The organism is Lysinibacillus sp. EB106-09-02-XG168 (genome assembly GCF_058791475.1).
Genome location: NZ_JBYTDN010000003.1, coordinates 4,613,529 through 4,802,334, shown reverse-complemented (window position 1 = coordinate 4,802,334; position 188,806 = coordinate 4,613,529). Strand labels below are relative to the sequence as shown.

Below are 188,806 nucleotides of genomic sequence, written 5' to 3'. Positions count from 1 at the left end.
TTAATCTTTTTTAACGCCACCTCTTGGCGACTCATTAATAATACCAAGAATCTAAAACTATGTCAACACTTTCTCAAAATTAATTAATAGTTTTTTAAAATCTATTATTCGTCTATACCAATATGTTCAGAGGATTAGTCTGGAAGTGGAAACTTCAGTAGCTGACGCTTCACTTACGTTACATAAAACACTTGCTTAAAGAAGTTAACTAATTTCAAAGAACTTATTTCTCTATGTGACTTGTTTTTATGAGATCCATCTTCTCGTACTTAGCTCGCTTCATTTAAACGTTGAAGTCTTTGTTGATACTTTTGTTTTATCACCTATATAATTTATCGATCGAATTAAAAATAAAAAAGGCAAACTCCAATGTAAATGGGTTGCCTTTCAACTATTATAAATTTGTTATAATACGTGAAATATAGAAGGTACGATTTTTACTTAAATCAAATATCTCCCCTGATTGGCTTAATTTAATAAGTGGTCGAGTTGGTGCAAATTTATTTACAAACATCACTTCGCCTTGTTCCAGATTAGATAGTTCAACGATTGTCCCTATAGGAAGGTCAGCAACAATATCTATCAGTGCACGTACTACTTTAATATCGAACTTCCCAAATTCAGATTCATTAATCATCTCTATGACTTTAAAAGAAGATTGCTTTGTTCTATACACTCGCTCACATGTCATTGCATGGAATACATCTGCAACAGCGATAATTTGAGCGAAAGTAGAAATATTAGCGATTTTTTCTCCTTTCGGATAACCACTACCGTTTAAACGCTCGTGGTGCTGGAAAATAGCCTCTTTCATTGTATCCTTTAAGATTGTTACATCTTTGACCATATTATAGCTATAAATCGGATGCTTATAAATTTCATTAAACTCATGCTCTGTTAAGGTTGTTTTTTTATCGCGGATACGCGGATGAACTTTTGCCATTCCACAATCAGCTAATAACCCACCAATTGCAACTTGAATTGTAATTCCTTTGTCATAGCCTAATTTTTGTGCAATCACCGAAGAAATCAATGCTGTTGCTACACAATGGTGGTACAAATAGTCTTTTGGATTTGAAAACTCATTTAAATCAAAAATTACTGTACGATCTTCTAAAAACATTTCTAATAGTGGCAAAATAATTTTGCGCGCTTTCGCAATATCTACCTTTGCACCAGCTTCCCAATTTTTAAATTCCTTTTTAAACTGTTCAACTGAGTTGTCATAAATCTTTCTAAAAGTCGGTATAGGTTCTGTTGGAACAATTAAATCTGTTTCTTTTACTTCTGATTGAGTTTCTACACCTTCTTTATAAACAGGAACTCTTGAAATATTAAAAGCAAAAAAAACTTGTAAATGATCGTGAGAAATTATTGTGTTTTTAAAAATTATTGGATATTGTGTATTAGCAAAAATATCTTCAGAAATTACTTTACCAATGCGTAACTCCGAAATTGGGACATATATAGTTTCCACGCAATTAACTCCTCTTCACTATTTCACTTGCATAAATATAAGATTAAATTTATTTTATCATGGAATTCAAAATAATTACTTATTTTTCATGATTTATGTAAAAAAAACCGATGAACGGCAAACATTAGCTGTCGTCATCGGTCTTTTTATTATTCTTCTACTTGGGCATTTTCTTCGTCCGATTCTTCTTCGATCGATTCTTCTTCTTTTTCAACCTTCGCTACAGTTGCAACAAGCTCGTCATCGCCTAAACGAATTAAACGAACACCTTGTGTACTACGACCAATTAATGAAATATCATTCACATCCATACGGATTAGCATGCCATTAATTGTGATCAGCATTAAATCTTCTGAACCATCAACCGTTTTTACAGCTACCATTGGACCGTTTTTATCAGTGATTTGAATTGTTTTTAATCCAACACCACCACGGCTTTGTAAACGATATTCCTCTTCAGATGTACGTTTACCGTAACCTTTTGCTGTAACAACTAAAATTTCCTGTTCCGGTTCAATGATTTCCATACCAACTACTTCGTCACCATCACGTAGTTTAATACCTCGTACACCACCTGCAGTACGGCCCATTGAACGGATATCATCCTCTTGGAAACGTACAAGCATTCCATCACGAGTACCGATAATCACTTGTTTCTCGCCATCTGTTAAACGAACAGAAATAAGATCATCATCTTCTCGCAAACTTATAGCTATTAAGCCGTTTGTTCGGATATTAGCAAATTGAGATACTGGTGTACGCTTTGTAATACCTGTTTTAGTAGTGAAGATAAAGTATGCATCATCATCAAATGAACCTACACGGATCATTGCGGTTACTTTTTCACCTTTTTCAATATTGAGTAAGTTCACAATCGGTAATCCCTTCGCTGTACGACCAAATTCAGGGATTTCATAACCTTTTGCTCTAAACACTTTCCCTTTTGAAGTGAAGAATAAAATTGTATCATGTGTAGAAGTATTCATAAGATGCTCTACAAAATCATCTTCATTTGTGCCCATACCTTGTACACCGCGACCGCCACGTTTTTGACTACGATATGTATTCGCAGCTAAACGTTTGATATAACCATTGTGCGTTAAAGTTACGACTGAATTTTCGACTGGAATTAAATCTTCGTCCTCAATCATTTCTAAACCGCCAGAAGTAATTTCAGTGCGACGTGTATCATTAAAGCGATCTTTTACTTCTAATATTTCAGTGCGAATAATATCAACAATTTTAGCTTCATCCGCTAAAATTGCTTTTAATTCAGCAATTAATATTTGAAGCTCTTGGTATTCTGCTTCAATCTTTTCACGCTCTAATCCACTTAAACGAACTAAACGCATATCTAAAATAGCTTGCGCTTGACGTTCAGATAAATTGAATCGCTCCATTAATAGAGGTTTCGCTTCATCTCCACTACGAGAACCACGAATAATAGCAATAATTTCATCAATATGATCAAGAGCAATACGTAAGCCTTCTAAAATATGTGCACGATCTTCCGCTTTCCTTAATTCAAATTCCGTACGACGACGAATAATAACCTTTTGGTGCTCTAAATAATGATGCAACATTTCTTTTAAGCCCATTACTTTAGGCTGACCATTTACTAATGACAGCATATTAATACCGAAGCTCGATTGCATAGCTGTTTGTTTATATAAATTATTTAAAACTACATTTGCATTTGCATCTTTACGAACTTCAATGACTACTCGCATACCACGTCGGTCAGATTCATCACGTAAATTTGTAATACCATCAATTTTTTTATCGCGTACAAGCTCTGCTATTTTTTCAATAAGCTTAGCTTTATTCACTTGGTATGGTAATTCATGAATAAGAATTGTTTCTTTACCATTTGATTTTTGTTCAATCTCTACCTTTGCGCGAATAATGATGGAGCCACGACCAGTATCATAGGCACGGCGAATACCACTACGACCTAAAATTAAACCACCAGTTGGGAAATCAGGTCCTGGAATAATTTCCATCAATTCTTCTGTTGTGATAGCTGGATTTTCTGAAAGTGCTATCACTGCATCTATCGTTTCCCCAAGTTGATGTGGCGGAATATTTGTCGCCATACCAACTGCAATTCCTGCTGCTCCATTTACTAATAAGTTTGGATAGCGACTAGGAAGGACGATAGGTTCCTTTTCTGAACCATCATAGTTATCTGTATAGTCAATTGTGTCTTTATTGATATCACGAAGCATTTCCATTGCAATACGAGACATACGTGATTCTGTATAACGCATTGCTGCCGCTCCGTCGCCATCGACAGATCCAAAGTTACCATGACCATCGACTAACATGTAACGATAGCTGAAATCTTGCGCCATACGTACCATTGCATCATATATAGATGAGTCACCATGTGGGTGATATTTACCCATTACGTCCCCAACAATACGTGCTGATTTTTTGTACGCTTTATCAGCTGTATTCCCTAGTTCCTGCATGCCATATAAAATACGGCGATGTACAGGCTTTAATCCATCTCGTACGTCTGGTAATGCACGAGAAACGATTACACTCATCGCATAATCGAGGAAGGATGTTTCAATTTCTTTTGTTATATTAACTCCTTTAACACCGGAGCGTTCTTGTTCTGACAAAGTGTAGACCTCCTCTCAAGAAAAATTAAATATCTAAATTAGCGTATACTGCATTCTCTTCGATAAATTGACGACGTGGTTCAACTTCATCGCCCATTAAACGCTCAAATGCTTGGTTTGCTTTAATTGCATCATCTAATTCCACTTGTAACAATGTGCGGTGCTCAGGATCCATTGTAGTTTCCCAAAGCTGCTCTGCATTCATTTCTCCAAGACCTTTGTATCGTTGTACATTTGGTTTTGGCATTTTCGGTAACCGTTCTAAAATTTCTTGAAGAGTAACATCATCATAGCAATACTCAACATGTTTCCCTTGCTTAACTTGATAAAGAGGTGGCTGTGCAATATAAATATAACCTGCCTCTACGAGAGGTCGAAGGAAACGGAAGAAGAATGTTAAAAGTAATGTGCGGATGTGCGCACCATCAACATCGGCATCTGTCATAATAACGATTTTATGATAACGAGCTTTTTCTAAAGTAAACTCTTCACCAATACCTGTGCCAAATGCTGTAATCATTGCACGGATCTCTGCATTCGATAAAATTTTATCTAAACGTGCTTTTTCAACGTTAAGGATTTTACCACGTAACGGTAAGATTGCTTGGAAGTGTCGGTCACGTCCAGATTTCGCAGATCCTCCGGCAGAGTCACCCTCAACGATATAAATTTCGCATTCAGATGGATTTGTAGATGAACAGTCAGCTAATTTACCTGGCAAACTCGATACTTCAAGTGCATTTTTACGACGTGTAAATTCACGTGCTTTTTTAGCAGCGACACGTGCACGAGCAGCCATTAAACCTTTTTCTACAACCTTACGAGCAACAGTTGGATTTTCTAACATAAATCGTTCAAAACCATCTGAGAACAATGAGTTAGTAATTTGGCTAACTTCAGAGTTACCAAGCTTTGTTTTTGTTTGTCCTTCAAATTGTGGATCTGGATGCTTAACCGAAACAATAGCCGTTAATCCTTCTCGAACATCTTCACCAGTAAGATTTGCATCTGACTCTTTTAAAAGTCCATTTTTTCGTGCGTAATCATTAATAACACGTGTTAGAGCAGTTTTAAAACCAGATTCATGTGTACCGCCTTCATACGTATTAATGTTATTAGCAAATGAGAAAATATTAGAAGAGAATCCAGCGTTATATTGCATGGCAATTTCAACTGAAATACCATCCTTTTCTCCAAGAACATCTATCGGATCATGGATTGGCTCTTTAGATTGATTCAAATGCTCTACATAAGAACGAATACCACCTTCATAATGATACGTAGTAGAACGTTCTTCGCCTTCGCGTTCATCAGCAATTGTAATCCTAATACCACGATTCAAGTACGCTAATTCTCGAATACGATGAGCTAAAATATCATATTCATAAACAGTCGTTTCTTTAAATATTTCAGGGTCTGCTTTAAAACGTGTAGTTGTACCGTTACGATCTGAATCACCAATAATCTTTAACTCTTGAATAGTTTTTCCACGTTCAAATTTAATTTCATGAATATGACCTTCACGATGAACTTGAACGATTGTCTCAACTGATAGAGCATTTACAACAGATGCCCCTACACCATGAAGACCGCCTGAAACTTTGTATCCTCCACCGCCAAACTTACCTCCAGCATGGAGCACTGTCATAATAACTTCAACAGCAGGCTTCCCCATTTTCTCTTGAATACTTACCGGAATACCACGACCATTGTCCTCTACACGAATCCAATTGTCCTGTTCTATCGTTACTTTTATATCTGTACAAAATCCTGCAAGTGCCTCATCAATACTGTTATCAACAATTTCCCATACTAAATGGTGAAGCCCTTTAGAGCTTGTTGAACCAATATACATCCCTGGTCTTTTACGTACAGCTTCTAATCCTTCTAATACCTGTATCTGATCAGCTTCATAAGCTTGATTTTGTAAACCTTCGTTCTCTATAGCCACGGCTTTCATCTACTCCTTCATAACATCATTGTGTGTAAATGAATGAACAGTCAACCGAGCTGACTATTACCATTCTTTTGTAATCTAAAAAACTCCCCGGGCTAACTTTCTTCAATCGCTCCTTGTTTCACGTGAAACAGCTGTGCATGCTCCATCGTTTCATGATGAATTCCATCAACACTCGTAGTCGTAACAAAGGTTTGAACTTCACCTTGAATGGTGTTTAATAAATGCGATTGACGATAATCATCGAGTTCCGACAATACATCATCTAAAAGTAGTATGGGTGTTTCATTTGTTTCTTGTTTAATTAACTCGATTTCAGCAAGTTTTAATGAAAGAGCAGTTGTACGTTGCTGTCCTTGTGAACCGTATGTCTGAACATCGTAGCCATTGACTAAAAACTGCAAATCATCTCGGTGTGGACCAACTAGTGTTACGCCTCGATCAAACTCACGGTCCTTAGCTTCTATTAGCTTTTTATGCAAATAGCCTTCAATTTCACTGGAAGTATGTTCTTTTTCAATACCCGCTACTGTGCGGTATTTAATAGCTAACGTTTCCTTCCCTTGTGAAATACCTGAGTGAATTGGCTCTGCCCACTCTTGCAATAAATCCATAAATTGAAATCTTTTTCGAATAATTTGGGTAGCTGCGTGAATATATTGTTCATTATAAACTTCGTACATCACGTCATCTGGCATCTTTTTACCTTGATTCATTTTTAAAAAATGGTTACGTTGCTTTAAAATTTTTTGAAAGGTTAATAAATCATGCAAATAAACAGGCGAAATTTGCCCAATCTCCATATCAATAAAACGTCGTCGTAATTGCGGACTCCCCTTTACGACATTTAAATCTTCAGGTGCAAACATAACGACATTCATTTGGCCAATATAATGACTGAGGCGGCTTTGTTCTATATGATTTATCTTACCTTTTTTGCCTTTTTTCGTAATCGTAAGCTCAATCGGTAAAATACCATGCCTTTTTTGAACGGCCCCTTCTATTTTACCATAGTCTGTATCCCAACGTATTAATTCTTTATCGTTCGTTGTTCGATGAGATTTAGCCATCGCTAACACGTAAATAGATTCCATAACATTTGTTTTCCCTTGTGCATTTTCACCAATGAAAACATTTATTTTTGGAGAGAAGTTTAATGCTAAATCATCATAGTTACGGTAATTTGTAAGTTTTAACTGCTCTATCTGCATAGTCTATTGTCCAGTTGTGCCAACGATACGAAATCGACCACATCCAGGAATATTTACAATATCACCATCACGCAATTTACGACCGCGGCGATCATCTATTTCTCCATTTACATAAACATCATTTTCATGTAAAAACCACTTCGCCATGCCACCAGAGCTAATAGCATCGGTCATTTTTAAAAGTTGCCCTAATGTGACAAATTCTACATCAATTTTTATGTCCTTCATAGTTGAGTTCCCCTCCAAATACAGACTGTCTATCTCTCTATCATACCTAAAATTCCTCCATAAGTAAAAAAAGATAGCCGCAACTAGCGACTATCAGAACGTTTTTCAAAGCATTTAGAGCTTGAAGGTATGGCGTTTATTCTCTCCAACCAAAACTGTTTGAAATTTAATAAGTTCGAACAGGTAAAATCAACTGTAAAATTGCATCGTCATGAACAGAACGTAAAATAAACGGTCTCATAGCTCCTGTGAATTGAATGACTACTTCTTGACCATCTATTGCTTTCAATGCTTCCATCATGTACTTCGCACTGAAAGAAATTTTTAAGTTCTCCCCTTCTAATGACTCAACAGGAATTTCTTCTTGGACTTTACCGATTTCTGGAGAGTTAGAAGAAACTTCAACAGATTGATTATCAAAAATCTCAAAACGTACAACATTATTACGGTCACCTCGAGCAACAAGAGATGCACGATCAATTGCTTGTAATAACGATTTACCATTAATCGTTAGATTTGTTTGATATTCTTCTGGGATTAAACGAGTTGTATCTGGGTAGTTACCTTCAAGTAAACGAGAGAAGAATAATACTTCTCCAGTTTTAAATAACACTTGCTGGCTCGTAATAACGATTTGAACAAGATTTGTTGAATCTTCTAAAACTTTATTTAACTCATTTAAGCTTTTACCAGGAATAACAACACTATGTTCAACTTCAGGTAAATTTTCCAGTTGAACTTTACGTCTTGCCAAACGGTGGCTATCTGTTGCAACACAGATTAACGCTTCGTTTTTAATCTGCCAGTTTACACCTGTCAACACCGGTCTACTTTCTGAAGTGGCAACAGCAAATACTGTTTCACGGATAATTGACTTTAATAGGTCTGCAGGAATAGTAAATTTTTGATCCTCTGTTAATTCAGGTAATAAAGGATATTCAGTAGCATCTGAGCCAATTAAGTGGAATTCAGATTTACCTGAACGGATATGAGTTTGGAAACCAGCTGTTACTTGAATTTCAACCTCATTTGTTGGTAACTTACGTACAATTTCATTAAACATACGAGCTTGTACAACAATTGATCCTGTTTCTGTAATATGAATTATTTGTTGGCCATCTTCTTCAACTGGAATAAATGTTTGTATAGTAATATCAGCGTCACTACCTGTTAAACGAATACCCTCTGTTGTTACATCGATTTTAATCCCCGTTAAAATTGGAATAGTTGTTTTAGAACTTACGGCTTTCATGACATCATTTAAACCCTCTAATAAACGGTCACGTAAAATATCAAATTTCATTCGTTTTCCCTCACATATTTATATTATTTATTTATATAAAATAAAAAAGATATAGTAATAGGCCCTGTGGATTTGTGGATAAGTGTGTTTAAGTGAATAAAATCAGTCTATCCACATGTAGATAGACTGTGTATAAGTTTGTGTTTAAACGTATGGGTTGTCCACAGTATTATTTCCCTAGCATGCTTCGAATTTGTTTAATATCTTGCTGAAGCTGAACGTCATTTTTCAACATAGAAGATATTTTTTCGTGAGCATGTATAACAGTAGTATGGTCGCGTCCACCAAATTCTTCGCCAATTTTCGGCAGCGAAAAATCTGTTAATTCGCGAGATAAATACATCGCGACTTGACGTGGAAAGGCAATTAATTTTGTACGTTTTTTCGCGGCGAAATCCTCTAAACGAATGTTAAAGTGCTCACCTACTGCATTTTGAATGTCTAGTATAGTGACAGTTCGTGGCTTTGAATTAGGAATAATATCCTTTAGTGCCTCAGCAGCCAAAGTTGCATTAATATCCTTGTTAACAAGCGATGAATAGGCAACGACGCGAATAAGCGCACCTTCAAGCTCCCGAATATTGGAGTCAATCTGGTTCGCAATATAGAGCATGACTTCATTTGGCACTTCTAGACCATCAGCCTTTGCTTTTTTTCGAAGAATAGCGATACGAGTTTCCAAATCAGGAGGCGCAATATCTGTAATTAGCCCCCATTCGAATCGAGAACGTAAACGATCTTCCAATGTCGGAATTTCCTTAGGCGGACGGTCACTGGAAATAACAATTTGTTTCGATTCTTCATGCAATGTATTAAAAGTGTGGAAAAATTCTTCCTGAGTAGATTCTTTTCCAGCTAGAAATTGAATATCATCAATTAGCAGCACATCTACATTGCGATATTTATTGCGGAAATCAAGTGCCTTATTATCTCGAATTGAGTTAATAAATTCATTTGTAAATTTTTCAGATGATAAATAGACTACCTTTGCATTTGGATTATGTTCAAGTACATAATGGCCAATTGCATGCATTAAGTGTGTTTTGCCAAGCCCTACTCCCCCATAGATAAAGAACGGGTTATAAGCCTTCGCAGGTGCTTCTGCAACAGCTAGCGAGGCAGCATGTGCAAAGCGGTTACCAGAGCCAATAACAAACGTATCAAAAGTATACTTCGGGTTTAACATACCTGGTGAAATATCATGGTGATCGTCATTTTTTGCTTGGATAATCGGCGCTGGTAAATCGAAATCGTCCGAATCCTGGTTTTTTTGAACAACAAACTTAATAAGCAAGTCTTCGCCTGTAAGCTCCGTTAATATACCTGTAATCAAATGAATATAATGATTCTCAAGCCAGTCTCGAGCAAACGAATTTGGCGCAGCAATCGTCACAGTAGAACCACTACCATTGTAGGAAAGTAGTTTAGTAGACTTTAGCCACGTTTCGAAGCTTGGTTTAGAAATTTTTTGTTCAACTTGAGCCAGGACATTATTCCATAGTTCTTCTAAATGTTCCAAGCTGCTAATCTCCTTTACAGTTCAATACAAATTAAAAATAGCGCATTTATAGAAACGGTAAACACGTTCATTTTACAACTAGTCCACAAACTCACAAGTTGTGGATAAAAGTTAACCAAAGGCTGTGATAAAAATTATCCACAGCATATTAACAGTTGTGGATAAAATAATAAGTAATTTCAGTTTTCAACAAAGTGAAGCACAGATATCGTATCAGAAAAACAAAGCTATTTCAATAGTTTGTGAAACTTATCCACATACCTTTTATTTATGCACTTCAAAGTTGTCCACAAGGTCTGTGTATGTGAAAAAGGTGTAGATAAGTGTTGTGGATAAAAAAATATGCAAAAAATACTATACACAACTCTGTGTAAAAAAAACAAGTATTCTGTGGATAATTATTTTTATTCAGGAGAAGAGGATTTTAGGGAAATATAGATAAGGATTTGCTCAAATATATAAATTTATAAAAGTCATTGACAAAATAACTAGTTACTTTATATAATATTCAGGTCTGTATGTTGAAAAATTCAACTCATTCAGGAGGTGTCTATATAAATGAAACGTACTTACCAACCAAAGAAACGTAAGCACAGCAAAGTTCACGGTTTCCGCGCACGTATGAGCACGAAAAACGGTCGCAAAGTTCTTGCTGCTCGTCGTCGTAAAGGAAGAAAAGTATTATCAGCTTAAAATAAGTCCACTGAGACACATCAGTGGTCTTTTTTTTCTTTATTTTTGGGAAAACTAGAAATGAGGATTAAAGGATAACTATCGAGTAGCAGGTGAAAGTAATGAAAAAACGCCAACGAGTGAAAAAAAACGATGATTTTCAAAAGGTGTTTAAGAAAGGTAAATCTTTCGCTAATCGTCAGTTTGTCGTATATTTTTTAGAAAAAGAGGGACAAACAGAGTTTCGTGTAGGATTATCGGTTAGCAAAAAACTTGGGAATGCAGTAACACGCAACCAGATTAAGCGCTATATTCGACAGAGTATTCATGAATTAAAAGATGAAGTGAAGCAGAATATGGACTATGTTATTATCGCCAGACAACCGGCGGCCACTATGGATTTTCATGAAGTAAAACAAAGTTTGCAGCATGTACTACGAATCGCAAAAGTTTTGAAGAAGACGTAATAATGATGGCAACCAAAGTGGTGAAATAAAAGCGTTTCTGCGCGAAAGTGAAATTACCAAAAATACACATAGGGGTATTTTGAAGTGAGATTTCACTGGGATATGTGAATGATTAGTAACATTACTTAGCAAATATATGTACATTGTTAGAATATTTAGTAGAGTGAAACGTTATATGCATGATAAAATAACTGATAACTTTATTCAGTAGCAGGAAACTGTAAATGTATAAAGAAGAGAATGCATATAGTTTTAGAAAAAGTGAATAGTATTTGTAGGGGGAAGAAGGTTGAAGAAACAACTTTGGGTAATTTTGTCGCTAGTATCAGTAGTATTACTACTATCTGGTTGTACAGAATTCAATGAACCAATCTCCAAAGAAAGCACAGGCTTCTGGAATGAATTCATTGTTTGGCCATTAGTGTCAGCGATTAAATACTTTGCTGATATCCTTGGTTCATATGCATGGGGGATTATTGTTGTAACGATTATTATTCGTTTAGCCATTCTTCCATTGATGATTAAACAAACAAAGAGCTCTAAAAAAATGCAAGAAATTCAGCCAAAACTGAAGGAATTGCAAAAGAAGTATGCTTCTAAGGATGCACAGACACAGCAACAGTATCAGCAAGAGATGATGAAGCTTATGAGTGAGTCTGGTGTCAATCCACTTGCTGGATGTTTACCTGTATTCATTCAAATGCCAATTTTAATTGGTTTCTACCATGCGATTAGTCGTATGAATGCTACAGCTGCATTCGATTTAGGGAATTTCTTTATTTTCCCGTTAGCAGATCCTGCACCGGCATTAGCAATTACTGCTGGTTTAATGCAATTTATCGTTTTACGTACGGGCCCTGCGATGGATAACCCTCAAATGAAAATAATGATGTACATTATGCCATTTATGATTATTGGTTTCGGTATGGCATTACCAGCAGCATTATCACTATACTGGGTAATCGGTAACATTATTTCGATTGCTCAAAACCTGTTTATTTATAAACCTTGGAAAAAAGATAAAACACAACCTGCTCAAAATGGAGGGGCTAAAAAGTGATACAACTTACGCAAATAGGCGCAACAACACAAGAAGCGATCTCATTAGCGTTACAGAAACTTGGCAAAACCCGTGAACAAGTAGATGTTGAAGTTTTACAAGAAGGTAAAAAAGGATTTTTAGGTTTTGGGGCACGATCTGCAGAAGTTCGTGTAACAGTAAAGGAAGTACAGGTTCGACCAACGATTGAGGCGGAAAAAGCTGAACAGCAAAATACAACTCAATTTGTCGAATCGACAGTAATAGATGATGTTGAAACAATAAGTTCACAAGTTTCTGAACAACTAAATGATATCGAAGCGGTTCAACAAGTCGTAGAGGAACAAAAAGAGGGAGAAGATACCTCGGTGAACCCAATTGAAGATGCAAAGTCTTATTTAGTAAACATTGCAAAACAATTGGATATTCATGATCTTGAAATTGAAACGACACGTGAAGGGAAATATGTATTATTTCAGCTGAAAAGCGAGAAAGCTGCACTGCTTATAGGGAAACGTGGTCAAACATTAAATTCCTTGCAGCAATTAACACATCTTGTGTTAAATAAAAGTGCTAAGCAGTTCTTAATGGTGAAATTAGATGTAGAAAATTATCGTGAACGTCGTCAAGAAGCATTGGAGTTATTGGCAGATCGTATGGCGGATAAAGCACTTCGCTTAAATCAGCGTGTAACGTTTGAGCCAATGCAGTCGTACGAAAGAAAAGTTATTCATAATCAATTGGCAAATCGCCTTGATATTGAAACATACTCAGAAGGAACGGAGCCTAATCGTTATTTAGTCATTGAACCTGTCAAAAACGACTAAGCTTCGTAAAAACATACAGACAAAACTAAAGTCATTTTATCTTCACGATAAAATGACTTTTTTATGTTGTTGAAAACTAAAGCGAGTAGCCGAACGGAAATCCCCTCGTTTAAAGCGCCACAACATTTACAAAGATTTCGTTGACGATTTTGATTTTTTATCTGTTAAAGCAATTAACTATAAGATTTTTTATTGTGGACAACCGAGGGTATAGTTTTCGTTTAAGTTAAGTATTAAATATTCTAACGTGCGTAGCCTTTGTCGAAATATGTGCTAAAATGTAGAGCTTTCTGATTATCCACAATTGGAAATTATCCTTACTTTAGATTTTGCAGAAAATATGTTAGTCTAAGGTGTTAGTAAGTATTGGTCGGTTTTTATTTATCCACATGTGGATAACGTTAAGGAGGTCATTAAATGGAGTTCGATACAATTGCTGCGATATCCACACCTATGGGTGAAGGCGCTATTGCTATTGTTCGTTTAAGTGGGGACGAAGCAGTCTCAATTGCAGATAAAATATTCAGATCGCCTGGTGGAAAAAGTTTAACAACGAAGGCTTCACATACAATTCATTATGGACATTTGGTCGATCCAAAAACGAATGAGGTTGTAGAGGAAGTAATGCTGTCATTAATGCGCGGACCTAAAACATTCACTCGTGAGGATGTAATAGAAATAAACTGTCACGGGGGACTTGTTTCGGTAAACCGTGTATTAAAGCTAGTATTAACTAATGGAGCAAGACTAGCAGAACCAGGTGAATTTACAAAACGTGCATTTTTAAATGGACGCATCGATTTATCACAGGCTGAAGCGGTTATGGATTTAATAAGAGCGAAAACAGATAGAGCGATGAATGTAGCGTTAGGACAAATGGATGGCAAATTATCGCGTTTAATTGGTGACTTACGCCAAGCATTACTAGAGACATTAGCGCAAGTTGAGGTTAATATAGATTATCCGGAGTATGATGATGTAGAAGAAATGACAGTACCAGTATTAGTAGAAAAATGTACATGGGTACGAAATGAAATTATAAAACTTTTGCAAACATCTTCTCAGGGGAAAATATTACGAGAGGGTCTATCAACTGTGATTTTAGGTCGCCCAAACGTTGGGAAATCTTCTCTTTTAAATAGTTTAGTACAGGAGAATAAGGCTATTGTGACGGATATAGCAGGGACAACTCGTGATATTATAGAAGAGTACGTGAATGTACGTGGTGTTCCGCTTCGTTTAGTCGATACAGCTGGTATTCGAGAAACAGAGGATATCGTTGAACGAATTGGTGTTGAACGTTCACGTGAGGCGTTGCGTGGCGCAGATTTAATTTTATTTGTTTTAAACTACGCCGAAGAATTGACTGCCGAGGATGAGCGTCTATTCGAAACGATTAAAGCGATGGATTACATCGTTATTGTGAATAAAACAGATCTACCGCAAAAAATCGATCTAGCACAAGTCAAAGAGCTAGCAGGCAACCGTCGCGTTGTGACAACTTCTCTTTTACAAGAAGAGGGTATCGCAGAACTAGAGGAAGCGATTGCCGCGTTATTCTTTGAAGGGCAAATTGAAGCGGGCGATTTAACATATGTTTCAAATGCAAGACATATTGCATTACTTCATCAAGCACAAGCAACGGTCGAGGATGCATTAGCTGCAGCACAAGCTGATGTACCTGTTGATATGGTGCAAATAGATGTAACAAGAACATGGGAATTACTTGGTGAAATTATAGGTGACACAGTACAGGAAAGCCTAATCAATCAGTTATTTTCACAGTTCTGCTTAGGAAAATAATTTTATTAAAGAAAGGAAGATACGAGCTATGCCAACAAAATATGAGGCAGGCACGTTTGATGTTATCGTAATTGGCGCAGGTCACGCAGGTTCTGAAGCTGCTTACGCCGCAGCCAAAATGGGTGCTAACACACTGATGTTAACAATCAATTTAGATATGATTGCATTTATGCCATGTAATCCTTCCATTGGTGGTCCTGCCAAAGGAATCGTAGTACGAGAAATTGACGCATTAGGTGGCGTCATGGGGAAAGTTATTGATAAAACGCATATTCAAATGCGTATGTTAAATACAGGGAAAGGTCCTGCTGTGCGTGCATTACGTGCGCAAGCGGACAAAGTTTTATACCAACAAGAAATGAAACGCGTGTTGGAGGAAACTGAAAACTTAACAATGCACCAAGGTATGGTGGAAGAGTTAATTATCGAAGACGGGGAAGTAAAAGGCGTTATTACACAAATCGGTGCTATTTACCGCGCTAAAACAGTTGTTATCACAACAGGTACATTCCTTCGCGGTGAAATCATTATTGGAGACATAAAGTATTCAAGTGGTCCTAATAACCAACAACCTTCTATTCGTTTAGCAGATAACTTAAAAGAGATTGGCTTTGACCTTGTGCGTTTTAAAACAGGTACACCACCACGAGTGAATAGCCGTACAATTGATTATGATAAAACAGAGATTCAACCAGGGGATGAAGTTCCACGTGCATTTAGCTTTGAAACAACTGAATTCATCATGGATCAACTACCTTGCTGGCTGACTTATACAAGTCTAGAAACACATGAAATTATCGAGGCAAACCTACACCTTTCACCGATGTACTCAGGGATGATTAAAGGTACGGGTCCACGTTATTGCCCTTCTATTGAGGACAAAGTTGTGCGATTTAACGATAAACCGCGCCACCAAATTTTCTTAGAGCCAGAAGGTCGCGATACACGTGAAGTGTATGTACAAGGTTTATCAACTAGCTTACCAGAGCATGTACAAACACGTTTACTAAAATCAATTCCAGGCTTAGAGAAAGCAGAAATGATGCGTGCTGGCTATGCTATTGAGTACGATGCAATCGTGCCAACACAATTATGGCCAACGTTAGAAACAAAACGTATTAAAGGCTTATATACTGCTGGTCAAATCAATGGTACTTCAGGTTACGAGGAAGCGGCAGCTCAAGGCTTAATGGCCGGGATGAATGCTGCTGCTAATGCGCTTGGAAAAGAAGAATTAATCTTAGGCCGTTCAGATGCTTATATTGGCGTATTAATTGATGATCTAGTAACAAAGGGAACAAATGAACCGTATCGCTTACTAACATCTCGAGCGGAATATCGTTTACTACTTCGTCATGATAACGCTGATTTACGTTTGGTAGAGCAAGGGTTTAATATGGGAATGATTACTGAGGAAAGATATGCAAAATTCAATGAGAAAAAAGAGCTGATTGAAAATGAAATTGCACGTCTTCGTGAAGTTATTATTAAACCAAATGAAACCACACAAGCTGTTATTCGCTCTGTAGGTGGCAGTGAACTAAAAGATGGTATTCGTGGAGCAGATTTATTAAAGCGTACAGAAATGAATTATGGTTTAATTTCTTCATTAATTCCAGCAGACATAGAGTTTTCGGATGAAGTGAAGGAACAAATTGAAATTCAGCTTAAATATGAAGGCTATATTGAAAAAGCATTGCAACAAGTTGAAAAGCTTCATAAAATGGAGAATAAAAAAATCCCTGAAAATATTGATTATGATGCTATTTCAGGTTTAGCAACAGAAGCTCGACAAAAATTAAAACAAGTTACACCACTTTCCATTGCCCAAGCATCGCGAATCTCTGGTGTAAACCCAGCAGATATATCAATATTACTTGTTTATATTGAGCAAGGTAAAATCGCACGCGTCAGCGGCGAATAATTAAGAACAGTAAAGTGAATAAGGGGCGGGCATACCTTTGTGCCCGCTTCCTATTTTTAACTTCTTTCAGCATTCATCTCCCATCTCCATAGGCGGTGAGATGAATGCGGTTTTAAATCACTATTTCAGAGGTTTCAAACATCTGTACCTGTCGCTACGCTTTCTGGTACAAAAGACATCCGCTGAAATAGAGGAACACAGTCTAAGAACGCCACGTCCTGTGGCATTATCGAAATGACCGGCATCGTGTCGGCCCTCGTGCAAGCCTAAGCACAAAGCCGATTCAGGACGCAATTATGCCGAGGCATAATTGATGGCTATACTATTTTTATATAGTTGATTTTAGAGCGAGCAAATACATGCTTACAAGTCAATGTAGGGATAGTAAAGCCATATAGAAAAAGGAGACTTTACATGAACGAACAACAATTTATCGAGGCTTTAAAGAAAAAGGGCATCGAACTCTCTGAAAAGCAGATTGCTCAATTCAAAAAATATTTTGAGTTACTTGTTGAGTGGAATGAAAAGATGAACTTAACAGCTATTACCGATTTAGAAGGTGTTTATTTAAAACATTTTTATGATTCGATTAGTGCCTCTTTCTATTTTGATTTTTCAACAGTAACAACAGTTTGTGATGTAGGAGCAGGTGCTGGTTTCCCAAGTATTCCAATTAAAATCTGTTTCCCACATTTACATGTAACAATTGTCGATTCTTTAAATAAAAGAATTACATTTTTAAATCATTTAAGTGATGAGTTACAATTAGAGAATATGAATTTTGTACATGCACGTGCAGAGGAATTTGCTCAAAATGCGAAGTATCGTGAACAGTTTGATGTTGTAACAGCTCGTGCAGTAGCCCGCTTATCGGTTTTATCCGAGTTATGTGTCCCACTAGCGAAACAAGGTGGTTATTTTGTTGCTTTAAAAGCAGCAGCTGGTGCGGAAGAATTAAAAGATGCCAAAAAAGCATTGACTACATTAGGGGTTGCACTAAAAGAAGAGTTTTCTTTCCAGCTACCTGTTGAAGAAAGTGACCGCATGTTATATATCTTTGATAAAATAAAAGGAACACCAAAAAAATATCCGCGTAAACCAGGTGTACCAAATAAATCACCGATTCAATAATTAGTGTTTCATGTGAAACTTCTCAAAGTAGAAAATATTTTTTCTATTTTGAGCATACATACTAGTTATGGATGGTTCACGCAAATGACATCTACGAACTATATACATTTTAAGAAATATAATAAATAATAATAGAATAAAACAGAGCAAGATAGTTACTTAAAGGTGGTGCCACTTGGATGAAAAGTCCTTTTTCACGTTTTTTTGGAGGCGGAAATAAAACTGAGCCTATTGTGAAAAATGAAGTAGAACAAGCAGAGACGGTTCATGCAGCGGAAGAGGTTATAAAGCTGCCGATTGATCAAATTGTGCCTAACCGTTTTCAGCCACGTACTATTTTTGATGATGAAAAAATTGAAGAGTTATCAAGAACCATTCATACGCATGGTGTAATTCAGCCAATTGTTGTACGTAAAACAGCAGAAAATCATTATGAAATTATTGCTGGTGAGCGTCGTTATCGAGCAATGAAAAAGCTACAATGGACAGAAGTTCCGGCAATTATAAGAAATTTAACTGATAAGGAAACAGCCTCTATCGCGTTAATTGAGAACTTACAGCGTGAGGAGTTAACAGCAATTGAAGAAGCTGTTGCCTATCAAAAATTATTGGAGCTTCATGAGCTGACACAAGAAGCTCTAGCCCAACGACTTGGAAAAGGACAATCCACGGTAGCCAATAAATTGCGTTTATTAAAGCTTCCTGAAGAAGTACAGCACGCTATTTTAAAACGTGAAATCTCTGAACGACATGCACGTGCATTAATTGCAATTAAAGATCAGCCACTACAGCTAGAAGTTTTACAACAAACGATTGAAAATGATTGGAATGTTCGTCAGTTAGAAGAGCAAATTTATTCTTTATTGCATCCAGAGTTGGAAGTACAAGAAGAAGCAGAGCCGAAAAAAGTAAAGCCGAAGCGTAAGGCCATTAGTAAAGACGTACGTATTGCTTTAAACACGATTAAACAATCGTTATCAATGGTAACAAAGAGCGGTATTACAGTTAAGACTGAAGAAGAAGATACAGAGGAATATTATCAAATTACAGTGAAAATCCCTAAAAAGAAAAAATCTTAAGTCGTGATTGAAGTTTTAATAAAAAATGACTTTTATGACATCATCAAAATTGAGGATGTCATCTGTATACCATATAAGTTGATTAGAGTGGAGGCTGGGCAACTCATTGCAGCTTATCGGACGTCCTCAGGAAAGTGTCCGGCCGGAACGGAAATCACCCCCACGTTATGATGATAAGTCGTTTTTATATCTCTGTATGGAGGAGACATCTTAGTTATATTTCTGAGATGTCTCCTTTTTTGCATATATTCTTAATATTTTATACAACTCTGTTCTGTTTTTTTGATAGAATGAAAGTAAGATAGACGTATTGAATAGTGATTTTACAAATGATTTGTCAAAGTGGACTTTGATAGATGAAAGCAGGTGCTTTTAAATGGGTAGAATTATAGCAATCGCCAATCAAAAAGGTGGCGTAGGAAAAACAACGACATCGGTCAATTTGAGCGCTTGTCTAGCATATTTAGGGAAGAAAGTACTCTTAATCGATACTGATCCACAAGGAAATACAACAAGTGGACTTGGTGTTAATAAGGGAGAACTTCACGGCTGTATTTATGATGTGTTAATTGATGATGAAAAAGTTGAAAACGTCATTCAACAAACAAATGTCGAAAACTTAGCAATTGTTCCGGCAACCATTTCATTAGCAGGAGCAGAAATTGAATTAGTTTCGACTATTTCCAGAGAAGTACGTTTAAAGCATGCCCTTCAAGATGTAAAAGAAGACTATGATTATATTATTATTGATTGTCCGCCTTCATTAGGGCTACTAACAATTAATGCTTTAACGGCTTCGGATGCACTCATTATTCCTGTACAATGCGAATATTACGCATTAGAGGGATTAAGCCAGTTGTTATCAACTGTCCGGTTAGTGCAAAAACATTTAAATCAGCAATTATACATTGACGGTGTATTATTGACGATGCTTGATGCACGAACAAACCTTGGCTTACAAGTTATTGATGAAGTAAAAAAATATTTCCAAGAAAAAGTATACAAAACAATTATTCCTCGTAATGTGCGATTAAGTGAGGCTCCAAGCCATGGACAGCCAATTATCACTTATGACGCAAAATCAAGAGGTGCAGAAGTGTATTTAGAGATGGCGAGGGAAGTGATTAAAAATGGCTAAAGGTTTAGGAAGAGGCATAAGTGCACTATTTCCTGGGGAGTCTTTAGAACAAAGTGGGCAAGTGGAAGACATACAATTAGAACTTATCGTCGCCAACCCATTTCAACCACGTAAAATATTTGATGAAGAAACTTTACAAGAATTAGCTGACTCTATACAGGAACATGGCATTTTACAGCCTATTGCTGTGCGTAAAAAGGGACGTAAATATGAAATCGTAGCGGGGGAACGCCGTTATAGAGCAACTCAATTAGCAGGGTTAGAAGTTATTCCAGCTATTATAAAAGAGCTAACAGATACGCAAATGATGGAGCTAGCTATTTTAGAAAATTTGCAGCGTGAAGATCTGACAGTTATTGAAGAGGCTGAGGCATACCAAAGCTTAATGGAAAACTTACATTTAACACAAGAGGAACTATCCAAACGATTAGGGAAGAGTAGACCGCATATTGCCAATCACGTTCGTTTACTTGCATTACCAGAGGATGTTCGTAAGTTTATGAACGATGGGACACTATCGATGGGACAAGGACGAGCATTACTTGGATTGAAAAATAAAAGAAGAATATCAGAAGTGGCAAGTAAGGTCATTAAACAAGGTTTAAATGTGCGACAAGTTGAAATGTTAGTACACAACTTAAATGAAGAAGTTTCACGTGAAACAACTCAACCGAAGAAAAAGGATATATTTGTTGCAGCTAAGGAATCACAGTTACGTGATTATTTTGGAACAAATGTACAAATTAGAAAAGCTAATAATAAAGGGAAAATTGAAATTGAATTTTACTCTGAAGATGATTTAGAACGTATTTTAGAAATACTAAATTTACAAGAAGAGTAAGAGAAATATCGATAACGTAATCAGAGCGCCAAACTTCAAGGCGCTCTCTATTTTTCTAGAGAGAAAGAAGGTAGGGACGTGGTATTACTAGGGGCATTCATTAACGCGCTGCTCATTATGGCAGGTGCATTGGTAGGACGCATTTTTAAAAATATACCTGAATCGATGAAGTCTACTGTATTATCGATTATCGGTTTAGCAGTTGCACTTTTAGGGATTAAAATGGGCTTTGAAAGTGATAATTTTATTATTCTAATGATAAGTTTAGTGGTCGGTACAGTAATTGGTGAGTGGTTAGATTTAGAAAAGCAAATGAATAGACTTGGACAATGGGTAGAATCTTTATTCAGTAAAAAACGTACTGATAATAATCAAATTAGTATAGCAGAAGGCTTTGTGACAGCTTCTTTAATCTTTGTAGTTGGCTCTATGGGCGTCATTGGTGCACTCGATAGTGGTCTGCGTAATGATCATAATGTACTGATTACGAAAGGATTAATCGATGGATTTATATCGGTCATCTTAACATCCACATTAGGTATTGGCGTACTATTATCTGCATTACCTGTATTCGTCTATCAAGGATTAATTGCACTTTTTGCGGGTGTTATCAGCTCTTTTATACCAGAGGCTGCACTACAAATGTTTATTCAAGAAATGACTGCTGTAGGCGGTGTAATGATTTTTGCCATTGGTTTAAATATAGCAGGTTTAACTAAAATCAAGGCTGCTAACTTGTTGCCAGGTATCGTTGTTGTCGGTATTGTGGTTGCCATCTTCTATATTTTTCAATGAGTAACGATGTGCAGCGAGCAATAGAGCCCTTGAAAGCTTTTCAGCCATTGCATAGGAAATATGAAGTCTTGTATTTTGTAAAACAAGCATTTCCATAAAGCCTCCAACATTGACGATTCCCTTAATAGAAATGTCACCGATTGGAGGTAATTGTTTTTTCACAGCTTTTCCGGGAAAAATAGGTCCGTTCTGTACAGAAATATGTCCAACATTTTTTTCACTTCCAAGACATGCATCAATCGCAATAATGAAAGGTTTTATAGTATGATTGTGTAGCTGTTGCATAGTAGTGTCTAAATTAAGGGCATGTAAAGGATTGTCTAAAGAGCCTACAATTTCATAGGGAAAACTAACTGACTTTTTTAAGAAGCTACCTGTTAACGGCCCAAGCGTATCACCTGTACAACGGTCACTTCCAATACAACAGAAAATAAGGCGTTCATGATGAAAGGGTATATGTTCTAAAAATAATGTACTTAATTGCCAAACGATGTTTTTACTTTCATGATGAAGAGAATAAGGGAGTAACAATTTTGGTATAGTATTCATAGAAAAACTCGCTTTCCTTTTTATTTGTAAGAAGTGCTCGATTTTTATGCAGTATACGCAAATTTTTAGCAAGTTATTCAAGAGGTGGTAATAATGGATTGGTTTAGTGAAAGGGTATTAAGTAACTTATGGGATAAGCTGATGTCAGAGAAGCTTTGGGAAACGATAATGACTGCTTCAATTAAGATAACGGTTATTTTGATCGCATCGTGGTTAGCTGTCCGATTAGGTAAAAAATTTATTAAAAAAGTATTTTTAATGCGTATGCGTTCGCCTTTAGATCATTCAGAACGTCGCCAAACAACAATTTCAAGATTATTACAAAGTGTCATTTCCTATGCTGTTTATTTTTCAGCAATCATTGCTATTCTCTCTATATTAAACATTAAGATAGCTGGGTTATTGGCTGGAGCAGGGATTGTCGGTTTAGCTATCGGTTTTGGTGCGCAGAGCTTAGTAAAGGACGTCATTACTGGATTCTTTATTATTTTTGAAGATCAATTTGGTGTTGGCGATTATATAAAAATCAATGCAGCTGAAGGAACTGTTGTAGAGATAGGCTTACGTACGACAAAGATTAATGGTGCTACAGGAGAGCAATTTATTATTCCGAATGGTTCGATTGGTGATGTTGTCAATTACTCTGTCAACAACTCTAAAATTTATATAGATTTACAAATGACGACGGATGCCAATTTTGAAAGAGCTGAATCTATTATTCAAAAGTATTTAAATACTTTACCTGAAATTCATAAGGAACTTGTAGCAGTACCTGTCTTTTTAGGTGTACAAAATGTTAAGGGTACAGAGGTAACGATTCGTATAGCCGCAGAAACATTACCACAGCAACAATATGGAGTGGCTCGTACTATTCGTCGTGATGTGACAAAACTCTTTGAAGAAAATAATATACCAATGGCTCATCCGAAAATGATGTTCTATGGTGTGAATGGAAATGAAGAGGGGAGAAGTGAGTAATATGGACGCAAAGAAATTTAGTTTAAATGATATTGTTGAAATGAAAAAGCAGCATCCATGTGGCACAAATAAGTGGAAGATTATTCGGATGGGGGCGGATGTGCGCATTAAATGTGAAGGTTGTCAGCATAGCGTCATGATTCCACGCCGCGAATTTGAGAAAAAAATGAAAAAGGTTTTAATTTCCGCTAGTGAAGACTAGTTTGATGTGTATTAGACTTTTTATGAGTGAATCAATATAATAGATAAGGTTATACAGTGATTCATCAGTGGGGCTTCTGTAACCTCACAGTATCCGTTAGTACGGGAAGAAAGAACAAATTTGAACAAATCATAGAAAGGTTGTGTCCATTCATGGCATTAACAGCTGGAATCGTTGGTTTACCTAACGTTGGAAAATCAACATTATTTAACGCAATTACAAAAGCGGGCGCATTGGCTGCAAACTATCCATTCGCAACAATCGATCCGAACGTCGGTATAGTTGAAGTACCAGATGCACGTTTAGATAAATTAACAGAATTAGTAACACCTAAAAAAACAGTACCAACAGCATTTGAGTTCACAGATATTGCTGGGATCGTAAAAGGTGCTTCAAAGGGTGAAGGGTTAGGGAATAAATTCCTTGCTCATATTCGTGAAGTAGATGCAATTTGCCAAGTTGTACGTTGTTTTGTTGATGAAAATATTACACACGTATCAGGTGGAGTAGATCCTATTGACGATATTGAGGTCATTAATTTAGAGCTTGCACTTGCTGATTTAGAATCTGTTGATAAGCGATTACAACGTGTTGGCAAAATGGCAAAGCAAAAAGACAAAGAAGCAATGATTGAAGAACCAATCCTTGTAAAAGTTAAAGAACAATTAGAAAACGGTCGACCAGCACGCGCTGCAGAGCTTTCAGAAGACGAGCTAAAGGTTATTAAAGGACTTCATCTTTTAACAATTAAACCTATGCTTTATGTGGCAAACGTTTCAGAAGATGAAGTTGCAGACGCAGATAATAACGAATATGTGCAAAAGGTACGTGAGTATGCAGCTGCTGAAGGAGCTCAAGTTATCACAATTTGTGCAAAAATCGAAGAAGAAATTTCTGAGCTTGATGATGAAGAAAAAGCAATGTTCTTAGAAGAACTAGGCATTAAAGAATCTGGTTTAGACCAATTAATCCGTACTTCATATGATTTACTAGGGCTAGCAACTTACTTCACTGCTGGGGTACAAGAGGTACGCGCATGGACGTTCCGTAAAGGTATGAAGGCACCACAATGTGCTGGAGTTATTCATACAGACTTTGAACGTGGATTTATTCGTGCAGAAACAGTTGCTTTCGATGATTTAGTAGAAGCTGGTTCTCAACCTGCTGCTAAAGAAGCTGGTAAAGTACGTCTTGAAGGTAAAGAGTATGTTGTTCAAGACGGCGATATTATGTTATTCCGTTTCAATGTGTAAAAAACGAACAGGGGCAATCTTTCAATAGATTGCCTTTTTTGTATATATTTTTATCTGAATTTTCAATCTGGAGGATTAGTATGAACATATTACAAATAAAGGATCGTGGTTTAGAAATTGAGGAGCTAGGTAGATTACCAAAAGATATAGTGGAGTTTATTTATGAGCATCAATTGTTTAAGCTATTCACTGCAAAGGAACTAGGCGGTAAAGATTTAGAGCTACTAGAGGGCATTAAAGTATTCCAGCAGATGTCTGCGCTTGATGGCAACTTTGGATGGCTTGTCACAATAGGGACAGGGGGTAACGCGTTTATTCCAACATTGAACAAAGAGGTTTGTGAAAAAATATTTTCACCAAGAAGTGCAGTCATAGCAGGCAGCGGCTATCCTTCGGGCATAGCGGTAAAAGTAGATGGGGGCTATCGTGTAACAGGTCAATGGAAGTATTGTAGTGGAGCAGATTATGCTACAACTTTTACGATGAATTGCTTTGTTGAGAATGAAGGTATTAGAACAGATAAAATAATTAGTTGCTCAGTAAATTGTGATCAAGTAGAGGTTCTTAATGATTGGCGAGCAATGGGCTTAAAAGCGACAGCTAGTCATACGATTCGTGTGCAAGATGTTTGGGTACCTGAAGAGGAAACATTCCAATTGGGCATAATTAAAAATAAGTATGGAAGTGAGGTACATAGTTTTCCGTTTGGTGCATTTGCAGAAGCTTCATTTGTAGGTGTTTGTCTTGGAATAACAGAAAGTTTCTTAGAAGAGGCGTCTGTTTTAGTAAAGCAAAGGAAGCATGATCCAAGCCGTGCAGAACGTATGGGTGCAATACAATTTTTATTGATGCAGCAACAGAAAAACTTTAATCAGCTTGAAGAGCGATATTATTTAATGTTGAATGAATACTGGCAAAAACATAAAGAAGGTCATGAGTTGACTGAAGAAGAACTACAACGATTTTCACGAATAAGTAAAGATACTGCAGCGGCTTGTGTAGACATTGCCAATAGCTTAATACGTAGGCTTGGCATGGATGCAATTAAGGAGACATCTTCAATTAATCGTATTTGGAGAAATTTATATACAGCTGCTCAGCATAGTTTTTTAACGCCATAAATTTATGTGAAAAATTAGAATCTGCTTGGAGACAAGCAGATTCTATATGTAACGTGACGCTCAGTAAAGTTATTTCTTTTCCTCGGGCATATATACATAAAGCTTAGGTAGATGAGGATCATCCTGTATTAACGCGTTCTTTGGGTATTTGCGCAATTCTTTATACATGGAAAAATCACCTACTGCTCCAGCGATTAAAAAGGCTCCCACTAACACTAAAACAGTACTATTAAAATAGAAACCAGCAATTGTTGGGAGAACGCCAGTTGTCCAGAATGGGAGTAATAAAGCTTTTTTCATTGCATAATTCGGTAACGGTTGTTCAGTTGTTGCGTACGCTATGCCAAGCTCTAAATTCAGGCCATATTTTAACGATTTAAAGGGTACGCCTCCAAAGAGCATAAAGCCGATTAAATGAAAGGCTTCATGTAAGACAATGAAAATAATATATAGAATAACAAAAAGGATAGATCCAAGTATCATATTCCAAAATGAAAAATCCAAATTTTTAAAGCAAATATATTGAATAGCTACAAATAATATGACAAGGCCACTTGTGACAACTATATTGTCCATCATTAGTTTTTTTATATCCAACTCTATTACGATTGGTTCTTTATCTGGTTGCATGAAGATCCTCCGTTCATTCATGAATTAAGTTCATTATATAGAAAGAATTGTTTAGTTGCGACTTGAAAGACATGTATCTATATGTTACAATTCATTGATGTGAGTAATAATTATTACTTGCTCCTTGCTCCCTGTATACAGGAGAGCCTAAGTCCATAAGGAGGTGTAAACAGATGAGAAAATACGAATTAATGTACATCGTACGTCCGAACATTGAAGACGAAGCGAAGAAAGCTTTAGTTGAACGTTTCAACGAAATCTTAACTTCTAACGGTGCAGAAGTCATCGAATCAAAAGAGTGGGGCAAACGCCGCTTAGCTTATGAAATTCAAGACTTCCGCGAAGGTTTCTACCAAATCGTTAAAGTAAACGCTACTTCAGATGCAATTAACGAATACACACGTCTTGCTAACATTAGCGAAGATATCATTCGTCACATTGCGGTTCGCCAAGAAGCATAATCATTTAACAAAATGCTGAAAAAAGGAGGTTGCATTTCTGATGATAAACCGTGTCGTATTAGTTGGAAGACTAACAAAAGATCCTGAGCTACGCTATACGCCTAATGGTGTTGCGTCTACAAGATTTACAGTTGCTGTAAATCGAACATTCTCAAACCAACAAGGTGACCGCGAAGCTGATTTCATTAGCTGTGTTGCTTGGCGCAAACAGGCCGAAAACCTAGCGAACTTCATGCGAAAAGGAAGTTTAATTGGAGTGGAAGGTCGCATTCAAACAGGCAGTTATGAAGGACAAGATGGTAAGCGAGTATACACAACTGATGTAGTGGCCGATAGCGTACAGTTTTTAGAACCTCGTAATGGTGGCGGTGCTCCTGCATCTCCTCAATATGGTGGTGGACAGACTTACGGTAATAACCAACCGTCATATGGCGGTGGTCAACCACAACAACAGTTTGGTGGTGCTATGCCAGGACAGGGTTCATTTGGAGGCGATGCTTATCAGCAAAATCAACCACCTGTGAATCAGCCGAATTATACACGTGTAGATGAGGATCCATTTGCTAATAGCAAAGGACCGATAGAAGTATCTGAGGACGACTTACCGTTCTAATACTTCTAAAATAAAAAATGATAAGGAGGAGACATACTATGGCACCACGTCGCGGAGGCCGCAAACGCCGTAAAGTTTGCTACTTCACTGCTAATAACATTACGCATATCGACTATAAAGATGTGGATTTACTTAAAAAATTCATCTCTGAGCGCGGTAAAATCTTACCACGTCGCGTAACTGGCACTAGCGCTAAGTACCAACGTAAATTAACTTCAGCTATCAAAGTTTCTCGTATTATGGGATTACTTCCATTCGTAGCAGAAGACAAATAAGATATAAATAAAGGCACAACAAGGTTTAACCGCTTTGATTGTGCTTTTTTTATTTGTGAAAATGGAGTTGCTAACCTTGTAACCTCTGATATGGAAATTTTATAAGGTGTAACTTGTGAATAATCACATAAGGTAGGGCAATCGAGAGTGAATATCCTGATTTTGGTTTTATTGTCTATTTTAATGAAAGATGAGGATTGTTAAAACGCATGTCATGTTGATTGGAGTGGAGACCGGGCGACTCATTGGGGATCAGCAATAGAGGAACGAAGGCTAAAAGCATCACATCCTGTGATAACGTCTTCGTGACCAACATCGTGTTGGCCCGAGACCCTGCAGCGAAGCGGGTGTTTTTTGTACGAAAGCGAAGTGTCAGCGGCAAATGTTTTAACTGTGCGAAAGCGGCAAAGAGCCTGGTCGGAACGGAAATTAACTCCCACGCTATGGTAGCTTGGTTTATCTCAGTAATTGCTCTATATATTACCGTTTGCTATTATGATAAGAATTTATTACACTCTTAATAGACATGAATAAAGAAAAGATGGAACGTTAGAGATTGAGAAACAATCGACTAAGGACATTTTTAAAACAAAACGGCTTATAATCACTTCGATTAAAAGCCTTTTTTCATGTATTAGTAACTGTTGTAAGTTGCTTTTTTTATTGCTAAAAAAATTTAAAAATAATATATATAGAAGAACATAATCAATGAATGAATTTGTTATGCTTTTTCGGTAAAAAATCTCCTATATAGCTATGTGTTTTATGCTTTAGTCATTGGTTCTACAAAATTAATGACAAAGCATAAGTTGTTCTTAGCGTTTTTTGTTCAATAACCTGAAAAAATGGTACAATAAAGGTCAGTAAGTTTGACTAAAAAAAGGAAGGTTTTCAATGCCGAATAATCAAACAAAGGCGCTTGTACAAGGCTCAATGATGGTCGCAATCTTTACGATTCTAATGCTTATTTCTGCATATGTACCATTCATTTTTATAGTAGGTCTACTATTTGCCCCACTACCGATTGCTTGGTATAGCGCAAATTACAAGCGTTCATCATCAATACTCGTAGCAGTAGTAGGATGTATCTTAACCACTTTAACGAGTGGCATAATTATGCTACCATTTGCCTTAATTTTGGCGTTACTTGGTATCGTTATAGGAAGTGCAATTAATCAAAAGAAGAGCAAACTTTACCTATTCATGTCGTCTGGGGTGGCTGTTCTTCTGTCAATGGCAATTGTCTATGTAGCCTATGTTCAAATTGCTAGTATCAATATTATTAACATGAGCATAGATCTTTTACGCGAAAATTATGAGCAATCAAATGAACTTGCAAAAACGGTCACAGGTCAAGTAGTGTTTCAGCAAGAACAAATTGAGGCTATGTTAAAAACAATGGAGCTGACAATACCTGCAACAGTAACAATCACTGCATTCATGACAGCATTTATTATCATAACGTTAAATTTACCTGTATTAAAACGTCTTGGCTTAGACGTACCAAAATTTGCACCATTCCAAAATATGCGTTTACCACGATCTATTTTATGGTATTACATGATTGTTTTATGCATTAATTTATTTGTGCGTCCGGAGTTTGGATCTACATTAGATATTATTGTGTTAAATGTTTCTTCTATCTTATGGATGTTATTAATCCTGCAGGGGATTTCCTTTTTACATTACTTTATTTCTAAAAAGAAAATGCCTAATGCTGTTAAGTGGGTAGCAACTTTGTTAGCCTTACCACTATCATCCGTTATGATATTGCTAGGCATCGTAGATTTAGGTTTCGACTTACGTTCACTTGTGAAGGGGAAAACCAAAGGATAAGGGGCTGATGTAATGGGGACTTTTAGAAAACGACCAATCCGCTATCCGCTTTTTGTTCTTTCCATTTTTGGCATTGTGACGTTCGTGCTTCTATGTATTTGGAATATCGGGATAGGTATCGGTTATGGAGTAGGTTTTGTTCTATTAATGGCCTATACGTGGAAGGTAGAAAAGATTACCTTTGAAGAAACAGAAAAGCATATTGAATCTATCTCTTTCCGCATGAAAAAAGTTGGGGAAGAGGTATTGCTTGAAATGCCAATTGGGATATTACTTGTCAATGATCAATATGAAATAGAATGGTCGAATCCATATATGCAAGGTGTTTTAAATATGGAGAGTTTAGTAGGTGAAGGAATCGTTAATATATCTGACGACATTTACGTGCTAATGAAGACCGAGGAGACAAACGAAGATACGATTACGCTTCGTGATCGTAAGTACCGAGTTTATTATAAAAAAGAAGAGAATTTATTATATTTCTTTGATATCACTGAGCAGATAGCTATTGAAAAGCAATACTATGCTGATAGTACAGTTATTGCGATTTTATTTGTTGATAACTATGATGAAATTACTCAAGCAATGGACGACCAGCCACGTAGTTTAACGAATACGCTGGTGACATCAATTGTTAATGATTGGGCAGCTGAGCAAGGGATATTTGTGAAACGAATATCATCCGATCGTTTTTTAGCTGTATTAAACGAATCCATTTTAATGGAGCTTGAAAAGAAAAAATTTGCTATTTTAGATACAATTCGAGAAAAAACGGCGCAAAAAAATATGTCATTAACATTAAGTATTGGCGTAGGCGCGGGGTCATCTTCATTAGTAGAACTTGGTGAACTAGCCCAATCCAGTTTAGACCTTGTTTTAGGTCGTGGTGGTGATCAGGTTGCCATCAAGCAACCTACAGGAAAGCTGAAGTTCTATGGCGGGAAAACTAACCCGGTTGAGAAACGTACACGCGTTAGAGCTCGTGTTATTTCCCATGCACTACGCGATTTAATTCAGGATAGTGACCAAGTGTTTGTTATGGGACATAAAAATCCGGATATGGACTCTATTGGCGCCTCTGTTGGTGTACGTAAAATGGCACAAATGAACGATGTGAAGGGCTACGTTATCATAAATTTTGAAGAATTAAACGGAAGTGTAACCCGTTTAATGAATGAAATTGAGAGTAAATCGGATTTCTATGAACATTTCCTAACACCAGAGGAAGCTGCGACAAAAATGACAGAAAAATCACTGCTCATTATTGTCGATACACATAAACCGAATTTAGTCATCGATTCACACCTATTGAAGTTGGCTGAAAAAGTTGTGGTCATTGATCACCATCGTCGAAGTGAGGATTTTATAGAAAATCCAACGCTTGTTTATATGGAGCCATATGCATCGTCAACAGCTGAGCTTGTGACAGAATTACTCGAGTATCAACCTAAACGTGCGAAGATTAATATGCTAGAAGCTACTGCATTGCTAGCGGGAATTATTGTCGATACGAAGAGTTTTACACTGCGTACAGGAGCCCGTACGTTTGAAGCGGCTTCTTATTTAAGGACAAATGGTGCCGATACAGTGCTAGTACAACGATTATTAAAAGAAGATGTAGATACGTATATTGAACGTTCTAAAATAGTGCAGACTGTTAAGTTCGTGAAACCGGGTATTGCTATTGCTGTAGGTGAAGAAGCGAAAGTGTATGACTCTGTACTAATTGCGCAAACAGCAGATATATTACTTACGATGAAGGATGTCGGTGCTTCCTTTGTCATTGCACATCGGTCAGATGGCAAAATCGGCATAAGTGCCAGATCACTTGGCGAAGTAAACGTGCAGCTTGTTATGGAGAAGCTAGGCGGCGGCGGGCATTTAACTAATGCAGCTTGCCAAGTCGAATCAAATTCCATTGCTGGAGTAAAAAAATATTTAGAAGAGGCCATAAATGAGGTACTCGAAGGGAGTTCTGAATCATGAAAGTAGTATTTTTAAAAGATGTTAAAGGAAAAGGGAAAAAAGGCGAAATAAAAAATGTAGCAGATGGCTATGCACAAAACTTTTTAATTAAAAATGGTTATGCTGCTGAAGCAAATGCACAAGCATTAAGTCAATTAGAAGGTCAAAAGAATTTAGAAGCTAAAAATGCTGCTGCCGAATTAGCTGAAGCAAAAGCATTAAAAGAAAAATTAGAAGCTTTAACGGTTGAACTAAAAGCAAAATCAGGTGAAGGTGGTCGTCTATTTGGTTCAGTATCTTCAAAGCAAGTTGCCGATGCACTTCAAAAAAAGCATGGCATAAAAATTGATAAACGTAAAATGACTTTAAGTGATGGAATTCGTGCGCTAGGCTTTACAAATGTACCTGTAAAACTACACCATGAAGTATCTGCTACATTAAAAGTTCATGTAACGGAAGAATAAGGAGCGACAATCCATGAGCGAACCGATGATGGATCGCGTTCCACCGCATAACCGGGAAGCTGAGCAATCGGTTATCGGTGCGATTTTCCTCGATCCTCAATCGTTAATCACTGCATCTGAAATTTTACTAGCAGATGATTTTTATCATAATGCACATAAGCAAATTTTCGAAACGATGCTACGTTTAAGTGATCAAGGAAAAGCGATAGATGTTGTCACAGTTACTGAAGAATTATCAGCTAAAAAAGAAATTGAGGATGTTGGCGGGCTATCGTATTTACTAGAGCTCGCCAATGCTGTCCCTACGGCTGCTAACGTCGCACACTATGCGAAAATTGTCGAAGAAAAGGCACTATTACGTCGTTTAATTCGTGTAGCTACTAAAATAGTAGAAGATGGCTATACTCGTGAAGATGAGGTAGAGGCATTACTTGGTGAAGCAGAGAAGAAAATGATGGAGGTAGCCAATCGTAAAAATGCGGGTGATTTTAAGCATGTTAAAGACGTATTGGTGGAAACCTTTGATAACATCGAGAAGCTTCAATCACAAAAAGGTGATGTTACAGGTATTCCGACAGGATTCCGTGACTTAGACAATATAACAGCTGGCTTCCAACGTAACGATTTAATTATTGTTGCGGCACGTCCATCTGTAGGGAAAACAGCCTTTGCATTGAATGTCGCACAAAGCGTTGCCGTTCAAGCGCGGGAAAATGTTGCGATCTTCTCCTTAGAGATGGGTGCTGAGCAGCTAGTTATGCGTATGCTTTGTGCAGAGGGAAATATAGATGCACAAGTTTTACGTACAGGTGCTTTAACAACGGAAGATTGGGGTAAACTAACTATGGCAATGGGGAGTTTATCGAATTCAGGAATTTTTATTGACGATACACCGGGTGTACGTATCAATGAAATTCGCGCAAAATGTCGACGTTTAGCACAAGAACATGGCCTCGGTATGATTTTAATTGACTATTTACAACTTATTCAAGGTAGTGGTAAACCAGGGGAGAACCGTCAGCAAGAGGTATCTGAGATTTCACGATCTTTAAAAGGTTTAGCGCGTGAATTAAAGGTTCCAGTCATTGCATTATCACAGCTATCTCGTGGCGTTGAACAACGTCAAGATAAGCGACCAATGATGAGTGACTTACGTGAATCGGGAAGTATTGAGCAAGATGCTGATATTGTTGCCTTCTTATATCGTGATGATTATTACGATAAGGAGTCCGAGAGTAAAAATATGATTGAGATTATTATTGCTAAACAGCGTAACGGTCCAACAGGTACAGTTACACTTGCCTTTAAAAAAGAATTCAATAAATTCATTAATGTGGATTGGTCGCAAATGCCGCCACCACCTCCACGTGACTAAATACGTATTTGGCTCATCATCAGTAGTTGAAGATGACATTTGTTAAAACATATGCCATGTATATAAGTTGTTCTGCGTTACGACTGAACGACTCCAGGAAAGCGCCCAGTCGGAACGGAAATCAACCATACTATGTTGGCCAAATGCTGATTGAAAAAGAGAAACATAACGTTTGCGACTATGCCAAAACGGAATTAATCTGAATGTTAGATAATATTCATACCATTCTGTTATTAAACACGAACGTTGAATCATATTTTTTGATTTTACGTTCGTGTTTTTAAGTATTTTTGTTGACTAGGCGTTTCTATCATTGTTACAATAATTAACGGCTTAAAAATTGAGATACAAATTGTATCTAACGGAGGTGCTGACTATGACATCAGTTGTAGTTGTAGGAACACAGTGGGGAGACGAAGGAAAAGGTAAAATTACAGATTTCCTTTCACGAAAAGCCGATGCAATCGCTCGTTTTGCAGGTGGTGATAATGCAGGACATACAATTAAATTTGATGGTGAAACGTATAAGTTACACTTAATCCCATCAGGTATTTTCTATAAAGAAAAAGCTTCAGTAATCGGAAATGGTTTGGTTGTAAATCCAAAGTCATTAGTGACTGAGCTTAGAGGCTTACAAGAGCGTGGCATTAATACAGATAACTTACGAATTTCTAACCGTGCGCATGTTATTTTGCCATATCATATAAAGCAAGATATCGCTGATGAAGAAAGCCGTGGCGATAATAAAATTGGTACAACTTGTAAAGGTATTGGGCCATGTTATCAAGATAAAGTAGCACGTATCGGTATCCGTATGGCTGATTTACTAGACAAGGATGTATTTGAAGAAAAACTACGTCAAAATTTAGTAATTAAGAATAAGTTGTTTGAGAAATTTTACGAGGTTGAAGGTGTAACATTCGAAGAAATTTTCGAGGAATATTACAGCTATGGACAAGAAATCGCAAAATATGTAACAGACACGTCTAAAATCTTAAATGATGTACTAGATGAAGGCGGCAAAGTGTTATTTGAAGGAGCACAAGGAATTTTACTTGATGTCGATCAAGGTACGTATCCATTTGTAACATCTTCAAATCCTGTTGCCGGCGGAGTAGCGATTGGTGCTGGTGTTGGCCCATCACGAGTTACAAGTGTTATTGGTGTATCTAAAGCCTATACATCTCGTGTTGGTGATGGACCGTTCCCTACTGAATTATTTGATGAAGTAGGTCAACAAATTCGTGAAGTTGGCCGTGAATACGGTACAACAACTGGCCGTCCACGTCGTGTAGGCTGGTTTGATACAGTAGTTGTGCGCCATTCACGCCGAGTAAGTGGTATTACACATCTTGCGCTTAATTCAATTGATGTTTTATCTGGCTTAGAAACAGTGAAAATTTGTACTGCGTATAAATATAAAGATGAAACAATTACTGAGTATCCAGCAAACCTTCATATTATTGAACAATGTGAACCAATTTATGAAGAGCTTCCAGGCTGGTCAGAAGATGTTACAGGCTGCAAAACATTAGAAGAGCTACCTGAGAATGCACGACGCTATGTAGAACGCGTAAGTGAATTAACTGGTATTGAAATCGCTACTTTCTCTGTTGGTCCTGCACGTGAACAAACGAACGTATTAGTGGACGTTTGGGAAGCAAAATAAGTATAAATCAAAAAAGGACGTACCATATGCGGTACGTCCTTTTTTTACCTCTTTCCTTACTTTGAATTTTGGGGCGAGACGCAATTATTGTCCATTATATTTTATGATTCAAAATTAAATAAGACTCTTCGGCAAAACAGCCACATCACTTAGCGTATATTTTCTGGCATATTACTCTAATTTTATAGTGATAATATGTGAAAGCGAAGCAGTAGCAATAGAATCTTTTTGCAAAGTGTAGCTACACAAAATGTAAAATAGCGTCACTGTAATAAGCCTATTCAATTTAATTATGGTAAGTAGCCATAATGTTCACTTTCATAGATGTTTTTCAACAACATTAAAAGGGCGTACTATATACGGTACGCCCTTTTTGTCATTAGTGAATATCTCTTTTTTTGAAGCGACCCCCTCTAACCTCTGCAATATTACCAATTGCTAGGAATGCATGATCATCAATTTCAGCAACAATTGATTTAAGTTTCGATTCTTCTAACCTAGTAATAACGGTAAAAATAACTTTTTTATCGTTTCCCGTATAAGCCCCTTCACCATGAAGGAAAGTTACACCTCGACCAAGTCGGTCCATAATGGTCTGTCCGATTTCATCAATTTCGTCACTAATGATATAAACAGATTTTGATTCCTCCATCCCTTGAATGACGATGTCAATCATTTTATAGGCAATATAATATGCTAGGATAGAGTACATAGCTTGTTCCCATGTGAACACAAATCCTGCTACCGTAAAGATGAGTACATTGCAGAACATAATAATTTCACCAACGGAAAACGGCGTTTTACTATTAAATAAAATAGCTAAAATTTCTGTTCCATCTAACGAACCACCATAACGAATGACGATTCCGACACCAATACCTAAAATCATGCCTCCAAAAACTGTGGCCAATAGTGTGTCTTGAGTAAATGGTTTTATATTATGTAAGAAAAGTGTTGATAGTGAGAGTACTGTAATTCCGAGTCCTGATGAAAGTGCAAAAGTTTTACCAATTTGTTTATAGCCTAAAAAGATAAAAGGTAAGTTTAATATGAAGATGAAAATACCAAGAGGTAAATTTAATAAATACGAAGTGATAATGGATACGCCTACGATGCCACCATCCATAATGTTGTTTGGTACTAAAAATAGCTCCAGTCCCAGTGCCATAATGACTGCACCTAATGACACCATAATGGTCCTCATTATAAGTTTACGAACAGTATTTTTGCTTTGGGGCTTTCTTAATTTAGTGGTTATTCCAGAGGTTTGTGAATCATTCAAATTAATCGCTCCTATCAACTAGTATATGTCTTTTCTATTTTATCGGAATATTAAAAAACTAAAAAGTGCTAAGTCTTAAATCATACTAAAAATAAATATAATACTACATTTTTCTCAAACGCTACAAATTTACTGAAAGAATGCATTAAATGTCTTTTGTACACCGAAAGCAAAACGTATTGAGTGAATCTACATCAAATCTCCTTTGAAAAAGACACGACTGGAGAGAACATCCGCATTTAAAATTATTTTTATTAATTGCAACAAAAATAGTAATTTTGTAACAAGTAGTAGAGTAATAATACATTTACATTACAAAAGGATGAAAACAATCTAACCGTATTTTCTTTATGGTACAGTATATTGGTGCAAAAAATCCTTGTGGGTAATTAAACCTGCTAAAGGTTAAAGTTGGAAGGGGCTTTATTGATGAGTTCGTCTTGGTCGAGAAAAGGAAAAAACAGTACATTTACTTACAATTTTTCTTCAATTAAAAAGATATCCATTATTACAGTGTTAATGACAAGTTTAACGTTTGATGTAGGTTTTGCAAAAGAAAATCATAATGAAGATTTGAATAAAATGTATCACGTTTACGTGGGAAATAAATATATAGGTGCGGTCTCAAATGAGAAAGCTATTGAAGAAATTATAGCGTCAAAGGAAAAAGGGGCAAGTCAACAATACAAAGAGTTATCGATCGATGCTAGTTCTTCTGTCAAAATAATCCCAGAGAAAGTATTTAGTAATCAAACTAAAGATGTGGAAATTTTGGAGAAATTGGAGCAATCTTTAGTAGTTCAGGCTCCATCATTTACATTATCTGTAGATGATGAGCCTGTAGTTTCTTTAAAAGATGCAAAAGACTATGAAGATACTATTCGTATGCTAAAACTACAATATGTTTCACAGCAAGAGCTAAATAGTTTATATGTTAACCAACAATCAACGAATATTCCACCATTACAGACTGGTGAAGCGCGCCTTGTAGATGTTTCTTTTAAACAGGAAGTTTCAGGTGCATTACAAAAAGTAGCACCCAATGCTATTGTAACGCCTACGGAAGCCGTGAAATATTTAATGACAGGCTCTCTTGAACAAGAAACATATAAAGTTCAATCAGGTGATGTTTTAGGATCGGTTGCCCAAAAACATGGATTAACAACAACTGAGCTAGTAGCTTTAAATCCTGGTATCACTGTTGATACAGTTTTACAGATTGGACAAGCATTGAACGTAACAGTCGCTAAACCATTTGTAACACTTGAAGTAAAACAGGAGAAGAAAGTTACTGATACTATTCCGTTTAAGAAAATAGTTAAAGAAGATCCGACGATGTATAAAGGTGAGAAAGTGATAAAACAACAAGGTGTTAATGGAAGTAAAGAAACATCTTATTTATTAACGTCTGAAAATGGAACTCGTATATCCAAAGTCGCTTTAAAAGAAGATATTATACAACAACCAGTTGATGAAATTGAAGTAGTTGGTACGAAAGTGATTTCTTCACGTGGTACGGGTGATTTTACTTGGCCAACAGTGGGTGGTTATATTTCAAGTGGGATGGGCCAACGTTGGGGAGAACTCCATCGTGGTATTGATATTGCTCGTCCTAATAATTATAATATTTTAGCTTCAGATAATGGTGTTGTTGTTTCTGCTGGTGTCTCAGGTAGCTACGGTAATCGTATCGTAATTGATCATCATAATGGCTATACAACGCTTTACGGACACCTTTCTTCAATTGAAGTAAAAGTAGGGCAAGTGGTAGAAAAAGGATCTGTTATAGGTATTATGGGCTCTACTGGAAATTCAACAGGTACACATCTACACTTTGAAGTTGAAAAAAATGGTTCGCTAGAAAATCCATTAACATATGTAGGGCGTTAATCAGTTCGAATAGAAGACAGTCCAAAATAGGGCTGTCTTTTTGTATACGTTGTATTTAAATCTATATTATTTCCCGAGAAATATTTGTCGAAAAATAGTTAGATACAATATCGTATAATGTCTTAGGATTTAGAATAATGCATAGAAGCAAAAAGCATGGTAGAGTTAAGAGTAGTTACTTTAACTTCTTTCAGTAAAATCCCCCATCTTTATAGGTGGTGAGTTGAATACGGAGTGAAGTTATTTTTCAACGGGTGTTCGCTGAAATAAAGGAACTTAGGCTAAAAACTTCACATCCTATGAAAACGCCAAGGAGTGCTTATAGGATATTCGCCTAAAATCATCGCATCCATGCGATAACGGCTAACTGACCTGTATCGTGTCGGCCCTCATGTTGTTGCTGTCACTTTGCTTTCGCACAAAAGACATTTGCAGGACTAACTACAAAGCCAAATCATAATAGATAAAATACACATTGTTTAAGAATAGATAAAGAGCGAAAGGGAGAGAAATATATGGACAAAACCATTTTAGTTGTTGACGATGAAAAACCAATCGCAGATATTTTACAGTTTAATTTAATAAAAGAAGGATACAAAGTTATTTGCGCTTATGATGGAGATGAAGCCCTAGAGAAGGTTGAGGAAGAGCAACCAGATTTAATGCTTTTAGATATAATGTTACCTAAGCGTGATGGAATGGAAGTTTGTAGAGAAGTACGAAAAAAATATGATTTTCCGATCATCATGCTAACGGCAAAAGGCTCTGAGATCGATAAAGTATTAGGGTTAGAAATGGGCGCAGATGATTATGTGACGAAGCCATTTAGTACACGAGAGCTGATTGCGCGTGTAAAGGCAAACATGCGTCGTTTACAGGTAGTAGCCCCTACTGCTGAAGAGGTCGAGGAAGAATCCAATGAAATTGTAGTAGGCTCTCTTGTTATTCAGCCTGACGCTTACTTAGTATTGAAACGTGATGAAGCAATCGAACTAACACATAGGGAGTTTGAGTTATTACATTATTTAGGAAAGCATATCGGTCAAGTAATGACGCGTGAACATTTACTGCAAACTGTGTGGGGTTATGACTATTTCGGCGATGTACGAACAGTTGATGTAACAATTCGTCGTCTACGAGAAAAAATAGAAGACAATCCTAGTCATCCTGCTTGGATCGTTACACGCCGTGGTGTAGGTTATTATTTACGAAATCCTGAACAGGAGTAAAAAGGCATGCAGAAAGTAAGCTTCTTTAAATCAATTCATGTCAAGCTAGTACTAATTTACATTTTACTCATCTTACTTGCATTGCAAATAATAGGAATCTATTTTGCGCAAGAATTAGAGGAAAAATTAAAGAGCAATTTCCGAGAATCCATTTTCCAACGTGTCGATTTGATGGAATATAGCATTCGTGAAGAAATGTTAAAAGAACGCGATGAAAATAGTATGCCGTCTCTTGAAGAGAGCTTGAAAACGATAGTTATGGAGTTTTCAACAGGCTTGAGGGAAGTTTCTAATAGCGATATTTTAGAAATTCGTGTCATCGATAATAGACAACGTATTCGCGCCACATCCGAGGTAGACAATCAAAGTTTGATTGGACAGCGCTCTAATAATGATCTCGTGCGTCGTGCAATCTCTGCAGAAACTTTATTTGAAAACATTAAACTTGATAATAAAACAAGAAATCGAGTGTGGGTGTTAGCTTCGCCGATTCGAGATGGTGCAGGTCCTGATGATGAGATTGTAGGGGTACTTTACATTGAAGCTAATATTGAATCTGTTTTCGAACAAGTGAATGAAATTAACGGTATTTTCCTTGGGGGTACGGCGGTGTCCTTGGTGATTACTATCTTTTTAGGTATTTTAGTGGCACGAACAATTACACAGCCGATTTCAGATATGCGTAGGCAGGCACAAGCGATGGCAAAAGGTAACTATTCTCGAAAAGTCCGGGTTTATGGTACAGATGAGATAGGACAGCTTGCGATCACCTTTAATCATTTAACGAATCGCTTGCAGGAGGCGCAATCTACTACAGAGGCAGAGCGGCGAAAACTTGATTCGGTCCTTAGTAATATGACGGATGGTGTTGTTGCGACAGATCGAAAAGGGCGCATCATTCTTATTAATGATCCTGCACTAGAACTGTTGCATATTTCAAGAGATATTACATTAGGTCGTCCGATTGCATCTGTTTTAGGTATTGACCAAGAGTATAGTTTTGAGGATTTAATTTATATGAATGACGCGGTGAATTTAAATTTCAGTACAGCAGACGCACCGTATATTTTACGTGCGAATTTCTCGGTTATTCAAAAAGAAACAGGCTTTATTAATGGGCTTATTACCGTGCTGCATGATATCACAGAGCAGGAAAAAATAGAGATGGATCGTAGAGAATTTGTATCGAATGTGTCACATGAATTACGGACACCATTAACGACGATGCGTAGTTATTTAGAGGCGTTAGCAGATGGTGCATGGAAAGATGAAAATATTGCTCCAACATTTTTGAATGTCACACAAACGGAGACAGAGCGTATGATCCGTTTAGTGAATGACTTATTGCAGTTATCAAGAATGGATAGTTCAGATTATGAGTTGAATAAAGACATTGTTCTATTCAATTCGTTCTTTAACCGTATTATTGATCGTTTTGAAATGTCTAAGTCAGACAAAGTAAGATTTGAACGTTTATTACCAGAGGCATCATACTATGTAGATATTGATACGGATAAGGTGACACAGGTTATCGATAATATCATTTCCAATGCAATTAAGTATTCACCTGATGGAGGTAATATTCGCTTTGGCTTTACAGTACAAGGAGATATGCTGAAGGTTATGATATCTGATGATGGTATGGGAATTCCTAAGGAAAATGTTGGACGTATTTTTGACCGTTTCTATCGAGTAGATCGTGCTCGAGCTCGTTCTATGGGAGGCACTGGGCTAGGGCTAGCTATTGCCAGAGAAATGATTGAAGCTCATGACGGTAAAATATGGGCTGAAAGTGAGGAAGGACATGGAACAACAGTCTTCTTCACATTACCACTTAATTTAGATGATTTTGACGAGGCAGGTGAGTGGGAATGAAATATATAGAACCAGTTAAATCAGTTGTATTATTTCTACTCGTTGTGCTAAGTGTGGCTTTAACTTTTATGATTTGGACATACACGCCAAATTATAAATATATTGAACAGACTGAGGGCAAAGAAATCCTGATTGGACCACAAAAAAAAGTGGCGGATGTCATTCGTCCATATAAAGCTATTTTTCGTTTTGATAAGGAATTTACCGGAACGGTCTCTAATAGCGCAATGGAAGATATTATGCAAATATTTGAAGGATGGAATGTTCTAGATTTAATGCCTGTAAACAATAATCTTACGGCCGGCTCTGTAAACGAGATGATTCGTACTAATAATTGTATGACTGTCTTTTTTACTGGTGAGATTCCTTACTCTGCCTTTAATACAATTTTTCAATTTGCTGATAAGGAGCTACCTGAAACAACCTTTAATCGTATGATTATAGATTGGAGTACTTATAATAAAAAAGACCTACAGGTGTTTTTCATTAGTGGCAATAATGAATCATTGATGCGTTCCCATGTTAGTTTAGAAAATGCTAATCAGTTTGTACGAAATATTATTGAGCCAGCGAAAACATATGGCATTTTTAAAGAGGTTGAGCGAGAGGGCTTTACCTCACTATATATTGCAAACGATAAAATTGAATCTGCAAAGTATACGCATTTTATTGAAGAGAAACCTGAATTGTTTAAAAATGTAGTATTTACAAATCTAAAAAATGTTCGGCGAGCTGATGAAAGTGCAACTACTGAAAAATATCATGATGGAATATCAAAGATGGTGCTTGATTCAAATTTGAAATCATTGACCTATGTAAATCCAGCTGCAGAAAGTAGTATCAGAATAGAACCTTCCAAGCTCTTGAAGGATAGTTTTGAATTTATCAATGAATCCGGAGGCTTTACAGATGATTATCGCTTAGTATCAACAGGTACAAGTAATAACCAATTAGAGTATCAATTATATTTACATGGATTGCCGATTTATAGTGAACAGACTATAAATCGAATTACAACCGTTTGGGGAGATAAACGTATTTTCGTCTACAAACGTCCATACTTTTCTTTTGGGAAAGATATTGAATCCGAAAGAGAGATAAAAGAACTTCCGTCAGGAACGGAAGTCGTTGAAAAGATTAAAATGCTAAATAACATTGTTTTATCAGATGTAGATGACATTGTTGTGGGATTCTATTTGACTCATAATCAAAGCACAATTGTGACATTAGAGCCTTGCTGGTTTGTTATTCGGAACGGTGTATCCACGAGATTGACGCCTGAAGTAGTAGGAGGTGTCAAAAATGGATTGGAATAGAACAAAATCTATTTTTATATTCGTTTTTTTAATCTTAAATATCTTCTTGTATTGGTTGTATTTAGACCGTTATAATGAAGCGCAGAGCGTAGAAATACTAGGTGAAAAAACAATAGAAGCCCGTTTAAAAGATGATAATATTACGTATGGGCCACTGCCTAGTGGTAACGAGTTTGCTTCTTATATTACAGGCGAAGTGCATGTTTTTAAAAATACTGCTCCTGATAATAATCAGAAAGTTAGTTTCATGGATGATAAACATAGACAAATAAGTGCTATTTTCGTCAATCCTGTGAAATTACGAAATATTAATGATGATGCAAGTTTTATCGATTTTGTCCATACAAACGTTAAAAGTGGAGATTCTTATGCATTATGGGAGGTAGACCGTGAGGAACGGGTCGCAGTCTTCTTCCAGAAGAAAAATAACCGAATGTTCTATTACAATGATAGTGCCATATTAAAAATACACTGGAATATGGATAACGAAGTGATAAAGTATGAGCAGACAATGATTGAAAATTTCAAAGAGATGGAGCAACAGGAAACTGTTATTCCACCACTTCAAATTTTCCAAACACTATATAATAAAACGCTATTAAAGCCAGACTCGAGTATTACGCGAGTGAAGTTAGGTTACTCGACATTTAGTAAATTAACGCAAACGCAAGTGTTGATACCAACATGGGAAGTACAAGTGGAATTATCGGACGGAGAACTGGAAGAGTACTTTGTTGATGCTATTGATGGAAAAATTATTGAAATCCAAGGAGACAAGCAACAAGGTGAAGAGGAAGACTGGGGAGTTGAATGATGCGATTTAGTGTTTTAGCAAGTGGCAGTACAGGAAATTCGATTTATGTAGAGAATGATGATCATGCATTTATTGTCGATGCTGGTCTAAGTGGCAAAAAGATGGAGCAACTATTTACAAAAATCGACCGTAATATGAAACAGCTAAGTGGCATTTTCGTTACGCATGAGCATAGTGATCATATTAAAGGAATAGGTGTATTGGCACGAAAATATAATGTACCTATTTATGCAAACAACAAAACATGGCAAGCAATGGACGGGCTAGTTGGGGATATACCTTTGGAGCAACGTTTTGAATTTGAAATGGATACGGTAAAGCATTTCGGTTCATTAGCTGTTGAATCCTTTGCCGTATCACATGATGCAGCAGATCCAATGTTCTATAGTTTTCATGAAGACGGGCGTAAGCTTGTTGTTATTACAGATACAGGCTATGTTAGCGACCGTATGAAGGGTATCATTCGAGGTGCTGACTCCTTTGTATTTGAAAGTAACCACGATGTAAATATGCTGCAAATGGGGCGCTATCCGTGGTCTATCAAACGTCGTATTTTAAGTGATGTAGGGCACGTTTCAAATGAGGATGCAGCTATAGCAATGAGTGAGGTAGTTTTTGAAAAACCAACAAATATTTATTTATCACATTTAAGTAAAGATAATAATATGAAAGAGCTTGCGCGCATGAGTGTCACACAAACCTTGCAATCCTGCGGCATTATCGCCGGAGAGTATTTAAACTTATTTGATACAGATGCAGAAGAGCCAACAAAATTAGTTACTGTGTAACTTTTTCAGCAAATGTTTTATGTAACGTAAGTGAAACGGCAGCTACATTGTTTTTGGCTTAGTGAGTTAATCATATCGAATTATACAATAAAAAAATGAAGCTTTAATGAGGCTGTTCAATCACATTTTATAGAAAATGTGATTGAACAGCCATTTTTATGTCCATTTTATTTATTTTTCATCTGATTTTAATGTTTGAATCGTAATATTAAGGTAACAACTAACAAATACTAATAGGAGAAAGGACGAGGAGAATGAGCTATTTTCAAGATGATGATAAAAACAATGATTTTCTAAAAAATGATGATATACAGAAGTCACCTCTTCAGGAGCGACTCGAACAAGAGGAGCGAGAAACGCAAGAGAAGCGTCATAAAAAGAAAGGCGGTGGCGGAGGTAAGGGCGGTTATTTTTTCACGGGTCTTATCGGTGTCATCATTGGCGCTTTACTCGTGTGGCTCATGATGCCTGGACTGGTCAATCAAATGCCAGGTACAACGACTAGCAGCACAGGTAAAAATGAAACAACCATTAATCAAGTTGCAACAGAAGTGACTACTGATGTTACGAAAGCCGTAGATAAAGCTTCTGGGGCTGTTGTGGGGATCACGAATATTCAAGAAGTAGCAAGGGGAGGGTTCTGGAGTCCACAAGCTTCATCAGAACAGCCTGCAGGAAGCGGTTCAGGTGTTATTTACAAAGTTCAAGGTGATAAAGCCTTTATCGTGACAAATAACCATGTTATTGAGGGTGCAAAACAGTTAGAAGTAACAATGCCAGATGGAACGAAAGAAGTAGCGCAATTAGTTGGTCGCGATATTTGGACAGACTTAGCTGTTATTTCAATCAGCTCTAAAGATGTTAAGACAGTGGCGACATTTGGTAACTCAGATGTATTAAAACAAGGTGAAACAGTTATCGCAATCGGTAACCCACTTGGCTTAGAGTTCTATGGCTCTGTTACTACAGGTGTTGTTTCTGGTAAAGATCGTTCTGTACCAGTGGACATAAATAGTGATGGCACAAAAGATTGGCAACAAGAAGTATTACAAACAGACGCAGCTATCAACCCTGGTAATAGTGGTGGTGCACTTGTTAATCTTGCTGGTGAATTAGTCGGTATTAACTCCATGAAAATTGCGGAATCTTCTGTTGAAGGTTTAGGCTTCTCAATTCCGATTAACTCAGCAATTCCAATTATTGAGGAATTAGAGAAAAATGGTGAAATGAAACGTCCAACAATGGGTATTCAATTAGTGGACTTAACGGATGTTCCGTCATTCTACCAACAGCAGACGTTACAATTGCCAAAAGACTTAACAACAGGTGTTGTTGTTACAGATGTCGTAGCTAACTCTCCATCTGCAAAAGCAGGCATTCAACAATACGATGTTATAGTTGAAATGGATGGCAAAAAAATTGAAACGGCAATCGATTTACGTAAACATTTATATAATGACAAAAAAATTGGTGATAAATTAACGATGAAAGTATATCGTCAAGGTAAAATAGTGGAACTATCACTAACATTAACAAATAGTGATTCATTGTAAATTAAAAATCAGTGGGGATTATATGATCTCCACTGATTTTTTCCGTTGAATTAATAAGAATGATTTAAAAAATATTGTGGATAACTAGAAAATTGTGAATAATAACATTAACACGGTGAGTGGCGGTATGAAGCCTATTCTTCCATACTTGCCTGTCCTTTGTTACAATAGATTGTGGATAACATAGACCGAATTGTGAATAAGTTTGTGGAAATTTCGGAAAATAAGAAGAGGTGTAAAAATGGAAAAATACAGCTGTGAAAACCATATAGAACACGCATTAGACATGTTTGTGGCAGAGCAAAAAGAGTTCCCGATTATGGATAAAGTCGAAGAGGATAAAAAGTTATCCACAAAATGTAGCTACTGTGAACGACCTGCAGAATATCTTGTATCAAGTAAATAGCTTTACACAAGATATAGGAATCGCTTGTGGATATGTTGATAACTTCTGTGGATAATTTGTTTGTAAATGAAATGTAAAGGTGGATAACGTGTGAATATAACGATTGTATCAGTCGGAAAACTAAAAGAAAAGTACTTAAAAATGGGCATAGATGAATACGTAAAACGTCTGGGTGGCTACGCAAAAATGGATATAATCGAAGTACCAGATGAAAAAGCGCCCGAACAGCTAAGCGAAGCAGAAATGGGAATCGTCAAGAAAAAGGAGGGTGAACGTATTCTATCTAAAATCGGCCCAGATACATACGTTATCGCCTTAGCCATTAACGGCAAAATGAAAACATCAGAACAAATGGCGGCAGATCTTGAATCTCTAATGACCTACGGCAAAAGTAAAATCGCGTTCGTCATCGGTGGCTCCCTTGGTTTACATGATGACGTGTTAAAACGAGCTGATGAGCAACAATCCTTCGGAAAGATGACATTACCACATCAGCTAATGAAACTTGTTTTGGTGGAGCAGGTTTATAGGAGTTTTAGAATTATGAAGGGTGAACCGTATCATAAGTAAGTGCGGTTTTTAAAAAGAACTACCTAGAACGTTGATTTGTGAGCGTTTTAGGTGGTTTAAATTTTGAAAATATTTTTCTCCTAGGCAAATTTCATTAAATATTATATATGATAAAAATGGCTTTAGTAATATGCTATTAAAAAGGAGGCGTAGTATGAAGCAACTTTATATAAAGCAGAAGGTATTCAGCTTAAGTGGAAAATTTACGGTAAAAGATCAGCAGGAGAAGGATGTTTATTACGTAGAGGGCAGTTTTATGCAAATTCCAAAAACGTTCTCCATAATGAATGCAGCAAGAGATGATGTCGCGCTTATTACGAAAAAGGTGTTCAGCTTTTTACCGATTTTTTTTGTTGAAGTAAACGGTCAAGAGATGTTAACGATTAAGAAGGAGTTTTCTTTCTTTAAAGCACGCTATACAATTGATGCGGCAGGCATTGAGGTAAAAGGTAACTGGTGGGATATGGATTTTCAAATCTTACAGCATGGTGAAGTCGTCGGTAAAGTGAACAAGGAGTGGTTCACTTGGGGCGATAGCTACAAGGTACAAATATTGAATGAAGAGATGGAAGCTATCATTATTGCGCTCGTTGTCGCAATTGATTGTGTAAAGGCTGACCAAGCTGCTTCTTCCTCAGCAGCGGCGACTTAATTGAGCCAATACCAACTAAAGAAACAATATGTAATTTACCAAGTCTTAATAGAGAATTTCGTCGACCTTCATTTTTAATTATAAGAGCGAAAAGATATAATTTTAAATTAGCATAGAATTAGAGATTAAAAACCGCACTTACACATGTCACGGTGAACCGTACCATAAGTAGGTACGGTTTTTTTTGAAAAATAGTACAGCACCTCCCCAAATAGTAGAATAAGTGTTTTTTTGTTGTTTGGCCGTATAAAAAGAATGAACTTATGAGAACAGAATAGTGGTAAAGCAGAGAATAGAAGTTCCTCTGGATAGCAAGGTTCTAAAAAAATGATTTAAACCAAAGAATTCCGTCAAAATGTCATTGATGATTTGCACTTATTGGAGCGATACGTGAAAAATTTATTGGATAATGCGGATAGACATACACTTCACCATGGGGAGATTTTTGTAGAATGCTATACACAAAGATATTTTCCAAATAATATTTTAGCTAAATTAATGTATTTGACTAAATCTGAATTTCTACTTCGAATAAGATATATTATTCTAAATTGAAAAGAAGGTGGTATAATGTCAAATCAACGAGGTCATAAAGATAGTAATGATGGGTCTAATTCCAAGGAATTACAAAGCGGTGTGGAAAGTAAAAATGAAAAAGTAAGGATTATTGTAAAAAAAGATGGAGAAGAAATTAGGACTGATGCTCCTGTATCGGATAAGTTAAAGGTTGTAATTGTTATAAATAATCAGTTCACTAGTGCACCTAATACCACGCAAATTGCAAGTGGAGCAGGAAGAAATAGAATGCTGCAATAGATTCCTCGAATACCGATCAACAGCAAAGTGTGGGAGCACAAGGGGTAGCTAGAAACAGCGGTATGAAGGGGGAGCAAACTGAACCTCATGAACAGCATGAAGACTGGGATGGTGACGAAGAAATTGTTATCGTCATCAATAATCAGATAAATAAGGGGCAAAAACAGTCGTCAGCTACTCAGGTAGCAAGCGGAAGTGGTTTAGATAGTACGGGAGGAACTAATTCAGCCATAGGAAGTTCTAATACGAAACAGCAGCATGCGGTTGGTGGAGGCGGTCGTGCAATAAATAAGGGTGAGAATGGTAAAAATGGGTAGCAAATATTAATTCGCCTTTTTCATAGAATAAATATTCTATAGTTTTTACCTATAGGAACCGTAAATGCTGTTCCATCTCTCTTTCTAGATGATAATAAAGCAGCGACGAATAGTGAATAGCTGACATGCGTAGGGCAAGAATAATGTATGAGTACATTTGATCGAAAACCTCATTTAGTTACGTTACGGTGAACCGTATCATTAGTAAGTGCGGCTTATGAAAAGAACCACCTAGAACGTTGGAATGTCAGTATTTTTGGTGGTTTTCATTTATCCAAATTTAATAATGTCAGTTTTAATAAAAGAGGGTAGTAACTTTTGTACATTTTCTAATGTTGAAAAGCGATTTTCGTTTTAAAAAATATCTGTACCTTTTAAGTCATAACTAAATAAAAAAGCAGTTGTAGGTTCGGTAAAATGAATGCAAAGGGTCTCCTCTATCGAAGCCTCTATCCCATCTGTAGGTTTCGCGTCCCAAATTTTGCTCTCTATAAAAAAGTTTTAAAATCTATTACACAAGATATCTACATAAAAAATCCTCTAAATAATTGAGTGTGTTCTTTAAAAAAGCAAACCCCAAGATTGTTGTGAAATCAACATTCTTGGGGTTTTTATTTCGGTGTGTATTTACTTTAAAAAGGATATCCTAGTCAACCTCTTTGCCTTTATACACTGTTGTAAGAGCTATCAGAATTAGCTTTCTGTTCTGATTTTTACCAGATGGAAACTCGATCTTCCGGAGCTACATACATGCCATCTCCAGGCTTAATTCCATAGGTATCATAGAATTGTTGGAAGTTCACAATCGTGCGGTTTACCCGGATTTTATTGGCTGAATGTACATCATTTTTGCTCAGCATTGCTGCAAATTCTTTTGTAGTTGTGGATTTCCATACTTCTGCATTGCTTTTGAAAAATGCTTTATAATCCGGATTACTCATTTGAGCTACAACTTGCAATGAAGCTGCCATTCCACCTAAATCAGCGACATTCTCGCTTAGTGTAAGCTGACCGTCGTTCATCACACCGGGAATAATCTCAATTCCATTATAGAACTCAATTAGTTTTTGGTTTTTCTCTTTGAATTTCTTAAAGTCCTCTTCTGTCCACCAGTTATTTGCATTTCCATTTTCGTCGTATGCAGATCCATTGTTATCAAATGCATGGCTGATTTCATGGCCAATGACCATGCCAATGGCGCCATAGTTTGCTTCAGGTTTAGCGTTAATATCATAGAAAGGTGCTTGGAGAATACCGGCAGGGAACGTAATTTCGTTATTAAAAGCATTGTAGAAGGCATTTACGGTATATACACTCGTTGTCCATTTCGTTCTGTCCACTGGTTTTCCTAGCTTGGCTTTCATGTCATCAATGTATATTTTGTTTACTGTGACGGTATTAGAGAGCAGTGAACCGCCTTCGTCATATGTCTTGATAGCTACTTTATCTAATGTTGTATCCCATTTATCTGGGTAACCGATCTTAACAATCATCGTATCCAGCTTTTTAATTGCTTTAGCTTTTGTTGTCTCTGACATCCAATCAAGAGATTTGATTCTTTCCTCATACGTAGCAATTAACTTATCTACCATTTGCTCAACATCTTTTTTAGCTTCTGGTGAAAAATGTTTCTCAGCAAACATTTGCTCCAAATATCCGCCCATTGTGCCAGTTGTCTTGGCTATAGCGATTTCCTTAGCTGTTTTTTCACCTGTAACGCCATATAACGTTGCGTCAAACTCAATAGCAGCATCTCTGAATTCATCTGACAACGAACCGCTCGTTGCCATAATCAATTGCACTTTGGCGTAAGCTTTAAGTACGTTAAGATTAGTCTCAGTCAAGAAATCCGCGCCTTTTTGCGCCAGCTTCACATCGGTTACGATCACTTTATCAGCACTGTCGATTTTCATCGATTTCAAGACTTGTTTCATATCTACTGTTTTGAACATGTCATCGAATTGTTCGATTGTATACGGATTATAGTATTTATTGACGTCACCTTGTTCATGAGGTTCAAGTGATACAGAAGCTAAGCCTTTCTCCATATCATATATTTTTTCGGCAAGTGCATTTGCAGCAGACTTTTCCTCGCCCGACGACACAAGAAGTTTGGTCATATATTGAATATAGGCTTTTTTCGCTTTCGCGTCTTCTGTTACAAAGCTGTTCTTATCCAGAACAGAAGTTAATCCAGAATAATACAAAGCATTTTCACTGCTGTTCTTTGCGTCGTTCATGATTGAAAAGCTAAATAATGAGGTTAGACCCAATTCTTTCTCCAGGATAAGATCTGCTTGAACGAGTTCATCAAGCGTTTTAGCCCCGTCAATTGCCTTTACATATTTTTGGATGGGCTCCATCCCTTGTTTATTTCTACTTTTTGAATCCAACGCCGTCGAATAGAAGTCGGCAATTTTTTGTTCTTTTGTTCCTTCTGCGAACTGTTTGCCAGCGAGTTCATCTATTATTTTTTCTATTTTACCGTTATTTTGCTTGTACAGCTCGGAAAATACTCCGCCCATGATTTCTCCTGCTGGAATTGTCGATTTATTTAACCATTCTTTATTGATTGCTTCATAAAAATCGTCATTTAAATGGGAGCCTTTAAGCGACCAAATTCTAGAAATTATATTTTGGAACTCATCGATCGTAATAGTATCATTTGCGCCTAATGTGCCGTCAGGGTTGCCCGTCAGTACGCCTGCTTTTGCCAGTTTATCGATATCTTTCTTAGCCCAAGCGGGTACATCGGAGAACTCGCCGTCAAATGTGCCACTGCGCAAATCATTTCCGACAGGCTTTGGCAATTTGCCGAATGCTCTGCTCAACATGACTAAAGCTTCAACCTTTTTAGCTGGCTCATCCTCTCTTAAATCTCCATTTTTAGAGCCTTGAATAATGGCTTCTTTATTAATTCCTGGTTGATAAGCGTCTGCTGCCATCAACAAGGTTTTTACAATCTCTCCTCTTGTCGCTGGTGGCGACTTTTCATCGGCATACACTGATAAGCTAACTGATAGGACCATTATTATGGTCATGAGTAAGGATATAACCTTCTTTTTCATCTTCGTGCTCCTCTAAATCATATTTGTATAAATAAAGATAAATGGGTATATTTTAGAATTTAATCCATTTACATACCATTGTAGTTGATTTATTTAAGTTTGAAAATATGTATGGGGCTTTTTCAATTTCAAGAGAGCATGGTTTATTAATTTTGGCTTATAGAGCTTATAAAATTTAAAAAGGATTAAATATCGTTCGCTTTTATTATATTCTGGATTAACTTGTGTCATACAACATGTGGGGGAAGTTTAGTTTTCAAAAAGGCGTGAAGGTTGATTACTGTAGGAAAGTAGATGTAGCACCTACTTTGATATGGTGAACTGTATCATAAGTAAGATTATTAAAGAGACCACCTATAACGTTGATAATACAATGTTTTAGGTGGTTTTATTAACTCTAAATTAAATTCATGATAAACTAGAAAAAGGAAATTAAGGATAAATGATCTAGGGAAACTCTAGATATTTTCTGATCTAGCAGTAATTTATATAATTCGCATTGTTCTTGATTTCTTATCGGGTGTATATCTTTTGGATGGTACAACAGCTTTAAATACAGAGAAAATCGACAACAACATGTTTAATGCTATATGAACATGAAGAACGTCACCGTTCATTCTTTGTAAATATAAAAGTTAGAAAATACTTAGAAAGCTCTATACGTGTTTCTCGGTTAATTAATAGTGAGCGGAAGCAAAAAAGGTTATAAGGTTGTTAAAAGAAGGAGCGCAAGTACGAAGAAAAAATATTGTTTAAATGAACCGCGCTTAGACAATTTACAAAAATGTATTATAAGTAAGTGTGGCTGTTATCGGAGGGTTAACAATGAAAAGAACAGAAATGATGGACAAGTATTTGGACTCTTATGGAAAAAGAATTAGTAGTTCTGAGATTTGTCATGTTGTAGATTTAGTTTTCAAGATTAATTTAGATGAGACACCTATTTTATCAAAAGAGAAGGAAGAGATAGATGGAATTTCTTCATCAACGGGGAGAGAGGTAATAGATTCCTATCTACATCAATATGACTGGGACATAACAGGGGTAGAAATTCGCAAAATAATAAATGAAATTTTTGGTGTTAATTTAGAAGCGATATCTTCATTAGAAGGAGCAAGAATTTCTTTATATTCAAAAGGTCGGTGGATTGTTCAACATGAAAAAGACTTATTTGTAGTATATACTGGAGCAAGTGATGTTGACGTAAAGGTCTTTCCTACAAATTATTTCACTGAACAAACTGGGTTAGTAGCATTACCTTCTGATTTACAACATGCACTAACGAGTATAGGGTATCACTTCGATGAAAATATCGGTAGTTACTATTTCTCAAATCCAACAGGTGAGGCTGTTCCAGATGCCTTCAAAGGAAAAACAATAGGCGCTATACTTGGTGTCATCCAACAGTCATTCTCAAATTTATAAACAAACAAATACATATAATTGGAGATAGAAAATCTCTGTAAGAAAAAAAGTCATATAGGGGAATATGATTCCCAATCTATATGACTTTTCATATTTAACTTCTCTCAGCAGAAGTCTGCCACCTCTATAGGAGGTGAGATGAATGCGGATTTAAGTTACTTTTCAGCGGGTATCCAAACACCCGTTGAAATAGAGGAACTCAGTCTAAGAATCCCGCGTCCTGTGGCAATGACTGAGTGACCAACCTCATGCTGACGCTGCGTTAGCACTACGCTTTCGCGCAAAAAACATCTGTTGGCACAAAGCCTCCGGCGGATGTTACGGAATCGGAAAGGTGTTCTTAGGGATGTTAGCCTAAAATCATCGTATCCATGCGATAATGGCTAACTGACCTGCATCGGTAAAAACGCCACGTCCTGTGGCATTACCGAAATGACCGACATCGTGTTGGCCCTCGTGTAGGTCTAAGCACAAAGCTGATTCCGGACGCAATTATGCCTCGGCATAATTGATTTAAAACCTCTTACTTTCCAAAGGAAGATAAAAATTTAACTCGGTCTCCCATAGGAGGTGTGTTATTATCTGTTAAAACTACTTCCAAGATTGCGGGTCCATTTAAATTCAGTAAGTTATTTATCGTATCTTGGTTAATATCTTGTAGTTCTGTTACTTGGAAATTCGGTATATCCATAGCTGATGCCAAAGCACTAATACTAATTGGATTTTGCTCAAAAGATGGGTGAGTACGGTGGAACTGTAGAGCATGTCCATGGTATACCATTCCTAAGCGAGCATTATTCATAACAATAAACAAGATTGGGATATTATATTCTTTTGCTGTTAATATTTCCATTCCATGCATGAAAAAGCAACCATCACCTGTGATACATACAACAGGACGTTCAGGTTCAGCTAACTTTGAGCCAATGGCAGATCCAATTCCACTTCCCATTGCGCCAAAATGGACATTAATATCATAAGTATCATTATCTAAAACCTTCATGTGATGAATGACATAGGACATAAATTCACCAATATCAATTGTATATCTAGTGGAGGATGGTAAATGTTTTTGAATATTTATTAGAACGTTTTTCGTATTATATTCTTCCATATCTCCAAGAGGCTCTTTATTTTCTTTACCCTCAAGAGCAATCTCTTTTGTTGTAAACCCTTGAGTTCTTAACTCTTCTATAAGTAATAGTAAACTTAAATTGATATCACCTAGTACAGGTAGATCAATTTCATATTTTCGATTGAACACCGATTGATCATAGTCCATTTGTATAGAAAAACGGTTTTTCGTAAGGTTTAAGTTGTAGTTATTTGTAGCTGTTTCTCCTAAACTTGAACCCACGATTAACAGTACTTGTCCATCGCCTTCAGCTATTAATTCTGAGGCAGCCTCGTGACCAGCAAAGCCAAAAACGCCAACTAGAAGAGGATGATTCTCAGGAATGTATCCTTTTGCTTGCGGTGTTGTTAGAATCGGCCAATTTAGAATTTCTGCTAATTCTAGTAATTGCTCAACTGAATTTCTTACGCCTTGTCCTACTAAAATGTATCCGTTCTTTCTTTTTATTAGCTCCTCAGCTACATTTTTAATAGTATCCATAGTAGGAACTATTGCTGTTCTTTTTGGTGGAGCTGGTATTTCTATGTTTTGCACTATTTCGTGTTGAACATCTATTGGTATAGCAATATGTACTGGACCAGGCACTCCGGATATAGCGATTTCGGAGGCTTTTACTACTTCTTTCAGTAAATCCTTTGATTCTTTAACTGTTACACTGTATTTAGTAACTGGTTGAAAGATCGGCTGAGCATCCAACTCTTGAGAAGCATTTAAGCCGATTGTGCTAACTGGAACAGCACCGGTTAAAAATAAAACCGGTAAATGCTCGCGCATAGCATTTGCAGCACCTGTTACTAGGTTTGTTCCACCAGGCCCACTACAAGCAATACATACGCTCATCTGGTTTGTATATTTTGCGTAAGCTGCGGCCATGTATGAAGCAGCGCCTTCATGTTTTGTTACAATCGGTGTTAAGTCTTTCATATCATACAGTTCATCAAAAAATGCATTGACTGAACCGGCTGGAATACCAAAAATATATTGAACACCGTTACCTTTTAAATATTCTAAGACCGTACGAGCTGCTTTCATTATAAATCTCCCTTTTTTATAATATAGAACGTTAAGTTAATAGAAATATTTTTTCATAATATCTTCAGCCTTCATGGGCTTACTAAATAAATAACCTTGCATTAAATAACAATTTTGTCTCAATAAAAAATCAGCCTGTTCTTTTGTTTCAACTCCTTCAGCAATAACTTCAAGCTTTAAATTTTGAGCGAGGGTAATAATTGTATTTGTAATCGCTGCTGCATCATCCGTTAACATCTCTTGTACAAAGGATTTATCAATTTTTAATGTGGAAATCGGCAGATTTTTCAAATAACCTAAAGATGAATATCCGGTTCCAAAATCATCTATGGCTAAATTTACCCCAAGTCCCTTTAATTGTATCATTGTTTTTAATGTTAATTGTGTATTTTTAACAATTAGATTTTCTGTAAGTTCTAATTGTAAATACTCAGGTGACAAGTCTGTTTCTTGTAGGACATTTTCTACAATAGAAAATAAATTACTCTGTTCGAATTGATGGACGGATAAATTTACAGACATACTAATTAAAGGACATCCTTGGTTATGCCATTCTTTCAATTGCTTGCAAGCTTCTTTAAGAACCCACTCACCTATAGGGACGATTAAACCGGTTTCTTCAGCAAGTGGAATAAACTTATCTGGTGTGATCATTCCGTGTTCTCGATGATTCCATCTTAATAAAGCTTCAACGCCCTTAATTTTGTTTGTTTTATAGTTTACTTGTGGCTGATAGAAGATAATAAGTTCATCTCGCTCTAATGCTTTATATAAATCATTTTCAAGCTTAATACTTTCAAAAGTTCTCGTATCCATTCCTTCGCTAAAGAAATGGTAGCTAGTACCAGGTGTTTCTTTTGATTTGTACATAGCTGTGTCTGCATTTTTGATTAACGTATCTGTCGTATCGCCGTTATCAGGAAACAGGCTTATACCAATGCTTGTTTTAATGTATATTTCATTGTCTATTAGGTTGAAGGGTTTAGAGAAAGAAGCGTTAATACAATTAATAACCTTCAAAATGTCGTTTTCACATTTAATATTTGGCAAATAAATTGTAAATTCATCGCCTCCTTGCCGTGATACAGTTGCATCTTCTGGGACACAAGTACTTAAACGTTTGGCAACCTCTTGAAGTAATAAATCGCCATAGCTATGTCCAAGCGAATCATTTACTAACTTAAAACGGTCTAAATCCAAATAGAGAACTGCTAACTTTTCTCCGTTCGCTTTTGCATACTTCAGCCCTTGAGTTAGTCTGTCTATTAAAAGAATTCTATTCGGCAAATTCGTTAAACTATCAAAATAAGCGTGGTATTTAATCTTTTCTTCTAGTTGCTTTCTTTGAGTTATATCTTTAAATGTGACAACTTCTCCTACAATTTTGTCTCCTTCTTTTATTAAGGAGGTTACATATTCTACTGGAAAGTTGGAGTTGTCTTTTCTAAAAAACACCTTGTAGCTGTTGAAATTAGTATTTAAAAAGGATGAAATAATAATTTTGTCTTCCGTTTCATTACCACTCATAATAATGTCGACGGATTTTCCGATTAATTCTCGCTCTGTTTCATAACCTAACATGAGTGCACCTGCTGGATTGCAGAATGTAATGTTTCGATCAAGATCTAATCCAAAGATACCTTCACCTGCAGAGTTGAGAATTAACTCTTTTTCACGGCTAAGCTGCTGTAACTCCGCTACAACTCTTTCAAGCTCTTTATTTTTGTCTATTACTTCTGAGGTTCTCTCCTCAATAATGATTTCTTGCTTTTCCATATATATAAGGTTTGATAATGCAGATGCTGTAGTGTCAACAATGGATTGAGCTAGCTGTAATTGAGTTTCTGAATAGAAAAATGCCTTTTCTTCAAGATTAACAATAGATATTTGCCCTAAAATTTCACCCATTGAAACTAGAGGAAACATAACTAAACCGTTTATGCCGAAATTACGACAAACTTCGTGATTAGGTCTATCATCCTCAAATACATTTGGAATAAGAATGGCTTTTTTAGTTTCAAAAACCTCTTGCATTACAGCATCATTGCTTTGATCAATTTTAAATTTGTTATGTGTCTTTAGCCAATTTTCTTCTGTCCAATCACTTTCCTTACTCAACTTAGCCGGTTTTATTCTTTTTTCTGCTAAAGGATCTAAAAGGTGAATCCCTATATTTTTATTATCTAAAAACTTCTCTAAGTAGAAAAAGCATTTATCAAGGCTTTCTTGTAGTGAGGAGCACATTGATAAGTCACGTGTAACATCAAGCAGCAGCTGCTTTTCATTAATAAGGCGTTCTTTATAAGTTAAGTTGTTTGCATTTTGAATAGCAACAGCGGCCATATTCACATATGCCTCGACCGTTTGAATTTCTTCGTCTGTTAAGTTCATCGGAATTCCATAATCAAATAAAAAAACAAGGCCAAATAACTCTTGTTCAAAGGAGATGGGAAGAACTAATAAAGATTTAATATGGAACCCCTCAACTGCTCTGGGATCAGGTCGACTATCCTTCGAAGTATCAGGAATATAGATGGTTTTCTTTGTTTCAATTACTTCTTTTGCTAGTAAATCTATTTCGGTATCAATTATATGCATGTTCAAAGTCCAGCCATTAATAACTGCTGGTTTTCCTACATATCCTCTGAATGTACCATCTTTTTGTGGTAAATAAATGCCCACAGAATCACATGTGACGATTTCTTCAGAAATTGCTATTGTTACCTGCTCTAATACTTCACGTAAATCTAGCTTCATATTTATCATTTTTGTTATATTAGCTAGTCGAGAATACCTCGTTTGTTCCATAGACATATATATATGAACCCCCAATTATTATCCTTATCTTGTATAAATTTTTATTAAATTATTTCTTAATTCGTATCGAATGTCCCAGTCTTTTCATTTTACAGTAGTGATAAACAGGTAGGTTAAAAAATATAAAAATTAGTAAAAAAATCTCAAGAGCATTTCGTCTTTTTACTAGTAGCATTTTTATGTAGGACTACAATCATTCTTTAAGCAAAGGTATTCCTTGTATTTCAAGTGTCGAAAGTAAATTTAAATATATCAAACAGTGGTAATTTCTTGGGCGACTTTTTGTTGTAGGTCTAAAGGTGGGAGATAATTAGTGTTTAAAGGAAATATTGACATTTATTTTTCAGACAACTAAGCTTAATTGAAAATAGAGCTGGGGAGGGACTGCCAGTGGAATTCATTAAATTAAATTGTCCAAATTGTAATGGGAAAATTGAATATAAAGAGGAACAATCATTCAAATGTCCTTTTTGTGAAACTGAAATAATGTTGAAAGAGAATAAAGTTTATTATGTTGATCAGACGATTAATAATTATTATGGTACAACTAAAGCTACACGTCCAAAAACGAATTTAAAAGCTCTTTTAATGGTACCGATTGTATTCCTTTGTGTATTCCTTGGCTATTTCCTCTTAAGTAGCAATCAAACAGAATATGGTAACCGTGAGAAAATACCTGTTCGAAAAATGCCTGAAAGCGAAGTTCTTTTACTCTTTTTAAAAGATATTTTTGATAAAGGTGAAGCTATGCCAACTAAAGAAGAAATCGCAAGTATCCGTTATTTGGCAGCATACCATTCTGAAGATCAGTGGCATTTTGATTACAGTCTTGATGATCCATTCACAAAAAAGCAAGCCAAAATTTCTAACTATATCATTATGGATAAGTTATTAAATACACAAAAAATAGAACAAAAAGATTTTGAAGCCTTTACTGGTCTGACGGTATTGAATTTGATGGGCGATTATGAAATATCACGAAGTGAAAATGTAAGCTTCCGACATCTGGAAGATTTAAAAAGCTATACAGGTAGCTTTAATGAATCATTTAGTAAAATTGCTGAATATTTTAGTGATAAGTCTAATGTTGTAGAGCTCTCTATCCAAATTCGAAGTAATGATGAACTGGCTTTATTATTAGAGTTTCCCAATCTTCAATCACTTGAAATTTCGTACTACACTGAGACGGTTACAGACTTCCCTCTGCTGAATAAACTGCCATTAAAATCATTGTCCTTAATGTCTGCCAATGATTTGAAGTGGTTGTCTTCATTAACTGATTTAGAGTCGTTAACAATAGATCTAAGTGAAGCGACAGATTTTAGCTCATTCTATTCACTGAATCAATTACAAGAATTGAAGCTTACAGCGGTAAGAAATTTAAAAACGCTTGATTTTATACAAAATATGCCCAACCTGCAATCGCTCAATCTTGAAAATATGGATATTACAAATGTAGAACGCCTTAGAAATAAGTCTTCATTGACAAAATTGCGTTTAGCTTCTCTTTTTAAATTAGAGTTGCATGATATTGTAAACAGCCTGACTTCTCTGACCGATTTATCGATAACTGGTTATCATGGTGAAATATCGTCGATTGTAGCACCCCATTTAAAAAAAGCAGAATTAACAAGTTCTTTGCTCCCAAAGCTAGAGGCACCTGTTTTAAAATCTTTGACTGTTGAAATAAGTGGGGCGCAGTCGTATTTGAATGGAGAAGAATTACTAAAATACCCACAGTTAGAGCAACTTACAGCAATGGAAGGAAGTGATTTCATAGGCATCGCTTCTTTAAATCGACTCCCAAATCTGCAAACAATAAATTTAAATGAGACAACTTTTTATGAAGAGACGAGTGGGTTATTCAATTTACAGCATGTAAAAACATTAAATTGTAATGAGTGTAAGTTTCAAATTGATAGGCAAAATTCGTTTAACAATAACAACCTGGAGCATTTAACTTTGAATGATGCATCTTTTCAAATAGACAATGGTGACTGGGTGAATGAAGTTGATAAGGTTATGCCTTACTTCGCTGGCTTTACAGCGCTACGTTCATTCACTTTACAAGATAGTTCACTACAATCATTAAGTTTTATGGAAAAGTGGCAACAAATTGAGGAGCTTCATTTAGAAAATAATGCTATTTCAAATGTAGAGCCTTTGGTGAATTTGCCTAATTTGAAAAAGCTATATATTTTAGGGAATCAGGTGCAAAATACATCTGTTCTAGACAAAGGAATTTTGATTTATTAAGGTAATTTCAATCCGGAAATACGTATCATAAGAAAGTTTGATTTTCTGAGATATTCTCAAAGAACTTTTCTTTTTTGAAAGTAAGTATAAAAAGATTTACAGATCCCTTTATTGAGAATATAAGCTAACTAATTCCGACAGGCATATTCAGATAAAATGAATATGTCTTTTTTTGTAACGTAATACAAGTTAATATTGAAGTCCATTCATCAATTTGATGGAAAAAGGAAAGTCCAACATGGCGTTTAACGCAAAAGTTGAATATATCAAGGGATGTATTTAAATAATAAAAGAGCGCCCTTAGTTAAGTGCCTTATACATTGTTTCCGTATCAATATTCAAGTTTAAAAGAACCCCACAAATAGTGAGGATAATGTTTAATTTGATATATACATTATGTTCGAATAAACTAAGCTATTTAAATTTTAGGTAGCTCTTCTTGCATTGAAATGAGCCAATTAAAATCATCTTCAATAATTATTTGAATGTCTAAGCCGAAGTTCATTAACTTCTCGGCCTTTAATTGTTTTGTACTTATACCGCGACGTTTGTTCCCAAGAATAAGGAAATCTGTATCATGTGTAACCGCCCCTTGCATAATTCCTCCACAAGCTCGTACTCTTTTTGCAGCTTCTAAGCGTGTCATAGTGGAAAGTGCCCCGGTAAAGACAATTTGTTTATGATGAAATGGATGCTTTAAACATTCTGATGGGTCAGAAAGTAAGATGATTTCTGTGTTGTCCTTATTGTTGTTCATGTTGACTCTCCTTGATTGAAATAAGGTTCCTACCTAATGTATAGGTGACATTGATTTGATTCTACATTTAAAACTAGTCATGAGAAATCGTATCATAAGTAAGGGGCAAAAAATAATAGATCCGTTAATTATGAATACTTGTATCTATAGAGAAAGCTAAGAGTATGTGAAATTCAAATTGATTTCGCATACTTTTTTTCCTAAAGAAGGATTTTATATATATTGCTCGAATTAAGGAATAGAAACTAGCTCATTATCAAAAGAAAATAAGGGGAAAAGGGTGGTTCGGTGATTCAATTCAAAAAAAAAATATTACAGTTTTTCAAAGTGTGTTATATATGACTACCTCGGCAATCATTCAAACGAATGAGGCAGTAATTATGACAGATCCTAATTGGCTACCTACTGAAATTGAAGACATTAAGAGTTATATAAACGAGATTAGAGGTGATAAACAACTATATATTGTTTATACACATAGTGATTTTGATCATATTATTGGGTCTGGGGCATTCCCAAAAGCTAAGGTAATTGCCTCAAAACAATTTGATGAAAATCCTAACAAGGAAGATATCATGCAAAAAATTAAACAATTTGACCAAGGATATTATTTGAATAGAAGTTATTCACCTCAATATCCAAATGTAGATATTGTCGTTTCAAAGGACGGACAAAAAGTAGAATTCGATTCCTTTACCATGACATTTTATCAAGCACCGGGTCATACGAATGATGGTATATTTACAGTTATTGAGCCTTATGGTCTGTTTCTTTCTGGCGATTATTTGTCAGATATTGAGTTTCCATTTATTTTTAGCAACTATAAAGACTATGTAAATACGGTCAATAAAGCTGAAAATATTTTGCTTAATCATGAAATAACGACCCACGTACCTGGGCACGGTACGACAACGCAAAATCAACAGGAAATTCAAAAAAGGATAAACAGCTCGAAGTATTACTTAGAGCAGCTTCTTCATGATAATGAAGAATTAGAAAAATACTTAAGTGAAGAATATTCATTTTTTGAAGGGATGAAAAGCATTCATACTGACAATAAGAAAATGGCTAAAGAAAATTTGTAGAGGAAACATTCATTAGTGCTTCTTTTTTTCGTTTTTGAGAAGGAGAAATTTTATTTTGGATGCAAATATTAAAGTCAAAATTTAGATTGCATAGATATTCGCACTTTGTCCGTACATATTTTCTGCTCATTTTACAATACTATATCTAGATTATTTATTTAAATGGCAGGAAGGGGAGAGGTAGAATTGGCTAAGCACTCAGATATGAGTTGGAAAAAGGATCACCCAAGCACTTTGTTTGGGAACTCCGTTCAAAAAGCGGAGCGTTTATTGAAGCATGTAAAGTCACACCCAGAGGAGATAGCGATTGAGCATGCTTTCAATCAAATCGAACATGCAGAAAATGCATTTATGAATGCAAAGGAATATGGTGAGCATTTGGATACAGTCCAACAAAATAAAGAATACTTAGAGCAGATCAAGCAGCAATTACACGAAATGCAAGACAAATAGTGACAGGGAAAATAACTTATAAGCGGCTTAAGTCCAATAATTGAAAGGACTAAGCCGCTTCATTTTATTCCTTGTTTGCTTGCAGAAATCTACTGTTAGTCTTTCTTTTATGCGAAATTTTACGAAAGACGGGTGACTAGGCATCTTTCCTGGGAAATAATTTTTGTATATTTTTAATGTTCAGTTTAATTTTGTATTATGACTAAAGTTGAAATTATATTTACGTATGTCATGAATGTTAGATTAGGTAGGGGCGCTCCTGGAAGCGCCTCGTCGGAACACATTAACTACATGTACTTAATCTTAAATTAACACCAAACAATTATTTTATACGGTGTGGTTTGTGCAGGGATACTTCTTGTAGTAGGGCCATAGATCACAATTAAGTTTCGATTGGCTAGGCTTTTTGAAAAAGGTTGCCCATTTTTGAGTAAGATAAGTGTATAAGGAGAAACATTCAGTTGTAATTGACCATCACTACTAACTAATTGGTTATTAAAAAAGTCGACTTTGACATTTTGATTGTTATTTTCCTTTACGACAACAAGTGCTCGATATTGAGGCGGATATATTAAAGGAACAGGTGCATTCCCATCATAATATCCAGTAACCCGATCGCCGGGATTCACAATTTCTTGATTCACAAAGTAAGTGGAAGGTGAGACGACAAAATTGACGATGCCCTGAGTACTATCTTCTACCGTCATCAGTTTATAACAGCCTTCCTTTTCACCATTTTGCCCAATAGAGAAATCATCAATTTGAGTAACGACACCATGAAATGATTTAAAATTGACCATTGCTATTCCTTTCTTTATAAAATTTCAAGAAATCATTGGTGAGACAAAAGCTTTCGCTATTTATTGTTTACCCGAGGAAGCTAAATTGAATTCATGACTAAAAGAAAATCAACAGCATTCTTTTTAATTTATGTAACATAACCAATTTGGGTGACAGAGAAGGCAGAGAATGATTGTAAGGACAGGTTTATATAATACATGAATCAATATATACTTAATTGGCAAACTATAAACGTTATTTTTAAGAGGAGGGGAGCCTATTGAAGTGGATTTCTAAAAACAAGAAACTCCTTTTAATATTCATCATTATTATTATGTTTATTGCTGGTATACTCGATATCAAATATGAAGGATTATTCTTTCAACTATTACCTGAATCTGTTCAAAACTATTTAGCTAATATTTTCTAAGTAGAATTGTATTTTTTAGGACATAGGGACTGCCTAAAAAACTCGTCTATTCATTGTTGGAATTGGATTTTTATCCAATTCCTTTATTTAATTTCTTTCAGCGGGTGTTTGGCCACCTAAAGAAATGTGATTTTTCACTTCAAAAAATTAAAGTACTTTTTGAATGGTCGCAAAACACGGATGAGAATGATGAATTGACAGAAGCGGAAATCCAAAACCTTCAACAGATGAAATTATTATTTCAATATAAGTATAAACAGATGATTCAAAGAGAAAAAGAGATTAAACAAATAAAGCAAGCCTTACAACGTGCTGATAATAAAATGGAGCAGCTATTAGAAAAAAATAAAGGGGTTCTAATAAAAATAACAGTGTCATTTAAAAACCCTGATAACCTCCCTTTATGTGAAAAATGTACTGAACTAACAATAGGCCAAAGTGGCACATCATTAACACAGAAAACAAGGCTGTGTTTTTAAAAATACAGAATTCATTCCTTCAGAAAGGATTTATAAAATAAATTTTGAATATATACGATATGCTAAAGCACAAACTTTTTAAGAAGGTGATGATAACTTTATGGAAGAATGGAGAATAGCGTTAGAAGAATTTTTAAAGGACTGGAAAAATAGAAATGATGTAGTAGGGGCACTTGTATGTGGGAGCTATATTACGGGTAATCCTACAAATCGTTCTGATATTGATGTGCATATTATTTTATCCGATGATGTTGATTGGCGAGAGAGAGGGAATAAATTTATTAATGGTTTTCTTATAGAATATTTCGCCAATCCACCAAAACAAATTCGCAAATACTTTCAACAAGATTTTCAAAACCAAAGAACAATGTCTATAGTTCAATTGATGACAGGAAAGATTCTATTCGATAACACGGGAATACTTAATGAATTAAAAATCGAAGCTGAACATTGGCTAAACAATGAATATGATGAACTAAATAAAATAATAGTAGAAATGAAAAAATATTCACTATGGGATTCATTAGATAATTTAAAAGATTGTTTTGAACAAAAAAGAGTGGATTTCCACTTTGTATATTTTAACTCATTAGCTAATGCATTTTCTGAGTACTGTCAGTTTTTGAGATTAGAAAGCATTCCATACTATCAAGTACATTCTTATCTTATTGATCCAGCCTATATTAAAAAGTATCTAAAAAATGTTTTCCCTGATTCCATATTTAAGGAAATGTTTTTAAAAGCTTTAATAGAAACGGATAAACAAAGGATGATGGAGGTATATGAAGAGTTAGTAAATCATGTAATGAATCAGATGGGTAATTTTGAAATTGATGGTTGGAAAATAAAAAGTCATGTCGAAGAATAGAATGAGTTTGACTTTCTTGGTTAGACTAAAAAGAAATAATTTTAATTAAAACACTAGAAAATAGTTAGAAAATTCTATATATTTTATGTATAGTGGAGCTGGTGTAAAAACAAGACTGGTTCCATATTTTTATGTTATTATATAAATATAATAATAAAGAAAACCTCATTATTTTATGAAAACGCTACCCAAATTTAGGACGATTATTCCATAACGTTTAAATAAAGGTAGTGATTCTTAATGGGGGAATAGTAGGTTTTTCTCTTGATTTATTAAGGGGAAGGCTCGAAAAATGCACATAACTCTCATATAGATAGTTGATATTTTAATCTTTATGTAATTATGATACACTGCAATAAGGTAATAATTGATACAGAAAAGATGTACTCCTAAGTTACTCTAGAGCTTACTGTGACAGCAGGAGAGCTTACATCCTTTCTGCAAATCTTAATATATAAGGAAGGTAAAAATGAGTAACAGACAAATTAAATCAGATGTTATCTTAATTGGTGCCGGAATCATGAGTGCGACTTTGGGGACAATGCTTAAAGAATTAGCACCAGATTGGAAAATTACAGTATTTGAGTCGCTTGATAAAGCTGGTGAAGAAAGTTCTCACGAATTAAATAATGCGGGAACTGGGCATGCGGCACTTTGTGAGCTTAACTACACTTCAGAGAAAAAAGACGGATCAATCGATATTAGCAAAGCGATTAACGTTAATGAACAGTTCCATGTTTCAAGACAATTTTGGTCTTATCTTGTGAACAATAAACTAATCAGTAATCCACAAGACTTTATTATGCCTTTACCTCATATGAGTTTAGTACAAGGGAAAGACAATGTAGAGTTTCTGAAAAAACGTCATGAGACAATGACAAAAAATCCTTTATTCCAAGGTATGGAATTTTCTGATGACCCAGAAAAACTAAAGGAATGGATTCCTCTTATTATGCAAGATCGTCCAGCAGATGAAGCTATCGCTGCGACAAAAATTGACACTGGTACAGACGTTAACTTTGGTGCATTAACACGTATGTTATTCGACCACTTAAAAAATAAAGACGTTGACATCAACTACAATCATAGTGTTGAAAGCATGAAACGCACTAGCGATGGTTCATGGGAAGTACGAGTGCATGACAAAAAAGGCTGTAAAATGGAATACCATACAGCAAAATTTGTCTTCCTTGGAGCTGGTGGAGGAAGCCTAGAATTACTACAAAAATCAGGTATTCCTGAAGGGAAACATATTGGTGGATTCCCAATCAGTGGATTATTCTTAGCATGTAAAAATCAAGAAGTTGCTGAGCAACATCACGCAAAAGTATACGGAAAAGCTAAAGTTGGTGCTCCACCAATGTCTGTTCCGCATCTTGATACACGCTATATTGATAACAAAAAATCTTTATTATTTGGACCATTCGCAGGTTTCTCACCTAAGTTCTTAAAAACAGGTTCAAATATGGATTTATTTGCTTCTGTAAAACCGCATAATATTACAACGTTATTAGCGGCAGGAGTTAAAGAGATGGGATTAACAAAATATTTAATCCAACAACTTATGTTATCTAAAGAACAACGTATGGAAGAGCTACGTGATTTCATTCCAAATGCTAAGAGCGATGATTGGGATATTATTGTAGCTGGTCAACGTGTACAAGTTATTAAAGATACTGAAGCTGGTGGTAAAGGTACGCTTCAATTTGGTACGGAAGTTGTAAGTGCTTCTGATGGCTCAATTGCTGCATTACTTGGAGCTTCTCCAGGTGCTTCTACTGCTGTACACGTTATGCTTGAGGTAATCAATAAATGCTTCCCTCAACATGTTAACGAGTGGGAGTCAAAAATTAAAGATATGATCCCATCATACGGCAAGTCATTAGCAGAAAATCCAGAGCTTCTTAAAGAAATTAACGAAGCAACAGACGAAGCGCTTCGTTTAAAATAAATTTATATGTAGAAACAAACGATGCAAACGATTTGTTTCTACTAAATAAAATAGAACCTTCATTCTAATTTAGGGTGGAAGGTTCTATTTTTTTATTTCACAAATGGAGTTGCAGTAATAATTTTCATCCGTACTATCTAATATATTTAAATAGGCATTAATTAATGACAAAATCGCAATAATTTATGAAACAAATATTTATATAAAAGCAAAATAAATGAAGCACACCTTTTACTAGCAAACAAAAGGCGTGCTTCTAATTTTAAATTTTAACCTTGGAATAACAAAATCGGATAGAGCGTTTGATATACATTGAACAAAAGAATAACAACAAAGAAACCAAGAGTGCTAGAGGAATGCTGAAAGCGATCGGAAGCTCAACACCACTCCAAATGCTCATTTGTATTTGTTCCAATCCGAATGTTCGCAAAATGCCGGCTATTATTGATAGTAATGCACTGAAGACCAGCCCTGCATAGAGGATAGATAGTACGAGAAGGGCTAATGAGCAAAAAAAGCTTTGAATGATTTTTATGAATGTCATTCCTTTTCCCTCCGTATAATTTGTTGCACCTTGGCGTTTTTAGCAATCGAATAGTTTTTTGTATAATAAAGTGTTTGTATATGACAATTATCGCCTACTGCTACAATATCTCCGTCAACAATTTCTGCATCTGTATAGGAAAGATGTATTTGTTCACCTTTAATACATTTACAATTCAACTTTTTCTTTAGAAAAGATATAGATAACGTATCTTTTTCTACATGTATCACATCTGCAATAAGCTTTCCAATCTCATTTCCACCAGACATTTTTAATTGAAAATATTTTGCCTCTATTTCATTTGCTTTAACAAAACCGACTGCATGAAACTGTTCTACTTGTAAGTTTTGTTCAATGGCCAACTTCCCAGAGCTATTCAATTTTGTTACGCGCCCATTGCGTATATTTAAGCTCCCCGAACTTTTAACCTCATTAATTTCACAAAAATCTTTTATAGAGCATGATCCTGCATTATTTAAAATCTGCGCTTCAACGCGGGAATGAAAAGAACTATGACCATGAGTAGAGATTTTTTTTACGCGTATTTCCTGATGTAAAGTAACAGATCCACGGATATTTAATTGCTCACAGTCTGCTGCTAAGTCTTTATTAGAGCCGTTAGTAAGGGTTACTGTACGTAGTTTTTGAATCACGATAACCACCTCATATAATTTAATTGATATATATTTTAATTATTAAAATATATATCAATTAAATTATATGCTACTTTGTTTTGTCAAGAACAAAAAAATGCCACGATCTTTTTACGGATTTTTTAGGCAATAAAAAAAGGATTTCAATTTCATGAAATCCTAAAAAATTTTATTCATTAACTGATTAACCTCATGCAATATTTTTGCCATGTCTATCAGTTTTCCTTGTGGAAACTTTAAAAATAAATCTTGAACCTTTAATTCACCGCTATTAGTTAACACCATTTTTACTACACGACGATCTTCTTGCTCTCTAATCCGTTCTACAAATTCTAATTTCTCAAGTTTATCGCACATGGATGTAACGGCTCCTGGCGTCACACTAAAGAATTCAGCAATTTCTGTTGCCTTCATACCGTCATTAATCTTTAGCTGAAGTAGGAGGATCAATTGGTTTTGCGACAATGATTCTCCCTCAGATAAGAGGTTTACAAACATTTTTGATTTATTCTGTATTTCAAGCATCTCTCTCATAATCGTTTCCACATTGTGCAATTGTTCATTTTTTGACATAGTATCACTGCCCGTTAAAATATTTAATAACTAAATTATATAGTAAATAAATAATGTGAGCTACTGTTGTTATCCTTAAGAGAATTAATTTCTTGTCGTTGTAGAACACAGAAGTGACTCAGACGCCCCCAGTTGGAAGGAAATCAACCCCATGTTTTGGTGAAGAGCCAATTTATTTCACAAACGTATCGCACATCCATTCATAAAATTTTTCCTTCTCTTCAAATTGTGGATAATGTGCTGATTGTTCATAGGCAATAAATTCTTTTCTATCGGCTTCAATCATATCAAAGTATTTTTTTGCTGCATTAGATGAAGTTTGATAATCATATTTACCCATAACAAAATAGCATGGTAATTCGAGCTTCTTTACTCTAGTAGGTAACGGTTTTTTTATTACTTCCTCTAATAAAGTTTGTTGAGAATAGGATAGCCCATAGTTGTAACGAATCACATCTAATAAGTTATACTCACGACTGAATAACATACTTATGATATTCCCATCAGGGTTATCAATAAGTCTTGTAGCTCCACCATATTTTGCAATATACTTTCGTGGAGTATACATCTCGCCATTTTCAACTTGTTCAGTTAACCCTTGTAAATATTGAACATCCGCTATATTACCATCGTAGTCAGCTTGCTGAATAACGTAATTCAAACCGTCAATCTCGCTTCCTACTGGATCACTCATCTGTCCAATTCCAACATATGCTGTAAATTTTTCAGGAGCTTTAGAGGCAGCTTGCGTTGCAATATATGTACCATAAGAATGGCCAATTAATATTACTTTTTCTTTGCCAAGACGATCTGATATATAATCCGTCAAGGCCAATAAGTCATCTACGAGTAAGTCCGATGAAAGATTAGAATAATCCTCAAAAAAATGATATGATTTTCCGCTTGCTCTTTGGTCGTAATTCACGACCGTAAAATTGTTTTCCAATAAGTTTTGATACTTACTGGCATACGGTATTTCTGAACATCCAGGCCCTCCATGGACAAAAATAATAACGGGATTATCCTGATCTTTCCCGCGTATCATAACTTCATGATTACTTCCATTTATCTTTACTTGCTCTAATGCACTTACACTGTTATTACCTTTAATATGGGCAGTCCATGTAGGAAATAAAAGCGCTGTTATTAGTAATACGATGGTAATTATTCCGGTGAATTTTATAAATTTCATTATTTTTTTCATCTAATTCCCTCTGTGAATGTGAATTATAATCGAAATTTTTAGACTCTTTTAGGGAGAGTTGTTGATTTGTACATTTTTCTTTTATAAACATAAAAGTACATACTAAGGGGCCACCAAAGGGCGACAAAGATTGGATAAAACGCCCATATTACGTTTGGAGAAGAGACAACGTTTACTGTAATAAAAAAGATGCTGATCAGTATTGTAGCGGTAACAGAGAATGCTACAAATGTTTTTCTTTGTGCGTGGTATAAAGCTAATGGCCACCAAATGACTAAAAATGCAGGATAAATCGCCCAAGGGTATGGATGGGATAAAATAATATTTAATAAAGAATAATAAATGATGGTACTTGCACAGCCGATCAGCGCAATTTTTAATGTTTTTGCTTTTTCCTCTAAATACATAAGGATTGGCCACCAGATGATTGGATAAACCGCATAAATGAACCATATATAATCGGGGGAGTATAAATAATTTTCAATGATAAGAAATGCAATAGTTATAGCACTGCAAACTAGAGAATATTCCTTATACATTCTTTTAGACATGAAAAATAAAGTAATGGGCCATAGCAGAACAAGTAAACAAGGGTAAATGAACCAAATCGTCTGAGGTGATGTCGTATAATTGACGATTCCTAAAAAAATCATTGTCATTAAACTACCAACAATCGAAAAGTTAATAAAGTTCTTCATGTTTTATTCACTCCATTTCTTACGTGACCAAACGAAGTACATAGATAATGGCCACCATAATATCGCGAAGATCGGATAGATTGCCCATATTGTATGTGGTGTATAGTAGAGATTAATAAATATAAAAAATACAATAATTAAGCCGCTACCCCATATAGAGAATTCTAAATTTAATTTAGCCATGTTTTTCTTTTCGGGCTCCTTCACACCTAATTCCTTTTTTAAATCTTCAATATCTCCAAACTCTACGATGGCTTTGTTAATGGCATCCTCTTGTTCTTTCCCTTGATCCATTAAATAAAATACTTTTTCTTCAAGATTTTGAATGATTTCTTGTTTAACCATCTCGGTTTCTTTATTACGAGGAATGTCTTTAAAAAGCTCATCAATATGGTTTTTTATTTTTTTCATTCTAAGCCCTCCATAAATAAGTCGATAATTTCTTTTACTTCCGACCACTCTTTTACTAGCTCATTTAAATAAGCTTTACCTAATGGGGTAATACGGTAATACTTTCTTTTGCCTCCGTGTGAAACATCACCATAATAGGCTTCAATAATTTCCTTTTTCTCAAGGCGTTGAAAAACTGCGTATAAAGTTGCTTCTTTAATTTGAAAACGATTATTTGTGCGGATACTTATTTCCTGAGAAATTTCATAGCCATAACGATCTTTCTCTAATATTAGCCTTAAAATAATGGAATCCAAGTGTCCGCGGATGATGTCACTTCGAACCATAAGTCACCTACTTATTTTTTATTACTCTATCTGTCAGAGTAATAGTAACAAACATTACTCTGCCTGTCAAAGTAATTTTTCCAAATTGGTCCATATTTCTGCTAAGAAGAATCATCATCAAAATGTGTGGCTGATTTCCATTCCGGCTGGGCGCTTTGTTGCTGACGCTTCGCTTTCGCACAGTTAAAACATTTGTTGCTGACGCTTCGCTTTCGCACAGAGCAGAGCTTCCTGTGGGCGTCCGATGAGCCGCTCCACTCGCGATGCTCGCTCCAGGATCTCGGGCCAACAGATGTTTTTTGTGCGAAAGCGCAGTGTAACGTAGCGGCAGCGACACGAGGTTGGTCACGAAGGTTATCACAGGATGTGATAACGCCTTCGTTCCTCCTATCGCTAATCCCCAAGGAGTCGCCCAGCCGCGACGGAAATCACCTTATTTACATAGTAGACGTTTTAACAAAAGTCACCCACGACCTTTGGTGATGAACTATCAAGAAGCAATCAATTAGAGGTTAAAAAATCCCCATTCACTTTAGAAGTAAAAGGGGATTGGGGATGTTTATTTAGAATTGAATTAGGATGAAAATCCTTAAGGGGAACGATTCTTAGATTATCGATTTCTATTACATATACAATGCTGCAAGGAATATACCTAATGTCTCTTCATAGATGTCATCGAATTGGCTAAGTGGAAGTGGATTTGTACCACTACCTAATTCAACAGTGAATCCAGGTCTACGCCAATCCTGGATAAACCAATCTTTATAGCCCGCATAACTGCCCGCTGAATGGATAGGCTCGTAGCCACTAACCCGGCTAAACTCATTAACAAGGGTTTCTGACTCTGGTGGTTCGAGATTTTCAAACCCCCAATAAATGACTCTACCTTGTGTATGAAACGCAAGAACTCTGGCGAAATCGCGCTTCCTTGTTAAGTCAGCCATAGCAATGGCCTCTGGCTCGGACAAAGGTTTTTGCCCTCCAAAATCTCTTGGCCCAGGTGTATTAGGATTTCGTGCACTTTCAAGCTCCCATTTTGCAGGGAACTGGTCGTTCAAATCGACCCCATGTATATTTGCCTTCCAACCAGAGAAATCGGTGTTACCGTTATTCCAAGTAATAAGCTGGTTTCTTAATGCTTCGTCATGAGGTGGTCCTTGTAATACTAAATCAACACCATCGGGATTGACCATCGGAACGATAGAAAGGATTGTTTGTTGGTAAAGTGGGAGAAGGGATAAACCGCGAATTGTATTTTGATTAGTGAGAGAGAGTAGGTAGTCGTTTATAAAAGTTAAAATAATTGGAGTTGTAATCCATTCATTTGCATGAAAGGAGCCGTTATAATGGACACGCTTAGCTCCGTTCCCGATTAGAAGCTCTGGAATTTCATGCTGTAAAACAGAATGTCCAATTGTAGAGCTTTGTAGAAACGGATATGCATCGAGTAGTTTTTTGATATCGTTCATCATGGTCGTGTAAGTATAATTTTGTTTACCATTGATGAGCCTCCATGTGATTCGTTGGGGAATGCGAATTGTCTGTCCAATGTGTAATTGATTTGGATTAAGGCCAGGATTGACAAGCAAAATGGCCACTAATGGGAGGTTTTTGCTTTGGGCTATTTGCCAAAAAGTATCTCCTTGCTTTATTTGGTAATTGACTGTAACAAACCCCGGAATTCGAACACGCTGTCCAACCCTTAAAAATTGAGGTTTAATAGTTCGGTTCGAATCTATAATTAGTTGAAGAGGTATTTTAAACACTTCACTAAAATGCCAAAGAGAATCCCCAGGTCTTACGAAAATGTCCACAATTGTTCTCTCCTTACTATTAATTATGTCTCAGCAAAAATGGCCAATATATAATATATATGAAAAGAATATGGGACTTATTAACTTTTAATGGCTCATCATCAAAACGCGTGGTTGATTTCTGTTCATCTATTACTGATCCTCAATGGGTCATCCAGCCATGACGAAGATCAACTGATTTACATAGTAAACGTTCTAACAAAAGTCATCCGCAACTTTTGAGATGAAGCCTTTTAATGTGAACTTTGTTAAGTATTCCTCGCAAAGAGAGTATGCTCTTAACCTAAGAGCAAGAAACTGTGTTACTTTTTGATTGATACTAGTTATAGAGTTTATGACAGATAAAGGTAGGAAAACACTAAAATTACGTTAGGCTATATTGTTATCATACTATGTTTACTTGCATCAGTGATCATCTTAAATAATCAAATTACCTCTATACAAAAAGAAAAAAATTATATTATCAAGAATGACTCAAATGTACACGCTCTAACCAATCGCATTGAAAAATACATTTTAAATATGGAATAGAGCCTTATGGGTTTTATTATGGTGCATCTAACTGTAAATAATCAAAAAGTTCATAGGCAGATGTTAGAGAAACACAGTTTTCATAGCCTACATTTTTTAATATTTTTTCAATTACAAATAGATTGACTTGATTGTCATCTACAAGAAGAATGGTCATAATAATTTCCCCTTATTCTGTCTGAATTAGTGCAAATTATTTAGGAATGTATTTAGTAACTCTCAACTTTATTATACAAAACATTAGAGAATAACGGTATTTTGATCGATTGGGGAAGTTTTTAAACTTTTTTTAGTAGGTAGTAAAAATATATGAATCAGTATAGGGCCAACAAGAAAGGGTCAGCCCCAAAACGAATTTTTTTCAAATTCTAGCCTTTTTAAAGCCACTATAAATATCATATGCATTTGCTGCGATGGTGATAGCTATGCTGACGAATATTATTCGATCTATAGCTACCAAAATCTTAGCGGAGGTTGTTTCTGTAATTGCAGCTATATAAGGTACAGCGGGACTGTGTATGAAATCAGGGTGAATAGCCATGAGGATAAAAACAATGATTCCTGTACATTGAAGAAGAGCATTAACTATGGCAATTAACATTGTCCATTGACCTTCCTTCGATTTCCATAATGTTAAAGCTACACTTAAAACGATACAAATTAAAATAATCGGTGCAAAGGAGAGTAAGACTTCCTGATTGAATATAGGCATAATAAATTTAAAGCCACCTTTATTGTGAGAAGTATAGATTCCTATAAGGTGATGAGCATTGAAATAGACAAAGGAGAAGATAGCAATACCTAAGAAACTTAAAATATTATCATTAAGCGAAATCGTTTTTTCTTTAGGAATTATTTTAACTTTAGTTAAATCATCAGGTGTCCAATCTGGATGGTCCTTTAATAGGGGTATTCGAATATTATTTTCTCCAGATCGTTCTATGACAATGAAAGTAACTGTAATCCAGAAGAGTACGTAGATGATTACTGAAATAATATGAGCGATAGTTAAAGTAATAGTTTTAATAATAGCAGACAGAAGAGCGCCACCTTCTTCATTATAAAGCACAATACTTTCTATCATCTGTACAATAACTGTAATAATTATTGCCCAAGGAATAACTAATTTTATAGTCCTAATATAAGTATCAAACACTTTTGGACCGATTAATAATCGTGGTGTGTTTTGATAGCTTGCTGCAACTTCTGCAGGACTTCCTAACTTCTTAAGTACTTCCTTAATATCTGATTCTGAATAATCTTCAGGTAACATATTTTCAATAGAAGATCTTAACTCTAGACTGGTTTCATCGCGTTTTTCTTTGCGGATTCTTCTAGTTACTTCATGAATATATACATCAATCAGATTCATTCTTTCCGTCTCCCTTCAATAATTCATGCTGTCCCAAGTTCATAGCTGTACATTCCTTTTCGAGCTGAGCTATATGTGCTCAACCCATCCTATTTCTGAGTTATTTATAATTACTTCCTAATGCTCTAATCGACGAAGTAACGAGATCAGTTCATAGTTACTTCTGAATGGCTTGAATAGGGGGCTAGCCGGTACGATTTATGTAGTTGATCTAAAAAAGCACTATTAGTCCACCTCGGTTTTTTTGCTGGTGGTAATATATGTTATTATCAAGAACTGAAATTAATGTGAAAAAACCGTGCTTAAAATAAATTCCATGTAGGGTGGGAATGTATATGAGAAATCATTGAAAGATTATTGAAGGAAGAAGGCTGTATACATCAGGAAGGTTTACTGAACAAAAGAAACCTTTTATATACAATCAAAACAATGAGGGAAGTATCTTATTTGTAGTTGATTATCTTCGTGAAAAAGAAAAGGTCGCCAACGAATACAGAGCTCATTGTCTAAGGTTCAAGGGTTTTGCTTATTGTAATAAAGCTATTGTTCTTTTTTCATAAAGAGTGACGAGCGTACAGGTCGTTCCAGCGGTGTAATATTAATAATAAAATAGCTAATAATTAATATTAAAATAATAAGTGAATAAATTAATGTATTAATGGGATGGTCATGTTCTACGATAATTAATCGAATCATGGCTGTAATCCCTATATATATAAAGTATCTTAGAGGAAAATGATAACTCTCTTTAAAATATTTAATAATCATCGTGATAAATTCAAAATACAAAAAGAAAATAAGAATGTTAGCGAGGAAAAGCTTATAGTCTCCGCCATCATTGTTGAATAATAAAATTTTAAGGAATTGAATGAGTTCTTTGCAAAGTAGGAAAGATAAAATGAGCGCTAAAAGTACAAGGCAAACATTTAGAAATAGTTGTAAAGATTTCGGTACAGCCTTTATTAATTGTAAGTAAGTCGAGTTCTTTTGGTTCACAGAATTCCTCCAATCTTGTAAATCGTCCTAAGTGAAAATGAAAAAACTAAATGGAGAACAAATAATCATATGATTGAGCGTCATCATTTTATGATTTGAATATAACAAATTATCGTAAATGTACGAACATTTATTTGTAAAGTTTTGGTGTATATTGGATCATCACCGAAAGCTGTGGATGATATTTGTTAAAACGTATGTTATGAGTATAGGTTGAGTGGAGGCTGGTGGCTCCTTGGGGGTTCAGCGGACGCTCTCAGGAAGCTTTGCTCTGTGCGAAAGCGAAGCGTCAGCAACAAATGTTTTAACTGTGCGAAAGCGAAGCGTCAGCAACAAAGCGCTCAGTCGGAACGGAAATCAACCACACGTTATGGTAATGAGCCTATATATTAGCGAAAGAAAGTTTTTAAAATAAATTAGCTGTATGCTAAAATAGATGTGCATGAATATAAAATTTAAAAGGGGTTTTTAAAATGGCTAAAGCAGCAAAAACAGGAAAAATCACACCAGAGCGTTTAGAGGAAGCATTAAACGTACGTGATCGTCTTATTATCGAGTTACTAGTGCAAGTACTTGATGAAAAGCTTGTAATTGAACGTCCAGTATTACGTGAGCGTGTAGCAAACCTTGTAGACCTTTCTGATCATGATGAAGAATTAAAAGAAACGATCCACGCTGTTATTAACAAACTATAATTTTAAGGGAAATGCTACACTTCATTGGTAGCATTTTTTCTTTTATCCAATAAAAGAATCGGTCAGTCAAGAGCCGAGAACGCTCAGGTAGCTGAAAAACTAATCGAGTAATAGGCTAACCAAGAACCACAATTGCTCATTATTTGACCATTGGAGAAATGGAATCCAACAAAAAGCCCAAACAAGAATTTATTCCATTCTTGTTTGGGTTTTTCTGGTTTTTAGTATACTTTATCTCCATTAAAAATAGAGTTTTTCACAATTACATAATCTACATTTCGAATGGCATCTAGTTTATTGCCACCTGCATAAGAAATAGACGATTGAAGATCTTGCTGCATTTCAATTAAAGTATCTTTGATGCTGCCTTTATGTTCAACAAACATCTTTTTACCTTCAACATTTTTACGTTCGCCTTTTTGAAATTCAGAAGCAGATCCGAAGTATTCCTTCACAGTTTTACCGTCGATTTCGATTGTCTCACCAGGTGACTCCTCATGACCTGCAAATAATGAGCCAATCATCACCATTGAAGCACCAAAGCGAACCGATTTTGCAATATCACCATTTGTACGAATACCACCATCAGCGATAATTGGCTTTGTTGCAGCTTTTGCACACCAGCGTAGTGCAGCTAGCTGCCAACCACCTGTACCAAAACCAGTTTTGATTTTAGTAATACATACTTTACCTGGCCCAATACCAACTTTTGTTGCATCTGCACCAGCATTTTCAAGTTCACGAACTGCCTCAGGTGTGCCCACATTACCAGCAATTACGAAGCTAGTTGGTAGATGTTTTTTTATATGCTGAATCATACGAATAACAGCATTTGAATGCCCATGTGCAATATCAATTGTCATAAAATCAGGCACTACATTAGCAGCTGCTAATTCTTCAATAAATGTGTATTCTTCATCTTTTACACCAACACTAATTGATGCGATTAAGCCACGAGCTTGCATATCTTTGATGAAATCGATACGAGTTTCTGGATTAAAACGGTGCATGATATAAAAGTAACCGTTTTCAGCAAGCTTCACAGCAAGACTTTCGTCGATAATTGTTTGCATGTTTGCTGGTACAACAGGAAGCTTGAATGTATGATCGCCTAAAGTAACAGAAGTATCACACTCTGAGCGACTTTCTACAATACATTTTGCGGGAATTAGCTGAATATCCTCATAGTCAAATACGTTATCCATTATAAACACTCCTAAAATACGAATATTTTTTAAGTTTTGATTTAAATTGTTCGTCATTTGGTAATTTACATTATTTTTGAGTAAATGTCAAAGCTTTTATCTAAATTAATAAAAAAATAGCAGGAAATAACAGGAATTAAGCGAAATATATAGATATATCACTTTTTGTTAGAGTGGGAAGGCGGTGTAAGTTTACTTTATTCAAAAGTTAAAAGTAGTTAGAGGAAATCCTGAGCTTTTGTAAGGGAGTAAGCTGTTATTGTTTTTCAAAAGAAGGAAAGTAATTTATTGATTCTAAGATTTGTACTATTAGTTATTAACCGTGTAAAATAAAATTGTTTCGAAAATGACAAAGGGAGTGTTGGAAATGGCAGTAGAAGTTTATTTAAATTTTAATGGAAATTGTCGAGAGGCTGTAACTTTTTATGAGACAGTTTTTAATACAAACAAGCCTGAAATTATGACATTTGGAGATTCACCACAGAATCCAAGTTATCCATTACCAGAGGAAGCAAAAGATCTTGTCATGCATACGCGACTTTCGATTTTTGGTAGTACTGTAATGTTTTCAGATACATTTCCAGGACACCCATTCACGATTGGAAACAATGTAACGTTAGCCGTTGTCTCAGGCGATGAGGCCCAGATGCGAAAAGCTTTTGATAGCCTTAAAGAAGGTGGCAAAGTTACGATGGAGCTACAAGAAACGTTTTGGAGTAAATGTTATGGCTCCCTTACTGATAAATTTGGTGTTGAATGGCAATTTAGTCATGAGGAAAATAGATAAAATTACTATTAAAAAGCACGATGTTTTTGGAAAGTTCCCCATTAACATCGTGCTTTTCCTTTTAGTATTTAAAACGATTCACATAGCTTTGTAATTCATCAGCCATATCGAGAAGTGCTTTTGAGGCTACAGCCATTTCCTGCATCGAAGACAATGTCTGTTCAGTTGAAGCGGCAACTTCCTCTGACGCTGCAGCATTTATTTTAGCATGATTTGTTAGCTCTATAGCTGTTGCAGAAACTTCTTCGACTACTGCTGACATCTCCTGAGCTGATGCAGATATATCCTCCATTTTCGGAGCAATTTCGTGGAGACGCTTAATGATACTTGCAAACTTTTTACTTGTATCTTCTGTTAGTTGTAAACCATCCTGGACATCGGCTGAAGTCTTCATCATTGTTTGAACGGACTTAGCCGTATCTTGTTGAATACCAGTAATTAGTGCAGAAATCTGCTCTGCCGATTGATGAGATTGCTCTGCTAACTTCCGCACTTCATCGGCGACTACTGCAAAGCCTTTCCCGTGTTCTCCAGCTCGCGCTGCCTCAATAGCAGCATTAAGGGCAAGCAGATTTGTTTGCTCTGAAATAGCGCTAATAATTTCTAAAATAGAACCAATTTCTTTTGTTCGATCATAGAGAGATTTAATCATCGTATCCGATTGTGTCACAGATTCATGAATCGAGACCATTTGATTAACAGTTTGTTCTACGGCTTGTCCGCCTTCATCGGCCAATTGTATAGCACGGCTCGATAAATCGGAAACCTGCATTGAGCTATCAGCGATCTCGACGACTCCTTTTGCGATTTCTTCAATAGAAACAGCATTTTGGTCAATACCAGTTGTTTGTTTTTCTGTACTGACAGCAACCTGCTGCATAGCTTCAGTAACTTGTTCAGAAGCAGCGATATTTTGTTCGGCATTCGCAGATAAGCCATGCGCCGAGGTTTGAACATGTTGAGAGCTTTGATCAACGTTACGAATAAGTTTTTTTAAGTTAACCTTCATGGCGATAAAAGCTTCTCCAAGCTGTCCAATCTCATCTTTCGAATGATTGTCAATAAACTCTGTTAAATCGCCCTCGCTAATTTTTATAGCGCTTTGTTTAAGTCGATTGATCGGATTAACGACTGATTTAATCATGAATAGCATAAAAATAATGCCAACAGTAATAGAAATGGCGATAATTATTAAATTGATATTAAATGTCGAAGCAGCAGCGTTAGCAGCTTCAGCTGTAAACATGGTACCAACGACTTTCCAGCCTGTTAGCTTATTTGTAACAAATTGAAGTTGTCGGTCTTTTTCTATAACAGTACCACTATCTTGTTCATAGATTTTAGTATTATAGCTTTCTGTTGCTTCAGCACCACTTTCTTTATTTGGGTGGGCAATATAAATTTTATTACTATCTAAAAGTGAAGCAAAGCCAGTTTCTCCAATGCGTATATCATTCGTAATGGTACTTAATCTAGATATATTTACATCTAGCCCTATTACCCCTGAGCCGTCTGGTAAAGCCTGAGTAATCGTAAGAACGATATCACCTGTAGTCTGTGTAACGTATGGAGCTGTAATAGATACTTGGTCTTTATTATCTACAGCTTGCTTATACCAAGATCTTTTACGAGGGTCAAACCCACTAGGGTATTTTTGAGCAGGTTCATCCAGTAGTCTGCCATCAGAGGTTCCGATATAAATTAGCTCCACCTCTGGATGCATGTTCATGTATTCGTGGAAAAGAGATTTAAGTTCTGTAGTTTTACCTTCTTGTAAATAAGATTGATGGAGCTTGTTTGAAAAATATTGAACGTCTTTCACTTTTGGCTCAATCGTGTTAGTAATATTCGTATTAAGCATGCGCACACTTTCGGTTGCACTTGCTTGCTGTTCTTTTGAAATTTGCCTTCCAGCACTCTGGTAAGACACAATTCCAATTAACAGTGTCGGAATGAGAAGCATTGCTAAAAACGAAAAAATGAGCTTTTTCCTTAAACTTAGTTGTTTCACTTGAATTATCCTCACTATGATATAGTATTTTAAACTTTTTTATCACCGAATATTGAGTAAGAAATAATGCCTTAGTTGATGGTGATAAAGTCTATACATTTACTTTCTATGTAAACAATAGATATCTAGGCTCATTTTACCAAAAATAAAATAAAAGTTAAGTATTTTATAATAACTGTTCACTATATAGTAGATTTCATTAATAAATACTTTAAAATTCTCCTGAAAACGATAATCGCTAAATGACATATAAAGCTACTTTTTGATGTATACTAATGCTCAAAAGAGGAGGGAATTGTTTCATGATTCGACAAATTGGACAAGTAATGTTGTATGTAAATGATCAAGATACTGCCGTGAAGTTTTGGACAGAAAAAGTTGGATTTGTTGTAGTTGCCGATCAGGAAGAGGGCGGAGTACGCTGGATTGAAATTGCTCCTACTAAAGAAGCTCAAACTACCTTTGTTTTACACAATAAAGATATTATTGCAAAAATGCAGCCTGACTTAAATTTAGGGACACCTTCTATAATGTTTTATGCCGACCATATAGAAGATCTATATAAAGATTTTCAAGCAAAAGGCATTAAAGTAGGGGATTTAGTCATGATGCCAATGGGTAGAGTGTTCAATTTTGCTGATCACGAAAATAATTATTTTGCATTAGTAGAAAAATAAGCCTTGTCTCACCTAGAAAAGGCAAGAATCTGTCCGATTTCGATTGCGGAAATCAGGAAAATTCTTGCTTTTTCCTTATATAAGGATATGGTAACTTATTTTAAATCTTCGCCAAAAATCGCTACAGTTTGACGGTCAACGCTAAATTCATTGCCATCCCATTTCAAAATATTTTCTACATAACCTAATCCATCGGCATGAAATCTGCCTGCTATAGCCTGATACGCTAAAATCTCATATATGCCATCCCGTTCATAGTCGACCGGATACAATCCGCTGATTGGATCAACCCATCCTTGAATTGGTTGCTTTAGTGTACCGTCTTGATTGTAAATATCTGCTAAATAATCCGTACCTTTGTATTGTAAATCGATGATATATTGTTTTTGGGGATTCATGCTACGCACAGCTACTTTATATTGGTTTTGATAATTAACAGTGTATTTTAGCGTATTACTAAACGTTTCTGCATCAAAAATTGAGCGTATTTTCCCGTTTATTGAGGAAAATATTTCGCCGTTGATAATACCGCCACTACCCCCCGTGTCGGAAATAGCTAAAATATCATCTAGATGATTCCCGGTAAAGTCACCTAAAAATATAGTTGGGTTGTAGCCGACGCTTTGTTTCAGCATTATTTTTTCGAATTGGTGAGTCTGTCCGTAAAATATCGCAAGCGTTAGGTTTTTCCACAAAGGGCTATCTGGTGTTTTATTCCCCATCAAAAGAACAGTTTCAAGTAAGCCATCTCCATTAATATCGCCAAATTTCGTCTGAATAACCTGAGGGGTCATAGGCGAAATAGGCATATTATTTAAGGCTGGATTCATGTTATTAGTCATACATGCACCTCTTTCTATAGTGTTAGCATATGCTGTAAATATGGCTTGGTGAAAAAAGAAGACATGTAAGTAATGTTTATAAAACTTATAAAAAAACTTGTTATTATCCCATTGACATTTTTAAATGTGAAAAGTATTATAAATGTCAACGAATCAGAAAATTCAGTACCACATATTCTCTTGCTACAAAACGTAGTTAGAGATTTTTTACAACATTAATTCTTAGTAAGTATATATGTTTTATATATTTTGGGAAGAAGGAGATTTTCTTGAAAAATTTATTTGTTAAAACAAAGCAACAACAGTATTGGCTCGATCAGCTAGCAACTATTTCTGAGTCAATCAAGGCTGAAGCTAAAGAAGTAGATGAACAATCTCGTTTTCCATTCGAAGCACATAAACTACTTCTGCAAATTGGTTATCCAAAACTAACTTTACCGAAAGAATATGGCGGTGAAGGATTATCAGTTTATGATATGGTACTCGTTCAAGAAACGTTAGCAAGCTACGACGAGAATGCTTCACTCTCATTAGGATGGACATTAGGTGTTGTAGGCGAACTATATGAGAAAAAGCTATGGACAGACGATTTACTAAGTTCATTTGCTCAAGAAATAAAGAACGGTGCAATTATAAATAGGGCTGCCAGTGAAGCGGCAACGGGTAGTCCAACACGTGGAGGGCGACCAGGAACGAATGCTGTTTCAAAAGAGGCAGGTTGGCTCATAAATGGGCGTAAAATCTTTACGACAGCCTCCCCGGTACTAGATTACTTCTTAACATCAGCATGGATTGAGGAGAAAAATCAAATTGGTTACTTCCTTATTCATAAAAATGCCCAAGGGCTTTCGATCGAAGAGAACTGGGAAATGTCTGCAATGCGAGGCACAAGCAGTCATGACCTAGTGTTAAAAGATGTAATTGTTCCTTCAAATCATTTAGTAGAGTTACCAAGTCACCCAAGTGGTGGAAAAATAAATGGTTGGATTCTACATATACCAGCAACATACTTAGGGATTGCGCAGGCAGCCCGTGATTATGCACTGCATTTTGCAAATCATTATCAACCTAATAGTTTAAATGCTCCCATTAGTACATTACCTAATGTGCAGCAACTTCTAGGTGATATTGAATTAAAGCTATATCAATCGCGCTTTGTACTGTATGGGGTTGCCGAAGCTTATGATGACCCAGCTAGACGTGAGCTTTTGGTAAATGAAATGGCAGTTGCTAAGCATACTGTAACAAATTTGGCGATTGAAATCGTCGATAAGGCAATGCGTGTAGTAGGAGCTAAAAGCCTACAATTAACGAATCCATTACAGCGTTATTATCGAAATGTTCGTGCAGGACTTCATAATCCACCGATGGATGATATGACTATTATTAAATTGGCAAATGCCGCAATTAAACAGCAAAAATCGACTGAACATCAACTACAAAACAATGGAGAATAAGGGGAAATGACATATGTTTAAACAAAAGAAAAAGATTTTCCAATTGGCTGCAATCGGGTTAGCTTCACTTGCTATTTTAACAGGCTGTAATTCAGGTGAAGCTTCAGATAAAGATTCAGAGGATGGCGGGAAAGTACGTACAGTGAAGGTCGCATTTGACCAGGCGTCTAAGCCAATTAGTTATCTAGATGATAACGGAAATCCGACTGGCTATGATGTGGAAGTCATGAAGCTAGTGGATGAACAGTTACCTGACTATAAGTTTGAATTTGTAGGCACGACTAGTGATGATTTACTAATTGGTGTTGAGCAAGGGAAATATCAAGTAGGAATAAAAAATGCCTTCTTTACGCAAGAACGTACGGAAAAGTTTATCTTCCCAAAAGAATTTTTAGGCTTAAGTAGTGCGGGTTTAGTATTACGTAAAGAGGATGAAGGCGTAAAAACATTAGCCGACTTTGCGAAAAAAGATTATTCATTAGCACCAATTGCTGCGAATAATGCTCAATATACAATTATTGATGAATATAATAAAGCCAACCCAGACAATAAAGTGAAATTACAGGCTGGAGATGCGTTCACTGTGGATGTTGTGCAATGGGTAAATGAAAAACGTGTCGATGGCGGTGTCATGATTGAAGGTCCATTTAAACAACAAGTTTTAGCAGAAGATGGCCCCTATCATAATTTAAAGGATGACGTAGTTTACAACGAATTAGCCGTTATTAAAACATGGCCGTTATTTAATAAAAAGGAAAAAGAATTTGCAGATGCTTACGATAAAGCTATAGCAAAAATTAAAGAGCAAAAGAAAACAAATGAATTAAGCACTAAGTTTTACGGTCGAGATTTATTTGAAGTGTTAGAAACCGTGAAGCGCTAATAGGCGGTAGCGGTACTACCAAATAAAAGGCTGTTGAGTCAGTATACTCAGCAGTCTTTATTAATAAAAAGAGAATTATTGTATCAGGTGTGTTGATTAGGGGAAAAAGTTGGTTAATTGTTGGGTGGAAAAAGGTTTTTTTGTAATTTACCTTATATATGAGCATATTTAGCTGATTGTAGTGAAGGTCTACTTGACCTCCGCGGAAAGCGAGACATTCGAGGCCCTGCACGGAGCGGAGCGAAGGAAGCGGCTCGTCGCTCGCCCGCAGAAGCCCTGCTCTACGCGAAAGCGAAGCGTCAGCGACAAACAAGTAGCTCGTAACGGAAATCACGTCTTCTACTTAATTTTAGTAATTAAAAATGGCTAATCAACACACCTCTTATTGTACATTTATATAGAAGTTGGTGAGGAAATGGAGAAGTATTTTGATGCATCATACATTTGGAACTCAATTCCTGTATTATTGCCGTTTTTAAAAGTTACCTTCCTAGTCGCAGGATCTTCCATTGTACTAGGCACAATATTTGGCTTACTATTAGCGGCTGCCAAGTTAAGCTCAATAAAATTGCTGCGAAAATTAGCGAACTTATATACAACGATTATGCGTTGTACACCATCTATCGTCTTATTATTCCTCGTCTATTATGGTGTTCCAGCGTTAGCAGAAAACTTCGGCATAAATCTCCATTCAATTGAAACTGCCATTTTCGTAGTCGTAACGTTCACTTTACAGTTTGCAGCGATTATGTCAGAAGTTATTCGTTCTGCTTATTTAGCGATTGATAAAGGGCAATTTGAAGCGGCTGTTAGTGTGGGATTAACGCCAGTCCAAGCTTATCGCCGTATTATTTTCCCGCAGGCACTCGTTATCGCTTTACCGAACTTTGGGAATGGAATGATTGCGTTATTACAAGAAGGAGCGCTCGCTTATACAATCGGCTTAATTGATATTGTCGGTAAGGCAAATTTAATTATCGCAAGTAATATTAATGCACATGCATTAGAAATATATATCGCTTTAGCCATTGTTTATTGGGTGCTGTCGATCATTATCGAAAAATTCTTCGCTATGCTAGAAAAGTTTTTTGGTAAGGGGAAAAAGACATTAGAAACAACGTAAGGAGGCGTAACTGTGAATTATCAATTTTTAGTTGAAACATTTTTTGTCGCATTATCAGGTGTACCTATCGCACTCCTTGTGACAATTGTTGCTATGTTTGTTGCTTTACCACTAGGCTTCCTACTAGCACTAACACGGATTAATAAAATCCCAGTGATCCATCATTTAGCAAAGATATATGTCTCCTTTGTCCGAGGTACACCGATAATCATTCAAATCTTTATTATTTATAGTAGTATCCCACTACTGCTTAAAATTATTTTTGAAAAATATAATATTGCCTATGACATTTATAAAATCAATCCAATCTGGTATGCATTTATTGTCTTCGCATTTAGTACGACGGCAATTTTAATAGAAGTATTTCGTTCTGCTTTAAGTACGATTGATAAAGGTCAGCTAGAAGCAGCTCAAGCAGTAGGCTTAACAACATTTCAAGCTTATCGCCGTATTATTATTCCGCAGGCCTTAGTAGTAGCGATGCCGAATATTTGTACAGCTACAGTCAATCTTATTAAAGCAACGTCTTTAGGCTATGCAATGTCGTTGCCTGAAATTACATTAAAAGCTAAAGTAGCTGCCAATGTTGGTTACAATTATGTGGAAGCATATATTGATATTTTCATTGTGTATTTAATTTTATGTAGTACGGTTGAATACATTTTTAAACGATATGAAAAACATTTAAGTAAATTCAAAGTGGCAAAAGCCTAAGGGGTGAACGACTATGTTAGAAATTAAAAATATCCACAAATCATTTGGTAGCAATGAAATTTTAAAAGGTGTCGATTTAGCCATTGATAAAGGCGATGTCGTCGTTATTTTAGGTCCCAGCGGCTCGGGAAAAACAACATTATTACGTTGCATTAACTTTTTAGAGAAAGCCGATCAAGGACATGCGACATTTGGCGATATCCAAGTAGATTTTCAAAATGTGAAGAAGAAGGACGTACATTCTATTCGACAACGTGTAGCCTTTGTATTCCAAAACTACAATCTTTTTACGAATAAAACAGCGCTAGAAAATGTGACAGAAGGGCTTATTATAGGACGTAAAATTCCAAAGGTAGAAGCCATTGATATTGGCAAAAAAGCGCTTGATAAAGTAGGTTTATCAGAAAAATATGATGCCTATCCAAGTCAATTGTCCGGAGGCCAGCAACAACGAGTCGGTATTGCACGGGCAGTAGCGTTGAACCCTGATATTATTTTATTCGATGAACCTACTTCTGCACTTGACCCAGAGCTAGTAGGAGAAGTCCTTCAGGTTATGAAAAACATTGCAGCAGAAGGGACAACGATGCTTGTTGTCACACATGAAATGGGCTTTGCAAAAGACGTAGCCAACCGAGTAATTTTTATGGACGGTGGTGTCGTTGTAGAAGAAGGAAGCCCTCATGATATATTTGTTAATCCGAAAGAAGAGCGCACGAAGAAATTTTTAAAACGTGTAATTCCTGAGGATTATAATTACTACATTTAAAAAAGAGAATCTGCTAGCCTTCAATCGAAGCATGCAGATTCTCTTCTTTATTGAAATTAAAGTTTTAAAAAATGGGTTAACTCATTAATGGAATAGATATGCAATTCGTGCATGGCTCGTGTACAAGCTGTGTAGAAATAATTACGTTCTGTTTCTCTAGAATAAGTAGCTGAGGAAGCATTGCATATTAAGACAGCGTCGAATTCAATTCCTTTTGCCATATAAGCAGGCAACAGTAAAATACCTTTTTTAAATTGATTTGTATGATGGGTAATGAGTTGAATATCTACTTGGTCTTTCATTTGATCAAAAACCTTCGTACACTCTTGCTCTGTTTTACAGATGACTGCAATTGTTTCAAAATTTAGGGACAAGCTGTTAATCTTTTCGACAAGCTGTTCGATTAAATCTATTTCATTCGAAACAATCGTGATAGTCGGTTCTGAACCAGTTCGATTAAAGGCTTCTACTTTTGCGTCCTCATGTAAAATCTTCGAAGTAAGGTGAATAATTTGTTTTGTTGAGCGATAACTTTTGGTTAATATTATTTTTTCTGCTTGTTCACCATACAATTGTGGCGTCAGCAGTGAAGGGTTTTTAAAGGTATGAGGATGGATAGTTTGATGTCCATCGCCTAATATAGTCATTCGTGCACGTGGGAATAATTGTTGTAATACAAATAGCTGAAATGGAGAATAGTCTTGTGCTTCATCAATTAAAACATGACGAATCTGCGTATTTGTTCGTTGACCTTCTATTTTGTCCTGCAAATATAAAAATGGAGCGGAATCTTCATATGAAATAATGCGCTTTGTTAAATTAGGGAGTGTTTGTTGACAGATTTCATCCCAATGGTCGGGTAAAAAGTTCTGTAATTGCCGATGAATAGTATTGTTCATATCAAACAGTTGACGATAAATGCCTAACAAATGAACGAACTTTAATTGTTTCACAGATTGACGAAGTGGCTTGAGCTGTTTTTTGACAATTTGAATGGCTATTTTCTTGCGCTCTTGCTCAAAATCATCAAAGGAGTTTTCTGAAAAGCGACCTTCGTGTAAAAGATCACTATAGGTTTTTGTATAATCTTCAATGTCTAACAGTTCACTAGCTTCTTCTACCCATTCTTTCGTCCGTTCTGTCTTTTCAATTTTCGATAATTGTTGTAATAACCATTCTTTCACTAACTGTAGTCGATTTGGGATGGGAATTGTCGCATTGAACGAATAAAAATACTCAGTAATTTCTTGCGCTGTAATAATTCTTTCTCCTCGAAAAACAATATTTTTAAATAGTAAACCGTCATTGGCAAGGTACTCTATATATTTGTCCATCAATTCTCGATATAGGAGGCTAGCTTTGAAAGAAATAGTAGTAAGCTTCGTTTGGTAGATCGAGTTATCTTTCTCTGTTAAAAGTGACTCCAATTGCTCGTAAGGATATTCCCATTGGAACTGTCGACCTAAACGTTTTGTTGCATATTCGGAGAAGGTTAATTGCTGCATATTATCTTCACCTAAATCCGGTAAAACGGTATGAACATATTGATTAAAGAGCTGATTAGGTGTAATCAATAAAATTTGATCAGCAGTAATTTGGTCTCGATAATGATACAACAAATAAGCAACGCGTTGGAGAGCAACAGCTGTTTTTCCACTACCCGCGACACCCTCTACGATAAGATAAGGAGTGTTTACATGTCGAATAATTTTGTTTTGTTCGGCTTGAATCGTTGCTACGATGCTACGGATATGTTCATTTGCATTTTGAGCGAGAATATCGAGTAATAAGTCATCACCAATTGTTAATCCCGTATTAAACATCGATTGCAATTGACCATTCTTAATGATAAATTGCCGCTTTAAAAGTATCTCACCTTGAATGTCGTCAGTCGCTGTTTCATAAGTAGCTGGGCCAGGGGTGTAATCATAATACATACTTGATATAGGAGCTCGCCAATCATAAATTAGTATGTTTTCATTCTCTTTATCCATTAAGGTTGCTACACCGATATAAATTTTTAAAGATTCGTTTTGCCCATCCTGTAAAAAATCAATGCGAGCAAAATAGGGTGATTGCAGTAAACGATCATAAGTTTTTACATCCTTGATGGCACGTTGCTGAGCATGTTGAGAATCGGATAAGAGCTCCGCCTGTTGTTTAATAGCATAATAAGTTTCGTCTATATCCTCAGGAGTATCTAAATTCACTCTGACGTCATCCCAAAAGGTTTTCTTTAATGTTAAAACATTGTCTTTAATATCCTTTTCCTTTTGTAGTAACTCCTCTTTTTTGTAACCAACTGTATTTAAACAAAGAGCAAGATACTGATTTTCTTCTGTCCGTTCATATTGCTTTTCCAATGTTACTCACATTCCTTTCAATATGGATTTAGAATCGGGAAATTTATCATACAGCTAGTTTGGATAGAAGTATAGTCTAGTAATTTTGGCAAATTTATGATATAATAAAATTATAAAAGAAAATCAGATTTTTAACAAAAGACTGTTCCTGAAAAGTTGGGGCAGTCTTTTTTTGTAGCCTCATTTCTCCCTTTTGAAGAATGTTACTTTTTATGGATAGTCACCTATGTTTTGGTATGTCATCATGTGTTTAAGGTGATGGGGGTGGGGGTTTGCTAATTCCTTATGAATTGGCGCTGCGCCCCGTGATAACGCACCTTTATGATTAATTGTAGTGTTGTCGGTGACGCTACGCTTTCGCACAGATGTTGGCCTGGGAGGCTCAACGGATGCCTTTAAGAAAGCGTCCGGTCAGAACGAAGATCAAATCCACGTTATGATAATTATCTCTGTGTCTCTTTGTTATTATTTTAACCATCAAAAATTAATCTCTATACTTTAAAGGTAAGCTGATGGTTAATTTTTGATAAATAAGAAGAATAGAAGTTAATTAACTAACTAAAGAATATGTTTCTATGAACGATATAGACACTTGAAAGGGGGTGGAAAAATGAAGGTGATATTTACAGTTGGGTTACCTGGAAGTGGCAAAAGCACGTTCGTTAAGGGGCTAGCTAAAAGCGAAAACGCGCTTATTCTTTCAAGTGATGCTATACGCCAAGAGTTATTTGGTGATGCTACAAGGCAGCAATCGCGAATAGTATTCCGTGTTTTGTATGAGCGTTTAAATAAATGTGTGGCTAAAGGGCAATCTGTTATTGTTGATGCGACAAATATCGAGAGAGAACGTAGGATATTTTCTATAGGTAAAATGTCTCGTGGTGTGAAGATTATATGTTATTATTTTGATACACCTTATGAATTGTGTGTATCAAGAAATCAACAAAGAAAGAGAAAAGTTCCGTTAGTAATTATGGAAAAGATGAGAAAGAATTTGGAGTTTCCGATAGTAGGGGAAGGGTTTGAAGAGGTGCATATTGTGCATGAAGCGAGTCCGTATGAAATGTCAAAAGAGCAGTTTATTTCACTAATCCAAAGTGAAACCACATATGAGGAGCTTTTTCAGAAGTTAAGATCAGTCCAACCATTTAAAGAAATTTATCAATTTAATCAAGAAAATCCGTATCATCAATTTTTACTTTGCCAGCATACGTATTTTGTTTATGAATATATGAATGAATACTATATGGAGAGTGACAAGCTTGCACTACAAATAGCTGCTCTATTCCATGATGTAGGAAAACCGTTTTGTAAAAAATATAAAGAAGTACAACAAAGATATGGATATTATGGACATGAAAATGTATCTGCCCAAATGGTATGCCATTTTTTATTAGAACTTGGCTTTGAAGAAGACTTTGTTTTAAAGGTTGTTAATTTAGTGCAATTTCATATGTTAATTCAATATGGAGGCGATAATGGATCGAGTAAGATTTATCATTTATTAGATGGTGACTTATTAACAAAGCTTTATTTCTTTCGTGAGGCAGATCAATTTGCGAAGTAGATGTAAATAAAGGAAGTGAGTTTATGACCAATTTGATGAAATATCCAAGAAGCTTTCATTTGCCGTGGAGTAGAGGGTATACACATGATGATAAGGTTGCTAAAAATGTTGATCATTTTATTGGAAAAGAGGTTGTTGTAACCGAAAAATTAGATGGGGAAGGAACAACACTGTATCAAAACTATATGCATGCTAGAAGCTTAAATTCAGGAGATCATCCATCTAGGCATTGGGTAAAAACGTTTCATGCTACATTTGCATTCCAAATTCCAGAAGCGTGGAGATTATGCGGTGAAAACGTTTATGCCAAGCACTCCATTTACTACAATGAATTAACTAGTTACTTTTATTTATTTAGTATTTGGGACGAAAAAAATATTTGTTTAAGCTGGGATGAGACAGCCCATTATGCAGCTAAACTAGGGATTGAAACGGCGCCTGTATTATATCGGGGCATTTTCGATGAAGAAAAAATAAAGAAGACGTTTACAGGAAAATCACTTCTTGGGGGTGAGCAGGAAGGGTATGTTATTAGAAATGCGGCTTCCTTCCATTATGATGATTTTCGATATAATCTAGGGAAATTTGTGAGACAGAATCATGTTCGAACTAGCGAACATTGGTTAAACGAAGAAGTGATACCTAATCAATTGAAATAAGTGGGTATACCTACTAAAAGAAAAAGGACTGAGAAAAATGTAATTCTTTAATTTGAAATCATTAAAAAATAATGTATATGAGGAAGAATGCAGTGGTTGCATGTCCCTTTATAAAATAGGGATTTATAGGTTCGATTCCTGTCATCCTCACTAAATGAAATAATAGAAAAATAAGGTTTTTGGACATAGTGTCGACATTGAAGCATGTCCACTATATAAAAATGAACGCCCAAGCGAAAATGGGCGTTCATTTTTTGTAGCGTTTTATTTTGTGTAGTTATCAAAATAACCTTGGATATAAATCATCGGTGTTCCTTTGTCGCCTGAACCTGAAGTTAAATCTGAAAGAGAGCCGATTAAGTCTGTTAAACGACGAGGCGTTGTACCTTGGGCGGCCATTTGCCCAGTTAAATCTTCATCTTTGTTTTGGATATACTCTGAAATTGCTGCTTTTAATTCTTCGCCGCGAAGTTCCGCAAAATCGTTATCCGCTAAGTATTTTAGTTTTACTTCGTTTGGTGTGCCGTCTAATCCAGCTGTGAAAGCTGGAGAAACAACAGGGTCAGCTAACTCCCAAATCTTGCCCACAGGATCTTTAAAAGCACCATCACCGTAAACCATTACTTCAACTGTTTTACCAGTAGCTTCTTTGATCTTTGCTTGGATGCCATCAACGATTGGTTGGCAAGTATGTGGGAATAATTTTACGCTATCTTCAGTAGCTTTATTTGAACCAAGTAGACCATATTCCGCATTAAAGCCGGAGTCGTTATTAGGCTCAGATAAAATATTATCAAGACTGTATACTTTTTCAGCACCATTTGCCGTTAAAATACGTTTTGTACGTAAGCGTGTATGAATATCACATGTTAAAACGCTCTTCGTAAAATCTAAAATTGTTTTTGGGTTGTTTGAAAAGATAACTTCACAAGATGCGCCTTCAGCTTCGATTAGTTCTTTATAATATTCAATATAATCTACGCCTGTAAATGTATGTTTTTTATAGCCGAAATGCTCACGGAATTCAGCCTCAGTTAAAGTATCTGTCCAAGGATTTATCCCTTTTACATCTAGCTCATCAATATCAACTAGGTGGTTCCCAACTTCGTCAGATGGATAGCTAAGCATAAGAACAACTTTTTTAACGCCCTTTGCAATACCGCGTAAGCAGTTAGCGAAGCGATTGCGGCTTAGGATTGGAAAGATAACACCAACAGTATCAGCACCAAATTTAGCAGCTACGTCCGCTGCGATGTCATCGATGGATGCATAGTTACCTTGTGCACGCGCTACGACAGATTCTGTTACTGTGACGATGTCACGATCTTCAATTGAATAGCCTTCAGTCTTTGCTGCGTTTAATACTGTATCAACAACAATTTGCTCAATATTATCGCCTTCGTTAATAATCGGACCACGAAGACCTCTTACTACTGTACCAACTACACGTTCCAAAATAATCTCTCCTTATTAATAGATCAATGTATGATTAATAGTTATGCCTTGGCATAATTGCGTCTGGAACCGGCTGTGTTGCACAAAAAATCCTTGCCGATTCTTTTTCGCCTACTGAAAAAAGTTAAATATTGTGAAATTAAATCAATATGGTTTTACTATACGCCTCTTTAGTGATATAAGTAAAATTAATAGTTCGTATAATAGCTATAAGAGGTGCTTATATGATAGGGAAATTAGATTTATATCGCGTTTTTAGTATAGTTGCTAAAAATAATAGCTTTTCAAGTGCTGCTAAAGATTTATATATGACTCAACCAGCTGTTAGCCAAGCTATGATGCAATTAGAAAAGGAGCTCGGCACACGTCTTTTTAATCGCACACCTAAAGGGGTGACGTTAACAACTGAGGGCAGCCTACTGTATGAATATACAAATTCAGCATTAGGCCTTTTAGATGCTGGCGAGGAGAAGCTGCTAGAATTTAAAAATTTAACAACAGGTCAGTTGAAAATTGGGGTAGGGGATACTATTTCTCGTTTCTTTTTAATGCCTTATCTAGAGGCGTTTCATACGATGTATCCAAATATAAAATTACAAATGTTAAATGGAACGACTTCGGAAATTTGTAATTTTATTAAATCTGGTGAGGTTGATATAGGACTTTGCAATTTTCCGATAGAAGATCCGACATTACAGTTAACCGCTTGCACGGAGGTTCAAGATATTTTTGTATGTGGTGAGAAGTACAAAACGTTGGTGTCAAAAAGTATAAGCTTTGAGGATCTGCTAAAGTTTCCACTGATTTTTTTAGAGAAAAAATCAAATTCGAGAAAGTACGTAGAAGATTACTTATTTGCAAGAGGAATCCACATTGAACCTGAGTTTGAGCTTGGTTCACATGATCTAGTGCTTGAATTTGCACGAAGTAATTTAGGGATTGCCTGTGTAACGAAAGAATTTTCTAAGGATTATTTGCAACGTGGCCTTTTGTATGAGTTAACATTAATAGAAAGTATTCCAACACGAAGCATTGGTATGTGTTATTTGAAAAGTGTGCCTTTATCTCGAGCAGCGTTGAAATTCGTAGAAATTATTGAGCAAAAGCAGGAGCGTAAACGTATAAACCCAAGAACTATACAGTAAGCATAGCGAGTAGTAAAACTTTAACATTCAAGTTCTAAAACGCACAGATAAACATTATTGCTGAAGTTTTAGTTAATCATTATAAAAAATTAGAGTAACATGCTAGAAGATACATACTATGTGGAACGGAAATCAACCTCTCGTTTTGCCGAAGACTCATATTTTAATTTCAATAGTTTTTCAATAACATGAAGCTTAGCGAATTACTAGTCGCTAAGCTTTTTTTAATAGTGCCTCTATAAGAGTGTCAACATTGCGCTTGTTTTTCATAGTAGGTGAGTACAAATAAGAAAATGTTCGTGTAAAATGTTGATCTTCGAGAGGTAAGATTTTTATATCGTTATTTTTTAATTCACGCTCAATGACACTAGCGGACAGTAATGAAAGTCCAAGCCCTTGAATCACGCTTTCTTTCACACCTTGATTACTACTAATAGTAAGAAGTGAACGAACTTGGAGCCCGTTTGCTCTAAATAAATGATCTAAGTAATAACGTGTGCCAGAGCCATCTTCACGTGCAACCCAATTTTGCTGCTGTAAGTCCGCAACCGTAATAGTTGGTACCTTTGCAAGAGGGTGATTACTTGCACTGACAATAAACAACTCATCTTGCATAAACGGTTTAATAAGAAGTTCATGGTCGTGTGCTTGTCCTTCAATAAGACCGATATCGACTTGTAACAATTTTGTATATTGAATGATTTCTTTCGTATTGCCAATAATAACTTGAATCTCTAGTTGAGGGAATTGCTGTTGCAAGCTCGCTATAATAGGAGGCAATATATATTCCCCAATGGTAAAGCTAGCGCCAATCACAAGTGTCCCTTGAATTTCATGATGATAGGTTAAAATATCTTCCTTTGCTGCTTCGGCAATGGCCAGCATTTGCTTAGCTCGTTTATATAAAATTTCTCCAGTTGGGGTGATTTGTACAGATTTTGGTGAACGGATAAATAAGGTCGTTTGAAATTCTTGCTCCAAATTTTTAATGTGTAAACTGACACTCGGCTGTGAAATATGAAGTATTTCGGAGGCTTTCGTAAAATTATTGACTTCCACCAGTGTGATAAACGTTTTTAAAGCATCATATTGCATATTACCACTCCTATCATTAGAAATATTAATAATTGCCATTATATATATGTATTTTACTGATGATTAACTTTCTAATAAAGTAATAATCATCAAGGATGAAAGAAGTGAACAACATGGATAATGGCCAACGTAGGTTAAAAAGTTTCCTGACCCCAGCGTTTATGAAGGGGATATTGTTGACACTCATTATTGCCTTAGTGGCAAAGTATATTTCGACATTTCCGTTCTTCTCAATATTAGGGCAGCTTGTCATTGCTATTATATTAGGTATGGCTTGGAGAGCAGCCTTTAAGGTGCAGGATTCATGGCAAACAGGCATCACATTTTCAAGTAAAAAATTATTACGCATAGGCATTATTTTATTAGGTATGCGTTTGAATTTAATGGATATTTACAACGCTGGAGCGAGTGTCTTCCTTATTGCGTTTATTAATCTAGTATTTGCTTTACTGGTTGTATATGGCTTAACGAAGGTATTTCATGTCGATAAGAAACTCGGTATATTAACAGCTTGTGGCACAGCTATTTGTGGAGCTGCTGCCGTTGTCGCTATTGCTCCTCAAATTAAAGCAAATGAAAAAGAGACAGCAGTGGGCGCAGCGATTGTTGCATTATTAGGGACTGTATTCACATTAGTCTATACAGTGTTATACTCAGTATTTAATTTAACCCCTACTGAATATGGTATTTTTGCGGGAGGCACTTTACATGAAATTGCTCATGTTATTGCAGCAGCCTCTGCTGGTGGGAATGAAGCAATTGATATGGCGGTTATTGTTAAGCTAACACGTGTCGCATTGCTTGTACCAGTAGCCATTGTCATTGGTATTTTATATCGGAGAATTGACAAGAAGCAGGAAAAGGAAGGATTTTCACTGTCAATCATTCCATGGTTTATTCTCGGGTTTTTAGCGACGAGTGCTATTAATTCGTTAGGGATCGTACCAGCTAATGTAGCGCAAACATTTGTAAATACCGCTTATATTTTAATAGGGATGGCAATGGCTGGACTAGGTTTAAATGTAGACATAAAAACCTTTAAACAATTAGGTGTAAAGGCGTTTATTGCTGGACTGATTGGTTCGGTTTGTTTATCAATACTTGGATATGTTTTAGTTATTTTCATGCGATAAAGTATTCAAAAAACCTGCATTTTAAAAATGCAGGTTTTTTTAGATAGAATCAGAAGATATGTTAGTTATTATCCCGCTTCCTCGGAAATAGTGAGGATAGGAGATATAAAATCAATCATGCCTCGGCGTAATTGCGTCCGGAATCGGCTTTGTAATTAGGCCTGCACAAGGGCCGACACGATGTCGGTCATTTCGGTAATGCCACAGGACGTGGCGTTTCTTAGACTAAGTTCCTCTATCTCAGCGAATGTTGGTACAGGAGTTTGGATACCTGCTGAAAAAGTTAAAAGTTAGCGTAATGCTTCAATTGAAGAAGCTAATTCAGCTATAACTATTTTGCTACCGATCATTGGACTGTTTTCAGGTTTTCCACCCTCAGAGCTTTGTCCAGGACGGTGATGTGCTGCAGCGAATGCATCGCTATTACGCCAAGCTTGGAAATGCTCCTTCGTCTCCCAGTACATATTGACGCTCATTTCGTCATAAGTCGGATCATCAGTTGAAACTAGTACCTCTACTTTATGGAAGCCTTCAAACTGTTGTAGAGGACCTGGTTTTGTAAAGTTCGGTGCCATTTTTGCAGCAAAGCCGGGTTTGACTTGAATACGATTTGTAACAACAATCATGCTTTTCCCCCCTAATCATTTTTGGTTAAAAAAATGTACTATATGAATGAATTATCAATGATTATCATTCGCAATCAATGATAATTGGCTTAGGAAGACATTGTCAATAGATTTAAATTGTAAATAGCTCGATATTTGAAGTGTTGGAACCATACATGGAAATATACTTCGCTATAAGAATGAACAGACGCACTAGCTCCTGACATTTAACTGATATAATGAAAATACGAACGAGCTGGTAACGAGGAGAAGGACATGGCAAAAATATTAATAGTAGAAGACGAATATGCAATAAGCCAAGTTTTGAAGGCATAATTTCAATATGAAACACAATTACTATTTGTATGAGGAAAATGGTATGTTTTCGATTATACCATGGGATTTTAATATGTCGTTTGGTGGCTTTGGTGTTGGTGGTAGAATGGGTGGCAACAATAAAATCCAAGACAATGCCGATATAAAAGCACCTAATGATGCACAGATAAATGATAAATCCGAAATGAAGCCTCCGAATAATGGTCAACAGCAATAGCCAAATGCTGACCGGAATCAGGGTGGACTCAATATGGGATTTGGATTGTCTGGGGATTTGATGGAAGATAGCGCTATTAACTTTAGTGTGACTACACCTGTATCTGGCACAACTTTAGAGGAGCGGCCGCTATTGAACGCCTTACTTTCCAATGAAGAGTATCGTGCTAAATATGAAGGCTATTTAGAAGAGATAGCAACTAATTACTTAACAGAAGATAACGTACAAAACATTACCAAAAATTAGCATTGATATTAACAACGTATGTGGAAGCAGACCCTACGAAATTCTCTACAACAGAACAATTTATAGAAGCGGTAGAAGGGGAAAAGAGTCTCCCTGAATTTGCAAAGCAACGCTCCGAATCTATTTTAAAACAGATGTCAGGGGGACTTGTTGTGGAAGCAACAACACAAGGGAATATGGCAATGCCTAATCCAGACGAAATGGGTGCGATGCAAAGACCAGATGACTTTGATCCGAATCAAATGCCAGAAGATTTTGATCCTTCACAAGCCCCTCCGTTTAATCAAAAGGGCGATAATCAGGGAGAAAGAACAAATGGTGGTGGTCCAATGCAACGACCTGACCAAAATGGAGGATTCATGTGGCCGAACCAAGGTGATGAGCAATTAAAGCAAGAAACTGTTATTGATAAAAATACAATTCTTACAATGATTATTTGTTTTGCCTTGTTAATAGTAGGGCCTTTCTTTGTTTTAAAATTTAAGCGAAGAGGTCGTAAAAAAATAACCATATCCGAAATTTTTGGGTATGGTTTTTGCTTTTTATCGTGCTAAAATGAATTATTCTTTTTTTTAGGAGTTTTATTATGAATGAACATCAATTTGATAAAGGTTTACATATTAGCACAGTAGGTGAACAATACGGCTTCCCGAAACTAGCTCACTATCATCGCTATGAGCCAACACCGTATGCTGGCTTAGAACAATTATTTTCGGAGTATGAAATGCCTGATCATCCAGTGTTTATTGATATGGGATGTGGAAAAGGGAGAGTCCCTATCTATGTACATCATAAATTTCATATCCCTACAATTGGGGTAGAAATGGATGCAGGTTTTTATGCAGAGGCAGAGAATAATAAAAAGAGCTACCTTCAAAAGAAGAGTGCTCAAGTTCCGATTTCCTTTATTCATTCAATAGCGGAAGACTATGCTATACAACCATGCGATACAGTTTTCTTTTTCTTTAATCCGTTTTCAATCAATATTTTCCGTACAGTTATTCATAATATTTGGAAGTCTTATGAACTGCATATGCGCGAAATTCATATTATTTTATACTACCCACCATATGATTATTTGCAGTTTTTACATCATGGGACACCTTTCGAATTAATCCATGAGGTCCATCTTGAAAATGAAACAAATATTAACGAACGCCTCTGTGTGTTTGCATTAAAAAAAGCTTAGAGCTGAGCAATAATCCAGCTTTAAGTTTTTTTACTTCTTTCCGATTCCGGGCACAATTATGCTAAGGCATAATTGACAAAGGTTGGGCGACTAAAAGCAAACGACCGATGATTACACCCTCTATTTCTCTTTATTTCCTAGGTAATAAATAGTTATTAGTGATTTCATATAAATACAACCATTTTAATTCCTGATATTCTAGATTATTCAATTTATGACTTCTTTTTACGAGATTTTATCTAAAAAATAATTGAAAATGGTAGGTTTGTATGAATATTAACATTAAATTAATAGATAATTCATAAATTACTAATTATACAGAAAAATCACTCTAGACTAAATATAAAGAATGTTTTACAATGTAAAAGTCCTAAATGAATAATATTTTGATTCACTTAAAGATAGATAGTTACAAATTATAATTTTGGTTATTTTTGTTATTGAGCAAAAGCTATTAATTGTTTATAATTATCTGAAATATCTAATATTTAAGAAAATTCTAGGGGGAATAAAATTATGAGAGAGAACAAAAAGCTTAAAAAGTTTGGCTCACTTCTAGTTGCATCTTCACTACTTGCAGGAGTTCTTGCTGGCTGTGGTGGCGGAGATAGTTCAAGTTCAGGAGGAGGATCATCATCAGGTGGTGGTTCTTCTGCCGGTGATACGATTAAAATTGGTGCAAACTTAGAGCTATCAGGTAACGTAGCTTCCTATGGTTCTTCGATTGGTGTAGGTGCAGACCTTGCAGTGAAAGAAATTAATGATAATGGTGGAATCGACGGTAAAAAAATTGAGCTTATTAAAGTAGATAACAAATCTGAAAACTCAGAGGCTACTGCAGCGGCTCTTAAACTAGCAACACAAGATAAAGTAGTAGCTATGCTAGCTCCAGCGACTTCTGGTAACACAGTTGCTACTGTTCAAATTGCGAACAGTAATAAAATCCCGATTGTTACAGGTTCAGGTACTGCTCCTAACATTACAGTCAATGATGATGATAGCGTTAACGAGTATGCATTCCGTACTTGTTTCATTGACCCATTCCAAGGGATTGTAGCAGCGAACTTTGCTTCAGGTGAATTGAAAGCTAAAAATGTAGCTATTTTTGCGGACAACGCATCCGACTATGCAAAAGGTTTAGCAAAATCATTTAAAGATACAATCACTAAAAATGGTGGGAAAGTGGTAGAAGAAGAGGCATATGTCGCTAAGGATACTGACTTCCGTACACAATTAACAAATATTAAAGCAGCTAAACCAGACTTTATCTTTATCCCAGGATACTATGAAGAGGTTGGTTTAATTGTTAAACAAGCACGTGAAATGGGAATCGATGTTCCATTGATGGGGGCTGACGGTTGGGATTCACCAACTTTAGTAGAGCTAGCTGGTGCGAAAGCGCTGAATAACACGTACATCACAAACCACTATTCTGCAGAAGATCCAGATCAAAAAATTCAAGATTTCGTAAAGGCTTTTAAAGCAACGAACAGTGATAAAGCACCAGATGCATTCAATGCACTTGGCTATGACACAATTTACTACATTGCGGATGCTATTAAGCGAGCAGGCTCTACGGATGGGGAAGCTATTAAAACTGCTTTAGCTGACACAAAAGATCTTTCTTTAGTAACAGGTACTTTCTCGGTTGACGAAAATCATAACCCAATTAAAACAGCAACAGTTCTTGAATTTAAAGACGGTAAACAAGTGTTCAACTCTAAAGTTAATCCTTAATGTTTTCTTGGCAAGGGGAGGCGGGTAAACACGCCTTCCTTTTTATGTTTTACCTTCATTCAGTGAAGGCTCTTGCCATTGAGGTGATGAGATGAATGCAGATATAGTTCATTACAGTGTTCAAAATCCGGACGCAATTTCTCTAAAGCGAGATTGCTAGATAGACCATGAAAAAAATTTTTTAAAGACGATACAATTTACTCTATTTTCAATAATAACATGTAGTAGTAAATTATATTTTTGCACTTTTCAGAAAAATAAAGGGGAGTGAACGCTCATGGAATGGATACAGCAGCTTGTGAACGGTATTTCACTAGGTAGTATCTACGCATTAATAGCGCTAGGGTATACGATGGTATACGGGATTATTAAGCTGATCAACTTTGCCCACGGTGATGTTTTCATGATTGGGTCATTTATTGGCTTTTACGCAATTGCTAAATGGGAGCTTGGCTTCTTCCCAGCGCTATTATTGGCGATGGTGGTCTGTGCAATTTTTGGTGTTTTAATTGAACGTATTGCTTATAAGCGTTTACGAAATGCTACACGTATTGCAGCTTTAATTACGGCAATAGGTGTATCGCTACTAATTGAATATACAACGATCTACTTCAGAGGTGCGCAACCGGCTGCATACCCTGAAGTCATTACAAATAAATCATTTAATGTTTTCGGTGTTCAAATCAGTAGTACATCAATATTAATTTTATCTGTAGCAATTGTACTGATGATTCTTTTACAATTCATCGTACATAAAACTAAAATCGGGAAAGCGATGCGTGCGGTTTCTCATGATGCAGATGCAGCACGTTTAATGGGCATTAACGTAGATAATACAATTTCAGCAACATTCGCGATTGGTTCTGCTCTAGCTGGTGCAGCAGGTGTTATCTTTGGTGTTTACTATACGAAAATAGATCCTTTAATGGGTGTTATTCCAGGGGTTAAAGCATTTATCGCCGCGGTACTTGGTGGTATTGGGATAATTCCAGGTGCTATGGTTGGCGGTATGTTGTTAGGTGTAGTGGAATCATTAGTAAGTGCACTTGGTTTCTCTTTATGGCGCGATGCAGCGGCATTTGTTATTTTAATTTTAATTTTAATCTTCAGACCATCGGGTATCTTTGGTAAAAATGCCCGTGAGAAAGTGTAGGTGAGCGGTAATGATGAAAAAGTCTAAAGTTTTCTGGGGCTATGCCGTATTAGCGCTAGTCATCTATGCAGTTGTTCAAATCCTTATTTCTACAAACATTCTCGATATTTACTATCAAAATATGTTGATCACAATGTGTATTAACATCATGCTTGCGGTCAGTTTGCATATCGTCATCGGGATTACTGGTCAATTCTCGATTGGGCATGCCGGCTTCTTAGCAGTTGGAGCATATGTTTCTGCAATTATTACAACTAAGCTATTGCTTCCGTTCCCGTTAGCTATTTTCTTAGGCGCATTAGCAGCAGCGGTAGCAGGTTTAATCGTAGGTATTCCGACATTACGTTTAAAGGGTGACTATTTAGCAATTGCAACGCTTGGTTTTGCGGAAATTATACGTATTATCTTTTTAAATACGGACTATGTTGGTGGCGCGGCAGGGATGCAGGTTCTATATTTATCAAACTGGTCTTATGCATTCATAGGTGTTGTTCTAACAATTTTAGTTATCTCAAACTTTACGAATTCACGCCATGGACGCGCATGTATATCGATTCGTGAGGACGAAATTGCGGCAGATGCAATGGGTATTAATACAACCTACTATAAAGTTGTAGCTTTTGCGATAGGTTCCTTCTTCGCCGGCCTTGCAGGGGCCATTTTTGCACATAACTTTTACATTATCCAACCGACAACTTTCGGGTTCTTAAAATCATTTGATATTTTAATCTTTGTAGTTCTTGGTGGCTTAGGGAGTCTTTCTGGATCTGTCATCGCAGCTATTTTCTTAACAGTAGTCTCAGCATATTTAGCAAACTTCCCAGAAACACGTATGATTATTTACAGTTTAGTATTAATAGTCGTAATGCTATATCGCCCAACAGGGTTAATGGGAACAAAAGAAGTTGCAGACTTATTTAAGCTTGGTAAAAAAGGAGGTACAAAATAATGGCTGGAAACCTTCTTATCAATGTTGAAAACATGGGTATTCAATTCGGTGGTTTAAAGGCGGTACAGGGCGTTAATATGTACCTGAATCAAGGGGAACTAGTAGGTCTTATAGGGCCCAATGGTGCTGGTAAAACAACTAGCTTTAACATGCTTACTGGTGTGTATATGCCAACGGAGGGCACGATTACATTTGACGGTATAAAGTTGAACGGGCTTGCACCATATCAAGTAACACAAAAAGGTATTAGCCGTACGTTCCAAAATATTCGTTTATTTAAGGAGCTATCTGTTTTAGATAATGTTAAGGTAGCGAACCATTCGCTTGCGAAGCATTCTATGTGGTCTTCCATTTTCCGCTTGCCGAATCATTTTAAAGGTGAGGCAGAAATGGAGCATCAATCTATTGAGTTTCTAAAAATCTTTGGTCTAGATGTTTATAAGGATGAGCTTGCGAAAAATTTACCTTATGGGATGCAGCGCCGATTAGAAATTGCTCGTGCCCTAGCTGCAAAACCTAAGCTACTTTTATTGGATGAGCCTGCAGCAGGGATGAACCCGCAGGAAACACAAGATTTAATGGAATTAATAGCATTTATTCGTAAAGAGTTTGGCTTAACCATTCTTCTAATTGAGCATGATATGAGCTTAGTTATGGGGATATGTGAACGTATATATGTGCTCGATCATGGTCAACTAATCGCAGATGGGACACCAGAAGAAATTCGCAACAATTCAAAAGTAATTGAAGCGTACCTTGGTGAGGAGGTTATCAGCTAATGCTAAAAGTACAAAATATAGATGTATTTTACGGTAATATTCAAGCATTAAAGGGCCTCTCTTTAGAAGTAAATGAGGGTGAAATCGTAACGTTAATCGGTGCAAACGGTGCTGGTAAAAGTACATTATTAAAAACATTGTCGGGCCTATTAAAACCAAAGGGTGGTATCATTGAATATGAAGGCTTCTCTATCGCAGGGAAGGCTGCACAGACAATAGTAAAATCAGGCATTTCACATGTTCCAGAGGGGCGTCGCGTTTTTGCCAATATGTCCGTTGAGGAAAACTTAGAGCTAGGCGCATATCTTCGCAACGATAAGGCTGGCATCAAAAAAGATATGGATCATGTGTTTGAACTATTCCCACGTCTTTCCGAACGTCGGAAACAACAATCAGGTACATTGTCCGGCGGTGAGCAGCAGATGCTAGCGATGGGGCGAGCATTAATGGCAAAACCGAAATTGTTATTAATGGATGAACCTTCAATGGGACTTGCGCCACTCATGGTAAAAAATATTTTTAATATTATTGAACAAGTCAACAAAGAGGGCACAACTGTATTGCTCGTTGAGCAAAATGCGAATATGGCATTATCAGTAGCGCATCGTGCGTACGTACTTGAAACGGGACGTATTGTATTATCAGGTACAGCAAAAGAGCTTCAAGAGAGTGACCAAGTAAAGGCCGCTTATTTAGGTGGTTTATAGAGGGAGAAGGCGTCTCAATTTCTGGGACGTCTTTTTTCGTATAAACGGAGGAGTGAGGCGACGGAAAGAAAGGCAATAGAGACGGATAGTACAATTAAAGTGACGGATAAATCAGTCAAAACGACGGATACCACTTATCAAAGTGACAAAAAAGCAGTAGCTTTCATCTTTTATTATTTGGTAATGTGGAAGAAAGGAGTGATGTTGTATGAAGTATTCAGCACAATATTTTGTTGAAAAATTAAATTTAGCAGAGCATCCGGAGGGAGGGTACTATATATCCTCGTTTCGGGCATCGGATGATATGGCTGTAAGAGATGTACAGAGACCGATTTATACGAGTATTTATTTCTTACTACGTTCACAGGATATATCGCATTTGCATCGGTTGAAATCGGACGAGCTTTGGTATTATCATGCTGGCAGCCCACTAACGGTCCATATGATTTTCCCGGATGGTACATATGAGGCGAAGAAGCTTGGATTAAATGTAGAAGCAGGAGAAGTACCGCAAATCGCAGTACCGAAAAATACTATATTTGGCTCATCCGTAGAGGATGCAAATACATTTAGTTTAGTAGGCTGTATGGTTGCACCCGGCTTTGACTTTGAAGACTTCGAATTATTTACTCAAGATGAGCTATTAGCTGACTATCCGCAGCACGAGGAAGTTATTCGAAAAATGGCTTACACGACAATTCAAGAATAGAAGAAAAGTAGCCGTCTCAAATCAGCTGGGACGGCACTTTTTGTCTACCACAAAATAGTCTCGGGATAATTAGCTTTAATTTCAATTTCATGTAACGCCTTTTTTGTAGTCATCGCAACTTCAATGAGCTGCGATTTAATGGCGTTATTTTGGTGTATATTTAAGTAGTCTGAATAGTTCTATTCGTTCTTTGTCTGTTAAATCGCGCCACTGTCCAACTTTTAAATTGCCAAGCTTTATATTCATAATACGAATGCGTTGTAGACGTTTAACGGAGTAGCCAAGCGCTGAACACATACGACGTATTTGACGGTTTAAGCCTTGCTCTAAAATGATTTTAAAGACTTTATCAGATATTTTTTCAACATGACAAGGCAGGGTTGTAGTATCTAAAATATCTACACCAGCGCCCATTTTCTTTATAAATTGCTCTGTAATAGGTTTATCGACTTGCACGATATATTCTTTTTCGTGATGGTTTTCTGCACGTAAAATCTTATTGACGATGTCCCCATCGTTAGTCAATAATAATAGCCCTTCTGACTCTTTATCTAGTCGTCCAATATGGAAAATACGAAGAGGGTGATTGACAAAATCAACGACATTTCCTTTTATATGACGTTCAGTTGTGCTTGTAATTCCTACTGGTTTGTTTAAGGCAATATAAACGAGCTGTTCTTCTTTTTTTACCTCTTTTCCATCAACGCAAACCATATCACCAGCCTCAACCTGACTGCCGACTGTAGCAAGCTCACCATTAATCGTAACTTTACCTTCTGCTATCCATTTATCTGCGCCTCGGCGAGATACAATGCCTGTTTCACTTAAATATTTATTAATCCGCATACTGTTCTCCTATACATTTATATTATTTTTAAGTATACATTATAGTTGGTCGAACCGTGAATCCTAGAAGCTTTTCTAGCAAATATAAGCCACTTTGCAAGCCTAATCACAAAGCCGATTCCAGAGGCTATTAGCCAAGGAATAATCGATTCAAAAATAGATTCCAGTATTAATTGAAAAAAATTTTAAAAAGTTGAAATTATTCTTCTCTTCTGACAATATATTGAGTAAGAGGGTATCTATGAAAATATCGTTATTTCGATGAAAATGGTGATTTTTGTAGATTATTTTCTCATTATTTTGTGTAAAGGGGAGAAGTAAAATGGTTTATGCATTTCCAAACACCGAAGGATCGGTAGTTCAATTCAAAGAGAACTATGAAAATTATATTGGTGGGGAATGGACGCCTCCAGTGAAAGGACAATACTTTGATAATGTTACACCTGTTACTGGACAAGTTTTTACACAATTAGCTCGTTCTACTGCTGAGGATATTGAACTTGCAGTTGATGCAGCACATGCCGCAAAAGAAGAATGGGGCAAAACATCTCCAACAGAACGTGCAAACATTTTACTTAAAATTGCGGACCGCATAGAGCAAAACTTAGAAAAGCTAGCCGTTGCCGAAACATGGGATAACGGAAAAGCGGTACGTGAGACATTAAATGCAGATATCCCTCTTGCGATTGATCATTTCCGTTATTTTGCGGGGGCTTTACGTGCACAAGAAGGCGCGGTAAGCCAAATCGATAATGATACAGTCGCTTATCATTTCCACGAGCCAATTGGGGTAGTAGGTCAAATTATCCCTTGGAATTTCCCGTTATTAATGGCCGTTTGGAAGCTAGCACCTGCACTTGCAGCTGGAAACTGTGTTGTGTTGAAACCTGCAGAGCAAACGCCAGCTTCGATAATGGTGTTCGTTGAATTAATAGAAGATTTATTACCATCAGGTGTACTTAATGTTGTGAATGGCTTTGGTTTAGAAGCAGGAAAACCATTAGCATCGAACCCACGGGTTGGCAAAATTGCCTTTACTGGTGAAACTACGACAGGTCGCTTAATTATGCAGTATGCTTCACAAAATCTTATTCCAGTTACATTAGAATTGGGCGGCAAGTCACCAAATATATTCTTTGAAGATATTATGGATGAAGACGATGCCTTTTTAGATAAAGCAGTTGAAGGCTTTGTATTATTCGCCCTAAATCAAGGTGAAGTATGTACATGTCCTTCTCGTGCAATAATTCAAGAGTCAATTTACGATAAATTTATGGAACGCGTCCTACAACGTGTTGAAGCGATTAAAGTTGGGAATCCACTTGATCCGAATACGATGATGGGAGCGCAGGCTTCGAGTGAGCAAATGGAAAAAATCCTTTCTTATTTAGATATTGGTAAGCAAGAAGGTGCAGAATGTCTAATTGGAGGAGAGAAAAATAATGTAGGAGCAGGTTTTGAAAATGGTTACTACATTAAGCCAACTGTCTTCAAAGGACATAATAAAATGCGTATTTTCCAAGAAGAAATCTTCGGGCCAGTTGTTGCCGTAACGACATTTAAAACAAAAGAGGAAGCATTAGAAATCGCAAATGACACACTATACGGTTTAGGTGCAGGTGTATGGACGCGTGATATGAATACGGCTTATCGCTTCGGTCGTGGTATTCAAGCTGGGCGTGTTTGGACAAACTGCTACCATGCTTATCCTGCACATGCAGCGTTCGGTGGCTATAAAATGTCGGGTGTTGGTCGTGAAAACCATAAGATGATGTTAGCGCATTATCAGCAAACGAAAAACTTATTAGTTAGCTACAGCGAAAACAAACTTGGCTTCTTCTAATTAGTAGGGAGGTGCATGAGCGTGGTCATGCGTGTTTTAGCAACTGAAGAAGCGCTAGCACTAATCGAATTATTGAAAGAAAAGCATGGGCCCATTATGTTTCATCAATCAGGTGGATGTTGTGATGGCTCCTCGCCAATGTGTTATCCAGAGGGAGACTTACTATTAGGTGACCAGGATGTTTGTCTTGGAGAGATTGGTGGTGCTTCCTTCTACATGCATAAAAATCAATATGATTATTGGAAGCATACACAAATAATCTTGGACGTTGTCGACGGTAGAGGTGGTTTGTTTTCACTGGAAGGCGTTGAAGGTAAGAGGTTTTTAACAAGATCAAGAGCTTTTTCCGCAGAGGAATTAAAAGAGTTAGGATTAATTTAAGTGGACCGAACAAGCGATTAAGCAAATTTCCTTTTAAGGACAGCGGCAAGAATATTGCCGCTTTTTTTTATGTTCATTCTTCTGGAAAAAGCGTATGGAAGGTTTTAATTTAAGCTAATTTTAAAAATACAGCTGAATCTTTTCGACAATATATTACGTAAATATGGAAAAGGAGTGTGTTAAACATGGACTTTGTTATGATTGAAAATCAGTTTACAAGTACGGTGGAGGATGTCTCAAAGGCTGTCGGTCGGACGGTTGATCGTAAAATTGTGTTGGCAATCGCTAGCAAATATGTGGCATCTGGAAAACCCTTTGATTCCGTTAAATATAAAAAAGTATTACAAGAAATGAAAAAGCAAACGTCATGGTCATCTCCGTTAAGAACGGCGGTAGGTTATAGTATTGCTGCGAATTTGATGGAGCAAGAGGATACAGAACGAGCGGTAAAAAATTTACTGACGAACGTTAGCATAATGAAAGAGGTAAAGTTCAGAAGCGGGAATTTTAGTTTTATAGGTGCACAGTTTTTAACGGAAGAGGAAAGTGAGAAACGCGCACATGCACAGGTAGCACGCGCATTATTTGATGCAATCCGCAAGCACCACCGATTTTTAACGTCGTACGATGATATTCCCTATACAGTATTGTTAAGTAGCCAGTCTGACGATGTTGAGCTACGTGCAGAAACGATGAATCGTTATTATAAAGAATTACGTACGTATAATTTTAATGCAGGTAATGAGCTTCAATGGCTATCACAAGTACTGACTTTCTTATCACCTCAATATGATAATAAGTTAGTGCCTAATGCTGTAACAGTCCGTGAAACACTAAAAAATCAAGATGTAAAAGTCAAGGCGATGCATTATCCATTACTGGGCTTTTTAGCAATCCTTGAAGTGAATCAAGCACAGCTTCAACAGATTGTTGATTTATATCATGAGTTAAAGGGTATGAAACTTTTAAAATGGCATCGTGAATTTGTGTTATTTATGGCCACACAAATTGCTATTTATGATATGGCGAAAGTACAACAATCCTTATCAATGTCAATCATGTCATCCATTGAATTGCTAATTCAAGCACAGCAGGCAGCAATGTTCGCAGCAGTAAGTGCAGCAGCTGTAGCAGCAAGTTCTTCGTGATAAAATAAAGAAGAAACGGATGTGACGGCAAATATGAAAGTTGTTTGTCAGGAAACATTCGCGCCAATCGTCTCAATTGTTTCATATGAAACATTAGACGACGCTATTCGACTATTAAATGAGTCGGACCTTGGCTTAAATGCTGGAATTTATACGAATGTTTTACAAGATGCATTATATGCAGCGGATGAATTACAGGCAGGTGCTGTTATGATTAATGATATTCCGACTTTTAGGGTTGATAATATGCCATATGGTGGTGTAAAAATGAGTGGCTATGGTCGTGAAGGAATTAAGTGGGCAATCGGAGAAATGACAGATATGAAATTAATTACGATGAAAAAATCGTTCTAGTTTGCATCAACTCTTGTTCTGCGATACGATGACGAAAGAACATTCATGAAGGGAAGTCGCAAGAATTATGTCAAACAACGCAATACCGATGAGCCAGTCACGTACTGTTCAAACTCGTCTCGTATTACCGCCAGATACAAATAATCACAACTCCATTTTTGGTGGAAGAGTGTTAGCGTATATTGATGAAATTGCTGCTATTACAGCAATGAAACATGCAAAAGGTCATGTAGTCACAGCTTCTATCGATTCGGTTGACTTTTTATCGCCAGCACATGTAGGGGCTATTTTAGAAATTGAAAGCATTGTTTCGTCAACTGGACGGTCTTCAATGGAAGTTTATGTTCGAGTTATTTCACGAAACATTGAAACTGGTGAGGAGAAATTAACGACGGAATCATTTGTAACGATGGTTGCAGTAGATGATGAAGGTAAACCTAAGCCAGTTCCGGCTATTTATCCTGAAACAGATGCAGAAAAACGCCTGTTTGAAACGGGACCAGCAAGACGCGAACATCGTAAACAAAAACGCGAGTTACCACATTAAAAATAAAAAGGGAAATTGACGTATGCTGTCAGTTTCCCTTTTTCGTGCTTACATTTGTAATTCATTTACTACGTTAATAAGTGAATCGGAAGAAGAAGAAACAAGCGTAGCGCCTTGTGACAGTTCAGTAATCAAATTAGAGATGGCTGAAATATCTCTAGATGTATTTACATACTGCTGCTGAATGCCAGAAACCGCATCGGCGATATCATTAAATGATTTAGATAAACTGTTTTGCGTATCTACACTATGTTGAATCTTTTGATCAACGTTAGTAACCGAAGTCGACATTGTTGTAATATTACTTTCTGTTTCTTTAATGAGATGAGAAACATTTTGTACCGCATTTTTTGTTTCTTCAGCAAGCTTACGAACTTCCTCTGCAACAACGGCGAAGCCTTTACCATGCTCACCTGCACGAGCTGCCTCGATAGAAGCATTCAGTGCTAATAAGTTTGTTTGATCGGCAATTCCTGTGACAAGTCCTACAATTTCCGATATTTTTTGAGAAGATGTGCGTAGCTGGTTCATCGTAACTTCGAGACTGTTTACACTTTGTAAAATTACTTGTATTAAATCATTTTGATCTTGCAACTGCTGCTGTCCACGTCTGGATTTTTCCTGTGTATCAGCAACGAAGGTTAAACCTTGCTTCGTAGCTACTGCGATATCATCTGTTTGAGAGGAAATGACTAATAAAGAAGCTGCCGTTTCTTCACTAATCTCATTGAGTTCCTCTGCCGTTTTTTGAATGGTAGTAACAAGTGCATGCTTTGTTTCACCTTCTACTGTACGAATGCGTTCCTCTTCTTTTTCATAGGCTTCAATTACAAGCTGCTGCTCGAAGTTAATGATTTTACAGAAGGCATTGATAGCACGAATTGCATCATGTTTTGATACATCTAACTCATTTGTAAAGCGTGTAAAGGTCGTTGTTAATGATTGGAATGAGGCGATATACCACTTCGATTGTAGACCAATTCGAACGTGAGTTTCGGCAATCGCCTTTCGTTCATTAATGTAAGAGTCATTAATACGACTTTCAAAAATATCACTCAAATGTTTATGTAAAGTAACTTTTAAACGCTCGATTTGTGATGTTCTGTTTATAATATTTAACAAATCTTGGCTCAAACTAATGGCTGCATAAAATTGATCCACCATTTCTGGTACTAAATCCTTAGCTAAAGGCTGTAGTTGTTTTATGATGGCTAAATCCTCAATAGTTAAATCTAAAAGTTGTAACTGTTTTTGAAGATTTGGATGGCTTGATACATCCAATTGAACATCGCTCTTATAATTTTCAGGCGCTAGTGTAATTGAGTAGCTAGAATCGTTCTTTTTTGTAAACCAACTCATCGTTGTTTGCTCCATTCCTTAGGTCCGTATTATGTATAGTATAGTAAACTAAATACCTATTAAATTACTTGGGTTGTTAATTTGCTGAATATATAGTATTTAATATATTCTACTATTTTTTGTGCTATATTTGGTTGAAATTTTAGTTTATTTCTATATTTTTTTTATCAGTTACAGATGATTGTCGATTAAAAGTCATGAAATAGACTACTAAAAAGGTAATAGGTAAATTGAATTTGAAATAGGAAACCTGTAAAATACGAACTGTTTAGCTTGAACGTAACGATAGTGTTGAGGAGGTATTATATGGAGAAGAAACGTTTCAAATTTGTCATTCCGGTTATGGTAATTGTAGCAATTGGGTCGGTTTACATGTTAAGAAACTACTATGCTGAAGTACCAGACTTAGATCAACTATTAATTACTATCTGTGCAACATTAGTATCTGGTGTACTTGCATACTTTTTATTTCCACAGCAAGGTGAAGATAAAGTTGATGATCGCGGTCCTTACTAACAGTGAAAGGCACCTTAGAAAAAATCTAAGGTGCCTTTAGCTTGTCGATAAATGAATAAATGGCTTACTTTTATGTTTTAAATAAATTGAACCAGCCTTTAAGTTTAAAGATTGCCAGCATGAATAATGCGATAAAAATCATAATTCCGAGTACGATAAAGTAGCTATACTTCCCATGTAGCTCGGGCATATGGTCAAAATTCATTCCATAAACACCTGCAATAAATGTTAGGGGAATAAAGATAGTTGAAACAATTGTTAAGGTCATCATAATACCATTCATGCGAGTAGAGCTCATCGCCATATAACTATCACGCATATCAGCAGTGAGCTCGCGGTTAGATTCGATCATTTCGGTGAGTTTTAGCAGATGGTCGTAAATATCTCCGAAATAAGCTCGTTCTGATTTATTAAGTGAAAATCGGTATGAGTTAAGGATGCGATATAATAAATCACGCATTGGTAAAATGGTGCGTCTTAAATCTAGCAAATCACTACGGAATTCAAATACAATTTTCATGGCGTTGGGGTTACTTTGATAGGTAAGCTCATCTTCAAGTGTATTTAAATGATCCTCAATTTTATAGACAAGTGGGAAATAGTTATCAACAATTTTATCGATTACCTGGTACGTTAAATATACTGTGCCACGTTCCCAATTCTTTGGCTGTTTTTCTAACATCATTTGTACTCGATCTATTTCCGGTGCTACATTTTTGTGGAACGTAACAATAAATTTATTAGAAACAAAAATATTTACTTCCTCAGCTGTTAATTCTTCGTTCATCCTTTGAATAACAAAGAAATGGAAATCATCATAAAAATCGAGCTTTGGCCGCTGTAAACGCATTAAACAATCTTCTATAGCGAGTGGATGGAAATGGAAAAATGAATCTAACAGTAGTTCTTCATCATCGGTCGGACAATTAAAATCGACCCAGTACCATTCAAATTCGTTTTTGTGTATCTCTTCAAGCGGAAAGTCCTTTATAAGTTTCTGATTTTTTGTAATGCCAATAGTGCGTATCACAGCATTCACCTCAATTCTTTTAATTCTATCCTAACAGGTGTATTGAACTTCACAAGAAAAAATTTTATACGCTTTCTTTATAACATATCCAACCACCAAATAAAGTAGTGGCAAAGAATCTAGATGGTTTTGTAAAGCCTGCTTGCTGTAATAGTGCTAATATGTCCTCTTCACACATAAATGAAAGAGAACGGATGGATTTCTCCATTTCCGCTACGTCTGATGGTAATAGCTTTGTATGCTGTAGCCAATAAGAACGCCATAAATCAAATTGTAGCTCGGTTTCTAAAGTACCTGGCTGCCCGTATTTTGAGACGAGCACAAATGGAGCCCCAGGCTTTAAATTATTTGCTATTTTTTTTAATGTTGCAAGCTTCTCTTGATCATCTTGTATAAAGTGAAGCACTAGTACACAGCTAGCCGCATCAAATTTTACTGAAGGTAGCTTAGTATCCAGTATAGTTCCTTGATATAAAGAAATATTATTAGGTAGAGACTTTAAACGTTCGCCAGCAATTTGTAGCATCGCTTCTGATGGATCTATACCAACAAATGACCAATGGGGTCTTTGCTCGGCGAACTGTAAAATTTCATTACCGCTTCCGGAGCCAACTACTAAAAATTCAGCGTTTTCAGGTAATGCAGATTGATAAAAGGTTTGTGTTAAACGTAGCATTGCATCGTAGCTAGGTAGCGTGCGACGAATACCTTTTTCGTATTCATTTGCAAGTGTGTTATTAAATTCCATCGAGTATCACATGCCTTTCAAAAATTTTTAAAAATCCAATTTTAAATTGAAACTTTTTAAGGTGTATTTCCGTAAAAAATAGTACATAAAATAAAAAAATTAAATGGAAGGGTTGATATAAATGGAAACTAAATGGTCTAAGGTAATCATACACGCAAGTGCATTTTTTGCGCCATGGTTAGTACCTATTATATTTTTCTTAATTAGTTCGGAGGAAGAGGTAAAGAGTATTTCTGTGCAAGCCTTGCTGTTCCAAGTAGTGATGATAGTTTTACTTACAATTTCGGGTATTTTTAGCTTCCTACTCATTGGTATACCGTTCTTAATTGTTTTTGGGATTATGTATTTTATCGCGCCAATTATCGGTATTGTGAAGGCTTTATCTGATGAGTCTTGGCGTTATCCAATTGTTGGTCGATGGGTATAATTTCTATAGACGCAAGTATATGCTAGTTGCATATGCTTGCGTTTTTTCTTTTGCCAATAAGGGTATCTTATAGCTAAAGCATTCGGCGGATTTTTTTCTGTGTGCGAAATAATTGCAATTATTTTCAAGCGTTTTGTATAATATACTCAAAGAAAGTCAAAGATAGTCAAAGTCAGTGTAGTAAGCGAGGTGTATTCCTAAAATGCGTAATATATCAGACATCATAGAAGGCTACTTAAAGCAAGTACTTGAATTAGGTGGAGAAGGGCATATTGAAATAAAACGTAGTGAAATTGCAGATAAATTTCAGTGCGTTCCCTCACAAATAAATTATGTAATTAATACAAGATTTACCGCCGAGCGAGGTTACCTTGTTGAAAGCAAACGTGGTGGTGGTGGATACATTCGAATTTTACGTGTCCGCGCGAATTCACAAATTGATCTAATCGATGATGTCCTCGGGCAAATTGCAGGTGGGGCATCGCAAATAATGGCAGAAGATTTAGTTTATCGACTAATTGATGAGCAGGTAATTTCAAGACGAGAAGCGAAAATAATATTAGCAGCAGTTGATCGCTCAACTATCGATTTGCAACTCCCGTTACGGGATCATATTCGAGCAAAAATTTTACGAGCGATGCTAACAACGATTAAATATGAACAGCAAAAATAAAAGAGGTGATGGAAATGATTTGCGAACATTGTAAGCAGCGTAATGCGACGGTTACTGTAACACAAGTTCAAAGTGGTCAAAAGGTGGAGCACCATTATTGTGACGTCTGCGCCTCGCAGTTCCATCCATTTCATGCTGAATTTAAGCAAGAGCCAGTATCTATTCAACAGCTATTATCCAATTGGTTTGGCTCACCTACATGGCAGCAACAAAAAGTGGGTGAAAAGCAGCAAGCACCACCACAACAGCAAACATGTCCACAATGTGGATTTACGTATAAACGGTTTTTAAAAGAAGGTAAATTTGGATGTCCTAGTTGCTATGACACCTTTAGTGAGCACTTACCGAAGCTCTTTAATCGTATACAGGCTGGACCTCAACATATAGGGAAAATGCCCGGCGCTCGAAGCAATGTTTATGTCATCAAAAAGCAAATTGAGGATATTCGTAAACGTATGAAGATTGCTGTAGATAAAGAACATTTTGAAGAGGCAGCGAAGCTTCGTGATGAAGTGAAGGAGCTTGAGAAACAGATACAATTTGAAGGTGGTGATGTGTCGTGATGATTGAATCGTTTTTAGAGCGTGCTACACCAACATGGATGAGTGTGGAGGACGATTATTCAGATATTGTCATTAGTACACGCATTCGCCTTGCTCGAAATTTAGATGGTTATCGTTTTCCATTAGCCTTTACAGAGGATGAAGCATTACATGTAGAACAGGCAGTTACACATGCGATAAAGGACAGTACAGAACTTCAAGGGAATTTTTCATATTTTGCTATTAAGGATTTAACGCCTTTACAACGTCAAATACTTGTAGAAAAACATTTAATTAGTCCTCAGCTTGCAAAAAAAGAGCAAGTTGGTTCCATGCTCTTATCGGATGACGAATCAATTAGCATTATGGTGAACGAAGAAGACCATTTACGCATTCAATGTATGACAGCGAGTTTTCAACTTCAAAAGGCATACGAGCAGGCCGATAAAATTGATCGTACCTTAGAGAAAGCTCTGCCTTATGCATTCCGAGATACATTTGGTTATTTAACAAGTTGCCCAACAAATATTGGTACTGGTTTACGAGCATCTGTCATGATGCATTTGCCAGCCCTTACACTTACGGGTCAGATGAATCAAATCATTAATGCAATGACACGGTTAGGAATGACGGTAAGAGGAATATATGGGGAGGGTAGTGAAAATATAGGTAATGTTTACCAAGTGTCAAATCAGATTACACTAGGAAAAACAGAGGATGACATTTTAGCGGACATCCAAAGTGTCGCTGAAAAAATAATTCAAAAAGAACGACATGCAAGAGGCAAGTTAATGGAAAAAGCAGAGCTTGCCCTAGAAGACCGTGTGTACCGTGCTTTAGGTACGTTAACATATGCTCGAGTTTTAACGAGTGAGGAAGCTGCTACCTGTCTATCCAATGTTCGTTTAGGAGTAGATTTACAGTTAATTGAAGGTATTAAAGCGACCAAATTAAACGAATGTGTAGTCAGTATGCAACCTGGTTTTTTACAGAATTATGCAGGGGACGTTTTGCCGCCTGCTGAGCGAGATCGCGTACGAGCTGAAATGCTTCGTGAGGCACTATCTCAAGAAAATATGAGTAAGCCTATTATTCGAGGAAAAGGAGAGGATTCATTTGATGTTTAATCGTTTTACACAACGCGCGCAAAAAGTATTACAGCTTGCACAAGAAGAGGCGATTCGTTGGAAGCACGAATCAATTGGAACAGAGCATATTTTATTAGGGCTTATCCGCGAAGGTGGCGGTATTGCTGCAAAAGCATTAGAAGCCATTGATATTAGCCCTCAAATGATTGAAGCGGGTATTGAAGAGCTTGTAGGGAAGGGTAAAGAGGATGTTGGCCCAATTGTCCACTACACACCTCGAGCTAAAAAAGTAATCGAGCTATCAGTCGATGAATCACGTAAATTAGGTCATTCCTATATTGGAACAGAGCATTTACTATTGGCGCTTATTCGTGAAGGTGAAGGGATAGCGGCTCGTGTATTAAATAATGCTGGTGTCGGATTGAATAAGGCTCGTCAGCAAGTGCTATTGTTATTAGGCAATAATGACAATGCTCAATCTGGTCAACAAGCTGCACAGGCTGCCAATACACCTACATTAGATAGCCTTGCGCGTGATTTAACACAAATTGCTCGTGAAGGTACTCTAGATCCTGTTATTGGTCGAAGCAAGGAGATTACACGTGTTATTGAGGTACTGTCTCGCCGTACAAAAAATAACCCTGTATTGATCGGTGAACCTGGTGTCGGTAAAACAGCTATCGCTGAAGGTTTAGCACAACAAATTATTAATAATGAAGTGCCAGAAATTCTTCGTGATAAACGTGTTATGACACTTGATATGGGGACGGTTGTTGCTGGAACAAAGTATCGCGGTGAATTTGAAGATCGCTTGAAAAAAGTAATGGATGAAATTCGCCAAGCTGGTAATGTCATTTTATTTATCGATGAATTGCACACATTAATCGGTGCTGGCGGTGCAGAAGGTGCCATCGATGCATCAAATATTTTAAAACCATCTTTAGCACGTGGTGAGCTTCAATGTATTGGTGCAACAACATTAGATGAGTATCGCAAATATATTGAGAAAGATGCGGCATTAGAGCGCCGTTTCCAACCAATTCAAGTTGATGAGCCAACTGTAGAAGAGGCGATTCAAATTATTCAAGGCTTACGTGATCGTTATGAAGCACATCACCGTGTGAAAATCACAGATGAAGCTATTGAAGCGGCAGCAAAAATGAGTGACCGATATATTTCTGATCGTTTCTTACCAGATAAGGCGATTGATTTGATTGATGAAGCGGGCTCTAAAGTACGCTTGCGTTCATTCGCGGTGCCACCAAACTTAAAAGCGCTTGAAGATAAGCTGGAAAATGTACGCTCTGAAAAGAATGCAGCTGTCTCTGGTCAAGAATTTGAAAAGGCAGCATCATTAAGAGATACAGAGCAAAAGCTAAAAGATGAAATTGAAACTACGAGAAAAAATTGGAAGGAAGAGCAAGGTAAAGCCGAATCAAAAGTTACAGTGGATGATGTAGCATCGGTAGTATCTATGTGGACTGGAATTCCAGTATCTAAAATTGCTTCCGAGGAATCTTCTAAGTTATTACAACTTGAAGAAGAGTTACACAAACGTGTTGTAGGTCAAGGAGAAGCGGTAGAGGCAATTTCTCGCGCAATTCGTCGTGCAAGAGCTGGCTTGAAAGATCCGAAACGACCAATTGGTTCATTTATTTTCTTAGGCCCTACAGGGGTTGGTAAAACAGAGCTGGCTAGAGCATTAGCTGAAGTTATGTTTGGTGATGAGGACGCAATGATTCGCGTTGATATGTCTGAGTACATGGAAAAACATTCGACTTCGCGTTTAGTTGGTTCACCTCCAGGCTATGTAGGCTTTGATGATGGCGGTCAACTAACAGAAAAGGTTCGTCGCAAACCATATTCTGTAGTATTACTAGATGAAATTGAGAAGGCTCATCCAGATGTTTTCAATATTTTACTTCAAGTACTTGAAGATGGCCGTTTAACAGACTCTAAAGGTCGAGTGGTGGATTTCCGCAACACAGTTGTTATTATGACATCAAACGTTGGTGCGGATGCTTTAAAATATCAGAAAAACCTTGGCTTCAATGTCGGTGGTACGGATACGAAGTATAAAGATATGAAGGGTACGATGCTGGAGGAATTGAAAAAAGCATTCCGCCCAGAATTCTTAAACCGTATAGACGAAATGATTGTCTTCCACTCACTAGAAAAAGAACATTTAAAAGAAATCGTAGCGATGATGGCGAATTCTTTAACAAAACGTCTAAAAGAGCAAGACATTTCTTTAGAGTTAACGGATTCGGCGCTTGAAAAAATTGCAGAAGAAGGCTACGATCCTCAATATGGTGCTCGCCCACTACGTCGTTCATTACAAAAACAAGTAGAAGACCGTTTATCGGAAGAACTACTGAAAGGCAATGTAGAGAAGGGGAACCAAGTGATCATTGATTATGTGAATGATGAGTTTGTTGTGAAGAAAAAAGAGGAAGTTTCTACTTCTAAATAATCGCGATTTAAAAAGACAGCGAGGCTTTAAGTGCCAAGCTGTCTTTTTTTATGTACAATAATAAATATAAGAACAAATATTCGAGGTGGATGCAATTTGGCAAAGAAAAAAACAAAATTTGTATGCTCAGGCTGTGGTTATGAATCTGCAAAATGGATGGGAAGATGCCCAGGTTGTGGGGAATGGAATAAGATGGTTGAAGAGGTAGAGGTCGTTGCGAAAGGGCCACGCGGTGCATTCCAACACTCTGCTACGGTTACACAAAAGGCACTCCCTATTATGCAAATTGAGGCTGCTGAGGAATCACGCGTTGCAACAGAAATGGGTGAGCTTAACCGAGTATTAGGAGGAGGCATCGTACCAGGTTCTCTTGTGTTGATTGGGGGAGATCCTGGGATTGGGAAGTCGACGTTATTATTACAAGTATCTGCGTTGCTTTCAAATAAGGGGCATCGTGTGCTCTATATTTCTGGTGAGGAATCCATCCGTCAAACAAAGCTGCGTGCAGAACGTTTAGGGGTAATCTCACAGGAGCTTTATATATATTCTGAAACAAATTTAGAGTTTTTAAATCAGACTATTGATGATGTAAAGCCAAAGTTTGTTATTGTTGATTCTATTCAAACTGTTTTTCATCCAGAGGTAACGAGTGCACCTGGTAGTGTATCACAAGTGCGTGAATGTACTGCAGAACTTATGCGAATAGCAAAAACAAAAGGAATTGCCATATTTTTAGTCGGACATGTAACAAAAGAGGGACAAATTGCGGGACCACGTATTTTGGAGCATATGGTTGATACGGTATTGTATTTTGAAGGAGAGCGACACCATAATCACCGTATTTTACGCAGCCAAAAAAACCGCTTTGGTTCTACGAATGAAATTGCTATCTTTGAAATGCTTCAGGGTGGCTTAAAGGAAGTGTTAAACCCGTCTGAGTTGTTCTTACAGGAGCGTTCGCAGGGGGCGGCTGGGTCAACAATCGTAGCCTCAATGGAAGGTACACGGCCAATTCTAGTTGAAATTCAGTCGCTTGTAACACCAACAAGCTTTAATTATCCGAAACGAATGGCAACAGGTGTCGATCAAAATCGTGTGCAACTACTTATGGCCGTCCTTGAAAAGAGAATGGGCCTCATGCTGCAGGCGCAGGATGCATATATTAAAGTTGCTGGAGGCGTGAAGCTTGATGAGCCTGCCATTGATTTGGCTGTGTTGACAAGTATTGTTTCGAGTTTTAAGGATCAAGCTGTTAGGGCAACGGATTGCTTTATTGGAGAAGTAGGTTTGACTGGCGAGGTGCGTCGTGTATCTCGTATTGAACAACGTGTGATTGAGGCAGCAAAGCTCGGGTTTAAACGCGCCTTCATACCAGCTTCGAATATCGGCGGTTGGGATTTTCCTCAAGGTATTGAGATTGTGGGTGTAGAAACGATAAAGGATGCATTGAATGCTTGTTTTAGAGAGCTATAAAGTAGTTTGTGCATGTTGGACAATGTTCTGACATGCACTTTTAACTTCCTTCAGCAATTGAACATCAGAGTGTTGGATTTTTTTATTCATAGATAGAAGGTAGGAAACTCAAAGAGGGGTATTGGCGTCTATGGTAATGTCTGTGAAAATGCTTGCTTAATGTAGAGCGGATGCCAAGGAGCATTTTTGATTTTAGTGTGAAAAATTTTTAGTCATTGATTTTCAGTAGACTCAGGATGATCGGGAAATGGATGAAATTACCGATGCTTTGATAGGGTCATAAAAGATTTTCTGCAGTAAACTATGTATAATTATATATTAAAAATGGGAGGTGACAGTTTGTGAAAAAATTTGTTCAAATTGCTTTTTTACTGATTGGAGGAGCATTAGGCCTTGTTTTCTTACCGCCATTATACGAATTGCTTCATTTATCATCTAATCCTTGGCTTGATAACCCTTACGTATCAGTAGCTTTAGGAGCGCTATTACTATTTACATTATCCTTTGCCTTTTCGGATTATTTTGTAAGGCTTATTAGCTGGATGGAGGAGGTGCTATTTAAAGTACCGGTGGGTGACTTATTATTTGGTACACTTGGACTTATTATCGGACTAATCGTTGCTTATTTCTTAGGTTTTGCAATCGATAGTATTGATTTACCAAGTTTTACAAAGGTTTTACCAATTATACTGTCATTTATGCTTGGATATTTAGGGTTCCGTGTGGGCTTTAAAAAGCGAGAGGAATTAATCCAGCTATTTACTTTGCGTGGTAACACTACAAAGAAAAAACTAGCGGAAGGTGTAGAGCCTCAAGAAGTACGAGGGAGCTATAAACTGTTAGATACTAGTGTTATTATTGATGGTCGTATTGCAGATATTTCGGAAACAGGCTTTATAGAAGGTACACTAGTTGTACCACAGTTTGTCCTTACGGAGCTCCAGCATATTGCTGATTCTTCGGATACGTTAAAGCGTACAAGAGGTCGTCGCGGCTTAGATATATTAAAAAAATTACAAGATGAACGTATGACGAAGGTTGAGATTACTGAAGAGGATTTTGAGGATGTTCAAGAGGTTGACTTAAAGCTTGTGCGCCTTGCAAAGAAAAGGGGCTACGATACACAAATTGTGACGAACGACTTTAACCTTAACAAAGTTTGCGAGCTACATCACGTTAAAGTGCTAAACATCAATGATTTAGCAAACGCAGTCAAACCTGTCGTAATTCCAGGTGAGGATATGCAAGTGATGGTCATTAAAGATGGGAAAGAGCATAATCAAGGAGTTGCTTATTTAGATGATGGCACAATGATCGTTGTTGAAGGTGGACGTAGCTATATAGGACAGGCAATTACAGTAACCGTAACAAGTGTTCTCCAAACATCAGCAGGTCGAATGATTTTTGCTAAACCAAAGGATGACTAGGAAGTGGGAAATGTGCAATATGAAGTAGTATTGCCTGCTGCGGGAAGTGGAAAGCGAATGGGCGCAGGGCAAAATAAGTTATTTTTAAATCTTTTAGAAAAACCGATCCTCGTACACACGCTGGAGGTATTTGAACAGGATAGTCAGTGTACAGGTATTTGGCTTGCGGTAAAGCCTGAGGAGCGTGTGTTTATTCAGGACATGCTAGAGAGGTATGGAATTACTAAAGTTAAAGGTTTACCTGATGGTGGTGCAGAGCGACAGCATTCCGTCCATTCTTGCATGAAAGAAATGAAGCAGGTTGATATTGTGCTTGTGCATGATGCTGCGCGTCCATTTATTACTCACGCCATTATAGCGAATCTTGTGCGAAGTGCGCATGACTTTGGCGCTGCGATTGCGGGTGTTCGTGCGAAGGATACAATGAAAAAAGTACGTGATGGTGTTATTGAAGAGACGATTGATCGAGAAAGCTTATGGATGATTCAAACTCCTCAAGCATTTCAATTTGATTTGATTGTAGAGGCAGAGGATGTCGCTGAGAAGGTGGGCTTCCTTGGTACCGATGAAGCAATGCTTGTTGAACGTCTTGGCCATGAGGTGCATATTGTAGAAAGTAGCTACGAAAATGTAAAGATGACGACACAAGAGGATTTAGTTTTTGGTGAAGCGATCTTGCGTAAACGTGCTTTGAAAACATTATGATAGCATACAAAAAATCTCATTAGCAGTAGATGCTGATGAGATTTTATTTTTTAATTGAACTTTAGTCTAGAGTAAGGTTTACTGTTAACTCAATTTCCTAGGAAATATGTTAAAATGTGAGGGTATAATATAGAGTAAATATAAAAGTGAAGGAAGGTGAATGAGACTGCCTTATAAGCTGAATAGAAGTTTTTTAAGTCTGCATATTTCTTGAAGTAAATGAGCTTCGATTGGTGGATTTTTTATTTATCTTATTAGACGGTTTCAAAATCATATGTTTCGAGTGGGACAAGGATTTGACGTGCATGCATTTGAAGAAGGGCGTCCATTAATTATTGGTGGTATAACAATTCCTCATGAAAAAGGGTTAGTAGGGCATTCGGATGCGGATGTTTTATTACACACTGTAACAGATGCAGCGTTAGGGGCTATTGGTGAGGGCGATATCGGTCGTCATTTCCCAGACACAGATCCTGCGTTCAAAGATGCTGATTCAGCGAAATTATTAGAGCATATTTGGAAGATTGTTGAGGATAAAGGCTATGTTTTAGGTAATGTGGATTGTACGATTATGGCACAGCGTCCGAAAATGGCGCCGTATATTGAACAAATGCAAAATCGTATAGCTGAATTGCTTCATGCAGAACCTTCTCAAGTGAATGTTAAAGCAACAACAACTGAGCGTTTAGGTTTTACAGGTCGCGAGGAAGGGATTGCGGCGATGGCGACAATCCTATTGATGAAGAAATAAAAGCAGGTTCACAGTGCTTTTATTTCCTGTAACAGAGTGGTAAAATGAACAAAGTCAATTTTTTGAACGAAAATTTAGGAGGCTTTTAATTATGGCGAAAGAAGTTCGTGTTCGTTACGCGCCATCCCCTACTGGTTTCTTACATATCGGTGGAGCGCGTACAGCGTTATTTAACTATTTATATGCAAAACATCATAACGGTAAATTCATCGTACGTATTGAGGATACAGATGTTGAGCGTAATGTAGAGGGCGGAGAAGCATCTCAGCTAGATAACTTAAAATGGTTAGGTATGGAATATGATGAGTCAATCGATATTGGTGGACCGTATGCACCTTATCGTCAAATGGAGCGTCTGGATATTTATAAAGAGCACGCTGAAAAGCTACTAGAGCAAGGTTTAGCTTACAAATGCTTCTGTTCTTCAGAGAAATTAGAAGCGTCTCGTGAAGAACAAAAAGCACGAGGTGTAGCAGCTCCGACTTATGATGGTACTTGCCGTCATTTATCAGCAGAGGAAGTTGCAGCTAAAGAAGCTGCGGGTGAACAATATACAATTCGTATGCGCGTACCTGAAAATGTAACATATGAATTTGAAGATTTAGTACGTGGACAAGTAGCATTTGAGTCAAAAGATATTGGTGACTGGGTACTAGTTAAAGCAAACGGTATCCCAACGTATAACTATGCGGTAGTGCTAGATGATCACTTTATGGAAATTTCACATGTATTCCGTGGTGAAGAGCATTTATCGAATACACCAAAACAAATGATGATTTTTGATGCATTCGGCTGGGAATATCCAAGCTATGGTCATATGACATTAATCATTAATGAAAACCGTAAAAAATTATCAAAACGTGATGAATCAATTATTCAATTCGTAACACAATATAAAGATTTAGGTTACCTACCTGAAGCAATGTTTAACTTCTTCGCATTACTTGGCTGGTCTCCTGAAGGGGAAGAAGAGATTTTCTCAAAAGAAGAATTTATTAAAATCTTTGATGAAAAGCGTCTTTCAAAATCACCATCTATGTTCGATAAACAAAAGCTTACTTGGATGAATAACCAATACATTAAAAAGTTATCTTTAGAAGAAGTAGTGGCTTTATCTTTACCGCACTTACAAAAAGCTGGTTTATTACCAGAAGAATTAACAGAAGAAGAACGTGCATGGGCTTCAGATTTAATCGCACTTTATCATGATCAAATGAGCTTTGGTGCTGAAATTGTAGAACTATCTCGCCTATTCTTTAACGATCATATTGAATATGATGAAGAAGCAAAAGCAGTTTTAGCAGGTGAACAGGTGCCTGAGGTAATGACTGCATTTAAAGCACAACTTGAAAGTTTAGAGGGATTTACGCCTGATACTGTAAAAGCGGCTATTAAAGCTGTTCAAAAAGAAACTGGACACAAAGGTAAAAATCTATTTATGCCAATCCGCGTCGTAACGACGGGGGAAACGCATGGTCCAGAACTTCCGAACGCAATTTGCTTAATTGGCAAACAGAAAACAATTGATCGTGTAGAAAAATTTGCGCAATAAGTAGAAATTGATTGACAATTTATTGGTTCGTTGTAAAATGTATTTACATTGAAAAAGCGTTGATAAGGAGAAGTAAGTGACGCATGCTCTAAAGAGAGGACCATCACCGGCTGAAAGTGGTCTGAGCCTGGGCAAAACTGAAATGCACCTTTGAGCATGAAGCTGAACAAAAAGTAGGCTTTATCGATTCGTTCCCGTTACAGAACGTCCAGAGTGGAAGGCATTCGCCTTCAATCAGAGTGGAACCGCGCAAATTTTAGCGTCTCTGTCATTCCTTTTTTGGGGATGATAGGGGCGTTTTTTTATTTTCTAGACGACATAGACTTGAAGTGGGGGATGCGCCAAAACTCACTCGGCTAACACTAGGGTGAAATCAAAGTCAGCTATAGTATTTCAAAGGGTGGATCAAGGCAGATCAAAATGAAAAGGGGGAGCTTTTGTGTTTAAAAGAATGAAGGAAGATGTAGAAACAATTTTTGAGAATGACCCAGCAGCGCGGAGTGTATTCGAAGTGATATTAACATACTCGGGCCTGCATGCTACTTGGGCACATCGAGTGGCCCATTGGTTCTTTAAAAAGCGTTTTTATTTTATAGCCCGTACCATTTCACAAATTAGTCGTTTCTTTACTGGAATTGAAATTCACCCTGGAGCGAAAATCGGTCGACGTTTCTTTATTGACCATGGGATGGGTGTTGTCATTGGTGAAACATGTGAGATTGGTGATAATGTAACGTTGTATCAAGGTGTAACTTTAGGTGGTACAGGAAAAGAAAAAGGGAAACGCCATCCTACATTAGAGGATAATGTACTAGTTGCAACAGGTGCAAAGGTGTTAGGTTCTATTACAATTGGTGAAAATAGTAAAATTGGTGCAGGCTCAGTTGTCTTAAAAGAAGTGCCACCAAATGCTACGGTTGTTGGTATTCCTGGTAAAATAGTAATTAAGGATGGAGTCCGTCTAGAGAAAAAACTAGACCATCAAAATATTCCTGACCCTGTAGAAGAACGTTGTCAAGCTTTCGAGAAGCAGATTGCAGCAATGAATCAGGAAATCGAACGCTTACAAAAGGAGAGAGAAATACAATGAGTATTCAAATTTTCAACTCATTAACACGACAAAAGGAAACTTTCGTACCGCTGGAGGAAGGCAAAGTAAAAATGTACGTTTGCGGTCCGACAGTATATAACTACATTCACATTGGGAATTCACGTCCTGTTATTGTCTATGATACAGTGCGTCGTTATTTCCAATACAAAGGCTACGATGTGAAATTTGTTTCAAATTTCACAGATGTGGACGACAAAATTATTAAGGCTGCTAATGAACTTGGAGAAGAGGTTCATGAATTAACGGAACGCTTTATTGCTGCATACTTTGAAGATATTACAGCGTTAGGCTGCAAGAAAGCGGATGTACATCCACGCGTAACAGAGCATATGGACGATATCATTCAATTCATTCAAGTTTTAATCAATAAAGGATATGCTTATGAGTCAGCTGGTGATGTTTATTACCGCACTCGTAAATTTAATGGTTATGGTAAATTATCTCACCAAGCGGTGGATGATTTAAAAATCGGTGCTCGTATAGAAGCGGGTGAGAAAAAAGATGATGCGTTAGATTTCGCTCTATGGAAAGCTGCGAAGCCGGGCGAAATTTTCTGGGAAAGTCCGTGGGGCAAAGGACGTCCAGGTTGGCATATTGAATGCTCAGTAATGGCACGTGAGCATTTAGGAGATACTATGGATATTCATGCTGGTGGGCAAGATTTAACATTCCCGCATCATGAAAATGAAATTGCGCAATCTGAAGCTCATAATGATAAAACATTTGCGCGTTATTGGATGCACAATGGGTATATTAATATTGATAATGAAAAGATGTCCAAATCTCTTGGCAATTTTATACTCGTAAATGATATTCGTAAACAAATTAACCCGCAAATTTTACGATTCTTTATGCTTTCGGTGCATTATCGTCATCCGATTAACTTTGCGAAGGATTTAGTAGATGCAGCCGCAAATGGTTTAGAACGAATTCTTACTGCCTACAACAATGTCAAACACCGTTTAACAGCAACAGCAAGCTTAGGTGATTGCTCAGAAGAATGGCTTGAAAAAATTGCTGAACAAAAAGCTCATTTTGAAGAAGCGATGGATGATGATTTTAATACAGCCAATGCTATTTCTGTATTATTTGAATTAGCGCGAATCGCAAATATTTATTTAAATGAAACGAATACTGATGAAAAAGTATTATTGCGTTTTACTGAAACTTTTGAGGTGTTAGGTGACGTCTTAGGTATTGAATTTGCAAAAGAAGAAGAGTTATTAGACGAAGAAATTGAAGCTCTTTTACAGGAGCGTATAGAAGCTCGTAAAAATCGTGATTTTGCCCGTTCAGATGAAATTCGTGACCATTTGCAAGCACAAGGTATCATTTTAGAAGATACGCGACAAGGAACTAGATGGAAACGAGGGTAAGTAACTTGGGTAAACTCCGCAACGAAGATGTTAAGCAATTGAATGCATTAGCGTTAGCCTATATGGGGGACGCAGTTTTAGAACAAAAGGTACGAGAGCATCTGCTACGTGCCGGTCGCGTCAAACCTAACACACTTCATAGGGAAGCGACACATTACGTATCAGCGAAAGCACAATCTATGATTGTACATCGAATGATGGATGAAGGCTTTTTAACAGAGGAGGAGTTGGCTGTGTTCCGTCGTGGACGCAATGCCAAATCCGGCTCTGTGCCGAAAAATACAGATGTTCAAACATACCGTAATAGCTCAGGTTTTGAGGCTGTGCTTGGTAGTTTGTTTTTATTAAATGAATTAGAACGAGTTTATGCAATCATTGCATACGCTATTCAAATCATCGAGGAATCGAAAGGAGTGTCAAATTAATGGCAGAGCAAAATGGAGAAATGATTGCCGGTAAAAACCCAGTGTTAGAAGCACTTCGTTCAGGCCGCGATATGAATAAAGTATGGATTGCAGAAGGTGTAAAAAAATCGGGGGTTAACGAACTTCTAGATTTGGCACGTGAACGTGGTGTCATTGTTCAATTTGTCCCGAAGAAAAAGGTTGATCAATTATCAGATGCCAATCATCAAGGGATTGTTGCCTCTGTTGCGGCATATCAATATGCAGAGCTAGAGGATTTATTTGCAGCTGCGGCAAAAAAACAAGAAGACCCTTTTTTCTTAATTTTAGATGAGCTAGAGGATCCGCATAATCTAGGCTCTATTATGCGAACTGCTGATGCGATAGGTGCGCATGGTATAATTATTCCGAAACGTCGTTCTGTGAGTTTGACAGCCGTAGTGGCAAAGGCATCAACTGGAGCAATTGAGCATGTACCTGTCGTGCGCGTTAATAATTTAGCGCAAACGGTAGATGAGCTAAAAGAACGAGGGGTATGGATTGCAGGTACAGATGCCAAGGGTTCTGCAGACTATCGTAAAATGGATGCTACATTGCCGCTTGCGATTATTATTGGTAGTGAAGGCAAAGGAATGGGCCGCTTATTAAAAGAGAAATGTGACTTTTTATATCATTTACCGATGATTGGACATGTCACATCACTAAATGCATCGGTAGCTGCTGCACTTTTAATGTACGAAGTGTATCGTAAACGTCAAGAAGCGAATGATTAACAATGAAAACTATTTTGCTTGTTGACGGCTATAATATGATAGGAGCTTGGAAAGAGCTACGACCATTACGTGATACAAATTTTGAAGATGCCCGTAAGAGATTGATTGAGCTTATGGCTGAGTATAAGGCAGCTATGGGGTGGCGCGTAATTATAGTTTTTGACGCACATCTTGTACAGGGTGTGGAGCAAACTTATTTAGAAAACGATGTCGAAATCATTTATACACGGAAAAATGAAACAGCAGATGAACGTATTGAAAAAATGACACACGAACTAAAGGCTAGAAATGTACAGATTCACGTAGCAACCTCCGATATGGCAGAGCAAAACGTTATTTTTGGTAACGGTGCTCTGCGAAAATCGGCAAGAGAGCTAGAAATTGATATGGGTATTATCCAACATAAAATTTCTCATGAGGTGAAACAAAAACATGATAGCAAACCGCCATCCCGCATGGAGCTTAAGCCGGATGTTGCTTTGGCCTTTGAAAAATGGCGGCGTGGTTTGAAATGATTGATTGACTCATATTTTCCAATTCCGTTATACTGTTCCTAATTATCTGTTGTGGCTGAGGTGATACCATGTTTAAAAATAGTATTGTACAAGTGACACAAGATTTTGAACGATTCAATGATGAAGAACTTATTGAAATGGTGCATCAAGGTAATACAGATGCGTTGGATTATTTAATTACGAAATACCGTTTGTTAGTAAGAGCAAAGGCTAGATCTTATTTTTTAATTGGTGCAGATAAGGAAGACATTGTGCAAGAGGGCATGATTGGTTTATATAAAGCCATTCGTGATTTTAAGGGAGATAAGCTTGCTTCTTTTCGAGCTTTTGCTGAGCTGTGTATTACAAGGCAGATTATTACGGCTATTAAAACAGCTACGAGACAAAAGCATATTCCACTTAACTCATATGTTTCTCTGGACAAGCCTATTTTTGACGAAGAGTCAGATCGTACTTTAATGGATGTATTAACGGGTGCTATTATGGATGATCCGGAAGAGTTAATGATTCATAGAGAAGAGTTTGGCTACTTAGAAGAGAAGATGGGTGAGATTTTAAGTGAACTAGAACTACAAGTGTTAGCTCTTTACTTAGATGGTCAGTCTTATCATGAAATTTCTGCGAAACTAAATCGTCATGTCAAGTCTATTGACAATGCTTTACAACGAGTAAAGCGTAAATTAGAGCGACATTTAGTACTCGAAGAAATGTCTTAGCAGTTGTATGCCTTTGTTGACATTGACAAATATAGGTGTTAGTCTTGAAAAGACAAAGTGCCGAAAAGGTGATTATATGGCAAAAAAAGTCGTTCTAAATTGCGAAAAATGCGGATCGAGAAATTATACGTTTCCAGCTAAGGAAGATTCAACTGTACGCCTCGAATTAAAGAAATTTTGCTCGCATTGCAATGAACATACAGTGCATAAACAAACGCTATAAAATAATTTGTAAATAGACAGATATGATTGATTCGGAGGTTAGGCTAGAATGGGCAAGATTAAAGGCTTTTTCAGCAATGTAATGTCGGAAATGCGCAAAACAAGCTGGCCAAAAAGTAAAGAACTGACGAAATATACAGTCGTTGTAATTTCAACTGTTGTAATTATGGCTTTATTTTTTGTGTTAGTAGACTTAGGTATTTCATCATTATTCCGCTGGTACTTAGAGTTATAATTTAGTAAATTGCATGTTAATACTTCTGAAATAGCCCGTCATTACAATAAACGGGTTTTTTCGTTTGTTTCGTTTGTTGGTTGAAGTGATCAGCAGTAAAATATTCTTAATATGATAAGTATGCTACTCGGGATAGTATGAGGGTAGCGATAGATGACTATGCTAGATTTGGTATATATCATCAGGCTTTCGCTAGCTATTAGCGAAAGCTATGTTTTTCTAATAGCAGTTTGTGAAAAGAGTAAAGAATGCACTTAGCATATCCGATTCATTTCACTTTTATCATCATTCAGTAGAAGATTCCTGCTTCTAAAAGTGGTAGGTTGAATGCAAATGCATTTCTTTTTTGATAGGTGTCCAAACACCGACTGAATGAAGATAAAGCCGCTGGCATATGTCACGGATTTTGAGAGGAACTAATTAATACAAAATCCAGACACAATTACGCCAAGGCGTAATTGATTTAGTAAGGGAGGGACGGACGAGGAGTCCTAGTAGTTATGGAGAAAAATTGGTATGTTGTTCATACGTATTCAGGGTATGAAAACCGTGTAAAAGCAAACCTAGAGAAACGTGTAGAAACGATGGGTATGCAAGATAAGATTTTCCGTGTTATTGTGCCTGAACACGAAGAAACAGAATTGAAGGATGGGAAAAAGCGTACAATGATGCGTAAAGTTTTCCCTGGTTATGTTTTAGTAGAGCTTATTATGACAGATGATTCATGGTATGTTGTCCGTAATACGCCAGGCGTAACTGGCTTTATCGGTTCATCTGGCGGTGGTGCGAAGCCAACACCATTATTACCTGAAGAAGCGGACCGTCTACTACAACAAATGGGCATGACTGACAAAGTTGTCGAGATTGATATTTCTGTTGGAGAAGCGGTAGAAGTATTAGAAGGGCCTTTCGCACACTTCCAAGGACGTGTTGAAGAAATTGATACTGAAAAAGGAAAAGTGAAGGTTTCTGTAGACATGTTTGGTCGTGAAACAATTATGGAACTTGATTTTGAGCAAATACAAAAAATGTAGTTTTAGCAACTAAAGTGCCATATGTCTGATGAGTATGTCACAGAATTTGTTATTTACTACTTGCTTTAAAAAAATAAAAGTGGTATCATTTCAAAGGTCAGACTGTCATACTTTGGTTTGACGTCTGTAATGATAATTTTAATGTTATCGGCACTTAGCTGACAGACAGATATTGAGTGGGAGGGGCAACCCAATTACCACATCACGGACTTAAGGAGGTGTGTCTCGTGGCTAAAAAAGTTATTAAAGTTGTTAAACTTCAAATCCCTGCTGGTAAAGCAAATCCAGCTCCACCGGTTGGTCCTGCATTAGGTCAAGCGGGTGTGAACATCATGGGATTCTGTAAAGAATTCAACGCGCGTACTGCTGATCAAGCTGGTCTTATTATTCCAGTTGAAATTTCAGTATTCGAGGACCGTTCATTCACTTTCATTACGAAAACTCCACCTGCAGCAGTTCTACTTAAAGTAGCAGCTGGTATCCAATCTGGATCAGGTGAACCAAACCGTAAAAAAGTTGCAACGGTTAAACGTGATAAAGTTCGCGAAATCGCTGAAACTAAAATGCCAGACCTTAACGCTGCTTCAGTTGAAGCTGCAATGTTAATGGTTGAAGGTACTGCACGAAGCATGGGTATTGTTATCGAAGACTAATCCCATTACTTGATGATGTATTTGTTTTTTGGAAGGTTGCGGAGTTTCTTTGTGAACGCGCAACCTTTATTCGTGGGAGGTAAAATCCGCTATAACCACAATCAAGGAGGAATTATATAATGGCTAAAAAAGGTAAAAAACTGCAAGATGCAGCAAAATTAATCGACCGTAACGCAGTATACGGCGCACAAGAAGCAATCGAACTTGCTCAAAAAACTAGCTCAGTGAACTTCGACGCTACTGTAGAAGTTGCTTTCCGTCTAGGAATCGATACTCGTAAAAACGACCAACAAATCCGTGGTGCAGTAGTGTTACCAAACGGTACTGGTAAAACTCAACGTGTATTAGTATTCGCTAAAGGTGAAAAACTTAAAGAAGCTGAAGCAGCTGGTGCTGACTATGTAGGCGATGCAGAATACATCCAAAAAATCCAACAAGGTTGGTTCGATTTCGATGTAATCGTTGCAACTCCTGACATGATGGGTGAAGTTGGTAAACTTGGTCGTGTATTAGGACCTAAAGGTTTAATGCCAAACCCTAAAACTGGTACAGTTACTTTCGATGTAACTAAAGCAATCGAAGAAATTAAAGCTGGTAAAGTAGAATACCGTGCTGACAAAGCTGGTATCATCCACGCTCCTATCGGTAAAGTTTCTTTCCCTGCAGAAAAATTAGTAGAAAACTTCTTAACTGTATTTGATGTAGTACAAAAAGCAAAACCTGCTGCTGCTAAAGGTACTTACATGAAATCTGTAAACGTTACAACTACAATGGGCCCAGCTGTTAAAGTTGATGCTTCAAGCGTAGTAGTAAAATAATTAGTTTTTTTATATAAATCTGTTGACGGCTCTGTCTATCTGTGATATGATGGATGCTGTTGTGAATCATCCATTTGTACCGTAGACAGTAGGAGTGACTTGTCACTTAATGATCCTACCGAGGACATCGGAATTCGGATTCTTATTTTAAAGATGATGACTTTCAGCCTCTGTGTCTATTTTGACCCAGAGGCTTTTCTTTTGTCGGTATAAATGACCCATTCTAATAGGAGGTGTCATCATGAGCAAAGCAATCGAAAACAAACAAGTACAAGTTCAAGAGATTACAGAGAAATTCCAAAACGCTGCTTCTGTAGTAGTTGTGGATTACCGTGGTCTTAACGTTTCACAAGTAACTGAGCTTCGTAAACAACTTCGTGAAGCTGGCGTTGAGTTCAAAGTTTATAAAAACACTTTAACACGTCGTGCTACTGAAGCTGTTGGCCTTGAAGGAATCAATGACGTATTAGTTGGTCCTAACGCAATTGCGTTCTCTAATGAAGATGTTGTAGCTCCTGCTAAAATCATCAACGAGTTCGCTAAGAAAAATGAAGCTTTAGAAATTAAAGCTGGTATTATCGAAGGTACAATCTCTTCTGTTGAAGATGTTAAAGCACTTGCAGAACTTCCATCACGCGAAGGTCTTCTTTCTATGCTTTTATCTGTACTTCAAGCTCCAGTGCGCAACTTCGCACTTGCAACAAAAGCTGTTGCAGAACAAAAAGAAGAACAAGGCGCGTAATTCCATACGCACTATAACTTCTGCGGCTTAACCCGCAACAAAAAAACATTATCCAATTAGGAGGAAATTATAATGAATAAAGAGCAAATCTTAGAAGCTATCAAAGCTATGACAGTTCTTGAATTAAACGATTTAGTAAAAGCTATCGAAGAAGAATTCGGTGTAACAGCTGCTGCTCCTGTAGCAGTAGTAGGTGGTGCTGCTGCTGGCGCTGCTGAAGAAAAAACTGAGTTTGACGTAGTACTAGCATCTGCTGGTGGCGAAAAAATCAAAGTAATCAAAGTGGTTCGTGAAATCACTGGTTTAGGTCTTAAAGAAGCTAAAGAAGTAGTAGATAACGCTCCTAAAGCTCTTAAAGAAGGCGTTTCTAAAGATGAAGCTGAACAAATCAAAGCTAAACTTGAAGAAGTTGGCGCATCTGTAGAAGTTAAGTAATCTCGTATTACTTTTAAACAAAAGGAAAGCTCGTCATTGCGGCGAGCTTTTTTTCTTCATTCTGAGGAGGCGTGGAAATGTCAGATCACTATTATACAAGTAAGCCTCAAACTGAGAGTAAACCTCGTCACTGGACATTCAAATTGTTAGGGCATACGTTTTCCTTCGAAACGGATGCAGGGGTATTTAGTAAAAGCGAAGTAGATTTTGGATCCCGTGTATTGATAGATGCTTTTCAAATGCCTGATATTGATGGTGCAATTTTTGATGTGGGGTGTGGGTATGGACCGATTGGATTATCGATTGCCAAAACAAACTCAGATCGTACCGTTCTTATGATGGATATAAATGAACGTGCAGTAGCACTCTCCCAAAAAAATGCGCAAGTAAACGGTGTTCAAAATGTACGGATATTTGTGAGTGACGGACTATCGATGGTTGACAACGATGTAAAAGCCGCAGCTATTTTAACCAATCCTCCAATTCGCGCAGGAAAGGAAACAATTTTCCGTTTTTACGATGGAGCTTATGATAAGTTAGTGTCATCTGGCGAGTTGTGGATAGTAATACAGAAGAAGCAAGGTGCACCATCAACGGTTAGTTATTTAGAAGAAAAATTTTCTGAAGTCGATGTTGTGGAGAAGAAAAAAGGCTACTGGATAGTACGTGCAAAAAAATAAATGAAATATGCATAAAATATTGACTTGACAAATCGGCTATGATAATATGGTAAAATGCAAAAATATTATTTTGAGGTCGTATGCCCTTTTGTATATGATTGTTATAATGTGGGTATACTTGCCAAGATAAGTTTAGTTAACCGAAAATGAGATCTTTTTGAAGACTCGTTTTCTTTTTGTCTTTCGAAATCATACACTATTTGTATGATTTTGCAAAGACCTAATATCGCTTTATTGAGGGGTGAATGAGTTGACAGGTCAACTAGTTCAGTATGGACAACACCGCCAGCGTAGAAGCTTTGCGCGTATTAACGAGGTGCTTGAGCTTCCAAATCTGATTGAGATTCAAACGGCGTCTTACGAGTGGTTCCTTGAAGAAGGTCTACGTGAAATGTTCCGTGACATTTCGCCGATCGAGGACTTTACAGGCAATCTTTCATTAGAATTCATCGATTATTCATTAGGAGATCCTAAGTATGAAGTCGATGAGTGTAAAGAGCGAGATGTTACTTACGCAGCTCCATTACGTGTGAAAGTACGTCTTTACAACAAAGAAACAGACGAAGTGAAGGAACAGGATGTCTTCATGGGTGACTTCCCATTAATGACAGAAACAGGTACGTTCATTATCAATGGTGCTGAACGTGTTATCGTTTCACAATTAGTTCGTTCACCAAGTGTGTATTTCCATGATAAAACTGATAAAAACGGTAAGAAAGGTTTCGGAGCAACGGTTATTCCAAACCGTGGTGCATGGTTGGAATATGAAACTGACGCAAAAGATGTAGTATACGTGCGTATTGATCGTACTCGTAAGCTACCAGTAACAGTGTTACTACGTGCATTAGGTTTCGGTTCAGACCAAGAAATTATCGATATTATCGGTGACAATGAATTCTTACGTAATACGTTAGAAAAAGATAACTCTGAAAGTACTGAAAAAGCACTTTTAGAAATCTATGAACGTTTACGTCCGGGAGAGCCACCAACAGTTGAAAGTGCGAAGAGTTTATTATACTCTCGTTTCTTTGATGCGAAACGCTATGATTTAGCGAATGTTGGTCGCTACAAAATGAATAAAAAGCTTCATATCAAAAATCGTTTATTTAACCAAACGATCGCTGAAACGCTTGTAGATCCAGAAACAGGCGAAATTTTAGTAGAAAAAGGTACAGTTCTTGACCGTCGTACTTTAGATAAAATCTTACCGTATTTAGAAGATTCATCAAAAGGAATCGGTTTCCGCACTTTATCACAAGTAGGTGGAGTACTTGAGGATGATGTAACAATCCAGTCTATTAAAATTTATGCACCAAAAGATGAAGCGCAAAAAGAAATCAATATTATTAGTAATGCGTACATCGATGAAGAAGTGAAGAATATTACGCCTGCTGACGTATTATCTTCAGTAAGTTATTTCTTCAACTTACTTTACCAAGTAGGAGCAACAGATGATATCGACCACTTAGGTAACCGTCGTCTACGTTCTGTTGGTGAGCTTCTACAAAACCAATTCCGTATCGGTTTATCTCGTATGGAACGTGTAGTACGTGAGCGTATGTCTATTAATGATACAGCGGCAATCGTACCACAACAATTAATTAATATTCGTCCAGTAATTGCGTCAATTAAAGAGTTCTTTGGTAGCTCTCAGTTATCACAATTCATGGACCAAACAAACCCATTGGCAGAGTTAACGCATAAGCGTCGTCTATCTGCATTAGGACCTGGTGGTTTAACACGTGAGCGTGCTGGTTTCGAAGTACGTGACGTTCACTATTCTCACTATGGTCGTATGTGTCCAATCGAGACACCAGAGGGTCCGAACATTGGTTTAATCAACTCATTATCTTCATTTGCCAAAGTAAATAAATTTGGTTTCATTGAAACACCTTATCGTCGTATTGACCACGAAACAGGTAAAGTAACAGATCAAATTGATTATTTAACAGCTGATGAAGAAGATAACTACTATGTAGCACAAGCGAACTCATCATTAAATCCTGATGGTACATTTGCTAAAGACGAAGTAGTAGGTCGTTTCCGTGGGGATAATACAGTATTTAATAAATCGCAAATGGACTACATGGACGTATCACCTAAACAAGTAGTGTCAGCTGCGACTGCATGTATCCCGTTCTTAGAAAACGATGACTCAAACCGTGCACTTATGGGTGCCAACATGCAACGTCAAGCAGTTCCTCTTCTTAACCCAGAAGCACCATTTGTTGGTACTGGTATGGAACACGTTGATGCGCGTGACTCAGGTGCGGCTGTAGTAGCGAAATATGATGGTATTGTTGAGCACGTTGAAGCTCGCTCTATCCATGTTCGTCGTATTGAAGTCGTTGACGGTAAAGAGGTTAAAGGCGATTTAACAAAATATAAATTACAAAAATTCATTCGTTCTAACCAAGGTACTTCATACAACCAACGTCCACTTGTAAAAGTTGGCGAACGTGTGAAACCTCGTGACATTTTAGCAGACGGTCCATCTATGGAAAAAGGCGAACTTGCTCTTGGTCGTAACGTACTTGTTGCGTTCATGACTTGGAACGGCTTTAACTACGAGGATGCTGTTATTATGAGCGAACGCCTTGTAAAAGACGATGTGTATACATCTGTTCATATTGAAGAATATGAATCAGAGTCTCGTGATACAAAATTAGGACCTGAAGAAATCACTCGTGATATTCCAAACGTCGGGGAAGATGCACTTCGTAATTTAGATGAACGTGGTATCATTCGCGTTGGTGCGGAAGTACGTGACGGTGACATTCTTGTAGGTAAAGTAACACCTAAAGGGGTTACAGAATTAACAGCTGAAGAACGCTTATTACATGCTATCTTCGGTGAAAAAGCTCGTGAAGTTCGTGATACTTCATTACGCGTACCACATGGTGCCGGCGGTATTATTCTTGATGTAAAAGTATTTAACCGTGAAGATGGCGATGAATTACCACCAGGTGTTAACCAATTAGTTCGTGCTTACATTGTTCAAAAGCGTAAAATTCGCGTAGGGGACAAAATGGCCGGACGTCACGGTAACAAAGGGGTTATCTCTCGTATCTTACCGGAAGAGGATATGCCATTCATGCCAGACGGTACTCCTGTCGATATCATGTTAAACCCACTTGGTGTACCTTCTCGTATGAACATCGGACAAGTTTTAGAATTACACTTAGGTATGGCTTCTCGTTCCCTAGGTGTTCATATGGCAACTCCAGTATTTGATGGTGCCAACGAAGAAGATGTTTGGGAAACGATGGAAGAAGCAGGGATGAACCGCGATGGTAAAACGACCCTGTATGATGGACGTTCAGGTGAACCGTTCGATAACCGTGTATCAGTAGGGATCATGTACATGATCAAACTTGCTCACATGGTTGATGATAAACTTCACGCACGTTCAACTGGTCCTTACTCACTTGTTACACAACAGCCACTTGGTGGTAAAGCACAGTTCGGTGGACAGCGCTTTGGTGAGATGGAGGTATGGGCACTTGAAGCATACGGTGCTGCCTATACACTTCAAGAAATCTTAACAGTTAAATCTGATGACGTTGTTGGTCGTGTGAAAACATACGAAGCAATTGTTAAAGGTGAAAGTGTACCAGAGCCAGGTGTTCCTGAATCATTCAAAGTATTGATTAAAGAACTTCAATCTCTTGGTATGGATGTGAAAATGTTAACAGTCAATGATGAAGAGGTAGAGCTTCGCGACTTAGACGAAGAAGAAGATCTTCAACCAGCTGATGCACTTAACATTGCACCACAGCAAGATAAAGAAGAAGAGCCAGTAGAGTCTTTTGAATAATGGAAAACGTTAATTCACATTATTAGTGGACACGGTCAAAGTTATTTTTCAAATTAGTCGGGCAGGATTTAACGCCCTGTCCGGCTTCTTCTTTTAATAAATTATTCTATTTTTAATCTTTTGCTAAAGAGAAATGATTCTTGCAAACGATTATCGAGCTGCGTAAAAGAGTCTTTATAAAGACCTATACTAGAGGGAGGTAGGCTCCTTGATAGACGTTAATGAATTTGAATATATGAAAATTGGTTTAGCTTCTCCTGACAAGATTCGTTCTTGGTCATACGGTGAAGTTAAAAAACCTGAAACAATTAACTATCGTACATTAAAACCAGAAAAAGATGGTTTATTCTGTGAGCGTATTTTCGGTCCAACTAAGGACTGGGAGTGTCATTGTGGTAAATACAAACGTGTACGCTACAAAGGCGTAGTTTGTGATCGTTGTGGTGTTGAAGTAACACGCGCGAAAGTTCGTCGTGAACGTATGGGTCACATCGAATTAGCAGCACCAGTTTCTCATATCTGGTACTTCAAAGGTATTCCTAGCCGTATGGGTCTTATTTTAGATATGTCCCCACGTGCACTAGAAGAAGTAATTTACTTTGCATCTTACGTAGTAATCGAACCAGGTGCTACAAACTTAGAAAGTAAGCAACTACTTTCTGAAAAAGAGTACCGTGCTTATCGTGAAAAATTCGGTAACACATTCGAAGCATCTATGGGTGCGGAAGCAATTAAAAAATTATTAGGCAAAATTGATCTTGAAGATGAAACTCAATCTTTAAAAGAAGAGTTAAAATCAGCACAAGGTCAACGCCGTACACGTGCCATTAAACGTCTTGAAGTTGTAGAATCGTTCCGTAACTCAGGTAACTCTCCTGAATGGATGATTTTAGATGTACTTCCGGTAATCCCACCAGAGCTTCGTCCGATGGTGCAATTAGATGGTGGTCGTTTTGCAACTTCCGACTTAAATGATTTATATCGTCGTGTAATCAACCGTAATAACCGTTTAAAACGTTTACTAGACCTTGGTGCTCCAAGCATCATCGTACAAAACGAAAAACGTATGTTACAAGAAGCTGTTGATGCATTAATCGATAACGGTCGTCGTGGTCGTCCTGTAACAGGTCCTGGTAACCGTCCATTAAAATCACTTTCACATATGCTGAAAGGTAAACAAGGTCGTTTCCGTCAAAACTTACTTGGTAAACGTGTTGACTACTCTGGTCGTTCGGTTATCGTAGTAGGTCCAAACTTGAAAATGTACCAATGTGGTCTACCAAAAGAAATGGCAATTGAATTATTCAAGCCTTTCGTAATGAAAGAATTAGTAGAACGTGGCCTTGCTCATAATATTAAATCTGCTAAACGTAAAATAGAGCGTTTAAACAACGATGTATGGGACGTTTTAGAAGATGTTATTCGTGAGCATCCAGTATTACTAAACCGTGCACCTACGCTTCACCGTCTTGGTATTCAGGCGTTTGAACCAACACTAGTTGAAGGTCGTGCTATTCGTCTTCACCCATTAGTATGTACAGCTTATAACGCTGACTTCGATGGTGACCAAATGGCGGTTCACGTACCATTATCAGCGGAAGCGCAAGCAGAGGCTCGTCTTCTAATGCTTGCTGCACAAAACATCCTGAACCCGAAAGACGGTAAACCAGTTGTAACACCATCTCAAGATATGGTATTAGGAAACTACTACTTAACACTTGAACGTGAAGCAGCTCGCGGTGAAGGAACAATTTTCTATGGACCAAACGAAGTATTAATTGCATATGATACAGGTCATGTTCATTTGCATACTCGTATTGCGATTAAAGCAAGCTCGTTAAACAACCCAACATTTACTGAAGAACAAAATAATATGTTCCTATTAACGACTGTTGGTAAAGTAATCTTTAACGAAATCTTGCCTAAATCATTCCCATACATTAACGAGCCAACTGATTTCAACTTAGAGCAAGAAACACCAAGCAAATACTTTGTTAACTTAACAATTGATGAAGAAACGTTAAAAGAGCTTGAAGCAGATGCTACTTATAATGGGCTTGATGAAAAAGGTAAAGTTGAAGCACAACGCACAGCTGTACTGCGCAAACACTTTGCATCAGTACCAGTTGTAAATCCATTCCGTAAAAAATTCTTAGGTAATATCATTGCTGAAGTATTTAAACGTTTCCACATTACTGAAACATCTAAAATGCTTGACCGTATGAAGAACCTAGGTTTCAAATATTCAACACGCGCTGGTATCACTGTAGGTGTATCTGACATCGTCGTATTACCAGACAAAGGCGAAATTTTAGCGGTAGCTCAAGAAAAAGTAGATAAAGTTCAAGCACAATTCCGTCGTGGTTTCATCACGGAAGATGAGCGTTATGATCGCGTTATCTCAAGCTGGAGTGCTGCGAAAGATGAAATTCAAGCTAAGCTGATGAAGTCGCTTGAGAAAACAAACCCAATCTTTATGATGTCTGACTCAGGTGCCCGTGGTAACGCATCTAACTTTACACAGTTAGCTGGTATGCGTGGTCTGATGGCCAACCCGGCTGGTCGTATCATCGAACTTCCAATTAAATCTTCATTCCGTGAAGGTTTAACGGTATTAGAGTACTTCATCTCTACTCACGGTGCTCGTAAAGGTCTTGCCGATACAGCCCTAAAAACTGCCGATTCAGGTTACTTAACACGTCGTCTTGTTGACGTAGCACAAGATGTTATCGTTCGTGAAGATGACTGTGGAACTGACCGCGGTTTAACAATCGGTGCGTTAATGGAAGGCACAGAGCTAATTGAAGCGTTAGATGAACGTATTATCGGTCGTCATACGAAGAAAACAATCTTGCACCCAGAAACAGGCGAAGTAATTTTAGTAAAAGACGGTTTAATCGACCAAGATATCGCTCGTACAGTTATCGAGCTTGGTATCGAGGAAGTAACAATCCGTTCAGCATTCACATGTAATACAAAACATGGCGTATGTAAAAAATGTTACGGCATGAACTTAGCAACAGGTGAAGAGGTTGAAGTTGGAGAAGCAGTTGGTATTATTGCGGCTCAATCAATCGGTGAACCAGGTACACAGTTAACAATGCGTACATTCCATACAGGTGGGGTTGCCGGGGATGATATTACACAAGGTCTTCCACGTATCCAAGAGATTTTTGAAGCACGTAATCCTAAAGGTCAATCAGTTATTTCTGATATCGCAGGTACTGTTTCAGACATCACTGAAATCCGTGAAGGTCTAAAAGAGATTACAATTGAAGGTGAAGTAGAAACACGTAAATACGCAGCACCTTACAATGCTCGTCTGAAAGTACAAGAAGGCGACTTTGTAGAACGCGGTCAAGTATTAACAGAAGGTTCTATCGATCCTAAACAATTGTTAAAAGTTAAAGACGTTTCAACAGTTCAAGAATACTTGTTAAAAGAAGTACAAAAAGTATACCGTATGCAAGGGGTAGAAATTGGTGACAAACATATCGAGGTAATGGTACGCCAAATGCTTCGTAAAGTACGTGTAATTGAAGCTGGAGATACAGAATTATTACCAGGTTCATTACTAGATATTCACCAATTCTCAGAGGCAAACGTAGATGCTGTTATGAATGGCAAAAACCCTGCGACTTGTCGTCCTGTGATCCTTGGTATTACAAAAGCGTCTCTTGAAACAGAATCATTCTTATCTGCTGCATCATTCCAAGAAACAACTCGTGTGTTAACGGATGCTGCTATTAAAGGTAAACGTGATGAACTTCTTGGTCTGAAGGAAAACGTAATTATCGGTAAACTTGTTCCTGCAGGTACCGGTATGCAACGTTACCGTCAAATCCGTATTGAAAAAGATGAGCTTGAGACAGAAAACCTAATTTCTGCTGAATAATCATTAAAATAAGTGCCGAGGAGATGTATTTTTATCATCTCTTCGGACTTTTTAAAGATATGAGTTGACAGCCGAAATTGGTAATGATAATATATTGAAGGTTGATAGTTAACTGTCTGTACTTCGGAGGATATGAAAATGTCTTATGATAGAGTAAGGGATAGTCAAACAATCATAGGTACAAAGCAAACAGTAAAAGCAATGCGAGCCGGTTCAGTGAAAGAACTTTTTGTGGCACTTGATGCAGACAATTGGGTAACCGATTCGGCCATATCTTTCGCGAGAGAAATCGGTATACCAGTTACTCTTGTTGAGTCGAAAAAGGAACTGGGCAAGGCCTGTAGAATCCACGTTGGAGCTGCAGTAGTTGCGATTACTGTAGAGTAGTTTTTGTGTATTAAACACAAAGACTTTGTTTTTACCCAAAAAATGAACCACCTGGATGTGTGGTATTAACAAGGAATAAATGAAGGGAGGAAAAACCGATGCCTACAATTAACCAATTAGTTCGTAAGCCTCGTCAATCTAAAAGCACGAAATCAAAATCACCAGCGTTAAACAAAGGATATAACTCATTTAAAAAATCTTTAACTGACGTTAAATCTCCACAAAAACGCGGAGTTTGTACTCGTGTAGGTACAATGACACCTCGTAAACCAAACTCAGCGTTACGTAAATACGCTCGTGTACGTTTAACTAACCAAATCGAGGTAACTGCTTATATCCCAGGTGAAGGCCACAACTTACAAGAGCACAGTGTTGTTCTTATCCGTGGCGGACGCGTAAAAGACTTAGCGGGTGTTCGTTACCATATCGTACGTGGTGCTCTTGATACAGCTGGTGTAAACGGTCGTTTACAATCACGTTCTAAATACGGAACAAAACGCCCTAAAGAAAAAAAATAATTTAACATTATTAAGCGTTGCTTAATAATGAACTTTAAAATAGTTGTCGCAAATTTTTAATCTTGCTAGCAGATTGGGAATTTGCCAGTCAACTATGACAAAGTAAAACTTATAAAATAAATCGATAACTATTCGAAAGGAGGAAAACACATGCCTCGTAAAGGTCCTGTTTCCAAACGTGACGTGTTACCAGATCCAATTTATAGTTCAAAACTTGTAACTCGTTTAATTAATAAAATGATGGTTGATGGTAAAAGAGGTACTTCTCAAAAGATTTTATACGGTGCGTTCGATATCGTTAAAGAACGTTCTGGTGAAAATCCAATTGAAGTATTCGAAGCTGCTCTAAACAACGTAATGCCAGTTCTTGAAGTTCGTGCTCGCCGTGTTGGTGGTTCTAACTATCAAGTACCAGTAGAAGTACGTCCAGAACGTCGTACAACTTTAGGTCTTCGTTACCTAGTTAACTACGCTCGTCTTCGTGGTGAAAAAACTATGGAAGAGCGTTTAGCTAACGAAATCCTTGATGCTTCTAACAACACAGGTGCATCAGTTAAAAAACGTGAAGATATGCACAAAATGGCAGAAGCGAACAAAGCATTCGCTCACTACCGTTGGTAATCAATATCTAAACCGCATACGCCCAATATGGAAGGAGAAATACCTATGAAACGCGAATTCTCCCTAGAGAATACACGTAATATTGGGATCATGGCTCACATTGATGCTGGTAAAACAACAACAACTGAGCGTATCCTTTATTACACAGGTAAGATTCACAAAATTGGTGAAACTCATGAAGGCGCTTCTCAAATGGACTGGATGGAGCAAGAGCAAGAACGTGGTATCACAATCACTTCTGCTGCAACAACAGCTCAATGGAACGGCCACCGTGTAAACATCATCGATACTCCTGGACACGTAGACTTCACTGTAGAAGTTGAACGTTCACTACGCGTACTTGATGGAGCTGTAACAGTTCTTGATGCTCAATCTGGTGTTGAACCTCAAACTGAAACAGTATGGCGTCAAGCTACAACTTACGGCGTTCCACGTATCGTGTTCATTAACAAAATGGATAAAACAGGTGCTGACTTCCTATATTCTGTAGGAACTCTACACGAACGTTTACAAGCAAACGCTCATCCTATCCAATTACCTATCGGAGCTGAAGATCAGTTCTCAGCAATCATTGACTTAGTTGAAATGAAAGCTACTTTCTACGGCGACGAAAAAGGTACAGCAGTGACTCAAGGTGAAATTCCTGAAGAGCACCGCGCACAAGCTGAAGAATACCGTGAAAAATTAATCGATGCTGTTGCAAGTGTTGATGAAGAAATCATGGAAAAATATTTAGAAGGCGAAGAAATCTCTATTGCTGAACTTAAAGCGGCTATCCGTCGTGCTACGATCGCAGTAGAATTCTACCCAGTAATCTGTGGTACAGCATTCAAACACAAAGGCGTACGCCCAATGTTAGATGCAGTTATCGATTACTTACCATCTCCATTAGATGTACCAGCAATCAAAGGTACTGATGTTGATGGTGACGAAGAATTAGAACGTCATTCTTCAGATGAAGAGCCATTCTCAGCTCTTGCATTCAAAGTTATGACTGACCCATTCGTAGGTAAATTAACTTTCTTCCGTGTGTACTCTGGAACTTTAGAATCAGGTTCATACGTACAAAACTCTTCTAAAGGTAAACGTGAGCGTGTAGGTCGTATCCTACAAATGCACGCAAACTCTCGTGAAGAGATTTCTAAAGTATTCGCTGGGGACATCGCAGCAGCAGTAGGTCTTAAAGATACTACTACTGGTGATACTCTATGTGACGAGAAAAACCTAGTTATTCTTGAATCAATGGAATTCCCTGAGCCAGTAATTTCTCTTTCTGTAGAACCAAAATCAAAAGCTGACCAAGATAAAATGGGTCAAGCTTTACAAAAACTTCAAGAAGAGGATCCAACTTTCCGTGCTCACACTGACACAGAAACTGGTCAAACAATCATCTCAGGTATGGGTGAGCTTCACCTTGATATCTTAGTTGACCGTATGCGCCGTGAATTTAAAGTAGAAGCTAACGTAGGTGCTCCAATGGTATCTTACCGTGAAACATTCCGTAGCTCTGCAAAAGTTCAAGGTAAATTCACTCGCCAATCTGGTGGTCGTGGACAATATGGTGACGTAACGATTGAGTTCTCTCCAAATGAAGAAGGTAAAGGCTTCGAATTCGAAAACGCTATCGTTGGTGGTGTAGTACCACGTGAATACATTCCTGCTGTAGAAGCTGGTCTTCGTGACTCTCTTGAGCGCGGTGTAGTAGCTGGTTACCCACTTATCGACATTAAAGCGAAATTAGTATTCGGTTCTTACCATGACGTTGACTCGAATGAGATGGCGTTCAAAATTGCTGCATCTATGGCGCTTAAAGAAGCTGCTAAACAATGTGACGCAGTTATCTTAGAACCAATGATGAAAGTAGAAGTTGTAATTCCAGAAGAATACCTTGGTGATATCATGGGTAACATTACTTCTCGTCGCGGACGCGTTGAGGGTATGGAAGCTCGCGGTAACTCACAAGTTGTTCGTGCAATGGTTCCTTTATCGGAAATGTTTGGATATGCAACAACTCTTCGTTCAGCAACACAAGGTCGTGGTGTATTCTCAATGACATTCGATCATTATGAAGAAGTACCTAAATCGATCGCTGCTGAAATCGTTAAAAAAAATAAAGGTGAATAATTGAATTTTCATCTTGTATAAAGTATAACTAATTTGTAAGCTATGATTGTGGGATGGTGGATGGGCCCGTTCATCATCAGCAATCATTCTATAAATTTTTAAAAAATATAAACATATAATTTTGAGGAGGCAATCTCTAATGGCTAAAGAAAAATTCGACCGTTCAAAAACGCATGCTAACATTGGTACAATCGGACACGTTGACCATGGTAAAACAACTTTAACTGCTGCTATCGCAACAGTTCTTTCTAAAAAAATGGGTGGGGAAGCTAAATCATACGCTGATATCGATAACGCTCCAGAAGAAAAAGAACGTGGTATCACAATCAATACTTCTCACGTAGAATATGAAACTGATACTCGTCACTATGCGCACGTTGACTGCCCAGGACACGCTGACTATGTTAAAAACATGATCACTGGTGCTGCACAAATGGACGGCGGTATCTTAGTAGTATCTGCTGCTGATGGCCCAATGCCACAAACTCGTGAACACATCCTTTTATCTCGTCAAGTAGGTGTTCCATACTTAGTAGTATTCATGAACAAATGTGATATGGTAGACGACGAAGAATTATTAGAATTAGTAGAAATGGAAATCCGTGACCTACTATCTGAATATGACTTCCCAGGTGACGATCTTCCAGTAATCAAAGGTTCTGCTCTTAAAGCTCTTGAAGGCGAAGCAGAATGGGAAGAAAAAATCGTTGAATTAATGGACGCTGTAGATTCTTACATCCCAACTCCAGAACGTCAAACTGACAAACCATTCATGATGCCAGTAGAGGACGTATTCTCAATCACTGGTCGTGGTACAGTTGCAACTGGCCGTGTTGAACGTGGTCAAGTTAAAGTTGGTGACGTAGTTGAAATCGTAGGTATCACTGAAGAAGCAAAATCTACAACTGTAACTGGTGTAGAAATGTTCCGTAAATTATTAGACTATGCTGAAGCTGGTGACAACATCGGTGCTTTACTTCGTGGTGTAGCTCGTGAAGATATCCAACGTGGTCAAGTATTATCTAAACCAGGTTCAATCACTCCACACACAAGCTTCAAAGCTGAAGTTTATGTTTTATCAAAAGAAGAGGGTGGCCGTCATACTCCATTCTTCACTAACTACCGTCCTCAGTTCTACTTCCGTACAACTGACGTAACAGGTATCTGTAACTTACCAGAAGGCGTTGAAATGGTAATGCCTGGCGATAACATCGAAATGACAGTAGAACTTATCGCTCCAATCGCTCTAGAAGAAGGTACTAAATTCTCTATCCGTGAGGGTGGCCGTACTGTAGGCGCTGGCGTAGTTGCTTCTATCCAAAAATAATTTAAGCATTTAGCTTATTTTCAAAACCAATCTGTAGGGACGCTTACAGATTGGTTTTTTATGTTAAAATAAGTTAAAAACATTTAATAATTTCACTTGAATTAGATTATTTTATGTATACATACTAACTGAAATACCAAAGAACATAAGAATTTCAACACGATAAAGTGAAGATAAAATCTTTTATCTACAAAATTGCTGGGGATAAAATCAAATGCAGCATATAGACTGTAGAATTGTATTCCTTTTAATATACATAATAAACATTTCATGGGAGGGGAATTTGCAAATGGAGATGAAAATACTGTTGATAGAAGACGATCCATCTATTTTCGAAATGATTCAGACACGTTTTGCACAGTGGTCGCTTCAAGTTGTAGGTGCTAAAGATTTCCAAAAAGTAATGGATGATTTTATTGAAGAAAAACCACAGCTTGTATTGATAGACATTCAGCTACCTGCCTATGATGGCTTTCATTGGTGTCGTGAAATACGTCATATCTCAAAGGTGCCAATTCTCTTTCTATCTTCACGAGACCATCCAATGGATATGGTTATGGCAATGCAAATGGGTGCAGATGACTTTGTACAAAAGCCGTTCCATATGGAGGTATTACTTGCAAAGGTACAAGCCGTTTTACGTCGTACATATGATTATATAGAAGAATCAATGGATGTCACACGGTTTAATGGTGCAGTTATTGACTATGCGCGCAGTGAAATTATGTATGAGGGGAAGCTTGCCTCATTAACTAAAAATGAGCTCTTCATTTTACGTGTATTAGTGGAGAAGGTCGATCAAATTGTTTCTAGAGATGATTTAATGAGAAAGTTATGGGATGATGAACGCTTTGTCAATGATAATACATTATCGGTAAATGTTAATCGATTACGTACTAAGCTTGAGGAGATAGGTTTACAAGAAGTGATTTTAACTAAAAAGGGACTTGGTTATATGGCTTTAACACAAGGGACGTGATGGACAATGCTCATTTTATTTTTAAGAGAACGCCTCGCATGGATAGTCTTTTTTGTTTTTATCATCGTTATGATCAATGTTTTATTTTCTTTAGACGTTGGATTAGTGGGGACATCAATATTGTATACTAACATTAGCATGCTTAGTAGCTTTTTGTTCTTTCTTTTTTGGCGATACGTAGTAGAAGTCGGGCGGCTAAAAATTTTCCTAGGAAATGTTGAAAACCAATTTGATGACGTGCATAGCAAAAATTTAGTGTTATCGCCTTTTCAAACAGCATCCTTTACTAAAATTGAAGAAGTTCTCTACGGTAAGAACACAGAGTTAAATCAAGCAAAGGTACAGCTGCAGGAATATTCGGATGAACTACTAGCATGGGTTCATGAAGTAAAGGCACCTTTAACTGCGGTTAATTTGATGCTGGAACATGTAGAAGATTTGACATTACGTCGTAAATTAGAGACAGAATGGCTAAGGCTGCATTTATTGGTTGATCAGCAGCTACATCAAACACGGTTAGCTTCAATTGAAAAAGATAATTATATGATGGAAATTGAGCTAAGAACGGTTGTCTATAAAGAAATAAGAGCTATGCAGGCATGGTGTATTGAAAAAGGTATTGGTTTTGATGTGGAAGAGTTAACAGATACAGTGACGACGGATGCTAAATGGCTAGCCTTTATCATCAGACAAATTCTATCCAATGCGATTAAATATAGTCCTGCAAATTCAGAGGTAATAATATTTACAGAAGTAGATGCTACTGGAGCAACACTATTACATATAAAAGATGCAGGTATTGGTATCCGTAAGGAGGATCTACCGCGAATTTTTTATAAGTCGTATACAGGAACAGCCGGAAGAGAGTCTGCGCAATCGACAGGTATGGGTCTATACTTAGCACATAATGTGGCGCAGAAAATTGGCGTCCGTATTACTGTCCAATCTAGTGTAGGTGAAGGCTCGATATTTACATTACGTTTTCCATTACAAAATGAATATGTCAAACTAACAGGTAGATGACGAAATTGTCACCTACCTTTTTATATTGTCATGTAAAACACACGAATTGGCGACGTAGACAGGGTACACTTGAACTATAGAAAGGGGCGTTTACAAGTGGCGGTTTTAATTGGTCGTAAAGTAAAAAAAGTATATGGTAAAAAATCAACAGCCCAAGAGGTGTTAAAGGGTATTGATGTAGAAGTAAATCAAGGTGAATTTGTTGGCATTATGGGACCTTCAGGCTCTGGGAAGACAACACTCTTAAATGTTTTGTGTTCAATTGACTTTGCTACAGAAGGTGTTATTGAAATAAATGGTCAAAACTTACGTGGTATGAAGGAGAAGGCGTTAGCTAATTTCCGTCGTGAACAATTGGGATTCATATTTCAAGATTATAATTTATTAGATACACTAACGGTGAAAGAAAATATTCTACTACCATTAGCTATTGGCAAGCTACCAAAGGCTGTTGCAGAGAGTCGTGTAAAGGAGCTTACACAATTATTAGGTATTGCAGAGATTTTAAATAAATATCCAAATGAAATATCAGGTGGTCAAAAGCAACGTACATCGGCAGCCCGTGCACTTATTACAAATCCATCACTTGTATTTGCTGATGAACCTACAGGCGCACTTGATTCAAAATCAGCTACTGCACTTTTAAAAAATCTACAAAGTATTAATGAGTCAAAAAAAGCAACGATTATGATGGTTACGCATGATGCGGTAGCAGCGAGTTTTTGTACACGTGTTTTATTTTTAAAGGACGGACTCATTTATAGTGAGCTATATAAAGGAGATAAAACGAGACAGGCATTTTTCCAAGAAATCATGCATACACAAAGTGTGCTAGGCGGTGACGGTTATGAGTCTTAGTAAACTCGTATTGCGCAGTATGAAGAAAAATATGAAGCATTATTATTTATATTTTTTCGCACTTATTTTTAGTGTTACTTTATATTTTTCTTTTGTGACTTTACAAAATAATGCTGAAGTGCTCGCTACAGTAGAGAAGAGCGGTACGGCCACAGCGGGTTTTAAAGCAGCAACCTATATGTTGTACTTTATTGTCTTATTCTTCGTCCTATATGCAAATCATCTATTTATGAAGCGTCGTAGTAAGGAGATAGGCTTGTATCAGCTAATAGGGATGACGAAGGGGCTTATCGTACGTTTATTAGCGGTAGAAAGTATTCTATTATTTGTAGGCGCGGTCATTTTAGGTATGCTTGCAGGGTTCTTTAGCTCGCGCTTATTTGCAATGATTTTACTGCGCGTACTCGAAAAAGAGGCACTTGTGACAATGACATTTAGTACAGAGGCATTACAGAAGTCAATTGTAGTGTTTGCCATTCTACTAGTCATTGTACTTATGCAAATGGCTTTAATGATTTATCGTGTATCATTGCTATCACTATTTAGCGCTTCCAAACAAGCTGATGAGCGCGTAAAACGGTTCAGCCCATTACAAATGGTTATTGGTTTTTTAGGGCTTGTGCTAATTGCATATGGCTACTATGCATCAACTAAGCTTTTCGATATTAACTCTAATGGTGATTTAGTTCTTAATATGACTATTATTTTAGCAACTACTATTGGCGGAACATTCCTTGTTTTCCGTTTCTCTGTAGCATTTATTATGAATTCAATTCGACTTAAGAAAAATGGACATTTAACTGCTCGTGATGTCTTAGCGTTAACACCGATTATGCATCGTATGAAGAGTAATGCGAAATCCTTAACGCTTATTACGGTTTTAACGGGTGTTTCGCTTGGCGTTACAACTTTAGCTTATATATCGTATTATTCATCAGAAGCGTCGGCGTATAGCCAAGTACCTGGTGATTATGTTTTACTTGAAGATAGGAGCCAGGAATTTTTAAAGAAGCTAGAGGATAATCATATTGCTTTTGACAAAATAGATTACCGATTACAGAGCGTTTCAGCTTCCTTTTCACAGCTTTTATCCAAAGAACAGCAAAATAAAGATAATCCCCTTGATGGTGCAGAAGGAATCATTTATACAATTCCACTTTCTGATTATCAACAAATAGTTCCTGAAGCTTCTGTTTCGGATAACGATGTTATATTAACAAACTACGGTGGTTATATGGCAGAGATGTTTCCGCTTGAAAAGGATCGTGATGTAGTTGTCACTCCTGGAGGTCCAGAGGTTACTAAGGAAGAAACGCTTCATGTCAAAGATGTTCAACATGAAAGTATTATAAGTGGTACTGTGACTTCAGGGCCTGGGGGACCAATTTTTGTAGTTCCGGATTCACTGTTTGAAAAGTTAGCTGTTCATGATGTACCTGATATGTGGCAAAATCAAACTACTATAAATCTAAAGAATAAAAGTGATTTAGCTCTAGCAGAGAAATTATATATGCAATCAGATGGCGAAAACTTTATACAATCCTATGAAGCAGCACGTAAGGGGAATATTGAAAAGTTAGGAATTACGATATTTACCGCAGCATTTTTAGGGTTAGCATTTTTAGTGACAACGGGTAGTATTTTATACTTTAAGCAAATGTCTGAAGCTGAAGAGGAGCGAGGTTCTTATACGATATTAAGAAAAATTGGCTTCGCTGAAAAAGATATTATGAAAGGTATTTATATGAAACAAGCCTTTAATTTTGGTGTTCCATTAATAATAGGGCTGCTTCATAGTTACTTTGCTGTTAAGTCAGGGTGGTTTTTATTCGGCTCAGAGTTAACCGCACCATTATGGATTGCTATGAGCTGCTATATAGCGTTATATGCTATCTTCGCTGTACTTGCTGTTGGCTATTATAAAAAAGTCATTCGCGAATCGTTATAAATAGGAAGAATTCTTAAAACAGTATGATTAGTTAAGGTCATACTGTTTTTGTCGTTTGAAATTAGGGGATTTTTCCAGGGGGTAAAAATATCTTGACTTTCGAGTATTAGACGATTAAAGTTTAATGTGTTAGTAATCTAGTGTACGAAAGTGAAGTGTTGAAATGAACGCAGTAATTGTGGCAGTGGCCGTCATGTTAATATTAAGCTTGCTCCGTATCAATGTTGTTCTTTCTCTTGTATTAGGAGCCTTCGCAGGGGGGCTAGCAAGCGGCATGGGGATTGAAGCAACTGTACAATCATTTACAGAAGGATTAGGAGCAGGCGCAACGATAGCTTTAAGTTATGGGTTGCTTGGTGGTTTCGCTATTGCCATTTCTAAAACAGGAATTCCTGAATTAATGATTGCAGGAATTTTAAACATATTAAATAAAAATGGTACAAGTAATCGAAAAGGGTTAGTTAAGGTTTTAATTTTCCTACTGATCTTTATGATGTCTATTTTCTCACAAAACTTAATTCCAATTCATATAGCCTTTATCCCGTTATTAATACCTCCAATCTTGAAGGTTTTAAATATACTAGAGGTTGACCGACGAATTATTGCTACATTAATTGCTGTTGGTTTAATAGGAACGTATAGTTTCGTACCTGCAGGCTTCGGAGCTATTTTCCAAGATATCGTTTCTACTCAAGTTACCAAGGCAGGTATGGAGGCATCTTCACGTGATGTACCAGTAGCAATGGCTATACCCGTTCTGGGGATGTTAATTGGATTATGTCTAGCCTTTATCGTATATCGAAAACCTAGACAATATCAAAATAAAGATGTTGATACAGAATCTTTAAATGTTCATGTCAGTAAGTTCGTTATTCTTTCTACGACTGTGGCTTTAATTGTTTCTCTATGTGCACAAATTTATACTGATTCGATGATTGTAGGCGCCTTTGCAGGAATTATGATGATGTATTTTACTGGTGCACTTAAATGGAAAGAGGCTGATGAGATTCTTTCTGAGGGAATGAAGATGATGGCCTTTATAGGTTTCGTGATGATCGCTGCAAATGGATTTGCATCTGTTATTAACGCCACGGGTCATGTAGATAGCTTAATCGCAAGCTCGCTATCAATTCTTCAAGGCAATAAGAGTCTAGCTATATTGATAATGTTGGTCATTGGTTTAATAGTGACGATGGGGATTGGTTCTTCCTTTGCGACTGTACCTATTATTGCAACCTTATTTGTGCCTCTTGCACAAGGGTTAGGAATGAGTCCTTTGGCGATTATCTGTCTTATAGGTACAGCAGGTGCTTTAGGTGATGCAGGCTCTCCTGCTTCAGATTCTACTCTTGGACCAACTGCAGGTTTAAATGTAGATGGACAGCATAATCACATTTGGGATACATGTATACCAACGTTTATTTTTATAAACATCCCACTTATTATATTTGGCTGGGTGGCATGTGTGTTTTTCTTATAAGTAATAGAAAGAGTGGCTTCTAACTATTAGAGGCTGCTTTTTTATTGTCTTTATGAAATTATAGTTTGTTAATGGCGTCATAACTAAGTACATCATTTTCAAATTGAGTTCACTAGTGCTTTACAAAATTGTTCTTGCAGTCTGTTATTGTTTGAAATATTCGAAAACGTTGATATAACAACCTTATGTGTTGCAAAGTGCATGAGAATTTTATATACTAGTAATCGGTTTAGAGGAACGAGAAATATTAGTAGTAAGAATATCAGCAACATTTAAAAGAATTTAGCGAAAAGACTTGCTTATTCTTTTTTTATTGGGTATAATGTTGAATGTTGGTCTTTGACTGCGATGAAACGAGAGGTTGCCGACACACCCGGCCGCTTTGCCATGGCGGTGTGACGGAAAATTTTCGTGGAGAATGTCTAGAAAATAGGCGAGAAGGAGGGAAAATAATGGCAAAACAAAAGATTCGTATTCGTTTAAAAGCGTATGATCACCGTATTTTAGATCAGTCTGCTGAGAAAATTGTGGAAACTGCAAAACGTTCAGGTGCAAGTGTATCAGGTCCGATTCCACTTCCAACTGAGAAGTCTGTGTACACGATTCTTCGTGCCGTTCACAAGTACAAAGATTCTCGTGAACAATTCGAAATGCGTACGCATAAACGTCTGATCGATATCGTTAACCCAACACCACAAACTGTTGACGCGTTAATGAAACTTGATTTACCATCTGGCGTTGATATCGAAATCAAACTTTAATGGTAAAAATATAACTATTCAAAACTTACAGGAGGTGTGACAAATGGCTAAAGGAATCTTAGGTAGAAAAATTGGTATGACACAAGTTTTTGCTGAAAACGGCGATTTAATCCCGGTAACAGTTATCGAAGCTACTCCAAACGTAGTTCTTCAAAAGAAAACTGCTGATACAGATGGCTACGAAGCTATCCAAGTTGGTTTCGAAGACAAGCGCGTTAAGCTTTCTAACAAACCAGAACAAGGTCACGTAGCAAAAGCGAACACTGCTCCTAAGCGCTTCATTCGTGAATTCCGCAACGTGAACGTTGAAGAATACGAAGTTGGTCAAGAAGTCAAAGTAGAAATTTTCGCAGAAGGCGATGTAATTGATGTAACAGGTGTTACTAAAGGTAAAGGTTTCCAAGGTGTAATTAAACGCCATGGTCAATCTCGTGGTCCTATGGCCCACGGTTCTCGTTACCACCGTCGTCCTGGTTCAATGGGTCCAGTTGCTCCGAACCGCGTATTCAAACAAAAGAAATTACCTGGTCAAATGGGTGGCACTGTAGTTACAATCCAAAACTTAGAAATCGTGAAAGTTGATGCGGAACGTAACTTACTACTTGTTAAAGGTAATGTTCCTGGTTCTAAAAAAGCTCTAGTTACAGTTAAAACTGCAATTAAAGCTAAGTAATCACCTAAGGAAAGGAGGAAACAGGAATGACAAAAGTATCTGTACTTAGTCAAACAGGTGCTTCAGTTGGTGAAATCGAATTAAACGATGCGATCTTCGGAATCGAGCCAAATGAAGCAGTATTATTCGACGCTGTAGTTGCACAACGTGCTTCTCTACGTCAAGGTAATCACAAGGTTAAAAACCGTTCTGAAGTTGCTGGTGGTGGTCGTAAACCATGGCGTCAAAAAGGAACTGGTCGTGCTCGTCAAGGTTCTATCCGTTCTCCACAATGGCGCGGTGGTGGTGTCGTATTCGGCCCAACTCCACGTAGCTATTCTTACAAATTACCGAAAAAAGTTCGTCGCTTAGCTCTTAAATCTGCTTTATCAGCTAAAGTAGTAGAACAGAACTTCTTAGTTCTTGATGCTCTTTCACTAGCAGCACCAAAAACAAAAGAATTCACAAAAATCCTTAAAGATCTTTCTTTAGAGAAAAAATCTTTATTCGTAACTGCTGACCTAGATGAAAACGTAGCATTATCTGCTCGTAACATCCCTGGTGTAACAGTTTTAACTGCAAACGGAATCAACGTTCTTGATCTATTAGGTCACGATAAAGTTGTGTTCACTAAGTCTGCAGTAGAAAAAGTTGAGGAGGTGCTTGGATAATGGAAGCACGTGATATTTTAAAACGTCCGGTCATTACTGAGCGTTCTTCAGAACTTATGGCAGAGAAAAAGTATACTTTCGAAGTAGACACTCGCGCTAACAAAACTCAAGTAAAAGACGCTGTAGAAGAAATCTTTGGTGTAAAAGTTGAGAAAGTAAACGTTCTTAACTACAAAGGTAAATTCAAACGCGTTGGCCGTTACGGTGGTTACACTAACAAACGTCGTAAAGCGATTGTTAAATTAACTGCTGATAGCAAAGAAATCGAATTATTCGAAATGTAATCCTTTATGGATTTATGATTTGAACAATCAAGAAGGAGGGAAACACAATGGCGATTAAAAAGTATAAACCTACCTCTAATGGTCGTCGTAATATGACGTCTTTAGACTTTGCGGAAATTACAACTAACAAGCCTGAGAAATCATTGCTTGAACCAACTAAACGCAAAGCTGGTCGTAACAACCAAGGTAAAATCACTGTTCGTCATCATGGCGGTGGACATAAGAAGCAATACCGTGTTATCGATTTCAAACGTGTAAAAGATGGCATTCCGGCTAAAGTTGCTACTATTGAATATGATCCAAACCGTTCTGCGAATATCGCATTAATCAACTACGCTGATGGAGCAAAAGCTTACATCTTAGCACCTAAAGGTCTAGAGGTTGGTCAAACAATCGTATCTGGTCCAGATGCTGATATTAAAGTAGGTAACACATTACCATTAGCAAACATTCCTATGGGTACAACAATCCATAACATCGAGTTAAAACCTGGTAAAGGTGGACAATTAGTACGTTCTGCTGGTACTTCTGCACAAGTACTTGGTCGTGAAGACAAATACGTAATCGTTCGTCTACAATCTGGTGAAGTTCGTTTAGTGTTAGCTACTTGCCGCGCTACAATCGGTCAAGTTGGTAACGAACAACACGAACTAGTACACATCGGTAAAGCAGGTCGTAGCCGTTGGTTAGGTAAACGCCCAACAGTTCGTGGTTCTGTAATGAACCCTAACGATCACCCACACGGCGGTGGTGAAGGACGTTCTCCAATCGGACGTAAATCACCAATGACTCCTTGGGGTAAACCAGCACTTGGTTACAAAACTCGCAAGAAGAAAAATAAATCGGATAAATTCATCATCCGTAGTCGTAAAAAATAATGTGGTTAAACTACGGTTCTATGTGAGAGCCGTGGTGGAATCACGGAGGGAGGTTCCTACATGGGTCGCAGCTTGAAAAAAGGACCTTTTGTTGATGACCACTTAATGAAAAAAGTGGAAGCGCAAGAGGCTTCTGAGAAAAAACAAGTTATCAAAACTTGGTCTCGCCGTTCTACAATTTTCCCGACTTTCATCGGTTTAACGATTGCTGTTTATGATGGACGTAAACACGTTCCTGTATACGTAACAGAAGATATGGTAGGCCACAAACTTGGTGAATTCGCACCAACACGTGCTTACAAAGGTCACGGTGCAGACGACAAGAAAACAAGACGCTAATTTTGAGAGGAGGTAAATCCTAATGACACAAGCTAAAGCTATCGCTCGTACTGTTCGCATTGCTCCTCGTAAAGTCCGTCTAGTTGTAGACTTAATCCGAGGCAAGCAAGTTGGTGAGGCAGTTGCAATTTTACGTCATACTCCAAAAGCGGCGTCTCCAGTCGTTGAAAAAGTATTAAAATCTGCAGTTGCTAACGCTGAGCATAACTACGATCTTGACATCAACTCTTTAGTAGTTTCTGAAGTATTCGTTGATGAAGGTCCAACATTAAAACGTTTCCGTCCACGTGCACAAGGACGTGCAAGCGCAATTAACAAACGCACAAGCCACATTACTCTAGTGGTATCTGAGAAGAAGGAGGGTTAATCCGTGGGTCAAAAAGTACATCCAATAGGACTACGCGTTGGTATTATTCGTGACTGGGAGTCAAAATGGTACGCTGAAAAAGACTATGCAACTCTACTTCATGAAGACATCAAAGTGCGTAAATATATTGAAACGGCTCTTAAAGACGCTTCTGTTTCTAAAGTAGAAATCGAACGCGCTGCAAACCGTGTAAACATTACAATTCACACTGCGAAACCAGGTATGGTAATCGGTAAAGGTGGTTCTGAAGTTGAGAATCTTCGTAAATACCTTAGCGATTTAACTGGTAAACGTGTACACATCAACATTATCGAAATCAAACGTGCTGATCTTGACGCTCGTCTAGTAGCTGAAAACATCGCTCGTCAATTAGAAAACCGTGTATCATTCCGTCGTGCGCAAAAGCAAGCGATCCAACGCACAATCCGCGCTGGTGCAAAAGGAATTAAAACACAAGTATCTGGTCGTTTAGGTGGCGCTGATATCGCGCGTGCTGAACACTATAGTGAAGGAACTGTTCCACTTCATACTCTACGTGCTGACATCGACTATGCACACGCAGAAGCTGACACTACTTACGGTAAATTAGGCGTTAAAGTATGGATCTACCGTGGTGAAGTTCTTCCTACGAAGAAATCTGTGGAAGGAGGCAAATAATATGTTATTGCCTAAACGCGTAAAATACCGTCGTGAACACCGCGGAAACATGCGTGGCGAAGCGAAAGGCGGTAAAGAAGTATCTTTCGGCGAATGGGGCTTACAAGCTCAAACAGCTAGCTGGATTACTAACCGTCAAATCGAATCTGCACGTATCGCGATGACTCGTTACATGAAACGTGGCGGTAAAGTTTGGATTAAAATCTTCCCACACAAACCTTACACTAAAAAACCTCTAGAAGTCCGCATGGGTTCTGGTAAAGGTTCTCCTGAAGGTTGGGTTGCAGTAGTAAAACCAGGAAAAGTAATGTTCGAAATCGCTGGTGTATCTGAAGAGATCGCACGTGAAGCACTTCGTTTAGCATCACATAAGCTTCCTGTTAAATGTAAGATCGTAAAACGTCAAGAAACTGGTGGTGAATCTAATGAAAGCTAATGAAATCCGTGACCTTGCCACTTCTGAATTAGAATTAAAAGTGAAATCACTGAAAGAAGAGCTTTTCAACCTTCGCTTCCAATTGGCGACTGGTCAATTAGAAAACACAGCTCGTATTCGTGAAGTGCGTAAAGCAATCGCGCGTATGAAAACTGTTATTCGTGAAAGAGAAATCAGTGCAAATAACTGATAAAGGAGGTTTTCAAGTATGACTGAGCGTAATCAACGCAAAGTTTACACGGGCCGCGTTGTTTCAGATAAAATGGATAAAACAATTTCTGTTTTAGTTGAAACTCATAAAAAGCACAAGCTTTATGGTAAACGTGTAAAATACTCTAAAAAGTTTAAGGCTCATGATGAATTAAACACAGCGAAAATCGGTGATATCGTACGTATCATGGAAACTCGCCCGCTATCAGCTACTAAACGTTTCCGTCTAGTTGAAGTTGTAGAAAAAGCGGTTATTATTTAATAACTATTTCGGAACAACCAATTTCCGAAGGGAGGTAACCTAAGTGATCCAACAAGAAAGTCGTATGAAAGTTGCTGACAACTCAGGTGCACGTGAAGTTCTTACAATTAAAGTCCTTGGTGGCTCTGGCCGTAAAACTGCTAACATCGGTGATATCGTTGTTTGTACAGTTAAGAAAGCAACACCAGGTGGCGTTGTTAAGAAGGGTGACGTTGTTAAAGCTGTTATCGTTCGTACAAAATCAGGCGCACGTCGTAAAGATGGTACGTACATCAAATTTGATGAAAATGCTTGTGTAATTATTCGTGATGATAAATCACCACGCGGAACTCGTATTTTCGGACCTGTTGCACGTGAATTACGTGACAGCAACTTCATGAAAATCGTTTCTCTAGCTCCAGAAGTTCTTTAATTTCATGATAGTGCCAATCAAGGAGGTGCGACAGCATGCATGTAAAAAAAGGTGACAAGGTTAAGGTAATCACTGGTAAGGACAAAGGCAAAGAAGGCGTTATCCTTGCTTCTTTCCCTAAACAAGATCGCGTTCTTGTTGAAGGTGTGAACATCGTGAAAAAACACGTAAAACCTAACCAATTGAATCCACAAGGTGGAATTGTAAGCCAAGAGGCTGCAATTCACGTTTCGAACGTAATGCTTATCGATCCTAAATCTGGCGAGCCGACTCGTGTAGGTTATAAAATCGAAAACGGTAAAAAAGTTCGTGTTGCAAAAAAATCAGGTGCAGTAATCGACTAATTTCTATAAAAAGAAGGGAGGTACACAAATGAGCCGCCTAAAAGAAAAATATTTAAATGAAGTTTCAACTGCTCTTATGAGCAAGTTTGGATATAAATCAGTTATGCAATTGCCGAAAGTTGACAAAATCGTTATCAACATGGGTGTTGGTGATGCAGTTCAAAACTCAAAAGCATTAGATGCAGCTGTAGAAGAATTAACAATTATCACTGGTCAAAAACCAGTTGTAACTAAAGCGAAAAAATCGATCGCAGGTTTCCGTCTACGTGAAGGTATGCCTATCGGTGCTAAAGTTACATTACGCGGTGAGCGTATGTATGAATTCTTGGACAAATTAATCTCAATTTCACTACCTCGTGTACGTGACTTCCGTGGTGTTTCTAAAAAAGCATTCGACGGTCGCGGTAACTACACTTTAGGTGTTAAAGAGCAATTAATTTTCCCAGAAATCGATTACGATAAAGTTTCAAAAGTACGCGGTATGGACATCGTGATCGTAACGACAGCGAATTCTGATGAAGAAGCTCGCGAGTTATTGACACAATTCGGTATGCCGTTCCAAAAGTAATTAAACAAGGAGGGCGAAAACGTGGCTAAAAAATCTATGATCGTTAAACAACAACGTAAGCAAAAGTTTAAAGTGCAAGAATATACACGTTGTGAACGCTGTGGCCGTCCACACTCTGTATATCGTAAATTTAAACTTTGCCGTATTTGTTTCCGAGAACTTGCATATAAGGGACAAATTCCTGGCGTGAAAAAAGCCAGCTGGTAATCCCCTAATTTGGGAAGGAGGTAAATGTAATGACAATGACTGATCCGATTGCAGATATGCTTACTCGCATTCGTAATGCGAACATGGTTCGTCACGAGAAGTTAGAAGTACCAGCTTCCAACGTGAAAAAAGAAATCGCTGAAATTTTAAAGCGTGAAGGTTTCGTACGTGACGTAGAATACGTGGAAGACAACAAGCAAGGTATTATCCGTATCTTCTTAAAATACGGTAAAGATAACGAACGCGTTATCACTGGCTTAAAACGTATTTCTAAACCTGGTCTACGAGTATATGCTAAAACAAATGAAGTGCCTAAAGTACTGAACGGTCTTGGTATCGCTTTAGTGTCAACTTCACAAGGTTTATTAACAGATAAAGAAGCTCGCGCTAAACAAGTTGGCGGCGAAGTTCTAGCATACGTTTGGTAATTAGCAATAAATGAATGGAGGTGCAACTAAATGTCTCGTGTAGGTAAAAAAATTATCGAGGTACCAGCTAACGTAACTGTTACTGTTGCAGCTGACAACACAGTTACCGTTAAAGGTCCTAAAGGCGAACTTGTTCGTTCTTTCCACCAAGATATGAAAATTGAGCAAGAAGGTAACGTGATTTCTGTATCTCGTCCTTCTGACTCAAAAGAACACCGCACAAACCACGGTACAACACGTGCGCTATTAGCGAACATGATTACTGGTGTTTCTGCAGGTTTCGAAAAATCATTAGAACTAATCGGTGTCGGTTACCGTGCGCAATTACAAGGTAAAAAACTTGTTCTTAACGTAGGTTATTCACATCCAGTTGAGTTCACACCTGAAGATGGTTTAGAAGTTGAAGTTCCTTCAAACACTAAGATCATCGTTAAAGGTATTAGCAAAGAACGTGTTGGTGCTCTTGCATCTAACATCCGTGACGTGCGTCCACCAGAGCCTTACAAAGGTAAAGGTATCCGTTATGAAGGCGAATATGTTCGTCGTAAAGAAGGTAAAACAGGTAAATAATGCTGCCTAAGCATTAGAAAGGAGTGACCCTTGTGATTACGAAACAAGATAAAAATCAGGTTCGTAAAAAACGTCATGCGCGCGTACGTTCTAAGATTTCGGGTACTGCTGAGCGTCCACGCTTAAACGTATTCCGCTCAAACAAGAACATCTACGCTCAACTTATCGATGACGTAGCAGGCGTAACAATTGTTAGCGCATCTTCTCAAGAAAATGGTTTTGAAGCTGCTGGTAGCAATGTTGATGCTGCAACTAAAGTCGGTGAAACAATCGCAAAACGCGCTACGGAAAAAAATATTACTGCTGTAGTATTTGACCGTGGTGGTTACTTATATCATGGACGTGTAAAAGCTTTAGCTGAAGCTGCACGTGAGAACGGTTTAGAATTTTAATAAAAAGGAGGGACACATTTCATGAGTCGAATTGACGCAAACAAACTTGGAGAACTTGAAGAACGCGTAGTTACTATTAACCGTGTTGCTAAAGTTGTTAAAGGTGGACGTCGCTTCCGCTTCACAGCATTAGTTGTTGTTGGCGATAAAAACGGTCACGTTGGATTCGGTACTGGTAAAGCTCAAGAGGTGCCAGATGCTATCCGTAAAGCTGTTGAAGATGCGAAGAAAAACTTAATCGAAGTGCCACGCGTAGGTGGAACAACTCCACACTTAGTGCAAGGTCGCTTTGGTGCAGGAGAAATCCTAATTAAACCTGCTGCTCCTGGTACAGGGGTTATCGCTGGTGGTCCAGTACGTGCCGTACTAGAACTTGCTGGTATTACTGATATTCTTTCAAAATCTCTTGGAACTAACACACCAATCAATATGGTGCGTGCAACTATTCAAGGTTTAACTGAATTAAAACGCGTAGAGGACGTAGCTAAATTACGTGGTAAATCAGTGGAAGAAATATTAGGATAAGGGGGGAAAGATAATGGCTAACAAATTAGAAATCACCCTTACAAAATCTGTGATTGGTACTAAACCAGCACAACGCAAAACTATTGAAGCACTAGGTTTACGTAAATTAAACCAAACTGTTGAGAAAGCTGATAATGCAGCTACTCGCGGTATGATTGATGTAGTAGCTCACTTAGTTACTGTAAAAGAAAACTAATTTTTAATTAACGAACAAGGAGGTGCCATCCAATATGAAACTTCATGAGTTAAAACCAGCAGAAGGTTCCCGTAAAGTACGTAACCGCGTAGGTCGCGGTATCGGTTCTGGTAACGGTAAAACTGCAGGTAGAGGTCATAAAGGTCAAAACTCTCGTTCTGGCGGCGGTGTACGCCCAGGATTCGAAGGTGGTCAAAACCCTTTATTCCGTCGTTTACCGAAACGCGGCTTTACTAACATTAACCGTAAAGAGTACGCGATCGTTAATCTTGACACATTAAACCGTTTTGAAGATGGTGCAGAAGTAACAACTGCATTATTACTTGAAACAGGTTTAGTGAGCAATGAAAAAGCTGGAATTAAAGTTCTTGGAAACGGAACTCTTAACAAAAAGCTTACAGTAAAAGCTCATAAATTCTCAGCTTCGGCTAAAGAAGCAATTGAAAATGCCGGCGGAACTACTGAGGTGATTTAATGTTTCAGACGATCTCTAACTTTATGCGTGTTCGAGATATACGAAATAAAATCATTTTTACTCTTTTAATGTTAATCGTTTTCCGTATTGGTACATTCGTACCAGTACCAAACGTTGACGCAAATGTATTAAAGGCAACTGATGAGTTTAACCTCGTTGGTTTCCTGAATACTTTTGGCGGTGGTGCTTTAAAGAACTTCTCAATCTTCGCGATGGGGATTATGCCTTACATCACTGCTTCAATTATTGTTCAGTTATTGCAAATGGACGTAGTACCGAAATTTGCTGAGTGGGCAAAGCAAGGTGAAGTCGGAAGACGTAAACTTGCACAATTTACTCGTTACTTTACAATGATTCTTGCCTTTATCCAATCATTCGCAATGGCATTTGGTTTTAATAGAATGTATGGCGGATCTTTGATTAAAGAAGAAGGAATTTTAACATATGTTACGATTTCAATTGTATTAACTGCGGGTACAGCATTCCTAGTATGGCTTGCTGATCAAATTACTGCGCATGGTGTTGGGAATGGTATTTCAGTTGTAATTTTCGCAGGTATCGTTGCGGCATTACCGACTGGCATTAACCAAATCTATGCACAGCAAATCGAGGGCGCTGGGGATAAGTTATTTATCAATCTAGTGATTCTTGGTTTACTTGCTTTAGTTTTGCTTGCTGTTGTTGTTGGAGTTATCTATGTGCAACAAGCACTACGTAAAATTCCAATTCAATATGCAAAACGAGTTACTGGACGCAATCAACAAACAGGTTCTCAACAAACGCATTTACCGTTAAAAGTAAATGCTGCAGGGGTTATTCCGGTAATTTTTGCATCAGCGTTTCTGATGACACCTCGTACGTTAGTTCCGTTCTTGGGTGAAGGTGGCGTAGCAACATTTATTTCGAACACGTTTGATTATACAAAACCTGTTGGAATGATTGTTTACGTTCTCTTAATCATCGCTTTCACATATTTCTATGCATTCATACAAGTGAATCCAGAAAATGTGGCAGATAACTTGAAAAAGCAAGGTGCTTACATTCCAGGTATTCGTCCTGGTGAAAGTACTCAAACGTATTTAACAAGCGTGTTATATCGTCTGACATTTGTCGGTGCGATTTTCTTAACTGTTATATCAGTAATGCCGATTATAATCATAAACTTTATGAATCTACCTGCCACAGTGCAGATCGGTGGTACTAGTATAATTATCGTAGTCGGCGTTGCGCTCGAAACGATGAAACAGCTAGAATCTCAACTTGTTAAACGTCACTACAAAGGCTTTATGAAATAATGTTGGTTTTTAGGGAACGTTTCATCGTTTCCTGAAATCAGCAAACCTTTTGTGGGAGGAATATTTCCGTATGAATATCGTTTTAATGGGTCTGCCAGGTGCTGGTAAAGGTACTCAAGCAGATAAAATCGTTGAGAAGTACGCGATTCCTCATATTTCTACAGGCGATATGTTCCGTGCTGCTATGAAAGATGGTACAGAACTAGGCTTGCAAGCTAAATCGTTCATTGATCAAGGTGCTCTAGTACCTGATGAAGTAACGATTGGTATTGTTCGCGAGCGACTTGCTAAACATGATTGTGAAAAGGGCTTCTTATTAGATGGATTCCCACGTACTGTTCCTCAAGCTGAAGCTTTAGACAGCATCCTTGCTGATCTTGGTAAAGCTATTGAACATACAATTAACATCCAAGTTGAAAAAGATGAGTTAGTTGCTCGTCTATCAGGTCGTCGTATTTGTAAAACTTGTGGAACATCTTATCATTTAATTTTCAATCCTCCAGCTGAGGAAGGTAAATGTGATAAAGATGGTGGCGAGCTTTACACACGTGCGGATGATAATCCTGAAACGGTTGCAAACCGTCTGGAAGTAAATATGAAACAAGCACAACCATTACTGAACTACTATGAAGTAAAAGGTGTGTTAACAAATATAGATGGACAGCAAGATATTAACAAAGTGTTTGCTGATCTTGATGCTCTTTTACAGGGCAGCCGCAGCTGATACCCGGCTCCGGGCGCAGAATACTGCTTCCGCGGGAGGCATGCGGGAGCAACAACGAAACATAATTTTTTTTGAGAGTTGCAAAAGCATATTGTGCCCGGTATATATTTCTTTTAAAAAGTGCAACATGACTTTTGAAAGAGTATAATGGGTTTCGTGGAAGCATCTGTGTAACGGGTATGAATATCTCATCAAAGACATTCCGGTATTCGTGTAAACATGGGAGGTTCAGTGCCCTTAATGGTTCTGTATATTCCGTGGATTGTGTGAAGCGAAACCAGACGAGCGTCTTTCAAACATCTCTCATACAATCCAAACATATGTTGAAACGAGGTTGCTTCTATAGTTGCAGCAGATATCCGTTTGATGTAACGATGAGAACTTTAATTTGCATATAGAGAGGAGACAGAGTAGATGGCGAAAGATGATGTAATTGAAGTCGAAGGGACAGTTGTTGAGACTTTGCCAAACGCGATGTTTAAGGTAGAATTAGAAAATGGACATGTGATTCTAGCACACGTTTCTGGTAAGATTCGTATGCACTTTATCCGCATTCTACCTGGAGATAAGGTTACTATCGAGTTATCTCCTTATGATTTAACTCGCGGTCGTATCACATACCGTTTTAAATAATCTTTTGCGCTCCGGACTACTAAGGAGGTTAGGTTAGATGAAAGTGAGACCATCTGTGAAACCGATCTGCGAAAAATGTAAAGTAATTCGCCGACGCGGTAAAGTAATGGTAATCTGTGAAAATCCTAAACACAAACAAAAACAAGGTTAATTCTAAAGGAGGTGCACAACGTACATGGCACGTATTGCTGGTGTTGACATTCCTCGCGACAAACGCGTGGTAATTTCATTAACTTACATTTACGGTATTGGTAAAACTACAGCTCAGAAAGTATTAGCTGACGCAGGTATTTCAGAAGATACACGCGTACGCGACTTAACTGAAGATGAGTTAAACAAAATCCGTGAACAATTAGACTCTTACAAACTTGAAGGTGACTTACGTCGCGAAACTTCATTAAATATCAAACGTCTGATGGAAATCGGTTCATTCCGTGGTATCCGTCACCGTCGTGGTTTACCTGTTCGTGGTCAAAATACGAAGAACAATGCGCGTACGCGTAAAGGTCCTCGTAAAACTGTAGCGAACAAGAAAAAATAATAAGTAAAGGAGGTTCCTTCTTAACATGGCTCGTAAACAACAAACTCGTAAACGTCGTGTGAAAAAGAATATCGAATCTGGTATCGCACACATTCGTTCTACATTTAACAATACAATCGTAACGATTACAGATATGCAAGGTAACGCTGTATCTTGGTCAAGTGCTGGTGCTCTTGGTTTCCGTGGTTCACGTAAATCTACACCTTTCGCTGCTCAAATGGCTGCAGAAACTGCTGCTAAAGCATCCCTTGAACATGGTCTGAAAACGTTGGAAGTAACTGTTAAAGGTCCTGGTGCAGGTCGTGAAGCTGCAATTCGTGCACTTCAAGCTGCTGGTTTAGATGTAACTGCTATTAAAGACGTTACTCCAGTTCCTCATAATGGTTGCCGTCCGCCAAAACGTCGTCGCGTGTAATGGGTGCGTCTCATATTGTATGAGAACATCATTTTTTGTACAGACTGTCTTGTGCAGATAATAAACGATACGTCATTGACGATCGAATCTATGATGGAAAGAACCTATACATTCGATGTTTTGAAGGAGGGTAAATAAAATGATCGAAATTGAAAAACCAAAGATTGAAACGGTGGAGATCAGCGAAGATTCCAAATATGGAAAGTTTGTTGTAGAACCGCTTGAACGCGGATATGGAAACACTTTGGGTAATTCTTTACGTCGTATCCTTCTGTCTTCATTACCAGGAGCTGCTGTCACTTCAATTCAAATTGACGGTGTTCTTCACGAATTCTCAACTGTAGAAGGCGTTGTAGAGGATGTAGCTTCAATTATTTTGAACGTGAAAAAACTAGCTCTTAAAATCTACTCTGACGAAGAAAAAGTTATTGAGATTGATGTAAAAGGCGATGGTACAGTTACAGCTGCTGACATTACACATGACAGTGATGTAGAAATTTTAAACCCGGATCTATATATTGCAACAATCGCTAAAAACGGTCATTTACGTATGCGTATGTACGCTCAACGCGGCCGTGGTTACACTCCTGCTGATCAAAACAAACGTGAGGATCTTCCTATCGGCGTGATCCCGATCGACTCTATTTACACTCCAGTATCACGCGTCAATTTCCAAGTGGAAAATACTCGTGTAGGTCAGTCTTCTGACTACGATAAACTTTCTCTTGATGTGTGGACAGATGGTAGCATCGGTCCGAAAGAGGCGATTTCGCTCGGAGCAAAAATTTTAACCGAGCATCTAAACATCTTCGTTGGCATGACAGATGAGGCACAAACTGCTGAAATCATGGTCGAAAAAGAAGAAGATCAAAAAGAAAAAGTTTTAGAGATGACTATCGAAGAACTTGATCTTTCTGTTCGTTCTTATAACTGCTTAAAACGCGCTGGTATTAATACAGTACTAGAACTTGCGAATAAGTCAGAAGACGACATGATGAAAGTTCGTAACCTTGGACGTAAGTCACTAGAAGAAGTAAAAGCGAAGTTAGAAGAGCTTGGTTTAGGGTTACGCAAAGAAGACTAAGCGATTTAAACAAAACTTACAAGATCAGATAATTTTTTATAAAGGAGGGAAACATCCATGGGTTACAGAAAACTTGGTCGTACAAGTTCTCAACGTAAAGCGATGTTACGTGACTTAGCTACTGATTTAATCATCAACGAGCGTATCGAAACTACTGAGGCTCGCGCTAAAGAAGTACGTAAAGCTGTTGAAAAAATGATTACTTTAGGTAAACGCGGAGATTTACACGCACGCCGTCAAGCTGCTGCATTCATCCGTCGTGAACTAGTAACAACTACTGATGCTGAAGGTAACGAAACAACTTCATTTGCACTTCAAAAGTTATTTGATGATGTTGCACCACGTTATGCAGAACGTCAAGGTGGTTACACTCGTATTCTTAAAGTAGGTCCTCGTCGTGGTGACGGTGCACCTGTTGTTGTGATTGAATTAGTTTAATCATAAGAGAAAACAAGTGGTGAAGAGGGTGGAATCACCACCCTCTTTCTTTATAAACGATTTATACGACAAATAATTAAGCTGAGCGTTATGATGAGCGGACACTGTTGTGTGGCGTCTCGTTTAGCTCTCCGCACCTCATTCAGAGGGAACAAGGGCTTGAGCACCCGTGTTTCTTGAAAATGTAACGACTAGCGCATTTCTATCGAATGAGGTGCGCGCTTTTTTATTTTTTAGGGAAGTAAGAGTTAGCGCCAATTTAGTGGTGCTTTTTTTTTATAGGCTGATTTTATAATGGTAGTCACTGGGACGATTAAGGTGGCTCGTTCCAGTATATGATGTATTTATAAAAGATAACCTTTAAATTATACGTATCTTAAATGGGGCAGACAAAAGAATGGAAAGTGATTTAGCACTTTTCTTTTATCGACATAATGATTGTAGTAGAATTCATACATAAAAAAGTGTAAGTTAGTTAGTAGAGCTGAGCATGTAGAGAGGAGTTCTAGAAATGCCAGAAATTTTATCATTAAATAATGTGACATTTTCATATACACCAGAAGAAAAAGAAAGTCGCAATGCTGTTGAAAATGTAAGCTTTGCGGTACAGGAAGGGGAATGGATTGCCATTGTTGGCCATAACGGTTCCGGTAAATCCACTATTGCAAAGCTTATGAATGGTTTGCTTTATCCACAACAAGGAGATGTCCGTATTTTACGACAACCGTTGAGTGAAGAAAACCTGTGGGAAAGCCGTTCACAAATGGGCATGGTTTTTCAAAATCCAGACAATCAATTTGTTGGAGCGACAGTGCAGGATGATGTTGCTTTTGCTCTTGAAAATAACGGAGTACCGTTTGAAGAGATGGTTGAACGTGTCCATGCAGCACTCGACCAAGTAAAAATGAACAACTTTTTAGATCATGAACCACATCATTTATCGGGTGGGCAAAAGCAGCGCGTTGCTATTGCAGGCGCACTCGCGTTGAAACCTAAGCTCCTTATTCTTGATGAAGCTACTTCTATGCTAGATCCACAAGGCCGTATTGAGGTACTACAAACAGTTCAAACTTTACGTGCTGAAACAGGATTAACGGTACTATCTATTACGCATGATTTAGAAGAAGCTATGCTTGCAGACCGTGTTCTCTTTATGAATGACGGTAAGAAATTTGCTGAGGGTACACCTGCTGAAATTTTCACACTTGGGGACAAGCTAGTTGAGTTTGGATTAGACTTGCCATTTGCCATGAAGTTATCAAAGTTATTGCAAAAGGAAGGTGTTCCATTAATGGGACAACATATGACAGAAGAAGAGTTGGTGAATGATTTATGGACATCAAACTTCAACAAGTAAGCTATGCTTATGCACAGGGTACACCTTTTGAAAAACGTGCTTTATTTGATGTAGATTTTGAAATTCCTTCACATACGTACCAGGCAATTATCGGACATACGGGTTCCGGTAAATCGACAATTCTTCAACATTTTAATGCACTTCTAAAACCGACATCTGGAGAAGTACATATCGGAGATCGTGTTGTTGTAGCTGGAAAAAAGGCCAAGGATTTAAAGGCTGTACGTCAAAAGGTTGGCATTGTGTTTCAATTCCCGGAGCATCAGCTATTTGAAGAAACTGTATTAAAGGATATTATGTTTGGTCCTATGAACTTTGGTGTTTCGGAGCAAGAGGCAGAAGCACGAGCCAAGGAGCTAGTAGGCTTAGTAGGCTTACCAGGGGACGTACTTGAAAAATCACCTTTTGATTTATCGGGTGGACAAATGCGCAGAGTAGCAATTGCTGGCGTTTTGGCGATGGAACCTGAAGTGATTGTTTTAGATGAACCAACTGCAGGGCTTGATCCACGCGGTCAAAAAGAGATTATGGATATGTTTTATAAGCTACACAAGGAACGTGGCCTAACAACGATACTCGTTACGCATAGTATGGAGGACGCAGCTCGTTATGCAGATAGTATTGTCATTATGCATGAAGGGAAAAATGTATTAAGTGGCACACCTCAAGAAATTTTTAAAGATGTAGAGACATTAAAAAATTTCCGCTTAGAACCACCTCGTATCGTACGGTTTCAACAAAAAATTGAAAAAATGATAAACAAATCATTCTCGAAGATATGCTTAACTGAAGAAGAGTTAACAATTGAAATTGCTCGGGTCCTAAGAGAGGAGCGTGGACAGTCATGATGGAGAAAATGATATTTGGACGCTTTCTTCCAGGGAATTCTCCAGTTCATAAGCTCGATCCACGGTCAAAGCTTATATTTGTGTTTGCATTCATCATTATTGTTTTTTTAGCAAACAATACTGTGACATATGCGTTGCTATTAGCGTTTACCTTACTCATTGTGCTAGTTTCACGGATTCGATTGTATTTTTTAATTAACGGTCTAAAACCAGTACTTTTTTTAATGGCGTTTACCTTCTTAATTCATATATTTATGACGAAAGAAGGCGCCATTGTATTTGAGTGGAAGTTTATCACTATTTATGAAGAAGGTATCCGACAAGGGATATTTATTTCGATACGTTTCCTAGTTCTAGTGTTTATGACATCTATCTTAACACTTACAACGTCACCGATTTCCATTACGGATGGCATTGAAGTGTTACTAAATCCATTAAAAGCGGTGAAAATGCCAGTACATGAGTTAGCTCTAATGATGTCTATTTCATTGCGCTTTATCCCAACGTTAATGGATGAAACAGATAAAATTATGAAAGCACAAATGGCACGTGGTTCGGATTTATCTTCAGGACCAATAAAGGATCGTATTAAAGCGATTGTGCCATTATTGGTACCTCTCTTTGTAAGTGCTTTTAAACGAGCGGAGGATTTAGCAACAGCTATGGAAGTAAGAGGTTACCGTGGAGGCGAAGGGCGTACGAGATATCGCAAGCTAAAGTGGGATATGAGTGATACATTTGCACTTATGTTATTAGTAGCAATGGCCGTATTACTATTCTTCTATAGAAGTTAAAAAGGAGTAATCTTTATGCGACGATTAAAAGCAATTATAAGTTATGATGGAACGCAATTTTCTGGTTACCAAGTACAGCCTGGGGAGCGTACAGTACAGGCAGAGCTTGAACGTGTTCTAGCCATTATGCATAAAGGGGAAAAGATCAAGGTAACAGCTAGTGGACGTACAGATGCAAGAGTGCATGCAACAGGTCAAACATTGCATTTTGATTCACCACTCGCGATTCCAGTAGATAAATACATGAAGGCATTAAACGTTCAATTGCCAAGAGATATTCGAGTAATGTCGATTGAAGAAGTAGCTGCTGATTTTCATGCTCGCTACAGTGTAACAGGGAAGCGGTACCGATATATATGGTCATGTGAGCCTGTACAAAGTCCATTCCGCAGACATTATACAGTAGAGACAAATGGAGTGAAGCCAAATGTTGAGGCAATGCAGGAGGCGGCAAATGCTATTATCGGTACACATGATTTTTCATGCTTTTGTGCAGCTAATACAAGTGTCAAAGATAAGGTGCGCACAGTGACTACGCTACGATTTGAATGGTATGGTGAGGAGCTACATATGGTGATTGAAGGAAATGGCTTCTTATATAATATGGTACGTATTATTGCAGGCACACTATGGGAAGTTGGTATAGGACGTCGCGACATTGAGAACGTGGAGTTAGTCGTTAAATCAATGAATCGCGATAAAGCGGGCAAAACTGCACCTCCACAAGGTCTGTATCTTGAGAAAGTTTTCTATTAAAAGGCACATCACCAAACGTGTGGTTGATTTCCGTTCTGACTGAGCGTTTTGTAGCTGCCGCTTTGCTTTCGCTGCAGGGTCTCATCTGTGATGTTGATCCCCAAGGAGTCGCCCAGTCTCCACTCCAATCAACAAAATATATACGTTATACAAATGTCATCACCACCAGCTTTTGGCGATCATCTATTAAAAGATGTTATAGAATTTTTGATGCGAATTTTTTTGTGTTTTACAAAATAAGGGCTCACAAAAGCCCTAATTTTAACAATCAATGAATCTGAACAACTTCTCCAGGTGTTTATTGAAATTGCTTGACTTTAAAAGTCATTCATTATATGATAACAGATGGTATTTTCATTACCACCACAAATAAGCCCCGAAAACTTATAGTGTAGTTTAATGAAAAATAACGGTAATCGAAACGATTAGGAGGATATATACATGCGTACAACATTCATGGCTAAAGGTCACGAAGTAGACCGTAAATGGCTAGTAGTTGATGCAGAAGGCCAAACTCTTGGACGTTTAGCTTCTGAAGTAGCTGCTATCTTACGTGGTAAACATAAACCAACATTCACACCAAACGTTGACACAGGTGATCACGTAATCATCATCAACGCTGACAAAATCCATTTAACTGGTAACAAATTAGAGGGTAAACTTTACCGTCACCATACTCAATTTGCGGGTGGATTAAAAACTCGTACTGCTGGTGAAATGCTAGACAAGTACCCAACAAGAATGATCGAATTAGCAATTAAAGGGATGCTTCCTAAAAACTCTTTAGGTCGCAAAATGTTCGGTAAACTAAATGTTTACACTGGAACAGAGCACCCACACGCTGCACAAAAACCAGAAGCATACGAGCTTCGCGGATAATATAAATTAAGAGGAGGATATTACTTTGGCACAAGTTCAATACATCGGCACTGGTCGCCGTAAAAGCTCTGTAGCTCGCGTACGTTTAGTACCAGGTACAGGTAAAATTGTTATCAACAAACGTGAAATCGAAGAATACGTACCATTCGCTGCATTACGTGAAGTAATTAAACAACCATTAGTAGCTACTGAAACTACAGGAAGCTATGACATCCACGTAAACGTTAATGGTGGTGGATACACTGGTCAAGCTGGTGCAGTACGTCATGGTATCGCACGTGCTCTACTTCAAGTAGACCCAGATTTCCGTGCTGCATTAAAATCTGCTGGATTACTTACTCGTGATTCACGCATGAAAGAACGTAAAAAACCAGGTCTACGCGGCGCTCGTCGTGCACCTCAGTTCTCAAAACGTTAATATTACGTATATCAATGTTTCCAAACCCTTTCTCGAATATTTTCGAGAAAGGGTTTTTTGTTTGGAAAATGTTATACCTGGGTTCTTAGTGAACTTCAAGTATTGCAAGAATTACTGAGGCACTTTTATTGGCTAATGCTAGTAGCAATTTTGATGTGTAATTTATATGGAAATGGCAGATACTACTTTTAAGTTATTTATTCTGAAAGTGGAGGTCAATAGATGAAAAAGTTACTAATAGTATCACTTGCAGCAATGGCACTTCTTGGTGCATGTCAGAATAAAACTGACGTAAAAAAAACAGAGGAAGTAAAAACAGGGAATACTGAAGATCAGAGACAGCTGGAAATGACAGAAGGTCAAGCAAATGCCACCATTCTTAGTAGCACGAACTGGCAAGCCTCAAAAGTTTACGATAAAAATAATAAAGATGTAACAGCAGAGAATTCTAATTTAATGGGCCTTGCAAAATATGATGCTGACTCAGGACGCTATGAATTCTTCGATCCAAATACAGCTGGAAGTCTGGACGATAAAGGGATTTTCTTTTTTACGAATGACGGAAAGCATCGAATATTGATTTCAGAAACGAAAAATTACCAAGCAATTGAAGAGGTTACTAAAATAAAAAATGATATGTTTACGTATAAAAAAATGGGTAAAGATGCAAATGGTAAAGATGTAGAGGTCTTCGTTGAGCATGTCCCTTATAAGGAAAAAAAGCTAACATTTACTGAATCAGCTAAAGCTTTAAATAATTCGACGGGCACTGTTGTTAAGGATGTGGATGGAGATAAAATCTTAGCTGATACACTTTGGCAAGGAAGCGTTGTATTAGATGTAAACAAAAATGATGTAACACAATATAATAGAAATTTCATTAGCCTTGCGAAATATGATGCTAATACGAATAAATATGAATTTTTCAATCCTGAAACAGGTGAAAGTCGCGGTGACTATGGGTACTTTAATGTTATCGATGGAAATAAATTAAGAGCCCATGTTTCAATTGGCGACAATAAGTATGGGGCTGTGCTCGAAATTACCGAGTTAAATAATAAGAAATTCACGTATCAAAGAACTGGGAAAGATAAAGATGGTAAGGATATCACAGTATTTGTTGAGCATGAACCTTATACAGGTAAGTTTAAACCTGAATTTACTCTAAAATAAAAAATAAACGGCGTTAGTCCTTAGAGTACAAATGGATTAATGCCGTTTTATCATTACCCAAAAAGTATCTTCTACTACTAATCAAACACTCAATTTTAACTTCTTTCGATAAACAAATACCCACAAAAAGTAGGCTAAGAGTTCCTTTCTAATTACTTAAAGAGTTTTTTTACTTTCTAGCATAGTTCAATCACTAACTTCGTACACTAAATATAAAAGGGTGGTGGATATGGGTGAAGCGCTGGCTTGCACTAGGAGTAATTATGCTAATGAGTATAGTGGTCGTGGCATATGAAACGAATGCTTCGAACCGTAACCTCTTCTTACCGGACCCACTTGGTGGCATAAAAATTGTCATTGATGCGGGACACGGAGGACAAGATGGAGGTGCTTCGAAGGGTGAAGTAATTGAAAAGGAGATTACACTTGCAATTGCTCAGCATGTTGAGAAGCAATTAAAGAAAAAAGGCGCAACAGTCGTAATGACACGAACAAAAGATGGAGACGTAATCGATGAGCATGCGTCCTCAGAAAAGTTTGGAACTTTGAGAGAACGAAAAAAGCAGGACATTTTTTTAAGAAAAGATATAGTAAAAAAAGAAAAACCGGATATTTTTATTACAATTCATGCAAATGCCATTCCTGAAACAAAATGGCGTGGAGCACAAGTGTTTTATCATCAAGAAGGACATGCTGAAAGTGAATTTTTAGCAAAGAGTATTCAAGATTCCATTCGCACTAATTTGAAAAATACTGATCGAGAAGCAATGTCAATAAAACAAATATATTTACTGAAAAAAGCTGAGGTACCTGCTGCGCTAGTAGAAACAGGATTTATAAGTAATGATGAGGAACGTGCACTATTAATAGATAAGAAATACCAAGAAAAAATGGGAGATGCCATTGTTGAAGGGATAGAAGATTATTTATTAGCAAAAATTGAATAGAGCAACAACACAACGGAAATCAAATCATTATGATATACTAACATTGAGATAATATAAGGGGAGTGTTCGTCGTGATAAATGAACAACAAGTACGAGAAATACTAGGACAACTACAAGATCCATTTTTACATAAATCATTCGCTGAAACAGACGGTATTACAAACGTAACAATAAAAGAAGAGAAAAATCATGTGAGTGTAAAAATTGCGATTGCTAAGACAAATACACCTGAACAATTACAGCTACAAATGAAAATTGTTGAAGTTTTAAAAGAAGCGGGTGCAAATACAGTTGGAATTCGTTTCGAAGAGCTGTCAGCAGAAAAACTACAGAGCTTCCGTGGTGTAGCAACTGAAGCTGAAGCACAAGATATTTTATCTCCGCTTAGCACAGTACAAGTTATTTCAATTGCATCTGGTAAAGGCGGAGTAGGGAAATCTACAGTATCAGTTAACTTAGCTGTTGCATTAGCTCGTCTAGGTAAGAAGGTTGGTTTAATTGATGCTGATATTTATGGGTTCAGTGTACCTGATATGATGGGCGTGACAGATATGCCTAAAGTAGTAGACAATCGAATTTTCCCTGTTGATCGTTTAGGTGTGAAAATGATTTCAATGGGCTTCTTTGTTGAAAATAACGCACCGATTGTATGGCGCGGACCAATGTTAGGGAAAGTGTTAGATCAGTTCTTCCGTGATGTAGAATGGGGCGAGCTAGACTATCTACTATTGGATTTACCACCAGGTACAGGTGACGTTGCATTAGATATTCACCAAATGCTTCCTTCATCAAAAGAAATTGTCGTAACAACACCACATCCGACGGCAGCGTTTGTTGCAGCTCGTGCAGGTGCAATGGCTTTACAAACAGACCATGAAATTTTAGGTGTTATTGAAAACATGGCATGGTATGAATCGAAATCAGGTGACCGTGAATTCGTATTCGGTCAAGGTGGAGGACCAAAGTTAGCAGAAGAGCTACGTACAGAGCTACTTGGTCAAATTCCTCTTGGTCAGCCTGATTGGTCAGAAGAAGATTTTGCACCTTCTGTTTATTCTGAAAAACACACAACAGGACAAATCTATTTAGACATCGCGACGAACATCATTAATAAATTAAATAAATAATGAAAACGGATTTCCTCAAACAATGGAGGAAATCCGTTTTTGCATAGAAGTGGTTACTGAGGGCCTTTTTGTTCACTACCTTCTCCACCGCCACCAGCTTCTTTTTTACCGCCAGCGCCAGCCTTACCTGTCTCGCCACCGCTTTTCTTAATAAGCTCCTGCCATTTTGCTTGCATAAGTGGACTTTCAATCGTTTCCTTGACGACAGTTTCCACTTCTTTTCTCATATTGGAGGATTTTAGAATGGTCTCTAACTGCTTTTGCATATCTGGCTGGCCAAAGAAAGCCTCCATATCTTTTTGGAAAGTGGGGTCTTTTATTAATTCCTTCATAATATCCTGTTGTTGCTTCTGCATACTTTTAGCTACGGTTTCTTTAAATTTTGGATCTTCGAAAGTTTTCTTCCAAAAGTCTTCTGCTTCTTTGGAAAGTAAGGTAGCCTCAGTAGCTTTCTTCACTTCATCATGTTCCAAAACCAATAATTCACGGAAACTTGGGTCCTCTAAAAGCTTTCGCAGCGCCTTTTTACCATCCTCGGTTTGTAAAGAGTCAATCATTATTTTTTTTATTTCTTCATAGGACATGGTAGAGGCTTTCTCTTGTGAACAGGCAGAAAGAAACAGCATTAGAATTAGTAGTAAGAAGAATTTTCGCATGAATAATCAGTCCTTTCTTATAGATAGACTCTTTCAATTATTGTTCACATTTATGATGACTTTATGTATTGGTTAAGATGAGAAATAGCTTTTTTAACAATGCATTGTTAAAATAAGTACAGATATACATAAGAAATTGGGGGACTTTTAGTTGTGACGATACGAAATTGGGCTAAGTTTTTCTTCTTTGCAATGCTCGTTGGTGGCGCAGTCAACGGAATTTGCAGTTTGTTTATTCGATGGGACTTCTTCCAAACATATATTGCAAACGGTCATTGGGGAGAATTTTTGGCCGGGCTTTTATGGATGGTTTTCTTAGGATTTACAATGAGTGTTATTGCACAGGCAGGCTTTTTTGCTTATTTAACGCTTCATCAAGTAGGGGTTAATATTTTTAGAACACTTACATTATGGAATTGGGTACAGCTAGTATTAATTGCTATTACTATTTTTGATATTATATTCTTCCGCTTTATACCTGGTGTGAAAGATGGACAAAGCTGGGTGTTCTATATTGGCTTGTTAATTTTATTAATATTCGGTGCTATAGCAACAGCTATTCAAAAAGTAAAATTAACTGGAAAAAAACACGTTTTCATTTCGGCACTATTCTTTATGATCGTTGTTACAACACTAGAATGGACAATTGCATTAATGGGTCGAGATGAAAATATTAACGAATATGTTGCACTATTACTATTCCCACTACTCGCTGTAAATGCTTATCAACTATTAGTATTACCAAAATATAATGCAAAATCCGAAGAAGATCGTCAAAAATTAGAAGCACGCCGTAAAGCACGTCGTGAACAAGCTAAAAACGCATAATCATAAAAAAGAAGTTGTCTCTATAATTCGTGGAGGCAACTTCTTTTTTTATCCTGTATGAACAAATAGTAATTTTCGAAAGTAAAGGTATATGAGAAATCAACTGTCCGTTGGGGAAGACTAGTGGGGATGAAGAAAACCCCACTGATTAAAGTATCATTTTAGGGTGATTTTTTAGTTTGAACTTTATAGCCGAATATATTTTCCTCAATCGACATAAATTTATTTTGCTGTAGGAATGTATTGAGTTCTTTAATCGAGACTTTATTATTTTGGTGTAAAGATAGAAAAACAAAATCTCCCTTTTGTAATTTAGGTGTCTTTTCACCTGTCCAGATTAGGGAGGGAGAAAGTATATTCATTTGTTGTTGAAATAAGTTATTTTGTAAATCCTGCGAATACTGGTGATTTCGTGTTGCAAACCAAAGTGGGGTCTCTTGTAAATGCTTTTCGTAAATATTAATATCTTTTTGAACGGCGGCAAGATCAACTGGCTTATCCAAAGAATCCTCAGGTCCTAATAATCCTGTAGGTAGCTTGCGTTCTTGAATGACTTTTATGTGCTCAGGTGAACGTTTAATCCACTCAGCATCTAACAAAAGAAGCGGATAAGGTTCATTTACAGTTTTAAGCCAGTCCAGCAGGGCTTCATCAGAGAAAGAAATTTCGACAACAAGTGATGTGCCATAATGTCCTTTTGTTACAACTGCTGGAGCATCGGCGATGTTGAATACAGAAATCATAGTGGAATTTATCGGTCTTATAAAGACAAATAATATTACGATGAAAATCAGTGAAATCAACGTTTTACGAATCATCATAACAACCTCGTTTCTAAATTTTTAACTTCTTTCAGTAAATGTTTTCGTAGCGAAAGCAAAGCGTCAGCTACTGAGTTAATGCCTCTGAACGCGATTATGCCGAGGCATAAATGATACGGAAAAATAAAGTCTTAAAAAAACTTATGAAATAGTATTGACTTTCATGAATAATCGATGTTATTATGTATAAGTCGCCAAGAGGTGACACAGTAAATTAAAAAATGAACCTTGAAAACTGAACAAGCAAAACGTAATCAATAAAGTTTTTAGTAGCTAACCTTGAGTTGGTGAACGAAACAAAATTTTGGACATCAAACATGATGCCAGCAAAACAATTTGAGCTAATCAAATTTCTTTTTATGGAGAGTTTGATCCTGGCTCAGGACGAACGCTGGCGGCGTGCCTAATACATGCAAGTCGAGCGAACAGAGAAGGAGCTTGCTCCTTTGACGTTAGCGGCGGACGGGTGAGTAACACGTGGGCAACCTACCTTATAGTTTGGGATAACTCCGGGAAACCGGGGCTAATACCGAATAATCTATTTCACTTCATGGTGAAATACTGAAAGACGGTTTCGGCTGTCACTATAAGATGGGCCCGCGGCGCATTAGCTAGTTGGTGAGGTAACGGCTCACCAAGGCGACGATGCGTAGCCGACCTGAGAGGGTGATCGGCCACACTGGGACTGAGACACGGCCCAGACTCCTACGGGAGGCAGCAGTAGGGAATCTTCCACAATGGGCGAAAGCCTGATGGAGCAACGCCGCGTGAGTGAAGAAGGTTTTCGGATCGTAAAACTCTGTTGTAAGGGAAGAACAAGTACAGTAGTAACTGGCTGTACCTTGACGGTACCTTATTAGAAAGCCACGGCTAACTACGTGCCAGCAGCCGCGGTAATACGTAGGTGGCAAGCGTTGTCCGGAATTATTGGGCGTAAAGCGCGCGCAGGCGGTCCTTTAAGTCTGATGTGAAAGCCCACGGCTCAACCGTGGAGGGTCATTGGAAACTGGGGGACTTGAGTGCAGAAGAGGAAAGTGGAATTCCAAGTGTAGCGGTGAAATGCGTAGAGATTTGGAGGAACACCAGTGGCGAAGGCGACTTTCTGGTCTGTAACTGACGCTGAGGCGCGAAAGCGTGGGGAGCAAACAGGATTAGATACCCTGGTAGTCCACGCCGTAAACGATGAGTGCTAAGTGTTAGGGGGTTTCCGCCCCTTAGTGCTGCAGCTAACGCATTAAGCACTCCGCCTGGGGAGTACGGTCGCAAGACTGAAACTCAAAGGAATTGACGGGGGCCCGCACAAGCGGTGGAGCATGTGGTTTAATTCGAAGCAACGCGAAGAACCTTACCAGGTCTTGACATCCCGTTGACCACTGTAGAGATATGGTTTTCCCTTCGGGGACAACGGTGACAGGTGGTGCATGGTTGTCGTCAGCTCGTGTCGTGAGATGTTGGGTTAAGTCCCGCAACGAGCGCAACCCTTGATCTTAGTTGCCATCATTTAGTTGGGCACTCTAAGGTGACTGCCGGTGACAAACCGGAGGAAGGTGGGGATGACGTCAAATCATCATGCCCCTTATGACCTGGGCTACACACGTGCTACAATGGACGATACAAACGGTTGCCAACTCGTGAGAGGGAGCTAATCCGATAAAGTCGTTCTCAGTTCGGATTGTAGGCTGCAACTCGCCTACATGAAGCCGGAATCGCTAGTAATCGCGGATCAGCATGCCGCGGTGAATACGTTCCCGGGCCTTGTACACACCGCCCGTCACACCACGAGAGTTTGTAACACCCGAAGTCGGTGGGGTAACCTTTTGGAGCCAGCCGCCGAAGGTGGGATAGATGATTGGGGTGAAGTCGTAACAAGGTAGCCGTATCGGAAGGTGCGGCTGGATCACCTCCTTTCTAAGGATATTTTCGGAATACAAACCTAGGGTTTGTAAGATTACGTTTTGCGTTCAGTTTTGAAGGTTCATTCTTCTGAATGAAATACTTCAAAACTTGTTCTTTGAAAACTGGATAAAACGACATTGAAATTGTAACAAACACATTTATTTTTTAAGTTTTTTTATAGGCTTAATAACTTGGTTAAGTTATTAAGGGCGCACGGCGAATGCCTTGGCACTAGGAGCCGATGAAGGACGGCACTAACACCGATATGCTTCGGGGAGCTGTAAGTGAGCTTTGATCCGGAGATTTCCGAATGGGGGAACCCACTACGTTTAATCGCGTAGTATCTTGACGTGAATACATAGCGTCTTGAAGGCAGACCCAGGGAACTGAAACATCTAAGTACCTGGAGGAAGAGAAAGAAAAATCGATTCCCTGAGTAGCGGCGAGCGAAACGGGAAGAGCCCAAACCAAGAGGCTTGCCTCTTGGGGTTGTAGGACACTCTATACGGAGTTACAAAAGAGCGAGTTAGATGAAGCGACTTGGAAAGGTCCGCCAGAGCAGGTAAAAGCCCTGTAGTCGAAAGTTCGTTCTCTCCTGAGTGGATCCTGAGTACGGCGGAACACGTGAAATTCCGTCGGAATCCGGGAGGACCATCTCCCAAGGCTAAATACTACCTAGTGACCGATAGTGAACCAGTACCGTGAGGGAAAGGTGAAAAGCACCCCGGAAGGGGAGTGAAAGAGATCCTGAAACCGTGTGCCTACAAGTAGTTAGAGCCCGTTAATGGGTGATAGCGTGCCTTTTGTAGAATGAACCGGCGAGTTACGATTACGTGCGAGGTTAAGCTTTAGAAGGCGGAGCCGCAGCGAAAGCGAGTCTGAATAGGGCGAAATAGTACGTGGTCGTAGACCCGAAACCAGGTGATCTACCCATGTCCAGGGTGAAGGTGAGGTAACACTTACTGGAGGCCCGAACCCACGCACGTTGAAAAGTGCGGGGATGAGGTGTGGGTAGCGGAGAAATTCCAATCGAACTTGGAGATAGCTGGTTCTCTCCGAAATAGCTTTAGGGCTAGCCTCGTGATGAGAATACTGGAGGTAGAGCACTGTTTGGACTAGGGGGCCATCCCGGTTTACCGAATTCAGACAAACTCCGAATGCCAGATATTTATACACGGGAGTCAGACTGCGAGTGATAAGATCCGTAGTCAAAAGGGAAACAGCCCAGACCACCAGCTAAGGTCCCAAAGTAATCGTTAAGTGGAAAAGGATGTGGCGTTGCACAGACAACCAGGATGTTGGCTTAGAAGCAGCCATCATTTAAAGAGTGCGTAATAGCTCACTGGTCGAGTGACGCTGCGCCGAAAATGTATCGGGGCTAAACGATTCACCGAAGCTGTGGATTGACATCTACGATGTCAGTGGTAGGAGAGCGTTCTAAGTGCGTTGAAGTCAGATCGGAAGGACTGGTGGAGCGCTTAGAAGTGAGAATGCCGGTATGAGTAGCGAAAGACGGGTGAGAATCCCGTCCACCGTATGACTAAGGTTTCCTGAGGAAGGCTCGTCCGCTCAGGGTTAGTCGGGACCTAAGCCGAGGCCGATAGGCGTAGGCGATGGACAACAGGTTGATATTCCTGTACCACCTCCTCACCGTTTGAGAAATGGGGGGACGCAGTAGGATAGGGTAAGCGCGCTGTTGGATATGCGCGTCCAAGCAGTAAGGCGTGTGTGTAGGCAAATCCGCACACTGTAACGTTGAGCTGTGATGGCGAGTCCGTATGGACGAAGTTCCTGATTTCACACTGCCAAGAAAAGCCTCTATCGAGGTGAGAGGTGCCCGTACCGCAAACCGACACAGGTAGTCGAGGAGAGAATCCTAAGGTGTGCGAGAGAACTCTCGTTAAGGAACTCGGCAAAATGACCCCGTAACTTCGGGAGAAGGGGTGCTCTTGAGCGTGCAAGCGCATGAGAGCCGCAGTGAATAGGCCCAGGCGACTGTTTAGCAAAAACACAGGTCTCTGCAAAACCGTAAGGTGACGTATAGGGGCTGACGCCTGCCCGGTGCTGGAAGGTTAAGAGGAGTGGTTAGCGCAAGCGAAGCTGCGAATTGAAGCCCCAGTAAACGGCGGCCGTAACTATAACGGTCCTAAGGTAGCGAAATTCCTTGTCGGGTAAGTTCCGACCCGCACGAAAGGCGTAACGATCTGGGCACTGTCTCAACGAGAGACTCGGTGAAATTATAGTACCTGTGAAGATGCAGGTTACCCGCGACAGGACGGAAAGACCCCGTGGAGCTTTACTGTAGCCTGATATTGAATTTTGGTACAACTTGTACAGGATAGGTAGGAGCCAGAGATCTCGGAGCGCCAGCTTCGAAGGAGGCGTCGGTGGGATACTACCCTGGTTGTATTGAAATTCTAACCCATGCCCCTTAGCGGGGCAGGAGACAGTGTCAGGCGGACAGTTTGACTGGGGCGGTCGCCTCCTAAAAGGTAACGGAGGCGCCCAAAGGTTCCCTCAGAATGGTTGGAAATCATTCGTAGAGTGTAAAGGCACAAGGGAGCTTGACTGCGAGACCTACAAGTCGAGCAGGGTCGAAAGACGGGCTTAGTGATCCGGTGGTTCCGCATGGAAGGGCCATCGCTCAACGGATAAAAGCTACCCCGGGGATAACAGGCTTATCTCCCCCAAGAGTCCACATCGACGGGGAGGTTTGGCACCTCGATGTCGGCTCATCGCATCCTGGGGCTGTAGTCGGTCCCAAGGGTTGGGCTGTTCGCCCATTAAAGCGGTACGCGAGCTGGGTTCAGAACGTCGTGAGACAGTTCGGTCCCTATCCGTCGTGGGCGTAGGAAATTTGAGAGGAGCTGTCCTTAGTACGAGAGGACCGGGATGGACACACCGCTGGTGTACCAGTTGTCTTGCCAAAGGCATCGCTGGGTAGCTATGTGTGGACGGGATAAGTGCTGAAAGCATCTAAGCATGAAGCCCCCCTCAAGATGAGATTTCCCATTACGCAAGTAAGTAAGATCCCTCAAAGACGATGAGGTAGATAGGTTCGAGGTGGAAGTGTGGTGACACATGGAGCTGACGAATACTAATCGATCGAGGACTTAACCAAAATGTTTGAAACATTCAATGAACCGTTTATCCAGTTTTGAAAGAACAATTTCTTTCATATAGGGTTTCAAGATACGAGTAGTTCGAGGAAGCGATGGAGAGAGGGAAGGAACGTACTCAAGTACGTGACTGACTGAACGACTGAAGCTGACGAAGAAATGCGACGTATATTGAAAGCCGAAAATAGTCTAGTGATGATGGCAAAGAGGTCACACCCGTTCCCATACCGAACACGGAAGTTAAGCTCTTTAGCGCCGATGGTAGTTGGGGGCTTCCCCCTGTGAGAGTAGGACGTCGCTAGGCGCAAAAAGTCGTTGCTGATAATATCAGTAGTGGCTTTTTTTTATATCCAGAAGAATATTAAATAATTGCAATTTATAAAGGAGACATTTCACCAATCACTTGGTTAAAATGTCTCCTTTCTTTATTTTATACAGTTGCAGCTCGTAGCTCTATACGACGAATCTTCCCAGAAGTTGTTTTTGGTAGCTCATCGATAAAGACAATGCTTCGAGGATATTTATAAGGTGCTGTTAATGCTTTAACATGCTCCTGTAGTTCTTTTGTTAACTCGGCCTCATCACAATCTCTGAAGCCTTCTCGTAAGATGACAAAGGCTTTAACAATATGTCCTCTAATTTCATCTGGTGCTGCGACTACAGCACATTCTTGTACAGCATCATGTTTATTTAAAGCATCCTCTACCTCGAATGGCCCGATTGTATAGCCTGATGAAATAATGATGTCATCTCCTCGGCCTTCAAACCAGAAGTAGCCGTCTTCATCGCATTTAGCTTGGTCACCAGTAATATACCAATCTCCACGGAAGGCAGCTTGTGTACGTTCAGGCTCACGATAGTACTCTTTAAATAGAGCAGGAGATGATTTATGTACCGCAATATCTCCAACTTCGCCAATAGGTGCCTCGTTACCCTCATGATCAATGATACGAACAATATTGCCTGGAGTAGGAACACCCATTGAACCAGGACGTAATTCAGAATTTTCGAGCGTGCCGATTAATAAAGTATTTTCCGTTTGGCCATAGCCATCGCGCACTTTAAGTCCGAAGTTGTTCATAAATGTTTCGATGACTGGTCGATTTAACGGTTCACCAGCAGAAACAGCGCTACGTAGTGAAGATAGATTATAGTTTTTTAAATTATCAAGCTTCGCCATAATGCGGTATTCTGTTGGAGTACAGCATAATACATTGACTTTCTCATCTTCAAGCAGTTGAAGGTATGTTTTGGCATCAAATCCTCCATGGTATACAAATGCAGTAGCGCCCAGCATAATAGTCGATAAAAATGGACTCCAAATCCATTTTTGCCACCCTGGAGCTGCTGTAGCCCAAACTAGATCACCTTCACGTACACCAAGCCATTGAGAAGCCGCTGTTCTAATATGCGCATATCCCCAACCGTGCGAATGAACAGCTCCTTTTGGTTTACCAGTCGTGCCTGATGTATAAGAAAGAAATGCCATATCATCTCTTTTCGTCGCAGCTGCTTTAAATGTATCTGGCTGTGTACTAGCCAATTCATTTAAAGACGTCCAATCACCTGTAGCAGAACCTATAACTAATTTATTATTTAAAGCCTCTACTGAAGAAGTAATACGATCTACTTCACTAGTAAACACTTCATAGGCAATTACTGCTTTTGCAGAAGAGTGTTCCATACGATACTCTAAATCACTTGCACGTAACATTTCTGAGCATGAAATAGGAACAATTCCAGCCTTTAGACATCCAAGAAAGACAAAATAAGCTTCAGGTAGACGTGGAATAATAACTAATACGCGATCGCCTTTTTGAAGCCCCTTCTTCGTTAAGACATTCGCGTATTGATTCATTTTTTGAACAAGTTCAACATAGGAAACCGTTTCTCGCTCCTGTTGAGTATTTAGCCATCGTATTGCTTGACGATCACTATCTTGAGAAAATTTCTCTAATTCCTCTGTAATATTATAGAATTCTGGTGCAATTAAATCGTTTGTTGCCATGTGAACATTCCTCCCCCAAACTAATTTAATAGAAAATTCTTAAAACTATTTTTATTTTATCAATTACAATAATATACAGCAAGAATATTCTGCACATAAAATAGAAATATTAGATTTAATAGAGAACTATTATGTTATTATTTAATGGTACAGGAATGATTCGACAAAAAATATAAAAATTTTCACAATAAGTATTGCATAATTTATAATGCTTGATATAATAATAAATGTACTTAAGAGGTTTTAAAAAACCGAATTGAATAGTATTGTTCCGAAGTAGCTCAGTTGGTAGTAGCACCTGACTGTTAATCAGGTTGTCGCAGGTTCGAGTCCTGCCTTCGGAGCCATTTTTTTGCCCATTTATAATGATGATGTTATACATATAAAAAAAGTACAAAAAAAGTATTGCATCGAACGCGAAAAAATGTTATTATAATTCTTGTCTTGTTCAAGACATCTGAAATGGCCCCTTGGTCAAGTGGTTAAGACACCGCCCTTTCACGGCGGTAACACGGGTTCGAATCCCGTAGGGGTCACCATTTTTAAAGCTTTGTAGTAATGCGAAGGCTTAAAAAGAAAATTAACTGTGAAGAAATAAACACCTGATTCTATGGAGGATTAGCTCAGCTGGGAGAGCATCTGCCTTACAAGCAGAGGGTCGGCGGTTCGAGCCCGTCATCCTCCACCATAATGTGTTATTTCGGAGGGGTAGCGAAGTGGCTAAACGCGGCGGACTGTAAATCCGCTCCTTAGGGTTCGGCGGTTCGAATCCGTCCCCCTCCACCAGTTTTTTTATATATGATTGGGGTATAGCCAAGCGGTAAGGCAACGGATTTTGATTCCGTCATGCCTAGGTTCGAATCCTAGTACCCCAGCCATTTATATTCTTTTGAGCCATTAGCTCAGTTGGTAGAGCATCTGACTTTTAATCAGAGGGTCGAAGGTTCGAGTCCTTCATGGCTCACTTTTATAGAATAAAACATATTCAAAAGTGTAACATTGACTACAGATACTAATCTCTTGCTGAAAACAGCAGGAGATTTTTTTATGCTCTTTTTAACTCCTTACTAATTCCAGGCGGCGAACTATAATTAATTGTATAAATATTCATACAATTGTTAGGTTGAGCCATGTAGGATATAGGCTATACAATAGACTTACAAGTTAAAGGGGGTATAAAAAAATGAATAAACTAAATATTTCTGTTATTGGAGTGCCGACAGATTATGGGCAAACTCGTAGAGGGGTAGATATGGGTCCGAGTGCCATCCGTTACGCAGGTGTTGTAGAACGCTTAGAGGCAGTAGGGCATGAAGTACATGACCAAGGGGATATACGTGTTAGTCAAAAACAAGAAGGTACAATTGTTGATAAACAGCTACTAAATTTAGAGGAAGTAATCGATGTGAGTACATCTTTAGCTAATAGTGTGAGTAAGGCATTGGAACAAAAGGAGTTTCCACTTGTACTTGGTGGTGACCATAGCATTGCTATAGGTACACTCGCCGGGCTTGGTGAGCATTATAAAAATTTAGGTGTTATTTGGTTTGATGCGCATGCGGATCTTAACACGCCTGAAACGACACCATCTGGTAATATACATGGCATGCCGTTAGCTGTTAGCATTGGGCTTGGTCATGAACGCTTAGTGAAAATTCGCAATAATGTGCCAAAAATTAAACCTGAAAACGTCATTATTATTGGAGCACGTTCCGTAGATCCAGGAGAACGTGAATTAATTAGTCAGCAAGGAATCAAGGTGTATACAATGCATGAGGTAGATCGGCTTGGAATGACGCGTGTCATGGAAGATGCGCTTGCCTATTTAAGAGCGCGTGATGTAGATGGCTTGCATTTATCGCTTGATTTAGATGGGTTAGATCCACTCTATACTCCTGGGGTTGGGACGCCTGTACCTGGTGGGATTACGTATCGAGAAAGCCATTTGGCGATGGAAATGCTTCAGGAATCAGGTATGTTAACATCTGCTGAATTTGTTGAGGTTAATCCGATATTAGATGAAAAGAACAGAACAG

The 188,806-nt window shown here is 37.7% G+C and carries 179 protein-coding genes, 7 tRNA genes, 3 rRNA genes, 5 pseudogenes and 2 other annotated features (1 of these 196 running past the window's edge); of the genes and pseudogenes, 155 read left to right on the top strand and 39 right to left on the bottom strand.

The genetic code is table 11. The features are described 5' to 3' along the window. Positions 1-394: 394 nt before the first annotated feature. From AC3WSO_RS24295 to dnaA, 7 genes are all read right to left on the bottom strand, one after another. Entirely contained in the window at positions 395-1,477 is a 1,083-nt protein-coding gene (locus AC3WSO_RS24295; protein WP_492534216.1) for an HD-GYP domain-containing protein, read from the bottom strand. 149 nt (positions 1,478-1,626) lie between these two features. Further along, positions 1,627-4,107, bottom strand: a complete 2,481-nt coding sequence (gene gyrA / locus AC3WSO_RS24290) for a DNA gyrase subunit A (protein WP_492534215.1) — start codon at positions 4,105-4,107, stop codon at positions 1,627-1,629. Between the two features lie 25 nt (positions 4,108-4,132). Next, complete coding sequence (gene gyrB, locus AC3WSO_RS24285) at positions 4,133-6,067, bottom strand: DNA topoisomerase (ATP-hydrolyzing) subunit B (protein ID WP_492534213.1); 1,935 nt, start codon at positions 6,065-6,067, stop codon at positions 4,133-4,135. A 92-nt stretch (positions 6,068-6,159) separates the two neighbouring features. Continuing rightward, a complete protein-coding gene (recF, locus tag AC3WSO_RS24280) occupies positions 6,160-7,275 on the bottom strand; it encodes a DNA replication/repair protein RecF (protein ID WP_492534211.1) in 1,116 nt (371 codons plus the stop codon). Between the two features lie 3 nt (positions 7,276-7,278). Continuing rightward, the gene (gene yaaA / locus AC3WSO_RS24275; protein ID WP_197142965.1) at positions 7,279-7,503 is read right to left on the bottom strand and encodes a S4 domain-containing protein YaaA; all 225 of its coding nucleotides are present in this window, start codon (positions 7,501-7,503) and stop codon (positions 7,279-7,281) included. 166 nt (positions 7,504-7,669) lie between these two features. Then, positions 7,670-8,806 carry a DNA polymerase III subunit beta gene (gene dnaN / locus AC3WSO_RS24270; protein ID WP_197142964.1) on the bottom strand — a complete coding sequence of 379 codons (1,137 nt, stop codon included), beginning with the start codon at positions 8,804-8,806 and terminating at the stop codon, positions 7,670-7,672. A 169-nt stretch (positions 8,807-8,975) separates the two neighbouring features. Next, a complete protein-coding gene (dnaA, locus tag AC3WSO_RS24265; RefSeq protein WP_197142963.1) occupies positions 8,976-10,325 on the bottom strand; it encodes a chromosomal replication initiator protein DnaA in 1,350 nt (449 codons plus the stop codon). 558 nt (positions 10,326-10,883) lie between these two features. Here dnaA and rpmH point away from each other — a divergent pair. The 11 genes from rpmH (at position 10,884) to AC3WSO_RS24210 (ending at position 22,041) form a co-directional block, all read left to right on the top strand. Then, complete coding sequence (gene rpmH, locus AC3WSO_RS24260) at positions 10,884-11,018, top strand: 50S ribosomal protein L34 (protein WP_004233310.1); 135 nt, start codon at positions 10,884-10,886, stop codon at positions 11,016-11,018. Between the two features lie 101 nt (positions 11,019-11,119). After that, positions 11,120-11,464, top strand: coding sequence for a ribonuclease P protein component (gene rnpA / locus AC3WSO_RS24255; protein WP_197142962.1), 345 nt, complete (start codon positions 11,120-11,122; stop codon positions 11,462-11,464). A 289-nt stretch (positions 11,465-11,753) separates the two neighbouring features. Beyond that, positions 11,754-12,524: a membrane protein insertase YidC gene (yidC, locus tag AC3WSO_RS24250; protein ID WP_492534209.1), complete on the top strand. Its 771-nt coding sequence runs from the start codon at positions 11,754-11,756 to the stop codon at positions 12,522-12,524. Next, complete coding sequence (gene jag, locus AC3WSO_RS24245) at positions 12,521-13,330, top strand: RNA-binding cell elongation regulator Jag/EloR (RefSeq protein ID WP_492534207.1); 810 nt, start codon at positions 12,521-12,523, stop codon at positions 13,328-13,330. The genes yidC and jag overlap by 4 nt, the downstream gene beginning before the upstream one ends. Positions 13,331-13,747: 417 nt before the next feature. Beyond that, complete coding sequence (gene mnmE, locus AC3WSO_RS24240) at positions 13,748-15,133, top strand: tRNA uridine-5-carboxymethylaminomethyl(34) synthesis GTPase MnmE (protein ID WP_492534205.1); 1,386 nt, start codon at positions 13,748-13,750, stop codon at positions 15,131-15,133. Positions 15,134-15,161: 28 nt separating this feature from the next. Further along, positions 15,162-17,057, top strand: coding sequence for a tRNA uridine-5-carboxymethylaminomethyl(34) synthesis enzyme MnmG (gene mnmG / locus AC3WSO_RS24235; protein ID WP_492534203.1), 1,896 nt, complete (start codon positions 15,162-15,164; stop codon positions 17,055-17,057). A gap of 414 nt (positions 17,058-17,471) precedes the next feature. After that, positions 17,472-18,188 carry a 16S rRNA (guanine(527)-N(7))-methyltransferase RsmG gene (gene rsmG, locus AC3WSO_RS24230; protein WP_492534202.1) on the top strand — a complete coding sequence of 239 codons (717 nt, stop codon included), beginning with the start codon at positions 17,472-17,474 and terminating at the stop codon, positions 18,186-18,188. Positions 18,189-18,367: 179 nt separating this feature from the next. Then, a complete protein-coding gene (noc, locus tag AC3WSO_RS24225) occupies positions 18,368-19,267 on the top strand; it encodes a nucleoid occlusion protein (RefSeq protein ID WP_492534201.1) in 900 nt (299 codons plus the stop codon). A gap of 376 nt (positions 19,268-19,643) precedes the next feature. Continuing rightward, positions 19,644-20,405, top strand: a complete 762-nt coding sequence (locus AC3WSO_RS24220) for a ParA family protein (protein ID WP_492534200.1) — start codon at positions 19,644-19,646, stop codon at positions 20,403-20,405. Continuing rightward, positions 20,398-21,246 (top strand): ParB/RepB/Spo0J family partition protein, encoded by an 849-nt coding sequence (locus AC3WSO_RS24215; protein ID WP_492534199.1) that lies wholly within the window; start codon positions 20,398-20,400, stop codon positions 21,244-21,246. The genes AC3WSO_RS24220 and AC3WSO_RS24215 overlap by 8 nt, the downstream gene beginning before the upstream one ends. 78 nt (positions 21,247-21,324) lie before the next feature. Next, positions 21,325-22,041 (top strand): DUF554 domain-containing protein, encoded by a 717-nt coding sequence (locus tag AC3WSO_RS24210; RefSeq protein ID WP_492534198.1) that lies wholly within the window; start codon positions 21,325-21,327, stop codon positions 22,039-22,041. Here the strand turns inward: AC3WSO_RS24210 and yyaC are convergent. Continuing rightward, a complete protein-coding gene (gene yyaC / locus AC3WSO_RS24205) occupies positions 21,958-22,590 on the bottom strand; it encodes a spore protease YyaC (RefSeq protein WP_492534196.1) in 633 nt (210 codons plus the stop codon). The genes AC3WSO_RS24210 and yyaC overlap by 84 nt on opposite strands. 93 nt (positions 22,591-22,683) lie before the next feature. On the opposite strand from yyaC, the gene AC3WSO_RS24200 reads away from it, so the two are divergent. From AC3WSO_RS24200 to AC3WSO_RS24185, 4 genes are all read left to right on the top strand, one after another. Beyond that, positions 22,684-23,568 carry a mechanosensitive ion channel family protein gene (locus AC3WSO_RS24200; RefSeq protein ID WP_492534194.1) on the top strand — a complete coding sequence of 295 codons (885 nt, stop codon included), beginning with the start codon at positions 22,684-22,686 and terminating at the stop codon, positions 23,566-23,568. A gap of 1 nt (position 23,569) precedes the next feature. Next, a complete protein-coding gene (locus AC3WSO_RS24195; protein ID WP_492534193.1) occupies positions 23,570-23,770 on the top strand; it encodes a DUF951 domain-containing protein in 201 nt (66 codons plus the stop codon). A gap of 152 nt (positions 23,771-23,922) precedes the next feature. Further along, a complete protein-coding gene (ychF, locus tag AC3WSO_RS24190) occupies positions 23,923-25,023 on the top strand; it encodes a redox-regulated ATPase YchF (protein WP_068985809.1) in 1,101 nt (366 codons plus the stop codon). Positions 25,024-25,103: 80 nt separating this feature from the next. Beyond that, the gene (locus AC3WSO_RS24185) at positions 25,104-26,144 is read left to right on the top strand and encodes an acyl-CoA dehydrogenase family protein (protein WP_492534191.1); all 1,041 of its coding nucleotides are present in this window, start codon (positions 25,104-25,106) and stop codon (positions 26,142-26,144) included. Between the two features lie 69 nt (positions 26,145-26,213). Here the strand turns inward: AC3WSO_RS24185 and AC3WSO_RS24180 are convergent, their stop codons facing one another. Continuing rightward, on the bottom strand, positions 26,214-26,774 hold the full coding sequence (locus AC3WSO_RS24180; RefSeq protein WP_492534189.1) for a DUF3267 domain-containing protein: 561 nt from the start codon (positions 26,772-26,774) through the stop codon (positions 26,214-26,216). Positions 26,775-26,947: 173 nt separating this feature from the next. Here AC3WSO_RS24180 and rpsF point away from each other — a divergent pair, with 173 nt between their 5' ends. The 8 genes from rpsF to AC3WSO_RS24140 all read left to right on the top strand — a co-directional run bounded on the left by rpsF (position 26,948) and on the right by AC3WSO_RS24140 (position 35,432). Continuing rightward, entirely contained in the window at positions 26,948-27,235 is a 288-nt protein-coding gene (rpsF, locus tag AC3WSO_RS24175; protein ID WP_068985806.1) for a 30S ribosomal protein S6, read from the top strand. 40 nt (positions 27,236-27,275) lie between these two features. Further along, positions 27,276-27,848, top strand: coding sequence for a single-stranded DNA-binding protein (gene ssb, locus AC3WSO_RS24170; RefSeq protein WP_079563368.1), 573 nt, complete (start codon positions 27,276-27,278; stop codon positions 27,846-27,848). A 38-nt stretch (positions 27,849-27,886) separates the two neighbouring features. After that, the gene (gene rpsR, locus AC3WSO_RS24165) at positions 27,887-28,123 is read left to right on the top strand and encodes a 30S ribosomal protein S18 (RefSeq protein WP_012296211.1); all 237 of its coding nucleotides are present in this window, start codon (positions 27,887-27,889) and stop codon (positions 28,121-28,123) included. 894 nt (positions 28,124-29,017) lie between these two features. After that, positions 29,018-29,959, top strand: a complete 942-nt coding sequence (locus AC3WSO_RS24160) for a YybS family protein (protein ID WP_492534187.1) — start codon at positions 29,018-29,020, stop codon at positions 29,957-29,959. A 12-nt stretch (positions 29,960-29,971) separates the two neighbouring features. After that, a complete protein-coding gene (locus AC3WSO_RS24155) occupies positions 29,972-31,945 on the top strand; it encodes a DHH family phosphoesterase (RefSeq protein WP_492534186.1) in 1,974 nt (657 codons plus the stop codon). Continuing rightward, entirely contained in the window at positions 31,942-32,388 is a 447-nt protein-coding gene (gene rplI, locus AC3WSO_RS24150; protein ID WP_079563373.1) for a 50S ribosomal protein L9, read from the top strand. Before AC3WSO_RS24155 ends, rplI begins: the two co-directional genes overlap by 4 nt. Positions 32,389-32,401: 13 nt before the next feature. Next, positions 32,402-33,763: a replicative DNA helicase gene (dnaB, locus tag AC3WSO_RS24145; protein ID WP_349660175.1), complete on the top strand. Its 1,362-nt coding sequence runs from the start codon at positions 32,402-32,404 to the stop codon at positions 33,761-33,763. A gap of 376 nt (positions 33,764-34,139) precedes the next feature. Then, the gene (locus AC3WSO_RS24140; RefSeq protein ID WP_492534185.1) at positions 34,140-35,432 is read left to right on the top strand and encodes an adenylosuccinate synthase; all 1,293 of its coding nucleotides are present in this window, start codon (positions 34,140-34,142) and stop codon (positions 35,430-35,432) included. Between the two features lie 379 nt (positions 35,433-35,811). Here AC3WSO_RS24140 and AC3WSO_RS24135 read toward each other — a convergent pair whose 3' ends face one another. After that, positions 35,812-36,624, bottom strand: coding sequence for a YitT family protein (locus tag AC3WSO_RS24135; RefSeq protein ID WP_492534184.1), 813 nt, complete (start codon positions 36,622-36,624; stop codon positions 35,812-35,814). A 519-nt stretch (positions 36,625-37,143) separates the two neighbouring features. Here AC3WSO_RS24135 and AC3WSO_RS24130 point away from each other — a divergent pair. The 11 genes and pseudogenes from AC3WSO_RS24130 to AC3WSO_RS24080 all read left to right on the top strand — a co-directional run bounded on the left by AC3WSO_RS24130 (position 37,144) and on the right by AC3WSO_RS24080 (position 48,940). After that, positions 37,144-38,604, top strand: coding sequence for a peptidoglycan DD-metalloendopeptidase family protein (locus AC3WSO_RS24130; RefSeq protein WP_492534182.1), 1,461 nt, complete (start codon positions 37,144-37,146; stop codon positions 38,602-38,604). Between the two features lie 515 nt (positions 38,605-39,119). Further along, complete coding sequence (gene yycF, locus AC3WSO_RS24125; protein WP_049662630.1) at positions 39,120-39,833, top strand: response regulator YycF; 714 nt, start codon at positions 39,120-39,122, stop codon at positions 39,831-39,833. A 6-nt stretch (positions 39,834-39,839) separates the two neighbouring features. Further along, positions 39,840-41,708, top strand: a complete 1,869-nt coding sequence (walK, locus tag AC3WSO_RS24120) for a cell wall metabolism sensor histidine kinase WalK (RefSeq protein ID WP_492534180.1) — start codon at positions 39,840-39,842, stop codon at positions 41,706-41,708. Then, on the top strand, positions 41,705-43,024 hold the full coding sequence (locus AC3WSO_RS24115) for a YycH family regulatory protein (RefSeq protein ID WP_492534179.1): 1,320 nt from the start codon (positions 41,705-41,707) through the stop codon (positions 43,022-43,024). Before walK ends, AC3WSO_RS24115 begins: the two co-directional genes overlap by 4 nt. Next, positions 43,011-43,838, top strand: a complete 828-nt coding sequence (locus AC3WSO_RS24110; RefSeq protein WP_492534178.1) for a two-component system regulatory protein YycI — start codon at positions 43,011-43,013, stop codon at positions 43,836-43,838. Before AC3WSO_RS24115 ends, AC3WSO_RS24110 begins: the two co-directional genes overlap by 14 nt. Then, the gene (locus tag AC3WSO_RS24105; RefSeq protein WP_197142936.1) at positions 43,838-44,626 is read left to right on the top strand and encodes an MBL fold metallo-hydrolase; all 789 of its coding nucleotides are present in this window, start codon (positions 43,838-43,840) and stop codon (positions 44,624-44,626) included. The genes AC3WSO_RS24110 and AC3WSO_RS24105 overlap by 1 nt, the downstream gene beginning before the upstream one ends. 254 nt (positions 44,627-44,880) lie before the next feature. After that, on the top strand, positions 44,881-46,179 hold the full coding sequence (locus tag AC3WSO_RS24100; protein ID WP_492534176.1) for a S1C family serine protease: 1,299 nt from the start codon (positions 44,881-44,883) through the stop codon (positions 46,177-46,179). 241 nt (positions 46,180-46,420) lie between these two features. Next, positions 46,421-46,585 carry a CxxH/CxxC protein gene (locus AC3WSO_RS24095; protein ID WP_492534174.1) on the top strand — a complete coding sequence of 55 codons (165 nt, stop codon included), beginning with the start codon at positions 46,421-46,423 and terminating at the stop codon, positions 46,583-46,585. Between the two features lie 90 nt (positions 46,586-46,675). Then, positions 46,676-47,155 carry a 23S rRNA (pseudouridine(1915)-N(3))-methyltransferase RlmH gene (gene rlmH, locus AC3WSO_RS24090; protein ID WP_492534172.1) on the top strand — a complete coding sequence of 160 codons (480 nt, stop codon included), beginning with the start codon at positions 46,676-46,678 and terminating at the stop codon, positions 47,153-47,155. A gap of 154 nt (positions 47,156-47,309) precedes the next feature. Further along, complete coding sequence (locus AC3WSO_RS24085) at positions 47,310-47,807, top strand: LURP-one-related/scramblase family protein (RefSeq protein ID WP_492534170.1); 498 nt, start codon at positions 47,310-47,312, stop codon at positions 47,805-47,807. Between the two features lie 636 nt (positions 47,808-48,443). Beyond that, positions 48,444-48,940: pseudogene (locus AC3WSO_RS24080) on the top strand (hypothetical protein). 713 nt (positions 48,941-49,653) lie between these two features. Here the strand turns inward: AC3WSO_RS24080 and AC3WSO_RS24075 are convergent. Then, entirely contained in the window at positions 49,654-52,008 is a 2,355-nt protein-coding gene (locus AC3WSO_RS24075; RefSeq protein WP_492534168.1) for a M13-type metalloendopeptidase, read from the bottom strand. Positions 52,009-52,833: 825 nt separating this feature from the next. On the opposite strand from AC3WSO_RS24075, the gene AC3WSO_RS24070 reads away from it, so the two are divergent. Continuing rightward, positions 52,834-53,433 (top strand): hypothetical protein, encoded by a 600-nt coding sequence (locus AC3WSO_RS24070; RefSeq protein WP_492534166.1) that lies wholly within the window; start codon positions 52,834-52,836, stop codon positions 53,431-53,433. A gap of 523 nt (positions 53,434-53,956) precedes the next feature. Here AC3WSO_RS24070 and AC3WSO_RS24065 read toward each other — a convergent pair. Together AC3WSO_RS24065 and AC3WSO_RS24060 are read right to left on the bottom strand one after the other, a co-directional pair. Beyond that, positions 53,957-55,600 (bottom strand): thiamine pyrophosphate-binding protein, encoded by a 1,644-nt coding sequence (locus AC3WSO_RS24065; RefSeq protein WP_492534164.1) that lies wholly within the window; start codon positions 55,598-55,600, stop codon positions 53,957-53,959. A 36-nt stretch (positions 55,601-55,636) separates the two neighbouring features. Next, positions 55,637-58,414, bottom strand: a complete 2,778-nt coding sequence (locus AC3WSO_RS24060; protein ID WP_492534163.1) for a bifunctional diguanylate cyclase/phosphodiesterase — start codon at positions 58,412-58,414, stop codon at positions 55,637-55,639. Between the two features lie 393 nt (positions 58,415-58,807). Here AC3WSO_RS24060 and AC3WSO_RS24055 point away from each other — a divergent pair, with 393 nt between their 5' ends. Then, positions 58,808-60,673, top strand: coding sequence for a leucine-rich repeat domain-containing protein (locus AC3WSO_RS24055; protein ID WP_492534161.1), 1,866 nt, complete (start codon positions 58,808-58,810; stop codon positions 60,671-60,673). A gap of 418 nt (positions 60,674-61,091) precedes the next feature. Here the strand turns inward: AC3WSO_RS24055 and AC3WSO_RS24050 are convergent, their stop codons facing one another. Next, complete coding sequence (locus tag AC3WSO_RS24050; RefSeq protein WP_492534159.1) at positions 61,092-61,430, bottom strand: BRCT domain-containing protein; 339 nt, start codon at positions 61,428-61,430, stop codon at positions 61,092-61,094. A gap of 338 nt (positions 61,431-61,768) precedes the next feature. On the opposite strand from AC3WSO_RS24050, the gene AC3WSO_RS24045 reads away from it, so the two are divergent. Beyond that, positions 61,769-62,515, top strand: a complete 747-nt coding sequence (locus tag AC3WSO_RS24045; RefSeq protein WP_492534157.1) for an MBL fold metallo-hydrolase — start codon at positions 61,769-61,771, stop codon at positions 62,513-62,515. A 186-nt stretch (positions 62,516-62,701) separates the two neighbouring features. Next, positions 62,702-62,968 (top strand): hypothetical protein, encoded by a 267-nt coding sequence (locus AC3WSO_RS24040; protein ID WP_079563395.1) that lies wholly within the window; start codon positions 62,702-62,704, stop codon positions 62,966-62,968. A gap of 308 nt (positions 62,969-63,276) precedes the next feature. Here AC3WSO_RS24040 and AC3WSO_RS24035 read toward each other — a convergent pair whose 3' ends face one another. Continuing rightward, complete coding sequence (locus AC3WSO_RS24035) at positions 63,277-63,768, bottom strand: hypothetical protein (RefSeq protein ID WP_492534156.1); 492 nt, start codon at positions 63,766-63,768, stop codon at positions 63,277-63,279. 260 nt (positions 63,769-64,028) lie between these two features. Between AC3WSO_RS24035 and AC3WSO_RS24030 the strand changes: the two genes are divergently transcribed. The 4 genes from AC3WSO_RS24030 to AC3WSO_RS24015 all read left to right on the top strand — a co-directional run bounded on the left by AC3WSO_RS24030 (position 64,029) and on the right by AC3WSO_RS24015 (position 67,476). Then, entirely contained in the window at positions 64,029-64,178 is a 150-nt protein-coding gene (locus tag AC3WSO_RS24030; protein WP_349660193.1) for a hypothetical protein, read from the top strand. A 194-nt stretch (positions 64,179-64,372) separates the two neighbouring features. Further along, a complete protein-coding gene (locus tag AC3WSO_RS24025) occupies positions 64,373-64,657 on the top strand; it encodes a hypothetical protein (protein WP_492534154.1) in 285 nt (94 codons plus the stop codon). A gap of 100 nt (positions 64,658-64,757) precedes the next feature. After that, positions 64,758-65,525, top strand: a complete 768-nt coding sequence (locus AC3WSO_RS24020; protein ID WP_492534152.1) for a nucleotidyltransferase domain-containing protein — start codon at positions 64,758-64,760, stop codon at positions 65,523-65,525. Positions 65,526-65,994: 469 nt separating this feature from the next. Continuing rightward, entirely contained in the window at positions 65,995-67,476 is a 1,482-nt protein-coding gene (locus tag AC3WSO_RS24015) for a malate:quinone oxidoreductase (RefSeq protein WP_197142921.1), read from the top strand. A 540-nt stretch (positions 67,477-68,016) separates the two neighbouring features. Here the strand turns inward: AC3WSO_RS24015 and AC3WSO_RS24010 are convergent. The 10 genes and pseudogenes from AC3WSO_RS24010 to psiE form a co-directional block, all read right to left on the bottom strand. Next, on the bottom strand, positions 68,017-68,673 hold the full coding sequence (locus tag AC3WSO_RS24010; RefSeq protein ID WP_492534151.1) for a hypothetical protein: 657 nt from the start codon (positions 68,671-68,673) through the stop codon (positions 68,017-68,019). Positions 68,674-68,832: 159 nt separating this feature from the next. After that, positions 68,833-69,246, bottom strand: coding sequence for a MarR family transcriptional regulator (locus AC3WSO_RS24005; protein ID WP_492534150.1), 414 nt, complete (start codon positions 69,244-69,246; stop codon positions 68,833-68,835). 172 nt (positions 69,247-69,418) lie between these two features. Beyond that, positions 69,419-70,450: an alpha/beta fold hydrolase gene (locus tag AC3WSO_RS24000; protein ID WP_492534148.1), complete on the bottom strand. Its 1,032-nt coding sequence runs from the start codon at positions 70,448-70,450 to the stop codon at positions 69,419-69,421. Between the two features lie 38 nt (positions 70,451-70,488). Next, a complete protein-coding gene (locus AC3WSO_RS23995) occupies positions 70,489-71,148 on the bottom strand; it encodes a hypothetical protein (RefSeq protein WP_492534147.1) in 660 nt (219 codons plus the stop codon). 3 nt (positions 71,149-71,151) lie between these two features. Next, positions 71,152-71,559: a permease prefix domain 1-containing protein gene (locus AC3WSO_RS23990; protein WP_492534146.1), complete on the bottom strand. Its 408-nt coding sequence runs from the start codon at positions 71,557-71,559 to the stop codon at positions 71,152-71,154. Next, positions 71,556-71,885 (bottom strand): PadR family transcriptional regulator, encoded by a 330-nt coding sequence (locus AC3WSO_RS23985; protein ID WP_053482886.1) that lies wholly within the window; start codon positions 71,883-71,885, stop codon positions 71,556-71,558. The genes AC3WSO_RS23990 and AC3WSO_RS23985 overlap by 4 nt, the downstream gene beginning before the upstream one ends. A 623-nt stretch (positions 71,886-72,508) precedes the next feature. Then, entirely contained in the window at positions 72,509-73,699 is a 1,191-nt protein-coding gene (locus tag AC3WSO_RS23980; protein ID WP_492534144.1) for a M14 family metallopeptidase, read from the bottom strand. A gap of 550 nt (positions 73,700-74,249) precedes the next feature. Next, positions 74,250-74,387 (bottom strand): annotated as a pseudogene (locus AC3WSO_RS23975) (response regulator); the annotation flags it as partial. Between the two features lie 204 nt (positions 74,388-74,591). Continuing rightward, positions 74,592-75,602: an HAAS signaling domain-containing protein gene (locus tag AC3WSO_RS23970; protein ID WP_492534143.1), complete on the bottom strand. Its 1,011-nt coding sequence runs from the start codon at positions 75,600-75,602 to the stop codon at positions 74,592-74,594. A 540-nt stretch (positions 75,603-76,142) separates the two neighbouring features. Then, on the bottom strand, positions 76,143-76,598 hold the full coding sequence (psiE, locus tag AC3WSO_RS23965) for a phosphate-starvation-inducible protein PsiE (RefSeq protein ID WP_079562438.1): 456 nt from the start codon (positions 76,596-76,598) through the stop codon (positions 76,143-76,145). 473 nt (positions 76,599-77,071) lie between these two features. Between psiE and AC3WSO_RS23960 the strand changes: the two genes are divergently transcribed. Next, complete coding sequence (locus AC3WSO_RS23960) at positions 77,072-77,293, top strand: phosphate-starvation-inducible protein PsiE (protein ID WP_068985751.1); 222 nt, start codon at positions 77,072-77,074, stop codon at positions 77,291-77,293. Positions 77,294-77,514: 221 nt separating this feature from the next. On the opposite strand, the gene guaC is transcribed toward AC3WSO_RS23960, so the two are convergent. Further along, positions 77,515-78,498: a GMP reductase gene (gene guaC, locus AC3WSO_RS23955; protein ID WP_492534142.1), complete on the bottom strand. Its 984-nt coding sequence runs from the start codon at positions 78,496-78,498 to the stop codon at positions 77,515-77,517. 367 nt (positions 78,499-78,865) lie between these two features. On the opposite strand from guaC, the gene AC3WSO_RS23950 reads away from it, so the two are divergent. After that, a complete protein-coding gene (locus tag AC3WSO_RS23950) occupies positions 78,866-79,285 on the top strand; it encodes a VOC family protein (protein WP_492534140.1) in 420 nt (139 codons plus the stop codon). A 61-nt stretch (positions 79,286-79,346) separates the two neighbouring features. On the opposite strand, the gene AC3WSO_RS23945 is transcribed toward AC3WSO_RS23950, so the two are convergent. Beyond that, positions 79,347-81,296, bottom strand: a complete 1,950-nt coding sequence (locus AC3WSO_RS23945) for a methyl-accepting chemotaxis protein (RefSeq protein WP_492534138.1) — start codon at positions 81,294-81,296, stop codon at positions 79,347-79,349. A 302-nt stretch (positions 81,297-81,598) separates the two neighbouring features. Between AC3WSO_RS23945 and AC3WSO_RS23940 the strand changes: the two genes are divergently transcribed. Next, positions 81,599-81,973 carry a VOC family protein gene (locus AC3WSO_RS23940; protein WP_492534136.1) on the top strand — a complete coding sequence of 125 codons (375 nt, stop codon included), beginning with the start codon at positions 81,599-81,601 and terminating at the stop codon, positions 81,971-81,973. A 95-nt stretch (positions 81,974-82,068) separates the two neighbouring features. Here AC3WSO_RS23940 and AC3WSO_RS23935 read toward each other — a convergent pair whose 3' ends face one another. Next, entirely contained in the window at positions 82,069-82,815 is a 747-nt protein-coding gene (locus AC3WSO_RS23935) for a YybI family spore inner coat protein (protein ID WP_492534134.1), read from the bottom strand. Positions 82,816-83,084: 269 nt separating this feature from the next. Here AC3WSO_RS23935 and AC3WSO_RS23930 point away from each other — a divergent pair, with 269 nt between their 5' ends. The 5 genes from AC3WSO_RS23930 to AC3WSO_RS23910 all read left to right on the top strand — a co-directional run bounded on the left by AC3WSO_RS23930 (position 83,085) and on the right by AC3WSO_RS23910 (position 87,761). Further along, positions 83,085-84,272 carry an acyl-CoA dehydrogenase family protein gene (locus AC3WSO_RS23930; RefSeq protein WP_492534132.1) on the top strand — a complete coding sequence of 396 codons (1,188 nt, stop codon included), beginning with the start codon at positions 83,085-83,087 and terminating at the stop codon, positions 84,270-84,272. 13 nt (positions 84,273-84,285) lie between these two features. Continuing rightward, positions 84,286-85,155, top strand: a complete 870-nt coding sequence (locus tag AC3WSO_RS23925; RefSeq protein WP_492534130.1) for a transporter substrate-binding domain-containing protein — start codon at positions 84,286-84,288, stop codon at positions 85,153-85,155. A 415-nt stretch (positions 85,156-85,570) separates the two neighbouring features. Next, entirely contained in the window at positions 85,571-86,278 is a 708-nt protein-coding gene (locus AC3WSO_RS23920) for an amino acid ABC transporter permease (protein WP_492534128.1), read from the top strand. Between the two features lie 12 nt (positions 86,279-86,290). Next, positions 86,291-86,992, top strand: a complete 702-nt coding sequence (locus AC3WSO_RS23915) for an amino acid ABC transporter permease (RefSeq protein WP_492534127.1) — start codon at positions 86,291-86,293, stop codon at positions 86,990-86,992. A 13-nt stretch (positions 86,993-87,005) separates the two neighbouring features. Further along, a complete protein-coding gene (locus AC3WSO_RS23910; RefSeq protein ID WP_492534125.1) occupies positions 87,006-87,761 on the top strand; it encodes an amino acid ABC transporter ATP-binding protein in 756 nt (251 codons plus the stop codon). Positions 87,762-87,817: 56 nt separating this feature from the next. Here the strand turns inward: AC3WSO_RS23910 and helD are convergent, their stop codons facing one another. Then, positions 87,818-90,124, bottom strand: coding sequence for an RNA polymerase recycling motor HelD (gene helD / locus AC3WSO_RS23905; protein WP_492534124.1), 2,307 nt, complete (start codon positions 90,122-90,124; stop codon positions 87,818-87,820). A 610-nt stretch (positions 90,125-90,734) separates the two neighbouring features. On the opposite strand from helD, the gene AC3WSO_RS23900 reads away from it, so the two are divergent. The 3 genes from AC3WSO_RS23900 to AC3WSO_RS23890 all read left to right on the top strand — a co-directional run bounded on the left by AC3WSO_RS23900 (position 90,735) and on the right by AC3WSO_RS23890 (position 92,500). Next, positions 90,735-91,691: an AAA family ATPase gene (locus tag AC3WSO_RS23900; RefSeq protein WP_492534122.1), complete on the top strand. Its 957-nt coding sequence runs from the start codon at positions 90,735-90,737 to the stop codon at positions 91,689-91,691. A gap of 23 nt (positions 91,692-91,714) precedes the next feature. After that, a complete protein-coding gene (locus tag AC3WSO_RS23895; protein ID WP_492534120.1) occupies positions 91,715-92,350 on the top strand; it encodes an RNA ligase family protein in 636 nt (211 codons plus the stop codon). A 79-nt stretch (positions 92,351-92,429) separates the two neighbouring features. Beyond that, positions 92,430-92,500 (top strand) — tRNA-Tyr (locus tag AC3WSO_RS23890). A 114-nt stretch (positions 92,501-92,614) separates the two neighbouring features. Here AC3WSO_RS23890 and AC3WSO_RS23885 read toward each other — a convergent pair. Continuing rightward, complete coding sequence (locus AC3WSO_RS23885) at positions 92,615-93,805, bottom strand: coenzyme F420-0:L-glutamate ligase (protein ID WP_492534118.1); 1,191 nt, start codon at positions 93,803-93,805, stop codon at positions 92,615-92,617. A 224-nt stretch (positions 93,806-94,029) separates the two neighbouring features. On the opposite strand from AC3WSO_RS23885, the gene AC3WSO_RS23880 reads away from it, so the two are divergent. Then, positions 94,030-94,950 carry a LysR family transcriptional regulator gene (locus AC3WSO_RS23880; protein ID WP_492534117.1) on the top strand — a complete coding sequence of 307 codons (921 nt, stop codon included), beginning with the start codon at positions 94,030-94,032 and terminating at the stop codon, positions 94,948-94,950. A 213-nt stretch (positions 94,951-95,163) separates the two neighbouring features. Here the strand turns inward: AC3WSO_RS23880 and AC3WSO_RS23875 are convergent, their stop codons facing one another. Then, the gene (locus tag AC3WSO_RS23875; RefSeq protein ID WP_492534115.1) at positions 95,164-96,045 is read right to left on the bottom strand and encodes a LysR family transcriptional regulator; all 882 of its coding nucleotides are present in this window, start codon (positions 96,043-96,045) and stop codon (positions 95,164-95,166) included. Between the two features lie 113 nt (positions 96,046-96,158). Here AC3WSO_RS23875 and AC3WSO_RS23870 point away from each other — a divergent pair, with 113 nt between their 5' ends. Beyond that, positions 96,159-97,178: a YeiH family protein gene (locus AC3WSO_RS23870; RefSeq protein ID WP_492534113.1), complete on the top strand. Its 1,020-nt coding sequence runs from the start codon at positions 96,159-96,161 to the stop codon at positions 97,176-97,178. A gap of 290 nt (positions 97,179-97,468) precedes the next feature. Here the strand turns inward: AC3WSO_RS23870 and AC3WSO_RS23865 are convergent, their stop codons facing one another. Next, complete coding sequence (locus tag AC3WSO_RS23865) at positions 97,469-97,804, bottom strand: heme oxygenase (RefSeq protein WP_349660224.1); 336 nt, start codon at positions 97,802-97,804, stop codon at positions 97,469-97,471. 319 nt (positions 97,805-98,123) lie between these two features. Between AC3WSO_RS23865 and AC3WSO_RS23860 the strand changes: the two are divergent. The 8 genes and pseudogenes from AC3WSO_RS23860 to AC3WSO_RS23825 form a co-directional block, all read left to right on the top strand. Further along, positions 98,124-99,136 (top strand): annotated as a pseudogene (locus tag AC3WSO_RS23860) (CotH kinase family protein); the annotation flags it as partial. A gap of 32 nt (positions 99,137-99,168) precedes the next feature. Next, positions 99,169-99,771: a class I SAM-dependent methyltransferase gene (locus tag AC3WSO_RS23855; RefSeq protein WP_492534112.1), complete on the top strand. Its 603-nt coding sequence runs from the start codon at positions 99,169-99,171 to the stop codon at positions 99,769-99,771. A 516-nt stretch (positions 99,772-100,287) separates the two neighbouring features. Continuing rightward, positions 100,288-101,508: an ABC transporter substrate-binding protein gene (locus AC3WSO_RS23850; RefSeq protein WP_492534111.1), complete on the top strand. Its 1,221-nt coding sequence runs from the start codon at positions 100,288-100,290 to the stop codon at positions 101,506-101,508. 277 nt (positions 101,509-101,785) lie between these two features. Beyond that, a complete protein-coding gene (locus AC3WSO_RS23845) occupies positions 101,786-102,661 on the top strand; it encodes a branched-chain amino acid ABC transporter permease (RefSeq protein WP_492534109.1) in 876 nt (291 codons plus the stop codon). Positions 102,662-102,674: 13 nt separating this feature from the next. Then, positions 102,675-103,610, top strand: a complete 936-nt coding sequence (locus AC3WSO_RS23840) for a branched-chain amino acid ABC transporter permease (RefSeq protein ID WP_492534478.1) — start codon at positions 102,675-102,677, stop codon at positions 103,608-103,610. After that, entirely contained in the window at positions 103,610-104,389 is a 780-nt protein-coding gene (locus AC3WSO_RS23835) for an ABC transporter ATP-binding protein (protein WP_349660234.1), read from the top strand. Before AC3WSO_RS23840 ends, AC3WSO_RS23835 begins: the two co-directional genes overlap by 1 nt. Continuing rightward, the gene (locus AC3WSO_RS23830; protein WP_492534107.1) at positions 104,389-105,096 is read left to right on the top strand and encodes an ABC transporter ATP-binding protein; all 708 of its coding nucleotides are present in this window, start codon (positions 104,389-104,391) and stop codon (positions 105,094-105,096) included. The genes AC3WSO_RS23835 and AC3WSO_RS23830 overlap by 1 nt, the downstream gene beginning before the upstream one ends. A 208-nt stretch (positions 105,097-105,304) precedes the next feature. Further along, positions 105,305-105,805: a cupin domain-containing protein gene (locus AC3WSO_RS23825; RefSeq protein ID WP_492534105.1), complete on the top strand. Its 501-nt coding sequence runs from the start codon at positions 105,305-105,307 to the stop codon at positions 105,803-105,805. A 144-nt stretch (positions 105,806-105,949) separates the two neighbouring features. Here AC3WSO_RS23825 and rluF read toward each other — a convergent pair whose 3' ends face one another. After that, on the bottom strand, positions 105,950-106,651 hold the full coding sequence (gene rluF, locus AC3WSO_RS23820; protein WP_492534103.1) for a 23S rRNA pseudouridine(2604) synthase RluF: 702 nt from the start codon (positions 106,649-106,651) through the stop codon (positions 105,950-105,952). A 322-nt stretch (positions 106,652-106,973) separates the two neighbouring features. On the opposite strand from rluF, the gene adh reads away from it, so the two are divergent. The 5 genes and pseudogenes from adh (at position 106,974) to AC3WSO_RS23795 (ending at position 110,924) form a co-directional block, all read left to right on the top strand. Next, the gene (adh, locus tag AC3WSO_RS23815) at positions 106,974-108,494 is read left to right on the top strand and encodes an aldehyde dehydrogenase (RefSeq protein ID WP_492534102.1); all 1,521 of its coding nucleotides are present in this window, start codon (positions 106,974-106,976) and stop codon (positions 108,492-108,494) included. A gap of 21 nt (positions 108,495-108,515) precedes the next feature. After that, a complete protein-coding gene (locus AC3WSO_RS23810) occupies positions 108,516-108,875 on the top strand; it encodes a DUF779 domain-containing protein (RefSeq protein WP_492534477.1) in 360 nt (119 codons plus the stop codon). A 185-nt stretch (positions 108,876-109,060) separates the two neighbouring features. After that, complete coding sequence (locus AC3WSO_RS23805) at positions 109,061-110,023, top strand: DUF4003 family protein (RefSeq protein WP_492534101.1); 963 nt, start codon at positions 109,061-109,063, stop codon at positions 110,021-110,023. A 15-nt stretch (positions 110,024-110,038) separates the two neighbouring features. Then, positions 110,039-110,377 (top strand): annotated as a pseudogene (locus tag AC3WSO_RS23800) (aldehyde dehydrogenase family protein); the annotation flags it as partial. Between the two features lie 67 nt (positions 110,378-110,444). Beyond that, on the top strand, positions 110,445-110,924 hold the full coding sequence (locus AC3WSO_RS23795; protein WP_079562402.1) for an acyl-CoA thioesterase: 480 nt from the start codon (positions 110,445-110,447) through the stop codon (positions 110,922-110,924). A 48-nt stretch (positions 110,925-110,972) separates the two neighbouring features. On the opposite strand, the gene AC3WSO_RS23790 is transcribed toward AC3WSO_RS23795, so the two are convergent. Next, entirely contained in the window at positions 110,973-112,283 is a 1,311-nt protein-coding gene (locus AC3WSO_RS23790; protein WP_492534100.1) for a protoglobin domain-containing protein, read from the bottom strand. Positions 112,284-112,589: 306 nt separating this feature from the next. Between AC3WSO_RS23790 and AC3WSO_RS23785 the strand changes: the two genes are divergently transcribed. Then, positions 112,590-112,799 carry a hypothetical protein gene (locus AC3WSO_RS23785; protein ID WP_079562400.1) on the top strand — a complete coding sequence of 70 codons (210 nt, stop codon included), beginning with the start codon at positions 112,590-112,592 and terminating at the stop codon, positions 112,797-112,799. A 70-nt stretch (positions 112,800-112,869) separates the two neighbouring features. On the opposite strand, the gene corA is transcribed toward AC3WSO_RS23785, so the two are convergent. Continuing rightward, a complete protein-coding gene (gene corA / locus AC3WSO_RS23780) occupies positions 112,870-113,829 on the bottom strand; it encodes a magnesium/cobalt transporter CorA (RefSeq protein ID WP_492534098.1) in 960 nt (319 codons plus the stop codon). A gap of 64 nt (positions 113,830-113,893) precedes the next feature. Next, a complete protein-coding gene (locus AC3WSO_RS23775) occupies positions 113,894-114,577 on the bottom strand; it encodes a class I SAM-dependent methyltransferase (RefSeq protein ID WP_492534096.1) in 684 nt (227 codons plus the stop codon). Positions 114,578-114,698: 121 nt separating this feature from the next. Here AC3WSO_RS23775 and AC3WSO_RS23770 point away from each other — a divergent pair, with 121 nt between their 5' ends. The 75 genes and pseudogenes from AC3WSO_RS23770 to AC3WSO_RS23400 all read left to right on the top strand — a co-directional run bounded on the left by AC3WSO_RS23770 (position 114,699) and on the right by AC3WSO_RS23400 (position 177,442). After that, the gene (locus AC3WSO_RS23770; RefSeq protein ID WP_197142567.1) at positions 114,699-115,004 is read left to right on the top strand and encodes a DUF4870 domain-containing protein; all 306 of its coding nucleotides are present in this window, start codon (positions 114,699-114,701) and stop codon (positions 115,002-115,004) included. A 202-nt stretch (positions 115,005-115,206) separates the two neighbouring features. Continuing rightward, positions 115,207-115,677: a CtsR family transcriptional regulator gene (locus AC3WSO_RS23765; protein WP_492534094.1), complete on the top strand. Its 471-nt coding sequence runs from the start codon at positions 115,207-115,209 to the stop codon at positions 115,675-115,677. A 14-nt stretch (positions 115,678-115,691) separates the two neighbouring features. Next, positions 115,692-116,240 (top strand): UvrB/UvrC motif-containing protein, encoded by a 549-nt coding sequence (locus AC3WSO_RS23760; RefSeq protein WP_492534092.1) that lies wholly within the window; start codon positions 115,692-115,694, stop codon positions 116,238-116,240. Then, complete coding sequence (mcsB, locus tag AC3WSO_RS23755) at positions 116,237-117,346, top strand: protein-arginine kinase McsB (protein ID WP_492534091.1); 1,110 nt, start codon at positions 116,237-116,239, stop codon at positions 117,344-117,346. Before AC3WSO_RS23760 ends, mcsB begins: the two co-directional genes overlap by 4 nt. After that, entirely contained in the window at positions 117,336-119,780 is a 2,445-nt protein-coding gene (locus AC3WSO_RS23750) for an ATP-dependent Clp protease ATP-binding subunit (RefSeq protein ID WP_492534089.1), read from the top strand. The genes mcsB and AC3WSO_RS23750 overlap by 11 nt, the downstream gene beginning before the upstream one ends. A gap of 96 nt (positions 119,781-119,876) precedes the next feature. Beyond that, on the top strand, positions 119,877-121,253 hold the full coding sequence (gene radA, locus AC3WSO_RS23745; RefSeq protein WP_492534087.1) for a DNA repair protein RadA: 1,377 nt from the start codon (positions 119,877-119,879) through the stop codon (positions 121,251-121,253). Between the two features lie 341 nt (positions 121,254-121,594). Beyond that, on the top strand, positions 121,595-122,680 hold the full coding sequence (locus AC3WSO_RS23740; protein WP_492534086.1) for a PIN/TRAM domain-containing protein: 1,086 nt from the start codon (positions 121,595-121,597) through the stop codon (positions 122,678-122,680). 12 nt (positions 122,681-122,692) lie between these two features. Then, positions 122,693-123,385: a 2-C-methyl-D-erythritol 4-phosphate cytidylyltransferase gene (gene ispD / locus AC3WSO_RS23735; RefSeq protein WP_492534475.1), complete on the top strand. Its 693-nt coding sequence runs from the start codon at positions 122,693-122,695 to the stop codon at positions 123,383-123,385. Positions 123,386-123,659: 274 nt separating this feature from the next. Further along, positions 123,660-124,136, top strand: a complete 477-nt coding sequence (gene ispF / locus AC3WSO_RS23730; protein ID WP_053482833.1) for a 2-C-methyl-D-erythritol 2,4-cyclodiphosphate synthase — start codon at positions 123,660-123,662, stop codon at positions 124,134-124,136. A gap of 91 nt (positions 124,137-124,227) precedes the next feature. Further along, positions 124,228-125,688 carry a glutamate--tRNA ligase gene (gene gltX, locus AC3WSO_RS23725; RefSeq protein ID WP_492534085.1) on the top strand — a complete coding sequence of 487 codons (1,461 nt, stop codon included), beginning with the start codon at positions 124,228-124,230 and terminating at the stop codon, positions 125,686-125,688. Between the two features lie 50 nt (positions 125,689-125,738). Further along, positions 125,739-125,958, top strand: a binding site (T-box leader). Positions 125,959-126,127: 169 nt separating this feature from the next. After that, complete coding sequence (gene epsC / locus AC3WSO_RS23720; protein WP_079562388.1) at positions 126,128-126,778, top strand: serine O-acetyltransferase EpsC; 651 nt, start codon at positions 126,128-126,130, stop codon at positions 126,776-126,778. Next, positions 126,775-128,175, top strand: a complete 1,401-nt coding sequence (gene cysS / locus AC3WSO_RS23715) for a cysteine--tRNA ligase (protein WP_492534083.1) — start codon at positions 126,775-126,777, stop codon at positions 128,173-128,175. Before epsC ends, cysS begins: the two co-directional genes overlap by 4 nt. Before the next feature lie 5 nt (positions 128,176-128,180). Beyond that, positions 128,181-128,600, top strand: coding sequence for a Mini-ribonuclease 3 (locus AC3WSO_RS23710; RefSeq protein ID WP_276569493.1), 420 nt, complete (start codon positions 128,181-128,183; stop codon positions 128,598-128,600). Beyond that, positions 128,600-129,352 carry a 23S rRNA (guanosine(2251)-2'-O)-methyltransferase RlmB gene (rlmB, locus tag AC3WSO_RS23705; protein WP_349660254.1) on the top strand — a complete coding sequence of 251 codons (753 nt, stop codon included), beginning with the start codon at positions 128,600-128,602 and terminating at the stop codon, positions 129,350-129,352. Before AC3WSO_RS23710 ends, rlmB begins: the two co-directional genes overlap by 1 nt. A 2-nt stretch (positions 129,353-129,354) precedes the next feature. Continuing rightward, positions 129,355-129,867 (top strand): NYN domain-containing protein, encoded by a 513-nt coding sequence (locus AC3WSO_RS23700; protein ID WP_492534080.1) that lies wholly within the window; start codon positions 129,355-129,357, stop codon positions 129,865-129,867. A gap of 68 nt (positions 129,868-129,935) precedes the next feature. Then, positions 129,936-130,583, top strand: coding sequence for an RNA polymerase sporulation sigma factor SigH (gene sigH, locus AC3WSO_RS23695; protein ID WP_079562384.1), 648 nt, complete (start codon positions 129,936-129,938; stop codon positions 130,581-130,583). A gap of 7 nt (positions 130,584-130,590) precedes the next feature. After that, positions 130,591-130,806, top strand: a complete 216-nt coding sequence (gene rpmG / locus AC3WSO_RS23690) for a 50S ribosomal protein L33 (protein ID WP_370044011.1) — start codon at positions 130,591-130,593, stop codon at positions 130,804-130,806. Positions 130,807-130,854: 48 nt separating this feature from the next. Beyond that, complete coding sequence (secE, locus tag AC3WSO_RS23685) at positions 130,855-131,040, top strand: preprotein translocase subunit SecE (RefSeq protein ID WP_053596042.1); 186 nt, start codon at positions 130,855-130,857, stop codon at positions 131,038-131,040. Positions 131,041-131,540: 500 nt separating this feature from the next. Further along, complete coding sequence (gene nusG / locus AC3WSO_RS23680; protein ID WP_079562382.1) at positions 131,541-132,074, top strand: transcription termination/antitermination protein NusG; 534 nt, start codon at positions 131,541-131,543, stop codon at positions 132,072-132,074. 227 nt (positions 132,075-132,301) lie between these two features. Beyond that, on the top strand, positions 132,302-132,727 hold the full coding sequence (rplK, locus tag AC3WSO_RS23675) for a 50S ribosomal protein L11 (protein ID WP_004233593.1): 426 nt from the start codon (positions 132,302-132,304) through the stop codon (positions 132,725-132,727). A gap of 119 nt (positions 132,728-132,846) precedes the next feature. Further along, positions 132,847-133,545: a 50S ribosomal protein L1 gene (gene rplA / locus AC3WSO_RS23670; protein ID WP_492534078.1), complete on the top strand. Its 699-nt coding sequence runs from the start codon at positions 132,847-132,849 to the stop codon at positions 133,543-133,545. A gap of 61 nt (positions 133,546-133,606) precedes the next feature. Next, positions 133,607-133,754, top strand: a sequence feature (ribosomal protein L10 leader region). A gap of 32 nt (positions 133,755-133,786) precedes the next feature. Next, on the top strand, positions 133,787-134,287 hold the full coding sequence (gene rplJ, locus AC3WSO_RS23665) for a 50S ribosomal protein L10 (protein WP_197142537.1): 501 nt from the start codon (positions 133,787-133,789) through the stop codon (positions 134,285-134,287). A gap of 72 nt (positions 134,288-134,359) precedes the next feature. Next, positions 134,360-134,722 (top strand): 50S ribosomal protein L7/L12, encoded by a 363-nt coding sequence (rplL, locus tag AC3WSO_RS23660; protein ID WP_197142535.1) that lies wholly within the window; start codon positions 134,360-134,362, stop codon positions 134,720-134,722. Positions 134,723-134,799: 77 nt separating this feature from the next. Next, complete coding sequence (locus AC3WSO_RS23655; RefSeq protein ID WP_492534076.1) at positions 134,800-135,402, top strand: class I SAM-dependent methyltransferase; 603 nt, start codon at positions 134,800-134,802, stop codon at positions 135,400-135,402. A gap of 241 nt (positions 135,403-135,643) precedes the next feature. Beyond that, entirely contained in the window at positions 135,644-139,219 is a 3,576-nt protein-coding gene (gene rpoB, locus AC3WSO_RS23650) for a DNA-directed RNA polymerase subunit beta (protein ID WP_492534075.1), read from the top strand. A 208-nt stretch (positions 139,220-139,427) separates the two neighbouring features. Next, positions 139,428-143,114 carry a DNA-directed RNA polymerase subunit beta' gene (gene rpoC, locus AC3WSO_RS23645; RefSeq protein ID WP_492534073.1) on the top strand — a complete coding sequence of 1,229 codons (3,687 nt, stop codon included), beginning with the start codon at positions 139,428-139,430 and terminating at the stop codon, positions 143,112-143,114. A gap of 138 nt (positions 143,115-143,252) precedes the next feature. Beyond that, positions 143,253-143,501, top strand: coding sequence for a ribosomal L7Ae/L30e/S12e/Gadd45 family protein (locus tag AC3WSO_RS23640; RefSeq protein WP_349660261.1), 249 nt, complete (start codon positions 143,253-143,255; stop codon positions 143,499-143,501). A gap of 98 nt (positions 143,502-143,599) precedes the next feature. Then, positions 143,600-144,019 (top strand): 30S ribosomal protein S12, encoded by a 420-nt coding sequence (gene rpsL, locus AC3WSO_RS23635; RefSeq protein ID WP_008181595.1) that lies wholly within the window; start codon positions 143,600-143,602, stop codon positions 144,017-144,019. Between the two features lie 150 nt (positions 144,020-144,169). Next, positions 144,170-144,640 carry a 30S ribosomal protein S7 gene (rpsG, locus tag AC3WSO_RS23630; protein WP_079562374.1) on the top strand — a complete coding sequence of 157 codons (471 nt, stop codon included), beginning with the start codon at positions 144,170-144,172 and terminating at the stop codon, positions 144,638-144,640. A gap of 45 nt (positions 144,641-144,685) precedes the next feature. After that, positions 144,686-146,764, top strand: coding sequence for an elongation factor G (gene fusA / locus AC3WSO_RS23625; RefSeq protein WP_492534071.1), 2,079 nt, complete (start codon positions 144,686-144,688; stop codon positions 146,762-146,764). A 139-nt stretch (positions 146,765-146,903) separates the two neighbouring features. Beyond that, positions 146,904-148,091 (top strand): elongation factor Tu, encoded by a 1,188-nt coding sequence (tuf, locus tag AC3WSO_RS23620; RefSeq protein ID WP_079562372.1) that lies wholly within the window; start codon positions 146,904-146,906, stop codon positions 148,089-148,091. Between the two features lie 295 nt (positions 148,092-148,386). Continuing rightward, positions 148,387-149,070, top strand: coding sequence for a response regulator transcription factor (locus AC3WSO_RS23615; RefSeq protein WP_492534473.1), 684 nt, complete (start codon positions 148,387-148,389; stop codon positions 149,068-149,070). 6 nt (positions 149,071-149,076) lie between these two features. Beyond that, positions 149,077-150,093, top strand: a complete 1,017-nt coding sequence (locus AC3WSO_RS23610; RefSeq protein WP_492534069.1) for a sensor histidine kinase — start codon at positions 149,077-149,079, stop codon at positions 150,091-150,093. A gap of 96 nt (positions 150,094-150,189) precedes the next feature. Continuing rightward, on the top strand, positions 150,190-150,951 hold the full coding sequence (locus AC3WSO_RS23605) for an ABC transporter ATP-binding protein (protein WP_492534067.1): 762 nt from the start codon (positions 150,190-150,192) through the stop codon (positions 150,949-150,951). After that, complete coding sequence (locus tag AC3WSO_RS23600) at positions 150,941-152,899, top strand: FtsX-like permease family protein (protein WP_492534066.1); 1,959 nt, start codon at positions 150,941-150,943, stop codon at positions 152,897-152,899. The genes AC3WSO_RS23605 and AC3WSO_RS23600 overlap by 11 nt, the downstream gene beginning before the upstream one ends. A 163-nt stretch (positions 152,900-153,062) precedes the next feature. After that, positions 153,063-154,379: a Na+/H+ antiporter family protein gene (locus AC3WSO_RS23595; RefSeq protein ID WP_492534065.1), complete on the top strand. Its 1,317-nt coding sequence runs from the start codon at positions 153,063-153,065 to the stop codon at positions 154,377-154,379. Between the two features lie 452 nt (positions 154,380-154,831). Further along, positions 154,832-155,140, top strand: a complete 309-nt coding sequence (gene rpsJ / locus AC3WSO_RS23590) for a 30S ribosomal protein S10 (RefSeq protein WP_004233624.1) — start codon at positions 154,832-154,834, stop codon at positions 155,138-155,140. A gap of 43 nt (positions 155,141-155,183) precedes the next feature. Beyond that, positions 155,184-155,813, top strand: a complete 630-nt coding sequence (gene rplC / locus AC3WSO_RS23585) for a 50S ribosomal protein L3 (RefSeq protein ID WP_197142515.1) — start codon at positions 155,184-155,186, stop codon at positions 155,811-155,813. Between the two features lie 26 nt (positions 155,814-155,839). Then, on the top strand, positions 155,840-156,463 hold the full coding sequence (rplD, locus tag AC3WSO_RS23580) for a 50S ribosomal protein L4 (protein WP_079562366.1): 624 nt from the start codon (positions 155,840-155,842) through the stop codon (positions 156,461-156,463). Then, positions 156,463-156,747 carry a 50S ribosomal protein L23 gene (gene rplW / locus AC3WSO_RS23575; RefSeq protein ID WP_004233628.1) on the top strand — a complete coding sequence of 95 codons (285 nt, stop codon included), beginning with the start codon at positions 156,463-156,465 and terminating at the stop codon, positions 156,745-156,747. Before rplD ends, rplW begins: the two co-directional genes overlap by 1 nt. 47 nt (positions 156,748-156,794) lie before the next feature. Then, positions 156,795-157,625 carry a 50S ribosomal protein L2 gene (gene rplB, locus AC3WSO_RS23570; RefSeq protein WP_049662846.1) on the top strand — a complete coding sequence of 277 codons (831 nt, stop codon included), beginning with the start codon at positions 156,795-156,797 and terminating at the stop codon, positions 157,623-157,625. Between the two features lie 60 nt (positions 157,626-157,685). Beyond that, positions 157,686-157,964 (top strand): 30S ribosomal protein S19, encoded by a 279-nt coding sequence (gene rpsS, locus AC3WSO_RS23565; RefSeq protein ID WP_049662848.1) that lies wholly within the window; start codon positions 157,686-157,688, stop codon positions 157,962-157,964. Positions 157,965-157,986: 22 nt separating this feature from the next. Then, the gene (rplV, locus tag AC3WSO_RS23560; protein WP_004233639.1) at positions 157,987-158,331 is read left to right on the top strand and encodes a 50S ribosomal protein L22; all 345 of its coding nucleotides are present in this window, start codon (positions 157,987-157,989) and stop codon (positions 158,329-158,331) included. A 3-nt stretch (positions 158,332-158,334) separates the two neighbouring features. Next, the gene (gene rpsC, locus AC3WSO_RS23555; RefSeq protein ID WP_049662850.1) at positions 158,335-158,988 is read left to right on the top strand and encodes a 30S ribosomal protein S3; all 654 of its coding nucleotides are present in this window, start codon (positions 158,335-158,337) and stop codon (positions 158,986-158,988) included. Between the two features lies 1 nt (position 158,989). Next, entirely contained in the window at positions 158,990-159,424 is a 435-nt protein-coding gene (rplP, locus tag AC3WSO_RS23550; protein ID WP_010860599.1) for a 50S ribosomal protein L16, read from the top strand. Then, complete coding sequence (gene rpmC, locus AC3WSO_RS23545) at positions 159,414-159,614, top strand: 50S ribosomal protein L29 (protein WP_049662852.1); 201 nt, start codon at positions 159,414-159,416, stop codon at positions 159,612-159,614. Before rplP ends, rpmC begins: the two co-directional genes overlap by 11 nt. 18 nt (positions 159,615-159,632) lie before the next feature. Continuing rightward, positions 159,633-159,896: a 30S ribosomal protein S17 gene (gene rpsQ, locus AC3WSO_RS23540; protein WP_053482810.1), complete on the top strand. Its 264-nt coding sequence runs from the start codon at positions 159,633-159,635 to the stop codon at positions 159,894-159,896. Between the two features lie 43 nt (positions 159,897-159,939). Further along, a complete protein-coding gene (rplN, locus tag AC3WSO_RS23535; RefSeq protein WP_349660268.1) occupies positions 159,940-160,308 on the top strand; it encodes a 50S ribosomal protein L14 in 369 nt (122 codons plus the stop codon). 35 nt (positions 160,309-160,343) lie between these two features. Beyond that, entirely contained in the window at positions 160,344-160,652 is a 309-nt protein-coding gene (gene rplX, locus AC3WSO_RS23530) for a 50S ribosomal protein L24 (protein WP_107925086.1), read from the top strand. Between the two features lie 28 nt (positions 160,653-160,680). Next, positions 160,681-161,220, top strand: a complete 540-nt coding sequence (gene rplE, locus AC3WSO_RS23525; RefSeq protein ID WP_079562362.1) for a 50S ribosomal protein L5 — start codon at positions 160,681-160,683, stop codon at positions 161,218-161,220. 21 nt (positions 161,221-161,241) lie between these two features. Then, positions 161,242-161,427 carry a type Z 30S ribosomal protein S14 gene (locus AC3WSO_RS23520; RefSeq protein WP_004233656.1) on the top strand — a complete coding sequence of 62 codons (186 nt, stop codon included), beginning with the start codon at positions 161,242-161,244 and terminating at the stop codon, positions 161,425-161,427. Positions 161,428-161,456: 29 nt separating this feature from the next. Continuing rightward, positions 161,457-161,855: a 30S ribosomal protein S8 gene (gene rpsH / locus AC3WSO_RS23515; protein WP_008181717.1), complete on the top strand. Its 399-nt coding sequence runs from the start codon at positions 161,457-161,459 to the stop codon at positions 161,853-161,855. Positions 161,856-161,885: 30 nt separating this feature from the next. Further along, positions 161,886-162,425 carry a 50S ribosomal protein L6 gene (gene rplF / locus AC3WSO_RS23510; RefSeq protein WP_079562361.1) on the top strand — a complete coding sequence of 180 codons (540 nt, stop codon included), beginning with the start codon at positions 161,886-161,888 and terminating at the stop codon, positions 162,423-162,425. A gap of 32 nt (positions 162,426-162,457) precedes the next feature. Next, positions 162,458-162,817, top strand: coding sequence for a 50S ribosomal protein L18 (gene rplR, locus AC3WSO_RS23505; RefSeq protein WP_075807301.1), 360 nt, complete (start codon positions 162,458-162,460; stop codon positions 162,815-162,817). Between the two features lie 21 nt (positions 162,818-162,838). Continuing rightward, entirely contained in the window at positions 162,839-163,342 is a 504-nt protein-coding gene (gene rpsE, locus AC3WSO_RS23500; RefSeq protein ID WP_053482806.1) for a 30S ribosomal protein S5, read from the top strand. 13 nt (positions 163,343-163,355) lie between these two features. Further along, positions 163,356-163,538 carry a 50S ribosomal protein L30 gene (gene rpmD, locus AC3WSO_RS23495; RefSeq protein ID WP_349660269.1) on the top strand — a complete coding sequence of 61 codons (183 nt, stop codon included), beginning with the start codon at positions 163,356-163,358 and terminating at the stop codon, positions 163,536-163,538. A 34-nt stretch (positions 163,539-163,572) separates the two neighbouring features. Next, positions 163,573-164,013 (top strand): 50S ribosomal protein L15, encoded by a 441-nt coding sequence (rplO, locus tag AC3WSO_RS23490; protein WP_010860592.1) that lies wholly within the window; start codon positions 163,573-163,575, stop codon positions 164,011-164,013. Next, positions 164,013-165,308, top strand: coding sequence for a preprotein translocase subunit SecY (gene secY / locus AC3WSO_RS23485; protein ID WP_492534062.1), 1,296 nt, complete (start codon positions 164,013-164,015; stop codon positions 165,306-165,308). Before rplO ends, secY begins: the two co-directional genes overlap by 1 nt. Positions 165,309-165,378: 70 nt before the next feature. Further along, positions 165,379-166,032: an adenylate kinase gene (locus tag AC3WSO_RS23480; protein WP_079562358.1), complete on the top strand. Its 654-nt coding sequence runs from the start codon at positions 165,379-165,381 to the stop codon at positions 166,030-166,032. Between the two features lie 250 nt (positions 166,033-166,282). Then, positions 166,283-166,360, top strand: a pseudogene (locus AC3WSO_RS23475) (type I methionyl aminopeptidase); the annotation flags it as partial. Positions 166,361-166,446: 86 nt separating this feature from the next. Continuing rightward, a complete protein-coding gene (infA, locus tag AC3WSO_RS23470; protein ID WP_004233690.1) occupies positions 166,447-166,665 on the top strand; it encodes a translation initiation factor IF-1 in 219 nt (72 codons plus the stop codon). A 37-nt stretch (positions 166,666-166,702) separates the two neighbouring features. Then, positions 166,703-166,816 carry a 50S ribosomal protein L36 gene (gene rpmJ, locus AC3WSO_RS23465; RefSeq protein ID WP_000868344.1) on the top strand — a complete coding sequence of 38 codons (114 nt, stop codon included), beginning with the start codon at positions 166,703-166,705 and terminating at the stop codon, positions 166,814-166,816. A 24-nt stretch (positions 166,817-166,840) separates the two neighbouring features. Further along, positions 166,841-167,206: a 30S ribosomal protein S13 gene (gene rpsM, locus AC3WSO_RS23460; RefSeq protein WP_049662875.1), complete on the top strand. Its 366-nt coding sequence runs from the start codon at positions 166,841-166,843 to the stop codon at positions 167,204-167,206. Positions 167,207-167,231: 25 nt separating this feature from the next. Continuing rightward, complete coding sequence (gene rpsK, locus AC3WSO_RS23455; protein ID WP_053482801.1) at positions 167,232-167,621, top strand: 30S ribosomal protein S11; 390 nt, start codon at positions 167,232-167,234, stop codon at positions 167,619-167,621. Positions 167,622-167,760: 139 nt separating this feature from the next. Beyond that, a complete protein-coding gene (locus tag AC3WSO_RS23450; protein ID WP_004233733.1) occupies positions 167,761-168,705 on the top strand; it encodes a DNA-directed RNA polymerase subunit alpha in 945 nt (314 codons plus the stop codon). Positions 168,706-168,762: 57 nt separating this feature from the next. Then, on the top strand, positions 168,763-169,143 hold the full coding sequence (gene rplQ / locus AC3WSO_RS23445; RefSeq protein ID WP_012296051.1) for a 50S ribosomal protein L17: 381 nt from the start codon (positions 168,763-168,765) through the stop codon (positions 169,141-169,143). Positions 169,144-169,654: 511 nt separating this feature from the next. After that, positions 169,655-170,500, top strand: coding sequence for an energy-coupling factor ABC transporter ATP-binding protein (locus AC3WSO_RS23440; protein ID WP_349660271.1), 846 nt, complete (start codon positions 169,655-169,657; stop codon positions 170,498-170,500). Then, positions 170,476-171,348, top strand: coding sequence for an energy-coupling factor ABC transporter ATP-binding protein (locus tag AC3WSO_RS23435; protein ID WP_492534060.1), 873 nt, complete (start codon positions 170,476-170,478; stop codon positions 171,346-171,348). The genes AC3WSO_RS23440 and AC3WSO_RS23435 overlap by 25 nt, the downstream gene beginning before the upstream one ends. Beyond that, positions 171,345-172,142, top strand: a complete 798-nt coding sequence (locus AC3WSO_RS23430) for an energy-coupling factor transporter transmembrane component T family protein (RefSeq protein ID WP_492534059.1) — start codon at positions 171,345-171,347, stop codon at positions 172,140-172,142. The genes AC3WSO_RS23435 and AC3WSO_RS23430 overlap by 4 nt, the downstream gene beginning before the upstream one ends. Positions 172,143-172,157: 15 nt before the next feature. Then, positions 172,158-172,898, top strand: a complete 741-nt coding sequence (gene truA, locus AC3WSO_RS23425) for a tRNA pseudouridine(38-40) synthase TruA (RefSeq protein ID WP_492534057.1) — start codon at positions 172,158-172,160, stop codon at positions 172,896-172,898. Positions 172,899-173,339: 441 nt separating this feature from the next. Continuing rightward, the gene (rplM, locus tag AC3WSO_RS23420; RefSeq protein WP_053596074.1) at positions 173,340-173,777 is read left to right on the top strand and encodes a 50S ribosomal protein L13; all 438 of its coding nucleotides are present in this window, start codon (positions 173,340-173,342) and stop codon (positions 173,775-173,777) included. 25 nt (positions 173,778-173,802) lie between these two features. Beyond that, positions 173,803-174,195: a 30S ribosomal protein S9 gene (gene rpsI, locus AC3WSO_RS23415; protein WP_004233744.1), complete on the top strand. Its 393-nt coding sequence runs from the start codon at positions 173,803-173,805 to the stop codon at positions 174,193-174,195. A gap of 222 nt (positions 174,196-174,417) precedes the next feature. Continuing rightward, a complete protein-coding gene (locus AC3WSO_RS23410) occupies positions 174,418-175,368 on the top strand; it encodes a DUF4822 domain-containing protein (protein WP_492534056.1) in 951 nt (316 codons plus the stop codon). Between the two features lie 233 nt (positions 175,369-175,601). Then, the gene (locus AC3WSO_RS23405) at positions 175,602-176,315 is read left to right on the top strand and encodes an N-acetylmuramoyl-L-alanine amidase (protein ID WP_492534055.1); all 714 of its coding nucleotides are present in this window, start codon (positions 175,602-175,604) and stop codon (positions 176,313-176,315) included. A gap of 71 nt (positions 176,316-176,386) precedes the next feature. Further along, entirely contained in the window at positions 176,387-177,442 is a 1,056-nt protein-coding gene (locus AC3WSO_RS23400; RefSeq protein WP_492534053.1) for a P-loop NTPase, read from the top strand. A 53-nt stretch (positions 177,443-177,495) separates the two neighbouring features. On the opposite strand, the gene gerD is transcribed toward AC3WSO_RS23400, so the two are convergent. Next, entirely contained in the window at positions 177,496-178,098 is a 603-nt protein-coding gene (gerD, locus tag AC3WSO_RS23395; RefSeq protein ID WP_492534051.1) for a spore germination lipoprotein GerD, read from the bottom strand. A 153-nt stretch (positions 178,099-178,251) separates the two neighbouring features. Between gerD and AC3WSO_RS23390 the strand changes: the two genes are divergently transcribed. Continuing rightward, the gene (locus AC3WSO_RS23390; protein WP_492534049.1) at positions 178,252-178,926 is read left to right on the top strand and encodes a KinB-signaling pathway activation protein; all 675 of its coding nucleotides are present in this window, start codon (positions 178,252-178,254) and stop codon (positions 178,924-178,926) included. A gap of 161 nt (positions 178,927-179,087) precedes the next feature. Here the strand turns inward: AC3WSO_RS23390 and AC3WSO_RS23385 are convergent, their stop codons facing one another. Next, positions 179,088-179,747: a hypothetical protein gene (locus AC3WSO_RS23385; protein WP_492534048.1), complete on the bottom strand. Its 660-nt coding sequence runs from the start codon at positions 179,745-179,747 to the stop codon at positions 179,088-179,090. 356 nt (positions 179,748-180,103) lie between these two features. Between AC3WSO_RS23385 and AC3WSO_RS23380 the strand changes: the two genes are divergently transcribed. From AC3WSO_RS23380 to rrf, 3 genes are all read left to right on the top strand, one after another. After that, a 16S ribosomal RNA gene (locus tag AC3WSO_RS23380) occupies positions 180,104-181,655 on the top strand. A gap of 181 nt (positions 181,656-181,836) precedes the next feature. Further along, positions 181,837-184,764, top strand: a 23S ribosomal RNA gene (locus tag AC3WSO_RS23375). 186 nt (positions 184,765-184,950) lie between these two features. Then, positions 184,951-185,066: ribosomal RNA gene (gene rrf / locus AC3WSO_RS23370) — 5S ribosomal RNA — on the top strand. Together the 16S, 23S and 5S rRNA genes form the textbook arrangement of a ribosomal RNA operon. Before the next feature lie 126 nt (positions 185,067-185,192). On the opposite strand, the gene mbcS is transcribed toward rrf, so the two are convergent. Then, positions 185,193-186,770 carry an acyl-CoA synthetase MbcS gene (gene mbcS / locus AC3WSO_RS23365; protein ID WP_492534047.1) on the bottom strand — a complete coding sequence of 526 codons (1,578 nt, stop codon included), beginning with the start codon at positions 186,768-186,770 and terminating at the stop codon, positions 185,193-185,195. Between the two features lie 270 nt (positions 186,771-187,040). On the opposite strand from mbcS, the gene AC3WSO_RS23360 reads away from it, so the two are divergent. The 7 genes from AC3WSO_RS23360 to rocF all read left to right on the top strand — a co-directional run. Then, a tRNA-Asn gene (locus AC3WSO_RS23360) sits at positions 187,041-187,117 on the top strand. Between the two features lie 117 nt (positions 187,118-187,234). Continuing rightward, a tRNA-Glu gene (locus tag AC3WSO_RS23355) sits at positions 187,235-187,309 on the top strand. Positions 187,310-187,382: 73 nt separating this feature from the next. Then, positions 187,383-187,458, top strand: a tRNA-Val gene (locus AC3WSO_RS23350). 14 nt (positions 187,459-187,472) lie between these two features. Continuing rightward, positions 187,473-187,556 (top strand) — tRNA-Tyr (locus AC3WSO_RS23345). A gap of 17 nt (positions 187,557-187,573) precedes the next feature. Continuing rightward, positions 187,574-187,648, top strand: a tRNA-Gln gene (locus AC3WSO_RS23340). A 13-nt stretch (positions 187,649-187,661) separates the two neighbouring features. Further along, a tRNA-Lys gene (locus AC3WSO_RS23335) sits at positions 187,662-187,734 on the top strand. Between the two features lie 219 nt (positions 187,735-187,953). After that, positions 187,954-188,806: the 5' portion of an arginase gene (gene rocF, locus AC3WSO_RS23330; RefSeq protein WP_492534046.1), read on the top strand. The gene runs 53 nt beyond the window's last position; 853 of the gene's 906 nt are visible here — the first part of the coding sequence; the start codon lies at positions 187,954-187,956; the stop codon falls past the right edge of the window.

Coding starts and splice junctions, on each gene's coding strand:
- dnaB (WP_349660175.1), top strand. CDS start 32,402: ATGAGCGAACCGATGATGGATCGCGTTCCACCGCATAACCGGGAAGCT.
- secY (WP_492534062.1), top strand. CDS start 164,013: ATGTTTCAGACGATCTCTAACTTTATGCGTGTTCGAGATATACGAAAT.
- AC3WSO_RS23435 (WP_492534060.1), top strand. CDS start 170,476: ATGGACATCAAACTTCAACAAGTAAGCTATGCTTATGCACAGGGTACA.
- AC3WSO_RS23960 (WP_068985751.1), top strand. CDS start 77,072: ATGGCTAAAGCAGCAAAAACAGGAAAAATCACACCAGAGCGTTTAGAG.
- rplB (WP_049662846.1), top strand. CDS start 156,795: ATGGCGATTAAAAAGTATAAACCTACCTCTAATGGTCGTCGTAATATG.
- fusA (WP_492534071.1), top strand. CDS start 144,686: ATGAAACGCGAATTCTCCCTAGAGAATACACGTAATATTGGGATCATG.
- AC3WSO_RS24105 (WP_197142936.1), top strand. CDS start 43,838: ATGCGATTTAGTGTTTTAGCAAGTGGCAGTACAGGAAATTCGATTTAT.
- AC3WSO_RS24115 (WP_492534179.1), top strand. CDS start 41,705: ATGAAATATATAGAACCAGTTAAATCAGTTGTATTATTTCTACTCGTT.
- AC3WSO_RS23830 (WP_492534107.1), top strand. CDS start 104,389: ATGCTAAAAGTACAAAATATAGATGTATTTTACGGTAATATTCAAGCA.
- rpsL (WP_008181595.1), top strand. CDS start 143,600: ATGCCTACAATTAACCAATTAGTTCGTAAGCCTCGTCAATCTAAAAGC.
- dnaN (WP_197142964.1), bottom strand. CDS start 8,806: ATGAAATTTGATATTTTACGTGACCGTTTATTAGAGGGTTTAAATGAT.
- AC3WSO_RS24070 (WP_492534166.1), top strand. CDS start 52,834: ATGAAAAGAACAGAAATGATGGACAAGTATTTGGACTCTTATGGAAAA.
- AC3WSO_RS23990 (WP_492534146.1), bottom strand. CDS start 71,559: ATGAAAAAAATAAAAAACCATATTGATGAGCTTTTTAAAGACATTCCT.
- rplP (WP_010860599.1), top strand. CDS start 158,990: ATGTTATTGCCTAAACGCGTAAAATACCGTCGTGAACACCGCGGAAAC.
- rplA (WP_492534078.1), top strand. CDS start 132,847: ATGGCTAAAAAAGGTAAAAAACTGCAAGATGCAGCAAAATTAATCGAC.
- AC3WSO_RS24215 (WP_492534199.1), top strand. CDS start 20,398: ATGGCTAAAGGTTTAGGAAGAGGCATAAGTGCACTATTTCCTGGGGAG.
- AC3WSO_RS24015 (WP_197142921.1), top strand. CDS start 65,995: ATGAGTAACAGACAAATTAAATCAGATGTTATCTTAATTGGTGCCGGA.
- rpsM (WP_049662875.1), top strand. CDS start 166,841: ATGGCACGTATTGCTGGTGTTGACATTCCTCGCGACAAACGCGTGGTA.
- mnmG (WP_492534203.1), top strand. CDS start 15,162: ATGCCAACAAAATATGAGGCAGGCACGTTTGATGTTATCGTAATTGGC.
- AC3WSO_RS24155 (WP_492534186.1), top strand. CDS start 29,972: ATGGGGACTTTTAGAAAACGACCAATCCGCTATCCGCTTTTTGTTCTT.
- AC3WSO_RS24185 (WP_492534191.1), top strand. CDS start 25,104: ATGAACATATTACAAATAAAGGATCGTGGTTTAGAAATTGAGGAGCTA.
- AC3WSO_RS24200 (WP_492534194.1), top strand. CDS start 22,684: ATGGATTGGTTTAGTGAAAGGGTATTAAGTAACTTATGGGATAAGCTG.
- rplQ (WP_012296051.1), top strand. CDS start 168,763: ATGGGTTACAGAAAACTTGGTCGTACAAGTTCTCAACGTAAAGCGATG.
- gyrB (WP_492534213.1), bottom strand. CDS start 6,067: ATGAAAGCCGTGGCTATAGAGAACGAAGGTTTACAAAATCAAGCTTAT.
- AC3WSO_RS23610 (WP_492534069.1), top strand. CDS start 149,077: ATGCTCATTTTATTTTTAAGAGAACGCCTCGCATGGATAGTCTTTTTT.
- AC3WSO_RS24045 (WP_492534157.1), top strand. CDS start 61,769: ATGACTACCTCGGCAATCATTCAAACGAATGAGGCAGTAATTATGACA.
- rplW (WP_004233628.1), top strand. CDS start 156,463: ATGGAAGCACGTGATATTTTAAAACGTCCGGTCATTACTGAGCGTTCT.
- mbcS (WP_492534047.1), bottom strand. CDS start 186,770: ATGGCAACAAACGATTTAATTGCACCAGAATTCTATAATATTACAGAG.
- rpsE (WP_053482806.1), top strand. CDS start 162,839: ATGAGTCGAATTGACGCAAACAAACTTGGAGAACTTGAAGAACGCGTA.
- gerD (WP_492534051.1), bottom strand. CDS start 178,098: ATGCGAAAATTCTTCTTACTACTAATTCTAATGCTGTTTCTTTCTGCC.
- rplO (WP_010860592.1), top strand. CDS start 163,573: ATGAAACTTCATGAGTTAAAACCAGCAGAAGGTTCCCGTAAAGTACGT.
- walK (WP_492534180.1), top strand. CDS start 39,840: ATGCAGAAAGTAAGCTTCTTTAAATCAATTCATGTCAAGCTAGTACTA.
- rplD (WP_079562366.1), top strand. CDS start 155,840: ATGACAAAAGTATCTGTACTTAGTCAAACAGGTGCTTCAGTTGGTGAA.
- rlmB (WP_349660254.1), top strand. CDS start 128,600: ATGGCAGAGCAAAATGGAGAAATGATTGCCGGTAAAAACCCAGTGTTA.
- AC3WSO_RS23935 (WP_492534134.1), bottom strand. CDS start 82,815: ATGACTAATAACATGAATCCAGCCTTAAATAATATGCCTATTTCGCCT.
- mnmE (WP_492534205.1), top strand. CDS start 13,748: ATGGAGTTCGATACAATTGCTGCGATATCCACACCTATGGGTGAAGGC.
- rpmC (WP_049662852.1), top strand. CDS start 159,414: ATGAAAGCTAATGAAATCCGTGACCTTGCCACTTCTGAATTAGAATTA.
- infA (WP_004233690.1), top strand. CDS start 166,447: ATGGCGAAAGATGATGTAATTGAAGTCGAAGGGACAGTTGTTGAGACT.
- AC3WSO_RS23840 (WP_492534478.1), top strand. CDS start 102,675: ATGAAAAAGTCTAAAGTTTTCTGGGGCTATGCCGTATTAGCGCTAGTC.
- AC3WSO_RS23775 (WP_492534096.1), bottom strand. CDS start 114,577: ATGGAATTTAATAACACACTTGCAAATGAATACGAAAAAGGTATTCGT.
- AC3WSO_RS23950 (WP_492534140.1), top strand. CDS start 78,866: ATGGCAGTAGAAGTTTATTTAAATTTTAATGGAAATTGTCGAGAGGCT.
- AC3WSO_RS23385 (WP_492534048.1), bottom strand. CDS start 179,747: ATGATGATTCGTAAAACGTTGATTTCACTGATTTTCATCGTAATATTA.
- rpmJ (WP_000868344.1), top strand. CDS start 166,703: ATGAAAGTGAGACCATCTGTGAAACCGATCTGCGAAAAATGTAAAGTA.
- AC3WSO_RS23655 (WP_492534076.1), top strand. CDS start 134,800: ATGTCAGATCACTATTATACAAGTAAGCCTCAAACTGAGAGTAAACCT.
- recF (WP_492534211.1), bottom strand. CDS start 7,275: ATGCAGATAGAGCAGTTAAAACTTACAAATTACCGTAACTATGATGAT.
- AC3WSO_RS23760 (WP_492534092.1), top strand. CDS start 115,692: ATGATTTGCGAACATTGTAAGCAGCGTAATGCGACGGTTACTGTAACA.
- rpsF (WP_068985806.1), top strand. CDS start 26,948: ATGAGAAAATACGAATTAATGTACATCGTACGTCCGAACATTGAAGAC.
- rpsR (WP_012296211.1), top strand. CDS start 27,887: ATGGCACCACGTCGCGGAGGCCGCAAACGCCGTAAAGTTTGCTACTTC.
- AC3WSO_RS24020 (WP_492534152.1), top strand. CDS start 64,758: ATGGAAGAATGGAGAATAGCGTTAGAAGAATTTTTAAAGGACTGGAAA.
- AC3WSO_RS23835 (WP_349660234.1), top strand. CDS start 103,610: ATGGCTGGAAACCTTCTTATCAATGTTGAAAACATGGGTATTCAATTC.
- AC3WSO_RS24095 (WP_492534174.1), top strand. CDS start 46,421: ATGGAAAAATACAGCTGTGAAAACCATATAGAACACGCATTAGACATG.
- AC3WSO_RS24160 (WP_492534187.1), top strand. CDS start 29,018: ATGCCGAATAATCAAACAAAGGCGCTTGTACAAGGCTCAATGATGGTC.
- AC3WSO_RS23995 (WP_492534147.1), bottom strand. CDS start 71,148: ATGAAGAACTTTATTAACTTTTCGATTGTTGGTAGTTTAATGACAATG.
- cysS (WP_492534083.1), top strand. CDS start 126,775: ATGAGTATTCAAATTTTCAACTCATTAACACGACAAAAGGAAACTTTC.
- AC3WSO_RS23770 (WP_197142567.1), top strand. CDS start 114,699: ATGGAAACTAAATGGTCTAAGGTAATCATACACGCAAGTGCATTTTTT.
- rpsH (WP_008181717.1), top strand. CDS start 161,457: ATGACAATGACTGATCCGATTGCAGATATGCTTACTCGCATTCGTAAT.
- AC3WSO_RS24130 (WP_492534182.1), top strand. CDS start 37,144: ATGAGTTCGTCTTGGTCGAGAAAAGGAAAAAACAGTACATTTACTTAC.
- truA (WP_492534057.1), top strand. CDS start 172,158: ATGCGACGATTAAAAGCAATTATAAGTTATGATGGAACGCAATTTTCT.
- AC3WSO_RS23985 (WP_053482886.1), bottom strand. CDS start 71,885: ATGGTTCGAAGTGACATCATCCGCGGACACTTGGATTCCATTATTTTA.
- yyaC (WP_492534196.1), bottom strand. CDS start 22,590: ATGAATACTATACCAAAATTGTTACTCCCTTATTCTCTTCATCATGAA.
- AC3WSO_RS23870 (WP_492534113.1), top strand. CDS start 96,159: ATGGATAATGGCCAACGTAGGTTAAAAAGTTTCCTGACCCCAGCGTTT.
- AC3WSO_RS24035 (WP_492534156.1), bottom strand. CDS start 63,768: ATGGTCAATTTTAAATCATTTCATGGTGTCGTTACTCAAATTGATGAT.
- AC3WSO_RS23910 (WP_492534125.1), top strand. CDS start 87,006: ATGTTAGAAATTAAAAATATCCACAAATCATTTGGTAGCAATGAAATT.
- AC3WSO_RS23785 (WP_079562400.1), top strand. CDS start 112,590: ATGGAGAAGAAACGTTTCAAATTTGTCATTCCGGTTATGGTAATTGTA.
- rplE (WP_079562362.1), top strand. CDS start 160,681: ATGAGCCGCCTAAAAGAAAAATATTTAAATGAAGTTTCAACTGCTCTT.
- AC3WSO_RS23875 (WP_492534115.1), bottom strand. CDS start 96,045: ATGCAATATGATGCTTTAAAAACGTTTATCACACTGGTGGAAGTCAAT.
- AC3WSO_RS24050 (WP_492534159.1), bottom strand. CDS start 61,430: ATGAACAACAATAAGGACAACACAGAAATCATCTTACTTTCTGACCCA.
- AC3WSO_RS23410 (WP_492534056.1), top strand. CDS start 174,418: ATGAAAAAGTTACTAATAGTATCACTTGCAGCAATGGCACTTCTTGGT.
- AC3WSO_RS23845 (WP_492534109.1), top strand. CDS start 101,786: ATGGAATGGATACAGCAGCTTGTGAACGGTATTTCACTAGGTAGTATC.
- guaC (WP_492534142.1), bottom strand. CDS start 78,498: ATGGATAACGTATTTGACTATGAGGATATTCAGCTAATTCCCGCAAAA.
- rplL (WP_197142535.1), top strand. CDS start 134,360: ATGAATAAAGAGCAAATCTTAGAAGCTATCAAAGCTATGACAGTTCTT.
- rplJ (WP_197142537.1), top strand. CDS start 133,787: ATGAGCAAAGCAATCGAAAACAAACAAGTACAAGTTCAAGAGATTACA.
- rluF (WP_492534103.1), bottom strand. CDS start 106,651: ATGCGGATTAATAAATATTTAAGTGAAACAGGCATTGTATCTCGCCGA.
- AC3WSO_RS24220 (WP_492534200.1), top strand. CDS start 19,644: ATGGGTAGAATTATAGCAATCGCCAATCAAAAAGGTGGCGTAGGAAAA.
- AC3WSO_RS23895 (WP_492534120.1), top strand. CDS start 91,715: ATGACCAATTTGATGAAATATCCAAGAAGCTTTCATTTGCCGTGGAGT.
- AC3WSO_RS23615 (WP_492534473.1), top strand. CDS start 148,387: ATGAAAATACTGTTGATAGAAGACGATCCATCTATTTTCGAAATGATT.
- AC3WSO_RS23430 (WP_492534059.1), top strand. CDS start 171,345: ATGATGGAGAAAATGATATTTGGACGCTTTCTTCCAGGGAATTCTCCA.
- AC3WSO_RS23640 (WP_349660261.1), top strand. CDS start 143,253: ATGTCTTATGATAGAGTAAGGGATAGTCAAACAATCATAGGTACAAAG.
- AC3WSO_RS23825 (WP_492534105.1), top strand. CDS start 105,305: ATGAAGTATTCAGCACAATATTTTGTTGAAAAATTAAATTTAGCAGAG.
- sigH (WP_079562384.1), top strand. CDS start 129,936: ATGTTTAAAAATAGTATTGTACAAGTGACACAAGATTTTGAACGATTC.
- rpmH (WP_004233310.1), top strand. CDS start 10,884: ATGAAACGTACTTACCAACCAAAGAAACGTAAGCACAGCAAAGTTCAC.
- AC3WSO_RS24060 (WP_492534163.1), bottom strand. CDS start 58,414: ATGTCTATGGAACAAACGAGGTATTCTCGACTAGCTAATATAACAAAA.
- AC3WSO_RS23795 (WP_079562402.1), top strand. CDS start 110,445: ATGTCAAACAACGCAATACCGATGAGCCAGTCACGTACTGTTCAAACT.
- tuf (WP_079562372.1), top strand. CDS start 146,904: ATGGCTAAAGAAAAATTCGACCGTTCAAAAACGCATGCTAACATTGGT.
- AC3WSO_RS24100 (WP_492534176.1), top strand. CDS start 44,881: ATGAGCTATTTTCAAGATGATGATAAAAACAATGATTTTCTAAAAAAT.
- secE (WP_053596042.1), top strand. CDS start 130,855: ATGGGCAAGATTAAAGGCTTTTTCAGCAATGTAATGTCGGAAATGCGC.
- AC3WSO_RS23850 (WP_492534111.1), top strand. CDS start 100,288: ATGAGAGAGAACAAAAAGCTTAAAAAGTTTGGCTCACTTCTAGTTGCA.
- yaaA (WP_197142965.1), bottom strand. CDS start 7,503: ATGAAGGACATAAAAATTGATGTAGAATTTGTCACATTAGGGCAACTT.
- AC3WSO_RS24065 (WP_492534164.1), bottom strand. CDS start 55,600: ATGAAAGCAGCTCGTACGGTCTTAGAATATTTAAAAGGTAACGGTGTT.
- AC3WSO_RS24110 (WP_492534178.1), top strand. CDS start 43,011: ATGGATTGGAATAGAACAAAATCTATTTTTATATTCGTTTTTTTAATC.
- AC3WSO_RS24005 (WP_492534150.1), bottom strand. CDS start 69,246: ATGTCAAAAAATGAACAATTGCACAATGTGGAAACGATTATGAGAGAG.
- AC3WSO_RS23900 (WP_492534122.1), top strand. CDS start 90,735: ATGAAGGTGATATTTACAGTTGGGTTACCTGGAAGTGGCAAAAGCACG.
- rplF (WP_079562361.1), top strand. CDS start 161,886: ATGTCTCGTGTAGGTAAAAAAATTATCGAGGTACCAGCTAACGTAACT.
- AC3WSO_RS24085 (WP_492534170.1), top strand. CDS start 47,310: ATGAAGCAACTTTATATAAAGCAGAAGGTATTCAGCTTAAGTGGAAAA.
- rpmG (WP_370044011.1), top strand. CDS start 130,591: ATGCCTTTGTTGACATTGACAAATATAGGTGTTAGTCTTGAAAAGACA.
- ispF (WP_053482833.1), top strand. CDS start 123,660: ATGTTTCGAGTGGGACAAGGATTTGACGTGCATGCATTTGAAGAAGGG.
- rplI (WP_079563373.1), top strand. CDS start 31,942: ATGAAAGTAGTATTTTTAAAAGATGTTAAAGGAAAAGGGAAAAAAGGC.
- AC3WSO_RS24000 (WP_492534148.1), bottom strand. CDS start 70,450: ATGAAAAAAATAATGAAATTTATAAAATTCACCGGAATAATTACCATC.
- rsmG (WP_492534202.1), top strand. CDS start 17,472: ATGAACGAACAACAATTTATCGAGGCTTTAAAGAAAAAGGGCATCGAA.
- rpsS (WP_049662848.1), top strand. CDS start 157,686: ATGGGTCGCAGCTTGAAAAAAGGACCTTTTGTTGATGACCACTTAATG.
- AC3WSO_RS24140 (WP_492534185.1), top strand. CDS start 34,140: ATGACATCAGTTGTAGTTGTAGGAACACAGTGGGGAGACGAAGGAAAA.
- AC3WSO_RS24135 (WP_492534184.1), bottom strand. CDS start 36,624: ATGGTGTCATTAGGTGCAGTCATTATGGCACTGGGACTGGAGCTATTT.
- AC3WSO_RS23595 (WP_492534065.1), top strand. CDS start 153,063: ATGAACGCAGTAATTGTGGCAGTGGCCGTCATGTTAATATTAAGCTTG.
- noc (WP_492534201.1), top strand. CDS start 18,368: ATGAAAAGTCCTTTTTCACGTTTTTTTGGAGGCGGAAATAAAACTGAG.
- rpmD (WP_349660269.1), top strand. CDS start 163,356: ATGGCTAACAAATTAGAAATCACCCTTACAAAATCTGTGATTGGTACT.
- yycF (WP_049662630.1), top strand. CDS start 39,120: ATGGACAAAACCATTTTAGTTGTTGACGATGAAAAACCAATCGCAGAT.
- AC3WSO_RS24195 (WP_492534193.1), top strand. CDS start 23,570: ATGGACGCAAAGAAATTTAGTTTAAATGATATTGTTGAAATGAAAAAG.
- rpsG (WP_079562374.1), top strand. CDS start 144,170: ATGCCTCGTAAAGGTCCTGTTTCCAAACGTGACGTGTTACCAGATCCA.
- AC3WSO_RS23920 (WP_492534128.1), top strand. CDS start 85,571: ATGGAGAAGTATTTTGATGCATCATACATTTGGAACTCAATTCCTGTA.
- nusG (WP_079562382.1), top strand. CDS start 131,541: ATGGAGAAAAATTGGTATGTTGTTCATACGTATTCAGGGTATGAAAAC.
- AC3WSO_RS23925 (WP_492534130.1), top strand. CDS start 84,286: ATGTTTAAACAAAAGAAAAAGATTTTCCAATTGGCTGCAATCGGGTTA.
- AC3WSO_RS23450 (WP_004233733.1), top strand. CDS start 167,761: ATGATCGAAATTGAAAAACCAAAGATTGAAACGGTGGAGATCAGCGAA.
- AC3WSO_RS23865 (WP_349660224.1), bottom strand. CDS start 97,804: ATGATTGTTGTTACAAATCGTATTCAAGTCAAACCCGGCTTTGCTGCA.
- rnpA (WP_197142962.1), top strand. CDS start 11,120: ATGAAAAAACGCCAACGAGTGAAAAAAAACGATGATTTTCAAAAGGTG.
- AC3WSO_RS23480 (WP_079562358.1), top strand. CDS start 165,379: ATGAATATCGTTTTAATGGGTCTGCCAGGTGCTGGTAAAGGTACTCAA.
- ychF (WP_068985809.1), top strand. CDS start 23,923: ATGGCATTAACAGCTGGAATCGTTGGTTTACCTAACGTTGGAAAATCA.
- AC3WSO_RS23790 (WP_492534100.1), bottom strand. CDS start 112,283: ATGAGTTGGTTTACAAAAAAGAACGATTCTAGCTACTCAATTACACTA.
- AC3WSO_RS23940 (WP_492534136.1), top strand. CDS start 81,599: ATGATTCGACAAATTGGACAAGTAATGTTGTATGTAAATGATCAAGAT.
- gltX (WP_492534085.1), top strand. CDS start 124,228: ATGGCGAAAGAAGTTCGTGTTCGTTACGCGCCATCCCCTACTGGTTTC.
- AC3WSO_RS23600 (WP_492534066.1), top strand. CDS start 150,941: ATGAGTCTTAGTAAACTCGTATTGCGCAGTATGAAGAAAAATATGAAG.
- ssb (WP_079563368.1), top strand. CDS start 27,276: ATGATAAACCGTGTCGTATTAGTTGGAAGACTAACAAAAGATCCTGAG.
- AC3WSO_RS23855 (WP_492534112.1), top strand. CDS start 99,169: ATGAATGAACATCAATTTGATAAAGGTTTACATATTAGCACAGTAGGT.
- AC3WSO_RS23700 (WP_492534080.1), top strand. CDS start 129,355: ATGAAAACTATTTTGCTTGTTGACGGCTATAATATGATAGGAGCTTGG.
- AC3WSO_RS24075 (WP_492534168.1), bottom strand. CDS start 52,008: ATGAAAAAGAAGGTTATATCCTTACTCATGACCATAATAATGGTCCTA.
- rplV (WP_004233639.1), top strand. CDS start 157,987: ATGACACAAGCTAAAGCTATCGCTCGTACTGTTCGCATTGCTCCTCGT.
- AC3WSO_RS23970 (WP_492534143.1), bottom strand. CDS start 75,602: ATGAATCTGATTGATGTATATATTCATGAAGTAACTAGAAGAATCCGC.
- AC3WSO_RS23765 (WP_492534094.1), top strand. CDS start 115,207: ATGCGTAATATATCAGACATCATAGAAGGCTACTTAAAGCAAGTACTT.
- rpsK (WP_053482801.1), top strand. CDS start 167,232: ATGGCTCGTAAACAACAAACTCGTAAACGTCGTGTGAAAAAGAATATC.
- rpsJ (WP_004233624.1), top strand. CDS start 154,832: ATGGCAAAACAAAAGATTCGTATTCGTTTAAAAGCGTATGATCACCGT.
- rplM (WP_053596074.1), top strand. CDS start 173,340: ATGCGTACAACATTCATGGCTAAAGGTCACGAAGTAGACCGTAAATGG.
- rplX (WP_107925086.1), top strand. CDS start 160,344: ATGCATGTAAAAAAAGGTGACAAGGTTAAGGTAATCACTGGTAAGGAC.
- AC3WSO_RS23440 (WP_349660271.1), top strand. CDS start 169,655: ATGCCAGAAATTTTATCATTAAATAATGTGACATTTTCATATACACCA.
- rplC (WP_197142515.1), top strand. CDS start 155,184: ATGGCTAAAGGAATCTTAGGTAGAAAAATTGGTATGACACAAGTTTTT.
- AC3WSO_RS23805 (WP_492534101.1), top strand. CDS start 109,061: ATGGACTTTGTTATGATTGAAAATCAGTTTACAAGTACGGTGGAGGAT.
- AC3WSO_RS24180 (WP_492534189.1), bottom strand. CDS start 26,774: ATGCAACCAGATAAAGAACCAATCGTAATAGAGTTGGATATAAAAAAA.
- adh (WP_492534102.1), top strand. CDS start 106,974: ATGGTTTATGCATTTCCAAACACCGAAGGATCGGTAGTTCAATTCAAA.
- rpsQ (WP_053482810.1), top strand. CDS start 159,633: ATGACTGAGCGTAATCAACGCAAAGTTTACACGGGCCGCGTTGTTTCA.
- AC3WSO_RS23880 (WP_492534117.1), top strand. CDS start 94,030: ATGATAGGGAAATTAGATTTATATCGCGTTTTTAGTATAGTTGCTAAA.